Origin of the sequence: Candidatus Hinthialibacter antarcticus, assembly GCA_030765645.1 — a bacterium.
GTDB classification, from domain to species: Bacteria; Hinthialibacterota; Hinthialibacteria; order Hinthialibacterales; family Hinthialibacteraceae; genus Hinthialibacter; species Hinthialibacter antarcticus.
Map to the genome: position 1 here is coordinate 57,672 of JAVCCE010000011.1, position 230,686 is coordinate 288,357.

169 protein-coding genes and 2 tRNA genes (2 of these 171 only partly in view) are annotated in these 230,686 nt (G+C 50.9%); 104 read left to right on the plus strand and 67 right to left on the minus strand.

Annotated features, from left to right (window positions below; translation table 11 throughout):
* The 3 genes from P9L94_03170 to P9L94_03180 form a co-directional block, all read left to right on the plus strand.
* Nucleotides 1–1,344, plus strand: the 3' end of a protein-coding gene (locus P9L94_03170; protein ID MDP8243056.1) for an efflux RND transporter permease subunit. Its footprint begins 1,785 nt before the window's first position; the window shows 1,344 of its 3,129 coding nt (coding positions 1,786–3,129); its start codon lies beyond the left edge, outside the window; its stop codon occupies nt 1,342–1,344.
* On the plus strand, nt 1,344–2,849 hold the full coding sequence (locus tag P9L94_03175; protein MDP8243057.1) for an efflux transporter outer membrane subunit: 1,506 nt from the start codon (nt 1,344–1,346) through the stop codon (nt 2,847–2,849). The genes P9L94_03170 and P9L94_03175 overlap by 1 nt, the downstream gene beginning before the upstream one ends.
* 193 nt (nt 2,850–3,042) lie before the next feature.
* The gene (locus P9L94_03180) at nt 3,043–5,016 is read left to right on the plus strand and encodes a VCBS repeat-containing protein (GenBank protein ID MDP8243058.1); all 1,974 of its coding nucleotides are present in this window, start codon (nt 3,043–3,045) and stop codon (nt 5,014–5,016) included.
* Nucleotides 5,017–5,085: 69 nt separating this feature from the next.
* Here P9L94_03180 and P9L94_03185 read toward each other — a convergent pair whose 3' ends face one another.
* The 4 genes from P9L94_03185 to P9L94_03200 form a co-directional block, all read right to left on the minus strand.
* A complete protein-coding gene (locus P9L94_03185; protein MDP8243059.1) occupies nt 5,086–7,848 on the minus strand; it encodes a LamG-like jellyroll fold domain-containing protein in 2,763 nt (920 codons plus the stop codon).
* A gap of 602 nt (nt 7,849–8,450) precedes the next feature.
* Nucleotides 8,451–9,830 carry a sulfatase-like hydrolase/transferase gene (locus P9L94_03190; protein MDP8243060.1) on the minus strand — a complete coding sequence of 460 codons (1,380 nt, stop codon included), beginning with the start codon at nt 9,828–9,830 and terminating at the stop codon, nt 8,451–8,453.
* Between the two features lie 107 nt (nt 9,831–9,937).
* The gene (locus tag P9L94_03195) at nt 9,938–10,711 is read right to left on the minus strand and encodes a 5-deoxy-glucuronate isomerase (GenBank protein ID MDP8243061.1); all 774 of its coding nucleotides are present in this window, start codon (nt 10,709–10,711) and stop codon (nt 9,938–9,940) included.
* 36 nt (nt 10,712–10,747) lie between these two features.
* On the minus strand, nt 10,748–11,836 hold the full coding sequence (locus tag P9L94_03200; GenBank protein MDP8243062.1) for a transaldolase family protein: 1,089 nt from the start codon (nt 11,834–11,836) through the stop codon (nt 10,748–10,750).
* A gap of 291 nt (nt 11,837–12,127) precedes the next feature.
* Here P9L94_03200 and mmsA point away from each other — a divergent pair, with 291 nt between their 5' ends.
* Nucleotides 12,128–13,603 (plus strand): CoA-acylating methylmalonate-semialdehyde dehydrogenase, encoded by a 1,476-nt coding sequence (mmsA, locus tag P9L94_03205; protein ID MDP8243063.1) that lies wholly within the window; start codon nt 12,128–12,130, stop codon nt 13,601–13,603.
* A gap of 54 nt (nt 13,604–13,657) precedes the next feature.
* Complete coding sequence (locus tag P9L94_03210) at nt 13,658–14,233, plus strand: flavodoxin family protein (GenBank protein ID MDP8243064.1); 576 nt, start codon at nt 13,658–13,660, stop codon at nt 14,231–14,233.
* Between the two features lie 79 nt (nt 14,234–14,312).
* On the opposite strand, the gene iolD is transcribed toward P9L94_03210, so the two are convergent.
* On the minus strand, nt 14,313–16,184 hold the full coding sequence (iolD, locus tag P9L94_03215) for a 3D-(3,5/4)-trihydroxycyclohexane-1,2-dione acylhydrolase (decyclizing) (GenBank protein MDP8243065.1): 1,872 nt from the start codon (nt 16,182–16,184) through the stop codon (nt 14,313–14,315).
* A 439-nt stretch (nt 16,185–16,623) separates the two neighbouring features.
* Here iolD and rbsC point away from each other — a divergent pair, with 439 nt between their 5' ends.
* From rbsC to iolG, 4 genes are all read left to right on the plus strand, one after another.
* Nucleotides 16,624–17,583, plus strand: a complete 960-nt coding sequence (gene rbsC, locus P9L94_03220) for a ribose ABC transporter permease (protein MDP8243066.1) — start codon at nt 16,624–16,626, stop codon at nt 17,581–17,583.
* Nucleotides 17,584–17,592: 9 nt separating this feature from the next.
* Entirely contained in the window at nt 17,593–18,552 is a 960-nt protein-coding gene (locus P9L94_03225) for a sugar ABC transporter substrate-binding protein (GenBank protein ID MDP8243067.1), read from the plus strand.
* 76 nt (nt 18,553–18,628) lie between these two features.
* Complete coding sequence (locus tag P9L94_03230; GenBank protein MDP8243068.1) at nt 18,629–19,531, plus strand: TIM barrel protein; 903 nt, start codon at nt 18,629–18,631, stop codon at nt 19,529–19,531.
* Between the two features lie 68 nt (nt 19,532–19,599).
* Nucleotides 19,600–20,610 (plus strand): inositol 2-dehydrogenase, encoded by a 1,011-nt coding sequence (gene iolG / locus P9L94_03235; protein ID MDP8243069.1) that lies wholly within the window; start codon nt 19,600–19,602, stop codon nt 20,608–20,610.
* 86 nt (nt 20,611–20,696) lie between these two features.
* Here the strand turns inward: iolG and P9L94_03240 are convergent, their stop codons facing one another.
* A complete protein-coding gene (locus P9L94_03240) occupies nt 20,697–22,124 on the minus strand; it encodes a neutral/alkaline non-lysosomal ceramidase N-terminal domain-containing protein (protein ID MDP8243070.1) in 1,428 nt (475 codons plus the stop codon).
* Between the two features lie 155 nt (nt 22,125–22,279).
* On the opposite strand from P9L94_03240, the gene P9L94_03245 reads away from it, so the two are divergent.
* The 8 genes from P9L94_03245 to P9L94_03280 all read left to right on the plus strand — a co-directional run bounded on the left by P9L94_03245 (nt 22,280) and on the right by P9L94_03280 (nt 35,480).
* Nucleotides 22,280–23,521 (plus strand): Gfo/Idh/MocA family oxidoreductase, encoded by a 1,242-nt coding sequence (locus P9L94_03245; protein ID MDP8243071.1) that lies wholly within the window; start codon nt 22,280–22,282, stop codon nt 23,519–23,521.
* A 31-nt stretch (nt 23,522–23,552) separates the two neighbouring features.
* Complete coding sequence (locus tag P9L94_03250; GenBank protein MDP8243072.1) at nt 23,553–24,896, plus strand: hypothetical protein; 1,344 nt, start codon at nt 23,553–23,555, stop codon at nt 24,894–24,896.
* Nucleotides 24,897–24,930: 34 nt separating this feature from the next.
* Nucleotides 24,931–26,598, plus strand: coding sequence for a hypothetical protein (locus tag P9L94_03255; GenBank protein ID MDP8243073.1), 1,668 nt, complete (start codon nt 24,931–24,933; stop codon nt 26,596–26,598).
* Between the two features lie 146 nt (nt 26,599–26,744).
* Nucleotides 26,745–29,261, plus strand: a complete 2,517-nt coding sequence (locus tag P9L94_03260) for a DUF4838 domain-containing protein (GenBank protein ID MDP8243074.1) — start codon at nt 26,745–26,747, stop codon at nt 29,259–29,261.
* Nucleotides 29,262–29,321: 60 nt separating this feature from the next.
* On the plus strand, nt 29,322–30,365 hold the full coding sequence (gene rhaT, locus P9L94_03265) for an L-rhamnose/proton symporter RhaT (protein ID MDP8243075.1): 1,044 nt from the start codon (nt 29,322–29,324) through the stop codon (nt 30,363–30,365).
* Between the two features lie 32 nt (nt 30,366–30,397).
* Nucleotides 30,398–33,163: a family 78 glycoside hydrolase catalytic domain gene (locus tag P9L94_03270; protein MDP8243076.1), complete on the plus strand. Its 2,766-nt coding sequence runs from the start codon at nt 30,398–30,400 to the stop codon at nt 33,161–33,163.
* Between the two features lie 26 nt (nt 33,164–33,189).
* The gene (locus tag P9L94_03275) at nt 33,190–34,698 is read left to right on the plus strand and encodes an L-fucose/L-arabinose isomerase family protein (GenBank protein MDP8243077.1); all 1,509 of its coding nucleotides are present in this window, start codon (nt 33,190–33,192) and stop codon (nt 34,696–34,698) included.
* A gap of 368 nt (nt 34,699–35,066) precedes the next feature.
* Complete coding sequence (locus P9L94_03280) at nt 35,067–35,480, plus strand: DUF1800 family protein (GenBank protein MDP8243078.1); 414 nt, start codon at nt 35,067–35,069, stop codon at nt 35,478–35,480.
* Between the two features lie 112 nt (nt 35,481–35,592).
* Here the strand turns inward: P9L94_03280 and P9L94_03285 are convergent, their stop codons facing one another.
* The gene (locus P9L94_03285; GenBank protein MDP8243079.1) at nt 35,593–37,503 is read right to left on the minus strand and encodes a WD40 repeat domain-containing protein; all 1,911 of its coding nucleotides are present in this window, start codon (nt 37,501–37,503) and stop codon (nt 35,593–35,595) included.
* Nucleotides 37,504–37,690: 187 nt separating this feature from the next.
* Nucleotides 37,691–38,806, minus strand: coding sequence for a redoxin family protein (locus P9L94_03290; GenBank protein MDP8243080.1), 1,116 nt, complete (start codon nt 38,804–38,806; stop codon nt 37,691–37,693).
* A 203-nt stretch (nt 38,807–39,009) separates the two neighbouring features.
* Here P9L94_03290 and P9L94_03295 point away from each other — a divergent pair, with 203 nt between their 5' ends.
* Nucleotides 39,010–40,467, plus strand: coding sequence for a leucyl aminopeptidase (locus tag P9L94_03295; protein MDP8243081.1), 1,458 nt, complete (start codon nt 39,010–39,012; stop codon nt 40,465–40,467).
* A gap of 66 nt (nt 40,468–40,533) precedes the next feature.
* A complete protein-coding gene (locus tag P9L94_03300) occupies nt 40,534–41,604 on the plus strand; it encodes a 3-deoxy-7-phosphoheptulonate synthase (GenBank protein ID MDP8243082.1) in 1,071 nt (356 codons plus the stop codon).
* Between the two features lie 3 nt (nt 41,605–41,607).
* Here the strand turns inward: P9L94_03300 and P9L94_03305 are convergent, their stop codons facing one another.
* The gene (locus tag P9L94_03305) at nt 41,608–42,471 is read right to left on the minus strand and encodes a phosphodiester glycosidase family protein (protein MDP8243083.1); all 864 of its coding nucleotides are present in this window, start codon (nt 42,469–42,471) and stop codon (nt 41,608–41,610) included.
* 180 nt (nt 42,472–42,651) lie between these two features.
* Here P9L94_03305 and thrC point away from each other — a divergent pair, with 180 nt between their 5' ends.
* A complete protein-coding gene (gene thrC / locus P9L94_03310; GenBank protein ID MDP8243084.1) occupies nt 42,652–44,034 on the plus strand; it encodes a threonine synthase in 1,383 nt (460 codons plus the stop codon).
* 58 nt (nt 44,035–44,092) lie between these two features.
* On the opposite strand, the gene P9L94_03315 is transcribed toward thrC, so the two are convergent.
* Nucleotides 44,093–44,509 (minus strand): pyridoxamine 5'-phosphate oxidase family protein, encoded by a 417-nt coding sequence (locus P9L94_03315; GenBank protein MDP8243085.1) that lies wholly within the window; start codon nt 44,507–44,509, stop codon nt 44,093–44,095.
* Nucleotides 44,510–44,777: 268 nt separating this feature from the next.
* Here P9L94_03315 and P9L94_03320 point away from each other — a divergent pair, with 268 nt between their 5' ends.
* Nucleotides 44,778–45,524: a cytidylate kinase-like family protein gene (locus tag P9L94_03320; protein MDP8243086.1), complete on the plus strand. Its 747-nt coding sequence runs from the start codon at nt 44,778–44,780 to the stop codon at nt 45,522–45,524.
* A 2-nt stretch (nt 45,525–45,526) separates the two neighbouring features.
* Here the strand turns inward: P9L94_03320 and P9L94_03325 are convergent, their stop codons facing one another.
* Nucleotides 45,527–45,673: a hypothetical protein gene (locus P9L94_03325; GenBank protein ID MDP8243087.1), complete on the minus strand. Its 147-nt coding sequence runs from the start codon at nt 45,671–45,673 to the stop codon at nt 45,527–45,529.
* Nucleotides 45,674–45,923: 250 nt separating this feature from the next.
* Between P9L94_03325 and folE the strand changes: the two genes are divergently transcribed.
* Genes folE through P9L94_03340 form a run of 3 tightly spaced genes read left to right on the plus strand, consistent with a single transcriptional unit; the run spans nt 45,924 to nt 47,748 of the window.
* A complete protein-coding gene (gene folE, locus P9L94_03330; GenBank protein ID MDP8243088.1) occupies nt 45,924–46,499 on the plus strand; it encodes a GTP cyclohydrolase I FolE in 576 nt (191 codons plus the stop codon).
* Between the two features lie 8 nt (nt 46,500–46,507).
* Complete coding sequence (locus P9L94_03335) at nt 46,508–47,239, plus strand: SDR family oxidoreductase (GenBank protein ID MDP8243089.1); 732 nt, start codon at nt 46,508–46,510, stop codon at nt 47,237–47,239.
* Nucleotides 47,240–47,262: 23 nt separating this feature from the next.
* Nucleotides 47,263–47,748: a 6-carboxytetrahydropterin synthase gene (locus tag P9L94_03340; protein ID MDP8243090.1), complete on the plus strand. Its 486-nt coding sequence runs from the start codon at nt 47,263–47,265 to the stop codon at nt 47,746–47,748.
* 163 nt (nt 47,749–47,911) lie between these two features.
* Here the strand turns inward: P9L94_03340 and P9L94_03345 are convergent, their stop codons facing one another.
* Nucleotides 47,912–50,050, minus strand: a complete 2,139-nt coding sequence (locus tag P9L94_03345; GenBank protein ID MDP8243091.1) for a PAS domain S-box protein — start codon at nt 50,048–50,050, stop codon at nt 47,912–47,914.
* A gap of 205 nt (nt 50,051–50,255) precedes the next feature.
* Here P9L94_03345 and ytxJ point away from each other — a divergent pair, with 205 nt between their 5' ends.
* Together ytxJ and thiO are read left to right on the plus strand one after the other, a co-directional pair.
* Nucleotides 50,256–50,606, plus strand: coding sequence for a bacillithiol system redox-active protein YtxJ (ytxJ, locus tag P9L94_03350; GenBank protein ID MDP8243092.1), 351 nt, complete (start codon nt 50,256–50,258; stop codon nt 50,604–50,606).
* A 26-nt stretch (nt 50,607–50,632) separates the two neighbouring features.
* Nucleotides 50,633–51,739: a glycine oxidase ThiO gene (gene thiO, locus P9L94_03355; protein MDP8243093.1), complete on the plus strand. Its 1,107-nt coding sequence runs from the start codon at nt 50,633–50,635 to the stop codon at nt 51,737–51,739.
* Between the two features lie 5 nt (nt 51,740–51,744).
* Here the strand turns inward: thiO and P9L94_03360 are convergent, their stop codons facing one another.
* On the minus strand, nt 51,745–52,344 hold the full coding sequence (locus P9L94_03360) for a prepilin-type N-terminal cleavage/methylation domain-containing protein (protein ID MDP8243094.1): 600 nt from the start codon (nt 52,342–52,344) through the stop codon (nt 51,745–51,747).
* 143 nt (nt 52,345–52,487) lie between these two features.
* Here P9L94_03360 and P9L94_03365 point away from each other — a divergent pair, with 143 nt between their 5' ends.
* The 3 genes from P9L94_03365 to P9L94_03375 all read left to right on the plus strand — a co-directional run bounded on the left by P9L94_03365 (nt 52,488) and on the right by P9L94_03375 (nt 55,248).
* Nucleotides 52,488–53,369, plus strand: coding sequence for a sugar phosphate isomerase/epimerase family protein (locus P9L94_03365; GenBank protein ID MDP8243095.1), 882 nt, complete (start codon nt 52,488–52,490; stop codon nt 53,367–53,369).
* Between the two features lie 245 nt (nt 53,370–53,614).
* Nucleotides 53,615–54,391, plus strand: a complete 777-nt coding sequence (locus P9L94_03370; GenBank protein ID MDP8243096.1) for an SdiA-regulated domain-containing protein — start codon at nt 53,615–53,617, stop codon at nt 54,389–54,391.
* 80 nt (nt 54,392–54,471) lie between these two features.
* On the plus strand, nt 54,472–55,248 hold the full coding sequence (locus P9L94_03375; GenBank protein ID MDP8243097.1) for a class I SAM-dependent methyltransferase: 777 nt from the start codon (nt 54,472–54,474) through the stop codon (nt 55,246–55,248).
* Between the two features lie 198 nt (nt 55,249–55,446).
* Here P9L94_03375 and P9L94_03380 read toward each other — a convergent pair whose 3' ends face one another.
* Entirely contained in the window at nt 55,447–57,231 is a 1,785-nt protein-coding gene (locus tag P9L94_03380; protein MDP8243098.1) for an O-antigen ligase family protein, read from the minus strand.
* Nucleotides 57,228–58,919 (minus strand): DUF2723 domain-containing protein, encoded by a 1,692-nt coding sequence (locus tag P9L94_03385; GenBank protein ID MDP8243099.1) that lies wholly within the window; start codon nt 58,917–58,919, stop codon nt 57,228–57,230. Before P9L94_03385 ends, P9L94_03380 begins: the two co-directional genes overlap by 4 nt.
* Here P9L94_03385 and P9L94_03390 point away from each other — a divergent pair.
* From P9L94_03390 to P9L94_03440, 11 genes are all read left to right on the plus strand, one after another.
* Complete coding sequence (locus P9L94_03390) at nt 58,918–60,639, plus strand: hypothetical protein (protein ID MDP8243100.1); 1,722 nt, start codon at nt 58,918–58,920, stop codon at nt 60,637–60,639. The two genes, P9L94_03385 and P9L94_03390, sit on opposite strands and share 2 nt — an antisense overlap.
* A gap of 230 nt (nt 60,640–60,869) precedes the next feature.
* Complete coding sequence (gene ftsH, locus P9L94_03395; protein ID MDP8243101.1) at nt 60,870–62,852, plus strand: ATP-dependent zinc metalloprotease FtsH; 1,983 nt, start codon at nt 60,870–60,872, stop codon at nt 62,850–62,852.
* Between the two features lie 70 nt (nt 62,853–62,922).
* Nucleotides 62,923–63,816, plus strand: a complete 894-nt coding sequence (gene folP / locus P9L94_03400; protein MDP8243102.1) for a dihydropteroate synthase — start codon at nt 62,923–62,925, stop codon at nt 63,814–63,816.
* Between the two features lie 27 nt (nt 63,817–63,843).
* A complete protein-coding gene (gene cdaA / locus P9L94_03405; GenBank protein ID MDP8243103.1) occupies nt 63,844–64,599 on the plus strand; it encodes a diadenylate cyclase CdaA in 756 nt (251 codons plus the stop codon).
* Nucleotides 64,600–64,607: 8 nt separating this feature from the next.
* Nucleotides 64,608–65,360, plus strand: a complete 753-nt coding sequence (locus P9L94_03410; protein ID MDP8243104.1) for a YbbR-like domain-containing protein — start codon at nt 64,608–64,610, stop codon at nt 65,358–65,360.
* Between the two features lie 13 nt (nt 65,361–65,373).
* The gene (locus tag P9L94_03415; GenBank protein ID MDP8243105.1) at nt 65,374–66,093 is read left to right on the plus strand and encodes a pyridoxine 5'-phosphate synthase; all 720 of its coding nucleotides are present in this window, start codon (nt 65,374–65,376) and stop codon (nt 66,091–66,093) included.
* A 109-nt stretch (nt 66,094–66,202) separates the two neighbouring features.
* Nucleotides 66,203–66,898 carry a ribulose-phosphate 3-epimerase gene (rpe, locus tag P9L94_03420; protein MDP8243106.1) on the plus strand — a complete coding sequence of 232 codons (696 nt, stop codon included), beginning with the start codon at nt 66,203–66,205 and terminating at the stop codon, nt 66,896–66,898.
* Nucleotides 66,899–67,004: 106 nt separating this feature from the next.
* Nucleotides 67,005–68,642: a hypothetical protein gene (locus P9L94_03425; GenBank protein ID MDP8243107.1), complete on the plus strand. Its 1,638-nt coding sequence runs from the start codon at nt 67,005–67,007 to the stop codon at nt 68,640–68,642.
* 3 nt (nt 68,643–68,645) lie between these two features.
* Complete coding sequence (gene sixA, locus P9L94_03430) at nt 68,646–69,140, plus strand: phosphohistidine phosphatase SixA (GenBank protein ID MDP8243108.1); 495 nt, start codon at nt 68,646–68,648, stop codon at nt 69,138–69,140.
* A 5-nt stretch (nt 69,141–69,145) separates the two neighbouring features.
* Nucleotides 69,146–70,252, plus strand: a complete 1,107-nt coding sequence (gene recF, locus P9L94_03435; protein MDP8243109.1) for a DNA replication/repair protein RecF — start codon at nt 69,146–69,148, stop codon at nt 70,250–70,252.
* On the plus strand, nt 70,224–70,787 hold the full coding sequence (locus P9L94_03440) for an HAD hydrolase-like protein (GenBank protein MDP8243110.1): 564 nt from the start codon (nt 70,224–70,226) through the stop codon (nt 70,785–70,787). The genes recF and P9L94_03440 overlap by 29 nt, the downstream gene beginning before the upstream one ends.
* A gap of 14 nt (nt 70,788–70,801) precedes the next feature.
* On the opposite strand, the gene P9L94_03445 is transcribed toward P9L94_03440, so the two are convergent.
* Genes P9L94_03445 through P9L94_03460 form a run of 4 tightly spaced genes read right to left on the minus strand, consistent with a single transcriptional unit; the run spans nt 70,802 to nt 76,067 of the window.
* Entirely contained in the window at nt 70,802–71,947 is a 1,146-nt protein-coding gene (locus tag P9L94_03445; GenBank protein ID MDP8243111.1) for a putative glycoside hydrolase, read from the minus strand.
* Nucleotides 71,944–73,821: a glycosyltransferase gene (locus P9L94_03450; GenBank protein ID MDP8243112.1), complete on the minus strand. Its 1,878-nt coding sequence runs from the start codon at nt 73,819–73,821 to the stop codon at nt 71,944–71,946. Before P9L94_03450 ends, P9L94_03445 begins: the two co-directional genes overlap by 4 nt.
* 7 nt (nt 73,822–73,828) lie before the next feature.
* On the minus strand, nt 73,829–74,854 hold the full coding sequence (locus tag P9L94_03455) for a zinc-dependent alcohol dehydrogenase family protein (GenBank protein ID MDP8243113.1): 1,026 nt from the start codon (nt 74,852–74,854) through the stop codon (nt 73,829–73,831).
* Nucleotides 74,855–74,861: 7 nt separating this feature from the next.
* On the minus strand, nt 74,862–76,067 hold the full coding sequence (locus tag P9L94_03460; GenBank protein MDP8243114.1) for an MFS transporter: 1,206 nt from the start codon (nt 76,065–76,067) through the stop codon (nt 74,862–74,864).
* Nucleotides 76,068–76,253: 186 nt separating this feature from the next.
* On the opposite strand from P9L94_03460, the gene P9L94_03465 reads away from it, so the two are divergent.
* A complete protein-coding gene (locus tag P9L94_03465) occupies nt 76,254–77,795 on the plus strand; it encodes a sialate O-acetylesterase (protein ID MDP8243115.1) in 1,542 nt (513 codons plus the stop codon).
* A 183-nt stretch (nt 77,796–77,978) separates the two neighbouring features.
* On the opposite strand, the gene P9L94_03470 is transcribed toward P9L94_03465, so the two are convergent.
* Nucleotides 77,979–79,373 (minus strand): amino acid permease, encoded by a 1,395-nt coding sequence (locus tag P9L94_03470; GenBank protein MDP8243116.1) that lies wholly within the window; start codon nt 79,371–79,373, stop codon nt 77,979–77,981.
* 220 nt (nt 79,374–79,593) lie between these two features.
* On the opposite strand from P9L94_03470, the gene P9L94_03475 reads away from it, so the two are divergent.
* A complete protein-coding gene (locus tag P9L94_03475) occupies nt 79,594–80,376 on the plus strand; it encodes a DeoR/GlpR family DNA-binding transcription regulator (protein ID MDP8243117.1) in 783 nt (260 codons plus the stop codon).
* A 244-nt stretch (nt 80,377–80,620) separates the two neighbouring features.
* Here P9L94_03475 and P9L94_03480 read toward each other — a convergent pair whose 3' ends face one another.
* The 7 genes from P9L94_03480 to P9L94_03510 are packed head-to-tail and all read right to left on the minus strand — an operon-like array spanning nt 80,621 to nt 87,589.
* Nucleotides 80,621–81,100 carry a hydrogenase maturation protease gene (locus P9L94_03480; protein ID MDP8243118.1) on the minus strand — a complete coding sequence of 160 codons (480 nt, stop codon included), beginning with the start codon at nt 81,098–81,100 and terminating at the stop codon, nt 80,621–80,623.
* 1 nt (nt 81,101) lies between these two features.
* The gene (locus tag P9L94_03485) at nt 81,102–82,571 is read right to left on the minus strand and encodes a Ni/Fe hydrogenase subunit alpha (protein MDP8243119.1); all 1,470 of its coding nucleotides are present in this window, start codon (nt 82,569–82,571) and stop codon (nt 81,102–81,104) included.
* Between the two features lie 12 nt (nt 82,572–82,583).
* Nucleotides 82,584–83,549: a hypothetical protein gene (locus P9L94_03490; protein MDP8243120.1), complete on the minus strand. Its 966-nt coding sequence runs from the start codon at nt 83,547–83,549 to the stop codon at nt 82,584–82,586.
* Nucleotides 83,550–83,604: 55 nt separating this feature from the next.
* Nucleotides 83,605–84,081 carry a hydrogenase iron-sulfur subunit gene (locus P9L94_03495; GenBank protein MDP8243121.1) on the minus strand — a complete coding sequence of 159 codons (477 nt, stop codon included), beginning with the start codon at nt 84,079–84,081 and terminating at the stop codon, nt 83,605–83,607.
* Nucleotides 84,074–86,077: a CoB--CoM heterodisulfide reductase iron-sulfur subunit A family protein gene (locus P9L94_03500; protein MDP8243122.1), complete on the minus strand. Its 2,004-nt coding sequence runs from the start codon at nt 86,075–86,077 to the stop codon at nt 84,074–84,076. Before P9L94_03500 ends, P9L94_03495 begins: the two co-directional genes overlap by 8 nt.
* A gap of 12 nt (nt 86,078–86,089) precedes the next feature.
* Nucleotides 86,090–86,968, minus strand: coding sequence for a CoB--CoM heterodisulfide reductase iron-sulfur subunit B family protein (locus tag P9L94_03505; protein MDP8243123.1), 879 nt, complete (start codon nt 86,966–86,968; stop codon nt 86,090–86,092).
* Nucleotides 86,969–86,992: 24 nt separating this feature from the next.
* Nucleotides 86,993–87,589: a 4Fe-4S dicluster domain-containing protein gene (locus tag P9L94_03510; GenBank protein MDP8243124.1), complete on the minus strand. Its 597-nt coding sequence runs from the start codon at nt 87,587–87,589 to the stop codon at nt 86,993–86,995.
* A 719-nt stretch (nt 87,590–88,308) separates the two neighbouring features.
* On the opposite strand from P9L94_03510, the gene P9L94_03515 reads away from it, so the two are divergent.
* Nucleotides 88,309–88,542: a ferredoxin gene (locus tag P9L94_03515; GenBank protein ID MDP8243125.1), complete on the plus strand. Its 234-nt coding sequence runs from the start codon at nt 88,309–88,311 to the stop codon at nt 88,540–88,542.
* Nucleotides 88,543–88,612: 70 nt separating this feature from the next.
* On the opposite strand, the gene P9L94_03520 is transcribed toward P9L94_03515, so the two are convergent.
* Both P9L94_03520 and P9L94_03525 read right to left on the minus strand, forming a co-directional pair.
* Nucleotides 88,613–90,289, minus strand: a complete 1,677-nt coding sequence (locus P9L94_03520) for a glycosyltransferase family 39 protein (GenBank protein ID MDP8243126.1) — start codon at nt 90,287–90,289, stop codon at nt 88,613–88,615.
* Between the two features lie 46 nt (nt 90,290–90,335).
* The gene (locus P9L94_03525; GenBank protein MDP8243127.1) at nt 90,336–91,505 is read right to left on the minus strand and encodes an FIST N-terminal domain-containing protein; all 1,170 of its coding nucleotides are present in this window, start codon (nt 91,503–91,505) and stop codon (nt 90,336–90,338) included.
* A gap of 220 nt (nt 91,506–91,725) precedes the next feature.
* Here P9L94_03525 and fumC point away from each other — a divergent pair, with 220 nt between their 5' ends.
* The 6 genes from fumC to P9L94_03555 all read left to right on the plus strand — a co-directional run bounded on the left by fumC (nt 91,726) and on the right by P9L94_03555 (nt 98,562).
* The gene (gene fumC, locus P9L94_03530; protein MDP8243128.1) at nt 91,726–93,117 is read left to right on the plus strand and encodes a class II fumarate hydratase; all 1,392 of its coding nucleotides are present in this window, start codon (nt 91,726–91,728) and stop codon (nt 93,115–93,117) included.
* Between the two features lie 131 nt (nt 93,118–93,248).
* Nucleotides 93,249–95,615, plus strand: coding sequence for a glycoside hydrolase family 2 TIM barrel-domain containing protein (locus tag P9L94_03535; protein MDP8243129.1), 2,367 nt, complete (start codon nt 93,249–93,251; stop codon nt 95,613–95,615).
* A 72-nt stretch (nt 95,616–95,687) separates the two neighbouring features.
* Nucleotides 95,688–96,224 (plus strand): hypothetical protein, encoded by a 537-nt coding sequence (locus P9L94_03540; protein MDP8243130.1) that lies wholly within the window; start codon nt 95,688–95,690, stop codon nt 96,222–96,224.
* A gap of 190 nt (nt 96,225–96,414) precedes the next feature.
* A complete protein-coding gene (locus P9L94_03545) occupies nt 96,415–96,675 on the plus strand; it encodes a zinc ribbon domain-containing protein (protein ID MDP8243131.1) in 261 nt (86 codons plus the stop codon).
* 748 nt (nt 96,676–97,423) lie between these two features.
* The gene (locus tag P9L94_03550) at nt 97,424–97,843 is read left to right on the plus strand and encodes a hypothetical protein (protein ID MDP8243132.1); all 420 of its coding nucleotides are present in this window, start codon (nt 97,424–97,426) and stop codon (nt 97,841–97,843) included.
* Nucleotides 97,844–97,929: 86 nt separating this feature from the next.
* Nucleotides 97,930–98,562, plus strand: coding sequence for an NUDIX hydrolase (locus P9L94_03555; protein MDP8243133.1), 633 nt, complete (start codon nt 97,930–97,932; stop codon nt 98,560–98,562).
* Nucleotides 98,563–98,654: 92 nt separating this feature from the next.
* Here P9L94_03555 and P9L94_03560 read toward each other — a convergent pair whose 3' ends face one another.
* Nucleotides 98,655–99,566 (minus strand): aldo/keto reductase, encoded by a 912-nt coding sequence (locus P9L94_03560; protein MDP8243134.1) that lies wholly within the window; start codon nt 99,564–99,566, stop codon nt 98,655–98,657.
* 168 nt (nt 99,567–99,734) lie between these two features.
* Here P9L94_03560 and P9L94_03565 point away from each other — a divergent pair, with 168 nt between their 5' ends.
* From P9L94_03565 to P9L94_03585, 5 genes are all read left to right on the plus strand, one after another.
* The gene (locus P9L94_03565; protein MDP8243135.1) at nt 99,735–100,889 is read left to right on the plus strand and encodes a DUF1080 domain-containing protein; all 1,155 of its coding nucleotides are present in this window, start codon (nt 99,735–99,737) and stop codon (nt 100,887–100,889) included.
* Between the two features lie 172 nt (nt 100,890–101,061).
* On the plus strand, nt 101,062–101,880 hold the full coding sequence (locus tag P9L94_03570; protein ID MDP8243136.1) for a hypothetical protein: 819 nt from the start codon (nt 101,062–101,064) through the stop codon (nt 101,878–101,880).
* A gap of 233 nt (nt 101,881–102,113) precedes the next feature.
* The gene (locus tag P9L94_03575) at nt 102,114–103,397 is read left to right on the plus strand and encodes a competence/damage-inducible protein A (GenBank protein ID MDP8243137.1); all 1,284 of its coding nucleotides are present in this window, start codon (nt 102,114–102,116) and stop codon (nt 103,395–103,397) included.
* Nucleotides 103,398–103,483: 86 nt separating this feature from the next.
* Nucleotides 103,484–104,863 carry a tetratricopeptide repeat protein gene (locus P9L94_03580; protein MDP8243138.1) on the plus strand — a complete coding sequence of 460 codons (1,380 nt, stop codon included), beginning with the start codon at nt 103,484–103,486 and terminating at the stop codon, nt 104,861–104,863.
* A gap of 492 nt (nt 104,864–105,355) precedes the next feature.
* The gene (locus tag P9L94_03585; GenBank protein ID MDP8243139.1) at nt 105,356–106,567 is read left to right on the plus strand and encodes an NAD(P)/FAD-dependent oxidoreductase; all 1,212 of its coding nucleotides are present in this window, start codon (nt 105,356–105,358) and stop codon (nt 106,565–106,567) included.
* 61 nt (nt 106,568–106,628) lie between these two features.
* On the opposite strand, the gene P9L94_03590 is transcribed toward P9L94_03585, so the two are convergent.
* The gene (locus tag P9L94_03590) at nt 106,629–107,711 is read right to left on the minus strand and encodes a HupE/UreJ family protein (GenBank protein MDP8243140.1); all 1,083 of its coding nucleotides are present in this window, start codon (nt 107,709–107,711) and stop codon (nt 106,629–106,631) included.
* Between the two features lie 158 nt (nt 107,712–107,869).
* Nucleotides 107,870–107,942: transfer RNA gene (locus tag P9L94_03595), tRNA-Phe, on the minus strand.
* 214 nt (nt 107,943–108,156) lie between these two features.
* On the opposite strand from P9L94_03595, the gene P9L94_03600 reads away from it, so the two are divergent.
* Together P9L94_03600 and P9L94_03605 are read left to right on the plus strand one after the other, a co-directional pair.
* Complete coding sequence (locus P9L94_03600) at nt 108,157–108,426, plus strand: hypothetical protein (protein MDP8243141.1); 270 nt, start codon at nt 108,157–108,159, stop codon at nt 108,424–108,426.
* Nucleotides 108,410–108,907, plus strand: a complete 498-nt coding sequence (locus P9L94_03605) for a hypothetical protein (protein ID MDP8243142.1) — start codon at nt 108,410–108,412, stop codon at nt 108,905–108,907. The genes P9L94_03600 and P9L94_03605 overlap by 17 nt, the downstream gene beginning before the upstream one ends.
* 386 nt (nt 108,908–109,293) lie before the next feature.
* Here P9L94_03605 and P9L94_03610 read toward each other — a convergent pair whose 3' ends face one another.
* Nucleotides 109,294–109,971: a phosphoribosylanthranilate isomerase gene (locus tag P9L94_03610; protein MDP8243143.1), complete on the minus strand. Its 678-nt coding sequence runs from the start codon at nt 109,969–109,971 to the stop codon at nt 109,294–109,296.
* A 239-nt stretch (nt 109,972–110,210) separates the two neighbouring features.
* Here P9L94_03610 and P9L94_03615 point away from each other — a divergent pair, with 239 nt between their 5' ends.
* The gene (locus tag P9L94_03615) at nt 110,211–111,362 is read left to right on the plus strand and encodes a radical SAM protein (GenBank protein MDP8243144.1); all 1,152 of its coding nucleotides are present in this window, start codon (nt 110,211–110,213) and stop codon (nt 111,360–111,362) included.
* Between the two features lie 76 nt (nt 111,363–111,438).
* On the opposite strand, the gene P9L94_03620 is transcribed toward P9L94_03615, so the two are convergent.
* Nucleotides 111,439–112,536: a metallophosphoesterase gene (locus P9L94_03620; GenBank protein MDP8243145.1), complete on the minus strand. Its 1,098-nt coding sequence runs from the start codon at nt 112,534–112,536 to the stop codon at nt 111,439–111,441.
* 238 nt (nt 112,537–112,774) lie between these two features.
* Between P9L94_03620 and P9L94_03625 the strand changes: the two genes are divergently transcribed.
* A complete protein-coding gene (locus P9L94_03625; GenBank protein MDP8243146.1) occupies nt 112,775–114,052 on the plus strand; it encodes a citrate (Si)-synthase in 1,278 nt (425 codons plus the stop codon).
* A gap of 98 nt (nt 114,053–114,150) precedes the next feature.
* Here P9L94_03625 and P9L94_03630 read toward each other — a convergent pair whose 3' ends face one another.
* Nucleotides 114,151–115,047: an SDR family oxidoreductase gene (locus tag P9L94_03630; GenBank protein ID MDP8243147.1), complete on the minus strand. Its 897-nt coding sequence runs from the start codon at nt 115,045–115,047 to the stop codon at nt 114,151–114,153.
* 4 nt (nt 115,048–115,051) lie between these two features.
* Complete coding sequence (gene mazG, locus P9L94_03635) at nt 115,052–115,855, minus strand: nucleoside triphosphate pyrophosphohydrolase (protein ID MDP8243148.1); 804 nt, start codon at nt 115,853–115,855, stop codon at nt 115,052–115,054.
* A gap of 159 nt (nt 115,856–116,014) precedes the next feature.
* On the opposite strand from mazG, the gene P9L94_03640 reads away from it, so the two are divergent.
* Nucleotides 116,015–116,698 carry a hypothetical protein gene (locus P9L94_03640; GenBank protein ID MDP8243149.1) on the plus strand — a complete coding sequence of 228 codons (684 nt, stop codon included), beginning with the start codon at nt 116,015–116,017 and terminating at the stop codon, nt 116,696–116,698.
* Between the two features lie 52 nt (nt 116,699–116,750).
* On the opposite strand, the gene P9L94_03645 is transcribed toward P9L94_03640, so the two are convergent.
* The 6 genes from P9L94_03645 to P9L94_03670 all read right to left on the minus strand — a co-directional run bounded on the left by P9L94_03645 (nt 116,751) and on the right by P9L94_03670 (nt 127,368).
* Nucleotides 116,751–117,323 (minus strand): glutathione peroxidase, encoded by a 573-nt coding sequence (locus P9L94_03645; protein ID MDP8243150.1) that lies wholly within the window; start codon nt 117,321–117,323, stop codon nt 116,751–116,753.
* Nucleotides 117,324–117,830: 507 nt separating this feature from the next.
* Nucleotides 117,831–119,654: an ATPase, T2SS/T4P/T4SS family gene (locus P9L94_03650; GenBank protein ID MDP8243151.1), complete on the minus strand. Its 1,824-nt coding sequence runs from the start codon at nt 119,652–119,654 to the stop codon at nt 117,831–117,833.
* Nucleotides 119,655–119,689: 35 nt separating this feature from the next.
* Nucleotides 119,690–120,772, minus strand: a complete 1,083-nt coding sequence (locus P9L94_03655) for a type IV pilus twitching motility protein PilT (GenBank protein MDP8243152.1) — start codon at nt 120,770–120,772, stop codon at nt 119,690–119,692.
* Nucleotides 120,773–120,827: 55 nt separating this feature from the next.
* Entirely contained in the window at nt 120,828–122,555 is a 1,728-nt protein-coding gene (locus P9L94_03660) for a GspE/PulE family protein (protein ID MDP8243153.1), read from the minus strand.
* A gap of 148 nt (nt 122,556–122,703) precedes the next feature.
* Nucleotides 122,704–125,322 carry a tetratricopeptide repeat protein gene (locus P9L94_03665; GenBank protein MDP8243154.1) on the minus strand — a complete coding sequence of 873 codons (2,619 nt, stop codon included), beginning with the start codon at nt 125,320–125,322 and terminating at the stop codon, nt 122,704–122,706.
* A 75-nt stretch (nt 125,323–125,397) separates the two neighbouring features.
* Nucleotides 125,398–127,368, minus strand: coding sequence for a glycosyltransferase family 39 protein (locus P9L94_03670; GenBank protein ID MDP8243155.1), 1,971 nt, complete (start codon nt 127,366–127,368; stop codon nt 125,398–125,400).
* A gap of 469 nt (nt 127,369–127,837) precedes the next feature.
* On the opposite strand from P9L94_03670, the gene P9L94_03675 reads away from it, so the two are divergent.
* The 4 genes from P9L94_03675 to P9L94_03690 all read left to right on the plus strand — a co-directional run bounded on the left by P9L94_03675 (nt 127,838) and on the right by P9L94_03690 (nt 132,012).
* The gene (locus P9L94_03675; GenBank protein ID MDP8243156.1) at nt 127,838–129,046 is read left to right on the plus strand and encodes a PP2C family protein-serine/threonine phosphatase; all 1,209 of its coding nucleotides are present in this window, start codon (nt 127,838–127,840) and stop codon (nt 129,044–129,046) included.
* Nucleotides 129,047–129,251: 205 nt separating this feature from the next.
* On the plus strand, nt 129,252–130,124 hold the full coding sequence (locus P9L94_03680; GenBank protein ID MDP8243157.1) for a tetratricopeptide repeat protein: 873 nt from the start codon (nt 129,252–129,254) through the stop codon (nt 130,122–130,124).
* 68 nt (nt 130,125–130,192) lie between these two features.
* The gene (locus tag P9L94_03685; protein ID MDP8243158.1) at nt 130,193–131,242 is read left to right on the plus strand and encodes a glycosyltransferase family 9 protein; all 1,050 of its coding nucleotides are present in this window, start codon (nt 130,193–130,195) and stop codon (nt 131,240–131,242) included.
* A 5-nt stretch (nt 131,243–131,247) separates the two neighbouring features.
* Complete coding sequence (locus P9L94_03690) at nt 131,248–132,012, plus strand: hypothetical protein (protein MDP8243159.1); 765 nt, start codon at nt 131,248–131,250, stop codon at nt 132,010–132,012.
* Nucleotides 132,013–132,445: 433 nt separating this feature from the next.
* Here the strand turns inward: P9L94_03690 and P9L94_03695 are convergent, their stop codons facing one another.
* From P9L94_03695 to P9L94_03705, 3 genes are all read right to left on the minus strand, one after another.
* A complete protein-coding gene (locus P9L94_03695; protein MDP8243160.1) occupies nt 132,446–133,729 on the minus strand; it encodes a methyltransferase domain-containing protein in 1,284 nt (427 codons plus the stop codon).
* On the minus strand, nt 133,726–136,386 hold the full coding sequence (alaS, locus tag P9L94_03700) for an alanine--tRNA ligase (GenBank protein ID MDP8243161.1): 2,661 nt from the start codon (nt 136,384–136,386) through the stop codon (nt 133,726–133,728). The genes P9L94_03695 and alaS overlap by 4 nt, the downstream gene beginning before the upstream one ends.
* A 30-nt stretch (nt 136,387–136,416) precedes the next feature.
* Nucleotides 136,417–136,491, minus strand: a tRNA-Met gene (locus tag P9L94_03705).
* A gap of 284 nt (nt 136,492–136,775) precedes the next feature.
* On the opposite strand from P9L94_03705, the gene P9L94_03710 reads away from it, so the two are divergent.
* The 7 genes from P9L94_03710 to P9L94_03740 all read left to right on the plus strand — a co-directional run bounded on the left by P9L94_03710 (nt 136,776) and on the right by P9L94_03740 (nt 143,327).
* Complete coding sequence (locus tag P9L94_03710; protein MDP8243162.1) at nt 136,776–137,927, plus strand: hypothetical protein; 1,152 nt, start codon at nt 136,776–136,778, stop codon at nt 137,925–137,927.
* A gap of 115 nt (nt 137,928–138,042) precedes the next feature.
* Entirely contained in the window at nt 138,043–139,011 is a 969-nt protein-coding gene (locus P9L94_03715) for a site-specific DNA-methyltransferase (protein ID MDP8243163.1), read from the plus strand.
* Nucleotide 139,012: 1 nt separating this feature from the next.
* Nucleotides 139,013–139,699, plus strand: coding sequence for a hypothetical protein (locus tag P9L94_03720; GenBank protein ID MDP8243164.1), 687 nt, complete (start codon nt 139,013–139,015; stop codon nt 139,697–139,699).
* Between the two features lie 62 nt (nt 139,700–139,761).
* On the plus strand, nt 139,762–140,796 hold the full coding sequence (ruvB, locus tag P9L94_03725; protein ID MDP8243165.1) for a Holliday junction branch migration DNA helicase RuvB: 1,035 nt from the start codon (nt 139,762–139,764) through the stop codon (nt 140,794–140,796).
* A 74-nt stretch (nt 140,797–140,870) separates the two neighbouring features.
* Nucleotides 140,871–142,292, plus strand: coding sequence for a (Fe-S)-binding protein (locus P9L94_03730; GenBank protein MDP8243166.1), 1,422 nt, complete (start codon nt 140,871–140,873; stop codon nt 142,290–142,292).
* Between the two features lie 122 nt (nt 142,293–142,414).
* Nucleotides 142,415–142,666, plus strand: a complete 252-nt coding sequence (locus P9L94_03735) for a DUF4062 domain-containing protein (GenBank protein MDP8243167.1) — start codon at nt 142,415–142,417, stop codon at nt 142,664–142,666.
* Nucleotides 142,667–143,159: 493 nt separating this feature from the next.
* Nucleotides 143,160–143,327: a hypothetical protein gene (locus tag P9L94_03740; protein MDP8243168.1), complete on the plus strand. Its 168-nt coding sequence runs from the start codon at nt 143,160–143,162 to the stop codon at nt 143,325–143,327.
* Here the strand turns inward: P9L94_03740 and P9L94_03745 are convergent.
* From P9L94_03745 to P9L94_03760, 4 genes are all read right to left on the minus strand, one after another.
* Nucleotides 143,321–145,705: a sucrose synthase gene (locus tag P9L94_03745; GenBank protein MDP8243169.1), complete on the minus strand. Its 2,385-nt coding sequence runs from the start codon at nt 145,703–145,705 to the stop codon at nt 143,321–143,323. The two genes, P9L94_03740 and P9L94_03745, sit on opposite strands and share 7 nt — an antisense overlap.
* Nucleotides 145,702–147,891, minus strand: a complete 2,190-nt coding sequence (locus P9L94_03750; GenBank protein MDP8243170.1) for an HAD-IIB family hydrolase — start codon at nt 147,889–147,891, stop codon at nt 145,702–145,704. Before P9L94_03750 ends, P9L94_03745 begins: the two co-directional genes overlap by 4 nt.
* A 341-nt stretch (nt 147,892–148,232) precedes the next feature.
* Complete coding sequence (locus P9L94_03755; protein MDP8243171.1) at nt 148,233–151,448, minus strand: UvrD-helicase domain-containing protein; 3,216 nt, start codon at nt 151,446–151,448, stop codon at nt 148,233–148,235.
* Nucleotides 151,438–154,500 carry a PD-(D/E)XK nuclease family protein gene (locus P9L94_03760; GenBank protein ID MDP8243172.1) on the minus strand — a complete coding sequence of 1,021 codons (3,063 nt, stop codon included), beginning with the start codon at nt 154,498–154,500 and terminating at the stop codon, nt 151,438–151,440. Before P9L94_03760 ends, P9L94_03755 begins: the two co-directional genes overlap by 11 nt.
* Before the next feature lie 190 nt (nt 154,501–154,690).
* Between P9L94_03760 and P9L94_03765 the strand changes: the two genes are divergently transcribed.
* Together P9L94_03765 and P9L94_03770 are read left to right on the plus strand one after the other, a co-directional pair.
* Nucleotides 154,691–155,506 carry a DUF1080 domain-containing protein gene (locus P9L94_03765; protein MDP8243173.1) on the plus strand — a complete coding sequence of 272 codons (816 nt, stop codon included), beginning with the start codon at nt 154,691–154,693 and terminating at the stop codon, nt 155,504–155,506.
* A 150-nt stretch (nt 155,507–155,656) separates the two neighbouring features.
* The gene (locus P9L94_03770) at nt 155,657–156,739 is read left to right on the plus strand and encodes an MFS transporter (GenBank protein ID MDP8243174.1); all 1,083 of its coding nucleotides are present in this window, start codon (nt 155,657–155,659) and stop codon (nt 156,737–156,739) included.
* Between the two features lie 230 nt (nt 156,740–156,969).
* On the opposite strand, the gene P9L94_03775 is transcribed toward P9L94_03770, so the two are convergent.
* Nucleotides 156,970–157,593, minus strand: coding sequence for a DUF1080 domain-containing protein (locus P9L94_03775; protein MDP8243175.1), 624 nt, complete (start codon nt 157,591–157,593; stop codon nt 156,970–156,972).
* A gap of 169 nt (nt 157,594–157,762) precedes the next feature.
* Here P9L94_03775 and P9L94_03780 point away from each other — a divergent pair, with 169 nt between their 5' ends.
* Nucleotides 157,763–158,875, plus strand: coding sequence for a hypothetical protein (locus P9L94_03780; GenBank protein MDP8243176.1), 1,113 nt, complete (start codon nt 157,763–157,765; stop codon nt 158,873–158,875).
* Between the two features lie 13 nt (nt 158,876–158,888).
* On the opposite strand, the gene P9L94_03785 is transcribed toward P9L94_03780, so the two are convergent.
* The 5 genes from P9L94_03785 to P9L94_03805 form a co-directional block, all read right to left on the minus strand.
* Nucleotides 158,889–159,968 (minus strand): dihydrodipicolinate synthase family protein, encoded by a 1,080-nt coding sequence (locus P9L94_03785; protein ID MDP8243177.1) that lies wholly within the window; start codon nt 159,966–159,968, stop codon nt 158,889–158,891.
* Entirely contained in the window at nt 159,968–161,005 is a 1,038-nt protein-coding gene (locus tag P9L94_03790) for an NAD-dependent epimerase/dehydratase family protein (GenBank protein ID MDP8243178.1), read from the minus strand. The genes P9L94_03785 and P9L94_03790 overlap by 1 nt, the downstream gene beginning before the upstream one ends.
* A gap of 27 nt (nt 161,006–161,032) precedes the next feature.
* Nucleotides 161,033–161,896 carry a GNAT family N-acetyltransferase gene (locus tag P9L94_03795; protein ID MDP8243179.1) on the minus strand — a complete coding sequence of 288 codons (864 nt, stop codon included), beginning with the start codon at nt 161,894–161,896 and terminating at the stop codon, nt 161,033–161,035.
* A gap of 10 nt (nt 161,897–161,906) precedes the next feature.
* The gene (locus P9L94_03800; GenBank protein MDP8243180.1) at nt 161,907–163,193 is read right to left on the minus strand and encodes a Gfo/Idh/MocA family oxidoreductase; all 1,287 of its coding nucleotides are present in this window, start codon (nt 163,191–163,193) and stop codon (nt 161,907–161,909) included.
* Nucleotides 163,194–163,738: 545 nt separating this feature from the next.
* Nucleotides 163,739–168,496: a lamin tail domain-containing protein gene (locus tag P9L94_03805; GenBank protein MDP8243181.1), complete on the minus strand. Its 4,758-nt coding sequence runs from the start codon at nt 168,494–168,496 to the stop codon at nt 163,739–163,741.
* A gap of 359 nt (nt 168,497–168,855) precedes the next feature.
* Between P9L94_03805 and P9L94_03810 the strand changes: the two genes are divergently transcribed.
* From P9L94_03810 to P9L94_03820, 3 genes are all read left to right on the plus strand, one after another.
* Entirely contained in the window at nt 168,856–170,799 is a 1,944-nt protein-coding gene (locus P9L94_03810) for an alpha-L-arabinofuranosidase C-terminal domain-containing protein (protein ID MDP8243182.1), read from the plus strand.
* 72 nt (nt 170,800–170,871) lie between these two features.
* Entirely contained in the window at nt 170,872–171,933 is a 1,062-nt protein-coding gene (locus P9L94_03815) for a hypothetical protein (GenBank protein MDP8243183.1), read from the plus strand.
* A gap of 374 nt (nt 171,934–172,307) precedes the next feature.
* Nucleotides 172,308–172,982 (plus strand): hypothetical protein, encoded by a 675-nt coding sequence (locus P9L94_03820; GenBank protein ID MDP8243184.1) that lies wholly within the window; start codon nt 172,308–172,310, stop codon nt 172,980–172,982.
* Between the two features lie 78 nt (nt 172,983–173,060).
* Here P9L94_03820 and P9L94_03825 read toward each other — a convergent pair whose 3' ends face one another.
* From P9L94_03825 to P9L94_03835, 3 genes are read right to left on the minus strand one after another with little or no spacing between them, the layout of a single operon-like run.
* Complete coding sequence (locus P9L94_03825; GenBank protein MDP8243185.1) at nt 173,061–174,446, minus strand: DUF1552 domain-containing protein; 1,386 nt, start codon at nt 174,444–174,446, stop codon at nt 173,061–173,063.
* Nucleotides 174,447–174,469: 23 nt separating this feature from the next.
* A complete protein-coding gene (locus tag P9L94_03830; protein MDP8243186.1) occupies nt 174,470–174,895 on the minus strand; it encodes a DUF1585 domain-containing protein in 426 nt (141 codons plus the stop codon).
* Nucleotides 174,843–176,717: a DUF1592 domain-containing protein gene (locus P9L94_03835; protein MDP8243187.1), complete on the minus strand. Its 1,875-nt coding sequence runs from the start codon at nt 176,715–176,717 to the stop codon at nt 174,843–174,845. Before P9L94_03835 ends, P9L94_03830 begins: the two co-directional genes overlap by 53 nt.
* A gap of 256 nt (nt 176,718–176,973) precedes the next feature.
* Between P9L94_03835 and P9L94_03840 the strand changes: the two genes are divergently transcribed.
* Nucleotides 176,974–178,491, plus strand: coding sequence for a glycosyl hydrolase family 28-related protein (locus P9L94_03840; protein ID MDP8243188.1), 1,518 nt, complete (start codon nt 176,974–176,976; stop codon nt 178,489–178,491).
* Between the two features lie 197 nt (nt 178,492–178,688).
* Here P9L94_03840 and P9L94_03845 read toward each other — a convergent pair whose 3' ends face one another.
* Nucleotides 178,689–181,958, minus strand: a complete 3,270-nt coding sequence (locus P9L94_03845) for an Ig-like domain-containing protein (protein MDP8243189.1) — start codon at nt 181,956–181,958, stop codon at nt 178,689–178,691.
* Between the two features lie 246 nt (nt 181,959–182,204).
* Between P9L94_03845 and P9L94_03850 the strand changes: the two genes are divergently transcribed.
* Nucleotides 182,205–183,695: a DUF4832 domain-containing protein gene (locus P9L94_03850; protein ID MDP8243190.1), complete on the plus strand. Its 1,491-nt coding sequence runs from the start codon at nt 182,205–182,207 to the stop codon at nt 183,693–183,695.
* A gap of 178 nt (nt 183,696–183,873) precedes the next feature.
* Here P9L94_03850 and P9L94_03855 read toward each other — a convergent pair whose 3' ends face one another.
* Together P9L94_03855 and P9L94_03860 are read right to left on the minus strand one after the other, a co-directional pair.
* On the minus strand, nt 183,874–184,869 hold the full coding sequence (locus P9L94_03855) for a Gfo/Idh/MocA family oxidoreductase (GenBank protein ID MDP8243191.1): 996 nt from the start codon (nt 184,867–184,869) through the stop codon (nt 183,874–183,876).
* A 4-nt stretch (nt 184,870–184,873) separates the two neighbouring features.
* On the minus strand, nt 184,874–186,745 hold the full coding sequence (locus P9L94_03860; GenBank protein MDP8243192.1) for a glycoside hydrolase family 97 N-terminal domain-containing protein: 1,872 nt from the start codon (nt 186,743–186,745) through the stop codon (nt 184,874–184,876).
* Nucleotides 186,746–186,948: 203 nt separating this feature from the next.
* Here P9L94_03860 and P9L94_03865 point away from each other — a divergent pair, with 203 nt between their 5' ends.
* The 6 genes from P9L94_03865 to P9L94_03890 all read left to right on the plus strand — a co-directional run bounded on the left by P9L94_03865 (nt 186,949) and on the right by P9L94_03890 (nt 193,175).
* Nucleotides 186,949–187,968, plus strand: coding sequence for a Gfo/Idh/MocA family oxidoreductase (locus P9L94_03865; protein ID MDP8243193.1), 1,020 nt, complete (start codon nt 186,949–186,951; stop codon nt 187,966–187,968).
* Nucleotides 187,969–188,413: 445 nt separating this feature from the next.
* Nucleotides 188,414–189,235 (plus strand): sugar phosphate isomerase/epimerase family protein, encoded by an 822-nt coding sequence (locus tag P9L94_03870; protein MDP8243194.1) that lies wholly within the window; start codon nt 188,414–188,416, stop codon nt 189,233–189,235.
* Between the two features lie 22 nt (nt 189,236–189,257).
* Nucleotides 189,258–190,187 carry a hypothetical protein gene (locus tag P9L94_03875; protein ID MDP8243195.1) on the plus strand — a complete coding sequence of 310 codons (930 nt, stop codon included), beginning with the start codon at nt 189,258–189,260 and terminating at the stop codon, nt 190,185–190,187.
* 85 nt (nt 190,188–190,272) lie between these two features.
* On the plus strand, nt 190,273–191,577 hold the full coding sequence (locus tag P9L94_03880; protein MDP8243196.1) for a Gfo/Idh/MocA family oxidoreductase: 1,305 nt from the start codon (nt 190,273–190,275) through the stop codon (nt 191,575–191,577).
* Nucleotides 191,578–191,607: 30 nt separating this feature from the next.
* Entirely contained in the window at nt 191,608–192,354 is a 747-nt protein-coding gene (locus tag P9L94_03885) for a DUF1080 domain-containing protein (protein MDP8243197.1), read from the plus strand.
* A gap of 224 nt (nt 192,355–192,578) precedes the next feature.
* Entirely contained in the window at nt 192,579–193,175 is a 597-nt protein-coding gene (locus P9L94_03890) for an SIS domain-containing protein (GenBank protein ID MDP8243198.1), read from the plus strand.
* Between the two features lie 2 nt (nt 193,176–193,177).
* Here the strand turns inward: P9L94_03890 and P9L94_03895 are convergent, their stop codons facing one another.
* Together P9L94_03895 and P9L94_03900 are read right to left on the minus strand one after the other, a co-directional pair.
* Nucleotides 193,178–194,089: an alpha/beta hydrolase-fold protein gene (locus P9L94_03895; GenBank protein ID MDP8243199.1), complete on the minus strand. Its 912-nt coding sequence runs from the start codon at nt 194,087–194,089 to the stop codon at nt 193,178–193,180.
* A gap of 54 nt (nt 194,090–194,143) precedes the next feature.
* Nucleotides 194,144–195,949 carry a DUF5060 domain-containing protein gene (locus P9L94_03900; protein ID MDP8243200.1) on the minus strand — a complete coding sequence of 602 codons (1,806 nt, stop codon included), beginning with the start codon at nt 195,947–195,949 and terminating at the stop codon, nt 194,144–194,146.
* Nucleotides 195,950–196,118: 169 nt separating this feature from the next.
* On the opposite strand from P9L94_03900, the gene P9L94_03905 reads away from it, so the two are divergent.
* The 4 genes from P9L94_03905 to P9L94_03920 all read left to right on the plus strand — a co-directional run bounded on the left by P9L94_03905 (nt 196,119) and on the right by P9L94_03920 (nt 202,930).
* Nucleotides 196,119–196,799, plus strand: coding sequence for a DUF1080 domain-containing protein (locus tag P9L94_03905; GenBank protein ID MDP8243201.1), 681 nt, complete (start codon nt 196,119–196,121; stop codon nt 196,797–196,799).
* Between the two features lie 405 nt (nt 196,800–197,204).
* Nucleotides 197,205–199,937, plus strand: a complete 2,733-nt coding sequence (locus P9L94_03910; protein MDP8243202.1) for a GH116 family glycosyl-hydrolase — start codon at nt 197,205–197,207, stop codon at nt 199,935–199,937.
* A gap of 16 nt (nt 199,938–199,953) precedes the next feature.
* Nucleotides 199,954–201,147, plus strand: a complete 1,194-nt coding sequence (locus tag P9L94_03915) for a DUF5009 domain-containing protein (protein MDP8243203.1) — start codon at nt 199,954–199,956, stop codon at nt 201,145–201,147.
* 37 nt (nt 201,148–201,184) lie between these two features.
* The gene (locus tag P9L94_03920; protein ID MDP8243204.1) at nt 201,185–202,930 is read left to right on the plus strand and encodes a CocE/NonD family hydrolase; all 1,746 of its coding nucleotides are present in this window, start codon (nt 201,185–201,187) and stop codon (nt 202,928–202,930) included.
* 104 nt (nt 202,931–203,034) lie between these two features.
* Here P9L94_03920 and P9L94_03925 read toward each other — a convergent pair whose 3' ends face one another.
* On the minus strand, nt 203,035–204,288 hold the full coding sequence (locus P9L94_03925; GenBank protein ID MDP8243205.1) for a Gfo/Idh/MocA family oxidoreductase: 1,254 nt from the start codon (nt 204,286–204,288) through the stop codon (nt 203,035–203,037).
* Between the two features lie 406 nt (nt 204,289–204,694).
* Entirely contained in the window at nt 204,695–205,507 is an 813-nt protein-coding gene (locus tag P9L94_03930) for a response regulator (GenBank protein MDP8243206.1), read from the minus strand.
* 412 nt (nt 205,508–205,919) lie between these two features.
* On the opposite strand from P9L94_03930, the gene P9L94_03935 reads away from it, so the two are divergent.
* The 8 genes from P9L94_03935 to P9L94_03970 all read left to right on the plus strand — a co-directional run bounded on the left by P9L94_03935 (nt 205,920) and on the right by P9L94_03970 (nt 216,697).
* Nucleotides 205,920–206,630, plus strand: coding sequence for a hypothetical protein (locus tag P9L94_03935; GenBank protein ID MDP8243207.1), 711 nt, complete (start codon nt 205,920–205,922; stop codon nt 206,628–206,630).
* 173 nt (nt 206,631–206,803) lie between these two features.
* Nucleotides 206,804–208,744 (plus strand): TonB-dependent receptor, encoded by a 1,941-nt coding sequence (locus tag P9L94_03940; protein ID MDP8243208.1) that lies wholly within the window; start codon nt 206,804–206,806, stop codon nt 208,742–208,744.
* A gap of 5 nt (nt 208,745–208,749) precedes the next feature.
* Complete coding sequence (locus P9L94_03945; GenBank protein ID MDP8243209.1) at nt 208,750–209,391, plus strand: YfiR family protein; 642 nt, start codon at nt 208,750–208,752, stop codon at nt 209,389–209,391.
* A complete protein-coding gene (locus P9L94_03950) occupies nt 209,388–212,318 on the plus strand; it encodes a response regulator (GenBank protein ID MDP8243210.1) in 2,931 nt (976 codons plus the stop codon). Before P9L94_03945 ends, P9L94_03950 begins: the two co-directional genes overlap by 4 nt.
* The gene (locus tag P9L94_03955; protein MDP8243211.1) at nt 212,308–213,171 is read left to right on the plus strand and encodes a response regulator; all 864 of its coding nucleotides are present in this window, start codon (nt 212,308–212,310) and stop codon (nt 213,169–213,171) included. Before P9L94_03950 ends, P9L94_03955 begins: the two co-directional genes overlap by 11 nt.
* A gap of 163 nt (nt 213,172–213,334) precedes the next feature.
* The gene (locus P9L94_03960; GenBank protein MDP8243212.1) at nt 213,335–213,907 is read left to right on the plus strand and encodes a type VI secretion system tube protein Hcp; all 573 of its coding nucleotides are present in this window, start codon (nt 213,335–213,337) and stop codon (nt 213,905–213,907) included.
* 11 nt (nt 213,908–213,918) lie between these two features.
* Complete coding sequence (locus P9L94_03965; protein MDP8243213.1) at nt 213,919–215,085, plus strand: type VI secretion system tube protein Hcp; 1,167 nt, start codon at nt 213,919–213,921, stop codon at nt 215,083–215,085.
* A gap of 142 nt (nt 215,086–215,227) precedes the next feature.
* A complete protein-coding gene (locus tag P9L94_03970; protein MDP8243214.1) occupies nt 215,228–216,697 on the plus strand; it encodes a DUF1080 domain-containing protein in 1,470 nt (489 codons plus the stop codon).
* A 72-nt stretch (nt 216,698–216,769) separates the two neighbouring features.
* On the opposite strand, the gene P9L94_03975 is transcribed toward P9L94_03970, so the two are convergent.
* Both P9L94_03975 and P9L94_03980 read right to left on the minus strand, forming a co-directional pair.
* Complete coding sequence (locus P9L94_03975) at nt 216,770–217,270, minus strand: rubrerythrin family protein (protein MDP8243215.1); 501 nt, start codon at nt 217,268–217,270, stop codon at nt 216,770–216,772.
* A gap of 107 nt (nt 217,271–217,377) precedes the next feature.
* Complete coding sequence (locus tag P9L94_03980; GenBank protein ID MDP8243216.1) at nt 217,378–219,117, minus strand: arylsulfatase; 1,740 nt, start codon at nt 219,115–219,117, stop codon at nt 217,378–217,380.
* 599 nt (nt 219,118–219,716) lie between these two features.
* On the opposite strand from P9L94_03980, the gene P9L94_03985 reads away from it, so the two are divergent.
* The 8 genes in view from P9L94_03985 to P9L94_04020 are tightly spaced (at most 35 nt apart) and all read left to right on the plus strand, a layout consistent with a single transcriptional unit that may run on beyond the window.
* The gene (locus tag P9L94_03985) at nt 219,717–221,207 is read left to right on the plus strand and encodes a rhamnulokinase family protein (GenBank protein ID MDP8243217.1); all 1,491 of its coding nucleotides are present in this window, start codon (nt 219,717–219,719) and stop codon (nt 221,205–221,207) included.
* A 19-nt stretch (nt 221,208–221,226) separates the two neighbouring features.
* Complete coding sequence (locus P9L94_03990) at nt 221,227–222,033, plus strand: prolyl oligopeptidase family serine peptidase (GenBank protein ID MDP8243218.1); 807 nt, start codon at nt 221,227–221,229, stop codon at nt 222,031–222,033.
* A 35-nt stretch (nt 222,034–222,068) separates the two neighbouring features.
* The gene (locus P9L94_03995; GenBank protein ID MDP8243219.1) at nt 222,069–223,898 is read left to right on the plus strand and encodes a sodium:solute symporter family protein; all 1,830 of its coding nucleotides are present in this window, start codon (nt 222,069–222,071) and stop codon (nt 223,896–223,898) included.
* A gap of 19 nt (nt 223,899–223,917) precedes the next feature.
* A complete protein-coding gene (locus P9L94_04000) occupies nt 223,918–225,720 on the plus strand; it encodes a cellulase family glycosylhydrolase (GenBank protein MDP8243220.1) in 1,803 nt (600 codons plus the stop codon).
* Nucleotides 225,710–226,960: an AGE family epimerase/isomerase gene (locus tag P9L94_04005; protein MDP8243221.1), complete on the plus strand. Its 1,251-nt coding sequence runs from the start codon at nt 225,710–225,712 to the stop codon at nt 226,958–226,960. The genes P9L94_04000 and P9L94_04005 overlap by 11 nt, the downstream gene beginning before the upstream one ends.
* Nucleotides 226,929–228,119 (plus strand): glycosidase, encoded by a 1,191-nt coding sequence (locus tag P9L94_04010; GenBank protein MDP8243222.1) that lies wholly within the window; start codon nt 226,929–226,931, stop codon nt 228,117–228,119. Before P9L94_04005 ends, P9L94_04010 begins: the two co-directional genes overlap by 32 nt.
* A complete protein-coding gene (locus tag P9L94_04015) occupies nt 228,116–229,498 on the plus strand; it encodes a GH1 family beta-glucosidase (protein ID MDP8243223.1) in 1,383 nt (460 codons plus the stop codon). The genes P9L94_04010 and P9L94_04015 overlap by 4 nt, the downstream gene beginning before the upstream one ends.
* 6 nt (nt 229,499–229,504) lie before the next feature.
* Nucleotides 229,505–230,686, plus strand: partial view of a uroporphyrinogen decarboxylase family protein gene (locus P9L94_04020; GenBank protein MDP8243224.1) — the 5' portion only. It continues 48 nt past the right edge of the window; 1,182 of the gene's 1,230 nt are visible here — the first part of the coding sequence; its start codon is at nt 229,505–229,507; its stop codon lies off the right edge, out of view.

A 230,686-nucleotide genomic window follows, 5' to 3' on the forward strand; every position in this document is an offset into this window, starting at 1 on the left:
ATAAAAGATATTTATACAACCGTTGGCCGATATGACAAAAACCGTACGCTGACCATCGCCACTCTCAAACATTGGGACGAACGCTCTATAACACAACAGGAATTTGAGACGGAGATTAATAAGCAACTGATCCAGATTCCTGGCGTACAGATATCCATTCGTCGAGGAAACAGTTTAGGAATCCGGGGCGCAGGTTCGGGCATTAGCATTGCGCTGACGGGAAATGATTACAATGAGATTTTGCAAGTCACCGAGAAATTGAAATCTGAATTAGAGAAGCGCATCCCCGTTATTGATGAAATCCAGATCAGTTTTGACACGTCTCAACCGGAACTCTCATTTAATATCAATCGAAATCGCGTGAGCGATTTGAATATATCTCTTGAATCCATTTCGCAAACATTGCGGGTCATGGTTGACCGCTATGACGTCACGGACCTTAACATTGATGATGAAGCCATCCCCATTATGTTGGGTTCCATTCAAGGCGTTGCAGACGATCCGGGCGACTTACTCAATACGTTTATCCTTAACCGCAATCAGGAACTGGTGCCGCTAACGACTCTAGTTGACATTAAAGAAGCGGGCGTCGCTGCTCAGTTAGATCGTCATGCTCAGCGCCGCGCTATTGAAATGAACATCAGTTTTCCTCCAGGCAATTCATTAGGAGAACTCGTTAACCAAGTCCGTGAAATTGCAAATGAAGTGCTGCCTCTAGACATCGGCCTCCTTTTCAGGGGAGAAGCCGAAACCTTAAACGAAAACAATTATGAAGTGGCGGCGACCTTTTTAATTGCCCTGCTGGTGATCTTTCTCGTGCTGGCCGCCCAGTTTGAAAGCATGGGTAGCGCATTGATCGTTATATTCACGGTACCGTTCGGTTTGGCGGCTGCGGCGTTTGCGCTTTCAATGTCAAACCAAACCTTAAACGTCTACAGCCAGATTGGTTTTGTCATGCTGATCGGGCTGATGACGAAGAACGCCATTCTGCTGGTTGAGTTCATGGATCAACTACGCGAAGAAGGCCGCAGCGTAGACGACGCGATCATGGAAGGAATCGAAGTCCGACTTCGGCCTCTTACGATGACGGTGTTGTCTACTGTACTCGGAAGCCTTCCTCTCATTCTAAGCGAAGGCCCCGGCGCAGAAGCGCGCAGCGCGATTGGCTGGGTCGTGTTTGGCGGGCTCGGGCTGTCCTCATTGTTCACGCTATATCTTACGCCATTAGGCTATTTGTTAATCGCGCCGTGGATGAAACCGCGCAGCCACGCCGTACAGCAGCTTGAAATGGAATTAAGAAACGCGGACCCAAGTGATATCACCGAAGAGGCGCTGCCATCGTGATGCGAGTTGATGCGATCAAATTAACCAATACAAGCGTTCTGTTTTGTATTTTACTGGCGCTCTCATCCTGCGTGATTGGCCCGGATTATGCGCCGCCAGAAATTCAGGCCCCGGAGCGCTTTGTTTCCCACGGCGTATTTCAAAATATTGCTGAGCGTTCCACGCTCGATCAAATCAGCCAGGAAGAAGTCTCCGCCGCCAATTGGTGGAAAGGCTTTTCTGATCCGGCGTTAGATCAATTCGTCAATGAAGCGTTGTACCAAAACTATAGCATCGCGATCAATGAAGCCCGCTTAAACGATGCCGAGGCGCAGATTCGCGGCGTTGCGTCGCGCTATAAACTTCAAACCGGCGCCTTTGTTGAAACCAGCGCCGATCAGCGAAATGAATTTGGAGACGCCAGCCGTTCATCAACCAGCGGCGGCGTCGCAGGCGGCCTATCGCTGAACCTGCCGTTGGATGTGTTTGGAAAAAACAAGCGCGAAGTCGAGGCGGCGGTCGCCGAACTCGAAAGCGCTAGCGCTGCGCTGCGCGGCGCCATCTTGCGGGTCAGCGCCAATGTCGCGACCGAATACTTGCGGCTGCGCGGCAACCAACGCCAACTGTCATTGCTGAAAGGCTCTGTTGAGTTGCAGGAAAAAACGCTGAGTATTGTAGAAAGCCGCTTTAACGCCGGGATCGCGCCCGAACTGGACCTTCGCCGAGCGGAAGCGGCAGTCGAAAATCTGCGGGCGGAAATTCCTGCGCTTCAAGAATCTCTAATCAATTCTAGAAATAGAATTGCTGTTTTGACGGGCCGTTTTCCTGGTAAATACAATGAAATTCTCCAAGAAGAAAAAGACATCCCGTCGTATAACTTGTCCATTGAAGATAAATTGCCCATTGAAGTGTTGTCGATGCGGCCTGATGTAAAGCAGGCTGAAGCAGAATTCAAAAGCGCAATTGCGCAAATCGGCGTCGAGATGACAGAATGGTATCCGGCGTTTCAAATCGGAAAACAATTGAGCCTTGGCGGAACCAGCAGCAGCGGCGACCCGCTAACGGGAACATTTATCGCCGGCCTTCGTGCATTGATACAACAAGTCGTCACCGACGGCGGCGCCCGCCAAGCCAATATCGATATCGCCAAAGCTCGCGCAGAAGAAGCGCTCGCGATTTATCATCAAACGCTGCTCGACGCCATTGAAGAAGTCGAACAATCATTGGCGGCGTTGCAATCTTCGCTCGCTCGTGAAATTCCCTTGTCAAAATCCGTGGAGGCAAGTACGCGCAGCGCCTTTCAAGCCGAGGTGTTATATCGCCAAGGGCTGGCAAGCTTTTTGGATGTGGTCGACGCGCAGCGCGTACTCGCCTCCGCCCAACAACGATTGGCGTCTACGCGAACGGCCTACGCGGTTGAAATCGCAACTCTGTTTCGCGTGTTAGGAACCTCCGTCAATCTTGAACAAGAGCGGTCAAGCAGCGCATCAGAACTAGATCAATTATACAAATCAGAAATTAAATGACTGTGTAATTTGTGCGCTTGAAAATCTCAATGAATTCTTGATAGATTTAAAGACAACACTAGAAAATTCACTGGTTCATCTTTGTGATATTGGATATACCCCATCATTCCCTGCCCCTAAATCTATAATGTTTAACGATGCCTCAAAAAGGCTATTCTTCAGAGGCTGCTTAATTTATTACCCGAGGAAAAAAATGATAAAACGAATTTTGTTATTAACGATGATTGTTTTATTGAGTGGAAACTTAACTAGCCATTCATTAGATTTTGAATGGACATACATCCCAATTGATGACGCCAAACAAAAATGGGGCGATTGGGACCAGCCCGAATGGCTGCGCTATTTTGGTTTGGATTTCGGCGACGTGAACCGGGATGGTAATATCGATATCATCTCAGGGCGCTACATTTATCAGAATCCAGGTGGATCAATGGAGGCGCCGTGGCCTAGAATTGATCTTGGCGACAATGTCGACGCCATTTTCTTCATCGACGCCGATGGCGATCCGTTTGCAGACATCATTGCTCAGGCGCTTCCTAATATTTATTGGTATGAGGCGGTCGACAAAGAAGGAACGCGCTATACCAAAAAATTGATATCAAACATACCAGAGACCAGCCATGTCAACAGTCAAGGATTCGAAAAAGCGCAGATCACGCCCAGCGGCCCGCTCGAACTGGTCATCGCCAGCAATGGCAATGTTTATTGTATCTCCATCCCGGATAATCCTGACGCCGTAGACAAATGGCCTACGAACCTGATTGCAAAAAATACATCAGATGAAGGGATCGGCGTCGGGGATATTGATAATGACGGCGACCTGGATATCGCTTGCGGTCGCCGGCCCGAAGGTGGAGACGAACCTCTCATCCTCGTCTGGTTTGAAAACCCCGGCAACGTCAATACCCATTGGCAAGACCATGTCGTCGGTCAAACGGATAAACCCATTGACCGGATTGAACTGGGCGACTTGAACGGCGATAGCAACCTGGAAATTGTCATTAGCGAAGAACGATACCCCGGCCTGGAACCTGACGGAAAGTTGCTTTGGTTTTCTCGCCAAGATGATATTGATCAAACATGGTCGAAGCACCATGTCGTCACTCAGTATTCTATGAACAACCTTGATCTAGCCGACATCGACAACGACGGCGATATCGACATCATCACAAACGAACACAAAGGCCCCCGCTTGGAGACGCAATTGTGGATCAATGATGGCGCCGCAGAATTCACCAAACACATTCTGGATACGGGCAAGGAAAACCACCTAGGATCGCAATTCGTTGATTTGGATGGCGACGGCGACCTGGATGTTGCTGGCTGCGCCTGGGACAACTATCAATGGATGCATGTGTGGCGTAATGATGAATTGAAAACAACACAGGCTATCTATGAAGGGAAACCTCATTTTGTCGTTCAGACCAAAGCGGCGACTTACTATTACGATATTGAAGGCGGGGGTTTTTCTCGCATTCTTGATATCGCTGGCGCCGACTGGGTTTCATTTAAGCGCAACCCCTGGGGAAAGTATCCCGGCTCGGCTGCTTCATCCTTTCGCGGACTTCCTAATTTGGTTTGGCAGGGAGAAGACGACGGCGCCGGACATCCGGGACACGCAAAGTGCAAATCTTGGCTTTCAGGCAACCGCATTGTAAGCGAAAGCCTGAGCGGGAAATGGCGATGGTCTTGGGAATTTTTTGACGACCACGCTGTCTTAGATATCACCAAAACTGATATGGAACGAACGTATTGGTTTCTTTATGAAGGAACGCCCGGCGGCGTGTTTGATCCAGCCGGTTCTTATTTCGGAACGAACATGAGCGGCCCTTTAACGAAGACGCCTGACTTTTATGCGAAAACGATCATGGAAGGGCGATTTCAATGGATATATGCAGGCCATAACAATATGAACGCTGTGTTCTACATGGCGCAGTTAAAAGAAGACAACTTGGCGGACGTGATTTCATATCTGGGCGCCAGCGATCAGGGCGTCAAGAGCGAAGATGGAATGACCGTGTTTGGATTTGGCCGGGCGAAAGATACCAAGCCGCTTCTGTCAGGCCCACAATCATTTGTCATTGGGTTTTATCCTGAGCAAATCAAGAATGAATCTCAACACGAAAGATTCGCGGAATTTTTAAATCAGCGCTTGGTGAAATTCTAATCAATACCACCAAAGAAAAGGGGCAAGTGATTTTCACTTGCCCCTTCATCATTATTCGATGAGTTTGGTTTAGTAGAGCATGAAGTCGCGAATCGCCGTGATATTGCCTTCGGCTTTCATAATCGCCTGTATTTCAGCATTGGTCAGCCCGCGATCATAGATGCGAACTTCGTCAATCGCGCCAGTGAAGAAGTTATCCGTCGTACCCTGTACGCGCATGCCGATTCGGACTTCCTGGTCGGAGGTTTCGAGGCTGGCCGCTGTGTCCAGAACTAAAGTCGGGCCGCTGGCGTTGGTGCTTTTGGCGTCTTCTAAAAAGCCGTCAACATAATGCGTCACGTCTAACATCACGCCGCCTTCAACCGGGAAGGTTGATGCAACGAAGTGCCATTCGCCGTCGCTGACCACGGTCGAACCAATGTTAAACGAGCCTTGAATTTCCGTACGAAGCGCGCCCAACTGGCCGTTGCCCCCGTCGCTGTTAATACGGAAGTGATATTTTTGGCCTGTGCCGCCTGACAGCCCCCAACTGACAATGCCGTGCGTTGCGGTGTCAGTCGAGCGGATCCACGCGGTGATGGTGCGCTCCGCTGCGCCTGCGATGCCATACCACTCGGGGATATACAACCCATCATCGCCGTCGAAGTCGAGCGCGGTCCCTTTTACGCCGGGAATCCATGCCGGGTCGCCGATAAACACTTCAGCGTTTCGGCCCTGGGGGGAGGAGTCAGCCGCAGTGGTCCCACTGCCGTCGTCCATCGTCCAATGACCGATTAGCCCTGATGTGATGTCTTGCGCATCAAGGACGCTATCCGGCAAGAAGCCTTTGGCAACGATGGTTAAGTCGCCCTGAATTTCAGCGCCGTTTCCGGTTCCAACAAAATCACCAGTCACAAACGTGACATCTGTTGGGGTGGGAGTCACCACTTCATACGTCAGTTGAGCGATACCGCTGAAATCAGAGGCTGTCCATACAATCGAGCCGTCGGCTTGCAGAACGGCTTCACCCGCGTTGACTTGAATGTTGCTGACCGCCCATCCTGCGGGCGGCGTTTCGACAACATTTAATGCGCCGGAATCATTTTGGAATATATCAACGGTTACGTTTAAGGCGGCGCCAAACCCAAGCGGGCCGCTGACTTGTTGGTCAATTGCGCGAGCGGCGGTGAAATTGATTTGAGTGATTACGACATCGGCGAATTCGCCAATGGCAATTGAGCCGTCTTCATGAGACGTTACCGCCAAGCCGACCAGAACCGGGTCATCAAAGGGAAATTCGCGTTGATCAAATAGCGCCCAGTCGGCGCCGCCGTCTTCGGTTTCATATTCATAATAGGCCTGCATTACGTCGCCCAGGCGGCGCAGTTCGAGACCGCCAGTGGGGAAAATAACGCCAGGGGGCAGGGTTCCGCTTGGGTTGATGCGGTCAGCGTCAGGCAGGCTGACAGACGCGGCGTCAGCGGTGTCGCGCCATTGGACGTTCAGTAAAAAGTCAGGCCGGATCAACGCCATGTAATTCTTTGCGCCGGGTGAAAGGTCTTGTCTGATATGCGGCCCGGCTTTTACCCACTCATTAGTGCTGTCAAATGGGTCGGCAAAGGCAAGCGTTTTGATGGTGAATGGCCCCGACATTTCTTTGAAGACAAAGTGAAATTCATCGCCCGCGCCCCAGATGTCGGCGCCGCTGCCTTCGACAGTATAAAAGTCGCCGTTGAAATCAGCGCTGCCCGGCGCGTCGACCTGCCCAATGTCAGCATGAAAATCAAATTCACCCACAGCGCCTTGCAACAGTGTGACCTGGAGGGCGCCGTCCGTAATCGAACCGCCGAGGTCTCCGGTAAATACATTGCTGCCGCCAATGGCAGCGTCTGTCGGGGTCGCATCATAAGAGACAGAGGTTGCGCTTCCGGTCAAAGTCCAAGTGATGGTATTTCCACTGACTTGGCCGTCGTCGCTGGCGTTGCTAGCTGTCCAACCATCGGGGATGGTCTCGGTCAGTGCGCCGGAGGCGCCGCCAACGTCGAGCGTAACCGTGATGGCGTCGCCGACAACCACCGAGTTAGCGCTGAATGTACGCAGGCCGGACGAAGGCGCTACCGCCGCGAGGTCAAAAAGCGCTTTGATGTCATCGGCGCTTAATGCGCGGCTATAAAGACGCACTTCATCTAATGAACCCACGATGATATCGCGTGTGGTCCCTTGAATGCGGCTGCCAAGGCTGACGTCGTCGCCTTCGGTGGTGTTAATCGCGAGGTCGGTTGCGCCGACCCATGACTGGCCGTCATCCACACCGTCAACATAATGTTTAACATCAGTGGGGAACTCGCCTTCAAACACCGAGGCGACTTGGTGCCATTGACCGTCATTGATGATCGTATTCGCAACGGTTTGGCTACCGTTATATTCGGTGCGGAGGGCGCCGATCACGCCGTTGGCTGCGTCTTCGTTAATGCGGAAGTGCCATTTTTCCCCGGTGTTGTTTGGGCCCCAGCCGACCAGGCCGTCGCCGATTTCAGTGGTTTTTACCCATAAGACGATGGTACGCGGCGCGTTGCCTTGAACGCCCTTCCATGGGACGGTTAAATCCGTCGATCCGTCAAAAAACAACCCGTTGCCGATACGCCCTGTGGCGGGGACGGGCGGGCCGCTGTCAACGACTGCATCGCGCCCGTTGCTTGACCCGTCAACGGCAACGCTATTCTCGAAGGTATCGAAACTCCAATAGCCTTCGAGGCCGGTGGTGATATCCTGGGCAAAGGCGTTTGGCAAAGCGCATAAGATTGGAATGATGACAATCAATGAAACGATAGGGCTAGGCATGCGGCTTAACATTGGTTATCCCCTTTTATCTTAGAGAAAGCAAACAGTAATCTAGCGATTTAATTTTCCAAGAATCGCACATTCAAAAATCCATGTCAATAGTTAGAAATATGAAACCTGCATCCATGATTATTGAATTTAATTTTTCATCTATTTAATCTAAATTCGGGTTTAATTCCCCGCCCCTTGGGGCGCAAGAAATACTTGTAGCCATCTCAAAATAATTTGTACTTTCGTTGCGAAAGGCATGGGTACAACTCTGCTTGCTTCGGTGCGGGCTTTCAGGCCCTTATGCACAGGCGCTCCCAGAGTTGCACCCATGCCAGAATTGGTTTGTCGATTTTTGAACTGCCGGAATCCCATCTCGTACTCAATTGTTTTTGAGATGGCTTCTACAGCGTTTGACAACCCCGCTGCTTGCGGCGGGGTTATTCATTTGACTATAACTGAAGAATGAATTTGCGCAGAATTTTGGAACGTTCGTGGTACGCCATTCGGTTATCTTCTCATTCAATTTCTGAATGGCATCAAGGAAGTAACAAGTCCCCCTGTCACACAGCCTGGATACAGCCCATCAATATCAATCGTTCGAAATGACAATGCAAAGTTCTGTCTTATTCTTGTTTGTGAACATCCTCGATCCAAGCCTCATGAAGGCGAACCATTCGTTTGACGATATCTGGATGTTGCTCTGCCAGGTTGGTCATTTCAGTGATGTCTTGTGAAAGATTACACAAAAACAATTTATCCTCATCTGTGATTTTCGCTTTGTTCGATGTATCTTGCGGATTGCCCAGTAGTTTCCAATCCCCCTGCCTGACAGCCCAGCTGTCCTTGCCGGTTTGCCAATGAAACACATGATGCTGCGACGGTTCATTGGGGGATTTCAAGACCGGAACAAGGCTCTTGCCGTCTAACTTGTGCGTCGCAGGCGTGATCCCGCACAAGTCTTGAATCGTAGGGAACCAATCGCACCCCGTCGCCAATTGCTCGCGCACAGCGTTTTCTTCAATATGCCCAGGCCAGCTGACGATGGCCGGTACGCGAATGCCGCCCTCAAATAGGCTAAACTTGGCGCCTCGATACGGCCCCGCGTCTCCACCTCCGCCGCCAGTGCGAATTTCGGTTGAATGACCATGATCCGATTGAAAAATAATGATGGTGTCTTCGGTCAATCCGAGCGCATCGAGGTGGCCCACGACTTCACCGATCATCTCATCCATCGTCGATACAAATGCAGCGTAGCCGTTTCGCGGGGGTTCCAAGTGTTCATATTTTTTGCGCCACTTTTCCTTCCCCTGTAATGGGTAATGCGGGAAATTAATCGCCCAATATAAAAAAAACGGCTCGTCTTTTTTCTCTGTGATAAATTGCTTACATTCATCCACCATCAAGTCGCCGAAAAATTCGCCGTCATTCCAGACTTCTTCGCCGTTGCGCCAAAGGTCGTGACGGTTAGGCCCGTTCCAATAAAAGAAATGCGAATAGTTATCAATACACCCCCCCATGTGTCCAAACGAGTCATCAAAGCCCTGTCCGTTCGGCATGGTCTCAGGCGTGTAACCCAGGTGCCATTTTCCTACATGTCCGGCGGCATACCCAGCGCCGTTCATCATCTCGGCAATGGTGATCTGTTCGGTTGGCATTCCGGCATGGCCTTTTGATGACGACGCATTACCCGATAAGCCAGCGCGCTGCGGGTATCGCCCGGTCATCAAGGCCGCGCGCGGGGGAGAACAAACCGGCGCGGCCGCATAAAACTGCATGAAGCGGGTCCCGCGCTTCGCCAGCGCATCCAGGTTTGGCGTGATTAAATCTTTGGCGCCATACGTGTTGATATCAATTGAGCCTTGATCGTCAGCAAAGATCAAAACCACGTTCGGTTTTTTTTGCGCGCCTTGAGAAAAGTTGCCATGGAGCACCGGAGCCAACAAAGCCGCTCCGCCTGCGCCCATCTTCGTCAAAAACTGTCGCCGATTGTCCATCGTTTTCATTTTGGGTTCCTTCGGGCCTGCCCATAACCTGGAACAGGGAGAATCGTTTCCGGCGGCGAGAACCACCCTGGTCATAGAATCCTGGCAGCCGATGTGTTACTAAAACGCTAACTCAACAACGACTCGAATGGCGGCGTAAACTCGAAGCCCGTATACGGTTCATCCGGCAAGTGGCAAATCGTCCAAAGATAATACATGTGAAACCCAGGCGCAGAGGCTTGAGAGTGGTCGCGCTCGCCTGTGATTCGAAGTAAATCGTGGTTTTTTATTTTGAATACTTCTTCGCCCAGTTCACCGTGGCCATAACCCCAGTCCGGCTCAAAGCGATAATAATATAACTCCGGTTGGGTATGATGGTGCGGCGGATAGCTGCTCCAACGTCCGGGAAAATTCACAACCTCGCCTAAAACCAGATTGGCTTCGGGCGGCGCATTTCGTCGATCAAATACGCAACGGACGATGCGATAACTTGCGTCATCCAACATCCCTTTGCCGCGATGTTCGTTTTCGACTTCATCCGGCAAATAGATTTTTTGCGGAAATGATTTTGAATTCTGCGTTTTTATAATGGCAAGTTCTGTTCGATTCGATGCCTTTACCGTCACTTCTTCGCCTGCGGGCGAATGGACGGACGTTGGCGCCTGCTCGATCCAAGATGTCCGGTCAAATGCCGCGCGGTTTTTTTTCGTTATGACTTCACCGTTTCCATTTAATACGAGAATCGCCGATTCCTGCGCGTCATAAGCGAATGATTGCGACTGGCCTGGTTCCATGACGAAAATGCCAAAGTCTAATTGCGTGTCAGAATCGTTTTCTTGAAAAAGGTTCCAGCCAGTGTTCAAAGGCTTATTTCGATATGGCGCTAATAGATCATCAGACATTTTTATCCCCATAGAATCAATAAAAATTTCACTGCTTTATTTAACGTCGGGGCTTGCGATCATCCGGTTGCGAATGACCTGCACCAAGGAATCATATCCTTCTAGAAACTGCCGAAGCGTACGCCGATTGGGACCGAAATCATCAAATTCTTCCGGCGACATGCCGTCATTTGCGTATGCTTTTTCAAAGTCAGAAAATTTGCGTCTTAACTCATCGACCACTTTCGGATCAACTGGATTATCAATACGAGGTTCGGCTGATATATCCGATTGGTTGAATCGCACCTGCCATTCATAAGGAATCGAGACGACCAGGTCGCCGCCGATAAATTCCGACCAGTGCATGTGGCAGCGGTAGGCCGCCGCAAGCAGACGGGAGCGATACCCGCGCTCTTGATAGACTTGATACGCCTGTTTCATAATGGCGACGCCAGCGTAATTGAAATATCCGGGGTCAGTGGTAATATCGTCCCGGTCCGCCTGAAAGCGCAACCAGTCGTCAATGCGTCCGACCATGATGGTACACACTGGCGACATGCCGCTCACGTCATGGCCTTCCGCTTCGCGCCGTTTCAAACCGCGCTCAACCGCCTCGGCGACGGCAAGCGTTTGCGGGACCGAAAAACTGACGGTCGCGTTAATATTCACGCCGCGATAGGTCGCTTCTTCGATGGCTTTCACGCCGACGGAGGTAACCGGAATCTTGACTTGCATGTTCGGCGCCAGCGTATTGAAATAACACGCCTGCTCAACCATACGTTCTTGATTGAACGCATATTTGGGGTTGGTCTGGATGGATAAGCGCCCCTTCATGCCTTTGTGTTCTTTGAACGCAGGCTCAAGCAATGACGCTCCTTTGACCGCGAGCGCTTCAATCAGTTGCCAGGTAATTTCATCTTCGCTGCGGTCGGGCGATTCCTGAATCATTTCAGAAAGCTGGTCAGACCAAAGGGGCATCTCTTTCTTCAACACATTGCCGACAATCACTGGGTTGGTGGTTGCTCCAACGCCGCCATGACTGATGGTGTAATTCAGTTCTTCGATAGAACATGAATCATTCCAAAGATCCGTCGGCGTTGTACAAGTCATTTCATGGAGAGGGCTTTTATAAACGAGTTGGTTCATTTTTATTTTCCAATTGCAGAAACGCGAGATACACAAATTGCCAGGTTGCTTGTTTCGCAGGTGAAGTTACATGATGGATCATAAAGGAGAATCAAGCTGCTTGACAACCCCTTTCGTGGCATCATTTTCACGGTTTATCCATACAATTACAAATTTACGTTCTAACAAACTCATAATTACGTTGACCTTCCTTTTTCTTCGTATTAGCATGAATGACTTGAAAAAGAGGATTGTATGCAATGCAATGAAATACTGATTAACGTGGTTGCAATCTAAGGGAGAGTATTGAGAATGAAGGTTTTAAAAAATTATGTTAACGGACAATGGGTAAACGCCGAATCCAGCGATACGATAGACGTCATCAATCCAAGTACCGGCGAAATTCTAGCCAAAAGCCCTCTTTCAAATTTGAATGATGCGAACGGCGCGATATCTGCTGCAGCTGCGGCGTTTCCCTCCTGGAGCCAGACTTCGGTTTCAACACGCGTCCAGCCATTGTTTAAACTGGCTGAATTGATTCGTGAAAATCTGCAAGAGATTGCTCGCGTCCTTGTCGCTGAAATGGGCAAGTCGACGGTGGACGCCGTCGCGGAACTCAAGCGTACGTTAGAAAATTGCGAAGTCGCTTGTGGAATGCCCGTGTTGATGCAAGGCGACAAACTGGTCGGATGTTCTGCGGGTATCGACGGTGAAGTGCTTCGCGTTCCGCTGGGCGTTTTTACCATGATCGCGCCGTTTAACTTTCCCGCGATGGTGCCCTTCTGGTTTATTCCCTATGCGCTTGGATCAGGAAACACATACGTCATAAAGCCTTCGCCGCAGGTTCCGATGACGATGGCGTACCTTGCCGAATTAATTGATCAATCCGGCTTTCCCCCCGGCGTTTTTAATTTGGTGAATGGAGACCGGACCGTCGCAGACGCATTCATTGAGCACCCGGAAGTGAAGGGAGTCTCGATTGTTGGATCATCCGCAACCTGTCAGGCGGTCGCGGAAAAATGCGTCCATCATAACAAGCGGTTTCAAGCGATGGGCGGCGCCAAAAACCACTTGGTCATCATGCCCGATGCGAAAATTGACGACGTGATCCGTAATATGGTTACTTCCTGTTATGGATGCGCAGGTCAACGCTGCATGGCGTCGTCTGCGATTGTTGCTGTCGGCGATGAAATGTATAACGATGTCTGCGAGCGATTTATTGAAGACTCTAAAAACGTAATCGTTGGAAATCCATTAGACCCGGCCTATCTAAACGAACCCATGCTCATGGGGCCTGTCATTTCTGAAAAGGCAATGAATTTCATTCTGCAAATGATTGATACTGGCGTGAAAGAAGGCGCGACCTTAGCCTTGGATGGTCGGAATATCTCGATACCAAACGGCGGGAAAGGCCACTACATAGGGCCAACGGTTTTCACTGACGTAAAGCCGGGTATGGAAATTCACAAGACTGAAATCTTCGGCCCGGTCGTCGTCATACTTAAAGCGCAATCGCTGCAAGATGCGATCAAGATTCTCAACAGCCATAAGTATGGAAACGGCGCGTCGATCTACACGCAAAACGGTTTCTATGCCCGTGAGTTCAAGTTGAAAGTCGAATGCGGGATGATCGGCGTGAACGTCGGCATTCCGGCGCCGGTTGCTTATTTACCGTTTGGCGGCATGAAAGCGTCTCAGTTCTCGCACATCAAAGCGCAAGGTAAGGCAGTGGTTAATTTCTTCACTGACGACCGCATTGTGACGGAACGCTATTGGCCTGAAGTTTAAATTGATTCAATTTCGGATCAGCATTACCAAATACGACAACGATAGGAGAATCCGATGAAAGTAATCGCAATCAATGGCAGCGCCCGCAAAGACGGCAATACAGCGATTTTGGTAAATTACGTCTTACGCGAATTGGAATCAGAGGGCATAGATGGAGAGATGATTCAACTTTCAGGGCGCGCCATTCGCGGGTGTATGGCTTGTTATCAGTGTTTTGAAAAAAAAGACCAACGTTGTTCTAACAAGAGCGACATCGTCAATGAGTGTATTGAGAAAATCATCGAAGCGGATGGAGTGATTCTGGCGTCTCCAACCTATTTTTCAGACGTCACCGCCGAACTGAAAGCCTTGATCGACAGAGCGGGGCTGGTCGCAATCGCGAACGGTAATTTATTCAAGCGAAAAGTTAGCGCTGCCGTGATTGCTGTCCGCCGGGGCGGGGAAATTCACGCTTTTGATACCATTAATCATTTCTATCTTCAAAGTGAAATGATTGTCCCCGGTTCGATTTATTGGAACATGGGCTTCGGCTTAGATCAGGGCGAAGTCGAAAGCGATGAGGAAGGCATTCGCACAATGAAAACGCTTGGGCAAAACATGGCATGGTTGATGAAAAAAATTCAGGCTTGATGATTGAAAATCAGGCTAAAAAACGGGCCAACCATTTTCAATGGCTGGCCCGTTGTATATTCAGAAGGCAAGTATCGGTTTATAGGAAATATTTTTCCTTCTTCACCATTTCTTCATAATTCTTTCTTGCTTCTTGAATGCTTTCCATTCCAGAGACTTCCGGCACAGCAACATCCCACCAGGAATTGTAGCCCGGCACATAGATCGCAGGGTTCACCTCAATCGCAATCATCGTCGTTTTATCGAAGGTTTTCGCTTTTTTCAACGCCTGGATGATTTCTTCTTTTGTGTTTGCTTTGATTACATTCGCGCCCAGGCTGGCGGCGTTGGCGGCAAAATCAATCGGCAGGTCTTCGCCAGTTAATAGACCCGACTGCGCATCACGGAACTTAAACTGGTTGCCGAATTCATGGCTTCCGCAGGCTTTTGCCAGGCCGCGGATACAGTTGAATCCGTGGTTGTCTAAGAACACGAGAGTGATTTTGTAGCCTTCTTGAATCGACGTAACGATTTCATTGCAGAGCATCAGGTAGGAACCATCGCCGATCATGACATAAACTTCACCATCTGGGTTGGCCATCTTGACGCCTAAGCCGCCAGCGATTTCATACCCCATGCAAGAATACCCATATTCCAGGTGATAGCCCTTGTGAGATTTGGTTCGCCAGAGTTTATGCAAGTCGCCCGGCAAACCACCCGCTGCGCAAACCATGACATCGTTTGGCCCGGCGAAATTGGTTACGGCGCCGATTACTTCGCCCTGGCTAATGAAAGGTGCGTCAAGCGAAAACAGGCGATCTTCTTCTTTGCGCCAATCTGAAATGAGTTCGCCAATTTCTTGAACGTACGTCGCATTCGGCTTGACGCCTTCGCTTTTGAGAGCAGACGTTAAATCTTCCAGGCCGGCTTTCGCGTCGCAGATCAACGGCAATGCGGAATGCTTATAAGCGTCAAAAGACGTAATGTTCATCCCGATAAAACGAACGTCGGGGTTCTGCCATTGCGTCTTGGATGCGGTGGTAAAGTCACTTAAACGGGTTCCAACATTGATAACCAGATCGGCTTCAAGCGCAATTTTATTTGCCGCCGAGGTGCCGGTGACGCCGAGTGCGCCAAGATTCATCGGTTGGTCCCAGATCAGCGACCCTTTTCCTGCTTGCGTCTCGCCGACGGGAATTCCAAAGGCGTCACAAAACGCCAACAGTTCAGCGCAAGCGTCAGAGTAGAGAACGCCGCCGCCCGCAACAACCATGGGGCGTTTGCTTTCTTTGATCCATTGGACTGCCTGTTTAAGAATTGGTTCTTCTGGACGAGGGCGCGGAATGTGATAGACGCGCTTGCGGAAAAACTCTTCAGGATAGTCAAAGGTCTCGGTTTGAACATCCTGCGGAATGGCAATGGTAACCGTTCCCGTTTCCGCCGGACTGGTCAGTACGCGCATTGCTTCTGGCAGCGCAGTAATAATCTGGTCGGGACGGTTGATGCGGTCCCAATATTTGCTGACAGGTTTGAAGCAGTCGTTGACTGACATGTCTTGCGAATGCGGTGATTCTAATTGTTGCAAGACCGGGCCGACGTTACGCTTCGCAAAGATATCGCCCGGCAACAATAGTACGGGAATGCGGTTGATGGTTGCCGTCGCGGCGCCCGTAAGCATATTGGTTGCGCCAGGGCCGATAGAACTGGTACAAATAAATGTTTTTAAGCGGCGGTTTTGTTTAGCGAACGCGGTCGCGGTGTGGACCATGCCTTGCTCGTTGCGACATTGGTAATAACGAAGATCGTCTTTATATTCTTCCAGCGCCAGCCCCAGCCCGGCGACCATCCCGTGTCCAAAAATGCCGAAAATGCCTTCAAAAAACCGGTTTTCGACTCCATCACGTTCTACATACTGATTGCTTAGAAATTTGACCATCGCCTGCGCCATCGTCAATCGGCGTGTTTGACTCATTAGAGACTCCCCTTTCGTACTCCTATCAAAATTTAAACTCATGTGCGCACAATTTGTACTGTAACGTAACTGTAGCGGTTCCTTAATTTTGGTTTGTATAAAACAAAGATCATATCACATTTAGTAAGTATATATTAAAAAGTTAACAGATTATAAAGGGACAATCAAAAAAAATGTGCGCCGTCTTACGATAAAACCTATCCGCCGCTATGCGTCTTATACGGGATCAATAATACTGAGTATTTACTGACTGCCCCTAACCAAAGTTGATTTTTGTGAGAAGTTATGAGATGATGGGCGACTTAGTAGGGTAGATTTGATTCCACTTTCATCGACGCGCCTTCGGCCTGTTATTTTATTCAGGAAATATCCATCAATATTTACCAGGAGATATTCCTTATATGTTTTGGGGTGTGCATAACACTAAATGATGAAGAATATGAAGCAAATATCTCTGCCGCCGCTGCAATTTTCCCGGTGGCTTGGCCCATTTTCCGCACTTTTTGTTTTGTGCGTAAGCCTTTGGATTGCCACGCCGCACTTTCTAACCGTTTCTAATCTGACCAATGTCGCCCAACAATCGTCAATCAATGCGATTATTTCGATTGGAATGACCTTTGTCATCCTTACGGCAGGCATCGACCTTTCAGTCGGATCAGTCCTTGCATTCGTGGGTGTCGTCTTGGCAAGTGCGCTCCATACGGATATGCCGCTGGCAATTGCAATTCCAATTGCGCTCATCGTGGGTACCGCCGCCGGAGCGCTCAACGGCGTCTTGATCAGTTGGGGAAAGTTACCTCCGTTTATTGTTACGCTTGGGATGATGAGCGTTGCGAGAAGCGCCGCTCTGGTCGTCACTGGCGGTAGGCCCATTTCAGGCTTCTCACAAGAATTTCGCGATATATCAAACGGCTATTTTTTGTTCATGCCGATACCGGTCGCTATTATGATTGTGCTTTATATCATCGCGTACATTATTCTCACGAAAACCCGCTTCGGACGCAGCACGTTCGCAATCGGCGGCAGTGAATCCGCGGCCTATCTTTCCGGCATTAATGTGAAATTTCAAAAGTTGATCGTATACGCTTTATCAGGATTGACGTGCGCCGTCGCTGCGATTCTGCTTACTTCCCGCTTGAATTCCGCCCAACCTCTGGCAGGAATTAATTATGAATTAGACGCCATCGCTGCGACCGTCATCGGTGGGACCAGTTTGATGGGCGGCGAAGGAAGCATCAGCGGTACGCTGATTGGAGCACTCATTATTCAAGTGTTGCGAAACGGGTTGAATCTGCTCGAAATCTCATCCAACTTTCACAATATTGTTATCGGCAGCGTTATTATTATTGCCGCTTTATTGGATACCTATTTGAAATCGAAATCAAGAAAATCCAGTTAGGGGATCAAGATGAAACAATGGACTTTTGCCGTCATTATTGGATTATGCGTAGTCTGCGCCCTTGTCGGATGCAATCGCCAAACCGGGCCGGTTGGAACAAAAGAATACCGTATCGGTTTTGTGATGAAGACGCTGAACAATCCATTTTTCATCCGTATGGAAGAAGGAGCGAAACAGGCGGCGGATGAGTTAAATATTGAATTGGTCGTCCAGGCGGCTGATCGTGAAATAGACGTAGAGCGCCAGATGCAGATCATCGAAAATATGATCGAGACAAAAATTGACGCTCTGTGCATCACGCCGAGCGGCTCCCGCGAAGTCGTGACGGCAATCGCGAAAGCAAACGCAGCCAATATCCCTGTTCTGATTGTTGACACGAAAGTGGATGAACAAACCGCAAAAGACATGAATGTGAGTTACCTTACGTTCATCGGTTCCGATAATTACCAAGGCGGTTTTTTGGCTGGGCAGTATTTTGGTGAGAAATATCAAGGCAAAACCGAACTGGCAATTTTGGAAGGCATCCCCGGACATGAAACCCACGATTCCCGCTTACAGGGATTTCTGGATGGCATCAAAGGTTTTCCTCAGTTAAAAGTCGTCACCTCACAACCCGCGAATACCGAACGCGACCAGGGATTTAACGTGTTTCAAAATATCTTGCAAACCTATCCAGAAGTCAAAGCGCTATTTTGTACAAATGACATGATGGCGTTGGGGGCGGTCGAAGCCATATCCGCCGCAGGCAAAGAAGGCGAAATTGCTGTGATTGGTTTTGATGCGGTCGAAGAAGCGCGTAAGGCGATTCGCGAAGGCCGCATGGAAGGTTCCATCGCGCAGTCGCCGGATGAAATGGGGCGCGTCGCGGTTGAGAGCGCCGTTAAGTCTTTGAAAGGCGAAACAATCGCAGAAGTGTTGCCTGTTAAGATTGAATTGATTACCAAAGAGAATGTTGATCTTGCGAAATAAATCGTAATCATGGATAGTGTTACGATTGTTTTTGACAGCAATCTGAAATACACAGCGAAGGCGGGGGAATAAAGCAATGTGTGCAATTCAAGTAGCGAATGCGCCTTGTTCATGGGGCGTACTTGAATTTAACCTGGAAGGCGAAGCCGCAGGATATTCAACCGTTCTCGACGAAATGCTTCAGTCGAACTACGCCGGAACCGAATTAGGCGATTGGGGCTTTATGCCCACTGACCCCGATCTTCTGCGCCAGGAACTACAATCGCGAAATCTGGCCTTGCTGGGCGCCTTCGTCCCCGTCGCTCTGGTGAATCCTGACGCGCATCAAGACGGCGTTGCGACCGCGCTCAGAATCGCCAAATTGCTCGCCGCCGTAAATGAATCGCCTTTCATCGTTCTTGCGGATGATAACGGGACCGTCGAAGCGCGTACGCAAAAAGCCGGACGCATTCAACCCGAAGACGGCCTCAGCGATGCGCAATGGAGCGTTTTCGCCCGTGGAGCGGATACCATTGCAAAGGCCGTAAAAGAAGAAACCGGCGTTCGCACTGTTTTTCACCATCATTGCGCTGGCTTTGTTGAAACGCCAGATGAAATCGAACGCCTGCTCTCTTTAACTGATCCCGAATCGCTTGGCTTGTGTTTTGATACGGGCCACTTCGAATATGGAGGCGGTAACGCTGCGGAAGGCTTGAAGACGTTTGCAGACCGGATATGGCATGTTCATTTCAAAGACTGCCATCCCAAAATTGCCCGAAAAGCCTGCGAAGAACATCTCGATTATTTTAAAGCAGTGGGCAATGGCGTATTTTGTGAACTGGGTAAAGGGTCTGTTGATTTTCCGGCGGTGTTAAAAATCTTAAATGGCCTTGGCTATGAAGATTGGATCGTCGTCGAACAGGACGTATTGCCTGGAATGGGAAGCCCGCTAGACAGTGCGCTTCGCAATCGCGAATATCTAAAATCACTTGGAATCTAAACACGCCTGCATGAATACAACGTACAAACATAACGGTATCTACACCCACATAATCAAGGACAAGCGCCATGAATACATCAAATAAAGTCAATGTTGGAGTCATAGGGACAGGCCGCATCGGAAGAGTTCACGCGGAGCATTTAGCCTACCGCATTTCCAATGCCCGCCTGGAAGCAATCTGCGACGTGAATTTTTCATCCGCGCAGGAATGCGCCGCGCAATTGAATGTGAAAAATGTCTATGATTCAGCAGAGCCAATTTTAGCCGACGGCAAGATTGATGCGGTCGTCATTTGTTCATCCACGAATACGCACGCACCCTTAATCGAACAGGCGGCGCAAGCGGGAAAACATGTGTTCTGCGAAAAGCCAATCGACTATGATCTCGCGCGAATTGATCACGCCTTAAAAGTCGTAGAGCAATCAGGCGTCAAATTCATGGTGGGATTCAACCGCCGTTTTGATCCCAATTTTTTAGAAGTCCATCGTAAAATCACAAGCGGCGCCATTGGCGATCCCCAAATTTTAAAGATAACCAGCCGTGATCCGTCACCGCCTCCCATTGAGTATGTCAAAGTATCGGGCGGCATGTTTTTAGATATGACCATCCATGATTTTGACATGGCCCGGTATCTGGTGGGCAGCGATATCACCGGGGTGTATGCCGCTGGTGGAGTACTCGTTGATCCACGCATTGGAGACGCAGGCGATATTGATACGGCGCTGATTACCCTGCATTTTTCCAATGGGGCCATCGGCGTGATTGATAACAGCCGACAGGCTGCTTACGGCTACGACCAGCGAGTTGAAGTTTTTGGGTCGGACGGTATGATCTCTGCTGAAAACAATACTCCAACCCGGACGCAAATCAGCAACAAGGACGGAATTCACTCGCCGTTGCCGCTTCATTTTTTCATGGACCGCTACATTGATTCGTACATTGAAGAAATGAGGCAGTTCATTGATTCAGTTGTGAATGATACGCCTCCTCCCGTTACGGGAATCGACGGACGCCAACCCGTCGAGATTGGGCTAGCGGCTCAACTGTCATTGAAAGAAAACCGTTTAGTCAATTTATAAATGGGGCAATCAGCGCCGCGCGATTCTAAAACCTTGATCCAGATTGATTATGCAGGTTTATCAATAAACTGTATCGCGAAAGAATTTTATCGACTCGACTTTAATTGCTGTAATAAGTCGACGGTTTCATTCACCAGTTTTTCTCCGGCTCCCGTTTGCACCGATGAGGTAACGACTTCATAACTTCCCTCCTCATAGGCTTTGCAAGTCGGGATATAGAAATCGAAATCGTTTGCGAGCGTGATGATAAAGTTGTTCTTAAACGGAGAGCGTTTCTTTAATTCCATTCCCAATTCAACAAAAATCTCATGCGGCCAGGTAATAACTGCGGTGTCAGCGCCAAGCCGGAACGCATGAATCTCCATTGTATGAAATTCACCTTCTTGCCTCATCAGCATGTCGGTATTCAACACTTTCCATGCTTCAACCAGCGCCAAAAAGGGGGGCTTCTTCTCAAACTGCGTTTGAAACGCTTCACGCGCTTTTTGAATTTTTGCTTCAGAAATCGCGGCAAATGGAACCTCGATTTTCCTAGTAAGCACCGCCAGCGATGGCGGCGCAACCGCTTTTAATTCTGGAACCTTTTGTAGAATGGTCTGCGTGAATGCGTTCGCGATATATTCAGAATTGTTATTGGGTTCTTTCGTATAAAAATTGATATGGTTGGTATCGCCCGACGTCCCCTGCCCGTAAAGCGAAAAGAAATGCGCGCCAAATTCGTTACGAAGATTGGTTTGCAACAATCCGGGAAAATCCGCTCCATATTGATCGCCGCCAAACACAGCCGTATGCACAGCGAACGAAGTCAGTGAGCCGATTGGCTTTTGATCGTTGGCGTCTCGAAAAAGCAGAATCGGAAAATCTTCATCAACTGGCCCGGCGGCCCGCACGATATCGGGGTTCATTTTTCCTGGATTAAACCGCACCGACCCGTCTTTCATGTGAAAGCGGCGGTTAAAAGCAATGCCCTTTTGTTGCGCAACGCCGACTTCCAGCGTTACCGTTTTCATATTGACCGCCGCCTGTTGCGCCGATTGGACGCAGCGATCTACAAGAATTTTTTGATAATCAATGGTTGCGTTTGGGTCTTTGCCATGCGCCTCGATAGCGGCTTCGTGAAACAGGTTCCACAGAGTCCCATAAAACTCCGGCCCGGCATGAGTGTGCGTGGCCGCAACCGATATGTTCTTGAATGGAATGCCGAGCGATTCCTGTACCCGATGCCGCACCTGGTTGGTGATCGGCGACGGGATGCTGCACAGATCGCAGATCACCAATGCGGCTTTGACGCCGCCTTGCTCCCAGACCATTGCTTTGGCAAAAAGCGGATCGTGAACGCCGTTGTTGAATTTTTCGTAATAGTTCCCTGCCATACGCCAACCCACAGGCGGAGTAATTTCGACTTGAGAACTGCCCAGCAAAAACGCCTCGTCGTCATTCGCGAATGAAGACGGCGCCGCAAACGAAAAAATAGCAATCATGCAAAGTATGTTTATGAATAGATGTAATTTCATGCCTAATTCTCTCCATCGTTTTATTCACATTGATAAGCGATCAAATGAGATTCAAATTCGTTTCATTCTCTGGTAGGATGAACGAACAATGCTATAGCATACTCTCATATTTTTTGTCGTTTGAAAATACTTCTTTCCAGGGAAAGGAATTTACCATGGCCCGCCCTACTCAATCACGACGAGCATTCTTTCAAAAAACCTCCATCGCCGCCGCGCTTCCATTACTGACCGTGCTGCCTCAGTCCGCAAAAGGCGCAAATGATCGCCTGCAAATCGGGGCCATTGGCTGCGGCAGCCGAGGGCGCAACGCGCTGATGACCGAGATTCATCAATTCAGCGCCGACCAGAACGTTGCCATTACCGCCGTTTGCGACGTGTGGAACCAACATCGTGAATCGGCGGCCTCCATGACCGAAGAATGGTTTGGTAAACGGGCGCAGGAATTCGTTGATTATAGGGATGTCCTGGCCCTTTCCGATATCGACGCCGTTACCATCGCGACGCCCGACCACCTTCATGCAACCATTTTGTATGACGCCGTCAAAGCAGGCAAAGACGCCTACTGTGAAAAACCGCTGGCCCGTAATCTCAAAGAACTCCACCGGGTGGTCGACGCCGTCAAACAGTCCGACCGCGTTGTCCAACTGGGAACGCAGTTGCGCAGTTATCCCTCTTTCACTGGATGCCGCAAAGCCGTACACGATCAAACACTGGGCAAAATCATCAAAGTCGCGCAAACCCGCAACTATTACGAACCCTACTGGTATGGCTTCAAACGCGACATCAAAGAATCCGACACCCATTGGGAACAGTTTTTAGGCCATGTCAAACACCGCGATTTTAACGACGATCAACATAGCGTCTGGTATGGATACCGCGACTTCACCGACGGTTCAATCTCAAACTTGATGTGCCATTTCATTGATCTGGTCCATTATATTACCGGCGCCCAGTTCCCCTCTTGCGCGGTCACACTTTGCGGCAATTACGCCTGGGAAGACCAGCGCACCTGCCCCGATTCCGTCCACACATTGCTTGAATACCCTGAAGGGTTCATGGTGAGCTACTCGACGTCCTGCGGAAACGGCAACGGAAATTACACCAAGTTCTGGGGAACCAAAGGAATGATCGACGCCACCGATTGGCGCGAACCATTTATGACCGGAGACGGGACAAACGCCGAAGGACGCATCGAAAAAAAGCAGCGCGTCCCCGACGTGGATATCGCGCCCCACATGCTCAACTGGCTGCAATGCCTACGCAACCGGGAGCAACCCAACGCCGATATCAACGCAGGCTATCAACACGCCATCGCCTGCCTGCTGGCTGACGCGGCCTATCTCAAAGAACGGAAAATGACCTACGATCCCAAAAAGCGTAAATTCAAATCCGCATAATGCGCAACACGGCTTGAAAGGACAATGAGACATGAAAAAAGCATTCGTATTCTTCTTAATCCTCACAACCACCCTGCTTGCAGGCTCGATACATGCAGCACACCACGACGGCCTGCTTGCTGGTTATGCGGAGGTCGATATTACTCCCCCTATGGGCGTTGGAATGCCCGGGTATTTTAGTGAACGCAAGGCCGATGGCGTTCTCGACCCCTTGCGGATCAAATCGCTCGCTCTCACCCATGATGACGCGACGGTACTCGTTCTTGCGGTTGATCTCATTTCGTTAAAGCGTCCAGTCATCGACAAAATGCGCGACGCCATCACAACAGCAACAAACGTCCCGGCGGAGCGAATCTTCATCCATGCGACCCACACCCATACTGGCGCCCGCGTATCTGAAATTGAAGACAAACTTCCAGGACAAGCAGCGGCTGCCGTTCTCAAAGCATTAGAGAACCAAAAGCCGGAGGCGAAAGTCACCTGCGGCAGCGCACAAGAGAACACAGTCACATTCATTCGCCGTTATCTGATAACGGACGGTTCAGTGCGCACCAATCCAGGACGCGCCAACCCAAACATCGTGCGCCCCATTGGCCAAATCGACCCGAATGTCAATGTTTTGTCTTTTCACGACGCCAAAATTTCCATCGTCAGTCATGGGCTTCATTGCGACTGCGTCAGTGGTACAAAATTCTCCGCCGATTACCCCTATCACCTCACCCAACGGATCAAAGAAAGCCTGGGCGCAGATTGGGATGTCATCTTTCTCAACGCCTGCTGTGGAAATCTCAATCACATTAACGTACATGATAAAACCCAAAAAAGCGGCAATGAGGAAGCGCGAAAAATTGGCCGGGCGTTAGGCGAGGCCGCGTTAAAGGCCCACGCGGATTCGGCAGAAATTGAAATCGACAAGATAGACTCGAGAGTAACTACCGTTAATTCTCCAATGCGCAAAGTCCCCGCAGAACTTTATGCGTGGGCGAAAGCCGAAATGCAGCAGGATTCAGATAAAGCGAAAAAGCGAAACTTCAACGAATACACCCCAAAAGGCGTTATCCAATTGGCCGAAACAACCGAAACAAACCGCCCGGCTGAAATCATTGCCTTACGGATAGGCCCGGTTGGAATCGTCGGCCTGCCCGCTGAATGCTTTGTCGAAATGAGCAGGTATATTCAAAACCATTCCCTGTTAGATTCGACCTTCGTAATCGGCCTGACCGGCGGCTCAATGGGCTACGTTCCACACCAGCGCGGGTATTCAGAAGGCGGCTACGAAGCGACCTACAGCAGCGCCCCGCTTGCGCCAATCACCCCAAACTTGTGGACCGACGCGGCGATCCGTTTGCTGAAAGAGTTGAAAGCAGCAAAGTAAAAAATATCACTCTAATTAGAAAAGGCGATCATTGATGAACCGTAGAGAAGCGCTTCAACTTATCATGGCGACGGCGTCTACCAGCGCCCTGGCGCAAGCGGCTGACAATGAGATTGATCCGGGCGTCATTCAACGGCATGACGCAAGACTGAAAGAGACGCTGGCGAAACAAGTGACTGACCCAAACCACCGGGGGTTTGGCGCCTATCCAGATCAATGGCAACTCTATCACTGTTACGCAGCGGCAAGCCTGCTAGAAAACGCGGTCGCAGCCTACTTGCACCCCCGGTCAGCGTATTACCATGACCAACCGCTTCTCAAACGAATTTCCTGGGCGGTTGATTTTTTAAACAGAAACCAGTCGCCTGAAGGCAACATTGATTTGCTGACGACCAATTTTGGTTCGCCGCCTGACACGGGTTTTGTTGTGCACCACGTTGCGACCGCCGCCAAACTGGCAGCGCTTCATCAGGCCGAAGACATCGCCGCGCAGATCAAACCCTTTCTGCTGAAAGCAGGCGCGGCCATGTCCGAAGGCGGCGTCCACACTCCCAATCACCGCTGGGTCGTCTGCGCCGCCCTGGCCCAGATCCACGACCTCTATCCAAACCAGAAGTATTTAGACCGTATAAACGCGTGGCTTGCTGAGGGAATCGACATTGATGAAGAAGGGCAGTTTCACGAACGAAGCACCACCATCTATAACGCTGTCTGCGACAATGCGTTTGTAACCCTCGCGCAGAAACTCGACCGCAACGACTTACTCGAACCCGTGCGCAAAAACCTCGACAGTATGTTGTATCTTCTTCACCCCAACTTTGAAGTCGTGACCGAAATATCAAAGCGCCAGGATATCAATACAAACGGAACCATGAAAAGTTACTGGTTTGCGCTGCGGTATATGGCGGTTTATGACGACAACGGACAGTACGCGTCAATTCTCAACAGCATGGAGCCGGAACAAATCAGCCTTCCATTGCTGATGGAGTATCCGCTGTTACGCAAACCGCTGCCAGAGTTGGCTCCTCCACCCCAACAATATAATAAGGTGTTTCCCTTGTCGGAAATCAGCCACATTCGCCGGGGCAAACTAAGCGCAACCATCATGCACCGCCAAAACAGCCGCTGGTTTGCGCTGCGCAATGGAAACGCCGTCATCAATGCGGTCCGCTTCGCGTCTGCATTCTACGGCAAGGGACAATTCAATCCAGAACACTTCCATCAAGACGGAGACGCCTACATTTTCACGCAAGAGATGAAGGCGCCGTATTATCAGCCCATCACCGATCCGTCCCTAAAACCCATCACCTCTGAGAACCTCGGCAGGGCCAGGCAACATCGCGAGCAGACGAATGTATCTGTCATGCAGTATGAAACAAAAATCGTCGATAAAGGCGCGATGTTTGAACTCCACATCAACGCCGTTGGAACAGATAATGTCCCTATCGCCATTGAGGTCAATTTGCGCGAAGGAGGGACAATTGAGGGCGTCGTCCCGGCGCCGAACGTCGCAGACGCCTTCTTGTTAGATGACGGCTATGCGGCCTACACGCTTGGCCGCGACTCCATCCGCTTCGGCCCGGGACGAAGAGATCACGCCTACACCCAGATACGCGGCGCTCTCAGCAAATTGTCCGGCCCAAGCGTCTACATCACCGGATACACGCCGTTCCAACATGTCATTCAATTTGAAGCGGTATAACGATGTTTCATTAAGCGCATTTATCTTCTCACACGCGAGAGAAGTTCCGTATCGACCCTCATACAGGGAGACAGAGGGCGGGGCAATTTGATATGATTTCATGCGATGAAATTTGAACGCCACGATCAAACTCATTTGGGAGATAGATGATGAAACGTTTATTTGCAATCGTCTTTGCAATAGTGTTTGTATCCGCTGTTTCTGAAGCAAAAGAATATGTAAAAACAAACGCATTAGCAAACTGGTCAATTGTCGCGTCTGAAGACGCCATCCCAAGCGAAAAATATGCGGCGCAGGAGTTTCAGCGTTTATTGAAAGACGTGAGCGGTATTACGCTGCCGATCACGTCTCGCCCTCCTGAGAGCGCAGGCGTGATTTTCATCGGTTATAGTGAAGAGATGGCGGCAAGCGAGGTGGGATTTTCTATTGATGATTTGGGTGAAGAAGGGCTGCGCATCCACACAACCTCAAATCAAATTTCCATCGCGGGCGGGCGCCCCCGGGGAACGCTCTACGGCGTTTACGAATTTATGGAGCGCTATTTTGACGTTCGCTTTCTGACGCACGACCATACCTACATTCCATCAAAGAAAACAACAAGAATACCATGCGAGACATTTACTTACATTCCGCCGTTTACGTTCCGCTGGAGTTATTACAAAGAGAACGCCGCCTATCAGGATTTCGCGGCGAAATTACGCGTGAACACAACAACCACTGATGAAAAGTTGGGCGGGAAAACCAATCAGGAACTGATCAACCATTCGTTTCATCATTTACTTTCTGTTGAAGAGTATGGAAAAACACACCCCGAATATTTTGCTCTCGTCGATGGCGAACGAAAATTGGATATGTGGGGCGGCGGGCCGGAACTGTGCGTCACCAATCCAGACGTGATAGAAATTGTAGCGAACAAGGTGATTCAAGAATTAGACGCGAACCCGGACCGGCAAAACTATAGCGTGAGTCAAAACGATAATGACAAGTATTGCCGCTGCAAACGCTGCGAAGAAATCAACCAGCGCGAAGGAACGCCGATGGGTTCCCACTTGGCTTTCGTCAACGCTGTCGCCGAACGCGTCGAAGCCAAGCATCCCGATGTTAAGATTGGCACCCTGTCGTATTGGTACACCCGCAAACCGCCAAAAACCATCCGCCCGCGCGACAACGTCCAGATTCAATTGTGCAGCATAGAATGCAGCACATTGTATGCGCTGGATGATCCTGATTCAGAAAAGAACCGGGAATTCTGCGATGACATGAACAAATGGGGCGCGATGTGCGACGATATATGGATATGGAATTACAACACCAATTTCCGCTATTACGACCTGCCGTTTCCCAATCTGCGCATCATCAGCCCCAATATTCAGTATTTTGTGAAGAACCATGTGAAGGGCCTGTTCATGCAAGCCAACGGCAACAGCATGACGGGTGAAATGTGCGACCTGCGTAACTACGTCATCAGCCGTTGTATGTGGGACCCCGATTTAGACGGTTGGGAATTGGCGAAAGAATTTTGTCAGTTGCATTATGGTAAGGCGGCGAAAACGGTTTTTGCCTATCTGGATTTTCTGCATGACAACGCCGAACGCGCGGGGTATGAGCCGGGCTGTTTTCCCAATCCGTATGAGTTGGGATTGAATGCAGAGGTTTCAACCAAAATTTTCAAATACTTTCAAAAGGCGCTAAAGCAAACCGAAAATGAGGAAGTCTTTAAGCGCGTTGAAAAAGCCTCGATTTGCGCCTGGCGGGCGGTGTTGGAAACCTGCGGCGAAATGCAAATTAACGATGGAAAATTAGTCGTTCGCTACCCGGCGCCGTTTGAAGACGCAGTCGAAAAATACAAAGCACTAACAAAGAAGTATGGTCAAGAGCGCGCCGAAGAATGGGAGCCTATCGATAATTATTATTCGCTGTTAGATCGCGCAACAAAAGAAGGCTTCAAAGCGGAAAAATTAGAAAATGATCAATGGTCGGTCCCCGTGATTGCTGAAAAGAACGGCATGATCGTTGATCTTTTCTATAAGCCAAAGAAGCGCTATTTAACGGGCAACTTTGCCGACCGTTCGCTGCGCTTATTGTTTGACCGTTGTACGATTGAAGAACAAGGTGTTAAGGGATTTCAGGATGCGCCAGAAGAATTTGAATCTGAGTCGAGCCAAGACGCTGTCGTTCTAAGTAAGAAACTTGCCGACGGTTCGATGTATACCCGCCAGATTGGTTTTGACGCTGAAAACCCCGGTCAAATCGTGTTTAAGACAGAGATCACCCACAACGGCGCCGAACCCAAAACCTATCAGATTCAGATCACGCCGGAATTTCATTCTGGCGAGGCGACCGGCAATTCAAAGATTGTTAGCGCATATATCCAAGACGATGGTTGGCGCCTGTTTAACGAAGACTGGAAAGACAGCGATGGACCGGGAAAACAAATTCTTCGAAATGCAACAGGCGGAGAATACGCATTCTTTAATCATAAGCAGCGCTACGGCGTCAAACTTAGTTATGACTCTGAACACGTGTATGCCCAAAGTTTATATTGGAACCCGCATTATCCGCTTGCAACCCTGGGGCTGATGACAAAAGAGATTGAACTCAAACCTGGCGGGCATTTTTCGTTTGAATACCGTATGGAGTATCTATCTCGACGTCCACGTTGAGAGCCGTCATTTCGTGCAATGACCTAAAGAGTTTCGCATTTTGTGTGGGGTGAATTTTTTGTGAATAATCCATTCTTCGGCGTGTTTCTACATGCAATCGGCGGATTGGCTGCGGCCAGTTTTTATATTCCGTTCAAAAAAGTCCAACACTGGTCGTGGGAAAGTTACTGGCTGGTGGGCGGCGTTTTCAGTTGGCTCGTCGCGCCTTGGGTGGTTGCAGCGCTGACGGCGCCGAATGTGTTGCAGATTCTTTCGGCGTCCCCTGCGTCGTCGCTGGTCTGGTGTTATCTGTTCGGCGTCTTATGGGGCGTCGGCGGTTTGACCTTCGGCTTGTCGATGCGCTACCTGGGCATGTCGCTGGGCTATGCGATTGCGCTAGGGTTTTGCGCGGCGTTCGGCACAATCATCCCTCCCCTCTTCGCCGGACAGTTTGGCGAACTCATCAGTAACCTCGCGGGCGTGGTGACGCTGTCTGGCGTTGTCGTTTGTCTGGTTGGGATTTCGTTTTGCGGCCTGGCGGGCATCCGAAAAGAAAAAGAACTGCCCATCGAGGAAAAGAAAAAAACGGTTATTGAGTTTGATTTGTGGAAGGGAATCTGGGTCGCGCTGTTCGCCGGGGTGATGAGCGCTTGTATGTCATTCGGCATTAACGCCGGAAAGCCCATCGCCGACATGGCCGTTCAGTTTTCTACGCCGGATATCTGGAAGAACACGCCGGTATTTATCATCATCCTTGCAGGCGGATTTACGACCAATTTAATCTGGTGTCTGTATTTGAATTATAAAAATAACACGTGGGGCGACTATGTTCGCTTGATTGATACTCCCATCGTATTCAATTATTTATTTTCTGCGCTGGCTGGCGTCACCTGGTATCTGCAATTCATGTTTTATGGAATGGGCACCACCCAGATGGGGAAATATGACTTTGGCAGTTGGACCATCCACATGGCGTTTATTATCATTTTTTCGAATATCTGGGGCTGGTCGTTTCATGAATGGAAGGGCGTGAGCAAACGCACTCATCGTCTGGTTTGGATCGGCGTTGGGATATTACTGCTTTCAACTATCGTTGTCGGCTTAGGCAATTATCTGGCTGAATAACTCAGAGTGAATTCCGAAAATGGAGAGTCGTCATGGTAAAGCATTGTTGGAAAATTGCTCTCTTTATCACATGCCTTACATTTATTTTTGATGCAAATGCTGCGATCTCTGTAAATCATCTTCGTTGTGAATATAAAAACAATCCCGCCGGAATTGATTGTCAGAATCCACGATTGAGTTGGTGGATTGATTCTGAAAAACGCGGCGTGATGCAAACCGCCTATCAAATTCTCGTTGCGTCCAGCCAGGAGAAATTACAGAGCGGCGACAGCGATCTTTGGGACAGCGGCAAGGTTCGCTCTTCCAATTCAATTCAACAAGAATACCAAGGGCAGGCGCTGCCGTCGTTTCAATCTGTATTTTGGAAAATTCGTATATGGGACGAGGATGATAACGCATCGCCTTGGAGCGAGCCAGCGTTCTGGATCAACGGCGTGATGAAAACTGACGATTGGAAGGCGTCATGGATCGGGTTGGAACTAACAGCGCCGTTTCGTCAGGAAGACGGGCTTCCCTTATTTCGCCGGGAGTTTTCGATTGAGAAAGAAGTCCGGCTTGCGATTGTCAGCGTGTGCGGGCTTGGGCAGTATGAACTTTTTATCAATAGCAAGAAGACAGCCGATCAATTTCTTGATCCTGCCTGGTCGGTGTATGAAAAGACCGTTTATTACAACACATTCGATGTGACTGACCAGTTGCAGCAAGGCGAAAACGCATTCGGCGTCATGCTTGGCAAGGGTTTTTATAACACGCAAGGCGACCGCAGAGTGCATGGCGTCAATAATGATGGCCGTCTGAAACTGATCTTACAATGTAATGTGGAATACGCCGATGGAACTCGCGACGTTCTTTGTTCGGACGGAAGTTGGAAGGCGGCGCATGGCCCGGTCACGCACAGCGCCATCCTTGCGGGAGAAGATTATGACGCCCGGCGCAGTCAGCCCGGATGGACGGCGCCGGAATTTGACGACGGCGGTTGGGCGAATGCGTCTGTGGTTGATGCGCCAACAGGTAATATCAAAGCCGCGATTTCAGAGCCGATGCGGGAGATGCAGATATTCCAGCCTGTTCAGATAGATGCCTTGCCGAATGGCGATTTTGTTTATGATTTTGGACAAAACGCATCAGCGGTCCCATCGTTAATCGTGCGAGGCAAGCCCGGGCAAAGCCTTCGTCTGACGCCAGCCGAACAACGCCACGGGCAATCGCCGGAACGCGCCAATAATGGAAGCGGGCCGGTCAACCAGGCGGGCGTCGGTTCGCCGAATTATTATCAATACACGATTGGCCCAGACCAAAGCGAGACATGGCGCCCGCAATTCACCTATGGCGGGTTTCAATATATTCAGGTGAGCGGCGCTGTTCCAAAGGGGAATGAAAACCCCGGCGGCTTGCCTGTTATTGAGTCGCTGCAATCCATTCATGTGCGCAACGCTGCGGCTGAAGTCGGCGGTTTTGAATGCTCGAACCCGTTGTTCAATCGCATTGACGAGCTGATTGATTGGGCGGTCAAAAGCAACCTCGGCCACGTGCTGACTGATTGCCCGACGCGCGAAAAGTTGGGTTGGCTCGAAGTCAGTTATTTGATGGGGCCTTCGATGTCGCGCAAGTATGATCTCGCGGCGCTCTATGCAAAGAAGGCGCAAGACATCGAAGATTCGCAAGATGACAGCGGCGAAATTTTCACCGTCGCGCCCAATTACCCAAAGTTTGACGGCGGTTTTCGATACACGCCGGAATGGGGCGCCGCCGGTGTAATAATTCCTTGGCAACTGTATCGCTGGTACGGTGACGAACGCGTACTCGAAGAACACTTTGACATGATGAAGCGCTTTGTTGATTCTATGAAAGAATCATCTGACGGTTTGGTTCCACGCGCGGGGTTGGGTGACTGGTATGACTATGGGCACGGTGAAAATATGGGGCCGTCGCGGTTTACATCGCCTCAATTAACCGCCATGGCGACCTTTTACCGCTGTTGCGTCATCGTCGCTGACAGCGCTGATCTCTTGGGGAAAACGAATGAGAATCAACAGTACGAAGATTTAGCGAAGCAAATCAAATCCGCATTCAATACAAATTTCTATGAAGGAAATGGACGATACAAAAATGAGGGCAGCCCGCAAACAGCGAATGCGATCGCGCTTTCCGTTGGATTGGTTGGCTCTGAAAATCGAGATGATGTTCTGAAATCAATCGTTGATGATTTGAAACACCGCAACTTTCAACAGACCGCTGGCGATGTCGGTTTCTATTATCTGGTCGATGCGCTAGCGAGTCTGGGCGAACATGAAAATCTCTTTCAAAATGTGAACCGCAACGCCGAAGGCAGTTATGGATATATTCTCGACCTGGATTGGAACTCGATGCCCGAAGCCTGGAACGCAAATACTTCCGCCTCGATGAACCATTGCATGCTTGGGCACATTCAACAATGGTTTTATCATTACTTGTTAGGAATCCAGCAAGCGGAGGGTTCAATTGGTTTCAAACAAGTTGTCATTGATCCCGCTGTTGTTGAAGGGCTTAATTGGGCCAGAGGATACTACGATTCGATTCATGGGCGAATTTCATGCGATTGGAAAAAGTCGGAGAAATTATTGACGATGAAAGTCAGCGTTCCAGCAAACACAACCGCGATCATTCATGTTCCGACCATTGACGCCGACAAGATTACGGAGAGCGGCCGCCCAGTCCAGAACCGAAATGATGTTGACATGATGGGGATAGAAAATGGTTCTGCGCTTTTCAAAGTTGGTTCAGGAAACTATACATTCACATCACTCATCCATGAGTAATTTCAAACGAAAGAGGTTGAACAACCATGACTTCGCTTCCAACCATTAAACCGCCCCGCAAAGCGCGAATCGGGCTATATTCCATCGGCCACCCGCATTATTGGGAACAGTTTGACGGGCTGTTAAACCGCTTGACCGGCTATGGGCAATTCATTGAAAAGCGCTTGGGCGAATGGGGCGACGTGTTTAACGCCGGGATGATCGACCAGGAGTCGAAAGCAAGACAAGCCGGAGAATGGTTCAACGAAAAAAACGTCGATCTGATTTTTTGCCATGTGGCGACCTATCAGATGAGCGCATCTCATCTCGCTATCGCGCAAGCAGCGAAATGCCCGGTTGTGGTGTTGAACTTACAGCCCGCTGAGCAAATCAATTATGAAAAAACCACCACAGGCGAATGGCTAGCGCATTGCGTGGGATGCGCCACGCCGGAAATCGCCAACGCGTTTCTTCGCGCGGGCATACAATTTCGCGTGGTGAGCGGATTGCTCGGACTTGAGAAAACGCCGGAAATTTCGCTCGCGGATGAAGTCACTTATCAGCATCCAGAAGCGATGTCCGCTTGGAGAGAAATTGAAGAATGGGTGAAAGCCGCATCGGCCATGCGAACGCTGCGCAGCGGGCGAATGGGATTTTTAGGGCATACCTACCCGGGCATGTTAGATATGTACACTGATTTCACCATGGTGCAGTCGCAAGCGGGGATGTACGTTGAAATTTTAGAAATGTGCGACTTGGCGCGTTTGGTGAAATCGGTTACGGAGGCCGAGAAACAAAAGAAAATCGAAGACGTGAAGCAGATGTTCGTCATCAGCGAAGATTCACCCGCTGACCCATTGGCCCAAAAACCTCAGCCGGAGCAATTGGATTGGGCCTGCACCGTCGCGGCGGCGCAAGAGAAGATGGTGCGTGAATTTGATCTGGACGCGTTGACTTACTATTATCGCGGCGACGCGGGCAATGAATATCAACAAATACAGGAAGCGTTTATTCTGGGCCATTCGCTTCTGACCGCCCAAGGGATTCCATGCGCGGGCGAAGGCGATATGAAAACTGCCATCGCAATGAAAATTGCGGATACGCTGGGCGTGGGCGGCAGTTATAGCGAGATCGTCGTGTGCGACTATAAAGAGAAGTCGATCCTATTAGGACACGATGGGCCCTTTCATGTGAACATCGCCGCAAAAAAACCGATCTTGCGCGGCATGGGGTTGTTCCACGGCAAGTGGGGCAGCGGCGTTTCCGTTGAAGCGCAGGTTCAACGCGGCCCCATCACAATTCACAATATCACTCAAACGCATGACAGAAAATTGAAGTCAATTATAAACCACGGCACGGCGACGGACGGGCCAGTGCTTCGCATCGGCAACACCATGACGCAGGTGCAATTTGCCATGCCGGTCAGTGAATTTATGAACCGCTGGTTTGAGTTGGGGCCGACCCATCATTGCGCGCTTTCGATTGGGCATAACGCCGGAGCGATATCAAAACTGGCCGACTTGATGGGCTGGGCGTGCGAGTCTGTTTGTTTATAGCGGCTTGGTGCGCCAAATCAATATCCCAGGCCAGCATTATAGTTTTCATTCATCAATCCCGCCTTTCCCTGCCCTTAAATCCATATTTTCCCCACCACTCGAACCTACACTTCCACATGTAAGATAATAAACAAAAAATAAATGGATGATGTTTGCATATCTGAACTATTATTTAATTATATAAATAACAAAACACTTAAAACGAGTATAAAGAAATACTTATATTAAACATTCCTGAGAGACTTTTAAATATCTTTTAAGAATACCAATTTAGTGAATATTATTCTTGACATTTTAAACCCACCCCTTATATTTACTTTCTAAAGCAAGGCTTGTTTCTTTTATTACTAATATTAGGGTGTGTGAAAATGGCTACAGCAACCCCCACGGCTGCAGAAACTCCGCTGACGTTGGCTGAACATGCAGCAAACCGGCTGATGTTCGGCCCTCGTCCCGGCGATAATGACGCCATCAATGCAATGGGCTTCGACGCATTTGTTGACCAACAACTTGATCCAGCAACCATCGACGACGCCGAGGCAGAACAAATTATCAACGCAGCGCCGCGCGAAACCCTCACTGAAACCATGCCGCAACTCTTCGACCGTCGCAGTACATCACCCTACGCCGAGGTAATCCGTCCGATCAAAGAAGTGCGTTTTGATACGATGGTTCGCGCGGTTGAATCGAAAAAGCAGTTGCAAGAACGCATGGTCAACTTCTGGTATGACCACTTCAATTTATACGGCTGGGACTACACCACCCGGTCTCCCGGCGTGTAAAGCAGCTAACAACGTATGCGCCGGGCGGTATAAGGCTTGGTATCCATGCTTGATGGCTTCGTGAGCAATGGCTTAGGCCAAGTGCTATTTCCCTGTCCCTGTCGGCCTATTATCAATACAAAAGTGCGTTTTCGATAGATGATTGGTTCAGGTCGCTAATGTCCCACAGCAATGCTGTTCTATCATCACTTCCAGTTAAAATCTTCGTACCATCCGGTGAAAACGCCACGGAATTAATAGCACCTAAATGTACCGAGAATGTACGAATTTCTTCGCCCGTACTCGCATCCCACAATTTCGCCGTTTTATCTTCACTTCCCGTTAGAATTTTCGAACCATCCGGTGAAAATGCCACAGAGTATATCCAATGAGAATGTCCCGAGAACGTTCGAATCTCTTGGCCCGTTTCAGCATTCCACAATTTCGCCGTGTTATCAGAACTTCCCGTAAGAATCTTCGTGCCATCCGGCGAAAACGCGGCTGAGTTAACACCATTCGAATGGCCAATGAACGTACCAATCTGCTGGCCCGTTTCAGCATCCCACAATTTCGCGGTTTTATCACGGCTTCCCGTTAGAATCTTGGTACCATCCGGCGAAAACGCGACAGAGTATATCCAATCAGTATTCCCCGAAAACTTACGAATTAGTCGGCCCGTTTCAGCATTCCATAATATTGCAGTACTTTCCAAAATATTACCAGTAAGAATCTTCTTGCCATCCGGTGAATACACGGCTGAGTTAACACCAGATGAAGGGATAGAGAACGTATGGGTAGTGAAAGTATGTATCTCTTGGCCCGTTTCAGCATCCCACAATTTCGCCGTGTCATCATAACTTCCCGTAAGAATCTTCGTGCCATCCGGCGAAAATGCGACAGAATTGACATTATCCAAATGCCCCAAAAATGTACGAATCTGCAAACCCGTATCAGCATTCCAAAGCTTCGCAGTTCTATCATCACTTCCTGTTAAAATCGTTGAACCATCCGGTGAAAATGCGACGGAACGGACACCACCCAAATGCTCCGAGAACGTACGAATCTCCAGACCCGTTTCAGTATTCGACAATTTCGTCGTGGTGTCATCACTTCCTGTTAGAATCCTTGTACCATCCGGCGAAAACACCGCTGAATTAACACCGCGCGTATGCCTGACCGCAAAAACTATCTGCCCGGTTCCAGCATTCCACAACCTTGCTATTCCATCACTACTTCCCGTAAGAATTTTAGTGCCATCCGGTGAAAATGCGACGGAACTTACAGCGCCAAAATCTCCTGAGAATGTACGAATCTCTTCACCAGTAATCGCATTCCACAATTTCGCCGTTTTATCACCGCTTCCCGTTAGAACTTTCGTACCATCTGGCGAAAATGCAACGGAGTTTACGCTACTATACAAATGCCCAGAGAACGTACGAATCTCTTCACCAGTTTCAGTATCCCACATTATTGCTGTTTTAGGAGAGAAGCCCATTGTCCAATCTGATGAGCCCATCAGAATCTTCGTCCCATCGGGCGAAAACACGACGGAATTTACATTTATCGTATTCCCTGAAAATGTATGAATCTGCTGGCCTGTTTCAGCATCCCACAATTTCGCTGTATCGTCCCAACTTCCCGTAATAATCTTCGTGCCATCCGGGGAAAATGCGACGGAACGGACATCATCCAAATGCCCGTTGAACGTACGAGTCTCCTGGCCCGTTTCAGCATCCCACAACTTCGCCGTTCTATCATCACTTCCCGTAAGTATCTTCGTACCATCCGGCGAAAATGCGACGGAATTTACACGATTTGAATGTCCCGAGAAAGTACAAATCTGCTGACCCGTTTCAGCATCCCACAATTTCGCGGTACTATCATCATTTCCCGTAAGAACCTTCTTGCCATCCGGCGAAAATGCGACAGAATATATTTTCGAACCTCCATACACGGTTATAGGAATATCTTGACCATATGTCTGCGCAACACTGAGAATCGTTATAACCAACGAGAGAACAAATAGACTTTGTAACTTTTTCATGCTTTCACCTCAAGATGAGTAAGATTTTCCCCCTCGGGGATTTGTATCTACAATGGCAGCCTTATGCATTTTGAACTTCCCCCGGCGCTTTCAGCGCCCCTCCCTCATCCTAACCTTCTCCCAGAGGGAGAAGGGACTCCCTTTTCACTCCGAAAGAAGAGAGATGTACCAAACCCTGGATCAAAACTTACTCATACACACGGCCTAAGACCGAAACGATTTTGCGTTTGACTTCCAACGGATCAATCCCCTCCATGGTGCGAAAAATCACTTCCCCGCCCGGCTTCACGATCACGGTATACGGCAACGCGCCCAGCCATTCTTTGTCTAACGCCTCAACGAGTTCATAGCTGCTTTTGCCGCTGAAAATATAATTACGCATCGACGCTTCATTTTTCTGGAGAAATCCCAACACTTTATCTTTTTTCTTTATTGCATCTGAACTGATCGTAATCATCTCAAAGTCGCGGTTGCGGTACATGCGGTGAATGGTCACCAGTTCGGGGAACTCGGTCACGCAGGGGCCGCACCATGTCGCCCATACGTTAATCACCCGCAATTTGTCGGAGTCGTTCTTCATTAGTTCTTGCAATCCACTCACGTCGATGGGAGCAAGCGTCACTTCTTCTTTCGCCCATTGGTCTGACGCTTGCTTGACTAAATGGCGTTTGTCGGGCCACTTGATTGAGCAGCCAAATGTCTTAGTGGTTTCGATGGGCGGGTTCACCCCAGCCAGCAGCGCATCAATCGCCTGCTTGGCGTCGCGGGTCGTGACTTCGCTGGGCTTTTCAGCGTTATCAATGCGCCCCTGGTAGCGCAGTTTGCGTTCCTCATCAAAAACGAAGATATGCGGCGTGGCGATGGGGCCGTATTTCTGGCATAGTTCCGGCTGGTCGCCCGCATAGAGATAAGGGAACGCAAATTTTTTATCTTTGGCGCGAATCTTCATGTCTGCGAGTGTGTCGCCCACGTCGGTATATCCCATCTCATCTAGCCGCAACGCCAGCGCGTCGTTAGGCGCGACTGCAACCAGCGCAACGCCTTTGTCGTTATATTCTTTGTGAAGAGCGATGATGCGGTCTTCATACGCCTGCGCGGTGGGGCAATGATTGGCGGTGAATACGATCACCAGAAGTTTGGCGTCGGCGAAATCATCGAGGGTATAGGTCTTGCCGTCCGTGCCCGGCCATGAGAATGGAACCGCCGCGCTGCCGATTTCCATCGGTTTGTAGTCAGCGGCATAAGGTGCGGCGCTAAGAATGAGTGCAGCGATGATAGCGAAAGTTAAAACAATGGTTCGCATAGTCGTATCCTCTGTTTAAAAGTTACCTTTATCATACGGAACCAAACGCCCGGCGCCAAGCAAAAAGAGAAACCCGTCTGCCAGGCCGTGCTTCCGTTGTCCTCAACATATCTAAAACTCACAGTATTATATATGCCGTTCTTCTTGTGTTGCCGCATCATGGTGAATGAGTTCCCCAAAATCAAATAGGTGAGAATAATCTGATGAAAATACAAGCGCAATCAAAATTGCCCAGTCGCATCAAACAGTTTGTCGTGTTCGCCGCCAAAGGAAAAGCCATCCAAGCGCCCGCGCCGCAACTACGCGACGCCATCAAAGACGCCGTAAAGTATAAGCAGTTCAGCGGAGACGAAGGCGAGGTTCTCGCGCTCACGCAGGCCGATTTTGTGGTCGTGCTGGTCGGCTGCGGCGATAAGCCCGAAGCGATGAACCAGCGCGCCATCGGCGTCGCGATCAAACGCGCACTGCAGACCAACCCCTTAACTCCCAAAAGCCCGGTCGGAATCGTCCCCCTACGCGATAATGAAGATTGGCTGCGCGGCGTGGTCGACGGCGCCCAACTGGGGCTGTACGTCTGGGACAAATACTTGAGCAAAAAGGCCGATCCGTCGCCGATGGCCTATTCACTGACCATTCAAACCAAAAATATAAAACTGGCGAAACAACTAACCACCGTCGCCGACGGCGTCAACCTGGCGCGCGATATGGCCAACGAAAATGCGGACGTCGCCGACTCGAAATTCATCGAAGCGCAAATTCGTAAGATCACGCGCGGAGACAAACGCTGCAAAATCGAAGTGCTCAACCGCGCCCAGCTGCAAGCCAAGGGGCTGGGGCTTCACCTCGCCGTCAACCAGGGCAGCAACAAAGATCCAAAACTGATTATCGTCACCTACCGCGGCGGCAAAAAAACCGATCCCTTCACCGCACTGGTCGGCAAAGGCCTGACCTTTGATACCGGCGGCCTTAATCTGAAACCCACTGGCAGCATGGAAGACATGCGCTATGACATGTGCGGCGCGGCGGCGGTGACTGGCACACTGCAGAACACGCTGAAACTGAACCTCGCCGTCAACGCTTACTTCGTCTTCGGCGTCGCAGAAAACGCCATCGGGTCTAATTCATACAAACCCGGCGACGTGTTCAAAAGTTATTGCGGCATGACGGTCGAGATTGGCAACACTGACGCCGAAGGCCGACTGGTTCTCGCCGACGCCAACAGCTACGTCGCGAAAAACTACAAACCCGACGCCATCATCAATATCGCCACGCTCACCGGCGCAGTGGTAATCGCACTCGGCTACGAACACACCGGACTGATGAGCACCGACGACAAACTCGCCAACGCCTTGCTTAACGCGGCGCAAACCACCGACGACCGCGCTTGGCGGATGCCGATGTACCCTGAATTAAAAGAACACGTCAAAAGCCCCATCGCCGATATCAAAAACATTGGCCTCAAACGTACGGCGGGCACCGTATCGGCAGGTGAGTTTCTGCGCCAGTTCGCCCAGCATTATGACGAAAACCTCGCCTGGGCGCACCTCGACATCGCCGGGACGGCAAAGCCCGATATGGAAGTCGGCTACTTCCCCGCCAGCGGTACGGGCGCGGGCGTGCGCTTGCTGACCCAGTTTTTAGCGGCGAAGCGCGGCGCTTAACGCTTCGTTTTTTCAGTAGCGGAACTACACTACAAGATTCCCGTTACGCCATTTTTGGAGGATAGCATGTCAGAGTCAGCCGTTACCCCGTCCCGCGAAACGCAGGACTTGCACGTTTTGGAGGCGCAACCGTTGCTGTCGCCCATCGAGTTGAAACGCAACTTGCCCATGAGCGACGCCAGCGCCGAAACCGTCATTCAGTCGCGCAATTCCATAAAGAAGATGCTCATCAACAAAGACCCGCGCATGTTGTTGATCGTTGGGCCTTGTTCGATTCACGATGAAAAAGGCGCCATTGAATACGCCCGGCGCCTCAAAGCGCTTAGCGACGAAGTCAGCGATAAATTGCTGGTCGTTATGCGAGTGTATTTTGAGAAACCCCGTACCACCACTGGTTGGAAAGGCCTTATCAACGATCCCCACATCGACGGCTCGCTTGATATCGCCTACGGTCTACATAAAGGCCGCGAAATTTTGTCGCAAATCACTGAAATCGGGATGCCGACGGCGACCGAGTTTCTTGACCCGATTATTCCCCAATATATTTCAGATTTAATCAGCTGGGCGGCGATTGGCGCGCGTACGACCGAGTCGCAAACGCACCGCGAAATGGCCAGCGGGCTTTCGATGCCCGTCGGTTTCAAAAACAACACCGACGGCAACCTTGAGGTCGCTTTCAACGCGCTGCAATCGGCGCGGGCGTCGCACAGTTTTCTAGGAATCGACCACGACGGTCGGACCGCGATTTACAAAACAAGCGGCAATCGCTGGGGCCACATCATTCTGCGAGGCGGCGGAGGCAAATGCAACTACGATCCAGAAAGCATTCAGCAGGCGATGGAAGGATTGAAAAAAGCCGATCTGCCCGTTTCGGTCATGATTGATTGCAGCCACGCCAATTCAGGCAAAAAAATTGAAAACCAGGAAATTGTCTGGAAAGACAGCATCCACCAGCGCATCGCAGGCAACAGCGCCATTATAGGCTTGATGTTAGAAAGCAACATCTATGAGGGCAATCAAAAAATCACCAAAGACCTCTCCCAATTGAAATACGGCGTCTCAATTACCGACGCCTGCGTCAATTGGGAGACTACGGAGACACTGGTTCGTTGGGCGCACGAACAGTTTAACGGTTAACCTCTAAGGCTCTTTCTTGAGCAAAGCAACCACATTCGCAACAGCCCGTTCCCGGCCCGGTTGGCCGGGGATGGCGTAATCAGACGGGCGGTTCACAATTTCATTTTGTATCAACATCGTTGATGAACCGCCCCCATCGAGATTGAGCGCTTGCTCAGCCCCCAGCGAAACAAAAAACTCCGCCAGTTCTGGCAAGGTGACGCCGGCGCTCCATTCCGGCTGGCGCCCGTCGATGACCACAATCAACACTTCGCCCGATTCCATCACTCCGATTGCCGTGCGCGGCGCCCGTTGTTCGGTATTGAAGTCAGACTCAAATACGTCGGTTTGCGACGTCGCCTCCAAAACCAAAACCGGCCCGGCGCCTATGACAGCATGGCAATCGTTCCATCCCGGTTTATCCGTTTCGATCTGGTATTTTGAGATATCGCCGGGAGAGACCGTTCCAATCAACACCTGGTCCGGCGTGAAACCGACTGAGCCTTGATATTTGCCGCCACCCGGAGGTGGATACAGCACCTTGCCATGCGCAACGATCAGCCCGGCGGCGCGGGTCGGGTTCTTAGAAAAAAAGCCGCCGTTTACAACAGCCACGGCGTCGCTATTTTTTGAGAAGACCGACGGCTGTACGAGGGCGCCGTAGCTTCCAAAAACGCCGAAAATATAATCACGACCAACGCCCGACACGCTCAATATGTGGGCGCGGACGGCTTGTTCGCTGATCGTTTTATACAATACCCGTTGATAGACAAGGTTGGGCGCGGGTTTGCGCTCCTCTTCAATCGAACGTGAAGACCACCAGTCCGCCGAAGCGCTGGCGACAAACAACAAGATAAAGCAAGCGATCAGTAGAGTCCGCTGCGACATCCGAAGCGCTTGATTTGAAGTTACAAAATTCAATAGTTTCATTTTCTTTTATAGTTACACGATTGTTTCGTAAAAATATAACGCGCAAATATTAAAACTCTGTTCGTTCTCAAGTATCATAGAAGAAATGACCCGTCGTTGTCGATAACAGCGCCCGTATTTTTTTTCAGGAGGCTTAGCATGGCTATTGCCGCAGAGTCAACCGCTGTCCACTATTTTCAAAAGTGCATCAAATGCGGTTCGGACTATTCATCCGAACGCTTTACGTATACCTGCACTCAACCGGGTTGCGGCGGTTTGCTGCTCGTCGAGCGTGATGAAGAGTGGATCACCGCCACGGTCGATCAAGGCGTCGCGGCGCAACATTACTTCGACGGCATCCGTTGGAGCGAAAAGGCCCGCCGCTATCCGACCGGGTCCGGCGTGTTTGCCTGGAAAGACTTTATTATCCCCGGCTTCCCGAACGAAGCGTGTCTGGCCATGTTTGAAGGCAACACGGATTTATTTGAAGCGCCCGAATGGCTGCGCAAAGAATTGGGCATCGGGCCGACATTCATCAAACTCGAAGGCCAGAACCCCAGCGGCAGTTTCAAAGACCGCGGCATGTCGCTCGCCGTCAGCGAGACCCTGCGTCTGCAAATTATGTATCCTGACTTGGACATCTCCGGCGTGTGTTGCGCTTCGACTGGCGATACCTCCGCAGCGGCTGCGGCGTATGCGGCGTATGCGCGCGACCGCTTGCAATGCATCATCCTGGTTCCGCATAATAAAATTTCACCCGCGCAACTCAATCAGGCGATGCAATTCGGCGCCAAAGTCATCGCAGTCGATCACGAAGACGGCTTTGACGGCTGCATGCGCATCATCCAGGAATTCAGCCAAATCCACACCGATTTAGTGCTCGTCAATTCCAAAAACGCGTTCCGTCTGGCGGGCCAGGAAACCATCGGCATCGAAATCATGCAGGACTTGCGCTGGCGCGTTCCGCAGTGGATTTCGATCCCTGTCGGCAACGGCGGCAATTTGACGGCGCTGTTGATTGGCCTGTTGCGCGCCTACAAACATGGCCTCATCGACCACCTCCCGGGTATCTTGATTGGACAGGCGCAAGTGTGTGATACGCTGGTACGTTGGAATGAAAACGACCGCAGCGACGACGCCTACAAACCGGGCAAGTTCCAGACCAGCGTCGCCTCCGCCGCCAACATTTGCGACCCGGTTTCTTTCCCGCGTATCAAACAACTGATCGATTCATTTGAAACCAAGTTCTATCGCGCAACAGAAGAGGAAATTCAAGATTCTCAAATGGCGTTTACCCGTAGCGGCGTCGACATCTGCCCGCAAACAGGCATCTCATTGACGGCGTTGTTAAAAGCGCGCGCGGACGGTACCGTGAAAGAAAGCGATACCTGCGCAGTCATCAGCACGGCGACTGGATTGAAATTTTCCGAATCCGCCGTGCACTATCATACAGAGAAGCCGAATGCAAAATATCAAAACCGCTTCCGCGTTGCACAAGGCAGCGTCTCAGCGGTCGAAGAACTGATTGCGGATTGGTCGTAAGCGAAAATTTCGATAGCAGGTAATTTATACATCCCGACTCATGAAGAAGCCGGAAGGATCACTCTTCATGGATCGGGATGTCCCTATATTCGAGCGACCAGTCGTTTAGCATGCGTACTTCTTTGGGGAAGATTTTAATTAATATGTAGTCGGGGTCTTCAAGCATGGGCAGATCATCCCGCTTGAACGGGATCGCATCCCAATCAACCTCGCCGTCTAATATTTCAGCCGCGCCTAACACACGCAAATGACGGTTAGATTGATCGAGAAAGCAGGCTTCCACCATTGGGTTCGAACGAATTTGTTTTAATTTGCTTGTATCTTTGTGCGAGCAAGACCAAATACAAAACCCGTCATGATAAATCCGCGTCATAGGCCGCAGTCGGGGTTTATCTCCATCGACGCTGGCTAAAAAGAAAATCCGCACTTCTTCAATGATGCTTAACGCTTGGTTCCTGATGTCATTTGATGCCATGAGTTCCACCTATGATTCACTTGAGGAGTGAAATTTTCTTATTCTATAGTGGTTGCCAGAATACTGTGCGGATTGAGTCCTCATATCCGTATCTATCGCTGAGCCTTACGGACGTGCTTAACGCACAGTATTTAATCCAACGCTCTAAACATTAAACCACTTGTAAAAAAGCAATTGAAGCCTCGAGACAATATTTCTCATGCGACTTCTTGTGAGATATACTTATAGATAGAAGCAAGCGTTGGCAGCAGTATCAGGGGGTGACGCGATGAGTAATCTCCAGCAAATGTTAACCCGTCAGATAAACCAATGGAACCTAGAACGCCAGGCCGTACAAGAACTGCAATCCAGCGACAGTTCTTCGATTGGCGTTCGCGCCGCAGACCAGAAACCCGTTGTGACCTTGTCTCGCGAGCGTGGTTGCCGGGGGCAGGAAATCGCAAAGCTGTTGTCGCATGAATTACAATACGGCTTTTTTGGACGCCAGGTTATTGATTATATTGCCGAACACTTAGGCGTCCGCAGCGAGTTGGTTGAGTCGCTGGATGAAAAAGACCGCTCAGAACTTGAACTGTGGGTGGGTAACCTATTTTCTGACCACGCCTTCGATCACGATGAATACAGCCACGCCTTGAGCGAAGTGATGCGCGCCATTTCATTGCAGGGCGGCCTGGTCGTGATTGGACGCGGCGCGAACTACATTTTACGTAACGCCAACGCGTTTCATGTGCGCGTCATCGCACCCGTCAAAACCCGTATCCGCAATCTACTCGAACAGGAAGGCATGTCGGAAGCGCAGGCGCACGCTGAAATTAAGCGCGTTGATAATGAACGAAAACAGTTCGTTAAGCGCTACTTCCACCAGGATATAAACAACCCGATCTTTTATGACCTTGTCATCAACGCCGAGCATTTGCAAATTCACTCGATCACAAAAACCGTCATCGCCGCGATGCGGGCGCGGGGCTGGTCGCTCGCATATACGGGTGGAGACAAACGCCGCCGCACAGCCTAGCGCTATTTCTTTTTGGGCTGAAAAAGCGAAAACAAGCGGTCTAATAACGACGGCTTATAGGTTTTCATTTGCTTCAGGCGTTCTTCATTTACATCGTGGGATACCTGGCGGCGTTTTCCGCTCACGATACGAAACTGTTCATCTTTCATAACCGCTCACCCTCAATTGACCAGAAAAATTAGGCATTCTTATTCAATGTTGTATAATACTGGTAATTCTACAGCATTGATAAACACTTCAATTGACAGATATTTTATAAACACTACATTGCTTGTCAACTTTTGGTATACTACTTGTACCTTAGACAAGCCTGTATGAATCATTATGTAACCATAGTACCAATTCTGGGATTTTTTGATTGGAGAGCGTCCAATTATGCAAATACGATCCGTTGTTCCGATGGAACGAGACAACGCCAAAGACCCGCTGGAAGATTTAGTGCGCGGCTGGCTGGAAGAAATCGGCGAAGACCCCGACCGCGAAGGCTTAGTCCGCACCCCGAAGCGCGTCGCCAAAGCCTGGCGTTTTCTCAATGATGGACACGAACAAAATTTAGAAACGGTTCTCAATAACGCCATTTTTGATGAAGACATCGACGAAATGGTTATGCTGAACGACATCTCGTTTTTCAGTATGTGCGAACACCACATGCTTCCCTTCTGGGGACGCGCCCACGTAGCGTATATCCCCAACGGCAAGGTGGTCGGCTTGTCTAAAATTCCTCGCATCGTCGATATGTTTTCGCGGCGCCTGCAATTGCAAGAACGCCTCACCCAGCAAATCGCCGAAGCGCTGCAAGAAGCCGTCCAGCCGAGAGGCGTCGCCGTAGTGACGGAAGCCCAGCACATGTGTATGATGATGCGGGGCGTCCAAAAGGTCGGCGTCGATACGCGCGCCAGCGCCATGTTGGGCGTGTTCCGTGAAAATCACGCCACCCGCGCCGAATTTCTCAGTATGCTGCCTCCATCAAAATAAGGACAAAAATGACAGGCCGTCTTCAAAATCAAATCACAATCATCACAGGCGGCGGGCGCGGCATTGGCGCTGCAACCGCTGCGCTGTTTGCCCGCGAGGGCGCCCGCGTGGTCATTGCCAGCCGCAACGAAGAGCAACTAAGAACGGTTGCTGATTCGATCGCTGCGCAGTCCGGCGCAGACCGCATTCATTTCATCGCCGCCGACGTGAGCGACGAAGCCCAGGTCGAAGCGCTGTTTAACGAAACCCAATCACACTTTGGCGCACCCGACATCCTCATCAACAACGCCGCCGTCATAACGGTGAAACCGTTCGAAGAGTTCACCGTCTCCGAATGGGACCAGATGATGGCGGTCAACCTGCGCGGGCCGTTTTTGTGCAGCCGGGCGGCTTTCAAATCAATGAAAGCCACTGGACGCGGCGGCTCGATTGTCCATATCAGTTCGCTGGCGGGCATTCGCGGCACGGAAAAGTTCCCCGGCATGTCGGGCTATGTGGTCAGCAAGCACGGCGTGATCGGCCTCACCGAAAGTTTGAGCGTCGAAGGCCGCCCCCACGGCATCCGCGTGAATTGCGTAGCGCCCGGCGCGGTGGATACGCAAATGCTTCGCGAAGCGGCGCCGCAATTCAAGACCGAGACCGTCCCCGACGACATTGCCCAGGCGATTCTTTATTTGTCCGACCCGGTGCAGGCGGCGTCCGTCACCGGGGCCGTCATCGAAATTCACAGCAACGCGTAACCGAACCTCCGAGGAGCCGCTCAATGCCCTATCTGTTGCGGGTTGAGAAACAATACCTGAAGTTTTCCTCCGCCCATTTCACCTTGTTCCCCGATAGCCGCGAGACCCTGCACGGTCATAACTATACCGTGAGTTTAGAAGTCGAGGCGGATGCGCTGCATGATGGCATGGTGGTGGATTTTGGCCCGTTGAAGAAAGCCGCGCGCGCGATTTGCGACCGGTTGGACGAGAAGATATTGCTTCCAGAAACGCCCCGCATCGAACGCACTGAGAGCGACGGAAACTATGAACTCTCCATCGACGGCGACGCGGGCTATCGCTTCCCCAAGGCGGAAGTAGTGGTTCTGCCGATTGATAACGTGACCTGCGAAGGGCTGGCGTACTACATTGCGCAGGACGTGCTGCAATCGCGCCCGCAGTGGGACGCCCAAGGCAACGTCAACCGCCTGCGCGTCTGGGTCGAAGAATCCCCCGGCCAACAAGGCGGCTACGAAGAAACGCTTTCTTAAAACTAACATCCACAACTTACATTCATTTCCCCTCCAACATACATAATTACCGGGCAGTGATTCAACCCGCGCTCAATATTACTCCGTTCTCGGATATCTCCGGTTGGGTGGCAAGGGCAAGGCGGCGCGAAGCGTCGGCAGCCCTTGAAGCAATGAACGGAGATTACTTCAACCGGATGGTAAACGTGGAGCCTTTTTCGAGTTCGCTTTTGACTTCGACTTTGTAGCCCAGCAGTTGGCATAACGACCAGGTGATCGACAGCCCCAGCCCGGTGCCGCCATACTTGCGCGCAGTGCTGTCGTCGGCCTGTTGGAAGGATTCAAAAATATTCAGCAGTCGGCCCGGCGGGATGCCGATTCCCGAGTCCTCCACTTCGAGCGCAACCGGCGCCCCGGTCTCCGCATCAGCGATTGCCCGAATGACAACGTCGCCTTCCTCCGTAAACTTGACGGCGTTGCTCACCAGGTTCATCAAAATCTGCCACAGTTTCGCATAATCGCTTTCAAACGTCTGAATGTTCTCAGCCACCTCGCGAACCAAGCGAATATTCTTCTGGCTGACCTGGCTCTCAATCTGCTCCGCAACCTGCCCCACCAGTTTATTCAAATCTACTGGTTTTCGTTCAATCGCCATGCGCCCGGCTTCAATTTTCGACAGATCGAGAATGTCATTAATCAGCGCAAGCAAATGCAGCCCGCTGGTGCGGATGCGGTTGATGTAATCGAGGTCTTGATCAATGAGGTTTTCGTATTTATTCTTCAGCAACAAGCGCGAAAACCCAATGATCGAGTTCAGCGGCGTACGCAGTTCATGGCTCATCACCGCCAAGAAGCGGCTTTTGGTTTGATTGGCGATGACGGCTTCTTCTTTGGCGCGGATCAGTTCAAATTCCGCGCGTTTGCTTTCGGTCACATCGCGCAAAATACTGCGCGCTTCCACGGGTTCTCCGTCTTCGAAGCGGCAGTTGACATTGCCCGAAACCAAAATGCGATTGCCTTTTTTTGATATCATGGTGGTTTCCATACTGTCATAAACACCGCCCTGCAACACTTCTTCAAACATGCTGCGGTAGTCATCCTGACAGTCAAACGCCACCGTGTGAAAAATCGTCAGGCGCTCGAGTTCCTGGTCGGTGTAGCCGAGTTTTTCGCGCCACGCTTTGTTCACATAGAGAATGCGGCCGTCCGGCGCCACGCTTTGAATCAAGTCGCTGGCGTTATCAAAAAAGTCTTGCAACCGCTCTTCGCTGTCGGTTAATGCTTTCTGTGCGTTTTTGCGTTCTGTAATGAATTCAACAAAAAGAATGATGCCGCCGACTTCGATTTCCGTTTCAAACCAGGGGCGCGCCTCCCAGCGAAGCCATTCTAAATTTCCGGTTCGCGAGAGAAACCCTTCTTCTTCTTCGCCTTGCTGCATAGCCCCTTGCAGGCAGGCGTTTTTGATCGCCTCCCAGCGGCTGCGCAACGGCGGAAACATGGCAAAATCGGTCGGCCCCAACATATCATTCGGCGTCAGCTGAAAATCATCCATCCAGCGCTTGCTGTAAAGCAGGTAGTGCATATCCCGGTCAAACATTGCGATAGGGGCAGGCGCGTTATGAACAAACTGACGCAACAGGTTTTCCGCTTGCTCGCGTACGGCGATTTGGGTGCGTAGCTCCCCGGTGATGCTCTCTAGTTCCTGTGTGCGCAGTTTGAGTTGTTTGCGCATCATTTCTGATTCTGCGATGCGCAGAAATTCACGATCAAACGCCCGCAAACGGAAAAACAATATCAAGCCGCCAATCACGCTCGATATCACCAACATAAAACCAAAATGCAGCCATTCGCTGGGCGTCTCTGAAAAAATTGCAATACATAACCACGAAACGAACACGCTAAAAATAAAAACGCCATACGCAAAATAGGACAGCATCAAACAGGATGCGACCAGCACAATCAAAACTAAATACGCTGTATGGTGGGGATCATCCAGCAACACAAATGAAGGGAAGGCGTTCACTAATACCATTAATCCAAGAATGCAACCAAGCGTATGCGTCCATTGAGCAGGCGAGGGGAACTTTTTAAAAATAAAATACAGCCCCGCCATCACAACCATAAAGAAAAAATCTATGAGAAATAAAAACGGAAGGATCGACGCGGGATATAAAAAACTATCGAAACAAACAAAGAGCAGATAGACAAAACTCAGCCCCAATGCGCTCAGCGGCAAAATTTCTAACGCCCGTTGGTCAAGAGCGGATTTGCGGTCCGTTTGAAAAGAGGGCGAGTCAATTCGTACTTCTGATTTATCATCCATTCAATCATTTATGGGGCATTAAGATAAAACATACCATCTATAACATATTAACATACTTACTCACTTACGAACCAAAAAAACTCACCTGATTTTACCTACGGAATCCAAAAAAACCACTCTTTGGACTTCCCTGTTTTTTAGTGGACTTTCTGACTATGCTGTCTCCCTTGAATCATATATGACCTATTGCATAAGGAATAATATCATGTCGAGCCAATCGAATGGTCTCTACCAACAGATGGAATCAGCGTCTGAATGTACAGAAAAAAGCCAATCCGGCCCGGTCGTTGTTTTTAAGCATAGTGCAATTTGTCCAACGTCCTCTTATGCAAAACGGGAAATGGACGCGTTTATTCAATTAAATTCACTAACGGCGTATCTGGTCGTTGTTCAAGACCAGCGCCCACTATCGAATGAACTCGCGGAACACTTGGGCGTCGAACACGCAAGCCCACAAGCGCTTTGTCTGAAAAATGGCAACGTCATCGCAACCTTTAGCCACTACGACATTACGCAAGACAATTTAGCCAAAGCCTTTTCTGACGAATCGCTATAAATCCAAAATTCTCGCAAACCATTTGTATGCTTCAGCCCACAAAAATATACGATTTCCTCGTCGTCGGCGGCGGAGTGATTGGCCTAATGACAACGCGCGAACTCTTGTCACAAGGGCAGTCGGTTGCCGTCATTGACCGTTCAGCCGTGGGGCAAGAATCGTCATGGGCGGGCGGCGGCATTCTCTTCCCGGTTGATCCAGGCCAATTGCCTCCAGCCGGAATGCAACTCGTCACTTGGTCGCGCAACTCATACCAAGCCTTGGCGGATGAATTGCTCGATGAAACCGGTATTGATTCTGAGTGGATTCAATCGGGCTGTATCGTAAAAAATTTGGGACAAGGCGATGCGATAATCAAGTGGACGCAGTCGCATGGCTTAACAGCAGAGCACATCAACAACGATCAACGTCATACGTTTGCGCCAGCGTTGCGTGAGAACTTCGGCGCTTCAGTGTGGCTGCCAGAGATCGCTCAAATCCGTAATCCCCGCTTGTTGCAAGCATTGAAGATAAGCGTTCTCCAACGCGGCGGCGATATTTTTGAACACACCCCGCTGCAACAAATTCAAATCAACAATGGGCGCGCTGTCAGCGCGATCTGCAACCAGCATCAATTTCCCGCAAATAATTTCATCCTGGCGGCTGGCGCGTGGACTTCGTCGCTACTGGAACCGTTCGGCCCCGCCCCAGTGATCGAACCTGTCCGCGGGCAAATGATCTGTATCAAAACGCCAGCGAATAGGCTCACGCCCATCGTGATGGAAGGCGATTATTACTTGATTCCCCGTAAAGACGGACGCATTTTGGTTGGGAGCACAGTTGAACGGGTTGGGTTTGATAAGCAGACAACGCAAGAAGCATTCGAAGCGCTCAAACAAGCGGCGATTCAAATGGCGCCGGAACTGAAAGATGCAGAGGTCGAAGCCCATTGGGCGGGACTACGCCCCGGCAGCCCGGACGGCATCCCAACCATTGCCGCGCACCCTGAAATTGAAAACGTATATATTAACGCAGGCCATTACCGCAACGGCCTCGTGATGGCGCCCGCTTCGGCTCGACTGATGACGCAAATGGCGCTGAACCAAACACCAATTTTTGATCCAGCGCCATACGCGATTTCTATTTCAAGTTAACAATATCAGCCGCCGGCAATCATCGGCACGTTAGGAACATTACCGCCCCAGCGACCGATATCCCCTCTGCTGATGAGTCCGTTGCTGGGGTGATACACCCGGTTCAACGCAGCCTTGGCATCCCCCGCCGAGCGTTGTACATACACCCACTCGATCGCATCCTGGTTTCGGTCGGGCCCCCAACTGGCGAGGCAATAGCCAGGCGTACTGAGGTCTTCTCTGCCGATATTATTGATCCAGTTATTGGGGCCGTCATGCTCATAGTAATAATTGAAGTACAGGTAACTCTCTTTGTTATTGCCCGTATCTCCCTGTTCGGCTTTGAATACGTCCCGAAACCCAACATCCGCCAGATACGAAGTCGGCGTTGTTAAATTGACTAAATCAACTGTCAGGTGCGAGACATTGGGCGGATGTTTATTGTAATCCAGAAAATACATATCCAGTCCCATACCAATTGTACGTAAATCGCTATTGGTGCGGGCGATTTTTGCGCGGATCTGCGCATTCAAAAAATTCGGAACAGCAATGGCGGCCAGGATACCGATAATTGCGACGACAATGAGCAACTCAATCAATGTAAAGCCAGATTTTTTGTTCTTCATTTCAATCCCCAAAAGTTTAATATGCCATGATAGAATATCATTTCAAAAAACGGCTTTGAACGCTAGTGGCGTTTCCTGCTAGAAATCTTCAACGGGTTCGGTCACACTATCCTATTCGTATAACATCAGGAGGAAATGTCAATATGGAACGTCGTTCTTTTTTAACTACAGCGGCAACAGTCGGCGCCGCATTGGCTGCGTCTGGAACAAGCGCTTCCGCCGCAGAACCAACCAAACAAGCCAAACTTAAATTTTCCTGCCAGGAATGGATCATCCCCGGCAAGACGCTGGAAGACAAAGTCGCGTTTATGAAAGAGCACGACATCGTCGGCTTTGAGCCGGGCGGCAAAGATTTAGACAAACGCGTCGCACAATACAAAAACGCCTTCAAAGGCTCCGATATTCAAACCAGCGCAATCTGCGCGGGCTTCGACGGCGTGTTAATCTCAGACAAGCCCCATGTCCGCAAACGCGCAATGGAGTCGATGAAATCAATCCTCAATGCTGCTGGCGAGTTGGGTTCGACCGGGTTGATTATCGTGCCCGCGTTCAATGGACAAACCGAATTGAGCGAAGTGGGCGGACGCTATATTTTAATTGACCTTTTGGGTGAATTGGGCGAACACGCCGTCAAAGCCGGATCGCGCATCCTGCTCGAACCGCTCAATCGCGGCGAAGCGTGGTTCTTGCGCCAGTTGTCCGACGCCGCCGCCATCTGCGAAGAAGTCAACAACCCCGGCATCTGTATGATGGGCGACTTCTATCACATGGGCATCGAAGAACCGTGCGAATATTCGGCCTTCATGAGCTGCCGCAAGTATCTTCATCACGTGCATCTCGCTAGCCGCCCCAATCGCAAGCAGCCAAGTTATGACCCCAACGACGACTTTCGCCCCGGTTTCAAAGCGTTGAAAGAAATCGGCTATCAGGACTATTGCAGTTTTGAATGCGGCATCGAAGGCAAGGGCGAAGTGGAACTACCGAAAGCAATGGACATGCTCCGCAAGCAGTGGGCGGAAGCGTAAATCGGTTTATCTCGCCGCTGGATTTTACGTTAAGTCCAGCGGCGTTTTTATTGCAAGGAAAAAATATGCCGGCAACAAAACAGATTTGCATTTTTTCATTCTTGTTTTTGCTCCTCGCATCCTGCACCAACAACTCCGACACAATCTCAACCAACAACGCCATTACGCCCCCACCGGCCCGACAAGAAAGTATGCATCCGACGCCAACCATAATGACACCGAACAATACGCCTACGCCAACGCCAATGAAAAAAAATACTCAAACAATCTCATTATCGCCTTTCATCCGAATCGCTCAAATTGAAAATGGAAACGGGCTTAAAGAACTGTCCGGTCAGACTCCCACTGACAAACGGGGCGAATTTTGGGGCATCAACGACAAGGGCAACGATCCTGAGATATTTCGTTTCAGCATCAACGGCAGCGTTCTGCAACAAGTTGAAATCAAGAAAATTAAAAATGATGACTGGGAAGCCATTGCGCAACACCCCGACGGGTCGTTGCTGATTGGCGGCGTCGGCGACAATGACCGCAAAAAGGACGAATATTATATTCATCAAATCGAGGCGCCCAAACGCACCGACGAAAAAATCAAGACAGTTGAATCGTACGAGTTCGTTTATTCAGACAAGCGGCGGCATAACTGCGAGGCGATGTTTGTATTCAACAGCAAAGTCTATTTGATTACCAAAGAAGAAAATGAACATCAGCATTCTAAAATCTATCGTTTGGACACGCTGCGCTCAGGCCGTAAATTGACGGCAAAAGTGGTCACAAATCTAACCGAACCCGGCATCGTCACCGACGCGGCGTACGACCAAACAAAAAAGTTATTAGCAGTGCTAACGTATAATCAAATCATGTTGTTTCGCGTCACGAATGAACGCGACTTGTTTAACGCCCCCATGTTTCGCATGGCGATTGATCTAAAGCAATGCGAGGGCGTTTGTTTCTACGGCGACGAAATCCTGGTCTCCAACGAAGAGGGCGAATTGTGGGCGGCGAAAATCGAGCAAGGATGATTCATCGAGTCTGCGCTTCCGTCCCCTGAATGTCTTGCTACAATTTGCCCCAAATGTAAAAAGAGAAAAGTACAAACGATATGACGACGCCAAACCACGAACAATTCCAGGCCATACAAAGCGCCGCGCAAGGCATCGCGCCTGAAGTCGCCAACAATGATGACCCCATCGGCGCCGAAACCCTGCGCCGCATCTATAAGTTGAATAACCTCAATCGCTGGATGTGGTCGCGCATTGATCCCTGGGTGGGACAGCGCGTCATGGAAGCGGGATGCGGCGTCGGCACCATGACCGCCTTTCTGCTTGAGCGCGAATACGTCTGCGGCGTCGACCTAAACGGGCAACATCTGGAAGACCTCAAAAACAAACTCGGCAAACCCGAAAACCTCGAGACCTTTCAAAGCGACTTGCAAGACCCGAAACTGGCGCAACTCAATGAGAAAGACCTCGACACCATCGTTTGCCTGAACGTGCTCGAACACATCGAAGACCATCATGCGGCTCTGGATAATTTCCACGCTGCGTTACGCCCCGGCGGACGGCTGGTCTTGCTGGTCCCCGCCTATCAAGGGTTATATGGAACGCTCGATCTGGGCTTATCGCATTTTCGCCGCTACGGCAAACGCGATCTGAACGAGCTACTGCTATCGCATAATCTGAAGCCCATCAATCATCGCTACCTGAATCTGTTTGGCATCTTAGGCTGGTGGCTCAATGGTAAAGTGCTGAAGCGTAATCTGCTGCCGTCCGGTCAACTCAATCTATACAACGCCCTGGTTCCATTTTTTATGGCGATTGAAAATTTGACCGGCCCCCCCTGCGGCCTCTCACACGTCGTGGTTGCGGAGAAAATTTGAGGCAGGCATATCTCGATGTTCGATACCGAGAAGGCGCGGGTGTATCTCACTGAGCGCCTGTACAACGAGTGGGGGGAAGTATACTTAACCCACCGTTTTAGCGGATCCCCCCTGTCCGCTGCAGCGGACTTCCCCCCTTAAAAAGGGGGACATTAAAAGCAAAGTAAGTAATATTCGCACAATTGATAAATCTTTACACTACTTCTTCAGCGCCTCATCGAGTTCAGCGGCTTTTTGCAGCGCGGTCTGCGCCCCCGCCTCGTCGCCTGTTTGTTTAAGAAGTTCCGCCAGTTCGCGGTAATGGCCTGGATACACAGGGTTCAACTCAATCACGCGGCGCTGCTGTTCGACGGCTTTCTCTAACTCGCCCGTGCGTTGATATAACTTCGCAAGATAAACGTGCACCTGGTGGTTTTCTTGATATTGTAATGATTGCAGCAACGCCTTTTCTGCATTCTCCAGCCATCCCTGCTGAATATAGCGTACGCCCAACATCAAGTAGGTCTGATGATGAAACGGGCCCCAGCGACGCGCCCTCTCTAAGTAAGCAATTGAATCCAGCCCCTGGCTTGCGCGACCCAACCGCAACGCGCGCTCCGCAATGATCGGCGTGTACGAATACGCAATCACGATAACTGCAATCACAGCGGCCGTCGTTTTTACCCAGGCTGGAGACTCAACGTCTTCCTTCGGCTTCGGCGTTCTCGAGACCAGATACGAGGCCAACACAACGCAGACCAGTGCGCTGGCGGGAAGATGAAAGGGAAAACTCGACATCGAATGCGCGAGCACCACCCACACGCCCGCATACGCGCCCCATGCGAACCAAGGCGCCTCGCGCTCTTGCTTGAGCCTCCGCACAGCGGATGCAATCCATGCTGCCATAAGCCATGCAACAGCAGAACCGCCCAACGGCCCGGCTTCGGCGGCGCTTTCCATCAATTGAAAATGCGGCTGGTCGACGGGAATCACGTAGTCGCGATCATGCGGACGTCCATAGCGTTGATAGTTCAGCCCCTGGTAGTGAATATGCACCGTCAGATAATTATGAAACCCGATGCCGAGAATAGGATTTTCTTGCATCATGATTTTTGTGGTGAGCCAGTTGAAGCGCCGTGCGCCGACGCCGCTAGTCCATTGCGGCGAAGATTTTGCTTCGGCGTACAACGAACCGCCGTGGCTGTTGTTTGGATTATCAAGCAAGTACCAACCAACCGCAGACGCAGCAATGATGATGTACAACACCAAGCGCAATAATGAAACGCGAAAAGTTGGACGCACAATAAACAGCGTGATGGGCATTACGAAAATGAGGAGCAGTAAGCCCAGTGTTGCGCCAACGCAAAACGTCACCGCCAGGCAGGCGAATGATAATCCCAGCGCTACGCCTGCGAGAATAACTTCCCACCATTTGGCGCCGCGCCGCAGCCCCAGCCCGACGATCACCGGGATACAATACGAAAGGTAGCCGCCGAGAAAATTGGGGTTGCCTAGCGTCGCGATCACCTTCGCCCGCCAGTCGCGTACGCCGCCGCTGAAGTTAAAGAGATCAACGCCATAATCCTGCAAGATGCCGTACGTCGCGAGCAGCGCCGCCGTCGCCGCCAAAATCCAAGCAACCGCACGCGGCGACCCGTCAATCGACCACAAACGACGGAACGCATATAACAGCCCGACGAATATTAATACCAATCCATACGTCCGCAGTTGCGCAGGCGATTGAAAACTCACAATCAATGAAACCAGATAGGCGCCCAGCATCGCGCTGATCGGCCAGTCGAGTTCAGACGGCTTTTGCCAACGAAATCCGTTTCGCCAAATAATTAACAGAAACCAAATCACTGCCAAACACGCGATCCAAACCGTCTTGCCTACGATAAATGAATCTTCGGTATCCGGCGTAATCACAAAGGGCGTGACGGCGAGCAGGCCGTACGCAATGCGACGTTCCCATTTATGCAGGTTTTCTTTCATCGGATTCATTCTTGTTCTTCTGCGCCCGCGAGTTGGATTTTCATCACAAAGCCTTTTGGGATGTAACTTTGATACGATTCGGCAACCGCAGCGCGGTCAATCGGCGTTTTTTCTATCATACGGATTTCCGCTTTACCGTTCCATGACGGCGGCAAGGGATACGATGGGCTATACACGGCGCCGCGTAATAATAACGGCTGCACTACGGTTTGCCAGGTATCGTCATGCCACGCCTGTTGCGACGCGGAATGAGCATCGCCGCGCATCTCCAACCCCAGCGCGAGATGGTGATTGACCTGTTCGCGGTACCAATCCAGATACAAGAACCCACAGCTGACGATTACGTTGTTCTCTCCCCGCCCCTCAACGATTTGCTGATACTGCAACGGGTTCAACTCATTGTCCGCCGTGGATTCAAACAGCCCGGTCAATACTGGTTCGCCGTTCGGGACCGCCCGCCAAGCCTGTTCGGCGTAAACCAGCGGCTGCCAATCATCCACCGATTGAAAGCGTTCATCCAAAGATGCGCTTGACACGGGGAACGCGTTGGAATGTTGCTTGACGAATTCCAGCAGGCCTTTGTCGCCTTCCCAGCGCACCCAAAACGGCATCGCGCAAAACACGATCAATACGGCATAGACCAGCGCGACAATCGAGCGCTTCAAATCAAGCGCATGAAGCCAACACAACATCTGCGCGATTCCAAACGCAAGCGGCGCCGTAAAAACCAACAACGCAGGCGTGTAGAATACCGTCCAGTCGCCGACGATGTAAAACATGACGAATACAATATGCGCGATGCTCAATCCAATCGCCAGCAACCCTAACCAGCGCAAGCGGGCGATCACAACGCCAAAGCCGAAGACAATCCAAAACGCCAGAACGCTGTAACACAAAAATGGCAGCGAGACGTAATAAAACAGCCGCGCCCAACTAGCGCCGCGCGACCAGATGATGATGCCATTTTGCAACACGCCTGCATACATCTCGCCGCTGATGAGCGAATAAAAGCGCGCAAACGTCTGCGGGTCATACCAATTGATGGGCGGCCCCGCCGCCGCCCGAATCGGGAAATAGAGCAACAACAAAAGCGGCGCAACAAAGGCAGCGGCGCCGATCCAAAATCGTTTTAGAGTAAATAAGACGTGTTGCGGTTTTGGTTTGCCGAAGAGTTCAGGGCGCAAGAGCCGAAGCATAAAAATCAGCACTGACGCCAATACAAGAAAGCCTGCCAGCCGATGATGAACAACTTGTAATCCTAAAACAAAACACAGCGGCGCGAAATATTTCTGCGGCGATTGGATATACAGAAGCAGCAAGCGTAATGTCGCTGCATACAATAGAATGAACAGCGCGTAGACTTCTGTCTGCGTCGCCGAGGGCCATACAACCGGAGTCAGAGCAAACGCCGCAACCGCAAACGCAGACGGCAGACTGCTAACCGTAAAGCGATCGCCATAAACGGACGCCAACGCGCTGCGCAAAAATGCGTAGAGAACCCATAGCGCCGACGAAGCGCAAATAGCGGAAAACAGATGCCCGCGAAAGGCGATGGTTCCAACCGGCAGCCATTGAAACAAATGCAGCGATAGCATATACAACGGATAACCGGTGGGGTGCGGCACACCCAACGCCCACGCCGAAGCCGCTAGTTCGGGGCCGTCGCCCCACGTGATATCCTGCGGGAGCGCAGCCATGAACAAAACCAGCGAAGCCAGCGCCAGTCCCGGCCCCAGCCAATCGCCCAGTTGGCGCGAAGCGTCCGCTTGGGCGGGCTTCTTCTCGCTGTGTACGTTTGCGCTTTGCGTCCCCGTCATTCTCAATCCATCCAGCCATCTGGCCGACATTCCACTGGGTGATAAAGGAACCAATTTGTGGAACCTTTGGTGGGTTTATTATGCCGTGTTCGAGCGGCATGTCTCACCCTTGTGGTGCGATATAGTGTTCTACCCGCAAGGCGTTGATTTGCGTTTCCACACGCTTTCGTTAGCGAACGGACTACTAGCGGCGCCGCTGACGGCAATCGCCGGGCCGAACATAGCCTATAACGCGCTCTTTCTTTTATGGACAATCCTAACCGGCGCGTTCGCCTCCTTATGGGCGCGGGGACGCGGGCTGGGCGTATTCGCCGCCGCGTTTGTCGGCGTCATCGCGGCGTTTTCGCCCTATCGCTTCAGCCACCTGATCCACCTGAATTTATTTTCTACCGCCTGCATATTTTGTGCATTCTGGCTGTGCGACCGCATGGTTCATTCGCCCAATAAAATTAGCGTATTGCTGTTTACGCTGTCTTGGATATGGACGGCGCTGACCGATTGGTACTACGCAATTTTCGTCGGCCTCTATTGGCTGCTGCATCTTTTTTTCTCGATCAAAAAACAGAACCGCCAAATACTCGCCTCTTGCGCCGTTCTACCAGCGCTGTGCATGGGATTACTGGTCTATTTGTATTTTTTTCTAGGAGCCGCCAATCGCCCGGAGATACAACCCGATGACGTCCCCATCCAAATCGCCGCATTTTGGTCGCTGGATTTGTTGCACCTGCTTTGCCCCGCATGGGCGCTTGACTGGCTGCCAATCAATCTCGCCAGTGATTCGGAATTTCGCTTACACCCCGGCTTGCTAGTCATGCTGTTCGGCGCCTGGGGCGTATTTTCCATCACGACGCTGAAGTCGAAGCGCTTTCTGTTAACATGCGCCATTATATTTTTTCTGATTTCACTCGGCCCCGTATTCAAATTCGGCAATGCGCCCATCGTCATATTTGGCGTCCCGCTCTATTCGCCGACGCTGCTGTACGGATTTTTACCGATGGTGGACTCCATGCGGGTATTTACGCGATTTGCCTTTATCGGCTTCGCCATCCTCTCGCTGTTCGCCGCAATAAAAATCGAACGTATGACTCAAACATTCTCGTCAAAACCCCTTCGCTATTCTCTTTGGGTAATCACTATTGTTATCCTAATCCTCGAAAGCGGCTGGCGGTTCCCTACAATACAGCGGTATTCGCCGCCGCAATTCGTCAAGCAGAACCTTTCCGGCGCCGTACAAGAGTTCCCTTACGCTCCCTCACGGCTGAGCGGCCTGCATCTCTACCACCAGACATTCCACCACCAGCCGATTGCGATTGTGGAATTTTCACGCTTAGGCGGCTACAGAAATAACTACATCAGAAAATACAAGTTATTCGATACGCTTTCGGCTACAACCCAAGAAAATCCGCTTCCGGCTCTCATTCGGGCGTCAGACGGTGATCTTCCGTTACCTATTGAAGTTATGGTCGTGTATACAAAAGCAGATTCAACAAAATCCACACAATTGAGCATTGAATGGCCCGACGAAACGCAGCAGATAATGACCCGAATCCGCTCGAATGAAAACCAAGCCGCCGAATCGGTTTTTCATCAAATTCCCTAGAGAATTCGCCTTACATGGTCTTCTTTTTGCTTGACTTATTTGTTTTTCCATTTACCATGAAAAGATACTCCCATTTTTGATACAAATTAGATTCGGCATCCTGAACACCCAGCGGGAACAACGACAAACGGAAACAATAGGCGAAACCGAGGGCGCCCTCAGCAAAACTGCATTTGAGGACGCCGTCTTTTTCTCTTTACCATAGAACTTTAACCAAAGGATACGCGGCCTTGTTTAACCGAACCGTTCTTTTTTATGGCATTCTTTTAGTTATCATTATTTTGATTGTGAGCACGATCCAGTCTCCACAAAAAGACAATTGGGCGTACTCAAAGTTTATTCAAATTCTTGAGAACCCCGACGCCAGCAGCGTCACCCTTCTCACTGCCAAAGTGAGCCAGAACAAAGTCGAAGGCGATTATATCGACCGTACGGCGGAAGAAGGCCAGCCGCCAAAACAATACACCTGCGAGATCATCGCCAGCATCCAAGGCGAAAGCCTGGACGCCAAGTTACTGGCCTACAACGAAACCAACCCCAATTTTGAAATCAAAGCCAACCCCGAAAGCGGTTGGATGTTCGGCTTGATGACCTCTCTTTTGCCCATTCTTTTGCTCATCGGCGTTTGGTTCTTCATTTTGCGCCAGATGCAAATGGGCGGCAGCAAGGCCATGTCGTTCGGTAAAAGCCGCGCCCGGCTTAACAGCGACGGCAATAACAAGGTGACCTTTGCCGACGTAGCGGGCTGCGACGAAGCCAAAGACGACTTGCAAGAAATCGTCGAATATCTGAAAGATTCACACCGCTTTCAAAAACTGGGCGGTAAGATTCCTCGCGGCGTATTGCTACACGGCCCTCCGGGCACTGGCAAGACCTTGCTGGCGCGCGCCGTCGCTGGCGAGGCCAATGTGCCCTTCTTTAGCATCAGTGGTTCGGATTTTGTTGAAATGTTCGTCGGCGTGGGCGCGTCCCGCGTTCGCGACTTGTTTGAGCAAGGCAAAAAACACTCGCCCTGCATTATCTTCATGGATGAAATTGACGCCGTAGGCCGCCAGCGTTTCGCCGGCGTCGGCGGCGGTCACGACGAGCGCGAACAAACGCTCAACCAGCTGCTGGTTGAAATGGACGGTTTTAATAGCAACGATGAAGTCATTCTCATCGCCGCCACCAATCGCCCCGATGTGCTCGACCCCGCGTTGTTGCGTCCGGGCCGCTTTGACCGTCAGATCATTATCGACCTCCCCGACTTGTCGGGTCGCGAAGGAATCCTCAAAGTCCACTCGCAAAACGTCGTCATCTCCAAAGACGTTGACATGAGCATTATCGCCCGACGGACGCCCGGCTTCTCTGGCGCCGACTTACACAACACCATTAATGAAGCGGCGCTGATGGCCGCCCGCAAAAGCAAAGACTCGGTCGGGATGGAAGACCTCGAAGAAGCGATTGAACGCGTCACCGCCGGGCCGGAACGTAAAAGCCGCATGATTAGCGATAAAGAAAAGAAAACCGTCGCCTATCACGAAGCGGGCCACGCGCTGGTCGGCCTCGAAATTGTAGAAATTGACCCAATCCACAAGGTCTCAATTCTTCCCCGCGGACGCGCACTGGGCTACACCATGCACTTGCCCCTGGAAGAGCGCTTTCTTACGTCGAAACGCGAATTGATGGCAAAAATGGCGACATTGCTTGGCGGTCGCGTCGCCGAAGAAATCATCTTTGGCGACATTACCACTGGGGCGCAAAACGATTTGGAGCGCGTCACCACCATCGCCCACAAAATGGTCTGCAATTTCGGCATGAGCGACAAACTCGGCCCGCTGACCTTCGGCGCCAATGAAACCCAGGTGTTCCTGGGACGCGACTTCTATAAAGACCGCGAGTATAGCGAAGAAATCGCATTTGAAATTGATAAAGAAGTGCGCCAGTTGGTGGATGAATGCTACCACCGTTGCAAGAAAATTCTTGAGATAAACCACGATTGTCTCGACGCATTGGCTAACGCCTTGTTGGAGCGCGAAGTGCTCGCAGCCGACGAAGTCAAAGACCTATTGAAAGACACCAAGGCGGCGCGCAATGGCTCCAATGCAGAAAAACCCAGCGCAGACGAAGCGGAACCTTCGCCCCCTGACGAAACGCCGGTTGCAACAGAACCGCGCATAACCGAAAGCGAACCCCAGCAGGAACCAAACAATCCTGCTGAACAAGACCGCTAATCACCGCGCCGCTGCGACCACCCGCAGCGGCGTTTGTTTTATTCTGGACGGCCCCAAAGCGAGAACTCGATTGAATTCGCCCTCTGTAATTTCTGGCGTTCCCCAAACCATCGGCCAATGGCATTGCCGCGACAACCTACTGGCCTGGGGGCGACGTACGCTTATCATGGGCGTTGTGAACGTCACGCCCGATTCATTCAGCGACGGCGGCCAGTTTTTCAACCCAACCAAGGCCATACGACAAGCGGAACGCCTGCTTGAACAAGGCGCAGACATCATCGACATTGGCGGAGAATCCTCTCGCCCCGGCGCCGATCCGGTCTTGGTTGATGAAGAACTACGCCGCGTTCTCCCTTCCATCGAAGAGTTAGCGGGGCGCCAGGGCGCAGTGGTTTCAATTGATACCGTCAAATACGAAGTGGCGGCGCGGGCGCTGGATGAAGGCGCTGCAATCATTAACGACATCAGCGGGCTACAACATGACCCACGCCTGGCGGAACTCGCAGCGCAGTCGCAAGCCGGATTAGTCATCATGCACATGCGCGGAACGCCCCGCGACATGCAAACGATGACCGACTATGAAAATATCACCAACGAAGTTCGCGCGTTTTTTGAGACGCAAATCGCCGTCGCGCAAGAAAAAGGCGTTTTGCTTAACCAAATTGCCGTTGACCCCGGGATTGGTTTCAGCAAAACCGCTCAGCAAAACTTGACTTTAATTCAACGCGCGCCTGAATGGATCATACCCGGTTGCCCCGTATTGGCCGGGCCGTCGCGCAAATCGTTTATCGGCGCGATTACGGAGACTGACGCCGCTGACCGCGATTGGGGTACGGCGGGCGCTGTTGCGGCCTGCGTCATGCGAGGCGCCCATATCATTCGCGTCCATAACGTAGACGCCATGCGAGACGTAGTAGATGTTGTTGATGCGATACGCAACGGGCCAACGCCAACCACGAAGTAAGGAGAACAGGCCATCCAAGCGCTTTGGATGAAAATTTTTGGAGTCGATCCCACCCGCGCGATGACGGAAATCGTCATCCTGTGGTTGATCTTTTATCTGGTGCTGAAAGCCATTCGCGGCACCAGGGCTTTTCATGTGTTCCAATTTCTGGTCTTCTTATTTCTCGGAACCTATCTATCAAAATTGCTGGACTTATACACCGTCCACTGGTTTCTCTCGACCGCCCAGGCGCCGATCTTTGTTGGATTGATTATTTTGTATGCGCCCGAATTGCGCCGTTCGATGTCGAAGTTAACCCAAACCCGATTCTTTCGTAAATCGCGCCGCACCTTTGACCCGATTATGGTTGAAGCCGCCCAAGCAGCGCAAACGCTGTCCCGGCGCCACATCGGCTGTCTGGTCGTGTTTGAACGCTCCACCAGTTTGCAGGGATTCGTCGATACGGGAATCAGCCTCGACAGTCTGGTTTCGTCGGAACTTTTGGTGTCGATTTTTTCGCCGCTCACGCCGCTGCATGACGGCGCCGTCATCGTTCGCGAAGGACGCATCGCCGCCGCCGCTTGCTTGCTGCCGCTCAGCGAGCGCGAAGAGATCGACTCCAGCCTCGGCACGCGCCATCGCGCCGCGCTTGGGCTGGCGGAAGAAACCGACGCCGTCACCCTGATCGTCTCCGAAGAAACCGGCGCCATCTCGCTCGCCATCAATGGACGCATCACCCGCGACATTGATGCAGACAAAATCGAATCCATCCTGACCAACGTCGTCAATAAAGGGGCGCAATAAGAGAAATTATGACGAACCGGTCTATAATCATACTTTCTTTGGTACTGGCAGTCGGCGTAGTATGGATCAAAGGACAAGAGCGCATCCAGCGCCGCCCTCTCACCAACGTCAAAGTCACCGTCGATAATATACCCGCAGGTTGGATGCTGCCCGAACCCTGGGCGCCGCCCCGCGTCAGCCTAACCATCCAAGGGCCGCGCACCACTGTTGAACTACCGCGCACCGACGTCTCAAATTTTCGTATTGATCTCGCAGAACTCTCGTTTCCTGAGTCAGGCGATGCGCTGATCGTATTGTTGCGAGACAGCATGTTCCGCACTAACTTGGAACCCACCGACCGCGCGCGCGTTTCTGTTTTAGATGAAACCATTAAACCGCGCCAGGTAAAAATACAGGTGTTTTCCTGGAACGTCGACGCGCCTTTTCCCTCGCCTCCAGAACCGGAAGCGAACCAAATTTTGATCCCGCTGTTTAAGGCCGAAAAAGACATCCCCATCAAAACCCCGACGGTCGGGAAACCGCCCGAAGGCTATAAACTCGAAGAATTTTATGTCACGCCCTCGTCGATCCGTTTAACGGGGCCTCGTGAAGCGCTCGACCGCATCGGTTCGGTTTCGACGCAAGTGCTCGATTTGGGCGCGATCCCGGTTGATACACAACCCATCTATTTGCCTTTGGAAATCCCCGCAGGAACCTATGATATACAAACAGCCGGCAGCGAACTGCGCGGCGTTACCGTCACCGTCACTTTTTCACAATGAAGGAAAACGGCCAATGGCCAAACTGTCAGTCAATATCGACCATATCGCAACATTACGTCAATCACGCGACACCACTTATCCTGACCCGGTTGAAGCCGCCGTTTTTGCGCAATTGGGCGGCGCCGACGGAATCACCGTCCACCCGCGCGAAGACCGCCGCCACATCCAAGACCGCGACGTCTTTGTGCTGAAAGAGGTTTTGCAAGTACCCTTCACCCTCGAAATGGCGCTGACGCCTGAGATGGTGGATTTGGCGCTCAAGGTCAAACCGCAATGCTGCACACTCGTCCCCGAGCTGCGCGAAGAACGCACCACCGAAAGCGGATTGCAAATTCGGGGCCGCGAAGAAAAACTGCAAGCGTTGATGGACCCTCTTCTAGAAGCGGGCATCGAAACCAGCATTTTTATCGACCCCGAAGCAGACCAGATCACCGCCGCTCATGGCTTGGGCGCCCACATGGTTGAACTTCACACCGGGCCGTATGCGCTTGCGCAGACCCCCCAGCAAGAAGACGACGAGTTTAAAATCGTCGTCCGCGCAGCGGAACACGCCAAATCGTTAGGGCTAAAAGTCAATGCGGGCCATGGGCTTCATTACCGCAACACTCAGCGAATCGCCGCGCTATCATTGATCGAATGGCTCCACACCGGACACAGCATTATCTCGCAAGCGCTGTTTGTCGGGCTAGAACGCGCCGTCCGCGATATGAAGGACATCCTCCGAAACGCCTAAAATTTAGAGTTCGTCAGATCCTTTATCATCAATCAGCATCTATTGAATCGCAATCCAATGCGCGATTTAATAAATGCTTACCATAAATAGAAACCAACGCGGATTTTTTATGAGTTGCAAAACCATTTTACTCCCGTCGCTATTATCTGCGCCATTCGACCGGCTGGGCGAATCGGTGCAAAACATGAAATCAGCGGGAGCGTCCGTCTTTCATTTTGACGTGATGGACGGGCATTTTGTGCCGAATATCACCATTGGCCCGCTGGTTCTCGACAGCCTGAAAAACATCCCCGATTGCGCCTTTGACGTCCACCTGATGGTCACCAACCCCTCGCGCCAGATAAAATGGTTTGACCGCGAAAACGTGCGCAGCCTCAGCATCCATATCGAAACTTCGTCTGACATTAAGCAAGACCTGCAATGGATACGCGACAGCGGCAAGCGCTCGGGCGTTGCCTTAAACCCACCCACAACGGTTGAAAAGGTACATCCACTTTTGCCGTATGTAGACCAAATTCTAGTCATGTCTGTCTATCCAGGATTCCCCGGTCAGACTTTTTTGAATGAGTCGCTGGCAAAAATTGAAGCGCTTGCCGAGCTGCGGGAACGTGAAGGACTGTCATACCTGATTCAAGTTGACGGCGGTATCAACGAAGAAACCATGCGATGGGTCAATAACGCGGGCGCTGATGAAATCGTTTCGGGCAATACGATATTCAGCGATCCAAATCCCGCAAACGCCTTTCAGCGCTTATCCGGTTTGCTGAAAGAGTGGTCACTCGCGGCCAAAGCGCATTCTGCATAAAAAAATAACTTGGCTCCGCATGAGATTCGCGAAAGTGTGTTATACTTTATCTTCCTGCAATTACATGGGTTGAGAGAACGAGACGCCTTAGGGGATAAAAAAAGTTATGGCGCCGCTTAGCCGTGAACAAATTCTACAATATATTAAAAAACTAGAAACCAAGGTCAAGCAATATCAGGTCGTCCTGAAAAAGCGTGACCTGGAAATCCATTCGTTAAAAACCGAATTGACCAAAATCACTGGCAGAGATGCGGAAGAGATCGTCGCCAGCGAAGCGGTTAAAGAAACAACGAAACAAACATCGGCGGCGCAAGACGCTTTAACCCAACAAGCCCTTCAAAAAGTAAAAGCAAAAACCAAGCCGCTCGAAGAGCGTTCTGACACTTTTGTCAAAAAAGTCGCGCCTGGAACCGACCAGAAAATCAAAGACGCCGCGAAAGCAAAAAAGACCGACGATTTCGCCGCCGCCGCGCTCGAAGCCGCTTCAGACTCAGCGCCCGAACCAGAAAAACCCGCCGAAGAAAAAGAAGAAGTAAAAGCCGCGCCAGAAGTATTCACGTCATCGGTTAATTTTGAAGCAGGCCAGTTTTTAAGCGCCGTCTTAGAAGGCGAAGAAGAAGCCGACGAAATCAAAGGCCTGCTCGAACGCCTTGAGACCTGCGAACCAGACCAGCGGCGCGCCATATTCACTTCATTAACCGGCATCTATTGGCGCATGGTTGCGTCTTTTGGAAAACGCCTGGCCCGTGAAAGTCTCTCATGGGAAAAGCGCCTCTTCATGCGTTATGGAATGCTCGACGACAAATTGATGTCCGACCGCCAAGAGGTCTGGGAAAGGCTCTACCTCGACAAAAGCCGCCCCGAAGATTCCGGCGTCTATTTCATTGATGAATGGCTCGAAGAGATCTCGCGCGGCAACATCAAATACAGCGAGATCGACGAAATGTCGTTGGACGGCAGAAAGCCCGATCCCAACGCCCGAGGCGAAGTCGCGATTGGTTACGAATTGACCAATGTCCCGCAGATGCAGCGCATGTGCGTCGGCGCCCGCGCCAATCAATGCGCGATTCTCGTCCAGGATTACTGCGCCCCCAGTCGCGACAACCCCGTCGTCAATCGCGCCTGGATGAAAGACGCGATGAAGTCGGTACTCTCCTGCGATTACATTATGTTCGACCGAAAATATAAGGGCGAAGAAAAAGTCGTACAGCCGTTTTTCATCGTCCAACCCGGCTACGGCCAACGCGCAGGCTGTTGGGAGCCTTGGAGCCCCGGCAAAAAAGGCACCACCGGCCCCCGCATCTGTATCTGCGCCTTCCCGCCGCGCAACAGCATGAAGACGCTGCTGATGGGCATCGCCGACTACCGTTGGGAATGGGCCAAAGCCGACGCTATGCACTACTGGCTCAGCGAAGGACTGACCGGAAAATGGCTGGCGCTGTTTTCCCGAAAAGAACAACGCAAAGACCTCAAACAAATCTTCGCTGATAATTATCAACTGTGGGTATTGTTTGAATCGCGGCGCATCCCCAAGATGGAAAAACGCCACCGCGAATTTTTCTACACCAATTGCCCATTCAACGACGAAGTCAAACAACGCCTCAAAGGCGGCGGCGTGTTCGCCCGCATGATCGAACTCGAAGACGCCAAAAAGAAACGCGACGAAGAAGAAGCCAAAGAAATCGAACGCATGAAAGCCGAACGCGAAGCCCGCAAAGCCAAGCGGGCGGCGGGCGCAGGGTGATTGATGGAACTCTATATCATCCGACACGCTATCGCCGTTGACCGCTTCGACGCCGAAGTCCAATCCGACGCTGAGCGTTGGCTCACCGACGAAGGCATTGAAAAAATGAAGATCGCCGCGCGCGGCCTGGCAAGCCTCATTGACGGCTTCGACTGCATCTATACCAGCCCCTACCGCCGCGCCAAAGAAACCGCCCAAATCGTCGCCGACGCGCTGCCTGCGCCGATTGAAGAACTGGGCGAATTACAACCCGGCGTTGAATTCGGCCTAATCGCAAAAATGCTGCAATCTAAAACCGACGACTGCGTCGCGCTGGTCGGTCATGAACCTGACTTAAGCGAATTGATTTCTGAGTCTATCTCCGCAACCATGCATGCGCGCGTGTTAATGAAAAAAGGCGCCGTCGCCCGCATCGACTTCCCCTCGCAAATCGCGCCGGGATTTGGAACGCTGGCGTGGTTGTTACAGCCCAAACAGTTACGCGCACTCGGTCAGTAAAACTCATGTACTTGTCTTCATTGCTGATTCGTAACTTCCGCCTGATTCAAGACGCGTCACTGGAATTCGGCCCAGGGTTACATCTGGCGCTCGGCCTCAATGCGCAAGGCAAAACCAGCCTCATCGAAGCCGTGGTCTTCTTATCGACCTCGACCTCTCACCGCACCCGCAAAGAAGAAGAACTCATCCGTTGGGGCGACGACACAGCGTTTCTACGGGGCGTGGTCGATCAAAACGGACAACAAGAGACGCTGTCTTGCGGCGTTGAGAAAAAACGTAAAGTCGTCAAAGTCGACGACCAACCCTTGCCGCGCATCAGCGATCTGTATGGACGATTACGCACGGTGCTGTTTGCGCCCGAAGACCTCATCATCGTCGCGGGCAGCCCGCAAGAACGCCGCCGTTTTATTGATATGGCCATCGCCCAAATCGACAGCGAATACATCCCGCTCTTGCAGCAATACCGCCGTCTGGTCAAACAACGCAATCACGTCTTGCGGCGAATGCAACTCGATAAACGCAATGACCTGACAAAAGAACTCGACGTCTGGAACCATCCCTTTCTCGACGCCGCCGCCCAAGTCGCCGAACGCCGGGGCGAGTTCATTGACCAGATCGCGCCTCTGTTGGAGCGCTTCTACGCAGGGCTAGCCGACGACGGCCCCTGCCGCATTGAATATCCAGCCGCAGCCCCCGGAGACGCGGAGGCCATCCGGGAGGATTTAGCCAAACGTCTGGAACGCACCCGCGCGAAAGAAATTGACCGCGGCAGCACCCAGCTCGGCCCCCATCGCGACGACGCCCCCATCACCCTGGACGGCAAGAGCCTGGCGCAATTCGGATCGCAAGGCCAGCGCCGCGCCGCCTCATTGGCACTGCGTCTCGCCGAAGCCGACAACGCCCGCAACGCCGTCGGCGCCCCGCCGGTGTTGTTGATTGACGACGTCGTCTATGAAATGGATAATACCCGCCGTAAGCGGTTTTGGGATAATATTGATTTTTCGGGTCAACTCATCGTCACAGCGACCGATAAAGATCATTTAGGAGCAACCCTAAACCCTACGCAAACTTTTGAGGTGAGTCATGGAGCGATACGTTCTTATTCATCGTGACGGCGCAGTCAACGTCCGTCAGGACAATCCAATTACCAAACTCGACGAGTTCGTTTTTCTCCCCTTTGCGCATGAAGCGTTCCGCGAGATGCAACTAAACGACGTCAAACCCATTGTATTGGTCTGGGAAGAAAGCCTGCACAACGGCGCCATGTCCCAAGAGGAATACGATAAAATTACCAAAGAAATGAAAATTAGCCTGGAAGAGCAGGAAGGCAAAATCCACGATGTGATTACCTGCCCCAGCACGATGGCGCCGTGGGAAAAATGCGCCCTGCCCAAAAGCGGCCTATTGCAAATCGCCGCCGCCAAACACAAACTCAATCTCGCCGAAACCTATTTCATTTGCGACCGCATCGAATGCCTCGAAGCCGCCTGGTCGGTGGGATGCAAAACCATTCTGGTTCGCAGCGGCAAGCCATTTAAAACCATGCAAGCCCTGCGAAATTCAGAGAAGCAGCCCGACAAAATTGAACGCGACGTTCTCAGCGCCGCCATCAAAGTCGTCAGCCACTTTCGGGAAATCGATTCTTAGTTGATCGTGTGGTATTACTTCAAAAACAAGTCGCCGTCGAGAGGGGGGATTGAAAACACAGTCCCCTGCTCTCCGGTTGAGAGACGGGTGCGCGTTTCGTTAAACGTGATTTTGATTTCAGTATTTCCCATCGGGTTATAGACAGCGGCGCCGCGTTCAAATTCGCGCTGCGCCCAACCCGTCTCGTGAATCACGCCTTTGTCGATGGGGCGTCCGAGCTGCTTGTCCCAAAAGGAATACCAGTCGTGTTGATGGTCGCCGGTGGGTAAATCATTTGGATCGGAAAACAACGCATACCCATCAGAGTGGGTCAGCGCCAGGCAGGTCGTGGCGCGCATCCGGCTGAAATCACGTCGCGAATTTTCATACCAGGTTTCGACGCAATTGATACGCGGCTCGCGCAGGTTTTCTTCCGCCCAGCGCAGCGTCTCCGCGATACGGCGCCAATCGCCGGGCGTCTTACTGCGCCAACATTCCATAAAATAGCCATTGATGTACGGCGCCGTCATCGGCGACTTGCGGTCATTGGCATTGACCAAAATTAACGCGTCTTCGCCAATCGCGTCGCGGATGGTTTTGATTAGCGCCAGCCGATCTTCATCGTCAATCCACCAGTCAAGCATGACGCCATCCACCGCGCCTGTATCAAGCGCGGCCTTTGCCTGTTTCGCCACATGGGCGCGATAGGCCGGGTTCGAAAAATCGAGAATGTAATAGCCGCCTTCTTCCCACCCAACAACGCGATCACCCTTATCGTCGCGCTTCCACCATTCGTGGTCTTCAGGAAGAAAGCCGCTCCAGGCGTCGCGATATCGAATTTCCATCAAGACAATCTGGTTTGGATTCAGGCGCAGCAATTCCCGACGCATCGCGCGAGCGTTTTTGACGCTGTCGGGATTAAATGCAACCGCTAAGCCAACATGAGGGCGGTCCCATTGCAACTTGAGGCCGTGCTCTCCCATAAACGCTAAGTCATGTTTTGCGATGTTCTGCTCACGGCCCAATTCATCCAATCCGTCCGCTGGCGCCCACGCCATAAATATTGACGGGAACGTCCGGTCAGTTATTCGTTGCATGATGGGTTTGATCTCTGCATTTTGGGCGAAAGCAGAATTTGCAACCAAACAACTAACGAATAAACACAACGCCTGTTTCATCATGATGAACATCCTTGATCTTCCTTTAAAAGATTAATTATTACTTTCGCGCGGGACGCATAGGTGTGTTCAGCGGCGATGCGCGATTGAGCACGAGTGACGATGTCGAATCGCTTTTTTTCATCTTGAACCAAGGCCTGAATGGAATTTAGCATTACATCGGGGTTCTCAAACCAAACCATTTCTTCATCCCGCTGGTAGACCGCGTCCAATCCCGGCGTCCATTCCGTCAGGAGAAATGCGCCTACGGCTGGGACTTCAAACACGCGCGGGTTTAAAAAACCGAATCCTTGCAGCGCATTAAATGAAAGATTGATCTTGCTCTCGTGATATAACGAATGGAGTTCGTCCGCCGAATCAATCCGACCTAGATAGCGCTCTTTCATAGACTCCGGTAAAAGCGTTTTCCAAGCAGGCGGGCCGTAGATTCCAAGCGATTCGATGTCTGACAGCGATTCGACATAACGAAGCCGCCGCCGCGTATTGGCTTCTCCATAAAGAAAATAATCCAACAGATGCTTATCATTCATGTAGCGAGATTTGGCCTCGCGCATTTTCACCGCCGACGAGATTCCCTGTTGAATCGCCGGGTCGCAGGGATGCGCCGCCATGACCTCTTTCAAATCTTTGAGTGGGTCGTCCGCCTGGTCTTCAACGACGGCGTTGATCCATTCGACGGATTCAGTCGGTAATGAAGAAAAAACATGGGTATTGTCGATGACGGAGCCGACGTAACTCACATCATGGCGCCAGCGTTTCGGCGCTTTGGGCGGCTCCAGTTCATGCGGTGCGCCCACTGGCAATACGCCGAGCGCCTTGCCGCCGCGCCGCTGCGCTTCATCGCGAAAATTCTCCGCAATCAACAACAAGCGGTCTTCCGGGTGGTAGTCAAACTCGACCGTGTTCTTCGGATGGTCAACGTACCACACCAATCGCGGGATCGGCGCCTGCTGGGCAAACCACGAAACGTAATTGGAAGAATGGTTGACGCAGAGCATCAAGTCAGGCGCGTGCTGATAAAAATCATACGCAGACCGATAAAAGCGGGTAAACAAACGGTCGGTCAAACGCAGCCCATCGGCTTGGAGGCCAATTTGATGAAAGCCCTCGATCAATCCAAGCAGTACAGCGCCCGCTCCGCGATCATCGGTGATATGGGCCCAGACTCGTTCGGGAACCGCCTTCGGGTTCGACCAGCGGTTTTCGCATTGTTTCAAAATATCGAAATAGGCTTGGCGTTGTTGCTTGTGATGCGCCAGCATGGTTTGCAGCGTTTCTTGATAAATCGAATTCTGGTCATCCCCTTGAGCCATCATTCCCTGGAAGGCGCCAATTTGCTGTTCATCGAGCGTTTCCAAATGATGGGCGTCCCAAATCGCTTGGCAATCCTGCGCCAAGTCTGTCCCTGCGGCGAACATGACGCGTCCACTTTCGAGATGGGCGCTGAGGTCTACGCACCCCAAGAATGCCAGCAGCAATCCAGGGTCATGCTCTAAAACCAAAATCCCTTTCGGCTCGCCGGGGTGCTTTTGTTCAAGGTATTCCACCAGCGGCGCAACATGCCATCCGGCCCCGCACCCCATCACCAGACACAGCCATTTGCCCTGATGAAACGCCTGCGCGATAGGACGACAGACAGCGTTGATTACGTCTTGCATCTCCTCATTCGCATCAACGGAAACGGCGCCGCTCGGCGTTTCATAGCGCAAGCGAAAGGTTTCTGGTTCTTCTTGTTTGATTTGAATATCGCTGCGCGAATGCTGCGATTCGAGACGCTGCGCCAATCCGGGCTGGTTGCGTTCCAGCGCTTCGCGGTTGCGTCGCCAGTGAGGGAGTTCACACTGTGAAAGGGGTATCCAAAGGAGTTCCACCATCATGAAAGCATTATGGCGCCAAGACGAATTTCCCGATATGGTCGCCGCGTTCCATTGCTTCATGCGCCGCGCGAACATCATCCAGCGAAAAAGTTTGCGCGATGCATTGTTTGAATGCGCCGGATGCGAAGCCGTCGAGTATTTCCGTATAGCCGCGTTGCAGCGCGGCGGCGTCGCCCATCACTTCATACAAGAGCCAACCGCGAATCGCCGCTTGTTTCACAATGAGCGGCGATACATCGACCGGGCCAACGTCGCCTAATAATCCATACACCCAAATCACGCCGCCTTTGGCGAGGCTCCGTATTTCTGTATCTAAAAAATGGCCCGATGCGACGGGATCAAAAAACACATTGACGCCCTTGCCGTCGGTGATTTCTTTTAACTGCTTGCGCCAGTCGGCGTCTTGTCCGTCCGGCGTTTTTGTAACTACAATATGGTCGAACATCGCTTCCGGCATCTCAGCCAAGCGGTCTGCTTTCGCCTGCCGCGTTGTCATACCGATTGAGACGGCGCCTTGCGCTCGAATGATTTGCGAAGCGGCAAGACCGACGCCGCTGGAAGCCGCCGGAACCGCAACCAATTGCCCCGGTTGGATATTTTGCTTCCAAACGAGGCATCCCCAAACAGTGAGATAGGTCAACCAAAGCGTCCCGAGTTCGATATCGTCTAACGCGTCTGAGGCCGTTACGACTTCGCTTTCAGCAACCACGTAATGGCTGCGGTAGGTTCCATACAGCCCATCGGTTTTAGAACGCGGCGCACTGGCGCCAAGCACCACGCGCTCGCCGACCCGTCCTGCATTCACGCCCTCGCCGACGGCGTCGATCACGCCGCCGCCTTCCAGCCCCGGCGTAAAGGGCGGCTCGCCCGACATCAGGCGATACTCGCCGCGCCGCGCCATTAAATCGGCGTGGTTCATGCCGATGCTGGTTAATACGACACGCACTTCACCGGCCCCGGGCTCAGGGGTCGGCTCTTCAACGACGCGCAATTGATCAACCCCGCCAAATGCGTCAACGACAACTCGTTTCATAACACCCTCACGAACTTTCCTGTGTTGCTAAATTTTCAATGGCATATTGCCTACCCTTGTATGCGATCATAAGGACCGCCGCATACGGCGCGATACAGCCCAGCGCAAAGACAATGTTATAACCATACGCTTCCGCCGCGCGTCCCAGCGCGAACGCGGTCACAGCATTGCCGAAATCCATCATGCCAGTCATCAAAGCAATGCCCGCGCCGCGATAGCCCACCGGCGCCAGTACATATCCGAAGGTGGTTATGATAGGGAACACAAGCCCATGACCCGCCCCGCAACAGACACCCGCGAAAATCAACATCGGCAGCGAGTGGCTGAATTGCAACAACAGCAACCCGGTTCCATAACAAAAAAAGCCCGGCGCCAGAATGCGTAGAAATCCAAATTGGTCCGCCCATTTTCGCCCGGCAAAGCGCGTGGTGATTCCCGTCACAGCGTATCCAGTAAAGAACAATCCAAAGAATGATACGTCGCGCGACTCCATGACGGGCGCAATAAACGCCGACATGGTTGTGAACGAAATGGCCAGACAAAACGAAAAGAAAAACGCCAAACGAAAACGCGGCAAAACTGCAACCGTCTTAATTCCGGCAAATGAGAATGATGCAACTGCGCCGACCGCGCGCGGCGCCCGGATCAGCATCGCTAAAATCACCGCAGCGCCGCCCATAAATAACATAAACCAGAAGAACGCGGGCAGACCAAAGTTCTTAATCGTCAATTCACTGAGAAGCGGCCCCGCCAAACTCGCGACCATCCCCGATACGCCATACATCGCCACCGCTTCGTTACTGCGGCCTTTCGGCGCCATTTGAGCGGCGAGAGTAAAAAACGCGGTTACATGAGCGCCAAAGCCAAAGCCCTGAATGAGCCTCAGCACCCAAACCGCAGGCGTTAATCCCTCGTTGACAAGCGCGATGTAACCCAGACACGGCAGGCTATATAGCATGGCGCCCGCGATCATCATGCGCTTCACGCCAAAGCGGTCGACCAGTGCGCCGTGCAGCGGCCGCCCCATCATGCCCGCTAAAGGGAACACCGCCATAAACAGACCAATCTCCTCCGGGCCGCCGCCAGCGAAATCCACGTAAAGCGGATACAACGCATTGCTGCTAAAGAGAAAGCCCATAAAAAAGTTATAGGCAAATCCCAAAACAAATGTTGCGGTATACAACTTGGTATGTTCAGAATGGCCGTGGGACATACGTTGGGGAAAAATCCTTCTAATTGCGCATTATGAAATCACGTTTTTAATGCCTATTATCATTGTATTCGCGATTGTATAAAACAACAGGTAGGCCCGCGCAACACTAAACAAACGCCCCGAAAATGTGTTATACCGTATGGGCTTATTTATTCTGAATCGATCTGGTAAGAGGAGAACATTTTGATGAAATCGAGAACAGCATTACAAATGCTAAGCGTCATGTTTGCGTTCGCGTTTTGTTTGACCGCAAGTTACGCCGACGTAAAACCAAACGCCCTGTTCAGCGACCACATGGTCTTACAACAAGGCAAAACCATTCACGTCTGGGGGACAGCGAATCCCGGCGAAAAAGTCACCGTCCAGTTAGACCGCCAAAAAAAATCAACCAAGACGGGCGACAACGGCGAGTGGAAAGTCGCGCTGAAGAAAATGACAGTCGGCGGCCCCTACGAACTGACCATCAGCGGCGATAACACCATCACCTACAACAACGTCATGCTGGGCGAAGTCTGGGTCTGCAGCGGACAATCCAACATGCAATGGACGGTCTCAAACAGTAACAACCCTGACTATGAAATCAAAATGGCGAACTACCCCAACATTCGCCTGTTCTACGTCCCGCGCGTATCCACTGGCGAGCCGCAAAAGAACGTCAACGCAAAATGGGAAGTCTGCAACCCGTCCACCATCCCCGGCTTCTCTGCAGTCGCCTATTTCTTTGGACGCGAATTAAACACGCGCCTCAACGTCCCCATCGGTTTGATTCACACCTCCTGGGGCGGAACCCCCGCCGAAGCCTGGACGCGCCAACAAGAACTCGAAGACCTGCCGATCGCCTCTAAAATTGTTGAAGACGGCAAGAACAAATTAGCGAACTATCCAAACCAACTCGAAAAACTCGAACAAGATTATCTGGACTGGAAAGAACGCGCCCAACTTGCTGAATACAAAGGCGACCCTGTTCCAGAAGCGCCGCGTATCCCGGACGACTTCCGCCGCCACCCCTGGCGCCCCAGCGGCTTGTACAACGCCATGATCGCCCCACTGATTCCTTTCGGCATCCAAGGCGCCATCTGGTATCAAGGCGAGTCGAACGCGGGCCGCGCCTATCAGTATCGCGAGTTGTTTCCAACCATGATTCAAAGTTGGCGCAACGCCTGGGACCAGGGCGATTTCCCCTTCTATTTCGTCCAACTGGCTAATTTCAAGCCGGGCGGCGGTAACTGGCCGGAACTGCGCGAAGCCCAAACCATGACGCTCAGCCTCCCCAATACCGGCATGGCGGTCACGACCGATATTGGCAACCCGGTTGACATTCACCCGCGCAACAAACAAGACGTTGGCAAGCGCTTGGCGCTGGTCGCGCTCGCCCAAGACTATGGCCACGACATCGTCTATTCAGGCCCGATGTACAAAGCGATGGAAGTCAAAGGAAACAGCGTTGCGCTTTCATTCGACCACTTGGGTTCAGGAATGGTCACGTTAGGCGGCGATACCTTGAACGGCTTCATCATTGCGGGAAGCGACAAAGAATTTCATCCGGCATCCGCCAAAATCGAAGGTGACAAAGTCATCGTCTCCAGCGACGCGGTATCAAGCCCGGTCGCGGTTCGTTACGCATGGACGGACAATCCTGAAGAAGCCAATTTGTTTAATAAAGAAGGCTTGCCTGCGTCTTCGTTCCGCACCGATGAATGGCCGGGACAAACCGTAGACAACCGCTAAGCGAATACTTGAAGTTCATCCAGAATCACAACCGGGACGGCGCAACACCGTCCCGGTTTTTGTATATCTATTGTTATTCCCCTTCTCCCTCTGGGAGAAGGTAGGGATGAGGGAGGCTTTACAAGAGATGCCCGCTTCGCGGCCTTGGCTCGCCACCCCGCGCATGTCCACATGAGCGCTCCATTACGAATTCGAAGCCATCCTTCGATTCACCCAATACAACACCAAGCCGAATAGTACCAAGCCGAAGCCGATCAGCGAACTCCAACCGGCGTAATCGAGCGCACTGTAGAGCAGCATTCCTGAGGTCGCGATAAACACAAGTGGAATCCACGGGTAGCCGTGTACGCGATAAGGGCGCTCAACATCAGGATCAATGCGCCGCAAAATAAAAACGCTAATGCCGACCAGCAGCAAGAACAACCAATGTGCGCCAGCAGTGTAGGTTACCAGGGTTTCAAAACTGCCGCTGGCAACCAAGATGACTGAGATCGCGCATTGCGCCCACAACGCCCCCAGCGGCGCATTGTTCGCGGTGACGCCCTTGCCGAGCATCCCAAAGATCGGGTAATCGCGCCCCAGCGTCATAAACAGCCGCCCGCCAGTCAGGGTCATGCCGTTGACGGCGCCCAGCGCGGAGGCGATCACCAACGCGCTTACGGAGCGGCGTCCCCAGTCGCCCCAGGCGAGCGCGGTATAATCCGCCACCACCGCATCCGACTCGATCATGCCTTGTACGCCCAATCCCCACAACAAGGCGATGTTTACGCCGATATAGATGATCGTTACCAGCACAATCCCAATCACCATCGAACGCAATACGTTGCGCTGCGGGTTGCGCATCTCGACCGTGACAAACGCGCAGTCACTCCAGCCGCCGAAGGTAAATTGCACGAAGACCATCGCCAGAAAGAACCCGCCGAAGGTGAGTTCCATTGAGGTTTGGCTTGAATCTTCAGCAGGTGCGCCGGGCAACGAAAACACCGCGATCACAATCAGAATCAGCCCGACCACCTTCACGCTGCTCAAGATGTTTTGCATCCACTTGCCCTGTTGCAAGCCAATGCTGTTAATCACCGTGAATAAAACGATCGACGCGACCGCATACGCGAGTTCGCAGTAAGCGAATGAGTAAAACTGCGCCATGTAGACCGCCGAAATCGCCGCCATGCTGGCGATGTTTCCGGTATGGATCACCGCCAACCGCGCCCAAGCGAACAGAAAGCCTGCCCAGGGGCCGTAAGCGCGGGTCAGATAAAAATACTCGCCGCGTTCGCGTGGGTAGGCGGAGGCCAGTTCGGCGTAACACAATCCGCCCACCAGCGACAAGGCGCCGCCCGCCGTCCACACAATGAGAATAAGTAGTGGAGAGCCTAAAAGCGCAGCAATCGTCGAGGGCGTGAGGAAAATTGCGCTGCCGATAATGACGCCCAAAATGATGCAAACGACGTCAAATACGCCCAATGTTTCTTTCGTTGGAATAACAGAAATCTCTATTGCGCCATCTAGCGCCTCGGTTGGCTTGAATACGCCCAATGTTTCTTTCGTAGATTCTTTAGATGACCTGGTTTCGCTCATTGAACGCTCACTTGATTAAGTTAAATGTCCCTCTTTTATTCCATAAAACCGCTTGACGCGTCAAGCCACACTGATTTCATTCACTTATTTATTCAAAAATACAGCAAACCCATTAGAAACACGTCGCTATTTATGTCATAATTAGGCGCAAGATACCGCGAATAATTCAAATTATGCCACAGACCCTCACCATCTTGTCAGTCAGGAACCTGAATCTACCATGATGAAGCAACAGCGATACGACCAAATCCTCAGTCATCTCAACCAAAAAGGCTACCTGACCGTTGATGACGCCGTTGAACTGCTGCAAACCAGCCGCTCAACCGTAAGCCGAGATTTTAACGATCTGGCCAAGAACGAATTGGTCATTCGTACGCATGGGGGCATTGGGCTTCCTAAGCGAAGCGATTTTCGCAACCTGCCTTATGCGCTGCGTCAAATTAAAAACATGGATGAGAAAGAAGCGATTGCGCGCGCCGCGGTTGCGTTGTTGCACGAGCGCGACACGCTCTTTCTTGACGGCGGCACCACAACCCTGCAAGTCGCGTCCTTTCTTCCCGCTCGCGGGTTGACCGTTGTTACCAATTCACTCCATCACGCCTCACAAATTATCGAAAACCAAAAACCGGATGCGCCAGTCGAGGTGTTCATCGCCGGAGGCTTGGTTTACGCCCCCTGGCACGTGAATATCGGACCGCAAACCCGCTACTGCCTGGAGCAATATCACGCAACCTGGGCGTTTTTCTCCGCGAAGGGCATCGACAAAGACGGCGTGTATAATCACAACGAGTTGATCGTCGAGTCTGAACGCACCATGATCTCGAACGCAGACAAAGTGGTGCTGTTGGCGGACCACACCAAATTCAGCGAACGCTCGGTGTTCTTTTTATGCGAACTCAAAGAGATTGATATTCTCATTACAGATGAACATCCCAAAAGCAAGGCGCTACTGAAAGACATTGCCAAATTAGGCGTTGAAGTTATTACCGTCAAAGACGAGTAGAATCCACCCCATTAATCCCTGCCGCGCCACCGCGAGCACAGCGACGCGATAGGAGCACGGGGAGGGCGAGGCTCCCGCCGAGCCGAAAAAAACGAAACTGTTTCAATTTATTATGGCTCACCAGGAGCCTGCCTGCCGCAGGCAGGGTTCGCCCTCCCCAAAATTTAAATTCGATACGCATAGACGCAAAAAAGGGCGGGAAAACCCCGCCCTTTGTGTATGTTTTATGAAAAATTCATTTCACTTAGGCCAAAGCAGTCTCACAAATCCATTCGTCCACTTTTGTTTTCACCTGTTCAACCAACTTCGGCAAGGCGTTTAACACGCCTTGGGTCATACCGCCGCCGATGGTGAACGGGTCTTCGACTTCAATTGCATAGATCACAAATTCTTTTGGAAAATCGAGTTCCAATTCGTTCGCCAGCGCCAACAGTTCGGGCAAGCCCGCATAGTGCGGCGACGGCGCCAGCACCGCGCCCAAATCTTCCAAGCGTAATGATGTGATTTCACCGACTGGCGTTTTACCGGTCTTCACGGCGTCAATCAAAACCACCCGGTCATAGTCGATCAATTCTTCGAGCAGCGCGATGCCGGACATCGAACATTCATGCACGTCCACATCGGGCGTTTCAGCGAATATTTCACGCAGGCGACGCGCGGCTTCAATGCCGACGCCGTCATCAGCGATCAGGTCATTACCTAAACCCAGGACAAGGGTTTTCATATCACGCTCCGTTTCGGACCAATTCATTCACGATATTTTTGTCAGCGTCATACAAACGCACCATCAACGGCATCTGCCCCGGCAAGGCGTGAGTCGCGCAGCCGTGACAAGGGTCGTAAGCACGAAACGCCATCTCGACCATATTCAACAGACCGTCATTCACTTCGCCTTTTTTGATTAAGCCCTTGGCGGCTTTATCAACCGACAACGCAATACGCGCCGCGTTGTTTTGGGTCGCGACAATCAGGTTCGCGTGGGTAATCACGCCGCGTTCGTCAGTTTTGTAATGATGGAACAACGTACCGCGCGGCGCTTCGACCGCACCAATGCCTTCGGTCGGCTTCTCCGTCGGCAGAGTACGTACGTTGGGGTCGGTAATTTCAGGATCATTGGCCAGCTCTTTGAAACGCTCAGCGCAATAGAGCAATTCAATCAAACGCGCCCAGTGATTGGCGAGGGTATGATGGACCGGCTTTCCGCCCAGGGTCGCATAGAATTTTTCGTATGCTTCCTGCGCCAACGGCGTCGCCATACCGTCCGATGCATTCAAGCGGGCCAGAGGCGCGACGCTAAAAATGCCGCTATCGGCGCCGTCTTCAAAACCTTTCCAGCCGATATCTTTCAGATAGCAGAATTTGATGTAACTCCACGGTTCTACATGCTCAGCAATGTGATCGAGATAATTTTTGGGATCAAATGTTGAGTGTTCGGCGCCGTCCGGCTTCACGACGCGGATGTTACCGTCATAAAAATTGACTTTGTTATTTTCGTCCACCATCCCCATGTAATAGGTTTGGTGGGTATAAGCGTCAGAAGTGATCCATTCGACGTATTGCGAATTTTTCAACACCAAGTCATCGAAGACTTGCAGGCTGAACTTACCAAACTCAATGGCGCGGTCTGCGGCGCCGGTGAACTTTTCGAGGTCGGCTTTTTTTAATGATTTTGAAACGCCGCCGGGCAAGCCAAATACGGGGTGAATGACCTTGCCGCACATCAGGTTAATCAGGCCGCGCAGTTCTTTTCGCGCTGCAATTACCTGTTTGCCGACTTCCAACCCGACCTTACCGATAACGCCCAGAATGTTGCGTTCCCCCTTGGGCGCATCCGGCCCGACCACGAAGTCAGGCCCGCCGAGAAAATAAAAATGCAGCGCGTGATCTTCGATGGTGAAGATGTTATAAATCATCTCGCGAATTTTCTTGCCCGCAGGCGGAGGCGTGACTTTGTAGAGGTCGTCAAGCGCTTTGGCGGACGCCATGTGGTGCGCCATCGGACACACGCCGCAGATGCGCGAGGTGATTTGGGGCATGTCTTCACACGGACGCCCTTCGGCGAATTTTTCAAACCCGCGCAGTTCCGGCACCTGGAAATAGGCGCGGTCGACATTGCCCTCGTCATTCAAAAAAATATCGATCTTGCCGTGGCCTTCTAGCCGTGTGATGGGATCAATGGTGATTTTTTGACTCATGGTGCGACTCCCTTAAACCGAAACTTTGCGATGTACAAACGTATGGGCCATGCTATAGCGGTTAAACGAACCCGCCGGATCGACGATATTCTCAAGCGCTTTATCAATTTCCGCTTCGTCTTCGCTTTCCATCATCGACGCGAACACAGAAAGCGCCGACAAGCCAAAATCCTTCACCCGGCTGGTTGGCCCCAGGCACCCGGTGCAGGGCATGTTGCCTTCGATGCAGGGAGCGCTGCAGCCCATGCGGGTTGCAGGCCCAAGACACAACAGGCCTTGCGCGAGCAGGCATTTTTCTTCGTCGATAATAATATCTTGCGGGCGTTTGAATTCGGTGATTTTCAGATCATCCGGCTTACTGTCGATGCGCTTGCACTCGTTGCAAAGCGCTTTGTCCGGCGCGAGCACCGTCCCTTTGGGCGGCAGTTTGCCTTCTAAAATGGCGGTGACTGCGCCGAGCAGCAAATTGACCGGCGGCGAACACCCCGGAACGTAATAGTCTACGTCAACGCACTGGTCGAGCGAGCGGACGTAGTCTAAGAATTCCGGCAATTCGACGTCGCCTTCCGGCATTTTTGAAATAGTCTGCGGATAGGTCTTTTCAGGATTCACGACGCTGAATGATTCTTCGTAGTCGTGTTTTAATATTTCATCTTTGGGATACAGATTCCCCAAGGCGGGAATGCCGCCGCTGTGCGAGCAACTGCCGAATGCAATCAGGATTTTGGCCTTTTTGCGCAGCAGATGCACCATCTCTTCTTCTTCCGAAGTTCGAATCGCGCCGTTAACAAAGCAGGCGTCAATTTCGCCGTCCGCCATGGCGCGCACATCGTCTTTTTTAAAGTCCATGGCGCAGGGCCAGAAAACAATATCCACCGCTGCGACAACGTCTAGAATGCTCTCGTTTAAATCAACGACGGCTTCTTCACAACCGCCGCATGATGCGCACCAGTAAAAGCCGATTTTGGGCTTGCTCATAGTTGCTCCTCCATGCTGTCGTCGACCGCCGGTTGACGCCGGGGCGACGTGTTCTTTACTCTACTGCCGCTAATTCTTTTGCGTCCGCTTCAACGCCGTTCAGTTCCGGCATGGGCATCGACGGCATTTCTAACGGCCCCATAGCGCGAAGCGATTCAGTCATCTCGTTGATGACGCGCTGCACCTTGTCGCCTTCCGAGGCGGCGATCCATTCTAAACGAACGCGATCTTCTTCAATGCCGACCATTTTCAAATATTTGCGCATCAGGCGATAACGCCGCAGCATTTTGTAATTGCCTTCAATGTAGTGGCAGTCGCCGGGATGGCAGCCGCCGATTAACACGCCGTCGGCGCCTTGGCGTAACGCCGCCATGATAAATTGCGGGTCAATGCGGCCCGAACACATCACGCGAATCACGCGAACATTGTGCGCATAATCGAGACGGGATATGCCTGTCAGATCCGCCGCCGTGTAAGTGCACCAGTTACAGAAAAATGCGACGATTCGAGGTTCGAAGGTCGAATCAGACATAGCTTAATACCCCCTCGATTTCTGCGTAAATTTGTTCATCTAAGAAGAGATTCTGGTGCGCGGCGCCCGATGGGCAGGTCGCGACGCACGTACCACAGCCTTTACACAACGCCTCGTTCACCACCGCAACGCCCTTTTCTTCATCACGGGTAATCGCGGTATATGGACACATCGAAATACAACTCTTACATCCCGAACAATCTTCTTCAACGATGAAGGCGGTGTTGGGTTCGAGTTCAACATATCCCCGGTCGACCAGCGCCAACGCTTCGGCCGCCGCCGCGCCTGCTTGCGCGACCGTGTCGGGAATGTCCTTCGGGCCTTGGCAAGCGCCCGCGAGGAACACGCCGTCAGTCGCGGTGGAAACCGGCGCCAGTTTCGGGTGCCGTTCAGTGAACCATCCGGTCTTGCTGCACGAGATGCCAAACATGCGGCGCACGTCATCGGCGTCTTCTTGCGCTTCTAATCCAACCGAAAGAATGACCATATCAACCGGGATGCGCCGCGGCATTCCAACCATGGTGTCTTCAGCGCGCACGATCAGTTTGCCTTCTTCTTCCGGCGTCAGCGCCCAGTCGGTCACTTCGGCCACGCGCCCGCGAATGAAGTGGGTTCCTTCTTCTAACAGGCGATCATAAAACTCTTCGTAGCCTTTGCCGGGCGTACGCATGTCAATGTAGAAGTTATACACTTCGCTTTCAGTGCGCTCTTTAATCAGGTGCGCGAGTTTAAGCGAGTACATACAACACACCCGCGAGCAATGCTTATTGGTTTTGTGATCGCGCGAACCCACGCAGTGGATAATCGCCACCGACTTGGGCTGTTCGCCGTTGCGCATGATAACTTCGCCGCCGGTCGGGCCAGACGCATTCACCAGGCGCTCGACTTCGAGGCTGGTGTAAACGTTGAGGTACTTGCCATATCCATATTGCGGCGTACGCATCGGATTGAATGTCTTGAAGCCAGTCGAAAGAATTATGGCGCCGACTTCGACCTCTTTGATTTCTTCCTGCTGGTTGAAATCAATGGCGTGTTTTTCGCACGCTTCGGCGCAAAGTTGCTTGCATTTGCCTTTTGAGAGTTGCAGGCACGATTCCGGGTCGATGACGACTACAGGCGGCGTCGCCTGCGGGAACGGAATAAAAATGGGTTTGCGTTTATCCAACCCCTGGTTGAACTCGTCGTTGACATTGCCTTTTTTGTAGACGCAATGGTCGACGCACATCATGCAGCCCACGCATTCATCTTCATTCACATAACGCGGTTTGCGGCGCACTTTCACCTTAAAGTTGCCCGCGTAGCCGTCGACTTTTTCGACTTCGGAATACGTCCACAAGGTAATGTTAGGATGTTCTTTCACTTGCGACATTTTCGGCGTCAGAATACAGGCTGCGCAGTCCAGCGTCGGGAACGTTTTATCAAACATCGCCATGTGGCCGCCGATGGTCGGTTCACGCTCGACCAACAGCACGTGCCGACCTGAATCGGCAATGGTCAACGCCGAGTGGATGCCCGCGATGCCGCCGCCGACGATCAACACGTCAGGATGAACCTTGACGCGTCTTTTCTCCAGCGCCTGATGCAGCGAAACGCGCCGCACCGCCGCCCCAAGCAACGCCTTGGCTTTTTCAGTCGCGGCGGCTTTGTCTTTGGTTACCCAACTGACATGCTCGCGAATGTTCGCCATTTGAAAATAAAACGGGTTAATGCCCGCCGCGCCAGTGGCTTTGCGGAAGGTCTCTTCGTGCATTAAAGGCGAACAGGAAGCAACGACGACGCGATTGATTCCGTTCTCTTTAATGTCTTTTTGAATCAACTCCTGACCAGGGTCGGAGCACATAAATTTGTATTCTTTAGAAACCGCCACGTTCGGCAGAGATTTCGCAAATTCCGTCACTTCGTCAATCGAAACCTTGCCCGCGATATTAATGCCGCAGTGGCACACATATACGCCGATGCGGGGTTTCTCATTTTGCCCATTACCGTTAGTAGACATGTTGCGCTCCTTTTACACCGCTGCCGTTGTCTTGAAGGGAACGAACAAGCGTTGTAGACCCAGTTCCTGGTCTGACAATCCAAACGCCTTGCCCATGAGTTGCGTAAAGAACACGACGGGGATGTCGATTTCTTCGCCGAACTCTTTTTTCATTTCATTTTGGTAGCATTCAAGATTGAACTGACACAATGGACAGGTCGTTACAATCACGTCAGCCCCGCGCTTTTTGGCTTCTTTAAGAAGAATAAAACTGAGGCGAAGCCCGACTTCGGGAATCGTCCCCGTCATCGAACCACCGCAGCAGCGCGTCTTGAGCGGCCATTGAATCGCCTCAGCGCCCAACGACTCAACCACTTTGTCCATCACCATCGGGTTATATTGATCGTCAAACGTCGAATAGGGCCGCACAATCTGGCAGCCGTAATAACAGGCGACTTTAAGGTTCGCCAAGGGTTCGCTCACTCGTTCTCCAACCGCGTCTAAGCCGATGTCGTTATAGAGAATGTCGAGTGGGTGGCGGACGGTCACCTTGCCGTTATAGTTGAGGCCGACTTCGCCCAGCGCGTTGACCAGTTTGCGGTCGCCAAGCGCGTCTTCTTCCAGTTTTTTCTGGGTCTTCATCAACACCAGATAACAGGCGTTGCACGGCGCCATCACTTCAACCGGCTTACCGTTGGGTTTGCCCTCGTTCTCTGCAAGGGCCAAGTTTCGTGAAGCCAAAGCGTAGGCTTTGTCTTGGTCGACTGCCATATAAGCGGTTGCGCCGCAGCAGTTCCAATCGTCGATTTCCTTATGCTCAATCTGCAATGCGTTGAACACGGCCCGCAGCGACTCGTCGTATGCGCGACCGGTCCCTTTCAGTGAGCACCCGGGATAGTAGAAATAGGTCATGATGTTGTCCCTTCGATGCGCGAATTAAACCGTCTGGCTTCCGTGACCGTTTCCAGCGATTTCCAACAATTTTTTCAACTGACGAATGCCTTTGATTTTCTTCGGCAATACTTCCAGGCGCCCGGTGAAAAATAAACGCATCCCCATCGCGCTTTGCTTGATGAGTTTGGTTGGCTGCGTTTTCAAAAACAATTTAGTGATAAGCATGCCTTCACTGGTGCGTCCGTTGCTTTCGACCTGTTTGAAGAACTCTTTGGCCAAAACCGGCACAGCAAAGCGCTTTGGATGTACATGCTCTTCGATGGCCCGCTGTTTGATCGCGTACATGGTTTCGGTAATCTTCACTTCTTTGGGGCATTCAACGGTGCAGGAGTAACACGACGCGCAAATCCACGGCGTGAAACTATGCAGCACTTCGTCTTTGAACCCCTCCCGTACCATGGCGACAATGCGGCGTGGAGTAAAATCCATGTAGAGACTGACGGGGCACGTGGCGCTGCACGTTCCACATTGGATACAGTGGCGTAAACTTTCACTGCCGACGTCATCCATGATTTCATTGCAGAAATCTGGATCTAACTCCGCTTCATACTTGATGCTTCGCTTTCCCCAATCGTGCATAGTTGCATCTCCTTAGTTGTGAACGGCAAACCAAGCCGCTAGGGGAACGCGCACTCAGTCCGTCGAGGGATTGATGTTGGAGTTATGTAGAAATAATAGGATGGCTCTTAAAACGCTCCGTCCTTTCACTCCTGTGGTCTATCCGAAAAATAATCAAAAAAAAACCAAATGAACTTATATACCCTAGTTTATAGATGGAAAGCCTAAGAAGTCAATAACCTTAGAGATATATTTCTCTAATTATGACAAAAAACACGCAAAACTAAAATCATACAATATGTATAGACATTATAAAGTTCATTATCTAAACCCGCTCACAACAACAACCCTCACCACAAGAAGCACTATGAATAATACACTTAAGAAACGTGTTTTATATATAACAAGATAGCTATATTCGCATATAGGACATGATGATACGCACTCTTGATTCAGTAATACATCTGGAAGTATATAAGTATTAAATTTGATTTCGCCTCACATATAAACCGCCTAAAAGAAAGGTACAAAAAATACCTATCTATGTTTTTTGAATAACAGTATCTATTACCCGTTGCCTACATTGAGGAGCTTTTACGGAATTGAAGACCCAAAAATCAAAAATTTGGGCATAAGAGCCTGAAAATCTTTACTTTTTCAAGCTGATGTAGTTGAATTTAATGAACAACGAAATACGATGTTTAGAAGAACAATCTACATTACACATCATGAGGTGAAACATGGCAGATATCGGTGAACGCTGGGAAGATAACATTTCTGGTAAATTCTACATTGACAAAACCTGTGCGTTTTGTTCAGTGTGCATGGATGAAGCGCCTGACAACATTACAGAGAGTGAAGACGGCGACCATTGTATCGTATCAAAGCAGCCTGCTGGCGACGACGAAATCGAAGCCATGAAAGCAGCGATTGATTCCTGCCCCACCGGTTCAATCGGCGAAGATGGCGAATAAGTCGCAGCAACTTTATTTTTGAAATTACAATTGATTGCGCTCCGTCCTCATCATTGGGAACGGAGCGTTTTTATTTCTGCTTGACATACGCCTCAATCATCGGCCCCGGCCTCTGACGCTGCCAGAGTTGCGTAACCGGGTGGTAGGTATCCTCCACATTGGCGTCTTGCATCACGCTCTCATACCGAAACGGATTGAATACTGCGACAGGGTTTCTGGAGCCGACATACGCTTGCACCGCTCTTCGACGCTGCGCCAGTGAACCGGGTATGAAACCAGGAAACGAATCGTAAGAACTCACGAGGACGCAATTTACGGGCTTATCGAATTGGTCCAGTTTCCATAATTCCTGCGACGCCAATTGGTCAATGGTGATATGCCTCGGGTCTGCGGGCGCGCCCCAAGGCGGTTGGTTGGTGCGATAGGGCAGCGGCAAGGTAAACTGCCCTCCGGCGATGTAACCGGGGTCGGGCCGTTCTTTCGCGAGCCATTCCAAACACAAAATCCGCGTATCGGTTTGGTGAAACAACCAGTTCGAGCGCAAATCTTTCGCCAGCGGTTCGACAAGGCAAATCGCCGCGACCACGCAAAGCGCCATGGTTTTCTTTGGCAATTTTTCCGCCAACATCAAAGCGCCGCAAGCGGCAAATAACGCAACCCACGGCAATACCGGCAACGTGAACCGCACAAAGAATAAGGGGTGCGTTGCAACCAGAAAAAAATACCCTGCGAAAAATATAAACGGCGTCCACTTCTTCTCACGTACCCAAACATAAGCGCCATACAGCGCGAGCAACGAGGTCAAAACGCCTTCGCTCAAAACGACTGATTTTAGCAGTTGCCATCCTGACCATGACCTATCCTGCCCCGGCCACGGCTTGACGGCGGCGACGCGTAACTTGTCGATCTCAGCAAAAAACATTTGGGGATCAATAAACGGAAACGGGCAAACCAACAGAAAGCCGCATCCGGCCAATCCCAAACAAAATACGATCTCTTTAAAGATATCCTGAACGGGTTGGCTCTTGCCTTTTGAGCGGGCGTCAATCTCACGCATGACCGCCAGCGCAATCACAGCGGGAAACATATTGTATTTCATCGCGACCGCAACGCCCGCGATCACGGCGGCGAAATAAAAGGTACGCTTTGAATCCAAACGGACCGCCCGCATTCCGACATAGAGCGACAGCGTCGCCCAAAAACAGGCGGCTGCGTCATTCACCGCAAAATGGCTTTCTCTCACTGCAACAAACGAAACCGCCGCAAACAAAGCCGCCAACAACGCCAACCGCTTGCATCCCAATTCACGCCCCAGCCCATACACCAGCAACACTGTCAGCGTTCCTAAAATCGCGGCAAGCGCGCGCGCGCCATATACAAGTTGATAGGGACGTTCGATCAACGCCTGGGCAGGGTTCATCGACGGCGAAGCAAGCGGCCCCACCTTGTACCATTCCGGGATTTCAACGGTCGGCGCGATTCGTAGCCAGACAGGAAACCAAGCGGCGTTCATGTAAGAGAAGCCTGGAGGATTGCGAAAATACTTCGGGTTCCATTCTCCGGCGTGAACATTCGCCCCGGCGGAAACATATTTCCATTCATCGGGATGCAGCCGAAACGGCAACCCCCAGTCGGACCCATCCAGTCGCAACCATAACGCCATGAATAAAACAATTGCCAAGCACACCCAATGCAGAATGCGCTTCGTATCATTTTTTTGCTGAGGATTGATCTGTTGGTCGTTCATCGCAAAACTATATCATAAGAGAGACGAAAAAAGGGAGCGCAATTCATCACTCGTCATAAAACAACGCCATGCTGGCAGTGTGGCCGTGGATGAAGTTTTTTCCGCCGATGGGGCCAATTTCGCCCGCGCAGAAAAATCCTGAAACCGGCGGCGAATTTAACGCGCTTTGGAGAATACGTAAGTCGTGGTCTTCTTCTGAATACATCCGCATCCCGCGCCCGTTGCATGAAAATACCAACACGCCTTTTGGAGGCTGCGGTTGATATTGTTCGAGCATCAAGCGCAGGTCTTCGTCCGCCGTCTCCGCGTCGCGAATATGAAACTGGATGGTCGCGCCGACTTGGACGCGGTCCATCACCGCAATCGAGCCATTCTCTTTATCGGCGCCCATCAGGTTGCGGATCAAAAAGTCGCCGCGCACAAATTCTTGTTTGTATTCATCAATCACGCGACCAACAAACAGGCCGTGCCCCATCAGTTCCTGGTCGTGCGCAGGCAACACCTTGTACATCTCTTGCACGATGTCTAAGGGCGCGCGTCCGCCCAGCCCGGTAATCACGTTCTTTTCGCCTTGAGTGATAATGTAGGGCTGCCCAATCGGACGGCAACCTTGCGAGATGACGGTCTCGATGCGTACGCCGCCTTCGATGCACACGCCAACGCCGCCGTCGTCAATCTGTTCGCCGTTGAGCGACAAAAACGTCCCGCCCGGCGACATCGCGCCGCTGGCCATTCCACCGATCAGTGGAACGCCGGGCGCATATTGGTTTAAACCTTCCAACACCTCATTCACGTTTAATGAAAAGGGATCGCCCAGTAAAAACAACGCGCTTTTTTGGGGATCGCCAATCTGAAAAATGTCGCGCCAGTCGCCTTCATTTTCGGCGTGATGAAGCGACTCCTGCCGGATATGAAACGGTTTGACGTTTGATTGCGGCAACTGGGCGAGCCATAGGGCAATCGCAGGCTCGCGCTCATATTCATGCTTAGGGCCAATCACGCTTTCCGCGTTGCATCCGATCAAGCATTTGGCCTGCGTCACCTGTTGGATGCGGTCAGCAATCAGCTTGGCTTTGCTGCTAAAATCCGATGATAGAAAAAAAACGCCGAAATCAACGGCGGACGAATCAAGTTGCATCGACAACGATTCAAACAGCGTGTCGAGGGCGACTTCAACATTTGGGTCAGAACCGCTGGCGGCGGCGAATTGGGCCATAAGAATCCTCACTCCGTCGTGGGTTAATAGAAATAACGCGCAGAAGAAAAAATCATGTGAGAACAAAGCCTAGAGGGTTTTCCCTCTCGAAAAAGGGCTGGAACGTGATTGAAAATATTCTCTTCTTCTAAAACGAACCTGAAAAGTTGACGTTGCTGAACGCACCGCCAGTGATACACTATCCATATCCCTATTTTTGATTGGCAAAAAGGAGAAAGTTATGGCCTTTCGGGTCGAAAAAGACACCATGGGTGAAGTCCAGGTCCCAGAAGAAGCGTACTACGGCGCCCAGTCAGGACGCTCGCTGATGAACTTCCCCATCGGCATCGAAACCATGCCGGACGAATTGATTCAAGCCTTCGCCATTCTCAAAAAGGCCTCCGCAATCGTCAACTTTAATCTTGAAGTTCTTCCTGAAGACAAGAAAGACTTGATCGTCCAAGCGTCGGACGAGATCATCGAAGGAAAACTAGACGGGCACTTCCCGCTTTCCGTCTGGCAAACCGGCAGCGGCACGCAATCAAACATGAACGTCAACGAAGTCATTTCAAACCGCGCCAACGAAATCGCTGGACAGCCGCGCGGCACAAAAAGCCCGATTCACCCCAACGACGACGTCAACAAATCGCAATCGTCGAACGATACCTTCCCCACCGCGATGCACATTGCGGCGGCGATGCAAATCAATAAGTTGCTAATCCCTGCCGTGAGCAACCTCGCCGATACGCTGCAAACAAAATCTGACGCATTCAAAGACGTCATCAAAATTGGTCGCACGCACTTAATGGACGCAACCCCGCTGACCTTAGGGCAGGAATTTTCCGGCTACGTCACCCAGTTGCGTCACGGCTTGAAACGAATCGCCAATTCCCTGCCTCATCTCTATGAACTCGCGCTGGGCGGCACCGCCGTCGGCACAGGGCTGAATACGCCTCCAGGCTACGCCGTCAAAGTGGCGGAAGAAATCGCCCAATTGACGGAACTGCCTTTCGTCAGCGGTGAGAATAAATTTGAAGGGCTGTCCGCGCACGACGCCATTGTCGAAGCCAGCGGCGCCTTGAAAACGCTGGCGGCGTCGTTGTTCAAAATCGCCAACGACATCCGCTTTTACGCTTCCGGCCCGCGCTGCGGCATCGGCGAGTTGGACATCCCCGAAAACGAACCCGGCTCCAGCATCATGCCGGGCAAAGTCAACCCGACTCAATGCGAGGCCATGACCCAGGTCGCCGTACAAGTGATGGGCAATGACGCTGCGATTGGGTTTGCCGGTTCATTGGGCAACTTCCAACTCAATGTCTTCAAACCCGTCATGATCTACAACCTGCTGCAATCGGTTCGCCTGTTGGGCGACGCCTGTAATGCGTTCAACGACCATTGCGCCGTCGGTATCGAACCCAACCGAGTGAACATCGAAAAGAACCTGAACAATTCCCTGATGCTAGTCACGGCGCTGAACACTCACATTGGTTACGACAATGCCGCCAAAATCGCCAAAACCGCGCATAAAGAAGGTCTGACCTTGAAAGAAACCGCCGTCAAATTGGGCATCCTCACCGAAGAGAAGTTCGATGAAATTGTCCGTCCTGAAAAAATGATCGGCCCCAAAGAATAAGCAACCCGGCCTGAAGTGGACAATCAAAACGCCGCCCGGATGTTCCGACGCGGCGTTTTCTTTTTACCTATGATTATTCTGGATCGTTATTATGGTATTGTTTGAATGGACAGAAATTTAAGAAATTGATAATGCGTAAATTCAACCACTACATTCATATCCTCTTTTTAATCACGACTGTGGTTCTTTCGGTTCATGGCGCGAGCGAAACCGCAGAACCGCCGTTGTTTCGCTTTTCAGCAAGAACCGAAGCGGTCAACGAAAAGTCCGCCTATCTCGAATTGAGTTGTATTCTCGCCTTCAACGATCCGGGCGCATCAATTGAAATGGGATTACAAAACCCGCAAGGCAAGCTGATTGCGGAGAATGCAACCCGTGATTTCATTAGCGACAACTGGTTCCAACAAGCAAATATTTCGATCTCTATTGAGAACCCTCAATACTGGAACGCCGAACAACCCAATCTCTATCAACTGAATTTTGTCATCAAACGCAGCGATGGAGAACTGATTATTGAACAGCACCGAATTGGATTGGCGGAATACGCCGTCAATGAAAACAAACTCACATGCAACCAAACGCCGATTGTCTTCCAGGGCGTTCAATACTCGCTCGCGCATCCAACCCGGAGCACGCCCTTCTCAATCGACAATTACCGTGAAGACATCTCACTCATGCAGCAAATGAACTTCAACGCCGTACGCGTCATCGGCGCGGCGCCGCCTCCTGAATTCACTCAACTCTGCGATGAAATAGGCATGTACGTCCTGATCGACGTCGGAGAAACCGACGCCGCGCCAACCATTCAAACCTATCAAAACCACCCGAGCGTCTTTGCCTGGAACCTCGATTCCCGAAAGATCGAAACAGACAACCTCGCGGCTGCAATCAAACGAATCAAAAACTTAGATCGCTCTCATCCGCTCTTGGTTCAATCGGGTTCCATTCGAACGGCGCCTCCACTCGGCGATGGGTTTCTCATCACAAACCCGCCCCGCAATGAATGGCGCTTTCTTGGGACTTCAACCCGACCGTCACTCGCTTGCGACCTGTTACCCGCGATGGGGCATTCCATTGAAGGCGCGGCTTACTTCTTCGCGATGGCAAGGGCCAATGCGAGTTTGCGCGGCGGATTCATTCAACAATTCGCCGACATCGCATCAAATGCCGATCCAGCGCCGCTGACGGCGGCGCTGATTGACGACCGCGCCGCACAACAGCAATGGGCGTTTGGACATGACGGCTTGCTCAACGCCGACCGCACCCCGCAGCCCGATTTTTGGCAAACCCGCCAGGTGTTAAACTGGATCGAACTCGAAGAGCGAGAAGTCGAATTTCGCCCCGGCCGCAGCATTGAACTGTCGATCAAAAATTGGCATTCATTCACCAATTTGAATGCGTATGACGCCATTTGGTTTTTACAAGAAAACGGCGCCGTCATCGAGCAAGGCGAGATGAAAATCAACTTGCCGCCGCAGCGCTCAATGAAAATCGCCGTGCGTCCGCAACACGCCCAACCCAATCCCGACGCAAACACCTACTTGGTCATGCAGTTACTAAAAGACGGTGAAATTACGTCCGAACATTCGGTGTGGTTAAAGCCGAAATCTTTCGAACAAGATTTCACCATGCGGCTGCGCGACTTGTCTTGGGACAAAAACTGGACGGTGACGACTGATATTGAAGAATCGCGCATCGACCATCACGACTTTATTTTTCACACCCGCACAGACAATTGCGCTTGGTTTCTGCTGGCCCGCGAAGGCAACAGGCGGCTGATTACCGACGGCCCGTTTCTCGACCTCAACCGGAGCCTCACCCCGCCCGAACGCCTCCACGCCCTTCAATCGGGCGCCGCGCTTCCATGCGAACAAAATGCGCCTCCGTTGCGCGTACTCGAACGCCAGGTCGACCGCCGCGGGCCGGATATCGAAATCAAAACTCGCGTCGCCTCGTCAATTCCAGAATGCTCGACTGAAGTCGAAGCGCAAATTGATCTGCTCTCATCGCCCTACGGCTTTTGCGACGTGCGCTTTTCATTTCACGAAATACAAACCTCGCAAATCATCACAGAAGCAGGCCTGTCGTTTCTCGTCCCTTCGACGCTCGACCAAATCGGCTGGCTGGGCGACGGGCCTCATCCCGCCTACCCTGGCATGGACCAATTATCCTTGCCCGGGTTCTTCAACCTGAGACCCGTCTCTTCAATCATTCCCGGCAACCGTAGGCGAGTACAAGCGTTGCTGCTCACGAATAATGAAGGCGCCGGGCTTGGCGTCTTGCTTTGGGGCGGCGATGTTTCTATCCATCCGACACCTGACGGAACCATGGTTCGCATCCAGGCCGCCGTCGCAGGGCGCGGCGACGCAAACGATCCGACCCGCTTCCCCATCCGCCCCGATTCACTCGCACAATCGAAGCAATCGACCACATTCAGGCTGGTTCCAATCGGGCCGGGCGCCGCATCGCATTTTTTTCAACCTTGGTTAAAGAAATGAGTAGAAAAAAACGTATAATTTTTATAAAATGAGCTCAGCTCATTCATAAATAACATCTGGAGGTAGGGATTCATGGTTTCAACGAAGTGGTTTCGGTATGGTATTTTAGCGTTGTTTTTGGCAGCCCCGTTCAGCGCGTTGGCGCAAGATGAGCCTCAATTGCCGCTGACGTGGGAAGGCGAAGGCGTAACCTGGTATATTGAAGATGGAGAAATTGGCAAAGATAACTTTGACATCTCCTTCAAAATCGACTCAGACGGCTGGGTGACCGGAAAAGCGACAACCGATGAAGGCACGGCAAAATTGCAGAGGTTTTATTATACCACCCAGGATAACGGCGTCCGTATGATCGTGATTGCCTTGGTGTCTGACGATGAAGACGCGCCCCTGCTTTTCTTGATGAAAGGCAAAGTGATCCAAGGCAAACTCTTCGTCGGCGAAGTCTACGCGAAGGCCTATGAAAAAGACGGAAAGGTCGAAAGCGACCTCTATTTGGGCAGCAACTCCGCAGTGGAGATCACCGAAGAATACATGCCCAGTAGCCTCAAAAGCGCTTTCTGGAACAGCAAACTGCTTGGCGGTTTCAAAGTAGAAGGCGGCATCAAATAAGCAATCGCTCCTACGCAATGCAACGGCCCGTCCAATTTTTGGCGGGCCGTTTTTTTTTCAACGAACGCGCTTGTTTCCGAAAATAGAAAATCCCGTTACAATGACGCTGTTCAACATCGCGATTCCATCAGAAGCACAATGCTGCTTGCGCCACTACAAACAACCGCTAACGAAATGATGCGTAGCCGAAATGATTGAACCTAAAAAATTGTTTGCAAACTATCAATGCGTCAAATGTCGTGGGCGGTCGTTTAATACAGAAGAGATTTCACTGCGCAGCCGAAACAAACGCGGCATTATCCGCCCGACGGACGACCCCTACCTGGTCGTCACGTGCGGCCTTTGCGGGTTTTCAGAACTCTACTCAATGAAAGTGTTGGCCACCCAAAAAGAAGATGCGCCCGTCGAGGTCAAGTCGCCGATGGTGAAAGAATCAGAAACGTCTGGATGAATTGTATCAGTCGCCGCTCAATTCAGGACTATGCGGCGGCATAATCTCGCCTTCGACCATGTATACCACTTCACGCGCAACATGTTTCGCCATATCGCCCAGCAGCGCTTGAGTTCATCAATTTCGTGATGAAGATTACAGTGGACATTCTGTTACACTGTTTCGTCATGTGTAATCTGAAATGCGACTCTGTAATCACATTTCGGGCTACAAATCAGCCGCCAATTAATAGCAAAAGATTTAAAATATCGTAAATACCCGCCGGTCTCGCCAATATCCTCCCTAAAAGAGTAGATAATAAACCACCTGATTTTTATGTCTTTATGACTTATTGATTTTTTCACCCTCAACATTTCAGACATTCATACGCCAAATCTCATAAAAAAAATGAGGGAAAATAAAATAACGGCGCCATTCTTGTATATGAAGTAATAGATAAATTATATAGAACCCTATTGGTTGAGGTAGGTTGAATCATGCAGCAACAAAATACGCACATCTCGTTTATCAAAAAAATAGCAAATTGTTTGCATCACTACTCAGAAAAAATTTTTATGGCGCCGCCGATACAAGAATATATCTTTGTTTTAGAGCCAATTTCGAATCCATGTAAACTTCGTAAACTATTATTTGGATCATACGAAGGGTTGCCTTTTTCTCACAGAACGTCTCGTTCTTCTCACGGAAGCCCAATTCCACCACTGAGAATTGTTCGTTTGTACTGTTCTCAACAGGAGAAGAAGTAGCCATGATTCCTAATAACGACACAGTATTTCTCATATCGAGTGACGCGTTACTATCAGACCAGGTCGAGCGAATATTGTTTGACGAGTTTGGTTTGAATACTCTTATTTTGCATAAGAACGATTTCGCCAAAGTGTTGTTTATGGACAGCCCCCGTTTCATTATCTGGGACGGGCAAGTCCAAAGCGATAAGGATGAAAATCTGTTACTTTGGTTGCGCGAACATTTTCACGGTAAGGCCATCGTCGCCATTCTCGAACATCGGGACGACAATAACAATCAAATTAATTGGTATCAGCATGGAATCACGATGTTTTGTTTTACCAACGATAACGAGCTAAAAGAAACCTTGTCATTCCACACAAGGGCGATTCTTGAACATCAGGCGAAAAGACAGGCCCTCGAAAGCAGCCACTTGGCTTAACCGCCAATTCAGGGCCTGCCGTATATTTTCCTGGATATGGTATCCTCTCTTTGCCGACAAATATTTGGGAGGATACAACACCCCGCATGAATACCACACAGATTTTAGCTTGGGCGAGAGCCTTGCAGGCGATGGCCCAGAACGGCCTTGAATATTGCAAAAATGAATACGACCGCCTGCGCTATCAGGAACTCCAAAAAATTTCCGCTGAAATGATCGCAGAACATTCTAACTTAACGTCCGATGAACTTCTGACACTCTATGCCGACCAGATCGGATACGCGACGCCCAAGGTAGATGTTCGAGGCGCGATATTTCGCGACAACAAGGTGCTGCTTGCCAGCGAACTGATGGATGAAGGCCGCTGGACGCTGCCCGGCGGCTGGGCGGACGTAAATGACACGCCCAGCGAAGCAGTGTTGCGCGAAGTGGTCGAAGAAACCGGCTACGAAGTCAAACTCATCAAGCTCATCGCCGTGCTCGACCGCGAAAAGCAGGGCAACCGGCCGCCGCTTCCCTTTCATGTATACAAACACTTTTTCTTGTGTGAAATCATCGGCGGCAGCCCCAACCCTGACCATGAACACGAAATCGGCGAAGTGAGATTTTTTGATTTAGACGCATTGCCCGAACTTTCAATCTCACGCACGACGGAAGCGCAACTGCGGCTTTGTTACGAGCACTTTTTGAATCCAGATTCTCCGACTGCGTTTGATTGATCCGTCAGCCCGATATTTCCACCCAACGAATTTCAAAAAATCCCGCATCAGTTTAACGGATGCGGGATTCATATTTTGTGTCAAGAAACTTGCTAGGCGTTTAAGGCGCGGGTGAGGCGGTCTGATGTGTCGTCAACATGCGCAACTTCGGTCATACCGACCGTCATCGCGTCAACCAGATCGTTGCCTGCAACGTATTTCATCGAGGCGTCTTTTTCTTCGGATTTAATCAATGTACCTTCTCCGAAAATTTTCATTCCAACCACCGCCTTGCCGTTGGCGCGCGCGGTTTTAATTACTTCGGTCACTTCTTCGACAGTCCCGTCCATTTTATATTTTCTGCCGCCCATGTGGTTAATGCGGGCAAAGATGACGTCTGTCCAGGGGTCGCTGGCAGCGACTTTCAGGCCGCCGAGATCATGGCACGAAACGCCGACGGCGCGGACCACGCCCTTCTCTTTCATTTTGGCGAGACCTTCGCGAACGCCCTCTAATTCTTTTGTCCACTGGTCGTTGGTAATGCAATGGATCAAGCACACATCCAAATAGTCTGTGCCGAGTTCTTTGCAATAGCGCTCCACTTCTTCGGCCCCGCTGCTTGACGGTTTGTTCCAATCGGCTTCGCGGAACCACAACTTGGAGAGCATGACATACTCATCGCGGGGCAGTTCTTTCAGGGCGTTTCTGACAAACGGGTGCGTCCCATAGAGGTCGGCCATGTCGTAGAAGTTTAAGCCTTTTTCAAAACCATGGCGAAAAATCTGGTTGCATTTTTCTTGTCCCATGCGGGTGTGTTCTGACTCACGGGCGCCGCCTCTCATGCCGGTGCCTTGCGCAAGACGCGAGACCTTGATGCCTGTCTTGCCCAGTTCAACGCGATCAAACGCATCCCGCTTGGCTTTGGGTTTCGCTTCCGCCGCCTGGCCTAGTGATGGAGAAGCCAAGATCGCTCCGGCCCCGGCAAGCGACCGGTTTAAAAAACTCCGTCTGGAAATATCACTCATGCCAACCTCCTCAGGGTTCAATTAAAAATTGTTTCGCATAAATTCACACAAACGATGACGGCAAGCCATATTGGGGTTGGTCGTTTCGCTATGCGTGGATGTTCCGGCTTTTCGTTTCGATTGTAATGCGATATCTTACCATATCTCTATTGTAACGAGGAAACCACAATGAAACAAATCACATTTGCCCTCACCCTTCTATTTCTTTTTGGAGCATTCGCGAACAACGGCGTCTCCCAAACCACAACCCACTCACTCTTCAATGGCAACGACCTAACAGGTTGGTCGGGCGTCAATAAAACCGAGTTTGGCGTTGAAGACGGCGTCATGCAATTAAAAAGCGGGATGGGTTGGCTTCGCACCGACCAAGTCTTTGACGATTTCATTTTAGAATTTGAATGTAAACCGTTGGTCGAAAATTATGACAGCGGCCTGTTCTTCCGCTCCAGCCTCGACGGCGAGCCTTGGCCGAACAAAGGGTTTCAGGTCAATTTAAAGTTCAATGGCTTCGGAACCTTGGTGCGCGGCTATCAAGCCATGATCCCCAGCGAACATCCTCCCGTCAAAGTCGGCGAATGGGCAAAGTTCCGTTTGGTCTCACAAGGCGAAGACGCATCGCTGCAAATTGACGGCAAAGACGTTTGGGAAGCCGACTTCATTGAACCGGAAATCGGCCTCATCGGCATCCAGGCCGAAGACCGCGCGTTTGAATTTCGCAATTTCAATATCAAAGAAACCGGTTACGTCAATCTGCTTGAAGGCGAAGGCCGTGACTTCAAACATCTGCAAGTCCACCAGGGGTCGCAAGAGGCCTGGCATATTGACGAAGACGGCGTCTTAGTCTGCGACGGCGGAGGCGGTGGTTGGATCGGCACCAAAACAGACGATTATGGCGACTTCGTTTTTAAATTTGATTTCTGGGTTCCGAAAGAAGGAAACAGCGGCATCTATATTCGCCGCCCCAAAGAGGGCGACGGCGCCTATACCGCGATGGAAATTCAGATCATCGACGATGACGCCAAACACTGGGGCGAACTGCAAGAATGGCAAAAATGCGGTTCTATCTATCACGAAGTGACCCCGTCCGTCCGCGCAACCCGGGAAGCGGGCCAATGGCAAACCATGGCCATCATCTGCAACGACAACGAGATCGACATCTATATCAACGGCGTCCAAATCACCGACGCTGACTTGGACGAATACACAACCTCAACCACCAGCGCTAAGCCATTGAAAGAGCGCCCACGAGTTGGGTATTTAGGGTTCCAGAATTACGACGGGATGATTAAGTACCGCAATGCGTTCGTTAAACGGTTGAATTAGTCTCTTAATGAAACCCAAGTAAAATATTGGCATTATGTATCGACTTTTATTACGCCGCAGGGGATTGGGTGAAGCGGCTTTCGTAGTAACGGCCCTTAAAGGCCGTACGGAGACAAGCGCAGCCCAACCCCGAGGCGTATTTAGGATATTGAATTTGATCCATAGGTTAATAATGCCGCGTTTCACACTCTCATTGGTTTTGTGCTTATGCCTCAGCGTCGCAGCGCATGCCGATGCAATCAGCGTCATCTGTTGGAACATCGAACGCGGGTTCTCGCCGGACGCGAACCCCTACTATGTTGCGATGCGCGTCTCACAAATGCCGCAGTATGATTTATGGGGGTTCTCAGAAGTCAGCCGTTCGGATTTCAGCCTCCTCGAAGAATCCTGCGAGTTTAATAACGACGATGACTATCAACGTATTGAAGGTGGAAAATCCAGCGACCATCTGTTGGTGGTATACAACTCAGTGCGCCTGGAGAAGCTGCAATCACTCGAATTGATTACCATTGAAGACGGCGTCGGCAACCAACCCTTCAACCGCCAAAACATCCGTCCTCCACTAGGCGGCAAATTCAAAGACAAGAGCAGTGGTCAGGAATTCTATTTCTTCGTCAATCACTTCCATCGCGGCAATGCAGAAAACCGCCAGCGTCAATCCCGCGCGCTAATGCGCTGGGCGCAACGCGCCGACGCGCCCGTCATTGTTACCGGCGACTTCAATTTCGATTGGGACATTGACCTTCGTGCGGGAAACCGCGCCTTTGATATTTTCACCCAAGGCAACCAATTCGATTGGATCGAACCACAGCGCCTCATCAAGACGCAATCCAGCCCGCGTTATAATTCGATCCTCGATTTTATCTTCATCGCTAAAGCCCCCACTGTTTGGAGCGCAACGTCGAGTATCCTCGTCACCCCCGGCGATGACCGCGACAATGAAACCATCCCCGATCACCGCCCGGTCGAAGGTTTGATTCATTTGAATTAAGACGCCATTCATCATCCTCAGCAAAACTCATTTCGTCGGTATAATGCTAGAAGCCATCTCAAAAATATTGATTACAAATAAAGAAATTCTGGCATGGGTGCAACTCTGGGAGCGCCTGCGCCTAGGGGCCTGAAAGCCCGCACTGAAGCGAGCGAAGTTGTACCCATGCAACTTACAGCAAAAGAGTAAGTGTTTTTGAGATGGCATCTACAGACTCACTTGAGGGATTCCACATGTCGTCTTCATCCACAGACCTATTGCATTACATCATTTTGATCGTCGGCGATGAGATTCTTGAAGGCCGCCGCGTCGACCGCCACGTCTCCTGCATGAGCCGCACCCTGGCGCCGTACGGCCTGCGTTGCATCCGCGCCGAAGTGGTCGCCGATCGCCGCGAATGGCTGCAGCAATCCATTGAACGCGCCCAGTCAGAAGTCGATTTGGTTTTAATCACCGGCGGACTAGGCCCCACGGTTGACGATATCACCCGCGAAGTCATCGCTGAGACTCTTGGAACCGACCTCACCGAGAACGACGACGTGTTGGAAATGATCCGCGCCCGTTTTATGAAAACCGGACGCGACATGACCGACAACAACCGCCGCCAAGCGCTGGTCCCGCAAGACGGGACCTTTATCCCCAACCCAAACGGCACCGCGCCCGGCTTGGTCTATGACAAGAACGGAAAATACATCATCGCCATGCCGGGGCCGCCGCGCGAACTCGAGCCCATGCTTCGCGACAGCGTGATCGGCCTTTTGCAAAAACGCTTTCGCTTGGATACCAAATTCTCACACCAAATGCTGCGTTTTTGCTGCATCGGCGAGTCGAATATTGATACCGTGTTCCGCGATGAAATCGGTCAGCCGCCCGACTTAAAAATATCGTCGCTGGCGCAGTTAGGGACTGTTGACTTGACGCTCTACCTGCCCGGCGAATCAACAGAAATAAACATTCGTCTCAATCAATATGCTGACTGTCTCCGTAAAAAACTGGCTCCGTATATCTATTCAGAAAATGACCGCACTCTTGCGGAAACCGTCGGCGCCCTGCTGATGCAACAGAGCCAGACGCTGGCCGTCGCGGAATCTTGCACCGGCGGAATGCTCGGATCGGTTCTCACCGACAACCCCGGCGCTTCGGACTATTTTAAAGGTGGGATCATCGCCTATAATAATGATGTCAAGCGCGATTGCCTCGGCGTGGACGAAGGCTTGCTGAAACAACACGGCGCCGTCAGCCAACCCGTCGCAGAAGCCATGGCGCAAGGCGCCCGCAAAGCCCTCGGCGCCGATTGGGGCGTCTCATTGACAGGGGTCGCCGGGCCAGGCGGCGGGACGGACGACAAACCCGTCGGCACGGTCTGGATCGCGGCGGCGCAGCCTGACGGCGCGGTATTTTCATTCAAGACCGCTCTGTTCGGCGACCGAACCAGTATCCGCCAGCGCAGTTGCGTCTATGCGCTTGATGAAGTCCGTCGATTGTTGCTCAACATGGAACCTCACCAGAACAGGTGAATCACTCGTTGGCAAAAAACTAAAAAGCTTTTACAATACCCATTACAAAAATGCCAATTGAAAATAATGTATTTCATAAAATAAAAATGTTATTTCGACGCGATGTGTCTGAGGGCGCGCCGGACGAATCTCATGATGAATCCGGCCCGAAAAAATTGACGTTCATGGTCAAAAAAGAGGTGAAAGAACACCTCGAAAGAGGCCGCGCCTCGCTCAATCAAGGGCAAATCGACGAGGCAATTCAGTCGTACATGACGGCGGTCAGCGCCGACCCCAGCTGTGCGCTGAGCCATTTCAACCTTGCGTACGCCCTGCACGAAAAAGGCCGCTTTGAAGACGCCCGCGACGCCTATTTAAAATCCGTCGAACTCGAACCCACGTGCAGTCTCTTTCTTGAGAATTACGCCCGTCTGCAATTCGACACGCTCGACTATCGCGAGTCGGCCCGCCATTTTCAGCGCGCATCCATGGTGGGCAGCATCCAACCCATCAGCCTGGGGCTGTGGGGGCGCTCGTTGTTTGAGCAGGGGCTCTTCGAGCAAGCCGTCGAAACCTTTGAAAATTTAATCGACCGCGACAAACAGCCGCTGATTCAACTCGGCGCCCAATATTGGCTGGCGTTGGCGCACATCAAACTCGGGCGCATCGCCGCCGCGCGGCGTTTGGCCGAAGCGATATTACAATCATCAAATGTCGATCCCAAAATCCTATTCGACTTGGGCGAGCATTTCATCGAAGTGCGCTGCATCAGCCTCTCGCGCAATATTTTTGAACGCATAACCCATGATGACTCCGAAGCGCTCTCCTCGCGCCTGCGCCTTGAAGACATCAAAAAAATCGAAGACCAAATCGACGATGCTTTGCCGCGATTGTTCGACGGCGACGAAGAACGCCTGTTGCACCAGATTCACGCCCTGCGCGAATTCGGCAACGACCGCATCTCGAAAGCCTTGCTGGCGCTGATTGATTCGCAGTCGGCGCCGGTGCGCGAAAGCGTGATTCGCTATCAGACCAACTACGGCTATAACGCGGCGGAAAAAATCGCCCCGCTGCTACAAGACCCTGTGGTTTACGTCCGCGAGGCGGCCTATGATTATTTTGAAAAGTTAGACCACGGCGGTTCGCTCGACCAAATCAAGCCGGGACTGAACGATCCGCATCCGACCGTGCGCAAGAAAGCCGCGCGCCTGATCGGGCGTTTCGGCGGCGTGGACATGCTGCCTGAGTTGGAGATGATCTACACCGACCCGCAAAACAAGGAATGCCGCGACGACATCCGCGCTGCACTGGCTTCGATCAAGCGGCGTTTCCAAAAGAAGCAAGACAAACTCTCGCGCATGAACGTGCTCATCCCCAAAAACAGCGACGACTACGCCTCCCCGCGCGACTTCAAATTCTGGCTGCTGCTGATGCTGCAGATGCTGGTCATCGGCTACCTGATCTACTACATCTTCTTTAAGTTTTAGGGAGGGTTCAAGGATATTCCAGTCCCGTAGGGTGGGATGAACAAAATGAATCCCACCATTTACTTTTAAATATTGAATTCGGAAAATTTCTATTGGTGGGTTTCGCTGCGCTCAACGCCACCCTACTTGATACGTCTCATTCATCCGAGGTAGGGTGGGCTCAAATTACAACGTAATTTAGCCCACCATGCAATGGTCCGATTTCATACGGCCGGGCGCCAAGCCAAGGCAGCGAAGCAGGCAGCCCTTGAAGTACAACAAAAAAACTTGCAGTTCTCCCTCTCCCTCTGGGAGAGAGATGGGGTGAGGGTTTTAATATTTGTAGTATCCGCACACTCGAAGGGCTCAGCGATAAATTCAAAAATGGATGGATGATTAGAAAATAACCAAGATGCAACACAGAAGGCGGCGAGGCCGCCCCCTCATCCTAACCTTCTCCCAGGGGGAGAAGGGATTCCCCTAACGCGTTAATCAAATCACCAAGGCATCAATATGGACGTTGCAATCATAGGCGGTGGAGCGGCGGGGTTCTTCGCGGCGATCACGGTCAAAGAAAACCATCCCGGCGCCAAGGTCGCCATCTTCGAGAAGACAAAAAACTTGCTCGCCAAAGTCAAAGTCTCCGGCGGCGGACGCTGCAACGTCACCAACGCCTGTGCGGATATCAAACAACTGTCCGACGCCTACCCGCGCGGAAAGACCGCACTCAAACGGGCATTCCATACCTTTAACACCCAACACGCCATGCAGTGGTTTGAATCGCGCGGCGTCCCCTTAATAGCCCAAGACGACCACCGCGTGTTTCCCGCCTCGCAAAATTCGCAAACCATCATTGATTGCTTCTTGAATCAAACCCAAAAACTCGGAATTCAAATCGAAACCGGATGCGGCGTCCGCTCCATTCGCCCCATCGACGATCAACTGGAATTGAACTTCTCCGACAATGCGCCCGCGCAAAGGTTCGATAAAATCATTGTCGCGTCCGGTGGCTCTCCCCAACGAAAAGGCCTGCAATGGCTCGAACGATTGGGCCACAAAATGATTGATCCCGTCCCGTCGCTGTTCACCTTTAATTGCCCCGGCGAACCGATTACCGAACTGATGGGAATCGCCGTCGAAGACGCGCGGGTCAGCATCCAAGGGACCAAGTTGAAATCCCAAGGCCCGCTGCTCATCACTCATTGGGGCATGAGCGGCCCGGCGGTGTTGAAGTTGTCCGCTTTCGGCGCCCGAATACTGAGCGAGATGGATTACGAATTCAACATCCAAGTGAATTGGGCCGCGACCATTAACAACGATCTCGTCATGATTGAATTGAGAGACATCGCGAACCAACATCCCGGCAAAGTGCTACCGAAGATCAAGCCCTATTCGTTACCGGAACGCTTATGGCGATTTTTATTGGAAAAATGCGAACTGCCCGCGACAAAAAAGTGGGGCGAACTCAGCAAGAAGGCGACGAACCAATTGGTGAACGTCCTGACCAACGATGTCTATTCGGTCAAAGGCAAAACCACATTCAAGGAGGAATTTGTCACCTGCGGCGGCGTCAGTTTAGCAAGCATCGATTTCAACACCATGCAAAGCAAAGCGTGTAAGAACCTCTATTTCGCTGGAGAAGTTCTCGACATCGACGGCGTCACCGGCGGCTACAATTTCCAAGCCGCCTGGACAACTGGTTACATCGCCGGGCAATTGAAGTGATATTTGCAGGGTGGATTGTGAGTTCACTCTGCAAATGAATTACTTCATTATTGAATTACGTTTAAAGGACACCAATCAGTTCGTATTCGCCATTGGTTTTTACGCTGACGATCACTTCTTCCGTCCCATTATTTTTCCACCACCAGCCATGTGAACCTTCAAAAGGAACGACTACTTCACCGCTATCTGTATTATGCGTTCCTTCTTTATAGGACGTTTCGTCATCTAATTTATACTCTCCGCTTGCGACTTTCACTTCACCGTGAAGATCAAAATATAGCTCGCCGCCGTTCGTTTGCCAAACATATTCTATTTTATTTCCTGGATGCATATAGAATTTGTACTCAAGCCCTTTACCAGCGAGAATCCGAATATCAATCGTATCTTGCCATTCTGAATCAGTTGATTCAGACATCACAATCATTGAATCCATCGCTTCGGCTTCATTGACCTGGTGGGAGTAATCGTGCATCTGCATCAAAAATATAAACGCCCCAGCGCACACCAATCCAAAATTTGAGGCTGTGCTGAAACGCTGAAATGATTGGGTTTTTCTCCAGGCGGAAAGCGCAAGCAGCATAACAGAAAGCGCAATCACCTGACCGATCTCAACGCCGACATTAAATGACAGAATTTTTAGCAACAAGCCGTCATCACCAAGCGGTAGCTGCTGCAACCGAGTGGAAAGCCCAAACCCATGAATCAGCCCAAAAACAAAAACAAGCATGACAAGGTTCGGCGATTTCATTTGTAAAAACTTTTTAAAGCCGTCTAAATTATCAAAGCCTTTATAAATCACTGTAAGTGCGATTAATGCATCGACTAAATAGTAGTTTGCGGTGATTTCCATGAATGTGGCAAAAATTAAAGTGATGCAATGGCCTAAAGTAAACGCGGTAATAAATTTAACCACATCTTTGAATTGCGTCAGAAAAAAAATAACACCAAAGAGAAACAGCAAGTGGTCATAACCCGTAAGCATGTGCGAAGCGCCAAGGCGGATATATTCCAGATACCCGCCCTCAATCATGGATTGCTTATCACTATCAGAAATTCCGTGAGCAAATACTGAAGAACAAGAGCACAGCACTAAGAAAAAACTACATGTCGTCTTTAGGTAAAAATGATACGTTCGTAACACCATTATTCTCTCGCTTCCAATTTAAACGTAATTGCAGAAATTCGCCTATATAAAGATGAAAATTATGAATGGTTCACCAAAATTGTCAATTAAAAACTTCTCAAGCAGAGTAATAACCGTCAGCAATTGAATTTTATTAAGAAAAGGGGAAAGTAAAAGCGTGGCTTGAGAGGGATTTGAACCCCCGACACAAGGATTTTCAATCCTCTGCTCTACCAACTGAGCTACCAAGCCGCGTTTTGGTGTCCGGTGAGTGTACTGGGTCAAACGACAGCCCCTAGACGGAACCGCGTTTCACAAACTGCCAGAATAAGATAGCAGTGTTCTAATATTAGCCAAGCCCTTCGGAACGCTGTTTTTGCCCTTTTTAATCCATTCGCGCCGCCCGCCTCAACCTGTCCCCATTTTGGACGATAACAGATAGAATTGATGCAAAAGGACGGGGCGAATGGCCAGCGAAAAAGCGATCAAAAAAATGATTAACGCAATTATGGACCGACGCAAAGAACTCGGCCTGCTCGATTGGGGCGTGGTGGCGCCCGAAGAAGTCATCGACCGCATCAACAACCCCAAAACGCCGCCAAAGAATGCGCCCGCCTCCTCAAGCCTTGCCCCAAACGCATCATCGAACCACAATACCCGCTTAGACGCTTCCACCGAGGATATAAGCGCAGAACCCAAGCCAATAAGGAAACCCCGCGATGTCAATCGCCGTTAACGTATGCGTCACCGTCATTGGACTGATTGCGGTGATCTATGCTTTTAATTCAGAACGCTTTCGCTTCAACATCTTAAACCATCTGCCCGGCCCGTTGGGCGAACGTAAGGTCGTGTTCATCATCGGCTTCGCGATTATGTTGCTGAGTTTCGGCTTGGCGTATATCATCGGCCCGCTGCACGGCCTGGTAGGCGTACTGGGCGGCTGGCTGATGCTGCTCGGGTCCGTCGAATGGTTCAACCTGCGCATCGTGCGCAAACTGTTCGCTCCAGTCGAAAATAAGGTCATTCGCATCACCATGTTTTCCGGCGCCATTATCACCATACTCAGCACGGGCTTTTTGTTCTTCCCTCCGGCGTTTTCCCCCGGCGGATTTTTAATGGGCGTCTCGGTCACCATCCTCGCAGGCCGCCTGTGGTGGAACGAAGACCTCGGCTATCTCTCCCACACCGCCAAACAAAGCAAGCGCGACTATTTTTAAGTTTCACTTAGCAACTTCTTTAAGTTTCAAACCATCTCTGTTTCTATCGCTGAGCCGTTCCGGCGCGCTGATACTGAGTGAGTTCTATCTAATAAAAAGGCTTGGGGGCGGCTCTGTGAACGCCTGTGCATAAGGGGCATAAAAGCCCGCACTGAAGCGAAGAGAGACGTACCCAAGCCTTTTACGTAACAACCTGCATGAAGCCTTTTTACTCCACTTCAAATATCATCGCTTCGCAACACCTTGATTCACCAATTTCCTAGATCGCACATAAAAAGGCTTGGGGGCGGCTCAGTGAGCGCCTGTGCATAAGGGCATATAAGGCCGCACCGAAGCGAAGAGAGACGTACACAAGCCTTTTACATAACAACCTGTATGAAACCTTTTTACTCCGCTCCGCGCACCGCCTCAATCAACGCATGAACTTTCGCCGGGTCTTTCTTGCCCTTCTCTTGTTCCACGCCAGACGATACATCAATTGCATACGGCTTCACGCTGCTCACCGCCTCCGCCGCGTTGCCTGGTTTGACTCCCCCAGCAAGTACCAGCGGTAACGCAAGCGCCTTACGCAAAACACGCGCCGCGTTCCAATCGACCGTCTTGCCCGTGCCGCCCATTTGCGCGACGCCAGCGACAACGGCCTTTGCGTCAATGAGTATCCGGTCTGCACCGGCTTCTTGATAGGGAGCAATTTTTTTTAGAATTTGATCCAGTTCCGGCGCCGTGCCGTCATCACATGCAGGCAAGTGAATTACTTTCCAGATTTCTGCGCGGGTTTCCTGCTTCAATAAGGAAACGGTCTCCGGCGACTCAGCGCCGTGTAATTGCAACGCTGTTGGTTTAAGCAATTCGGCGACGCGCAAAATATACGCCGCCTCTTCGTTCATCGTGACTGCAACCAGCGGCAGCGGCATATCGGCGCTGAGGCGCTGCGCATCCTCAAGCGTCACGCCGCGCGGAGAATCAATATTAACGAGCAATCCGCCATAATCAGCGCCCGCTTGCGCAATCAGGTTGATATCATCCAGGTTGGTTAATCCGCATATTTTGATCTTACAGGACATGACAATTTCCTTTAAAAAAGATATTTAAATTGTACCATGACATACGAAGTCAAACAGACCGTGAGACAACACAACAAAGGCAGCGCGAGTTCTCTACCCCGGCGCCCGCCTTCCGATTACAATGCTTTTATTGTGGTTATCAGAACACTGTACAAAATGAGATTTCGTAGCTGCACTTATCGCTGAGCCCTACGGGCGCGCTTGACGAACAGTATTTTGAGGACAGCTGCAGGATAAATATGAAATTCATCAAACTCAAAAAAGCGGCGAACCTGCTTCATGCATATTACGATTTGCTATTGGCGCGCGATAAGCCGCGCGCGATGCCGGTCGAGTTGTCGCTGGGGACGACATCGTTCTGCAATCTGAAGTGCGTCATGTGCCCTCGCGAAGGCAGCGACGGAAACCTCACCCCATTCGATGAGCACATCGACATGCAATACTTTGTCGAGATGCGCCCGTACCTCGAACGCGCCAAAGAGATCAGCCTCTACGGCCTGGGCGAACCGATGATCGACCGCGGCTACTTTGAAAAAGTACGTTTCGTCAATTCGTTCGGCGCCGAGGTCAGCCTGTCCTCAAACGGCACCTTGCTTGACGACCAGCGCTGCCGCGAAGTAATTCAGTCGGGCATCAAAGCCATCGGAATTTCTCTCGACGCCACTTGTGAAGACACCTTCAAAGTGGTGCGTCCCCCCGGCGGATTCGACGCAATCGTTGAAAACGTCAAGCGGCTTTCAAAGTTCAAAAAAGAAATGAACTCCCCAACGCCCGAATTGCATCTTTCATTTGGGGTGATGAAACAAAACATCCACGATGTTGAAACGTTTCCTGACTTGGCGAAGGAACTGGATGCGCAGGTAGTTGTCGTCCACACCATCATTCACCAATCGCGCTACGCCGAGCGGGAATTGGGCGTCACCCGCAACGAAGTGAAAGCCGTTGCGGACAAAGCGCGTAAACGGGCCGAAGAACTCAAACTGAATTTCGTCTATTGGGACCTCGACTCATCGACGTTTTTGAAATCGGTTGATTTCTATAAAGAGAATCCGGTGGAGTTGCAGCCGAAACTCGATGGTAAAAGTGTAGGCAAGCCCAAAGCCTATTGCCATTTCTTATGGCGCAACGCCATGATTCAAGGCAAAGGCGAGTTGTTCCCCTGTTGCTACCTGAGTAATTTAAAAGTCGGAAAAGTTGAAAATGGAAACCTGCGCGAATTACGCAACGACCCCGTGTTAGTCAACATGCGACGCAGCATCTACGCAGGCGACGCGCCGCCCCCCTGCCAAACATGCCCGCAAATGGTTCCATTCAGCCGCAAGCAGATTCTCAAAAACGCCTGGACGGAATTGAAGGCTTTGCTTCGCGCAAAACTTTCTACTCCACAGTGACAGACTTCGCCAGGTTGCGTCGCTTGTCTTTACGACTTGCAAGCGGCTCTCATTCAGGATGCAAACGCCAGCGCTGTCATTGCCGCGATATTTGCGGAGAAATTTCAAAAATCGCGAAATCAGGCGGACAAAAAACACGAATCTTCGGTACGCCCGCCGCACGCTCACAGCCGACGCCTGCTGAGACGTTGATGCGCGTCTTTCCATATTCATGGAACCCTCGCGCCATATTTTTGGGAACGCTGCTAAATGTCACAATCGGCCCAAATCCAGGGAGCACAATCTGCCCGCCGTGCGTATGCCCCGCAAAACACAAGTCAATTGGTAATTCGTTTAGTCCCAAAACATAATCGGGGTAATGCCCAATGACTAACGACAATTCATCTTCAGGTAACGACTCAAACCACGGGCGGATTTTGTCTGCCTCCCCACGCGCCGATCCGTTATAACTCACGCCGTATAAATGAATGGCTTTTCCATGCCAGTCGAGCGTCACGCCTTCCCCATTGAGTATTTTGATTCCCCTGAGTTTTTTAAGGCGTTTCTCTTCCATCCAAGGGTCGACATTGCCGATTACGCCATAGACGCCAAGCGGCGCGTCGATCTTCTCAAATAACACGCTTATTTTTTCAATTTCCTGGTCTATCGTTTTATAAATGAGGGGCTGTAAGAGGTCGCCTGTGAATAAAACCAGGTCTGGCTTCTGTTCGATAGCCAGCTGAATGGCGCGTTCTTCATAGGCGCCGACGTTGGCTGACTGAATATCCGTGAGATGAACAATTCGAAGCGGCGCATCTACTTTTGCTGATGTGATTTGATGTTCAATGATCTGCAAGCGATGCGGTTCAATGTGCGTCGCGTAAATGCGCACTCCAAACAACAACGCGGCGCAGATAATCAGAACAGTATACGCCCTCCCCCAGCGAATAGGCCGCATACACAACAACGATAAAACGGCCCAGGCAACAAACAGCCCCGGAAGAAAAAGCGTATTTAAATTGTAAACATTCTTAATGACGCTAAAAAAATAGGGATTGAGAGATAACATCCAAACCAATACAAGCGCATTCAGCGTAAGTGCAACAACAAAAGCTGTTTGAACCCCCAACTTCATATCATCCCGAGGTAGAAGCCACTGAAATGGCGTTACGGTTTTCTCTTCCAATTCATTCATACCAAGCCTCGATCTAGACTCATGTTGGTGATTTTTTTAAAATTTTACGACTAATTAGATTAGGTATAACGAATAGAATCCCTTGTCTAGTTGCCTGATTTTTTATAGGATGGTTGTTCATCTAAAAGAAACAATACAAACTTTAGCATCGTAATTTATGTATTCTGCTTTTTTCATCTGGTGTGGATAGTGAAAGCAATTTAAACGCTGAGTTTGTCTTCAGAAGGGAGAAACAGGGATGCCCACAATTCGTGAAAAATTAGCAGAACGCATTCCCCGGTTCCGTGATGAGATTAAGCAAATGCTGGTCGATCATGGCGACAAAGTCGTATCCGAAGTAACAATGCGGCAAGTGTACGGGGGCATGCGGGGGGTCAAAGGGCTATTCTGTAATACGTCATCCGTCGATCCTGAAGAGGGATTGATTATTCGAGGCGAACCGATTTTAGATTTATCTGAACGTCTGCCCGAAGAGATTGTCTTTTTGTTAATCTCAGGAGAATTTCCTGATGAAGAAGGGCTGAACGACCTTCAAAAAGAAATGGTCGAGCGGCGTGACGTTCCGTCATACGTATGGGACGTGTTGAACGCCATGCCCAAAGATTCTCACCCTATGTGCATGTTCAATACGGCCATATTGAGTATGCAAAGAGAATCTGTTTTCGCCAAAAAATATGAAGAAGGCATTGGCAAAAATGAATATTGGGAGCCGATGCTGGAAGATTTTCTCAACATCTGGGCGCGCCTCCCGGGCATCGCCGCCTATATTTATCGGCTTCGCTTTAACAAAGGCGAGCGCATTAACCACGACCCCAACCTGGATTGGGCCGCAGACTTCGCGCAAATGCTTGGCCTAGATGACTCCAACGGCGAATTCACCAAACTGATGCGCCTCTACATGGTGCTGCATACCGACCATGAAGGCGGAAATGTCAGCGCTTTCACGGCGCATACCGTCTCATCGGCGTTGTCCGACCCGTACTATTCGCTTTCGGCTGGGCTGAACGGTCTTGCCGGACCGCTGCACGGTCTCGCCAATCAGGAATGCCTCAAGTGGGTGCTTGAACTTGTTGAGGAATTCGGCGGCGTTCCCGAAGAAAAACGGCTCGAAGAATATACCTGGGAAACATTGAACAGCGGGCGAGTCATCCCCGGCTATGGTCACGCCGTCTTGCGCGTAACCGACCCGCGCTTCACCGCGTTCCATGCGTTCGGTAAAGAATATTGCATGAACGACCCCGTCTTCCAAACCGTTGACCGCGTCTTTAACGTGGTGCCGAAAGTCCTCAAGCAAATCGAAAAAATCAGCAACCCCTGGCCGAATGTTGATGCGGCCTCCGGCTCGCTGCTGCACCACTACGGTCTCAAGGAATTTTCTTACTACACCGTCTTGTTCAGCGTGTCCCGCTCGCTGGGCATCGGAGCGCAAAACATTCTGGCGCGCGGCTTCGGGCTTCCCATCGTACGTCCTAAATCCGTCACGCTCGAATGGATGCGCGACTTCCTCGCCAAGTAATCAATCCAGCAATTCAATGAATACCAAACGGGCCGGTCAATTTGACCGGCCCGCTGTATTTTATGCGACTCACAATTCTTTTTTTTCAAATCTAGTCATCACTCTTCCCTAAAAATCTCCCTCAATGCTTGCGAGATGGGCGTAAGCGTGAGGCCGAGGTCGGTTTGAATGCGCGTACTATCAAGCGAGACGTCGCGCGTGCGGGGGTAACCAGTATCCACGTCTTTCAGTTGACATGGATTGATCAAGGAAGGGTCGCACCCCGCCGCGTCGCACAACATCGTCGCGAATTCAACCCGGTTTACACTCTCCGGCGCGCCGATGTGATACAAGCGATGCGAAGTCTTATTGGAATCCATCAGGCCATCAACCGCCCGCGCAATGTCGATCGCGTAGGCGGGCGTTCGATACTCGTCCGTAAACAAATTGACTTTTTCGCCTGCTTGAAAACGGTGCAGCATCCAGTGCATGAAGCAGCCTTTTTTCGATTCAGGCATCGGGCCGTAAATCAGCGCGGGGCGCAACACGACAGTGTTCTTGCCGCTCTCGAGCACGATGCGTTCCGCCTCAAGTTTTACGTCTCCATACACGCTAATCGGGTTCGCTGGGTCGTCTTCGGTATAGGGCGCATGTTCTCCATCGAGAACCAAGTCCGTTGAAATATGAATGAACCGTATTTTTGAATCGGGCAGCGACTCGACCAAACGCGCCGCGCCGTCCATATTAATTTCCCTGGCCAATTGAGGGTCGTGTTGACACGATTTGGCGTTGGCCAGCGCCGCGCAATTGATCACGACGTCCGGCTCAAACAGGTCGATGGCAACATGAATGGTCTCGACCCGCAAAAAATTGAGATGGTAGGCTTTGCACCCCTCAATCGCAATCTTGCGGTTTGAATAGGTAAACGCCGTCTTGTATTTGTCACGAAAATACTGGGCGAGTACGCCCCCCAAAAAACCGCTGCCGCCTGTAATGAGTATGCGTTTTGGTTCCATCGCGTCACCCCGCGCTCTTGCGCTCGCGCTGTTTGGCTTCTTCCCACAGCGCGTCCATCTCAAACAAGGTTGCTTGTTCAAGCGTCTTGTTCTGCTTTTTGACTTCGGTTTCTATATGCAAAAATCGCCGCATAAATTTCTGGTTGGTTTTGCGCAACGCGTCTTCAGGGTCAACCTCAACATAGCGGGCGACATTCACCATGGCAAACAAAATATCGCCGAGTTCTTCTTTGATATGTTGCGGATCTTTGTTTTCTCTTGCCTCGCGAAACTCGCGCCACTCTTCTTCCACTTTGTCTAACATGTCATCCGCGTTTTCCCAATCGAAACCGACGCGGCGCACTTTTTTTTGAATCTCGCTGGCTTGCATCAACGCGGGCAGGTCGCGCGGGACGCCTGACAAAATCGACTCGCGCTCGGGTTTTTCTTTTTGCTTGTCCCGCTCCCAATTGCGCAACACTTCTTCAGAATTGGCCGCGTCGCGGTCGCCGAACACATGAGGATGACGCCTGACTAACTTATCGCAGATTGATTCGATCACATCCAATATATCAAACCGGTCCTCCTCCGACGCCATCTGCGCATGAAAGACCACTTGCAATAACACGTCGCCGCATTCTTCCGTCATGGCGGCGTCGTCGGCCTCATCAATACTGTCGAGTAGTTCGTAGGCTTCTTCGATTAGATATTTTTTGAGGCTGGAATGGGTTTGCTCGATATCCCAGGGGCAGCCGTTTTCACCGCGCAGCGCGGCCATGATTTCAACCAGGTGAATAAATTTCTGCGCAATCAATTCTTTAGATGACATCGTTTCCCGCCGAAAATTATATAGTGGTACTTACGCATTGTATCCGCGTTTCAAAATCGACCGCAGAGCACTTCGGGCGCACTTAAGGAACATGCATTTGAAACGCTTTCCGTTATAATATCTGACTATAGCATCAGAACACAGCAAGGGTGAGTTTGAATGCGCACCGCTAGAATCTCTTTGATATGGATGCAGTTATTGCTGATCGCTCATGCGATTGTTTGTCAATTTGCGTCTGCGGACATGGTGGTTTTCCAGAATGGCGAGCGTCGATACGGCGCCGCGAGTTATATTGGCTCCACCAGTGATATCGTTCTGGTTTCTGACGACTCATCCAAGCAATTCCGCTCGACTCAAATCCGTGAAATCGTTTGGGGCATTGACGGCCCCATCGCGGCAGCAACCACCCCTGCGGCAGCGGCGACAGTACCCGGCGCAACCGAAACCTATATTCCATTTGCCAGCAGCGGCGACGTTTTTGATATCACCGGGGCAAGCGTTTATCGCAAAACAATGGTCAACAATGATGGTCGTGAGTTTATTTTGGATGTGGAAGAATATTTCGACGTCCCCATCATGCGGCTTTATCCGACAACCTATTCATTCTTTGGACGGCGAGGCTGTTTCTTTGTCGCCCTGCTCAAAAATCGGGAGCCGCTCCCCTGGCACCCAGCGGAATTTCGCGTCAAATTTTTTAGAGAAGACGGCGATTTATTAACCTCAAAAGATTTTTACGTATACCGCCTGCCCGGCAAAAATACCGGCGCCCGCGTGGTCGAAGTCGAGTTCCCTGACGTTCCCTATGAACTCGTAAAACATATTACGATGGTTCGTAAGTGGTAAAAAAAAAGGGCTCCCAGATGGAAGCCCTTTTCAATTACGATTTCAGACCGTTTTACGCTTTCAGCGCTTTTTCAATCGCCTTGGTCATATCTTCGCTCAGCGGTTCGGTCTTGCTGCGGAAGCGGTGCAGCAACTTGCCGTCTTTGCCGATAAGGTATTTTTCAAAGTTCCAATTGATATCGCCTTTGAAGTCTGGGTTTTCTTGTTTGTTCAAATAAGAGACCAATGGGTGAGTGTCATCGCCTTTAACGGACACTTTTGACAACATCGGAAACGACACGTCGAATTTTTCTGTACAGAACTCTAAAATTTCCTTGTCTGACCCTGGTTCCTGACCGCCAAAATTGTTAGCGGGAAGCCCAACAATAACCAAACCTTTTTCTTTATACTTACCATAGAGTTCTTGCAATGGTTTGTATTGTTTGGTGTAACCGCACTTTGAGGCGACATTGACCAGCAAAACAACTTTGCCTTTGAATTTTTCTAACTTGAGTTCTTTGCCATTGATGTCTTTCATCGTAAATTCATGCACGGATTTATGCTCCTTTTCGCTTGCGACCGCCACTCCAGCAACCACCATCACCGCCGCAAGGGCGCAGGCAAACACGGTAGATAAAACCTTCATAACAATTTCTCCTTCGTATATTAGTAGGGACTTGGTCGCCTATGCGGAGACCAGGGTTCCATTTTATGATTAAAATTTGATGAAATTAGTCAGGTTGGAGAATCAATCACGATTGAATGCTACAAGTCTTAGTATACAGAAATTACTGGAAGAAGCAAAAAGCAAAAATCTAGAAACCTACTCAAAAATATTTGATTTTTTGCTGCATGTGTCATGGGTACAACTCTGCTCGCTTCAGTGCGGGCTTTCAGGCCCTTTTGCACAGGCGCTCCCAGAGTTGCACCCATGCCTGAATTCGTTTGTCAATTTTCGATATGTCGGATTTTTTATTGAAGGCGATTGAACAGCGTATCAGCCATTTCGGGAGGGAGTGCAATGCTAATTTTCTTCAAAACGATATTCCTATCTCCTTCATATCCATGGTCGCAATAATTCACACCAGACACAATAAAAAAAAGCCGAAACGTGATGACGCTTCGGCTTTTTTGATTCAGAGAAATTGTATGCTTAGTGAATGGTGTGAGACAAGACTTCTTCCATGGTGGTGATGCCCTGGATGATCTTCTCCCAGCCGTCTTCACGCAGAGTACGCAAACCGTCTTTACGCGCTTGCTGGAAGATAACGGAACTGGCGGCGCGTTCGAGCACGAGTTCTTTGACTTCTTCACTCAAGATCAGAAGTTCATAAGCGCCCACCCGGCCCTTATACCCCGTGTAGTTACATTCCGCGCAGCCTTTGCCGTGGAAGAAGGTGATATTTTCTACTTCTTCGGGGTTAAAGCCCATTTCGCGAATTAATGCGTGGTCAGGTTTATACGGTTCTTTGCATTCGCCGCAGATGGTACGCATTAAACGCTGGGCGACGACGCCCGCCACCGCAGAGGTAATCAAGAAGGGTTCAACGCCCATATCAATCAGACGCGTTAGAGTTCCCGGCGCGTCATTGGTGTGCATGGTTGAGAGAACCAAGTGGCCCGTGAGCGACGATTCGATCGCCATACCAGCGGTTTCAAAGTCACGGATTTCACCCACCATGATGACATCAGGATCCTGACGAAGAATGGCGCGTAGACAGCGCGCAAACGTCAAACCGACCGATGCGTTAATGTTGACCTGTACGATGCCGTCCATCTGATATTCAACCGGGTTCTCGGTGGTAATCATTTTTGACATTGGACTAAAAATACGGTTCAGCGCCGAATACAGCGTCGTCGTCTTGCCGCAACCCGTTGGCCCCGTAACCAAAACGATTCCATTCGGGCGCTTAATCATTTTGTCAAATGTTTCCAGCGTATCGGGCAGCATTCCCAACTGTTCGATGCCCATATTGAGCACCTGGCTGTCGAGAATACGCATAACGATGCTTTCTCCATTAACAGTGGGCAGCGAACTGACGCGAAGTTCGATGTTGCGGTCGGCCATGGTCAGTTTCACGCGCCCATCTTGAGGGAGACGGCGTTCAGCGATATTCAGACCAGACATAATCTTGAAACGCGAGATAATCGCCGTCGTCAAATGCCCGGGCGGCGGCACCGTTTCATGCAAAATGCCGTCAACGCGATAACGAATACGAAGCGAGTTTTCAAACGGTTCGATGTGGAGATCTGACGCGCGCTCTTTGATCGCTTGGAGCAAGATCAAGTTGACCAGCTTAACAATCGGCGCTTCGTTTACGATCTTTTCCAGATCGCCAAAACTTTCGTCTTTTAAATCTAATTCAACGTCATCGGTATCGAGTTGGCTGAGGACATCGTCCACCGACTCCGTACCAGTTCCATAAAATTCTTCGATGGCTGATTCGATGTCATCCGCTGACGCGATCACGCCGCGCAGGTCCCGGTTGAGCCACATACGCAAGTCATCAATGGTGCGTACGTTTAGCGGATCAGAAATGGCGACCGTCAAGACATTGGTCTCTTCATCCAGTTCGACGGGAAACACCTTATACTGACGGGCCAGATCAGGCGGGACTTGCTTGATGATTTCATCATTGAGAGTGTAATTGTTGATCTTGACCAGTTCCATGCCGACTTGTTGCGCAAGCACGGCGAGAAGATCATCTTCGGAAGCGTAGCGGGTTTCTTGTTCGGAGGCGTGCGACACTTCTTCCAACACGGCGTCACGGACCGCCTGCCCCGCTTCTTCGCCAGCCAGAGCGTTGCCGCCGGATTGGTCGCCAACGGCAGCGGCGCCTTCCGACTCGACCACATGAGCAACCGCGTCTGGCATGAGTTCATCTGTCGCTAGCGCTGGCTCTTCGACGGATGGATTTTGCTCTTCGGCGTCAACTGGCGCCGGTTCTTGTTTTTTCTTTTTACCCAGTCCAAGCATAACCTTTTCCTTCGCAGGCAATCGGGTTGTTCAATTTATGAGAACAAAATTTTCTTGCGCATTTCGTCAGGTTCTTGCGAACGTTCGATGGCGTCTTCCGCCGAAATGGTTCCTTCAGAATAAAGTCTACTCAAAAATGCATCCAGCGTCGTCATTCCCAACTTACCGCCCGTTTGAATCATCGAAGTGATACGGTTGGTTTTGGCTTCGCGGATAAGGTTGGCGATACCGGCTGTCATAACCATAAACTCATACGCCGCCACACGCCCGCGTCCGCTCGCGCGCCCTAACAACTGTTGGGCGATGCAAGCAATCAGCGTAACCGACAACTGCATACGAATCTGTTCCTGCTGATTGGTGGGGAACGCGTCAACGATACGGTTGACGGTTGCCGCCGCGCTGTTGGTGTGAAGGGTCGCGAACACCAAGTGACCGGTTTCCGCCGCCGTGATCGCCGCCGACATCGTTTCCGTATCGCGCATTTCACCGACGAGAATAACATCGGGGTCCTGCCGCAACGCCGAGCGAAGACCGTCAGCAAATGAAATCAAGTCAACGTGCAGTTCGCGGTGAGTCACGATAGATTGACGGTGCGGGTGAAAATATTCGATCGGGTCTTCAATGGTAATGATGTGGGTGTCACGGTTACGGTTAATATAATCGAGCATGGTCGCGAGCGTGGTCGTCTTGCCAGACCCCGTCGGCCCGACAATCAACACCAGACCGCGCGGACGGTGAAGAAGTTCGCGCACTTGCGACGGCAAGCCCAAATCTTCAAAGGTCAGGATACGTGACGGGATCAACCGCATGACCATGCCGTAGTTGCCCATAGTACGAAAAATCGACACACGGAACCGCGCCAGATTTTGAAAGGCGTAGCCATAATCAGCGCTGCCAATTTCCGCGATGGATTCACGGTGCATGTCAGGGGAGATGCTCGACATCAAATATTCGGTGTCATTGGCGGTAAGCGGTTCGTTTCCTAAATCTTCAAGGCGACCGTCAATGCGGATCACCGGAGGACGTCCAACACGAAGGTGGAGGTCTGAAGCATCGCGCTCAACGACGATCTTCAATAAGTCTTCCATCTGGATGCGTTTAGAATTATCAGTAGCCACAGCAGCAGACACTCCTATCTATTTTATACAAGTCGTATTCCGTTCGGGTTTACGCCTAATCGTCAGCGGCGGTGATGCGGGCCACTTCGACCATGGTGGTCATGCCGCGCAACACTTTTTGCCAACCATCTTCACGCAATGTGCGCATTCCTTGTTTTCTGCCCATTTTACGAATTTCGTCCGTGCTGGCGTTATTCATAACCAAGTCGCGGATTTCATCCGAATTCTCTAAAATTTCGTGGATCGCGGTACGGCCTTTGTAGCCGGTATAGTTGCAGGTTTCACAGCCTTTACCGCGTACAAATGTGTGTCCTTGATATTCATCGGGATCAAAGCCGAGGTCTTTAATGACCAGCGGGTCGGCCTCGTAGGGCTCTTTGCATTCTTTGCAGGTCGTACGAACGAGACGCTGTGCAATAATCGCCTGGATAGCCGAAGAAACCAAGAAGGGCTTGATGCCCATTTCAACCAAACGCGTGTTGGCGCCAGGAGCGTCATTGGTGTGAAGCGTTGAAAAGACCAAGTGACCGGTCATCGCGGCGCTGATGGCGATTTCAGCGGTTTCGAGATCGCGAATTTCACCGACGAGAATAACATTGGGCGCCTGGCGCAAGATTGAGCGCAAGGCCAGCGAGAATGTAAGCCCAATTTCGTCGTTCACCTGCACCTGGTTGATGCCTTCAATCTGGTATTCAACCGGGTTCTCGACCGTAACGATCTTAGTATCGACGTTGTTAATAACATTCAAGGCGGAATACAGCGTCGTCGTCTTGCCCGACCCTGTCGGCCCCGTCATCAGAATAATGCCGTGCGGACGCCGAATCATTTGCTTAAACCGCGCGACCGTATCTTCTAGAAACCCGATCTGTTCCAAACCAAGCAAGACGCCTGACTGTTCAAGCAAACGGGTAACGATGCTCTCGCCGTGCAACGCCGGCAGCGAAGAGACGCGGAAGTCAAAGTGACGGCCCAATAACATTTTTTGAATACGGCCATCTTGCGGGACCCGCTTTTCGGAAAGGTCCATACCGCTCATCAATTTGAGACGGGACAAGATCGGCCCTTGCAACTTCTTGCTGGGAGACTGAATCTCATGCAACACGCCGTCAATGCGAAAGCGGATGATGAATTTGTTTTCAAACGGTTCAAAGTGAATATCCGAGGCGCGCAAGCGAACGGCTTCTTCAAACACCAAGTCAACCAGGCGAATAATCGGCCCTTCATCGTCGCCGCTGATATCTGAGTCTAACAGATCGCTAAGAGATTTCCCCTCAGCAGCGCCGCCGCCGCCCTCTTCGCTGATCTCGTTCAGCATCTCTTCGACCATCTGGTTGTCGCCTTTGTAATAGCGCTCAATGGCCATACGGACATCGTCTTCGCGGGCAATCACCCATTCGATTTTGCGCCCGGGAAAGCGAAAGCCCAGGGTATCATGGGCGTCGAGATCAAAAGGGTCTGAGACAGCGATTTTGAGAGTCTCATCGTCAGCGTCAACGACAATCGCATTGAACCGCCGCGATAATTTTTCGGGGAGAAAATTCACCACTTCAGTTTTCAGGCGCACTTTGCGGAGATGAAAAATCTCCATATTGGCCTGTTGCGCCAACGCTTCCAGCATGTCTTCTGCGCCAACTTCGACCGTCGCGAAATCAACGTCCTGCAATCGCTGGGCGCTTTCTCCCTCGACGTCATATTTTGACGAGGATGCGCTTGGCTGGTCTTCCATGTCTTCAAGTTGAGCGTCGTCGCTTTCAATGGGCGGCGCGTCTTTTGGGTCGGCCATTATTCATCACCTATAACTTGGTAAGCGGTAAAAGAGATTGGACTGTACAGATCACAAACCAAAAATCCAACGAGGAACAACAATAAAGATTCCTTCATCCCGCTATCGCTAGTATATCGTCCGTTCAAAACAAGCGTCAAGGAACGTTCTACCCCGTTTCCTGCTCAATCCAGCCTTGGACGCGTTGAATCGCTTCCTGTAGCCCGGGCTGGTCCGAATCTAACTGCGAACTCATTTGCAATAATTTATATGATTGTGAGTACAACCCCCGGTCGCCAAACAAGACGCCCAGTGCGCGATACGCGGGCGCCAGTCTCGCATCTAACGCAATCGCTTCCCGCAATTGCGCTTCCGCCTCATTGGGGCGATTGAGCCGCGCCAGGGCGATACCGTAATTCATAGCGATATAGGGATTACTTGGCAACGTAGAACGCGCCGTACCGAGCGACTCAGCCGCTGCGCTCCAATCGTCTTTTTGCATCTTGATTAATCCGTCCAAGAAATGGCGTTCTCCCGTCGAAGGCGCAATCGAATTCAACCGTCGATAGTAGGATTCAGCAGTCTGCAAGTCGCCTTTATGCAGAGCAGCGGCGCCCCGGTTGTAGAACAACGTCACGTTTTGGCCATCCTGCTCAATTGCGCTTTCAAGCAAGGCCGCCGCCTCATCCGTACGACTTGCATAGAGCAGCGCCGCCGCCTGATTGTTGGTGATATCGACCCGCTCCGGCGCTGCGCGATGCGCGCGGTTCAACATTTGGGCCGCGTCGTCATACCGCCGCCGATCAATATATAAGTCCGCGAGGTTAACCAACGCAGGCAGAAACTGCGGATATTTTTCCAGCAGAGAAACATACGACGAAACCGACGCCTCATTACGGAACGAGCGTTGATAAAACAGCGCGAGGTTGTATAACGCCTCGGGCAGCGCATCGGGATCATTTGACGCTTCTTGCAGGCGGTCTAAATCTTGTATGCTGGGCGAATCTGCGCTGGGCAAGATGAAGTTCACCTCAGCGAACCGCTTGCCCCATTCGGTAGAGCGCTCAAGTTGCTCCCAAATTTTTCGGGCGGCGGCCAAATCGCCTGATTTCAAATCAAGCAGCGCTTTTGCGTTTTGCAGTTCATCTTTGCGTTCCGGCAACAGCGAGTCGGTGCGATTATCCAGGTAGTCGTATGCGGATTTCGCGGCGTCCACCATGTCCAGACGATAGGCCGCGTGCGCAAAGCCAAAGCGGGCGCGCAATAATTCGGGATCTTTGTCAATGATGGTTTGAAACGCCTGCAGCGCATCATTAAATTGAAAGACGCGCAAAAGCATCTCACCACGCAGTAGCGTCAACGTGGCTTGGTTTTCTTCATCCACTGGCGTACGTTCCAGCAACAACACAGCGCTTTGGGTATCGCCCGCCTGAAATCGCTCCAACGCCTGGACGCGCAAAATCGCCGCAAACGCGGGATGGTCATTGCTTAATTGGTCGATCACCGAACGCGCATCGCCGCGCCGTTCGTTGGCAAGCAAACTCATCGCAAAGTTGATCTGCGCCGGGAAAAACGCGTCATCAATTTGCAACGCGGCGCTGAAGTATTCCGGCGCCAAAAAGCGCTGTGGCGCTTCTAACGCCAGACAGCCCAGATTGTAATACGCCCATAAATTGTCGGGGTCTTGTTCGACGGCGTTTTGGTATGAATCATAGGCGCGCTGATAGTCGCCGCTGTTCCAAAGCCGGTGGCCCCGTTCTAAAAGCGCTTCTGGAATAAACGGTCGGTCGGCGATAATTTCGTTTAAGAGCGCGTCCGCCTCGTCCCAACGGTTGAGCCGCGCATAGATTGAGTACAAAAACATGCCGACGCTGGGCCGCGGATTAAGTTGCCAGGCTTCTTTCATTTGGCGCAAGGCGGTGGTGTTTTCTTGACGCGCCAAACTGATCTTGGCTGCATCCACCAACGCCGAGGCTTTCATTTCGCCTCCGCCGTTAATGATTTCGGTTAACTGGGTTTGTGCATCGCGAATCCGCCCCTGCCGATAAAGCGACTGGGCGAGATAATAATTGGTTTCGTCTTGCGAACCGCCATACGTCAACGCCTTACGAAACGCCTCTTCTGCCTCGACGTAGTTCCCCGCCGACAACAGCGCCCGTCCCAACATCAAGTACGGTTCTGACCAGTACGGTTCGAGTTCGACGGCTTTGCGGGCTTCTTCAACCGCGCCGGGGACATTGCTCTCAATCAGTTTCATTTCAGCGGACGCCAATCGCGCTTCCGCCATGTTGGGAGAGTTTGCTAAAGCATCGGCAATATAAGATTGCGCGTCGGCGAGTTCTTTATCTTTGTATCCCTCGCTGCGGGCAAGATATACCGAGGCTAGCCCCGCATTCGCGTCTTGCGTCTGCCCAAGCGCTTCCAAACGGCCAAAGCGGTCTTGCGCCTGCAAGAGAGAGCCTTGTTTTAAAAGAATCCACCCTGAAAGCGCTACGGCGCGTTTGTCTTCGTCGCCAAAACGCAGATGGGGTTCCAACACCTGTTGGGCTTCATCAAATCGACGCAAGCGATACAGCGCTTCCGCGCGAAGAACGCGAGCGTCAACGGTGCCGTATTCACCCTGGGTTTTGGGTTCTAAATAGTCGATCACTCCTACGTAATCGCCTTGGTTAAATAGCGTTTGAGCGTACGAAACCTGGGAATAGCGGTAAGTCTGGAAGGTGACGATCCCAATCAAACTTCCGACGACGACAATTACGGCAAGAATAATCCAATTGGATTTTGACATTCGGGCGTTTTCGCTCCCTCAGAGATTCGGAGTATAAAGTATCCTAAATCAATGGGTTTGTCTAACGGAAATTGGTCATTCTTCGTCCGACGCTTGAGTTGGCACCCGGAAAACAACGATTCCTTCGGATAAGTCATCCGGCTTTTCGTCATATCGAAAAACTTCTTCCAAGAGACCGCCGTGCAATAATCCCTCTAACGCAGCGACATTGGGCGACTCGGCCTCCGCAACGCTCAAGCGCTGCACAAATTCCTGAATCCAGAAGTTATATTCATACGGATAATGCAGCCGGGCGTATTCTTTGCTGATAAATTCCCGCAGCAACGGCAGGCCCTTCTCACGCGGCAGTCGGAACAAGCGGTAATATGGCAAGTACATCTGATTGTATTGATTGATGTTACCATAATTCAGCGCGAGATATTCAATGCCTTCCGCTTGCAGTCGTTTTAATAACGCATCGGCGCCGTTCGCCTGCCATGACCAGGAAATCAAAACGTCTGTATCGAACCAATCCGCCCATACATAGTCATTTTTGCAATAAAACGGCTCCTGAATTCCATGTAAGAGTACGCGGGTTTGAGGTTCAGCGTTCTGTTCGAGAAAATGAAACGCCTGGTTCTGATGGCGGGTTTCGTCGCTGATTTCGAGCAAATAGGTTTCTTGATCGACCTGGCCCCCGGTGAGCATCCACGGCATATACGAGCCGGGGATCAGCGTCAAACCATGCGTCGTCATCAAATTATAGAAGACGGCAACAACAATAAACCAGCGCAAGGAGCGCGTACGCTCCAGCATATCTGACCAAATGACGCCCAGCAGCGGCGCCGCAGTCACGAGACACGGCAAGAGAAAGCGAAGGTCGCGGTAGGTCGCGCCCCAAAACACAAACAGCAGAACCGACATCCCGCCCAGAAACGGCATTCCCGCCCGCCATGACCGGCAAAAGATCGCCAAAAGCGCTCCAGCCAGCCACAAGACGCCCGTCGGCATGTCGCCAAAATTTTCGATGCGGTAGACGTCGCTCGAATAAAGCGTGGCGCGAAACGGCAGCGTGATAAAGTCCGTCACTTTTTCGATCACAGATGATTGGCGCACCGCGTTGAGGCTGCCCTTCATTCCTGCGTGATACGAAAAGAATTCCTGATTGAAGGCCGTCCACTCATGCGTCGGGAACACCGAACCCCCAAACGGAAACACGGGATTGCTAAATAAGACGATATTTTTGATATACCACGGCGAGGCAATCAGCAACGCCAACACAATCGCCGTCGTCGCGATGGGAAACCGCTGTAAAAACGTGAGTTTCGGCGCACGGCCCGGCCACAACAGCGCAAGCCCCAAAAACGCAACCGTCGCCAGCGCGGTATATTTGCAGCCAAGCAACAATCCGCCGACAACACCGAGCAATATCGCCCAGCGCCAAGCGTTGGAGCGCTCACCGTTCACAAATGCGCTGCGCACCGCCATCGCGCACTGGATCGCGAATAGCGTATAGGCCGACAAAGCAAACTCGATAAACGCCCACGACGCAAAAATAGGGACAAACGGCGTCGATGCAATTAATAAAGCCGCGATAACGCCGGCTCGCCGTCCGCCCCAGTGATTGGCCATTTTCGCAGCCTGAAGCAGGGTAATGATAAAAAACAAAAAGTGAATCAACTTCGGCCCGGCAATTGACCCGAACTCGAGTGGGATCAAGAACAAATATTCAATCAAAAACGGAAAATTCGAGAAAGACAAAGTATCTAGCGCGACAAAACCGCCGTGACGCAAATACAACTCAGGGACGGTCAAATGATATCGAAGCGCGTCGGATTGGGTCGGCGGCAGCAACGACGACCAGAAAGCGATCCAAACCGCAAACCCAATCGCCAGCCCCGGCCAAAAATACGCGCGGGCTGTTTCTACTATGCTGCCCTGCTGCTTACACCACCCAAGTTGTTCCCGCAGCCACACAACCACTCCAGGCGTTGCGATGAGAAGCAGCGCAATACCCGGGACGAATATCGACAGGGCGCTTAAATGTTGCAAAAAGACCAGCGACATCAACCAAACAGCAATCGCCCCCAAACCTAACAATAAACTCGCAGCCGATTTTGAGATAAAATCAGGAAAAGGAGAAAAAAAATTGAGAAAAAGATTTCCAACACCAAGTGCGCTGTAAACAATGGCGCCGAATATGGTTAAGTCATACCAAGCACGAAAAAAATTGAGTGGGTTTAAAGAGATAATTATATAATACGAATTGAAAAGGATTGCGTCATATCGTATCGCATTGTAGCATATATATATGAGCAATAGCGAAACACAAATCAACCAAGAAAGAAGACTACTTTTCGCACTTTGAATTACGTTCATTGCACTCATTAAAACCGATTGTATTTGAAACTCGTAACGACTGTACTTGTTTATTGACGCCCTTTAAAGGCATGGTTTGGTCAAGTTGGAGCTAAGGCGATTGTTATTGAATCGGCATTTTTGCCAAGCATCTTTGATTTTTTTTTTGGAGCCCAACATGAAAATCTTCAATTTAGTTGTTATATTTTTACTAATTGCATGTTCGATCATTTTAGGAGCGAATGAATTGACCGGGAGCGAAGAGTTATACTTTGATACTCTCAACATTTGGTTGATTGGCTTAGCGCTCGCGTTCGCAGGAGGGGGAGCGTGGGGGCTGATCCGTACCTTTTCAACCTCCTCAGGTCTGACTCATATCATATTCAAACTCATTCAACGCGATTATTCCGACAACCCTCATCCAATGACTCCTTTTATCCTCAAACCATTGGTCTCAGCGGTTGAGCAATTAAGGACGACATTACAATCTCGCGATAATGAGTATGAAAAACATGTCGTCACTCTGCAATCAAAACTCGACAGCGCACTATCGGAAAAATCAAAAGAGATGCTTACTTTAATTGACGACAATAAAAAATTAGGCGCGATCTCTCACGAATTAGGCCAAGCCCACGCTCGTCTCAACCGCGACCTTGGGCAGTTAGAAGAAATACAACGTAGTCTACTGCCCGCGTTGTACGTTGAAGATAAAGAACTTAGCATCCGATCGTATTATCAACCCAATGGAAAAACCGGCGGCGATTATTATGACTTTATCCTGGCGTCTGATGACGAAGTCTTCTTGGCAATTGCAGACGTCTCCGGCCACGGCAGCCCGGCCGCGTTTATTATGGGCATCACCCGTGCATTATTACACAGCAAAATCGTACATCATCAATCGCCTGCTGAGATACTTCAGTCGCTGAATGAATATCTGATTCGCTCGATTCGCTCAAACGAATTTGTCACCATGTTTTTAGGCCGCCTTGATCGAAAAACAAAGAAATTCACGTTTTCAAATGCGGGCCATTTGCCTCCCGTCTGGTTGCGTCCGTCGGATGAAGAAATTTGTGAACTCGAAGAAAGCCGGGGCGTCCCCTTGGGCGTTCTGGATGAGCCGAATTACGATGAAACGCAGATTCAGATGGGGCCAGGCGAAAAAATCGTCCTGTATACCGACGGCGTCGTCGAACTGTTTAACAAAGAACGGATGACATACAGCGAGGAGCGCTTACACTCGCTTCTCAAAGAGAACCGAAACAACGATTCGGTCGATTTATTGGATGTCATCATCCAGGATTTGCAAATGTTCCTGGAACGCGACCTCGACGTACTTCCGGTTGAAGACGATTTGACTGTCGTGGTATTTACGCTGGATGACTGTTAGAGCCTTAGTATAAATTTGTGCGGAAAGCGCACTCGTAGGGCCTAGCGATGGATACCGTTACGGAAACTCAATCCGCACAGTATTCTGGCAACCACTATAAATCCATCACTCCCGATGAATAAGCCTGCAAAGTTGAGTTAAACCTTTTATACTGTGTACGATCTCCTGCTCAGTTCGAGCCGCTTGGGAGGAAAGGCATAGATATATGATTTTGCGAAAGTCTGGTTTTATGTTAGCGCCCTTCGTCGTTGGCCTGATTGCATTGAATCTTCTGCTCAATCTGGATGTTTGCGCATTCGATTGGATCAAAGACCCTGACGAAGCATTCAAGCGATCAAAAGACAGCGGCAAACCCGTGATGATGTACTTCTATCATCCATTTTCATTACGCGAAGACAACAAAGTATTTACGAATGCGCTGGTGCAGCGCTATTCAGATAAGTTAATCGCCGTGCAGATCAATATCGACTCCAACGGCGACTTGGCCAGCCGCTTTAATGTATATAGCCTTCCCGCCGTCTTGTTTTTTGACGAAAAAGAGCGGGAACTGATCTCGTTTCGCTACGAAGCCGAAAAGCTGCTGCGCACCCGACTGGTTCAACGCATAAAACAAACCATTGCGAATATTGACGAGTTCACCTTAGTCGAAAGCCAGGTCGAAACGCTCAAAGACAACCCGGACTTTCTCTACCGATATGCGCGCGGGTTGCGCGACCGGGGGCTATTCAAAGAAGCCGATTCTCATTTCCAACGTCTGTTTGAACACCCGGACGCGTCCATTGAATTGAAACAGAAAGCCAAGACGGCTTTTCTCAGCATGTTGATCCTGCAAGCCACCCAACATTTATACAGCCAACGCTATGACGCGGCCATCAATCAGCTGCAACGCCTGATCGACAAAGTCGACGTACCGTCAATCGTCTATCAGTCGCAATATTTGTTAGGCACCGCGTATTGGGAAGCGGGCGACAAGAAAAAAGCCGAATCCACGCTAAAAAAATTGATCCGCGATAAAAAATCCGAACCGTTCGCTTCAATGGCAAAACGCTTTTTAGAAGAAAAGGAAGGCAAGCGCTGAGAACCGTTCACGCTGACTGCCGCCATTATGTTGGCGACCGACCCTGTACGCCGCACAAACAAAGCGGCGTGTTTTGTGACGGCTGCCCCCAATACGATCCGGTCCAGTCGCGCATTCTCGTCATCAAACTGGGTGCGACCGGCGACGTATTGCGAACGACGGCGTTAATCAAAACGCTGCAATCGCTTTACCCTGCGTCACATCTCACCTGGGTCTGCGGCGCGGGGTCGCTTCCATTCATCAACAATAATCCTAACATTGATCGTGCACTATTATTTAACGACGCCTCTCTCTTGTTCTTACAGGCGCTGTCGTTTGATGTTTGCATTAACTTTGATCTTTCGCCCGAAGCCTGCGCTTTGGCGGAATCCGTCTCTGCGCCGACAAAACACGGCTATGGACTGGCGCCGTCTGGCGCCGTCAAACCGTTTTCGCCCGCTGCGGAAACCGTGTATGAAATGAGCTTGTGGGATGACGTTAAACGCGCAAACCAAAAGACCTACCAGCAATTGATGGCGGACCTCATCACAGAACAAGCCTCTTACGGCCCGATCCAACTGCATCTACCGGAAGCGTCGCTGGCAGCGGCGGACGCTTTCGCCAAGTGCGCTCAATTCGATGCAAATAAAATTTCAATTGGGCTTAACGTCGGCGCGGGCGAGCGCTGGCAGCACAAAAAATGGCCGGCAGAAGGCTTCATCGAACTGGCCCGGAACGCCCACCAGAAACTCAACGCCCAAATCATTATTCTCTACGGCCCCGACGATGAAGCGCAAGCGCAAAAGGTCATGCAGTCGCTCAAAGTCCCCTTTATTGACGCCGGGCTATGGCCTTCGATATTAGATTTTTGCGCGGTGTTAAATCTATGCGACGCCGTTGTCACCGGCGATACCTTCGCGCTGCACGCCGCGCTCGCTTTAAGGAAAAAGGTGGTATGCCTTGTCGGGCCGACTTCCGCAACCGAGTTGGAATTATACGGTCAGGGAGTTATCCTTCAGGGAGACGTCGATTGCTTGGGGTGTTACCTCACCCGGTGCGACAAAGAGCCGCATTGCATGAACAGGCTGCCTGCCGACGCCGTATTTAACGCATTAAGCGCTTTACTAAAACAGGTCTAACACGAATGACAATCTTTCAACACGACCCACAAGCCAGTTGGCGCAACCACCAGCGGGTACGCTTTATCAAAGGCCTCTACTACACTTGGCATGACCTGAATGCGCTGAGCGACGCGTTTGTGGAAGAAGGCAAAATCTCTCACGACGCCATCGACACATTGCTTGAAACCCATTTGCGCCAGTTAAAAGACCTCTCGCACCACCTCTACCGGATGCCCGAATCATGGGAAACCGAACAAAAAAGACAACGCATCCTAGACCGCATTTTGGGCGAACTGTGGCATGAACTCGACAAAGCCCGCGACAACGCGCGCCTACTCGAAGCCTATCATACCGAACAAGCCAACTTCACTGCTGACGACGATAAAACCTTACAAGCCCTCGGCAAACTGAACAGCCAGGTATTAAGCGCCGCAAGAAAAGAATTGCCCGTATTACTTCGCCGGGCCAAACGAATGATGGAAAAGCTGATGCCCTTATTCGAGGCGATCATTCACGTCTACTCTGACAACCCCGTCGTACTACGTACGCTCTACTTTGAACGCGATGAATTTGAAAAATTGATGGGTAAAAACGCACTGGACCATTTTTTTCGACTAATGTACGGTTCGGTCGGCAAAGGCTATGTTTCGCTGATCGAATCACTGGTCGATACCCAACACATTATCCGCGCCAACGCAGCGTTATCTGAACTAAAGACTCGCGCACAATCGAATTCCCGCCTACGCCCCTTTGCCAAAGAAGCCGAAGCGCTTATTTCCAATCCCTAGTCGTTTGTTCCGAATCGTTATGAGAATTTGAAATACCTCGGGGTTGGGTTACGCTTGTCTCCGTCGCGGCTTATTGCCGCTGACTACGAAAGCCGCTTCACCCAATCCCCTGCGGCATTTCAAGCGTAAGCCACAGGGTCTTTTTTAATGAATAACCCCGTCGCAAGCAGCGGGATATCAAACCGTGTAATTATATGCCATCTCAAAACCATTTCGTTCAAGAAAGGTTTGGGGCCTGTCAAAAATGAACCAGCGAATTCTGGCATGGGCGCATCTCTGGAAGCGCCTGTGCATAAGGGCCTGAAAGCCCGCACTGAAGCGAGCAGAGATGCGCCCATGCCTTTCACAACCAAAACACAAGTTGTTTTGAGATGGCTTCTCGTATTTCTTACACCCCGAAGGGCGAGAAGTTAAACCTAATGATAAACTTTCATCATTTTTGCAAATGGATCACAGCTTCGAGGTGATAGGTCTGGGGGAACATATCAAACGCTTGCAGCGATTGAATGGAATAGCCCGCGTCAAGAAATACATTCACATCACGCGCCATCGCAGCGGGATGACACGAGATCATTACAACATCGTTTGAGCCAAATTGCGCCAACGCCCTGCGCACCGGCTTCGACAGACCGTCGCGGGGCGGGTTTAACACCATCGCATCGAATCCACTTGAATTTCGCCGGACAAACGCCTCAAGCGGCTGCGATAAAAATTGCAAGTTCTCCGCTTCGTCTTTGCTTTCGTCCCGCGCGATTTCAACTGCGTCCGCATTAATTTCAACGCCGACGACGTAATCAAACCGCCGGGTCAGCATTCGCGTCAACTCGCCCACGCCGCAATACCCGTCTAGCAACGAACGCTTGGATTGAAACGGCAGCGCCAGTACATAGTCGTACAGCGCCTCGCGTACGTCGGGGTTGATCTGCCGAAACACGTCTTTGGGTTTGACGTAATTCACCTCGTTACGTGAATAGACTTTCGCCGGATCGCTGGTCTCAGGATGATAATGAAGTACATCAATACTGGTCTCCGCCGTAATCAGGCAGAACACCAAGTTTGAAAGCAGGGCTTTCGGAATGCGAACGTCGCTTAATTCAACATGCAACGCGCCGTCGATCATACGGAACACCGCGCAAGCCTGATGGGCGCCGTCTTTATCTGGCGGCGGCAATATCGCCTGGCAATCATCCAGCGCCTCTGAAAGCGGTTGCATCGCGGCGCGAATTTTTGCATGAGCAATCGCGCAATCATTTACCGGGATGTGTTTCGCCGGGTTATACACGCGGTGATAATACAACGCCACTTTGCCGTCGATGCGGCGCAGCGGCAGCGTCAATTTGTTGCGGTATTCCCAGGGAGGCGAGGCCGCAATCGTCTCACATTCCACATCAATGCGGCCCACGCGGCGGAAGGTTTCCACCAGCCATTGCCGCTTCCATTCGACCTGTTGTTCATACGAAACATGCTGCAACTGGCACCCGCCGCACTCACCGTAATACGGGCACGACGGCGCCACCCGCGCTGGATGCGCATTCAACGAGTCGCCGTACGCCTGCAATGGAAGCGCACGGTCGTAGTTCTTTTTTTGGTCAATGATAGAAACGCGCCACGCTTCTTGCGGCAACGTAAAGGGGACGAACACGGCCTTGCCGTCTACGCGGCCAATGCCCTCGGCCTGGGTCGACAGCGTATCAATGGTGAGGTCGATGTCTTTCACGCGGGTTGAGCCTGGGACACGATCTCTCTCACGCGGGCCAATGCGTCAGGCAATTTGCTGGCGTCTTTTCCGCCCGCCATGGCGCGGTTTTTACGCCCGCCGCCGCCGCCGCCCGCAATGGTCGCTGCTTCTTTGACGATCTTGCCCGCATCAAAGGTCTTCGTCAGGTCGTCGCTAACGCCGCAGACAAACGTCACCTTGCCGTCGCTGGCGCTGGCGAGAAATCCAATGAACGATTTAGCGCCGTTCATCAGGCTGTCCATCGCGGCTTGCAGTTCCTCTTTATCCGAAACGTCAACCTGCTTTGCGACCAGCGTCACGCCGTTGATTTCTTCGGCGCCGTCGCGAAGATTGACCGCTTCGCCGGAGAGCAATTTCTGTTTGAGTTCTTTATTGTCGCGTTCGAGTTGCTTGAGTTGGTCGAGCAGGCGGACGACGCGCTCCGGCGATTCGTTGGGAGAGACTTTCAATCCACCCGCGATTTGCGCGAGCAACTGGCGGTCGCGCTGCGCTTCGAGTACGGCGCGGGAACCCGTCACAGCTTCGATGCGGCGGTTGCCCGCCGAAATGGAACTTTCTGATAAAATGCGGAAAAACCCAATTTCGCCCGTGTTACGAACATGCGTTCCACCGCACAGTTCGAGGCTAACGGGGATTTTTTCGTCGCTTTCATTCACGACTTCGACAGTGCGGACAACGTCGCCGTATTTCTCGCCGAAGAGCGCCATGGCGCCGCGTGCGCGTGCATTGTCAATTGAGTCTTCTTCTATCTTGACCGCGTGGTTTTCATTCACCCAGCGGTTGACGTGTTCTTCGATAGTCTGAATTTCTTGCGGCTTGACGGATTCATAATGAGTAAAGTCAAACCGCAAATTATCGGGCGACACCATTGAGCCTGATTGTTTGATGTGCTCGCCCAATACCTTTTGCAACGCCGCTTGCAGCAAGTGGGTCGCAGTATGATTTTTCATAATCGGGTGGCGCGAGTCAGCGTCGACGCATAACCGCACCGCATCGCCTTCTTGCACGGAACCGCGCTCGACTACGCCGAAATGAACGAACACGCCAGCAGCGGTCTTGCGGGTGGTTTCGATTCGCACAAAGAAATCTTTGTCGCCCAAACCTTCAATGACGCCCTTGTCGCCGACCTGCCCGCCGGATTCAGCATAAAACGGAGTGGTTTCTACAACGATCTCAATTTCATTGCCTGCCACGGCGGATTCTTGTTTTTCACCGTTGCGGAAAATCGCGAGAACCTTGCTTTCTTCACGCATGGAGTCGTAGCCAGTGAACTTCGTCGCAGCGACGTTGATGTCGAGTTCGACTTTGGTTTCGCCGGAGCCTTTCCAGGCGGCCTGGGCGCGTAGGCGCTGTTCTTCCATACAAGTTTCGAACTTGTCTTCGTCGTATCCTTCAAAGCCGCGTTCGGTAAGAATCTCGCTGGTCATATCCGGCGGAAAGCCATAGGTGTCATATAGCGAAAACGCTTTGTCGCCGGGCAGCGTCTTGGCTTTGCCTGATTCCAGTTCGCCGATCATTTCTTCGAGGCGAATCAGGCCGCGGTTCAGCGTCTGGCGGAAGGCTTCCTCTTCGGCGGCGGCGATGCGTCGGGTGAAATTCAACCGCTCAGGCAAATCGCCGTATTCTTTGCCATAGATATTCGAGACGACTTCCATCGCGGGCGAGAACAGGTTGGCGTCAACGCCGAGGTTCAAGCCGTGGCGAATAGCGCGGCGCATGATGCGGCGCAAGACGTAGCCGCGCCCGGCGTTGCTGGGCGTGACCTGGTCAGTCAGCAAAAACGTGGTCGCGCGAACATGGTCAGCCAACACGCGAAACGAAACGTCTTTGGTTTTATCGTCGCGAAATTTCAGCCCGCTGAGTTCTTCAAAATATTTGATAATGGGATGAAGCAAGTCTGTTTCGTAGTTCGACTCGACGCCCTGCATAATGCAGGCGAGGCGCTCTAATCCCATACCAGTATCGATATTCTTACGGGCCAGCGGAGGCAGCGAGCCGTCGGGCTGGCGGTCAAATTGGGTGAATACCAGGTTCCAATATTCGGTAAAACGGTCGTCTTCGCCTTCAACGGCGGGGCTGGCGTCGGCGCGACCGGAGCCGTATTCAGGCCCTTTGTCATAGTAGAGTTCAGAACAAGGGCCGGACGGCCCTAAGATGCCCGATGAAGGCCAAAAATTATCCGCCGCGCCCATTTTGACGATGCGGCTGGGGGAAATATCGGTCTCATCCGTCCACAATTTACCGCTTTCGTCGTCGTCTTCGTAGATGCTGACCCAGATTTTTTCTTTGGGAATCTTCATCACATCGACGGAAAATTCCCACGCCCAGCGGATCGCTTCGCGTTTGAAATAATCGCCGAAGGAGAAGTTGCCCAGCATTTCAAAGAAGGTGTGATGGCGCTCGGTGTAGCCCACCTCTTCGATATCGCTGGTGCGGAAGCACTTCTGGCAGGTGGTGGCGCATTTGAGCGCATCGCCCATCTCGCCGAGAAAATACGGCTTGAATTGCACCATACCAGCGCTTGAGAACAATAAGGTGGGGTCGTTTTTCGGAACGAGCGAATCGCTGGGCCAAGCCTCATGCCCGCGTTCGACGAAAAATTCGCGATAGGCGTCGCGGATTTCTTGCGTCTTCATGAGAGAGGAACCTTATGAGAAGTTGAGAGTTGGTTGCGGGGAGGGGATTCGAACCCCTGACCTCCGGGTTATGAGCCCGACGAGCTACCACTGCTCCACCCCGCGCCAGTTCGAAACACGCCAAAATGCAGCGTAATTTGTCTGTTTTACAGAAACAAGAGTATAAGAGCGATGGCAACAAGCGCAAAGGTGCACAGTTCACATCAATCATATATATTGAGCGACAAGTCAAAAAAGATCAATCAAAAAGAGCAGAACCGTTTCAAATGGTTGCAATCCACCGCTGAATTCACTCAAGGTTTTCCATCTTTCCGACGATGATTACAACATAGCCAGGGAAGGCGTATTGGATCCACGGACGGATTTTGGTCGGTTGACGAGGTGAGGCGATGGATCCGATAGCCGGGCTTTTGGCGACGCCCTTCCACACGAATTCTACGAACCAATCTAAGATTGGTCCATCCCGAAACCGTACAGAACCCAATAGTCGACAACGCGTTTCACTTCGGCCTCCGCTTGCCTCTCTAGCCGAGAACAGCGACACCGCCGAAGGCAGCACCGAAACGCAGCGTCGCGCGGTTCTGACAGCGAGGGACCGGTTCGAGCGGCAGTCAGCGTCCGCTCAGGAATCCGGCAGGTCTTCCCTCCTCTCTCGCGCCGGCCATTCGAACACTGCTTCCAGCCCCAATGGCGCTGGAGTTTCTAATACATCGACCCAGCAAGACGACGCCCTGGGCGACGGCGCACAGGCGGCCCGCAGCGACAAACAAACCGCCGCGTATCTGCAAATGATTCGCAGTCTGTCTAAAGACGACCAGCAAGCCCAACAAGTGCTGGCGCGTCTAGAGGGGGCCGAAGAAGTCCAAGAACAGACAGACCCGCTATCCACCACCGTTGAGCAGATTAACGAAAAAGTCACGGCCTATTATGAAAGCACATTTAACCTGAACATTCACATCGAAGGCCGCATTGACGCCGTCGCATCCTCATCCGCCTCGAACCAAAAAAGCGCTTCCGTCACAGCCGAAGGAGAGGTCAATCAATCCGACCCGCTGGTGTTTGACCTCGACGGCGACGGCGTTGAACTCACGACCGCGCGTGACGGCTCGCAGTTTGACATCACCGGAGACGGCAGAAAAGAACAGACCGCTTTCGCAACCGGCGGCGACGCTTTCTTGGCGCTCGATAAAAATGGCAATGGTTTCATCGACAGCGGGCGCGAATTGTTCGGCGATCAGAACGGCGCCAAAGATGGATTTGAAGAACTGCGTAAATATGACGACAACCGCGACAACCGAATTGATTCCCGTGACTCGGTTTATGGTTCGCTGAGATTATTTGCTGACAGGAATTTCGACGGCGTTTCCCAATCGGGCGAGTTACAATCCTTGCGCGACGCAGGCATATCATCCATCCAGTTGAATGACGTCGAAGCCCATCGCGACATCAACGGCGGAACGCAGTTATCAACCGCGTCCTTCACCCGCAACGACGGCTCGCAATCGACCGTCGCCGACGTGAATGTGAATTACCTGGCGTGAATTAGCTGGAGCTCCTTAGACAAGCCTTGGCCTATAAAAAATGATCATTATTTAATATTATAAGTTACTTGGTGTTTTCCGGTCAGACAGTATTTAGAATTATGAGGTTTAAAGAATGGATATTAGGAACAAAGTATTTAATGAAGATTGCATCGAAGGCACAAAACTAAAAATACCAGATAATAGCGTTGATTTAATAATTACTGACCCTCCATATGGCATTAATGGTGACAAACTTCACAAACATTATAATCGTAAAGAATCATTTGTTATAGATGGTTACACAGAAATTCCAGAATCGGATTATCCAGAATTTAGCAATAATTGGATACAACAATCTGAGAGGATTTTAAAGCCTGGTGGTTCAATTTATATAGTTTCTGGATACACGAATTTAGTGCACATCTTGAATTCATTAAAGAATACTAAGCTAAAGGAGATGAATCACTTAATATGGAAATATAATTTTGGAGTATACACTAAGACAAAATATGTTTCCTCTCATTACCACATATTATATCTTATAAAAAAAGGAAAGAAGCACACATTTAATACTAATGCACGTTATGGGCAAGAAGAAAAAAACAAAGATAATGGTTCAATGAATTACAAAGACAGAGAAGATGTCTGGATTATTAATAAAGAATACAAACCCGGTGAAACAAAGAACAAAAATGAATTACCAATTAAATTATTAACTAAAATTATCCAATATAGCAGCAATGAAGGAGACTTAGTTTTCGACTTCTTTCTTGGCGGTTTTTCTACTGCAAAAGTTGCACTTGGTTTATCTAGAGATTACAGCGGCTTTGAAATCAACACAAAATCTTTTGAGCATCACTACAAAGAATTACAAAATTTAGAAAAAGGTCATCTATCACATACATTAAGAATCCCGCAGCAAGATATGTTATTCAGCCAAGGCGAGCCCTGGAATGACACCGATTTAGCCACACTAAAAGACAAATATGAAAAATTAATCTATAAATATAAAACTAAAAGGAAAGTTATTGAAGAATTGTCTTTAGAGTTTGGTAGAGGCCGCTTTTCATTAACCAATGCCCTTAAGAGAGTTGGGTATTAATATGAACGATATAGCAATTCAAGAAGGGAAGAATATCGTCCAAAATCTGATCAAATCTCTTCCAAGTATATGGAAGGGAAAAAATTGTATCTTGGAATTAAAAGAAGCTGATTATCAATGGAAGCAAATGGAATGGATAGGATGGTACTTTGAATACAAAGCAAAAAAAACAACATTTCAACATTTTGGTGGCTGCAATGGTATTATTTCTGGCAACATAAAAATTGATTATTCAAATAAATTTCAATGGGACTTCAAAGCACATGTATTAAATTCGAGTTCACACCCATGGGTAATCTTAAATGACCGAGAAGCCATTGAAGAATGCATAAAACTAAAATATGGGATTGGATATATAGTTGCAATTGGCAATGCTGAATACAATGACCTGGACCAATCTTTCAAAATATGGCATGACAATCTAAAAGGTGGTAAATCAAAATATGAAAAAGACAGAATAAATAGAGGTGCGCCATCTCGTAAAAGAAAAACATCTTTTGAAATAATTGGTTACAAAACAATATTTATTGATAACTTTGATATAATCAGGGAAGGTGAAAATGATTATTTTGATGGTTTTCAACAAGGGATGAGAAATGCAAATGGATCTCCTAGAAGAGAAAAAATTAAATTAAATCTATCTAAAATACCCCAAAAATTAGTAAACACAACCTTATTTCCAAAATGAATATATTATTGCCTTATTATACTTCATTCAACACTATTTATTTCATATTATAAATAATAAACATGAACGACCCGACAGACCGCATAATCGCCCGTGAAGCGGCGCCCGATGATGAAAACACTGCGGCCTCAATCCGTCCGCAAACGCTTGAATATTTCATCGGGCAGCACGAGGTCAAGAAACAGCTGACCATCTGCATCGAAGCCGCGCGCCAACGCAACGAAGCGCTCGACCACCTGCTGCTGGCGGGGCCGCCGGGGCTGGGCAAAACCACGCTCGCTCATATCATCGCCAACGAGATGGGCGTCAGCGTACGCACCACCTCCGGCCCGGTGCTCGAACGTAAGGCCGACCTCGCTGGGCTGCTGACTGAATTACAGGAAGGCGACATACTATTTATTGATGAAATTCATCGCCTGAATCGCGTCATTGAAGAATGCCTCTACCCGGCGATGGAAGACTTTTTTATCGACGTGCTGATTGGCGAAGGTCCTCACGCCAAATCGATCAAACTCGACCTGCCGCGCTTTACTCTGGTGGGCGCGACCACGCGCTCCGGCATGTTGACCGGGCCACTGCGCGACCGCTTCGGCATCCATTGCCGGCTGAATTTTTATGAAGACGAAGACATAGAGAAAATCCTTCACCGCTCGGCGAAAATCCTCAATATTGATTACGAAGAATCCGGCCTCAACGAGCTCTCTAGCCGTTCGCGCCGTACGCCGCGCGTCGCCAACCGCCTGCTGCGCCGGGTGCGCGATTACGCCCAGGTGCGTTCCGACGGGACCATCACTCAGTCGGTCGCCCGGGAAGCGCTCGACATGCTCGAAATCGACGCAATCGGCCTCGACCAGATGGATCGCCGCATCCTGCGTACCATCGTCGAAAAGTTTAGCGGCGGGCCGGTGGGGCTGCGCACCATCGCTATCGCACTGGGCGAAGACGAAGGAACACTCGAAGAGGTCTACGAGCCATTTCTCATTCAAGAAGGCCTGCTTAACCGCACTCCAAGCGGGCGCGTACTGACTCCCGCCGGGTATGAACACCTCGGTCTATCAGGATCAGCCCCGCCCCCAATGCAACAGGACTTGCTTTAAGCAGTATACGTCCGTTGTTTTTCGCCGTACGTTTAGTAATATCAATACAACATTGAACTTCAGGAGAGACACCCATGGCGATTTCCACGCCGCCGCAACCAGACGCGCACAACCACTCAGCGCCGCAGAAATCCGGCTTTTTTGAAGGGCCGTCCACGCCCGATTACGATAAAATTCTGAATTGCGTTCGATGCGGGATGTGCCTGCCGCATTGCCCTACCTATTCAGAGATGAAAGTCGAACGCGCTTCGCCGCGTGGACGCGCCGCCTTAATCCGCGCTGTCGCTGACGGCAAGTTAGAAATTAACCAGGGATTTTCCGACCAGGTATTTTTATGCCTCGACTGCCGCGCCTGCGAAACCGCCTGCCCGTCCGGCGTTCGCATCGGCTACCTGATCGAAACCGCGCGATCACAGGTCGAGCAACACAAACCGCAAAGCATTTTTTTCCGCATCTTCCGTAATTTCATTTTCAACTGGTTGTTCATGCGCCATTGGCGAATGGAACTGGCAGCGCTGCCGATTCGCCTCTATCAACAACTCGGCGTCCGAAGTCTGGTCCACGCCAGCGGTATTCTTAACCTATTGCCGAAGCGCATCCGCTTCATGGAAGCGCTCACGCCCAACGGATTGAAAAAACCGTTCCGTAAGACGCTGCCTGACGAGGTGCCCGCGATGGGCGATGAGAAAGCGCGAGTCGGATATTTTCTCGGCTGCATGATGAGCATCATGTTCAACAAAACCACCAACTCGACGGTAAACGTGCTGACCCGAAGCGGCTGCCGCGTCGTCACGCCCAAGAATATCCGTTGCTGCGGCGCACCCCTTTTGTCAGAAGGCTTTAAACACACAGCGGTCGAGATGATGAAAGACAACATTGATACCTTTTTGAAACTCAACGTTGACTACATCGTGACCGACTGCGCGGCTTGCGGCGCCGCGATTAAGGAATACGAAGAAATTTTTGAGCACGATCCTGAATACCGCGACAAGGCAAAAGAGTTCAGCGAAAAATGCCGTGAGATTACCGAATTTCTTGGTGATTGGCAGCATTACGTCCCGCCAGTGTCGGCGCATGAAAACCTCAAGGTCATTTATGACGAACCCTGCCACTTGTGCCACGCGCAACAGGTGTGGAGCCAACCAAAAAAACTGATCGACGAAACCCCCGGCGTCGAGCGGGTCAACTTGCCCGAGTCGGAATGGTGTTGCGGCAGCGCGGGCATTTACAACATCACTCATCACGACATGGCGATGAAAGTGCTCAACCGCAAGATCGACAAGATCGCAGGCACGGGCGCGAACCTGCTGTTGACCGCGAACCCCGGCTGTTTATTGCAGCTCGATTTTGGCGTGAAAGAAAAAGGCCTGCCGATGGAAGTCAAGCACGTCATCGAACTGATCGACGACGAGGGCAGCCGCGAAGCCTGGCGCGACTCCGAAGAAATCCGCTGCAAAACCTGCGGACGCAAACCAAGACCAGGGTGTGAGGGGTAACGAAAACCAAAGGTAGGGTGGGCTCGCGCCAGCAGCCCACCTCAAGTTGATATCTCCATCTTTTCCCTACTATAAATCCATTATTTGACGTGCTAGATTTAATCCATTGCACGGAGAAAAAAATGGATAAACGATATCAGGTTTTTGTCAGTTCGACTTTTGCCGACCTGCAAGAAGAACGGCAACATGTAATTCGTACACTCATGAAAATGGATTGCATTCCTGCGGGTATGGAACTTTTTCCAGCGGCCGATGAAGAACAATGGGAATTCATTAAAAAAATCATTGATGATTGTGATTATTATTTGTTAATAATTGGCGGCAGATATGGTTCAACGACTAAAGAAGGAGTTAGTTATACTGAAAAGGAATAAGACTATGCAGTTGAAAAAGGAATCAAAGTAATAGCATTAATTCATGAACATCCAGAAGGATTTTCTAAAAAAAATAGTGAATCCAATCCAGATTTTGCAAAAAAACTAGATTCTTTTCGCGGCAAAGTAAAAGAGGTTCCTTACAAGAATTTGTGCACGAGTTTGGGTTCAGGAAGGTTTCCGAGTCCGTGATACAGAGCCAGGATGTAGGTTTTCGCCGTCCTGAATCCATAGCACCGATGACTGATGATTTTCGCCTTGTTGTTCATTCCTTCCACGGCCCCATTATCGATTCGCAATTCGAAGTAATTTAGCAGTCCCTCCTGGTGACGCCGAAGCATCCAGGCGAAATTTCGCATCGGTTTCAGCCGGGAATGAGTCGCCCACCAGAACCATTTCGCCATCGTCCACAGGCTTAGAAATATCCCCGCGTTTATAGCATAATCTTCGCGAACAATCACTTGATTCTTTCTACTATTTGGCGGAGGACAACATGGGCAAGTATACCTTGGCATGGGCGCTCACCATTGCTGCAATCCAAATTATGACCGTGTGCGCAGACCCGGTTCCGAGCGACGTTTATCGGGAATACTTATGGTGGAACGAAGACGGCAACGCCCCCGAATTGTTAAAATATCATAAACCGTTCAGAAACTATTGAATTGATTCATTGCGTTTTTTCAACATCAATCCATAAAACATTTGTAAGTAGCGTTGGGTTTCTTCACGCTCTAAATTGGTCGCGTGTTTCCAGAAGCCGTATACGCGCGATAGCGTCATCAAACGCTCCGCATAAAGCGGCCAGTTATATCGCTCTTCGACTCGCTTGATGGCGCCTTTCGATATTTTCGCCCAAACCGAAGGGTCATTTTTGCTACGCTCAAAGAACGATTCAATTTTGTTCGCAGACTCAGCCCCGTGATTGGGATCGATATGGAACCCCGATTCGCCGTCAACGATAATCTCTTGCGGGCCGCCGTACAGCGTCGCAAAAGTCGGCAGGCCGGAACTCATGGCTTCGATAACGGTCAACCCAAACGCCTCAAATAGCGCAGGCTGAACAAACACGCCTCCATTGTCGGCGATATAACGATAAATTTCGCCCGACATGTTTTTGTCTAAGCGCGCGCCGAGCCATCGGATGTTGGAGTCGAGTTGATATTGGTCGATGAGAGAGTGCATGTATTCAATTTGCTCGCGCTCTTCATGGTCTGATGACTGATTAGGATCAATGTTGCCGCCGACGATCACAAGGTTCGCGCGTTCGCGCAGCGACTCGCTTTCTCCAAACCATTGCGCTAGCCCCGTTAAATTTTTGATGCGGTCCATGCGCGCCATGCTAAAGATGATCGGCTTATCCCTCTCGGTTAATTCTCCCCGATGGCCTGGAAATTCTTCACCATATACCATACGTTCAATTTCGGGGTGCAGCTCTTTCAGTCGGCGGCTTTCGTCGCTGTAAGGAAAAAAGACATCAGAATCAGCGCCAGGAGAAACGATATTAAACTTTGGGTCGTACACGTTGATTCCATTGATAACCCGATACAAACCCGGCAGCGTAAATGTCGAATAACTTTCATACTGCCCAACGCTTTCCGCGTTACCGGCGATTTCTTGATAGGTACTGGTGATGATGAAATCAGCCGTATTCATGGCGATTAAATCAGCCGTGAATTGACTGGAAAAATGATACTGGCCTTCATTGGTTTGCCAATACAGGTCGGAATATAAATACTTGGTTTTCTCAAGCGCGTGAGCAATATTGCACTGAGTTACTTTCAATTGTTCTGACAACAAACTCGCAACCAAGTTCCCGTCTGAATAGTTTCCGATAATCAAATCAGGACGCACACCTAAAATGGCTAACACTTCCCGTTCTGTGTCTTTTGCAAAACGCTCTAGATAAGGCCAAATCTCAAACCGGGAGATCCAATGCGGGATGACGTCTTCCTGCGCATTTCGAAAAGGGATACGAACAATCGAAGCGTTTTGTGTACCAACAATCGGTTCCAAGGGTTGGTCGCATGAAGTCTCTCCCGCGTCTGGAATCAAACGGGTCACGACAAGAATCCGGGGTTCAAAATTGATCCCCTGTTCCTCTAACCGGTTGCGCATCTCACGTTCGAGCGCTTTGACCTGGTCTAAAATATAAATGACCTGCCCGCCAGTATCAGGTTTACCCAACACATTGGATTGTCCGAAATATCCATGAGGCGATAAAATCACGACATTGAAGATCATGGGGATGCGGCCCAAAAACGCGCTCAAGCGTTCGTGATCGGGCGCCTCCAGCAGGTCTGACAGCAACGCAAACGTCTCCATCATGCGTTGAACCGTCCGCCCCCATCCCATTTCAAATCCGAGTTCCTGCAACGAATGTCCGACCGCGTCCCACTCTGCGTCGTTCGGGTGCTGAGAGAGCAAATCTTGCGCATGGTTAACGGCGTCTTGAAGTTGTCCGATCGAATGAAGGCGGTCATTCAACATCAACTGTTGCCCCATACATTGGTGTACTTGTAGAAATTTAAGCAAAAGATCGCCATGCTTCAGCGGATCATTAAACAACTTGCTTGACAAATTCCGGTTAAGAAATTCTACGCCTCTACCAATCGAGCGCGGCTCTTGAAGCTTAGGAAATTCACGGTTAAACGGCGACAGGTCGATCTCAAGCACCCAGTCGTCTTCTTTTTGATCGGGATTCGAGACGCGCTCTTTTGATTGTAAAAACGCCGATGCGTTTATCATTTCACAGTGCATTTCTTCGACGTGGATTCGAATGTATTCCCACTTGCCAATTCGAGAACGAAAGGCAAAATCGATCCTCGGCGCTTTCACCACCGCTTCTTGTACGCGGCTGATTAAGTTGCCTAACGGCGTGTGTTTGAGCGGCTCGTCTGGTGTCGATTCAATTAACGAATCGAATTCATCGCAAAGATCTGAGCGCAATAAAAACGGACGGTCTAACGCAATCAGGTTGCGAAAAAACATGTAGACGATGCTGCGTTTGGATTGAAAATACTCTTGTATACTGTGTATCATTTATTACCCACCTCTGGAATATTGATATCGCCAAAGAACTGAAAATAATCCATCGCTTCCAAAATACCCGCAGCATATTCGCCTTCAGCAAAGTACACCGTGGGGTTCTTTCGCAGCGACTCGAGTTCTTTGCTATAATTGCCCACCACAACCGATAACCCGTGGCCTTTCAGCATTTCTTCATCATTCCCGGAATCGCCCGCCGTAAGGATTCGCTCCATCGGTACGCCCCACTTGTTTGCCAAATACCAAACCGCAAGACCTTTTGACGCGCGCAACGGCAGAAAATCTAAATAGGCGTCATGCGAAATAATTATTTTAATCCGAAACTTGCTTTCTCTCATTTGTTTTTTTATTTCGCGGATTGGCGGCGCCGTTTCAGCGTCATACAGATAACTTACTTTGAATTCGCGCTGGTTGCTTTCCGGCTGCAACTCAAGACCCGGCACGTTCGCCATATAGTCGCGCAAGCGTTCCGGCTCCCATTTATAATCAATATGGCGGCGCCAATCCATGTCTTGTTTCAGATCATCGCCATAATGAATCTCGCTGCCGACGGATGTGATTAACACGTCCGGACGCGGCACGTCCCACTCACTCAATACTTCAATCGCGCTTTCCAGATGGCGCCCGGTAGCAATGCCGATACCGACCTGGTTGGAATGCGCTCGTAGTTTTTTGACCAATTCCCGCAACGCCTTAGCGTCGCCAAGCAATGTGTTATCAATATCGGTAATAAACAGCCGGTCCGCTTCAAGCAAGCGCTTACCGGACGGAACGAATAGAAATGACCCTTTCGTTTTCAGAATATTCCTCCTGATTTCTTTTAAGTAGGTTTTGGTGTGGCTCTCCCAGGTGTAGTGTTTTTTGACGCCTTTCAATCCATTCTGAGAATAGCGCCTCAATCGCGCCGGATCATTCAGCATGGAATAAATCGTTGCGGAGATTCCCTCCGTGTCGAGTGGATCAATCAGTTCGCCGTTCTTACAATGCGCGGTGATGTCGCGCGGGCCGCCGTCATTGGTCGCGACAATTGGCGTCCCGCAAGCGGCGGCTTCAATCAAGGTCAAACCAAACGGCTCGGTTAACGCGGGGTTCACAAACACACCGCCGCTTTTTGCGCACATCCGGTACAAATCAGGAACATCATCAACCGTATGGTGTTTTGGATACGCAACAGAACCATACAAATCATACTTGTCAATGAGATAGAAAATTTTACGGAAAACGTCGCGTTGTCCAGATTCCATTTCCTTTAGATCGTCGCGATTGCCCGCAACGATGACTAAGTTCGCCAGTTTGCGCAGTTCGGCGTGATTGGCGTAAGCGTGAATCAATCCGCTGATGTTCTTGCGTTCGTCCGCGCGTGAAATCGCCAACACCATCGGCTTGAATGGATCGCTTAAAAAAGGCCTAAGGTTTTCCAAATACCCATACGAGCGGACGGACGCTCTGGATGGACTGAAACGAGAGATATCCGTCCCGGGAGGAATCACCACTTTCTGTTGTGGATGATAATTTTCATACAGTTTATATTGTTCTTCAATTTCCTGGTTGGTGCTCGTTACGACCATGGCCGCGTTCGACAGAGCCATTTCTTCGGCTTCGATCCGCTCATGTATATTGTATTTCGTTTCAATCTTCTCTTTCGCCGCACCCTGCTCAAACAGGCGTTCGCGTTTTACCCGGCCCAGCGAGTGCCCGGTAAACAAAAGCGGGGCCCCCAGCAATTGCGATAGTTTTCTTCCAACATGCCCGGCATCGGCGTAATGAGCGTGGATGACGTCCGGCAGGCGCCCAACGGAACGAAAATGCTTCAACATTTCATTGGTGAATTCGTCCAAATAAGGCCATAACATTTCTTTTCGCAAATAGCGTTTTGGCCCGCATTGACACCGGATGATGTTCCCTTTGTCATCTAAGGGTTCGACAGGCTGGGCATAATCAGAATCAACGCGTTTGTCAAAAATACGGCGCGTGAATAGGTCGACTCTCGCAACATCCGGCTGGCGAGCAAGCGAACGGGTCAATTCAAGCACATAAGTCGTCTGGCCTCCGGTGTCGGAATCGCGCCCCAGTTCAAGATTGTTCGCTCGAATTAAGCCGTGAACGCTAATTAAAGCAATGTACAGTCCGTTCCGTTTTGTGGTTGGTAGTTTTTTTGCTGGTACAAATGAATGAACCATCGCGTTATGTTCCTTTTTATATATCGTACTTGGGCCTGCTTGGGGCGATTTCTGTTGAGATCGCTCGACCGAACAAAAATCGCCGCGCTAAAGAATTAAACCACTAAAATAATTAATTGTGAATTGGATTTTAGCTAAATCGAAAACATGGCATCGAAAAAAAACGATGTCATATATAAGAGGCGGACAAGAATCGCTAAATGAAGATACTGGCCTCTTCGGCGTTTTTGTATAGTTTTTTTTGATCGGATACCATCATGAATACGGATATTATAACAGAAAATCACGATTTTTAAACTGTTTATTAAAATCGCTCTGGTCTATGCTGCGTAAAATTACGGTTATGCAGGAAGAGCCGTCGTATCTGAAATGGGGAAATACGCATCCAGATGCACAAAGAAAACGCCTCGCTCAACAACGGGTTCGTTGACGATGCGCGCCCATTCTTCTGCGTACGCGTTAATTTGAGGTGAGTAATATTCGCCCCTTTGCTGCATTGTTTTTTTAGTGATTTTGTCTGTTTTATAATCAATAACCACCCAGCCATTTTTTTCTTTAAACACCAAATCAATCACGCCTCGCAAAAAGACGGGAACGTCAGTTTCCTGCTCCGATTGCCGCATCACTTGAAAAGGAATTTCCGTAAAAAACTGCATTGCATTTTTTGCGCGTTTCAGAATTGATGACTGCGAAACGGAATGCAGCAATGCAACGCCTCGCTGCGTCGTCTCGTCATCCACATCCATCGCCTCGCTCAACCGCTGCGCAGCGCTTTCAATGTCTAGAGTGGAATCTTGCAAATGCAAACGCAATAATGCGTGAATGTAATTGCCCCATTCCAAGGCGGATTCATTTCCAGCGCTTTTTTGTGAATACTGGTTCCTCGGCGTTGATGATGTGATCAAATCTTTGGCGCCCAGCGTAATGTATGTTGGGTCGGCAAGGCGCTGCCAAACAGCGACAGGCGACGAGATGCGCATCGGCGCTTTTCGTCTTGGCTTGACTGGTTTTATTGGAACCGCTTTTTCATCCTCAGGATACTCGATTACATCCTTCAACAGTTTGTTCCAGGGATTGGATGTAGCCCGCTTCACGCGTTGTGAAATAATCATTTGATGTTTTGCTCGCGTCGCGGCGACGTAGAGCAAGCGGTGAAATTCAGCGTCAAGAAACTGTTGTTCGGTTTCAGCCAACTCCTCCCACTGCATCGGATAAGCAAGCGGGGCGCGGTGAAATCCGAACGGGCTGGGTTCATCAATGAAAAAATAACCGGATACGCGATCTTGCTCTCTAACAATATGGGCCGTTGGCTTCCTGTTTGAATATCCATTGGGGTCCGCAAGAATAACGACCGGCGCTTCAAGCCCTTTCACTTTATGCAAGTTCATAATTTGCACGCCAGGATCGAGCGGGGGCTGCGCTTCGATTCCATCAATCACTTCTTCGCCACAATCAAGCGCATGAAGATACGCAAGCATATCCGCCACCGACGTCCATTCATGCTGGCGCGACCGGATGACCTCGACCAGTTTCGCCAAGCCTCCGGCCAAGTGGTTCGAGTCAGGCTGGACGCTGCACCAAGCGTACAACCCCAGATCATCAATGATTGCCTGAAGCGCAACCACCAACGGTGCATTGTTGAAATGGGCGGCATATTGTTTCAAGCGGAAAAACACATCGACAAAATAGAGATTGGCTTCCTGCAATTCTCCGGGGATTTTTTTTGCGTAATGAAACGCACCGCCAGCTTGTTTGAACGCAAACAGTTCCGGGTCGCTAAACCCAAACAGATCGCTGCGCAACAACGCGACAAGCGCAACCGGGTTATCCGGCTCAATGACGGCCCGGATGCAAAGGGCCAACCAATGCAGCGCCTCGTTGTCATTCAACGCGCCGCCGCCCGTCACTTGATGCGGAACGCCGAGCCGCTGCAACGCATGGGCGTACATCGCCATGTTTTGTTTTTTGTAAGTCACGATCATAAAATCGCCTGCCTGGCGGCGCTGATGTTTCATATCCCGTTGAATGATGGCAGCCACTCGTTTTGCATCATGCAGAACGATTTCATCTTTTGTCGCACACTCTTCGGGAGCGCTCAACGCGAATACATCGGCGTGATCCTTGCCCTGCAACGAAGTTGGCGCTTCGAGTGGGATATACTGCGGAGACTCAGCGGTTGCATCACCGGGGAAAAGCGGCTGAAACACTTTATTCACCCAATGAAGAACAGGCGCGTCCGTACGAAAATTTGTGGTGAGTGCCCCCACGCGCCCGCCGTGTTTTTGAATGATCGCCTTCACTTGGTTATACACTTGAATGTCGGCGCGACGAAAGCGATAAATGGATTGCTTCGGGTCGCCGACGACAAACAAAGATCCCGGCGCAGGTCGACAATGCCCCCAACGAGTTTCGACAAGGTTTTCTCCCGTCAATAACAGCATCACTTCCGCTTGGATCGGATCGGTGTCTTGAAATTCATCCACCAGCAAATGCGTGATACGCTCTTGAAAATACTGGCGGACGGGTGCGCTATTACGCAACATTGCGGCAGTGCGCAATAACAAATCCTGAAAATTGAGCACGCCCAACAGACGTTTTTTTTGTTCATAAAATGCAACCGCCGATTGAAGCGCACTTAACGCAATATGGTAGCGATATGAAAAAAATGCATGCAGCAACGGTTGATATTGCTGACAAAATGCTTCCCAACGGTCTCGTTCGTCTTTGGCTTGTTGATTGCCGCGCGGCCACTGCTTTTGAATAACCTTAACCGCCTTACAATTTGTTAAAACATCAATCACATCTCCCGGTTTGCGAAAGTCAACAAAGCGAACCATGCGCGCAAGTTTTACATACAAAAGCATCAATTCATCATTGCCGACGTCTTGGGGAAATTCCGGTTGTATTTCCTCAATGTGTTTCACATAGTCTTGAATATCCGTGACAAACGCCTGCGCGTCCGGCAAGGCGCGTTGTTCGCTGGGCCATTCATCGACGTCCGGGTAATTGGTAATCGTAAGAAACGCTGATTTGAGTTGACCAATATTCAGCCCCACTTCATCCAACTGCGCGAGGGTCGGCGAACCGTCTTCACAATACAAAGAATCAGCGTACTCTTCCCACGACTGGCGGCGCAACACGCGATCCGCATCATCATCCAATTCAGAAAATGAAACATGCACGCAGGCTTCAACCGGCCTTTCACGCAAGAGCCGCGCACAAAATGAATGGATCGTCCCGATAAAACATTGCTCGATGCGCTGCAACGCGTTCGCCAAGCGCTCGCGCTCTTCTCCGTGGGCCTGGCGCGTTTCGTCTTCGAGTTTTACTTGGAACCGCGAGCGCAATTCCGCCGCCGCTTTTCGGGTAAAGGTGATAGCGGCCAATGTATCAATCGAGCATTTTCCTTGTTTGAGCAACGCCAACATACGGCCAATCAACGCGGTTGTTTTACCTGTGCCCGCGCCCGCTTCGACAAGAAAATTTTCATCAAGCGTCGTTACGATTTCCTTACGAAACACATCGTCCGGTAAGACGCCGTTTGGCTTAGCATTCATCGTTTCGCAACTCCTTCATTGGCGCCAATCGGTCGGTTTGAGGGTTTTGTAATTTCGCCGCGCTGCATTGCGCCAGTGATTCAACATCACCGCAGATCGAGTTGAATTCACAAAACGTGCAGTCTTCGGGGTCATCCGTCGCCAAAAATGCGCCCATTGAAGCGATTTGGTTTAGAGACAAAAGAACATTGCCCGCTTGCGTCAATTCATTCGCCGACCAGGTGAGCCGCTCGCCCTTCCCTTTTTCGCTAGGGAAAAAATAACCGAATTGTTCGATTTCGGCGTCAGCGGAGACGCGCCGTTTTAACCATTGGCGCGCCATCGCCGTATAAAGCGCATGTTGAATCACGCGCCCTTGTTGAAGCGCATCCCATTTTTTCTTCTGTTGCCGTTTTCCATATTTATATGACCCTCCGGTCTTGTAGTCCCATATCGCAAACCGGGCGTCGGTTGGGTCGCCGACGGCGTCAATACGGTCGATGATTCCACGCGCTTTGATCTGCGCGCCGTTTGGCAGCGAAACCACCACCGCCTCATCATTTTCGTATCCAATTTTTGCTTCAACATATTGGGGCGTTAGTGCCAGCTGAAGTTCTTCTTCTGAATAAAGAAAATACTCGATGCAAGTCATGAGTTGGTCGCGTTGCCGTGAGAATGAGTGCTCTGCTTTGGGAGGATACGACGCTCGATACGACTCCAACTCGCGATCAGCCATGTCAATTAATTCCTGGCGATGCGCGGCGTACGAAACAGGTTCATTGTTCTTGATTCGCTCCGCAATGAACCTCTCGAATAATCCATGAACCAAACTCCCGAATGCAAGCGCATCGAGCCATTGCTCTTCTTCAACCGTGACCGACTCTGGCTCCTCGATCTGCAATCCATATTGAAAAAAGAACGCCAATGGACATCGCCCCAAGGTTTCCAATGCGCTGGCGGATGCAATGCGTCCACTCGTAAAATTTAACAACACGCCAGCGTCTGCAACCCAACCGTCATAAACGGTAAACTCGTTGCTTTGTCGATGCTGCCGGGCCCGCATCCCTTTTTGAACATGAGAATAACGCTCGAAAATCCATTCCACTGAATTGCATCGACCGCCTGCGGCATTCAACAAATCCATATCCCGCTCATTAACGCATTGCCCCTCCACACCTGGAGCAAACGACGCAGGCGCGCCCAACCATTTTTTCAGCGACGAATAATCGGCCTGATGGTCTCCACTGATAATTTGATGAACCGACAACACAAGCGGGCTGGCAAATTGCTCGCGACCATCCACAACATTGAAACTAGAGAAACTCAACGTCGCTTTTCCCGGCAAACGCTTTAATAAGCGATGGAGAATTTGGATTTTTCGTTGAATCCGGCCCCGCGAAGTAACAAGCCCCGGCGAAATCGCCGCGCGCTCTTTATCTAATACGACCGGGTCTTGCGACCCCGCCCCGGGAAAGCGCCCATCATCAAGCCCAACAATAAATAGATAGGGACGGTCGGTGTGACCGCCGCTCAAATAATGAGACGCGTGTATATGCCCCGGTTTCGGCCCGCTTTTTAAAACCGACAACGACCTGGGAACAGACGCAACCAGTTCCCATCCATCGACGCTTTTAATGTTGGGGTCTGCACGAATGATCTCGAACAATTGTTTGAGTTGATTCACGAGGCGCTCGCGCCCCTGTCGATGAAAGTCGGAACCATCCGAGGTGAAACGTTCACAAAATTGCAGCGATTTTTGGACGATGTCGCTCAACAGACCGCTTGCATGGGGTGTGGTTGCAAGCAGCGCGTCAATTTCATCCAGAAGCAAACCATATTTAGAAATTTCACGTTCGAGATAAAGCCGATAACGAACGGGGGATGTTGCCGGAGTATTTTCATCGTCAGTTGTTTCTATGTTATCCAATTGCAAATGCAGCGACTGAATTTTGTCGCGGATGCAAGCCAAGGTCCTCTCGCGGCCAAACCCAATTGGCAACCGCCGAACCGCCTGCGCCATTTCGTCATGGGAAAAGGTAGACGCATCGTGTTGAAGCAAATGGTCTTGATAGAGTGAAACCAGCGCCGATTGAAGATAATCTTGCGATATCCAATGAATCCAAGCCAACAGGGCTTTGCCGGGTTTTGAATACGTCGCCGGGACGCCGTCCACAAAGGTGATTGGTAAATTCATGCCGTGCGCTTCGTCCGTCCAATGCGGCTCAAACGATAATTCATACAGCAATGGAATGTATGTTTCCGAATCGGTAAAAACGATTTCAATTTGATCGAGTGGGATTTTATTTTGCAAGCATCGCCGAAAAATTTCGCGCACTTCATTCGCTTCGCCAATCGCGTGATAAAGGCTCACGCTTCCATCTTGAAATGAGGCTGCGGCATCCCCCGGTTGCTCAATCCAACGCAACAAATCAATATCGCGTTTTGGCTTCGGCGGCTTTCCCTCATCAACAACATCCGCATGACGGGCCGATAATGCATGTATAAATTGGCGCTCTTTGGAATTAAGTTCGACATCCTCAGGGATAAATAAAACCAGTTCATTGTTTATTTCGACATGCTCGCAAGCGATTCGCAACGCTTCTGCGTAATCAATTAAATTCGCCTCATGCAACGCCGCAGCAAATTGTTTCATCAGCGTATGAAGCGTCTGGGCTTTCAAAGGCGACTCAAATAACTCGTCGCTAACATCTTCCCCGCCCGAGGCCCGCAAATCTTGCAGCGAATCATGGATGCGCTCGAACAACGCCAGGTTGGGTTCTAATGCGCCAAAATAATTATTTTCAGGATCAAGTTGGCGCCAGATTGATTCAATCAGCATTACCCCGCGCATTCGCGAAGCAAACCGCAGTTCCTGTTTTACAAGATACGGCGTGATCGCATCTAAGACGGCGCCCTGGATGGTTTTGCAATGCAGGTTGACCAGCGGGCGCCCCTGCTTCGTGGCCGCGTCGATCCACTGCCACCCGACGCGCAAGGTTGGCGCCAACAACCACTTCTCCTGGAGCGGATGATCGGCGCACATTTGCACGATGGTTTGGACGATCAGATTCATGGCATTTATTCTCCAAAGAATGTTTTGAAGCGCATTGCGTATAATACAACCATAAATGCCGCGCTTGCACCTTCAATACGTTCAACAAAGTATTTGGAAAACAAATTTTCAGCAAACTTGATTCGCACTCGCATTGTTTGATAAGATGATAACCACTCATTAGAAACCAAGATGCTGAAGGATACCTGAAATGAAACGACTATCCCTTTCCCGTTTAATCATCACCCCCCTATGTTTCGCGCTTCTGATCGCTGGCCCTTTTTCTCATACTTCAACAGCGGCGGATGCGGACTCTGCATCAACATCCATCGGCGTTGGCGCGGCGGCTCCTGAAAGCGCCGAAATGCTCATTGATGGAAGCCGAAAGCTTCTCGACCAAAAATGGACGTATTGGGAAGGCCCTCGCTTCAACTCATCGCTGCCCATCAAATGGAAAATCGTCGATGACCCGGTTGATGACGGCAACGCGCTGATGACCGACGACCCGGCAGCGGCGGGCGGACTATATGGCGCCGCCGATATCGTCACCAAAAAGAAATACCGCGACTTTCGTTTGCATGTTGAATTTTTGATTGTACACGAAGGCGGAAACAGCGGCGTCTATTTACAAAACCGCTATGAAATCCAGGTACTCGACGGCGACAAAGGCACGCACGGCTTGGCCGCAGTCATCAATGAAGCCGCCGGCCCCTACGACGCCTATAACGGCGTGGGAAAATGGAACGCCTATGACATCGTCTTTCGCGCCGCGCGTTTCAAAGAAGGCAAACTGACTGAAAAAGCAATGGTCAGTATGTATTTCAACGGCGTGAAAGCGCATGAAAACGTGAAGATCCAAAAAGTATGGGGCGGGCCGAATTCAGGCATCGACGGCGGCAATAACGACGGCGCAGGAATCACAGATGTCCCCGGCGGCCTCAAACTTCAGTGCGAAGGCCACGAGGTGCTCTATCGAAATACCTGGATCAAAGAGTTAGACATCAACGAACCAGATACGCAGTTCTAGCGACATTGAACGAAGCCTCCGCTTGCTCACTCGAAACGGCTTGCGGAGGCGACGCGCATTGCCAATCGAAAACCATTTTCGGATAAAGGCACGACCATTTCCTCATCGCCCCAGTCTTTTGATCTCGCCAAACAATGGCTGACGGTTGCGGTGTTTTTTTTCGCAGACGGATTTCTGTTTGGCGCATGGGCGTCTCGCATCCCGCTCCTTCAAAACAGACTGGGGCTTTCTGAGGGCGAATTGGGCTTGCTATTGCTCACGCTGGCGGCGGGCGGCGTTGCGGCAATGATGATGACCCCGGCGTTGCTGCGGCGGCTGCAACCAAGAACCGCCAGCAGCCTCATCGGTTTGCTGGTTTCCATTTTCTTTATCCTGCCTCACCTGGCCCCGACGGTCTTAAGCGCGGCAATCGCCATTTTCTTTTTTGGAGCCTGCAACGGCAGTTTAAACGTCACCGCCAACGCGGACGCAGCGGCAACCGAAAGCCATTGCGGTCGGACCTGGATGTCAGGATTCCATGGTATTTTCAGCATCGGCGGCCTCATTGGCGCGGTTGCGAGTTCGCTGTTAATTTTTGACGACGCCAATTCAATCGCCCCTGTCATACTGCTCAGCGCCATTGGATTTGGATTGTTTTTCCCTACGCTGTTTGTGAAGCCAACAGAACAAAATTTCTCCGCGCAGTCGTCAACAACAAACAACGCCGATTGCTCCGTTCCTATATTTCTTTTGGCAGCGTTGGCATTTGCCTGTCTTGTATCAGAGGGAGCGATGGCGGATTGGTCTGCGTTGCTCATGCACAAAAGCGGAGCCTCCAACCAACTCAGCAGCCTCGGCTACGGCGCCTTTGCGGCGGGGATGGCGTTGCTGCGTTTTTCGGGCGATTGGCTGACCGCGCGATTTGGTCAAACCCGCGTCATTCGCCTCGGCGCACTGGCGGCGACGGCGGGGCTTCTACTCGCGTTGCTTGCGATGCGTCCTGGCGTTTTACTCGCGGGCTTTTTCTGCGTCGGCGCGGGCCTCGCCAATGTGGTACCCGTGCTGTTTCGCATGGCGGCGCGATCAAGCGCGCGCACGCTGGCTGTGACAACCGCGTTTGGCTACGGCGGATTTTTGATAGGCCCTGTCTTGGTCGGCGGGCTTGCAGACGTCGCCTCATTGCGAGCAGCTATGTTTGTTGTTCTGTTTTGTTGCGCAACGATTGTGCTGCTGTCCCGCCGACTATCAATCTAAAATTGCAAAGCGGTTGCCATCAACATGTTCGGAATGGTTTTAGGCGCAACCAGCAACAATCACAATGAAAACGGATTCAGGCATATCAATAATTGACAAACCGATTCAGGCATGGGTGCAACTCGGCGAGCGCCTGCGCATAAGGGCCTGAAAGCCCGCACTGAAGCGAGCAGAGTTGCGCCCATGCCACTTGCAGCGAAAGTTCAGTTCAATTTACGAAAGAACCAAAATTATAGTTCGCGGATTTTCACGTTTCGGAATTTGACCATGGAATGCTCATCATGGTTTTGCAGCCCGATGTGACCAACCAAACGACGGTCGCCGGTATGCGTAACGACTTGTTCGCCATTCAGTGTGATCGAAATCTGTTGTCCGAACGCGCGAATGATCGCATGGTTCCATTCGCCAGTCGGCTTGATGACGTTCTTGCTGATGCCGACCACGTCATACAAGCCGGAGTTTTTCTCATTTACATCGCGGCCATGCGCGTCTGTGATCTGCATTTCATACCCGGTGAACGCGGGGTTCTTTTCTTTCGCGCAGCGGAAAAACACGCCGCTGTTTCCACGTTGATTGATAGCGTATTCCAGCGACAATTCAAAATCGCCATAGGCTTTTTTCGTACGCAAATAAGACCCGGTTTCTTCTGGATTGGTCGACCAGTTTACTCCATTGCGACCAATTAACGCGCCCTCTTCAATGCTCCATTCGCCGCCTTCAACTTGCTCCCACTGGTCAAGCCCGGCGCCGTCAAACAACGTCGTCCAACCATGCGCAGTTTGCTTGGCAGTCGTTGCGCAAGACAATGAAAACAAAGTAAGACAGATTACGACTACGGATTTCACATGATGCATTTACATAACTCCTTACGGTGAAAAATAGTACAAAGTTTTCGTAGTGTACCACGAACCTCATCATCGGCTAGTTCGCTTGCGCTCTCTTCATACATGACTCCAATACCGTTTTCGTATGAACCTTAAATATGCTAAACTCCCATTACGACTTAATTCGTTGGAGGCAAACATGAAACGCAATTCGGCGCTCCTTATCATCAGTTGTCTTGTCGGTGTTATGGCAACGAACGCAGCGGAACTTCAAGGCCGCTTTCAACAAGTTCCGGTTGATAACCCCCGTTATAGCAACAATGAACTCTTCCGCGCATTCGAGCGCTTTGAAAGCCCGCGCATTCATCAACTGCGAGAAAAATATCATCTAGATGATGTCGTCAAAGGCGAAGCCGATGAATGGCGCCGTATGTTGCTGCTTCGCCATTGGATCAAATCTCACATCAAAATCGAAAACGATAATCCCACCCAAACCCGCGGCGACGCCTTCGCGATTCTCGACGCCGCAATGTTAGGCGGCGGGTTTCATTGCGCCCATTTCAGCATCGTCCAACAAGCAGTCTTAAACAGTTACGGCTACATTACCCGGCGCCTGGGCTGCGGCCCCGGCTTGATCGACAACGGCGGCCATCATGGCGTCAACGAAGTATGGATCAATAAATTATGTAAATGGGCGATTATCGACGCCAAGTACGATCTGCATTTCGAGAAGAACGGCGTCCCGTTGTCCGCGTTGGAAATTAGGGATGAAATCTGGAAAGACGGCGGCAAGAACGTCGTCCGCAGTTTCGGCCTGGACGGCGCACCTGAAACCGATGAGTATCCCGGCGACTTCGGCCCGTCCGCCGAGACCTATCGTTGGTGCAGTTGGGAAAACACCACCAACCGCTTTACCTCGTTTCCCAATCCGTCCAATTCGATCACGATTATGCTGGACGATACCATTTTCCGCAACAATAAGTGGTATCGCGACGGCAGCCCTCATTGGGCGTACGACACGCCCTACCTTGTCACCACCACGCGGCGCGACTGGATCGAATGGACGCCGAACGTGGTTCGTTCGCAAGTCGAAATCAGCGAGAACAAAGCGGAGATATTTCTAACGTCATTCACTCCAAATCTTAAAACGTATCAGATCAAAGACACACAAGGCGCTTGGATTGACTGTGTGGAAAATCTGGAAATTTCTTTATTGAAACCGACGAACGAGTTTACGTTCCGAACGACGAACAAATTCGGCGTCACCGGCCCCATCCATATCGTACGAATTGATTGGGTTGAAGAAAAATAACGGCAGGTATCAATTATCGCAGCCAGCGGTCTAAATTTTCTTTAACGAATTCATCATCGTTAAGGTGTGGATACTCACGATAGACGCGGTCGATCTCTTCCATCTGTCCTGGCGATAACGCTTCATTTGGATTCAAACAATGACGGTTCGCGAGCAAGCCTTGCCGCCGCAAAATTTCGTGGATGCCAGGAATGCAACCAGCGAAACCATTCACCGGATCAAACACCGCCGCGTTGACATCAGTAACCTTCCAAGCGAGTTCAATCATATTAGTCGGAAGCAAATCCGATTGCTGACGAAGCGCTTTAATGCACTCCAGTTGTTCAACGGCGCGTTTTGTCCAAAATGCCCAATGCCCTAAGAGTCCGCCGACGAATTGCAAGTGGCGAACGGAACTGCCGCCGCAACATTCAAACGTAGACAGTAAATCATAAATAATGGCGTCATCGTTTCCAGTATAAAATGCGATCTCATCACTCCGCCCGCTCGCCGCGGCCCCGCGCATAACGTCAAGCGTTTGATAGCGCTGAAACGGCGCGACTTTCACCGCGACCACATTCGGGATTTCACAAAAGCGCCGCCAAAAATCGACTGACAACACGCGGCCTCCAACAGACGGCTGCAAGTAAAATCCCATCAGCGGAATGACTTCCGCAACGCATTTCGCATGTTCAATCAGTTCGTCGTCGCTTGATTCTTTCAGAGCGCTTAAACTTAACAAACCGATGTCAAATCCACAGTCGCGCGCCAACGCGGCTTCACCGCAGGCCTGTTGCGTTTGTCCGCAAACGCCAGCGATTCGGATAATGGGTTTATCGGAAGCGTCCCTCTCAAAATTGCAAATGGTTTCATTTGCCAACGACAGAACGGGTTCTAGTAAATCGTGTTGCGGTTCGCGAATTTCAAACTGGGTGGTATGCACACCGATCGCGACGCCGCCAGCGCCGCTGTCAAGATAATAGCGGGTTAGTGCGCGTTGCCGCCGCTCATCGAGTTCACGGTTTTCATCAAGCGCCAATGGGTGCGCAGGGACCACCTGCCCTTGGCGCAAAGCATCCATAATTTTGTTATGCGGCATTGGACAAGCGCTCATCAAAATTTCCCCGTGCGGCTGCTATATTTTGTCGGCTTGTTCCAAGTGGGCATTTCCCGCCGCACCCAATCCGCAAGCCAGTCAACCATCTGCTCGATTGACACCGTTGGTTCACCATATTGACGAATGCACTTTGAGGCATTGCTTAACAACGCCGTACATGACTCTTCGCCCTCAAAGCATGGCTGTTTGTGAAAGCGGTCGCCAAATTGTTCCGCCAACACGCGAACCGATAATGTTTTGCGTCCGGTCAAGTTGAGAACCGACGGCGGCGACTGGCATTCTTGCAGTGCAAGCAAAGCATAAGCGTTGGCGTCTCCCTGCCAGATCACATTGACATGCCCCATGCTCAAATCAATCGGGGTTTCCTGATAGACGCGCATGGCAATGTCGAGCAATACGCCGTAGCGCATTTCAACCGCATAATTTAATCGCAGCAGTACGATCTCGCTTTGATTGATTTGCGAAAAATATTCAAACACCCGTTCCCGCGCCATACACGATTGGGCATACTCGCCCAATGGATTCAGCGGCGCCTCTTCCGTGCAGCCGCCGCTTTCGACAGGCACAAACGGATACACATTCCCCGTCGAGAACGCCGCGATGCGCGATTGGTCGAAGCGCTCCGCTACCATGCCCGGTAGGTAAGCGTTCATCGCCCAAGTGTCGGCTTCATTGCCGTGCGAGCCGAACTTTTTGCCCGCCATATAAATAATATTTTGGGCTGACGGCAAGCGCTCAAGCGAGGTGCGATTCAACAAATCACATTGAATGGTCTCGACGCCGTGATGAAGCAGGTCGGCATGAGTTTCACTGTTGCTAAAGCGGGACACCGCAATCACTTTTCGGTCGGGGTTGGATAGATGAAACGCATTGCGGGCCATCTTCGCCAATGTCGGCCCCATCTTTCCGCCTGCGCCAAGAATAAGCAAATCGCCTTCGATCTTCGAAAAATAGGCACCCAGTTCTTCGCGCGGCGTCGAAAGCAACTCCTCTAAATGCGCCTCATTTTTAATTTGTTTTGGAAGTCGAGTCACGTTATTTTTCATCTCGTTTCAAATCATTCAACCAAGTTCAGGGCCGCTCATGCCATACACATATTTCGGCTGACCCGGAAATTGGTTCTCACCGCGAACCATACGAATAAACATCCGCTGCTGAATAAATCCCCATTCTTGCAGCATGGTTTCCGCATGGGGGTTTGGAGACACAATATCGACAAACACTCTGTCCGGCTTTCTCTGATGTAAGCCATGTTGAAGCAATCGCTGCGCAACATCGCGATTGACGGCAACCCAAGGGCCAATGTGAAACGCGTTTTCACCTTCTCGCGCCATCATATATCCCAAAATGTTATCACCGTCTTTCACCCAATACGCCAGTTCCGGCCCATACTGCAAATAAGAAGCGAGAACGGCTTTGCGGTCGTCGCCAAAAATATCGCAATCAAATTGCGCAATTTCATCTAAGTGTTCAATAGAAAAACTCCGGCACGTACTTTCGTTTCCACTGATATTTTGAATGGATCCGCATTCATACCGCGCGCCAGTATATTCATCTTGAAAGCCCAGCGTATCATAAAGCATCTTGCCTTGCGGCGTCGCATCAAGTTTGACAGCCAAACCGCGCCGTTCGAGATGTTCAATACCTTCCAGCAATAACAGGCGGCCAATGCCTTTGCGGCGATAATCAGGATCAACAATCACCATCGCAACCCAGCCGAAGTGTTGATAGGCGACGGTGCAAACTGTCCCCACAATTTTGTTGCAATGCGTCGCAACGAAACAACCTGCGGGGTTCAATGCAAGAAACCGTATCCAGTCTTCCAAGCGCTGGTTCCAGCCGATTTGCTGCTTGAGCCGCTGGCAATGCGGCAGATCGTCTTGGACCATGGTACGCAGTTGAATTGCACTCTGGTTTTCATCCATAAAAAGTCACTTATACATCTTCCGTCAACACAAACGGTTCGCGATAGGTGCGCCATAACAGTTTGTTGGCCTGATCGGCGCCCAAGCCAGTGAATCGCTGCTCTTCGCCGTCAAATTCCAAATTCAGCCGCGTCCGGTATGCGATATTGGCAATATGACAAAGCGAAGTCGATTTATGTCCAATCTCGATATCGGCGTTGGGGCGCTCGCGGCTTTGTATGCAATCAATAAAGTTTTGATAATGGTTGCCGGGGTCGGCGTCTTGTTGTTCGATCACTTCGCCGTCAAAATCGACCGCCTTCCAACCGGCGCCGTCGGTCGTCAACACGCCGTCTACACCATAAAAAATCACTCCGAATGCTTTGCCGTCAAAGCCTTGCGGGTTCCAGGTTCGATGTTCCCAAGTCACGGTCGCATCATCAAATTCAAAGGTCGCGATCTGGGTATCGGGCGTTTGTTGGGCATCGTCAAAAAAGTGCTTGGCGCCTCCCGCGCAAGCCCGTTTAGGAAACTCAACGCCAAGTCCCCAACGCGCCATGTCGAGCGCGTGGATGCCGTTGTTGCCGCACTCTCCGGTTCCATAATCCCAAAACCAATGCCACTCATAGTGAAAATGGTTGGGGTTGAATTCCTGCTTGGGCGCCGGCCCTAACCAAAGATCATAATCGACGCCCTTGGGCGCTGGCGCATTTGGGGCGCGTCCAATGTTGGGGCGCCGACTGACGATCCAGGCGCGCGCCATGTGCACATCGCCGATCAGGCCGTCGCTCAATCCCTTCATCGCTTTTTGCATCGCGATGGAGCTGCGGCGTTGTATCCCGAGTTGGACGACGCGATCATACTTTCGCGCAGCTTTCACCATCAAGCGCCCTTCGGTTAAATTATGCGACGCGGGTTTTTCGCAGTAGACGTCTTTGCCCGCCTGACAGGCATAAATAGTTGCGATGGCGTGCCAGTGGTCTGGAGCGGCGACAACGAGTGCGTCGATTTCATCGCCTTCGAGCATCTTGCGAAAATCGCTCTCAGCCCGAGGCCGCTTGCCCGTCATTTTTTCAACGGAATCTTGCACAGGCGGAACCACGCGTTCATCCACGTCACAGACCACAACAACCTGACAATTTTTGCATCGTGAAAATTCTTTCGCCAACTGGGCGCCCCGGCTGCGGACTCCCATGATGCCCAAGCGCACGGTATCGTTTGCTGATGAGTGATTGGCGGGTATCGTCATTCCAGCCGCGACGGCGCTTGTTGCAATAATAGAAGATTGATTTAGAAAATCCCGGCGTGATTGCGTCATTGAAATCTCCATTTTGTCTAAATAGATCGCTCAGTTTAACATAGAGACCATCTGTTGCGTAAGTTTTTACCCCTCATTACTAAACAGTTTCCATTCAACTAAAAAGCGCTTCTTCCGTAAATTGGATACTTAATTATCAATTTGAATTGAGATTTCGCTGCATGGGACATGGGTATAACTCTGCTCGCTTCAGTGCCAATGACATTGGCTTAAGCCATGATCTGCAAATAGATCGTGATTTTGCCCGGCGTATAGTGTGTGTCATTGCGAGCGAAGCGAAGCAATCTCGCTTAATTGATGGGTGAGATTGCCGCGTCGGCCTTTGGCCTCCTCGCAATGACACTGTCGAAGGGCTTTGGTGTTCTTCAGTCAATGACATTGCCTTCAGTGCGGGCTTTCAGGGACCAATGCACAGGCGCTCCCAGAGTAGCACCCATGTCTGAATTGGTATGTCAATTTTTGATATGCAGGGATACGTTTTCGCCACCAAAATCATGGTCATTCATCAATGTAAGTTCTCACTTACTGGATAAGATTTGAAACGATCAATACATCATCCAATTTTGAATATCTGTGACCGTATTCTTCTTGCCAGGGTTGGGCTGCCCCGCTCCCCAATTTTGTGGATCGTTCCCTGAGCGGCCCCACGAGATTCGCTGCAATGAGTCGCCCGTGCCGTCAGCGTCACGCGTCCAGGGCGTCCGGTCGTAATAAATCACTTCATCAACAATCCCCCACGAAAGAGTTCCATCGTTGGGATCAACGTCCAGTAATTTCTCCAAAGCAATGCGTTCGCCCTGGTTCGATAGGTTCCCAACGTATGGGCCAGCAGCAATGACATTCGTTATCTCTATTTCATAGCGCGTCACAAACGCTTGCCACTCCGTTTGATTGTCAGGATCAAACGGCACGATCAGCAATCGGCCTTCGGCGGGAACCACGGCGTCATCAGGAAATACAAAATCTACGCCGCCGTCCAGTCGCCAGGGGCCGTTTTTATTCATCAACACAATGTCTTGCGAAGTCTGATTATACAATTCAATGTATTCGCCCGCGTCGCCAATCTGTCCCTCGACTTCTTCGGGGTGATACATCAATTCGTCAATTAATACTGCCGCCTGGCTCAAACCATTGATCTGATTTCGCGAAGGCGCCATAGAAACCCAATAAGGGCTTTCGCCGTCCCGTCCCCAGGTGACATCAATTTCTTGCGCCTTAAACGAAACGCTATCGACGACATAATCGTCGCCTGGCTGCCCCGGAAGATATGAAAGATAGAGCGATTCGCCGTTGCTGCTGATTCCAAACCCCTCGCCATTTTGGTTGAAACCAGACTGCGCATCAAACACGACTGTCTCGCCTGGGGCGATATCCATCACGGGCAGCGCCCATTTGGCCAAGTTTGAATCATCGTCGCTTAGATAGAAGTCAGCGGTGTTAATTATAGTGAAATATGGATTATATATTTCGATCCAATCATTGCCGTCTTCGGTCATGGCGGCGATTTCATTAATGACAAACGTTTGAATCGGCTCAGGATCGCTTGTTCCCGGCGACCCGCCAATATGAGCGCCCGCCCGCCAATTGCCGCCGTAGTCCAAGAAACCGTCTTGACCAGAATCAATCGTAAATTGAGCAGGAACCAACGAATGACCTCCACCATCCGCTGACATAGGCCAACCGCGCCCGTCAGAAAATTCAAACGCAATCAAATCATCGCCGTCAATGGTCGTTTTTAACGTAATTTTTTCGCCCGAGTTGGATAACTTTCCGCTATACGGTCCAAATATAACGATTGAAGAGCCTAAACCGTAGTATGCACGAAAGGCGTTACGCTCCTCTTCATTTGCAGCAAGAGCGACCAATAAATAAGTCTCCGGCGCCAACTCCGCTTCGGTCGGGAAGGTATATGTGATCCCTTCCGTAAACGAGAAGCCTCCCAGTAAAACCGAAGATGTAGGATGCGAATTATACAATTCGATGAATTCATATTCGCTTCCATCGGGCGGGTTATACATCACTTCTGTTACACGCAAATAATCGCTGGCAATTTGGTTTGCCCCCGCGTCTTGCGCTTTGAACTGAATCGGCTGCGACCAATGGCTCCATTTGCCTTCGCTGTCTTTCATTTTAACGCGGACGCGATACGTCCGCCCTGCAACAATTCTATCAGCCGGAACGGTGATCTGATTTTGAAACGCCGTCAGTTCTTCCGATTCCCAAACCGCATTGATTTCGTATTTCAACGGTTCCGTCAATCCATGCAACACCGGCTTCGGTTCAGGCTCTGTGCCGGGGTTTGGATTCGGCGTCGGCTCCGGTTCAGGCGGGTTCGCATTGACCGCAACCAAGCCCATGTCAAAAAAGCAGTCAGAGCTTCGGTCAAGATATTGGTTAATCACTTGCACCGCGACCACATTGACGCCCTCGACCAGATATTCTTTGGGATCGGGCAATTCGATGGGAACATATTCCGTATTCTCGCGGTGTTCCGCCAGCGCATCAAACGGTAGTTCTTCTTCGGTGACATGCTGCTGCGCGACATGGACGCCGTTGATCCACATATTAAATCCATCATCAAACAAGACCACGGCGGACAATTCGCCTATGTCGTCTAAATTGCTGACTTCAAACATCTTTCTCATATAGATGGTAGTGTAGTTATATCGCATGTCCGTCAATTCGGTCGCGATAAAATCTTCGCCATATCCAATCGGGGCTTGCCGGTTCCTCCAAGCATCATCAAAGTCCAACGCGCGCCAAAGATTGCGAGGCTCTGACGGCTCTGTCGTTCCTCTGAAATAATTCCAGGATTCCATCGGCCCAAACAGCACGATAAACTCGCCATTCTGCGGCCCTCCAGCGCCCGTATCCGCAGGGTCCCATGGAACCGAATAAGGCTCGACCTCCGCAACCCGCCACTTCATCGCAGCAAATGAACCGCCGTTCGCGTCGTTAAAATCACTGGTTTCAAATGTAAGAGTGTCAAGCGAAAACCCCTCATTCAATGCAGTAAGAGCCGGCGTTTGAGGAACGCCTTGGTCTCCATCTAAAATTCTTGTATCAATTCGCTGCCCTTGAGAGACGACATAGTCTTTCATGATTTTCAACATGCCGGGAAAATCATCCGTCTCCGAAATATTATAAAAACGGCCTTGCCCGGATTTTTGTGGATTATTCATTCCCCGGTTCGCCGCGTCCCGGCTCATCACCCAGTGGTAATCCCACATCGCCCGGTCAGCGTCAACGAATGATTCACCTTCGGGATGATAAATAAACGAAGCGAACTCATCAATCAATTGCCCGGTTTGATCGGGGTTATAGAGCAGATCGCGCAGCTCACGCATACGGTTCTGGTAGTCAAGTTCGATGCCGTCTTGGCGTAAGATTCCTGCTTGTTTGAAGGGGTCGTCTCCCTGGCCAAACATATTGTTCGCCCAGGTTAAATCCAGGTCCCAGGGAAGTTGAAACCACTCGTTGGTTTCTGGATTTAAATAGAAGTAATAATTTTTGCCGCTGGCGATATCATATTGGTGAATGCCTTCAACAATTGAACGGTAGTTGGCATAGCGTTCGATATCCGTATTTTCCCGCCACCAATCTTCAGTGGAATTAGACCGGTAACTTTGCATAAAACCACGCAGATCAGAGCCATCCGCAACGCCGAGAGGCGATTGATTGCGGATCTCGCCGGAGCCGCCTTCCATTTTATATATATTGCCGTCTGGCAAACCGTGTTCGTCTAAAAAGCGCCCGTCGACTTGTTCGGTCGCGAGATATAATCCCCAAAAATCGCCGTCATATTGCGTTCCGCCTTGCGTCATTGGCGAGTGCGCATCATTGAGCAAACCGTCTTCATTCTCTTCATCAATGATTCTGAAATGGACGAAATTCGTGTTCGAACTTTCGATGCCCGCCATGCTGAATAATTTGAAGCCCACGGATTCAAACATTCCCTGTTCGCCGCGATGCAGGTAGTCGCCTTGTTGAATGTTGGCGCCGAGATTGACCTTATTCCACGGAAAATCGTACTTGCGCCCATAATTATCACGGGCTTGAAACGAATGCCCCCGGTTCATATTAAACTTCCACATATTCTTGCCCATCGCGTAGCGCCACACTCCGCCGCGCGCCCGCATGAGCACATGGTCATACACCACGCCGTCATAAACCAGCGTTCCCTGATAGCGGTAATCGTTACCCGAGTAACGATCAAGCCAGGTGCAATCTTCCACTTCTTCTTTGCTGCAAACGAGGTGATAAATGGGAAGCGAATTGAGAAGTTCGGGGCTATACGTTACCTCGTTGGTTTGACCAGGACGGTCGGCGCCGGTCCACTCGGGCGCGCCGTCATAAACGAAGTAGGCGAAGTTTGGCTGGGGGTCGTCACCATACGGAACCGTCAGCGCATTGCCTAACCTATCTTCAACAGTAATGCGGTAGCGCATCAAACTGCGGTGTTGTTGCATTGACGCAGGTAACACAACCGTGAAGATAAAATCTCCTGCGATCACATCGCCGTCTACACCGGAATCATTCATCGCCATTTGCTGCCACTGCATCTCATACGACGCGTCATCCAGCGCGATGTAACGCCCCGGTTTCACTTCTTGATAGAGCAAGCGAACGCCAGCCATTCCATCGGAGTCGCTGACTTTTGCGGTGATGACGACATCATCATTTGAGGTCGGCTGCGATGGCTTGTGCTCGACCTGACGAATGTGCGGAGGGACGTTTTCAGTCAATACGGAATTTTGCTTGTATGGAGTTGGAGAGGCCGAACGCCAGCTGCCCGCCAAATTATTATCAAGCGACGGATTCAGTAATTGAATAGAATAACTTGTGCCAGTATTTCGCTCTGAAACCGGTTCGCCGACCGTCGGCCAGGGAAAGCCGAGCTGATAATCAACTTCATCTTCGACTTGCCCATCAGCGCGGCGCAGTTCAATTCGCTCGCCGCCATTCGCTAAGCGCCCCTGAAACGGGCCTTTAATTCGAGAACGCGGCAGGCTGAATTTGCTTGAAACCGCCGAAACGTCCTGCCCGACGATGAGATAACCGCCTGCAACAATTTCTGCGCCCGCTTCAAACTGAAATTCGACCGCGTTGCGAACCGACCAGCCGGATAAATCAACGCTCGAGTCTCCGGCGTTATAGAGTTCAATAAATTCAACCCATTCCGTCTTGAGGTCAGGATCAAAATGAATTTCGTTGATAACAACATCTGCTTGAGAAAGAGTGGAAGTGAAAAAAAACAGTATCGCAATGATTTTGCAAAAACGGTACGTTGAAAAACGGTCCATTGAATCTCCCCATACGCCATATCACGTTCACAGTGCGTAAAAATTATAATATTCAACAATAGCACAACAATTATTATATGAAAACAAGGAGAATTACACCCGTCTTCAGCGAATCCTGTTCAAATGTCCGCACACAACACGACTTAACTTCTTACGAGATATTTTATATACTCCTGAGGTGTAGCAACTATTAATTGTGAATTGATTCTTTTCTTTTATTTGTCGCATTTTTTTATATGACGAATTCCTTTTTTCCTGCTGGAACCGTCTTCTATATGTCATCTCATCTGTCCATTTGGTTTGGAGAAATATCCCTTAGCGGAAACAACGGGAAACCTATGCGCAGGAGCAATTTAACCATGAAAAAACGATTCATCACCACACTGTTAGCCGTAACCATGCTCATTCTTCCTTGTATCGCCGCAGCGGAAGAATCCGTCACCATCCACGTCAACAAAACCGGGTTCCCCATATCCAAATACATTTACGGGCAATTTATTGAACACCTTGGGCGCTGTATCTATGGCGGGATATGGGCGGAGATGCTCGAAGACCGCAAGTTTTATTACCCCGTCACCGATGATTACAACCCCTGGAAAACCACCAACGAAGGCGGCTATTGGGGCGGCGGCGATTTTAAAGTCGTTGAGAACTCTCCCTGGAAAGTCATTGGCGAAGCCAACACGGTCAGAATGATTGAACGCAATGCGTTCGTCGGCGAACACACGCCTGAGATCAACATCAACCAATCGTCAGGCATCGAACAACTCGAACTGGCATTGCGAAAAGGCAAAGAATACGACAGTTATGTCATCGTATCCGGCGACCACAGCGCGGCGCCCATCGAAGTGCGCCTGGTTTGGGGCGACGGCGAGAGCCAACGAGAGGTCTTCACCATTGATTCAATTGGGCGCGACTTTGTAAAACACCCGTTCCGCTTTTCTGCGGGCGCTGATACAGAACATGGGCGCCTCCAGATTGTCGGATTAGGCAAAGGCAAATTCAAAATTGGAACCGCGTCTCTCATGCCCGCCGACAATGTAAAAGGTTTCCGCCCTGACACCCTGCAACTGATGCGCGAACTCGACTCGCCGGTCTATCGCTGGCCCGGCGGAAACTTCGTCAGCGATTACAACTGGAAAGACGGCATCGGCGACCGCGACAAACGCCCGCCGCGCAAAAACCCCGCGTGGACCGGCATCGAACACAACGACGTCGGCATCCACGAATTTATGGATTTATGCGAAATCCTCAACACAGAACCCTTCATCGCGGTCAACACCGGTTTAGGTTCGATCGAATTGGCCGCCGAAGAAGTCGAATATTGCAACGGATCCACCGACACGCCAATGGGAAAACTGCGCGCTGAGAACGGGCGTGAAAAACCCTACAACGTAATCTGGTGGGCGGTTGGAAACGAAATGTACGGCGACTGGCAAAAAGGCCACATGCCGCTGGAAGAATACGTCCAAAAACACAACCGCTGCGCTGAAATGATGTACAGCGTCGACCCAACCATTCAACTGATTGGCGTGGGCGCAGTCGGCAACTGGACAGAAACCATGCTCAAAGTGTGCTCAGGCCACATGGATTTACTCAGCGAACACATCTATCAGAAAAGCAAAGACGACTTAGTCGAGCATGTCAGCCTGATTCCAAATGCAATCAAACACGTCGGTGAAGCCCATCGCAAATACCGCAAAGACATCGACGGCCTCGCGCCCAAAGACATCCGCATCGCGATGGACGAATGGAACTATTGGTATGGTCACTACAAATACGGCGAACTCGGCTGTCAATATCATTTGCAGGACGGCTTGGGCATCGCAGCGGGCCTGCACGAATATTTCCGTTATAGCGATGTCTTCTTTATGGCCAATTACGCCCAAACCGTCAACGTGATCGGCGCGATCAAAACCAGCAAAACCGACGCGCAATTTGAAACGACTGGCTTGGTTCTCAAAATGTACCGCCACCACTTCGGTGAAATCCCCATTCGCATCTTGGATGCGCCGGAACCGCTGGACATCGCCGCCGCCTGGACGGCTGATTACAAATCCATCACCGTTGCCGTCGTTAATCCGACAGAGAAATTCGTCGATATCAGCGTCAATTTAAAAGGCGCGTTCCTACAAGATGTTGGTCGCATCTGGCGAATCGCTGGAACAGACAAAATGGCGCACAATACTCCCGGTGAACCTGAAGTGGTTTCAATCAAAGAGGAACCCGTCACCTGGAACCAAGGCAAACTGACGCTGTCGCCGATCAGCGTTTCATTGTACAAATTTGACTTGGACAACTAGGGAGAAGGATCAGACAAACCAGATTGGGACGCCCGCTGGGAGCATCTCAAAAAAATGCCCTTGAGGAATACGATGAAAAAGTTACTTGTCCTCACCATCTTGTTCGCATCTGTAAGCGCGGTCAATACATTTGCAGATGATGAAATTTATTTGCTTTCATTCTTCAAAGACAACGGTCAGGCGGGCGTCTTTCTCGCCTATAGCGAAGACGGCCTCAAGTTCACCACCTTGAATGACGACAAACCCATCTTTGCTCCACCCGAATGGGAAAATCAAAACCTGACCCGCGATCCGTCTATCGTCTTTCACGACGGCGTGTTTCACATGGTTTGGACAAGTAACTGGGACGGGACCGTCTTCGGCGCCGCAACGTCGAAAGACTTAATAACCTGGTCTAAGCCAATTAGGGTCAAACCATTTGCTGATTGGCCTAAAGATGACATGCCGCGCAACACTTGGGCGCCCGATCTACATCGCGACCCAATCCGAAATGACTTTTTTATCCTGTGGTCGTCTTCAACCAAAAGCGTCGAAGGAACCGGCGGGCATGACTCTGGCGGTTTAGAAAATGGTCCTGATAAAAAGATCAAAGAAGATTTGCGATATCACCGCACGTTTGCGTCACGCACGAAAGATTTCAAAACATTTTCGCCCGCGCAATTGTTTTTTGACCCCGGCATGAGTGAAATCGACGCTTCAATGGCGTTTGATGATCGGGATACGAACAATGAGGCTGACGACCGCTGGGTGATGGCGGTCAAACACGAGCAGATCAGAGAACTCGGCGGCAAGAATATTCGTATTACAACCACTGGCGCTCAGCTGCCTCTGATATCACCCGCAATCTTTCATTCGCCGCATGATCCAGCCGCGATCTGGTCGCAGCCAGTCGCGGGGCTGGATTCAACCGTACAACCCCGACACATGGTTGAAGGCCCGACGCTGCTCAAAATTGGCAAAGAGTGGCGCCTATACTTTGACCGCTTTGACATGCGGGAAAACCGTTTTGGACTTGCAACATCGAGCGATTTAGCCATCTGGACAGACCGTACGGATGATTTGAGTATTCACCCCGAAGCGCGTCATGGTACAGTATTTCTCGCGTCGAAATCGGCGGTTGGATTTTTGAATTAGACAGACGAATAATGAGAATCGCTATCATGTAAAATGATAGCGATTCCATATAATTCCCATCCCTCTGACCTAATATTTTCGGTTCATCCGGTAAGTGAGTTTCAAAAATTGATGGATAGCCATTATTTTGTTTAGAAAAACGTATTCAGGCATGGGATGCAACTCTGGAAGCGCCTGTGCAAAACCCGCACTGAAGCGAGCAGAGTTGTACCCATGCCGCATGCAGCGAAATTTCAATTCAATTTATAAAAAAGTACCCAGTTTTCGGAAAAACCAAAATAATTACAAATTTAATGGAACAAGCGTGAACTCAATTCGTGACTCAGTAGTATACCGATTTTCATATACTGTTCGTGATTTAGGAGGAATTTGGGATGAAACGCTTTATTCAAGCAATATGGTTGTCAAGTTTTGTACTACTCATCGTAGGTGGCGTGAATGTTCAGGCGCAATTGGTCGGCGACATGCGGGTACAATCAGCGTTACTACTCAGCGACGCGCTGTTGCTTGATCAGGCGACAACCGACAATATCGTTGAAAAATATTCAGAAATCAGCGGCAAATTATGGCAGGAAGCGCAAAACAGCGGACAAGATTTTCAAAGCATGAGCGATGAAGAACGCCGCAAAGCCTTTAGCGACTTCCGCAAAAAAACCATTGTCGGAATGCATGAAGGCCTCAAAGACACACTATCAGAAGAACAGTTGAAAGAAGTCGAACCCGTAATGATGGTACGGGTCTTCTCTCCCTCGCCTGAGTTGCGCGCCCTTCGCCTGACAGAACTCAAAGACGAACAAAAGACGCAACTTCAACCGTTAGCGCTCTCTGTGACAAAAAAGATGGTCCCATCAAATTTTGCTTTCTTTGGGTCGCAAATGTCTGAAGAAGAACGCGAAAAAGCGCAAACTGCATTTGACGAAGAGTTAGCAAGTTTCAAGAAAAAAATAAATGCAGTATTGAATGAAGAACAAAAAGCTGCATGGCAGGAAAAAATCGACGCCATTAATAAAGAGATCGAAGAATTACGCGCACAGCGGCAAAACCGCTAGATCAAAGATCAATCATTATCATACTAAAAAAGGCGAGGCCGTTTGGCCTCGCCTTTCTCTTTTTTGATATAACAATTTTCAGATAACGGTTAACGTTCCGTTTGAGTCACCAAACCGGGCCAACTCTTCGACGCCCATTTTGTTCGCCATACTGACAAACAGGTTTGACATCGGGGTTCGGTCTAATTGCAAATATCGCCCCGGGTGCAGCGTCCCGCCGCCGCCGCCCGCAACCACCACAGGAAGATTATCGTGATTGTGGCGATTGCCGTCGCCGTTGCCGCATCCATAGACGATCATTGAATTGTCTAACAGCGAGTTGCCGTCAACATCTTGGGTGTCGCGCATGTGCTGCAAGAAGCGGGCGAAATGCTGCATGTAATATTGGTCGATCTGGGCGATTTTGTCTAACTTGTTTTTATCTTTGCCGTGGTGTGAAAGGTAATGGTGTCCTTCGGGAATTTCGATTTGAGTGAACGAACGGTTTGAGCCGTCGCCCGCGAGCAGCAACGTCGCGATACGGGTCGAATCGGTTTGAAACGCCAGCAGCGTCATGTCATACATGACTTCCATATGATGACCAAAGTCTGAAGGGATGCCTGGCGGCGTTTCAATTTCCGGCTCATCGAAATCGCCCAAGCGCTCCGCCCGTTCGATGCGCTGTTCAATTTCACGAACGCCAGTCAAATATTCGTCCAGTTTTTGTTTATCCTGGCTGCCGAGACTGACCTGCAAAGCGCGGGCGTCTTCCATCACAAAATCAAGCACCGAGCGCTGCGTCTGTTGGCGAATGTGATAATTCTGCTTGCGCTCGCCGATCTCTCCGCCGCCGAACAGGCGTTCAAACACCAAGCGCGGGTTCGGTTCAGGCGTCATTGGCGTTGTTTCAGAACGCCACGATAAATTGAACTGATACGCGCAGGAATATCCTGAGTCGCATCCCCCCGATTTCCGTACGGAATCGCAGGTCAATTCCAGCGATGGAAAGCGAGTCAGGTGTCCAATTTCACTGGCGATGGCTTGGTCGATGGAAACGCCCAGATGAATATTGCTGCCGTCAGTCTTGCGCGCCCGCACTCCGGTCAGAAAAGTTGCGTTAGCGCGGGCGTGGTCTCCCGGCCCGTCGGCGCCGGCGGTGGCGTTGCGATGCTCCAGGCCCGAAATCACTTGGACGTGCTTCTTGTGTGGCTCCAGCGATTCCATGGTTGCGCCAAACTGAAATTCCGTTCCCGAACCGGTCGGCCACCAGTTTTCTTGGTGGGCGCCGTTGGGGAAATACACAAACGCTATGCGTTTCGGAGCGGATTGTTTTGGAGACGGCAGCCAATCGCCCGCAAGCGCGGATTTGACCGTCAATGACTCAAACGCGGGCAAAGCAACGGCAACCCCAAGACCGCGCAAAAAGTTCCTGCGGTCCATGAGCGCCTGCGGTTTGATGAATGGGTTCTTATTCCTTTGATTCATAATCCCGTCCTTCACAACAGAGCTTAGGATGAACGTAATTTGTTCGGTTGTTCTTGTGCTGGATTGCGTCTCTGTTGAAATGGAGCCGATTCAATGATGCCGAACAGCAGTGATGAAAAATGTCCGTCTTCTTTTTCGATGCGGTCAACAATTTGGTCAAGGGAGTGTTCATCTCGGTAGGTCATCCCGCGACCGATGGCATAGGTTAGCAGTTTTTCAGCCACACAGCGATAAAATTCTTCGCGATGGTTTTCCTGAATGATTTTCTTTACGTCGAAGACATTTTGAAACGACTCGCCCGTGATTAACTCACCAGACGCGTCAATGGGACGCTCATGCTCCTCATCGCGCCACACGCCTAACGCATTGAAGTTTTCCATCGCGAGTCCAAGCGGATCAAATCGGGTATGGCACGATGCGCACATGGGGTCTCTGCGGTGCTGTTCCATCAACTCGCGCATGGTCGGCGTTTCGTTTGATTTTTTTCTTCGACTCTTCCAAATCAGGCACCTGCGGCGGCGCACCCGGCGCAGGCGAACCGAGTATGTTCTCAACGATGAACAAGCCGCGCTTTACGGGAGACGTCCGCGTCGGGTTTGAGGTCACCGTCAGAATCGCGCCTTGCGTCAAAATGCCGCCGTAGGGACTACCGTCTTCTAAATCCACCTTGCGCATCCGCTTCCCTTCGACGCCTTTGACGCCGTAATGCTTCGCGAGTTCCTCGTTTAAAAACGTATAATCGCTGTCAAGAAGATCAACCAGGCTGCGGTCTTCTTTCATAATGTGTTCAAACATCATTTCGGTTTCTTGTCGCATGGCGATGCGAAGGCTTTTTGTAAATTCCAAGCGTTCTTCGCCGCGTTTGCGCTGAGGCAACCCCAACGCCTGCCGCACATTGATCGGGATGGTTTCAACATCGCGCACTTGCAGCCATTGTCCGACGAAGTTTTGAATGAACGCCTCGCTGCGTTCATCTTTGACCAAACGCTCAACTTGTTCGCGCAACTGGCTGCGCAATTCTCCGCGCTGCGCGAGTTCAAACAGCTGCTTGTCGGGCATGGTCGACCATAAAAAATACGAAAGCCGCGAAGCCAGCGCATATTCATCTATCGGTTGGCCCGGCCCTTCGTTTGCCTCGACCTCCGCGCCTTCAAACCGAAACAAAAACCGGGGCGATGCCAACGCGGTTATCATTGCCTGCGCGACGCCTTCTTCAAACGAACGTCCCGGCAAGTTGTATTGCGCTTCCGCGAAAGCAGCCAATTTATTTAGAGTGACATCGTCAGCGGGGCGGCGAAATGCGCGGGCGGTAAAGCGCTTTAACACTTCACGCGCATACGCCAAACGCTCGCCCGCCCCGGCAGGCGCTTCATCCAGATGAAAAAACCGCTCGTAATTTTTGGGATGCGACCAATATTTGCGGTCCATCGGGCCTTGGATCGTAACGGTGTTAATTTCAAAATCGAGTTTGTTTTTTTGCTTGCTTTTTGTGACGAAAGGAACCACTTCAAACGCCAATTGATGGCGCCCTTCTTTAAAGGTCTCATCAAATTCGTAAGTAAACACTTTGTTGTCATGCCACGCGTATGTTTCATTCAATCGCTCATCGCCGTTCACGCGATACACGACGCGGCACTCGCCGGGGTCAAAATCAAACGATCCATCGACTTCTAATTCAACGATCACTTTATATTCGCCGTCCTGATCGGCCTTGAACGAACGCGCAACGGTAATCTCATCATAGAAGGTCATCTTGTCGCCGTTTTTATTGCCGTCTTCGGTTTTAAATTGGCGACCCGAGTAGCGGGCTTGGGGCAAAATTTTTGAAATCTTCGGGACCGCCCGCTCGACGATGTCTTCGGCGGCTTGTACATATTTTTCCAATAGCAGCGGCGAGATGCTTAATACGTCTCCGATGGTATCGAAACCGTATCCAGTATCATCCGGGGGAAACTCCGCCGTCGCGTTGTAATCAACGCCCATTAAATCGTTGACGGTGTTTCGGTATTCCTGACGGTTCAGCCTGCGTAAAGTGACGTGGCCTGGGTCAACGTGATCGGGGTCAATCTCAAACACATTATATTTGATAAAACGATAGACGGCTTCGTATTCTTCCTGGCTCGGACGGAAGATGGAGCTGGGCGGCATGATGCCGGAACGAAGGTTGTGCAATACCTTGCGCCACAGTTCATGATCTTGTAACAGTTCGGCGTCAGACTCATAGTCAAAGAATGAAATGCCGCCGACGGTTTCGCCCTCGGCATGGCACACAAAACAAGAGTTTTCAAAAATGGGTTTGATTTCAGTTTCAAATTGTTTGACAACAGGAAGGGCATCGCTCCAGGCAGAAAACGAAATGAGAGCAAAAGAACAAAGAGAAATCCATATACGGCTATTGACTGTTTGAATCATAGTAAACCTTGGTCGAATCTTGACAAGAGAATGTTCCAAGTGAGATAGATAGATAACAAAGATGCAGGATTAATAAAAACGATACAGATTTCAGAACAAAATAAAAGGGGAAATCATGAAATTGCCACTCAAACCCGCCGCGTTATGTTTAGTATTTCTCACTGGAATTCTTCAACCCGTTTTGTCGGCAGAACATTCTGCGCTCTGGGGGAAAGCAGGTGAATTGTGGTCAATTGACAACCGCCTGCCAGATGTCTCGTACGCGGGCTATCACTGCGGCGAGAAAGCGATACCGACAATCAAAACGGTTGCGAACGTTAAAGACTTTGGCGCCATAGGCGATGGCAAACACGATGACTCTGACGCATTTCAAAAAGCGTTGTCTCAGGTTGAATCCGGCGCCATTCTGGTTCCCAACGGAAAATATCTGATAACCAATATTCTTGAAATCAACCGCCCGGGAATCGTGTTACGCGGCGAATCGCGCGACGGCGCCGTTCTCTATTGCCCCAAATATCTCAATGACATCAAGCCCAACTGGGGCGCGACCACATCAGGCGAAAAAACGTCGAATTATTCCTGGTCGGGAGGCATTATCGTTCTCAAGGGAAATTATCAGAACAAACAACTCGCAACCGTGACCCAACCCGCCAAGCGTTATGACAAATGGATTCAAGTCTCTGACGCAGGCAGCCTCAAGGTAGGACAATGGATCGAAATTCGCCAGAAAGATACGAAGCAAGATACGCTAGCGATCCATCTGTATACCAACGACCCAGGGAAAACCGAAAAAATATTGGGGCGCACCCGCGCTTCGCTGACAACCCGCATCCAAAAAATTGACGGCAATAAGGTCGAGTTAGAACGCCCGCTGCGTTTTGATATTCGCGCCGAGTGGAACCCCGTCGTCTTGCAATTCAAACCGTCCGTAACAGAGTGCGGCGTCGAAAACCTGACTTTTGAATACCCCGTCACTCCATACAAGGGACATTTTACCGAACTGGGATATAACCCGATCGCGCTTTCTGACGTGGTAAATTGCTGGGTGAATAACATCCGCATCCAAAACGCTGACAGCGGCGTCTTTATCAGCGGGCGTTACTGCACCCTACAGAATATTCTGTATGAATCCGACCGGCCCGCTGACTCGCGCGGCGATCAAGGCCACCACGGCATCTATATTTCTGATGACGACAATCTGTTTACCCACTTTAACATTCAAACGTCTTTCATCCATGACCTGACTTTGAGCCATTGCGCGGGCAACGTCATCTCAAACGGCAAAGGCAAAGACCTCTCGTTCGACCATCACAAGCGCGTCCCCTACGCCAATGTTTATACGAACATTGACGCTGGGTTAGGGGCCCAAGTCTGGCGCTGCGGCGGCGGGGCGGCGCTAGGAAAACACTGCGCAGGCTTCGGCACGTTCTGGAACATCCGCGCACAGAAGACGATTCAATATCCAAGAAAAGATTTCGGCCCGGCTTCGATGAACCTGGTGTTCATTCAATCAGACCAAAAACCCATTACAGAGAAAAACGGTTTGTGGTTTGAAACCACAAACTCAAACGCCGTCCATCCGCCAAACATTCACGAAGCCCAACTGGCGAAACGCTTAGGAAAAGCAAATTAATATTAAAAAGCAGCCCATTCAAAATGTCGCAGGGGATTGGGTGAAGCGGCTTTCGGAGTAACGGCCCTGAAGGCCGTACGGAGACAAGCGCAACCCAACCCCGAGGCATTTGTTCTACGAAGGCGCTTTTGTCATCACAAAAAAGCGGGCGGTCAAATTGACCGCCCGCTTTGCATTAGTATTTAAACCAAACGTAATTAATACAACGCCCAGTCAACCACATCCGTGAAGGCTTCCAATTCGCTTAATGTGAAGTAATTGAACTGGCCTTCGACATAGCTATCGACTCCCCACACTTTTGAGAAGAAACCAACCCGGGTCGGCGTACGCGACTCAGACAACGGAGCGCCCAGCAACTGCCAGGGACGCCCGGGCAATTGTGCGCTGAATATCAGTTCACCGGTACGTTTTGTCACGGCCAGTTTCGCGGTCGCATCACCCGCGTCAAGCAAATCATACCAATCAAATACGTCTGTTAATTCATGGTATGACAATGACCCAAACTGACCGACGTTGGTCAGTTCTACGCGGATGTTTTCGTTGTAGAAGCCAAACAGATATTCATCGTTTGAGATATCGGCGTCATCGCCCTGGTTGTACGTAACGGTCATGCCCATGTTGATATTGGCCCAATCAAAGGCGTCAACCAAAGTCAGTTCCGTCTCAATACGCCAATCGCCGTCTGGGATATCGGTGCGAAGCAGCATCGGCGCCCGGCGGCCTGCGGCGTATTCATCCAAACGGGCCCCATCGCCAAATGCGTCTGCGGTAAAGGAGACGTTCCCGTCTGCTACGTGAATATCAACGCCTTCTTCGTAATCCACGTCGAGCGCGGGATCGCTGCCATATTCAATCATCCATTCGCTAGACAAATTGGCGCCGTCAAAGTTATCGGTCATATCGCTTGTGGACTGACCGAACAACCACAACTGATTAAAGACGCTGCCGTCGCCTTTAACGCTGTCTGCAATCGGCAAGCCAATATCAGCCATACCGTCAAACAACAAGAAGCGCAAACCTTCCGGCGGCGCGACTTGATAGGTCACGCTAGTCGAAGTGGTGGTCGGGTCTAACTGCCAAATGATCCGGTCGCCGACCATCTGTCCACCGTTGCTAATGTTGCTGACTTCAACGCCTTCAGGAACAGACTCTTCAATATATGGCGTATAGGTTCCATATAATGACTCAGCATTAAGAGAAACATCAAACGATGTGCTTGGCGCAAATGAACCATCAGCGGTTAATGAACGTTCAACGCGACCGATACCATCCACTCGAACCACTTCCATACGGCCGATGCTATCGGGCACCGTCGGGCCAGGGATTGCCAGAACAATCGACTGTACGCCGCCGCTGACTTCAAACGGTCCAACGCTAAAGAAATTGTAAGCATTGAAGTCTGTTGGCGTCGCCAGAATTTCACCTTTAAACTTGTTGTTCACATAGACGTCTACCGGGCAGTTGTTGCCTTGGCCCCATGTATTGACGCTTAAGTTCAAAACCAAAACCTGTTGGCCTTCGCCCAAGTCAAATGTATAACGGAACCAGTCGCCCTGAGAGATGCGGTCGCCGCCAACGCCGGCGTTGGTATCGCTGGCGCCATGTTCAAATGTGATTTCGTCTTGATCGCGATAATCATCAAACGCATAACTTTCGTTATCTCGCGGTGCGCCAGGATTGGCAAAGCGGAAGTCTGCGTCCTGCGGGAACGTAAACGACGTGTCAATCGCAGGTTTGGTCCCGTCTCCGGGCCGCGTATAGGCGGCATCCGTTGCGACGCCGTCCATCCCCTGGGTATATCGTTCGCCGTATGCGTATTCCGCCGGGTAGTTCTTGCCGTCGACCGGGCTGCCGCTAAAGTCGATGTCAATCGTTTCGCGGTATAGATAAGGAAGTTCAATCTCAATCGCGGTATCGCCTGCAATGCGCTCTTCGCCGTCGCCTGAATCGGCGCTGCCTGAGAAATTCGCAACGCGATTGCGAATTAAGCGCGGCGGCATCGCGTTATAGGTTAAAGTGACCGTTTCAGATTGGTTGGTAAACGACCAATAAATGTTTCCGTCGCTTAATACGCCGCCGTTTGAAATATTGGAAGCAGTCCAGTTTTCAGGGATGCCTTCAATAATACTCATTGAGGGAATGCTGCCCGTCACCGTCACTTTGAGTTCAACCGGAACAGCAGTGTCCGCCTCAAATTTTTCTTGGGTTATCGAACGCTCAAGAATCGCGCGATTATCGGCGAGCCCGCGAATGGTGAAGTTATCGACATAATGGACGCCTGCGTCGCCGCCATCATGATTATTGCCTAACTGAACATAACGCGGTCCATCGCCAAAGGCAGGAAAATCGCGTTCATCAACTAGAATATAACCGCCTTCGCCACGATCTTTATACAAAAAGACAATATGATCGCCCGTCACTTCAAACCGCAAACGGTGCGGCGGCGAACCAAGCGGTTCGGTTATATCAATCGGGCCTCCCGTCGGGATGGTATCGCTTCCATTAAAGTAGTGGGTATTGGCGCGCAAAAAATAATTATGACGATCAAAAATACTTTCATCTACGCCAACTAACGGCCAAACGGAAAAACGCGCATTGACGTCAGCCGGATGGAAAAAGTCAAATTCCATCACATAATTGAGAGGAAGTTCTTCGTCCAAACGAATCCATTGGTTGTTGCCGCCGCCGCTTAACCATTCGATGCGGCCGTTCACAGCCCGCGCGGTGCCGCCGCCGAAGTCGATCCATTCCGGCCAGGCTTCCCACGGCAGGTCGCTGCTGGGGTTGTTGAAGTTATTACTATAGTTAAACAAGTTTTGTGATGTATAACTCAAGACAAAGTTGTCAACATAATGTACGCCCGAGTCGCCGCCGTCATGGTTATTACCTAACTGAATAAAACGCTCGCCTTCGCCAAACTCAGGGAAGTCGCGTTCGTCAACTAAAATCCAGCCGCCTTCGCCCCGGTCTTTATACAAGAACACGACATGGTCGCCGCTTACTTCAAAACGCAACCGGTGCGGTGCAGCGCCAACCGGTTCGGTCATATCAATCGGACCGCCCGTAGGGATGGTATCGGCGCCATTAAAGTAGTGGGTATTGGCGCGTAAGAAGTAATTGTGGCGCTCAAAAATGCTTTCGTCGACTTTCACCGCAGGCCAGACCGAAAAACGCGCATTGACATCCGCCGGATGGAAGAAGTCAAATTCAAACGTATAGGTGTCAGGCAACGCTTGATTCAGCCGAATCCATTGGTTGTTGCCGCCGCCGTTCGTCCATTCGATGCGCCCATTGACGGCGCGCGCCGTACCGCCGCCAAAGTCGACCCATTCAGGCCATGCTTCCCCCGGTAGTTCGCTGCTGGGGTTTTCAAAATCGTTTTGATATTGAACTGCGGCTTGCGCCCCCCATGAGGCTCCTAAGATAACGAGACACACGAACACAAAATTCCAACTAAGTCGTTTCATTGCTATTCCTCCCAATAAGGTATGTCGATCTCAAAAAAATGACGTAATTGCAACTATATAGAAATAAATGAGTCATTTCAAGAATAATTTCATGTTGTCCGTTAAATAGCCAAAACTTCTCATAAATAGCCAAAACTTCTCACAATCCATTGTCGCGCTTGAATCTTTTTGGTAATTTAAACGCAAATAAATTGCGTTGCTCTCATTTTTTAGCGCCCATACATTACAAAAAAGGCTCAGAAATCAATGAATAAAAATAGTTCTTTTCTATTTCCTCAAATTCTATTCCTGCTAATCATGGTTCCTATCGCAGAAAGCCGTGAATTTGATCTCACGAAATTCCATGACAAGACACTTGCATTAGAGAACCCGCATAAAGGTTGGTATCACCACTTCCCCGACAACCATATTAACAAATATCAGATTAAAGATGACTCGCATCTATTGAACTTCCCCGGCATGGACCACATCTACATCCGCCTGTCGTGGGCGTATCTCGAGCCGCAAGAGGGAAAATACAACTGGGAGACCATCGACTCCATCATCAATAAATGGAAACAACACGGCCTCGGCTACTCGTTCCGCATCAGTTGCAAGGAAACCTCCACCGACCGCATCGAACAGCAGTTCGCCACGCCCAAATGGGTCATGCAAGCCGGAGCCGAAGGCGGCTATTTCCGCAGCGGCGAAGAAGTCGGCGACGACGGCCCCTGGGAGCCCAATTTTGACGACCCTGTCTATTTAGATAAACTCGACCATTTTCTCGCGGCGTTTGCGGAGCGCTACGACGGCGCCCCCGGGCTGCGCTACATCGACGTCGGCAGCATCGGCGATTGGGGCGAAGGACACACCCATTCGGGCAGCCGCAAGCAATACAATTTTGAGCAGCGCAAAAAACACATCGACTTATATGCAAACCATTTCAAGAAAACGCAAGTCATTGCCACCGATGATTTTGTCTATAGCGTTCCCGACTTGGACGAACGCAAAAAAATGCACGAATACGTTGTCAGCAAGGGCCTTTCTTATCGCGACGACAGCATTCTGGTCGATTGGTATATCACGGCGAATTCAGATACATACACCGTACGAAGCCCCGAATATTTCGACGCCGTCTATCGAAAAACGCCGACGGTCTTCGAACTGGAACACTACAGCGGCGTCAAGCGGCAAGGCAACTGGACGCCGACGCCTGGCTCGTCATTAGATCAATTTGGCGAGGGCAAACTGGGGGCGGATTATTTTCGCGGCGCATTGGAATTGCTTCACGCGACTTACATTGGCTACCACGGCGACGCCCACGACTGGCTGAGCGACAACCCTGAATTGACCGTGGAGTTACTGAACCAATGCGGCTATTGGTATTTTTTAAACCGAGTTGAGACGCCGGATATTTTCACGGTCGGTCAAGAAAACGAAATTCGTATTGAATGGAAAAACAAAGGCGTCGCACCCGCATATCATCCATACAAACTCATGCTTCGTTTTGAAGGAGGCGGGACATTTGGATTTGAACTTGATGCAGGAAATCTTGAATGGCTGCCAGACCAAACGGCTATCGTGGATTATGAAATCAACCTTCCCAAATCCTGCACCCCTGGAGAATACACGCTGAAACTCAAACTCTATTCGCCCGATGCGAAAGAAGACGTCAAGTTGGCGCTAGACCCAACCCTCATAGACAACGAAGGCTTTTACACAATCGGTAAAGTAACAATCGTTCATTTCGATGGGTGAGATTGTCCAACAAGCCTTCTCGCCCCACCATGACAACGATTCATTAAACCGTAGGGGCGCACCACGCTGCGCCCTATGGGGAGGGCGAGTCTCCCGACGAGCCGCGTAGTTACGCAACATTTTCTTTCAATCGCGGCTCACCAGGAGGTTCGCCCTCCCCAAATAATTACGGTGGTTTCTACACAACGACCCAGCCGTTGTCTTTGACGCTCTGTTGGATTGCGTCGATGACCTTCATGTTGTTGACCGCGTCTTCCATCGGCGTTGGAACGGGCTTGTTGTTGAGAATCGCGTCGGAAAACAGATCGCCTTGAATGGTATATTGGTCACAGATATCAAACACGATCTCTTTGATCTTTTCTGAATGCTGATGCCACATCTTGCAGGGGCGGTCAGGCGGCGCGTTGAAGGGAATCTCAATTTCGACGCGGCCTTGCGTCCCGTATAAGTTGACTCGTTGATACGTCTCCAACTGGGTCGCGCAAATAAACGACGCCATGCCTTGTTTAAAATCGAGTAGCGCCGATGACAATCGGTCTGACTTGAAGTTCTCATCCATTTCTAACTGTCCGCAAACCCGCGTCGGCTCATCGCCGAAAATAAAGCGCGACAGCGAGATGCAATAACATCCGATATCCATGAGTCCGCCGCCGCCTTCGACGCCAGGCATGTTGCGCACGTTTTTTGGATCAAGATTGTGATAGGTGAAGACAGACTGAATCGCCTTCAGTTCGCCGATGGAGCCGTTATCGACCAGTTCCTTCGCTTTGACCCATTGGGGATGATGGCGATACATGAAGGCTTCCATCACCTTGAGTTCAGGATGCGCCCTGGCGGCGTTGAGCAGGCGTTGCGCGTCGATTGCCGAAAGCCCGACCGGCTTTTCACACAGCACATGCTTGCCCGCTTCGAGCGCTTTGATCGACCATTCGACGTGAAGATGGTTGGGCAGCGGATTATAAATTACGTCGATGTCCGAATCTGCGAGCAGGTCTTCATACGAACCATAGGCCTTGGGGATTTCTAAATTCTTCGCAGCCGCTTTGGCTGTCTCAAGCGAACGCGAGGAGATTGCGTCAATCGTACAAAGTTGACATTGCTTCATCGCCGGAACGACTTTGGTTTGCGCAAAATTCGAAGTGCTTAAAACACCCCATCGAAGTTTTTTCATCATGACCTCAATTTGTATTTTGTTTCGCTATACGAATTGCGATTCCGTCATTTTTCACCAGGTGAAGATTCAATAGTGTGGTGGAATTGACTGGTTGTTTTGATATGGCGACTTTGGTGCGCGTGTTTAGTTGCTTGTCGGTTGAATACATCGTCGCCTCATATTGAACGCCCTCTTCTAAAAATGAAAGAGACGCGCGAATGTCGCGTGGAGTCGCGGCGTTCATGCAGCCAATGAACCACTCGTCGCCGCTGCGCCGCGCCATCACGGCATATTCGCCAATCGCTGCGTCTAACACGCGGGTATCATCCCAGACGGTCGGGACCTGCGCGAAGAACTCGATCTCGCGGTTGTCTTCTTGCTCGATTTCTGCAGGCGAATCATACCAATAGACAAATTGCCAGGGGCTGTAAAAACAGACGGCTTTCGCCAATTGATAAGCATGGGATGCATTCTCGATCACGCGTGGATCATAGTAACAAATGGTATTATCGCCCGCACCCGCCAGCATACGGGTGAAGAAAATCGTTAGGGTTTGATCATTGGTCGGCTTGGTTTCGTCGCCGCGAATGCCTTCTTGCGTCATCAAATTCGGGTAGGTGCGCGAATAGCCCGTCGGGCGGTATTCGTCATGAATATCCACCATCAGCTGGTGGTCAGCCGCTTTGCGAACAGCGTCATGAAGCCAAGCGGTCCATTTTTGCGAACCGACATTGACGAAGCCGTATTTAACGCCCGCGATTCCCCATTTCTTGTAGAGCGGCAAAATCACATCGAGCTGCTTTTCTAGCGCCCGGCGATTGACGTACACGATTACGCCGATGTCTTTTTGTTTCGCATATTCAATTACTTTGTGCAAATCCAGCGGCCCCGGCGAACGGTCTGGGTCAACTGTGATCGTGGTCGCGTCGGAGGCGTCATCGTATTCAAGCCCATACCAACCTGCGTCAAATTCGATGTACTGCAAACCATTCCGCACAGCGAAATCCACGCAGGCCATTCCCCCCGTCGTCGTAAGCGAGGTTTCACGAATCACCTTGCCCGGCTTGATCCACGATGCGTCCTCAATTGCGCATGGATCATTCAGATTTAAAATCAAGTCATTATTTTCCAACAACGCGCCCGCCGATTCAGCGATCATCACCACCCGCCACGGCGTCCGGTACGGCGCCTCCGCGTGAACGTCGCTGCTCAGCGCAGTTATAACACCCGGCTGCCCTTCTCCGGTGGGATCAAACTTGGTTCGCGCATAATCAACCAGCCGCGCTTCGGCGAGAGAGACAAAGCAATCATCGCTGACTTGAACCGTCAAAGGACGCTCGCAACCGTTTTTGATTTTGGATATCGGGCGTTTCTCATATAGCCCTTGCGCGCTATACGTCGCCCAGGCGGGAGAATCGTTTTCAAATTTAAATTCGGTATTCTCGCTCTCAATGGTAAACGATTGCAGCGCATCCTGTTTGGGAAATTCATAACAAAACGCTACGCCTTCGTTATATACGCGAACATGAATATTGATTTTGCGATGCGGCTCATTTTTTTCAGCGACCGTAATTGTCAATTCGTTGTAGCGGTCGCGAACCTGGCTGCGCTCACCGTACACGGGCTTCCAAGTCGAATCTTGCAATTTCACGTCTGACGCAGAGACCGAAAGGTGTTCTTCAAACAACTCTTGCCCCGAAAACCGAAATGCGATTTGAGACGGGGCGATGATAACTTTTTCATTAGACTGAATCGCATAAAACAGACAATCCGATTGCGACCCGGTCGATTTTATGAAAAAATTTGCCTCAATCTCTCCATTAGGAGACGCGATCTCAACCGCTTGAATATTGGATGCAAAAAACAGACACAAGGTGCTGAACACACAAAACTTCATGGCAATTCCTTTTCTTGTTCATCATTTCAAAATATCCGAAAACCATAGCAAATTTCTTTGCATTTGTATATTTATACAGATTCAGGCTGCTTTTTGTATGAGTAGTAAAAAAATAATCCAAATCGGCCCGCGCCGCGTTAATTCGCCCGGCAGTTCGTCTATAATCAAAAAAATGCACAACAATTTCTATTGTAAGGAAAGCAATGATGCGTATTGGAATTCTTGGCTTCGGCTTCATGGGAAAAATGCACTTCAACCATTATCAGGAACACCCGGGCGCAACCATAGTTGCGGTTTGCGATGCGGCGATTGATTCAATCAAAAACGCAGACAGCGAAGCAGGTAACCTCGAGGGCGCAGACAAACCTATCGACCTCAGCGAGGTTGAATTATATTCCGATTTTGGCGACATGCTGGCGTCCGCCAAACTCGACGCGGTCTCGATTACGCTGCCGACCTTTATTCATGAAAAATTCACTTGCCAGGCGTTAGAGGCGGGCGTTCATGTGTTATGCGAAAAGCCGATGGGGCTGACCGTTGCCGAATGCGACCGCATGTTGAGTTCAGCAAAGTCTTCAGAAAAAATATTACAAATCGGCCACTGCATCCGCTTCTGGCCGGAATACGCCAAAACCAAAGCGATTATTGATAGCGGCGAATACGGCAAATTGATTGCGCTGTCGATGCGCCGACTGGCTGCGACTCCAACCTGGAGCCATGACAACTGGTTGATGAGCGAACAACGCAGCGGCGGCGTCGCGCTGGACCTGCATATCCATGACACAGACTTCGTTCAATATCTTTTGGGTGCGCCGAAAGCGGTTTCCTGTTACGGCTCACACGCTTCGTCCGGCATCCTGGCGCACCTCTCCACCAGTTATGTGTATGACGACGATGTTTTAGTCACGGCGGAAGGCGGCTGGATGATGAAGCCCGGCTTTGGTTTTGAAATGAGTTTCAACGCCGTACTCGAAAACGCCACCATCGTCTTCGACATCAACCGCGACCCTGCGTTCAAAATCTGCCCGGCGGAAGGCGACCCCATCACGCCGGAATACGACCAGACCGACGCCTACCGCGCACAGATTGATTATTTCATCCATTCGATCAATGGCGAAAAGCAAGATGAAGTGGTGACCGTCGAAAGTTCGCGCCGCGCCGTGCAAATCATCGAAGCGGAACTAAAATCAATCGAGACGGGCGCTCCAGTTGCGTTGGCTTAACAGGCTTGTTTTTTATTACGCTTAAAAAGATAGTTAAATAGGGTTCATCCGGTAAATGAGTACTTACATTGGTGGATGGTCATAATTTTGATTTAGAAACGGGCTCCGGCATATCAAAAAATGACAAACCAATCAGGCATGGGGGGAACTCTGGGAGCGCCTGTGCATAAGGGCTTGAAAGCCCGCACTGAAGCAAGCAGAGTTGTACCCATGCCTGATACAGCGAAAGATCAAGAATTCACGAAAAAGCGTCAACAAAGCGTAAATCAATTAGTGATAAAGTATCCAAATGCCGGAAGAACCTTAAATAGTAACTACATAAACGAAAGCCGCAGGGGATTGGGTGGAGCGGCTTTCGGAGTAACGGCCTGAAAGCCGTACGGAGACAAGCGGAATCCAACCCCGAGGCGGTCTCACGAAACAACAGAATCAGAGGAAATGAACTATGCGAAAATGTTTAGACTGGCCGGTTTCAGTATGCAGTTGGTCGTTTCAACAAGACGTCCAGGACGTTGCGGCAGCATTAAAAAAATTAGACGTCGGCTATATCAACCTCGCCCTTTTGCCCGCGCTTCAAGACAACGGCGCCGAGTATCTTGAGTTCGTCAAGCAACAGGATTGGACCATCAGCGCGACCATGATTAATTTTCCGTGCGAAGATTACTCGAGCCTGGAGAGCATTCAGGCCACCGGCGGCATCGCCTCCGATGAGCATTGGGAAGAAAACCAGAAACTCGCCCAAGGCGCCATTGACCTCACCGCCGAGTTAAATACCGAATACCTGCTGATGCACTTCGGCTTCCTCGACCACACCCAGAAAGAATACGCGCAAAAATTCTATGACCGCACCAAAATTTTGGCGGATTACGCGTCCGAAAAAGGCGTAAAGTTCATCATGGAAACCGGTCAGGAAAGCGCAGAAGACCTCAAGCATTTTCTAGAAGAAATAAACCACCCCGCGCTATACGTCAATTTCGATCCGGCAAATATGATTCTTTATAATAAAGGCGTCCCCGCCGAAGCGATCAAAGTGCTGGCGCCGTGGATCCGCCACGTCCATATCAAAGACGCCACTCTCACCAAGACGCCTGGAACCTGGGGCGAAGAAGTGCCCTGGGGCGACGGCGAAGTCGGCGCGCATAACTTCTTGACAATATTGAATGCGCTCGGCTACAAAGGCGCCGTCGCCATCGAACGCGAAGCAGGCGACGACCGCTTTGGCGACATCAAACTCGCGGCGGAACGCATCAGCGCATTTCAAGTGTAATTCTTTCAAGGAGAGATCAATCATGTCGCGAAAACACAGCATTCTTGCGCCAAACTGGTGGGACTTTACAACGCTGGACGACGACCTATTAGACGAAGCGGCGCGGCTAACGCCGGACGATATGCTGGCGTTGTCGCGCGACGGCTTTCGCGTCGTTTTTTATGATACCCTCGAAGACTTTTACCTCGCCGAAGCGCTCGAATATATCACTGCATGGAAACAAGCAACGGCGGACGACCCGGTCGGCGTTTGCGGCCCCATCGGCCCGACCGAGCAGTTGCCTCTGGTTGCGCGACTGGTGAATGAGTTAGAACTCAACTTGCAGCACGCCCATTTCTGGGGCATGGACGAATGGGTGCTTGACGGCAATTCAGTCAGCGTCGATCACCCGCTTTCGTTTGAAAAAGCCGACCGGGAATTGTGCTTCGACCTCATCAATCCAAAACTCGTAATGCCAGACAAGAACTTACATTTCCCCAAAGCCGATACCATTCAATACGTCCAAAGTTGGAACGGCGTACGCTGTGCGGTGATGCAAGGCGGCCAGGGCGATATTAAACACTGGGCGTTTAATGATCCCGTCAAACGCGCAGGACAATACGCCGACGCGCCGCCCTCGCCAGACGATTACCGCCAACTCTCAACCCGCGTGGTTGACCTGCACCCGGTCACGGTCATGCAAAACGCGCGCACCAGCGGCGGCGGGGTGGTAACTGGCGTCCCCACCCAAGCGGTCACGGTGGGGCCGGTGCAAACCTGGCAGGCGGAGAAAATCTCGATCTGGCAAGCGGGCGCGCATGATAATCCGTTCGGCATGAGACTGACGGCTTTGATGATCGGCAAGCAACTCGCCGACAGCAGCGTCCCCATGTCGCTTTTAGCCGACCACCCCAACGTACAATTCAATTTCTATCGCGGCGGACTGGGGACTTGCGACGTGGAAATGCACTAGGCAAGGCACGGGCGCTCGACATCGCGGCCAATCTGTTGGAGAATAACATGCAACCGTTTATCTTCGACATTGCAGGAGCGCAACCATGAAAACGCAAACCATCAAACGCCGTTCGTTTCTTCAATCGGGCCTGGCGGCGCCGCTGATCGTACAAGCATCAACCCTAGGCTTATCGCGGCATGTATCCGCCAATGACAAAATCCAAGTCGGCTGTATCGGCGTGGGCCCGCGCGGCACGGACGGACTGCGCGATTTACTGCGCAATGACAACTGCACTGTGACTGCGTTGTGCGACGTGAAGAGCAACGTGTTAAAAGAAAAGACCGACCTCGTCAACCAATTTTATGACAACCAGGAATGCAAGCCCTACCATGATTTTCGCGAACTGGTTAAGCGAAAGGACATCGACGCGGTGTTGGTCGCGACCTGCGACCATTGGCACGTTTTGACCTCTCTCGCCGCCGTGCGGTCGGGCAAAGATGTGTATATGGAAAAACCGATGGGGCTTTCGCTGGAAGAAGATCAGGTCATGCGCGCCGAAGTGCAAAAACACAAACGCATCTTTCAATTTGGAACGCAACAGCGCTCGGATGCACAGTTTCGACGCGCCTGTGAGATCGTACAAAACGGATTAATCGGCGAGTTAAAAACCATTCGCGTGTGGTCGCCGGGCAGCGCATCGGGCGGCCCGACCCAGACGGCGCCCGTTCCGCAGTGGCTCGATTATGACCGCTGGCTCGGCCCCGCCCCCAAGGTCCCGTATACGGAAAACCGCTGTTCGAATGAATGGTGGTGGTATATATCAGACTATGCGCTTGGCTTTATCGCGGGTTGGGGCATTCACCCGATTGACATCGCGCTGTGGGGCGGCGAAGGCAAATTCACCGGGCCGTGGACAATTGAAGGGACCGGTGAGTTTCCTAGCGAGGGCGTGTGCGACACCGCCATGCACTGGGACATTGACATTCAACTCGGCAGCGGCGTGAAACTCGAGTTCAAAGGCCCACGCATCCCTCAGGACTGGATCGAACGCTATGGCGAGAACGAAGGCCACGGCACCGCGTTTGAAGGCAGCGAAGGCTGGGTGTACGTGCGGCGCGGCAAGATGGTTTGTTCGAGAGAAATCACCGACGCCGACATCAAGACGCCGCTCTATCAAAGCGCCAACCACGTTGGCAACTATCTCGATTGCGTACGGTCGAGAAAACCAACCATCAGCCCGGTCGAGGTTGCGGTGCAAGGCGACGCGCTCTGTCATGTGAGCGACATTGCCATTCGGTTGCAACGAAAACTGACGTTTGATCCATCAACAGAAACATTCATCAACGACGCCGATGCAAACAAACGGCTAAAGCGCCCCATGCGGGCGCCTTGGTCATTGCAGGCCTAAATCAAAGAAGAAATCATGGGAGAAGCAAGAATGAAATTACGCTTTCGTTTTACTTTCGCGATGATTATATCTCTCGTTTTATGCGTGGGCGCCTTTGCCGCTGACGACGAGGGGTGGATTCCACTCTTTAACGGCAAAAACCTCGACGGTTGGACGCCGAAAATAAAAGGCTACGACTTGGGCGACAATTTTGGGAATACCTTTTACGTCGAAGACGGCGTCATCAAAGTAACGTATGAGAAGTACGACAAATTTGACAAGCGCTATGGACACCTGTTTTTTAAGGAACCGTTTTCTAGTTATAAGTTCCGCCTTGAATACCGCTTTGTCGGCGAACAGTGCAACGGCGGCGAAGGCTGGGCGCTGCGCAACAGCGGCATCATGCTGCATTGTCAGGACCCTGCGACAATGACCAAAGATCAGGATTTCCCTGATAGCATCGAAGTGCAACTGCTGGGCGGCAATGGTAAAGACGACCGCTCTACCGCCAATCTTTGTACGCCGGGAACGCAAGTGGTGATGGACGGCAAACTCATCAAACAACATTGCACCAACTCCGCATCCGAAACCTACCACGGCGAACAATGGGTGACTTGCGAGGTTGAGGTGCATGGCTCGGGCAAAATCATCCACAAAGTCAACGGCGAAAAAGTGATGGAATATGAGAAATCGCAAAAAGACGACGGGACGCTAATCGAAGGCGGCTATATTTCCGTGCAATCCGAAAGCCATCCCTGCGAATTTCGGAATATCGAAATCCTGCCGCTCGACAAATAAACGCAACGCATCAGACTGTGCACAGCAATAACGCCCTCGCTTTGAGGGCGTTTGTTTTGGAAGGCCTTTTTCGCTTTCTATAAGGAGCCGGTCATTAATTCGCTGTAGGGGATTGGGTGAAGCCGCTTTCGTAGTCAGCGGCAAAAAGCCGCGACGGAGACAAGCGAAATCCAACCCCGACAGCGAATTCAATAAAACGACAAAACACGAAAGCGCTTACACCCATGAACATTATTGAACGAATGAAAGACATCATTCAAAAAGAAGCGCAGGCGGTCGCGTCGATTCAAGTCAATCACGAATTTGAACGCGCCGTGCTGACGATGAATGAATGTAAGGGTAAAATCCTCACCACCGGAATCGGCAAAGCCGGATATATCGCGCGCAAGTTCGCCGCAACGCTATGCTCCACCTGCACGCCCGCCGCGTTCATCCACCCCGGCGAAGCGGCCCACGGCGACCTTGGCTTAGTCGATCATCAAGACTGCATCATCGCTTTTTCAACGAGCGGCAAATCCAACGAAGTGATTGAGATGCTCGAATTGTCGCGCCATCTCAATTTAAACCACATCATCGGAATCACTTCGCATCCTGATTCGGAGCTACGCAAGGTCAGCGAGATCATTCTCGACATGGGCGTTGTTGAAGAAGCCTGTCCTCTGGGGCTAACGCCAACCACCAGCCTCGCGGTCATGTTGGCGATATCCGACGCGCTGGCGATTGCCCTGATGGAACTGAAAGGCGTCGGCAAGAAAGATTTCGGCCTACGCCATCACGGCGGCTACTTGGGCCGCCGCGCGCGCACCGACAACATTACTTAACGCTATTCTGGCAATTTGTAATCGCGCCACAACCAACGCAATGAATCGGGCAGAATCGCGCCGCCGTGATTGCCGTTATGAGCGCCCTCGCCATAAACGAATTTATAATCGTAATCGCGAAACGCCAATGCCGCCGCCATCTGCTTATTGCCCAGCGGCCAGTTGCCATGCGCGTTGTCGAGGTCGTTGCTGCCGTCTTGAAGGAACACCCGAATCGGCAATTTTTCTTTATGCTTGCGAATCAGCGCTGGGTAGTTGTGCCCGCCGCGAATGTTGGTGAAACTGCCGACGTGGCTCAACACCTTACGAAACTGGTCGGGGCGTTCCCACGCAACAGTAAACGCGCAGATACCGCCGCTGCTGATTCCGCCGATGGCGCGGCCTTCGGGGTCGTCGATAATTTTGTATTGCTTTCGTACTTCGGGCAAAATTTCCTTCAGCAAAAATGTCGCATAATCATCGCTCAACGTGTCATATTCAAAACTTCGGTTTTCGGGTTGCGGCCTCCAACCGGGATGTTCGGGCAGTTCTGTTTTTTTATGCCCGGGATCAATAAACACGCCAATGGTCACCGGCATATCGCCTTTGTGAATTAAATTATCAAAAACAATCTGCGCATGAAAATCACCGCTGTCGTTCAAATAGGCATGACCGTCTTGAAACACCATCAACGCAGCGGGTTTGCTGCCATCGTACTGCGCGGGGACATAGACGTAGTAGCGCCGAATGGTTCCAGGGAACACGTTGCTGTCATTCCATGTATACTCAATCACTTTACCCTGAGGAACGCCCTCCTGCCGCATGGAATCCGGGCCGTATGGATACCGCAGTTCAACCTGCGGCTCCTGCGCACAGACGTTATTCAACATTACTGTAACGACAAAAACGATTGCAATTCGACACTTTAAATTCATGCCTATAATCTCCCGATACGTATTATCAAAGCATGTTGAATGTCTCAATGGATGTTATTTTTTTTTAATCAATACCGTCCAATCTTGAGTTGATTCATTCGGCGGCGTTCCAATCGACTGCTGGCCCGGGCCATTGATTTGGCTGACGGATCCCGTTTGTAATTTTCCGCCCTTGCGTGGATTAAACCATTTGACGCTAAAGGCGCCTTGATGGTCTTTCAGGTCTAAGGTTGTTTCGCCGCCGTTTTTCAAATAGACCACATAGATTTCTCCATCCTGGTAAAAACAGTAATCATCCTCAGCAGCAGTTAATTCATCTGCGCTTGTCATCGTCCAGAATGGAACCTGTTGAGAATCAAAAAATTCCAGCGCATATCGGCACTGGTCCCAGAACAAGTCGCGTGAACGCCAATCCTCGCAGGTCAAGTCAGAATGGGGGTGTTTATAACCGAAATACCATTCGATCCCGGCGCCGCCCGCGAGCATGGTTCCCCACAAAGCGTTTTTGCGGGCATCGTTGTGCTCGGGGTCTTCACCATCCGTAAGTAATGAATGTGAGGCGTCGCCCGGTTCATCGCATGCGACCACCCAGGGCTTACCGGCCTTGGCGGATTTCCGAATCCAATTGAGCACCGCGCCGTGAACCTGGCTAAAGTCTGGTTTGTTGGTTTGAACCGAAGCGCCCGTAAGCGCCGACTGATCACCAAGCAAATCATCAAATGGCTGACCGTTATGAATCACTATATTGTGTTGATACGGGTCGTGGTCGTGAAAATATTGCGCCATTGCGCGTCGTTCTTCTGTGTTTTGGCCTTCGTGGTTGCCCCATTTCCCATTTTCTTCACCCAGGTTCCAGTTCAAAGCGAGGTGATGGCTGAACCGGGCGATCAATTCGCGGTAATACAGTTTCCGTTCGACGCCTAAGGCGCCGCCGTCGAGCAGTTCCTGGTTTTCCGCTTCTTGCGTTTTAAAGTGAAGATACATGCCATTCTGCGTTCCATGCTCAAAAACGATTTCCCACTGATCCATTCTTGAAACATCAATACGCAGCCGTTCGTCATAATCCGTATAAGGAAATACATTTTGATCATCGCCAATGATGTTAAGCGTTAGAAATGAAAAAACATTCATCCCCTCAGAGGCAAGATAGTTAATCGCGCCAATCAATCCTTTTCCCTTGCCGTCTTGCCAACTGGGGTCGCCGTTTTTCCAATCGCGAATGTGAGGCTCCCAGGTTTTGATAAATTGATCTTTCTTACCGTCAGTCTTAAAATCGCCGTCAAAGTCAGCGTAAGAAAGCAGGTTTTCCGGCGCATCCGCGCCGCATTTTAAGAAATAGTCTTTCGTCCCTTCAAACTGAAGATGATGTTTGCCGACATAACTCAAGCGGCCCTTGGAACGAAAGTCGCGCCCGGTTTTATCGCTGGCGGTGATTGTGACAACGCCAGTTTCTCCATCCATAAAGCCTGCGCTTTCACCAGCGTCAGGTTTTTCAGACACGGCAACATTATTTCCCTTACGAAACGAAACGCTGTACGTCCACGGCCCTATTGAATCGGGCGCGAAATGAACCCGCCAGATATTCCCCGATGTTGCGCTCGTGTTCGCGGCGTTTCCATCAGCAGCGAAATAACCGGGGACAACATATTGGGAATCGCCTTTAGAGAAAGTCACATTGAGACGGTAGTCGGTAAACGGGTTCGGATTTGCATTTTCACTGGTCTCGGGGCCTTCAAATGAAATGGTCGCCTTATGCCAGGTTTTTAATTCACCGCTCACTTCGCCGCCAAAAGAAGCGACGCAAACATTCAGACAAATAGATAGAACCATCAATATGACTAAATTCGTTCGTACATTCATTTCTTCTTCCTCCACAAAGTATGAGCATCAATATATCAAACAAAATTGAAAAAATCACCTGTCTATACAAATAACGATCCTGGAAAAGCAGGTAAGAGGATATATTCTCGCCGCCGCCCGGCGTATAATATTGCCCAGTCAGTTCTATTTCACCGAAGGAGAATTTCCCATGAAGAAGTATGCCATTGCCGCACTGGTCCCCTGCCTTTGCTTGTCGTTGTTCGCATTAAACGCGACCGCCTCCCATCCCGACAGCAAAGACTGGCAGCCATTATTCAAGACCGATTTATCCGACGCGATTTTCCCGGAAGGCGTTTGGACGGTTAAAGACGGCGTCTTCACCGCGAGCGAAGACCAAGCCCTGTGGAGCAAAAAAGAATACGACAATTACATTGTCGACCTCGAATTTAAAACCGCCGAAGGCACCAACAGCGGCGTCATCGTCCATTGCAGCGACATGGACAATTGGATTCCGAATTCCGTTGAAATCCAAATTGCCGACGACCACTCGGAAGAATGGGCCGACCATGACCGCACCTGGCAATGCGCCGCCATCTTTGGTCGCCTCGCCGCCAGCAAGAGCGTCGTCAAAAAGCCCGGCGAATGGAACCGCTACACTATCACCTGCCTTGATAACATGATCTACGTCATGCTCAACGGCGAAACCGTTACCGTTTGCGATATGAGCAAATGGACGGATGCGAAGAAAAACCCTGACGGCAGCGAAATTCCCGCATGGCTCAGCAAACCAATGGCGACCTTGACCACCAAAGGCCACATCGGCTTCCAGGGCAAACACGCGGGCGCCCCGATTTATTTCCGCAACATCAAAATTAAAGAACTCAAGTAGTTTCTGCTTGAATGGTATATGGATAAAAGAGCGGGTTTCGGCCCGCTCTTTTTTTATGGTTCTTCCGAAAACGGGGTACTTTTTTTTATAAATTGAATTGAGATTTCGCTGCATGTGGCATGGGTACAACTTTGCTCGCCTCAATGCGGGCTTTCAGTCCCTTATGCACAGGCGCTTTCAGAGTTGCATCCATGTCTAATTTGGTTTACTGGCTTTCGTAACCAGCAGCAATAAGTCACGCGAAGACAAGCAAAGCCCAACCCCAAAGCATGACTTGCATTTTCATCATTCATTGAAGCAATCATATTTCTCACATCTTCATCATTTCCGAATAGATTGACTCCATATATTTATGTTACGATGGCGGGAAATCGACTCCATGGAAACGCTACACGAGGTGAGACCATGAACGACAAGAATTCGCTCCCCATCGTTGAATGTTGCAGCGGCCCAGCAGACGACTGCAGCGTCAGCCGCAGAGATTTTCTAAAGACCACTGGTATCGGAACCGGCATTGCTCTTGCCGCGCCCGGCGCCAGCGCCCAGGTCGCCGTTAAACCAACCGCGAAACAAAAAAAGTTCCTCAATCAGTTCGACCAAAGCCCCTGGCCGATCTTGAAGCGCTACCCGCAAACTCATGTCGCCCGCATCGCCCTGCCGCTGGGCGGCATCGGAACCGGGACCGTCTCACTGGGCGGACGCGGCGACCTGCGCGACTGGGAAATCATGAACCGCCCCGCCAAAGGCTTCACGCCAAAACGCGGCGACATCGCGCCGTTTTTTTCGCTATTTACCCGCGAGGCGTCAGGCGAAACGCAGACGCGAGTACTCGAAGGCCCGGTCGAAGCCTTTCTTTATGAAGGCAGCCACGGCAGCCCCATCCCCAATGACAACGTACCCCGCTTTAAAGAGTGTGCGTTCGCGACGGCCTATCCATTCGGGCAATGCGCCTTGTCCGACCCAAACATTCCCGTTGACGTTAAAATTATGGCATTTAATCCGTTCGTTCCTTGCGATGCTGAGGCAAGCAGCATCCCCGGCGCGGTACTACGATTTCGTTTGACAAACAAAACGAATAAACCTGTCTTCGCTTCCGTGTGCGGTTCGATTCCGAATTTCATCGGCATGGACGGACGCGAACAACAGCGCGGCTGGGACGGCGATTTTATTCCAGTCGGCGCGAAAAAAAACAAAAATGAATTTAAAGAAACGCCGCCAATTCGAGGCGTGTTGATGACCACGAAAGGCGTGGACCCGAAATCAAACTGCTGGGGTTCAATGGCGCTGACCACGCCAGTGCTTGCAAATTCGACCTATCGCATCGACTGGCCTAACAAAGGCTGGGGCGCAACGCTGCTTGATTTTTGGGATGACTTCAGCGCAGACGGCAGACTCGACGAGCGTCCGGTCAGCGGCCATGACATGCCGATCGCCTCGCTCACGTCTGAAATCGAACTACCGCCAAAAATGTCATGTGAAATGGAATTCTTTCTGACATGGCATTTCCCCAATCGCATTACCTGGACGCCGCGCGGCGGCGATCACGCCGACGCAGACATTATCGGCAACCATTACACAACACAATACGAAAACGCCTGGGCGGCGGCGGAACATCTCGCAAAGACGGTTGATGCGTTTGAAAAAAAGACACATAACTTCGTCACAGCCTTTTGCGAAAGCGACCTGCCCGAAGTCGTCAAAGAATCGGCGCTGTTTAATCTGAGCACCATCCGCTCGCAAACCTGTTTCCGCACGCCGGACGGGCGCTTCTATGGCTACGAAGGCTGCTGCAACACCCAAGGCTGCTGTCATGGCTCCTGTACGCACGTCTGGAATTACGAACAAGCCGTCGCGCACCTCTTCGGCGATTTAGCAATGACCATGCGGGAAGTCGAGTTCGCCCAGGCGACCAATGAACAAGGCATGATGAGTTTCCGCGTCCATTTGCCTTTAGAGCGCGCGCATCATTTTGGCAAAGCCGCTGCGGACGGACAGATGGGCTGCATCATGAAAATGTACCGCGACTGGCGCCTGTCGGGCAACGACGCGATGCTAAAAAAACTCTGGCCTCACGTTAAAAAGGCCATCGAGTTTTGTTGGATCAACGGCGGGTGGGACGCCGACCGCGACGGCGTGATGGAAGGCTGCCAACACAATACGATGGATGTCGAATATTACGGCCCCAACCCACAGATGGGCGTCTGGTATCTGGGCGCATTACGCGCGGGAGAAAAAATGGCGAAGGCGCTGGGCCAGAATGATTTCGCCGCTGAATGCCGCCGCCTGTTTGAAAGTGGAAAAACCTGGCTCGACCAGAATTTATTCAACGGCGAATATTACATTCACCAGATCAAGCCTCCAGCAAGCCGCGATGACATCGCGCCGAGTTTGTTAATCGGCATGGGCGCCAAAGACGTCGCCAACCCTGATTATCAATTAGGCGAAGGCTGTCTGGTTGACCAATTGGTGGGACAGTTCCTGGCGCACATCTGTGAACTGGGTTATCTCACCGACGAACAGCATGTCAAAACCACGCTCGCCAGCATTATGAAATACAACTTCCACGCTGATCTCAGCGACCACTTCAACTGTATGCGCACCTTCGCTCTCGCCGACGAAGCGGCGCTGCTAATGGCAAGTTATCCCAAAAGCCGCCCGGAAAATCCGTTTCCGTATTTCACCGAAGCCATGACCGGCTTTGAATATACCGCCGCAATCGGCATGTTGTATGAAGGCCAGACGGAAGAAGGCATGAAGTGCATTCAGGCGATTCGCGACCGCTATGACGGCTTGAAACGCAATCCCTTTAACGAAGCCGAGTGCGGACACCATTACGCCCGCGCACTCGCCAGCTGGGCGGCGGTATTGGCGATGACCGGGTTTTCTTATTCTGCGCCAGAAAAACGTATCACCTTCGCCGCCGAATCCGGCAATCATTTCTGGGCGAACGGTTACGCCTGGGGAACCTGCAAAATCAAAAAATCGCGGTCAAATTGTGAAATTGAATTCACGGTTTTGCACGGAAATATAAAATTCAAAGATTTTGCGCTTCGCGACTTTGGCGCACACTCATTTGATGCAACGCTTGAACTCGCGCAAGGCGGTTCAACGTCATTGAGAATCCCAAAATCCGTTTAATTGAAAGAGAAATGTTATGCCGGAGCCTACAATCGTTCAGAAACCACAGCGCCTAGCGTCACTGGACGCATACCGCGGCATCGTCATGTTTTTAATGGTCGCAGAGGTGCTTCACCTCAGCCGCATAGCGGGCTATTTCCCCAACAGTTGGTTTTGGAACACTCTCAGTTTCCATCAATCTCACGTCGAATGGGTCGGATGTTCGCTGCATGACCTCATCCAACCTTCGTTCTCTTTTATGGTGGGCGTCGCGCTTCCCTTCTCCATCGCCAGCCGCCTCAAGAAAGAACAATCCTGGCTGCAAATGAACCTACACGCCGTCTGGCGCGCCGTCTTGCTCATCTCTATAGGAATTTTCTTACGCTCACTTCATTCCTCTCAAACCTACTTCACTTTTGAGGACACATTAACGCAAATTGGTTTGGGCTACTGGTTTCTCTTTCTGTTAGGCTTCACTTCCCTACGCGCACAAATTGGCGTTTTGGGCGCATTGCTGTTTGGCTATTGGCTTGCGTTCGCGCTATACCCGCTGCCGCCCGCAGGCTTCGATACCACCAGCGTAGGCGTTCCGGCGGATTGGTCGCATCAGTTATCCGGCTTCGCCGCGCATTGGAACAAAAACACCAACTTCGCCGCTGGCTTTGAACAATGGTTCTTAAATCTCTTCCCGCGTGAAAATCCCTTTGTTTATAACGGCGGCGGCTACTTAACGCTTAGTTTCATCCCGACGCTTGGCACCATGATTCTCGGACTGCTCGCCGGGCAAATCGTCAAAAAAGAAGCATCGCATCAATCCAAAGTCGGGGCGCTAGTTTCAATCGGCTTTGCCTGTCTGGCGCTAGGCGTGTTACTGCACGCCTTCGGCCTATGCCCCATCGTCAAACGCATCTGGACCCCGGCGTGGACGCTGTTCAGCGGCGGGTGGTGTTTTTTATTCCTAGCGTTTTTATATCAGCTGATTGACGTGTGGGGGACCAAATCATGGTCGTTTGTCTTTTTGATTTTCGGCATGAACTCGATCACGCTGTATTGCATGAGCTGGCTCATGGAAGACTTCATCCATGAAGCGTTTCAACGCCACTTAGGCCATGGCGTCTTCTTAATTTTTGGCGAGCCGTATCAAACCCTTGTCAGTGGATTCGCAGTGTTAGCAGTCTTCTGGCTCATTCTCTTTTGGATGTACCGCAACAAGTATTTGATTCGCATCTAGCAATCTAACGTAGCGCGCAATGAAGGGGAAATTTGAAATGAAAAATCTAAGCCTGAATATGTATATTCGCTTCTTTGCATTGATTTGTCTCTTTGCATTGATTCCCGGCGCCGTCTGCTCTCAAGCAAACGACTACACCTTCAAAAAAAACGTAATGGTCGAAATGCGCGACGGCGTCAAACTGGCGACCAATGTGTTTATCCCGAACGGCGACGGCCCCTTCCCTGTCATCTTGATGCGCTCACCCTACGGCAAAGGCGATGAAAACGGCGGCAATGGAAAGCGCTTCACCTCTCAGGGCTATGTATTTGTTTCGCAAGATTGCCGGGGAAAATTCGATTCCGAAGGAATCTGGGACCCGTTTCGTTATGACCGCGAAGACGGCTTCGACACAGTAAAATGGGTCACGCAACAATCATGGTGCGATGGAAAAATTGGCACAGGCGGCGGCTCGTATGTAGGCTTCACTCAATGGTCGTCCGCGCCCGAAACCAGCCCGCTCTTGAGTTGCATGCTCCCGGTCGTTCCCTTTTCAGACGCCTACCTCGGAACCAATTACGTCCACGGCGCCTATCAGCTCGCATTGACGATGGGCTGGGGAACCATGGTCTCGTTCAAGCCTGGAGAAACGCCGCCGCAAATTGATTGGGCGAAAGCGTATACCCATCTTCCGCTGCAAACCTGGGACGACGCCGTCGGCAAAGAAATCTTCTATCTTCGCGACTGGATTAAACACTCAACCTACGATGACTATTGGAAGCAACGCAGCATTACCAGCCAATATGAAGACATCACCGTCCCCATATTAAACATCGGCGGCTGGTATGACATTTTTGCCAAAATCGCTATCGAAAACATCGCCAGCGTCCGCCAGAAAAGCAAAGACCCCATGTCGCGGCGCAACGCGCTCTGCATCATCGGCCCCTGGGGGCACGGCGTCAATCAAACCAAAGTCGGCGACATTGACTTCGGCGAGGCATCCAAAATTGAAATGGGAAAAATTGAAGACGCCTGGTATTCGTATTGGCTCAAAGGCGAACAAACGGAAGCCAGCAACTGGCCGCCCTACCGCCTGTTCGTCATGGGACGAAACGAATGGCGCAGCGCCAACGAATGGCCGCTGCCTGAAACCGTATGGACGAAGGTCTATCTCCACAGCAACGGCAGCGCGAATTCATCATCGGGCGACGGCGCCTTACGCTTCGAAAGCCCCAGTCAACAAACCACCGACGAGTTTACGTACGACCCAGAAAACCCTGTCCCAACCACAGGCGGCAACAATTTAGTCGGCGCACCTATTGGGCCGTTTAATCAACAAGACGTTGAGAAAAGGACCGACGTGTTGGTGTATACCACAGGGCCGTTAGATCATGACCTCGAAGTTACCGGTCCGGTCACGATGACGCTGTTCGCCTCATCAACCGCAACCGATACCGACTTCACCGCCAAACTGGTCGACGTTCATCCTGACGGCAAGGCGTACAACATTTGCGATGGAATCATCCGCGCCCGCTATCGCAATTCCGACACGAATCTCGAACTCATTGAGCCTGGAACCGTGTATGAATATGAAATTGACTTGTGGGTCACGTCAAACGAATTCAAGAAAGGCCACTGCATCCGCGTCGAAGTCTCAAGCAGCAACTTCCCGCGCTTCGACCGCAACCCAAACACGGGGCATGAATTTGGCGCTGATACGCAACTCATCAAAGCAACGCAGACAATCTATCACGACGCCGAACACCCGTCGCATATAGTTTTGCCGGTGATTCCAAGGAAGTAAGCGATGAATCAGGCAGCAGAGACCTACTGAAGCCGGAGTACAACAATGCAAAAATCCCCCACCCGCTTTCGCGAATGGGGGATTTGTTTTTCCATTTAGATCCGTTACGAAATCTTCGGCAGTTCCCACGGGGAACGGCGCGGGCGATCAATATACGTGTTCGCATCCTTGTCATCCACAAACTGCTCTTTGTCCGGGTTCCACTGTAACTTGCGGCGCGTCCAGCGGGCAATGTTCATCAAGTGGCAAACCGACGTCGAGCGATGAGCAATTTCCACGTCTGCAATTGGAAGTTCGCGGCTCTTGATGCAATCAATCCAGTTTTGCATGTGGTCGTTGCTGACATAAAGTGAATTGCCTGCGTCCGGCCCTACAGCCCCTAGCGATTTGGGGTTCACTTCAAAGCGTCCGCGATCCACTGTGATGCTTCCTTTTTCGCCGACGAACACTCCGCCGCCTTCCGGCGCGTTGCCGTCCATGTGCAAGACAACGCCGTTGGCGTATTTCATGTGAACGGGCGCATCAAGTTCGCGGTGGTTATCGCCCAGCCAAATTTCAACCGGGCCGGATTTTTCCATATCGAGTCCCCATTGAATAATATCCACGCCGTGCGCGCCCCAACCGGTCACTTCGCCGCCGGAATACGGCATGATCGAGATCCAACCGGGGTTGGCCCGCGGCGTATAGATATCGTCGTGATAGGCGCGTTTAGGCGTTGGCCCCAACCACATATCCCAATCGAGCGATGCAGGCGGCGTATCTTCAGGGAACGGTTGGTCCCACGGGCTGGCATAGCGGTAGCCGTGTACTTCTTTGATCTTGCCGACGCGCTCCTGGCGGACTAATTCAATGCCGATGCGGCAGGCTTTCATCGAACGCTGTTGGCTGCCGCATTGAACAATGCGTTTGTGTTTGCGCGCGGCTTGCACCATCACCCGGCCTTCTTGAATGGTCAGCGTCATCGGCTTTTCGCAGTAGACGTCTTTGCCCGCCATGCAGGCGTAGATCGAATTCAGCGCGTGCCAATGGTCGGGCGTTGCGACCAGCACCGCGTCCACTTCTTTCGATTCCAACATCTTGCGAAAATCTGTATAGAGTTTCCAGGGTTTTCTATTTCCCAACATCTCAATGCGCTCTTCGTTGACGTCGCTGAGCGCAACGATCTGCCCGCCTTTAGCGTTTTGCAGGTCTTTCATTATTTGTTGTCCGCGACGGCCCGGGCCGATCACTCCAACATTGATGGTGTCATTCGGGCCGGACAAAACCCGCGAAGGCAAAACAAGCGGAGCCGCAATTGCAACTGCTCCGGCGCTCTTTTGAATAAATGATCTGCGTGAAACCTGGTCCTTCGATTCCATCTCACTCTCCTCCTGAACACAGTTCCTATTGTTCACATCCCCCTACAAATAGCATGAATCGGCGGCAACGAAAACGGGGAAGCATCTAAAAACCAGTAAAATGTATATACATCTCGCATGTCTAGAAAAAGTAAAAAAAGAGTTCTTCCGGTATTTGGGTACTTTATCACAAATTGAATTGCGTTTTTTGACGCCTTTTCGTGAATTCTTGATCTTTTGCTGTATCAGGGGTACACCTCTGCTCACTTCGGTGCGGGCTTTCAAGCCCTTATGCACAGGCGCTCCCAGAGTTCCACCCATGCTTGATTGGTTTGTCAATTTTTGATACGCCGGGATATGTTTTCATAATCAAAATCATGACCATCCATCAATATAGGTACTCACTTACCGGATGAACCATTTTTTATCATAATCCGAATCTTTCGCGAATGATCTCATCGACTTGATCAAACCGGGTAATAATTTTATTCACTATCGTGCGCATTTTCTCTACATTTTCGGCAATATTGAGCGACAAGATTTCTTCGCAATCGTTATTCAATGTTCTTGCGCTCAGAGTTCCAAATTTCACTTTGAGCGTAATGATTTTGTCTTTAATTTCGAGTTCATCTTCTAAATTCGCCGCTTCTTTGAGTTGTTTGAGTAATACTTGGATATCCCCTAAGAAGTCAGTGAAGTATTGATTGAAGAGTTCACCGCCAACGATATTTTGCAGGGTGTATATCGCCCTCAACATTTCGGTATGTTCTTCTTGCCACTCAGCGTCGTCTTCATCTGGAATTGCAAGTTCCGGTAAATCATATAACGCAGCTAGGTTGTTGAGTTCTTGTTGAACGGTTTCACGAATTTGCCTATTGGCGCGTTGCAGAAAGAGAACGCGATGACCCAAAATCAACCAATTAACGGGTTTTGATATAAAGTCAGTCGCTCCGGCTTCATAGGCATTTTTTATCGACTCGATGTCATCCAATCCCGTTAACATCAATACCGGAACCAGGCCTCCGTCAGGCAGGCTGCGTAAGCGGCGGCAGGCTTCATAGCCATCCATCTCCGGCATCATAATGTCGAGCAAAATCACATCGACAGTATTAGCAGCGAAGCGGTCCAACATCTCCTGACCCGAATACGCTTCGATCACGGTTAAATTGGCTTGCTCCAACGCGCGTCGCGCTAGCAATCGAAAGTTCGCATCATCATCAACGACTAGGACAGTTACCATTTTTATATTCACCACTTGTTTTTAATCGTATTTCTTTTCTTTAAAGATAGCATAGTCTCCACGAAGAAAAACAATAAGTTACAAAAAACAAATTCACATAACATTTTCATTTCAATAATTTACATTATAATCGTACAAATGCTTCACACTAATACCGTTGTGCTGCTGACTGCATTATTACTATCCATTTCTCGCAAAATTATTTACTTTTAGCACGGAATATGCACTATTTCATTTCAACCATTCGCAAATTTATGGGTTCTTTTAACCTTTAATTATGATATAATAAAATCTTATTGTACCACCCTGACACGCTATACAAATACACCCGTGTTTTTTAGTATATCATTATTTGGTTCAGAAAAAAATAAAAGAGCACCAAAATCAATTCGAAATGATGGATAATCTAACGATGAGACGACTGTCTATTTTATTTGCATTGTTTGTGTTTGTTTCCCAGAGCGGTATGGCGCAAGAAGTTGACTTAGTTGAGTATTTTCGCTTTAACGATCCCCCCGTTGCTTCCGGTTATGTCGGCCAAACAACAGACGGCGCGTATGTCACACGATTTGAATACACGCCTGACTTTTCTTTCAATGGTTTCACCACGCTCAAACAAGAACGCTTGAGCGGCCCCATCGTGGCTGAAAACAGCGTCAATACCAATTATTTTTTGGTCAGTGATACATCCTGGGACACAGTCGGCGTAGCATTTACTGCAGAAATCGGCAGTGCATCCTTCCCGATGGAACTCAAGTTTGATCCACCAATCTCCACCGCGCGGTTTGTTGCCATCGGCGACACCATAACTCAAACAGGAACGTCTCTCGTGTTTTTGGCGGCAATCCCTGTTAATATCAATTTTAATGTAACAATGAATGTTCTGGGGTTTGAATCGCTCGAAACCCCACTCGGACAGTTTGACAATACATTGAAGATGGAACGCCTGGTCTCCTTCTCGATTCCAGGTCTAGAAGAACGGATCGAAACGACAGAATGGTATCACCCAAGCGTAGGCCTCGTTCGTTCAGACGCGATTGGCGGCGGCGACAGCCTGTCGATTCAACAAATTGAACCACCACTGGACACTGGAATCAGAAATTGGAAGTCTGCGCTCGACTAAATTCGTTGCGAAACGCTTGTAGAAAGAATTCGTTTATACCGAGTATAGGTTCTTTCTATTGGGCTTTCTATTGGGTATTCAATTTTCGTTTATCAACTCAACGAAGCATTTGTCTTGCCTTGTTTTTCTGTTCAATTACAGGAGAAGCGAATGAAAAGCCGTCCACCGAAAGTATGTCGCCACTTACACAATTCAGTTTAGAAGAATTATTAAATCTGCAAGTCACGACAGTTTCAAAAACAGCTGAAAACCAATTGGACGCCGCCGCCGCCATTTATGTGATTTCGCAAGAAGACATTCGACGCTCTGGCGTGACCAGCGTGGCGGAGGCGCTGCGCCTGTCTCCCGGTTTACACGTTGCGCGAATTGATTCCAACAAATGGGCGATCAGCGCCCGCGGATTCAACGACCGCTTCGGCAACAAACTGTTGGTGATGATTGATGGGCGCTCAGTCTATACGACGATGTTTTCCGGCGTGTATTGGGATATGCAAGATTTAATCTTAGACGACATCGACCGCATCGAAATCATACGCGGCCCCGGAGCAGCGCTATGGGGGGCCAACGCCGTCAATGGCGTCATCAACATCATTACCAAAAAAACCGCTGACACGCGCGGCGGGCTTCTCAGCGTGTTGGTGGGGACGGAAGACCAAAACATCACCCAGTTTCGATATGGCGCACCATTAGGCAGCGAAGCCGATTACCGATTGTACGGTAAATTTTTCGACCGCGACCATTTTTCAACGCGAAACGGCGACAACGCGGACGACGAGTGGAGCGGCGGGCGCGCCGGTTTCCGCATGGATTGGACGCCGTCGTCTCAAGACGCGGTAATGTTCCAAGGCAATCTCTATACGGGGGAATCTAAAACCGCCGAACAGCTGCCGTTTTCTACGCCGCCATACTTAGACCACTTTCTCGGCGACGATGACTATTACGGCGGGTATATTTTGGCCAACTGGGAACGACAACTCTACGATGAATCAAACATAAGCCTACAAACCTATTACGATCACGACCGCCGCGATAACGCATACGCCGACATCACCCGCCATATTTTTGATATTGATTTCCAGCATAATTTCCCATTGTCGGACTGGCAAGAATTCAGTTGGGGACTGGGATACCGTCTCACTGCTGATGACATTGACGACACGATCCGTTATATGGCGTCGCCCGCGAGCCGAAACGACCAGTTATTGAATGCGTTCTTACAAGACAAAATCGAACTCATTGAAGATGAATTAACGCTCACGCTCGGCAGCAAATTTGAACACAATGATTATTCGGGCTTTGAAATCCAGCCGAGCGGCAGACTGCTCTGGTCGCCCAATGAACAGCACCGGCTGTGGGGCGCCATTTCTCGCGCCGTGCGTACGCCATCGCGCTTTGAACATGACATCCGCTTTCCAATTTTGGCTACGCCTCCGTCAAGCGAAAGAAACCCGCTGCCCATTCCAGTGGTCGCGTATGTTCAAGGCGATGAAGATTTCGATGCTGAAGACCTGCTTGCGTTTGAAATCGGCTACCGCTATCTGTTCAGCCAAAAATTGACCTTCGACGCAGCCGTGTTTTATAACCAATACACAGGTCTGCGTTCGGGTACGCCGGATGTGCTGACCTTATCGGATGACGGCCTCTATGGCGTGGCGCCTATTTTGGCGGACAACGACATGGATGGAGAAACCTACGGCGCTGAAATCGCGGTGGACTACGCCCCCGTTGAATGGTGGGCCTGGGCGCTCACCTATACCTGGATCGACATTCAACTGCATCTGCCGTCAGACAACCCAATCGTAGATGTGTTAAGCGATGAAAACGGAACGCCCCGCCATCAAGCCTCCTTGCGCAGTTCGCTTGATATCGGCGAGGAGATCGACTTTGACCTCTGGCTTCGTTACACCGACAAACTGCCGACGTATGACGTTCCGTCTTATTTTTCGTTGGACGCCCGCTTGAGTTGGTCGCCTGGCGATAATTTCGAGTTCGTACTCGGTGGACAAAACTTATTGAACGACAGTCATGTTGAATTTACGCGCTCGAATTTTTTCGCCGCGTTTCCGTCTGAAGTCGACCGTCAGGTATACGCAAAGGTGACATGGACATTCTAAACGCTATGCGCTCTTTCTACGGGGAATTCGCGCGACGCCTTTCCGGCGACGCAGCGGCGCCCGTGCGCCTAGCGCGTAGAACGTGGGGCCTTGCGGCGATTGCATTGATCGGGTTCAGCGTTTTCGCCCTGCCTCAGTCCGCGCAAAGCCAACGCGTCTATGATGAGTACGAAGTCAAAGCGGCTTTCATTTATAATTGCATGCTCTTTGTTGACTGGCCGAATGAAACCGATAACGAATCGAAAAAGCCTTACACAATTTGCATATTAGGCGAAGACCCATTTGGCAAATTTTTAAACACGATCGCCCGCACCAAAACCATTCAGTCGCGCCCCATCAAAATTCAGCGAATCAAATCGCTCGAAGAATTCAAGGACGCGCATATTCTGTTCATCAGCAAAAACGAGCAACGAAACCTTAAGAAAATTCTTGAAACAGTCAGCGACAAGCCCATACTCACCATCGCTGATTTTTCGGGCTTTGCCGACAACGGCGGCGTGTTGGAATTCTTGCTGATTAACAACCGGGTCAATTTCCGGGTCAATGAAAAAACGGCGAACCAAGCGAAACTACGCATGAGCGCTCAGTTGCTCAATTTGGCGGTAGAAATTATTCGCGATCCTGAAGCAGAGGGTGCGTCCGAATGACAAATTTTGAAAATTTGCCTATACAGCGCAAATTGATTTCGATCATACTCCTCACCAGCACGATTGTTCTGGCTCTGGCTTCGTTTGCGTATTTGAATGTTGAAATCATTTCGTTCCGAACCAATCTTGTCGAAGAAATCACCACTCTCTCGGATGTCATCGGCCAAAATCTCACAGCCGTCATCCGATTTGACCGTCCCGAAGAAGCCGAAGTCATTTTGCGATCCATTCAGACGGTGCCAAGCATCAATTCCGCCTGGGTCTATCGGACGGGGTCGAGCGCATTATTGGATACAGGCCCTGATGACGGCCCGCCAAAATTGTTCACGTCTTTTGAGGCAAGCGTCTCCGACCAAGCGGGGGTTTCAAATACCAAAATCATCGAACCGCCTCTTGAGATTCTTACAGCCGTTCAATCGGACCTAACCCGTCCCGGCAATCACTTCGGTCTTCAAACTTTGCTTGTTTGGACCCCGGTCAAACTAAACGATCAGATTATCGGGACCGTCATCATTGAGTCATCTCTTGAAAATCTTTATCTACGTCTCTTCTGGTTTTTGGCCTACATTCTCGGCATTTTTGTGATTGCGCTCGGCGCCGCCTATTTTGTCTCACGCCTCTTACAAGGCTTTATTTCCAACCCCATCCTGAAACTCAGCGATGCGATGGGGTCCATTTCACGCGACCATTCGTATACGGCCCGCATGGAAGGCCGCCGCGCTGATGAAATTGGCGTATTAGAACGCGGCTTTAATGAAATGGTCGCGCAAATACAAAAACGCGACGACGCGCTGCAGCGCCATCGCGGAATGTTGGAACAACTCGTCGAGCAGCGCACCGCCGAATTAACCAACACCAATCAGGAATTAGAAGAAACCGTCATCGAACTTCAAAACGCGAAAGACGCCGCCGAATCGGCCAATAAAGCCAAGTCGCAGTTTCTCGCAAATATGAGCCATGAAATTCGCACCCCGCTCAACGGCATCCTCGGGTCTCTTGATTTGCTGCGAGCAGGCGACATCAACACTCAACAACAGCATCTGTTGGATATATCCCGCTATTCCGGCGATTCCCTGCTGCAAATCATTAATGACGTTTTAGATTTCTCCCGAATCGAATCGGGCAAGTTAAAGTTAGAAATTCTTGAAATCAATCTGTTGGAATTGATCGAAGACACCATCGACCAACAAGCGGAACGCGCCTACCGGAAAGGCCTGGAACTCACCAGTTATTTCCCGTCGCTCGCGCCCATCAAAGTGAAAACCGATCCGTTGCGTCTTCGGCAAATCTTATTGAACCTACTAAGCAACGCCGTGAAATTCACCGAACAGGGAGAAGTTTCGTTAAGCCTGGATGTGATCGAAGAAGACGCTGACTCCATACGAATTCGCTTTTTGGTCGAAGATACCGGCATCGGCGTTGACCCGGCGCTCAAGCACCGCCTGTTTCATTCTTTCACGCGGGCGGATGAAACCACCACCCGTCGGTTTGGCGGGGCGGGATTAGGGCTGGCCATCTCAAAGCACCTAATCGAAATGCTGGGCGGCGTCATTGATTTTATTCCAAAAAATACAAAAGGCGCGACTTTTTGGTTTGAGATTCCGCTGCAACGCGGTCAAGAAAACGTATTGACTGACCGTCCCAGAACTTTCCAGGGCAAACGGGCTTTAATTATTGATCCAAACCCAAAAATCTGCCGAATGGTCAGTCATTGGCTGGATTACTATGGCGTTCATACAGACTACACCCAAACCGACCTAGACGGTTGGAACCGAATCCAAAGCCAAATTGAAAAGCAGGCGCCGTATGATTTCATCTTTATTCCGTCTTCCTTACTCGAAAAGTTGAACCATGAAGTCACTCAGGCGTTCTTGAATCCACAGGCGCTAAATCCAACCGCCTTGATTGTTATGGCCCCAATGGGCAAAACGTATGACGCTGAATCTCTGCAAGAGTTTGCCTCATCAATAATTTTAGAAAAACCGATTCGCCAGTCGCGTTTGCTGAATGCGTTACACACGGCCATACAACCCACCGTCGAACCCGGTGAACCCACCACGGAAGATGTTGCAAATTCTCCGCCGGAACCCGCGCCGGCTCTCGGCATCGTCCTGTTGGTTGAAGACAACCGCATCAACCAAACTATCATGAAGAAAATGATTGAGCATTTGGGGTATATCGTCCGCATCGCCTCCGATGGACAAGAAGCAATCAAACTATACAAAAGCGCACTGTTTGACGTGATTTTAATGGATTGCCAGATGCCCGTCATGGATGGGTATCAAGCATCAACGAAAATACGGCAGATTGAAAACGAACCGGGAAACGACAGCCACATTCCCATCATCGCGGTCACGGCGCACGCCATAAAGGGAGACCGGGAAAAGTGCATCGCTTCTGGCATGGACGACTATATCAGCAAACCATTTACCCTGGAGCAACTAGGCGAAAAACTCGAGCAATGGCTCTCTGCAAACCCGATGCAAATAGAGAAAGTCGCAAAAATTCTTCCAAACACGGAACCACCGCAAGAGCAAGAAAACGCCTCTGCGGCTCCTGAACCGCTTCATTTAGACCTTTCCATGTGGGCCAATATTGAAGCGCTACAATCAGGGCCAGACGACAACCTGTTGCATGAGGTTATGCAAAATTATCTAACGGACGGGCAAAGCAACCTTGAAAAATTAAACCAATCCATTGAAGAGCGAGATGCAAAATCTATTGAATTGATTGCTCACACATTTAAATCGAGCAGCGCCAACGTCGGCGCTATGCGTTTATCTTCTTTCTGTAAAGAACTAGAATTAAACTCACATGCGAATGAATTGGGCCAAGCAACGCCTTTGTTTGAATCAATGCAAAATGAATTCGCCATTGTAAAGCATAAAATTTTAGACCAGTTAGAAAAGCGGGCCCATGCAAGATAGCCAAAACCAGACATACAAAGCCTTGATTGCCGACGATGATGCAAGTTTTCGTTTTCTCGTCAAGAAAACTCTTAGCCAATCCGGGTTTGAATTGATTGAAGCCAGCGACGGAGAAGAGGCCGTCGAACTGCTCTATGAGCATCCCGTTGATATCCTGTTGCTTGACATTTCAATGCCCAAACTGGACGGCCTGGCAACCTGCCGTAAAATTCGCGACGCTGAGGACGGGACCCGAATCCCGATTGTCATCATCACAGGCGTTGACGATGTAGAAGCAATCAAAGATTCGTTTCGTGCAGGCGCGACAGATTTTATTGCGAAGCCCATTAACTGGCTGATTTTTGCCGAACGCATGCGTTTTATCATTCGCGCCAATCAAGAGCAACTGGCGTTTTTACATGATGACGAAACGCAAGATGACCTGTTAAACCAAATTTCAGGGCTGCCTGACGATATTCAATTTTCTGAACCAGTCGATAAACACGTCTTATGGAACCTGCACCTGCTTGAGAGAGAAACGGGATCGGAATTTATCTCTCAGCTGGTCAAATCATACTTGAATGAACTCCCAGGCATGTTGAAACAAATCGACGACGCTTTCAACAACCGCCACAAAAAAACCTTGCACGAAATCGTTATTCGCGTCAAAACAAAAAGTGAAATCCTCGGCGCCAAGTTAATGGTTGCCGTCGCTCGTGAAGTAGAGCATTCGATTCTCAGCGGACGCTTTCAATACGATCAAACAATACCAGAACGCTTTCAACAAGCGTTTGATTTGACCAAATCAACTCTACTGCAAACAGCGCAAGACCTTATTTCTGGAAAAGAGGGCGAACCTGTCGATTTGGATTAATTCAATCATCGCTTAGGTTTTCCCCTTCACACCTCACACCGACGTAATATATCGTTACTTCATTTCTATTTTAAAAAGTTTTTTTGAAATAATACTTGACAAAATCACAAATCTATACTTAATTGATAAAGTAATATAACTTAAACCAATCGGGAGAAGAGTTATGAAGAGAACACCCAGATTTTGGAAGACGCTGAGCGCTATGGTTTTTGGCGCGGCACTCTGCTTGTGCGCCAGTTTTGACGCAAACGCAGCCGCTTATATCAAGTTTGATGGCATCGATGGCGAGTCGGTTGATGTGAAGCACGAGAAATGGATCAACATTCTCAGCTTTGAACATGCAATTCGATATGATCGAGACCAAGGAGACGCCAATCCAACGCGTCGCGGCAAGACTTCATTAAGTGATCTTACCTGTGTGAAAGAACTCGATAAATCGAGTCCGAAATTGGCCGAGAGCATACTCACGAACAAAGTCTTTCCCGAAGTGAAAATCGAAGTGACCAAACGCGGCGCAGGCGGCGAAAATCAGGCAGTCTATTTAACCTACGAACTGAAAAATGTAATCGTCACCAGTTATCAGTTCCAAGCGTCTGGCGACGGCGATGAACCTCCGGTTGAAGTCTTTTCTCTCAACTTCGAAGAGATCAAAGTGACCTACAAGGTCTTTGATGCGACTGGCGGCGCCAATGAAAGCGTCGAATATAATTGGAAAGTAGAAGAAGGCGTATCCTAAGGAGCCGAAGAATGTTACGAAACCGAACGGTTTTGCTGCTCCTGGGTCTGGCGCCTCTGTTTTTGTTGACGAGCTCGACTGCTCATGGAGCAGCGTATATCAAGTTTGACGGCGTTGACGGCGAGTGCCAAGACGCGAACCACAAAGGGTGGAGCGATATCCTCTCCGTCGAACACTTAATTCAGCATGTACAAATTGCGACGAGCGGACGGACGCTTGCGCAACATTTCGATCTGACGTTTACAAAAGAATTAGACAAAGCCAGTCCAAAACTGGCGGAAGCGTGTCTTAGAGGCAACAAGATCAAACGTGTTTTGATTGAGTTCCAATCGAACATTGATAATCCATTCATTTGGGAACGAATTGTTTTAGACAATGTTTTGGTCTCTCGTTATGAAATTCAAACGTCAGACGAAATTCCACAGGAAAGTTTTTCATTAAACTATGAAAAGATTCATTGGCGATATGTTCCAATCAATGCAAATGGAAGCGGAGAGGCGCCGGTGACATTCGGCTGGGACCAGATCGCGAATGTCCCCTTTGACCCGGAACAGGCCGAACCAACGCCAACCCCGACTGTGAATCCAGTCGAACCAACGCCAACGCCGGTTACAAACCCGGTTGAACCAACGCCGACGCCAATTGTTGGGCCTATTGACCCAACGCCCACGCCGCCGACGCAAGGCAGCGTGACCATTGGCGGCGACTTGCTCAATCTCTATGAAGACGAGTTTCGACAAAAGGCCGTTATCGTACGCGAGTTGAATTTGTCGCAAGACCCGCCGGGTATGTCGGACTTATTCAGCGAGCAATTTTATTCGATGGCTTCCTTGCCGGGCGGCGGCGTGATTACCAACGTGAAAAAACGCAACCTTCAAGGATTCGACAACGCCGAAATTCCTGACGACGCCGATCTGTTGGTGCGAATCACGCCGGAAGGCGAGATGCTGCCGTTTGCGCAAATCAAATCGCCGGACGTTCTGCTTGACGGCGAGCCGATTCAAGACGGTGAATCCAAATTTTTGAATCTATCGTTTAATGGAAAAGATGAAATCAGCGTACTCATCCGCGTAAATGGTAAAAACAATCGAAGCAATAGTCCTTATGCAGCCGTTGTGTTATTAAAAATCGTTGGGCCGTTTGACGCAGCCAGCGTCGGTTCGTTCCGCGTATATTAACAAACGTATCTCAATGTTCATTCAACGCCGCTGAGTGTATAATATTCAGCGGCGTTTTTTATATCCACAACAATAGGCATTGATTCATCATCAAGATTTTGAAATGATTGTTTATCAAGAATGAAGAAGGAGTCGTTTTATTATGCGTTTTGTTTTAACCATTACCATTGTGATTGCATTTAGTCTAATCTCAGCCTCGTCCGACGCTCAAACCAACCGGCCTACGCTTCCCGACCCCGTCAAGCAAACGCTGCAAACCCAGATGAAAGAGAATTTCAAACAGGCGTTAACTCAAAAAACAACATTTCAAGGCAAAGACGCTTACTATGTGCGAATTTCTCGTCCACAAAAGAAAACCAAGCATGTAATAATCGCAACCGACGGTTCGATGCTCGATCAATGGATCAGCGGTCAAATCCGCTTGCGCAATGGGCGCTTGATGCGGGATGACGATCCCTATTCGATCCGCACCGTGCATACCGCTGATATCGGAGACCCCAAACAACCCGTCTCGCATGTCTTTCAGCAATTTTTCAAAATGTCAGACGTTGGCGGCACCGCGCTTTCATTCGACTTATATGGTTTTGAAGACAATGGCGCAAAACTCAACGCCGACGCCGTCAAACGCGTTCAATTTATCATCGGTCAATTGGGCAATTACTGGACGGGCGGCGTCTGTCGCGTGTTAGGCCCTAACGCGCCCCAATCAGCGCAAGGCCGAAAACAGGCCGTTCAAACCGCTGCGAAAACATTTGCGAATGAGCCGTCCATCGCCTTTTGGATCGACGGCCCCGACGCCGAAACGCTGGGCAAAGAGTTCAAGCGCCTCGCGCCGGAAATCTGCGTCATCGCGCCCGGCGGCGACCTTGATCTCGTCTACGTTCCGCCAAAAGAGTCTCCCAAGAAAACAATATTGGTCGCAGGCAAAATGATCGAAACACGAAGCAATGTCCAATATATTTTGGCTGGCAGCGAACGCGACTTCGCCGCATTGGAAGCCGTCAATAAGTTCCCTGCGGAGTCGATGACCTTAAAACCGTCTACCAATGGGCTAACTAAAAAAGAAATCGAAGAAGGCTTCGTCTCTCTCTTTGACGGCAAGACGCTCAACGGTTGGTCAGTCACAGGCGGCAATGAAGACGGCTTTGTCGCGAAAGGCAACGCCATCGAATGGGTCGAAACCGGCGCGGGCGCTCTGCAAAGCAACAAGCGCTACGGCGATTTTATCATTCGTTTGGAATACCGCATCGAGAAAAACGGCAACAGCGGGCTGCAACTCAGAACGCCGCGCAACAACCGCGCCTCACGCATCGGCTTTGAATTTCAGATGCTCGGCGACCACGGTCAGGAACCCAACAAAAACAGTACCGGCTCCATCTATGACGTGATTCCTCCATTAAAGAACGCCTCAAAGCCGTCGCCCGAATGGAACCAAGTTGAAATCACGATGGACGGCCCGAAGATCAAAGCCTTCTTAAATGGGGAGTTAGTTCAAGACCTGAGTTTTGATGATTATGACGAACTAAAGTATCGCTTGCGCAAAGGCTTTATTCGCTTGACGGACCATAACAACTATGTTGCGTTTCGTAATATCCGCATCAAAGAGTTGTAATCAATTCAGACGCTAAACGAAAAAGGGATGGAGGCTTCTCCATCCCTTTTCTTATATCGTTATTAATTGCGACTAGGCCGCTTCGACGAACTTGGCTTTCGGCGCGTTGCAGATTGGGCATTTGTCGGGCGCTTCGCCTAATTCAAGATTGCCGCACACCGGGCAGAGGAAGATCGACATGGAAGCCAGGTCTTTTCCTGCTTCGACGGCTTCGAGCGCTTGTTTGTATAAATTGTGATGAATTTCTTCCGCCTCTAGCGCATGGCCAAAGCCGATCGCGGCGCGTTTGTTGCCTTCTTCTTTGGCGGCTGCAAGAAATCCTGGATACATTTCCTGAAACTCATAACGCTCGCCTTCGACGGCTTCTTTCAAATTGGCGAGGGTGTCTTTAACGCCGTCCATGGCGCGAAGGTGCGCATGAGCGTGGATGGTTTCCGCATCTGCGGCGGCGCGAAACAGTTTGGCGACTTGGGGGAATCCGTCGCTGTCGGCTTTTTGAGAAAAGGCGAGATAACGGCGGTTGGCTTGGCTTTCTCCTGCAAAAGCATCGGCTAGATTTTCATTGGTTCCCATGATGTGCGTCCTTTCAGCTGTGGTGAAATCTGGTTCCAAAAACTGGAATCTTTTTAAGAATCGTTCTTATTATAGTACGCATTTTTCTATTTTGGGGAGGCGTACCATTACGCCTTTTCCCAAGGCCAAGGTAAAACATTCGCCCGTTTGGCCCAGGCGTCCCACATCTGCTTCATTCTGGCGGCGCGTCCGGGATAAACGTCGATCAGGTTGTGCATTTCCGTCCGGTCGGTTGAGAGGTCATAGAGTTCCCAGGCGTCTTGATCTTCAGGAGTTACTTGAAGGTTGCGTTTTACCCGCGCGACCAGTTTCCAGTCGCCAACGCGGACAGCGCGGTTGCCTTCGTGCTCCCAATAGATGGCTTCGCGCTCGAGAGGCTGACCGTCAAACGCGGGCAGCAGGCTGAGGCCTTCCATCGGCGTAATTGGATTGCCGTTGTATTCCGTTGGGTATTCCGCATTGGCAACGTCAACGCAGGTCGCCATGATGTCAATGAGATGCCCCGGCTGCTCGCGTAGCGCGCCGTGATCGGTCACGCGATCCGGCCAATGGACGATCAGCGGGGTTGAAATGCCGCCTTCATGTTCCCAATGTTTATATAGACGAAACGGCGTGTTGCTGGCGTTGGCCCAGCCTTTTCCATAAGCGATATAGGTGTCAGCCGCGCCGGGCATGACGCCTTTTCCCGTCCGCACGGGACGCCCGTCACGCGTCACCTTGGGCTGCATGTCAGTTTGCAATTCCCCTAGCGCCATCGGCTTCAACATGACCGGTTCGGATGGATCAGGTTTTTCTGCGCTCCCGCTGCCATATTCTTCGGCGCATCCGCCGTTATCTTGCAAGAAAAAGACCAGCGTGTTGTCGAGTTCGCCATTGGCTTCGAGCGTATCAATGATGCGTCCGATTCCCTGGTCCATACAATCAACCATGGCGGCGTAAACTTCCATGCGGCGCGCATGCCATTCTTTCATGGGTTCGTCTTCCCAGGCGGGAACGCCTTCATCGCGCGGCGTCATTTCCCATTTTGGATCAATCAGCCCCAATTTGACCATGCGTTCATGGCGCTCTTTTCGCAATGCGTCCCATCCGGCGTCATAGCGGCCTTTGTATTTGGCGATGTCCTCCGGCTTGGCGTGCATAGGCCAGTGCGCGGCGGTGTAAGAGACATACATGAAAAAGGGATTGTCTTCGCGGTGGTTTTCAATGAAGTGCGAAGCGTAGTCGCTAATCGCATCGGTATAATAAAAGCCGTCCCACGGAGCGATAAAGTTATTGTCGAGCGTGAGCGTATTCGGATCAAAAAAACTGCCCGCGCCGTGAATGGTTCCAAAAAAGCGGTCGAAGCCGCGTTGACGCGGCCAGTTGTCGCGCGAACCATCAGGTTTAATATTGGGCGTGACGTGCCATTTGCCTGACATATATGTTGAATACCCGGCGCCTTTGAGCGCTTCCGCGATGGTGACGCAATTCCGGTTCAAGTTTCCGCGATAGCCCGGCAGGTTACGGTCGGTCATCATGTGCCCGACGCCCGCCTGATGAGAATACAATCCCGAGAGCAAACTTGCCCGCGTCGGGCAGCACCGAGCGGTATTGTAAAACTGCGTAAAGCGAACGCCCTTGCCTGCCAGGCGATCGAGATTCGGCGTGTGGATTTCGCTGCCGTAACATCCCAGATCAGAGAATCCCATATCATCCCCCATAATGAGAATGATATTGGGGCGCTTGGTCGATTCGGTCGATGTCACCCGCCGTTCTATACCCGCGCAACTTGCGAGAGATAAAGCCGCAGAGCCAAGCCCGGCAGCGCTGGCGTTTTTCACAAACTTCCGTCTTGAAATGGGATTCATTTTTATATTCCTACGTTTAAGAGATTCAATCCGAACACAATATAACACGAACGCAATCCACTCTAAACATGAATTAAGGTTCTTCCGAAAACTGGGTACTTTTTTATAAATTGAATTGAGATTTCGCTGCATGCGGCATCAATGTCATTGACTTAAGGGATGGCAAGCCAAGGCGTCGCGAAGTGAAGACAGCCCTTGATGCAACGAATCAAAAATATATCAGCTATGTAGGGGCGTAACGCGTTGCGCCCGAATCCCCCCTGTCGCTTTCAGCGCCATCCCCCCTTAAAAAGGGGGGGGGTAAAATGACATTGGCTTCAGTGCGGGCTTTCAGGCCCGTTTGCACAGGCGCTTCCAGAGTTGCATTCATGCCTGATTTGGTTTGTCTATTTTTGATAAGCCGGAATACGTTTTCCTAAACAAAATTATTGCATCCATCAATGTAGGGACTCACTTACCGGATGAACCTTAATTGAACTCCGTCGGACTCAGGAATAGAGAATTGATTCATTTTTCGATACATTGGTATATAAACGGTCATGTTTTTTTACTTAAACATGACTCACAAATCTATATACATTTCAGGGAGAGTTTGTCCCATGGCAGACAAATGTTATTTAGGCGTAGATTTAGGAGCAGAAAGCGGGCGCGTGATGGCGGGCCTGTTTGACGGAAAAACGATTCGATTAGAAGAAATGCACCGTTTTTCCAACGGGGCGACCTCGCTAGGCGGTTCGCTGCGCTGGAACGTACTCAACCTGTGGTCGGACATCAAGCGTGGACTTGCAGTGGCGGCGGAGCGCTACGGCGACGGCATTGCGTCCGTCGGGGTCGATACCTGGGGCGTCGATTACGTCCTGCTTTCCAAGACCAACGAGATACTTGGTCAGCCCTTTCATTATCGCGATGACCGCAACATTGGCATGATGGAGTATGCGTTTTCAAAAGTCTCCCGTGAAGATATTTTCGCCGCAACTGGCGTTCAATTTATTGTTTTCAATACTCTCTACCAACTCATCGCAACCCAAAAACAACATCCAGAATTACTTGACGCTGCTGACGCGCTGTTGATGATGCCCGACTTTTTTCATTGGTGCCTGAGCGGCGAGCGCAGCAGCGAGTTTACCGAAGCGACTACCTCGCAATGTCTTGACGCCGCGACGGGAGATTGGTCCTTTGATTTGCTGAACAAATTCGACATCCCGACAAACATATTTCAACCAGCGGTTTCGCCTGGGACCAAAATTGGCGCCTTGCGCGATGACCTCGCCGCTGAAACTGGACTCAAGCGCATCGACGTCGTAGCGCCCGCGTCACACGACACTGGCTCCGCCGTCGCAGCGGTTCCGACGCGAAACACGGGCAAGCCCAACTGGGCGTATATCAGTTCGGGCACATGGTCGCTTGTGGGGGTTGAAGTGAAACCCGCGATTCTTTCGCCGGACGTATTAAAAGAAAACTTCACCAATGAAGGCGGCGTTGACGGCACTTATCGCTTACTGAAAAACATTATGGGCCTCTGGTTGGTACAGCAATGCAAACGTGCATTTGAACGGCGCGGCGAAAATTACGATTACGCGCAACTCGCCCAAATGGCAAGCAAAGCGCCCGCATTCCGTTCCATCGTTAATCCTGACGATCCGCGTTTTCTCAATCCAAGCGATATGACCGAAGCGATTCAAACCGTGTGTAAAGAATCCGGGCAGCCGGAACCGGAGACGCCCGGTCAATTTGTTCGATGCGCACTCGAAAGTTTGGCGCTCAAATACGACGTCGTTATTCAAACCGCTGAGCGATTGACCGGACAAAGCGTTGAGGTCATCCACATCGTCGGCGGCGGCTGTCAAAACCAATTGCTCAACCAACTCACGGCGAACGCCTGTGGAAAACCCGTTGTCACCGGCCCGATTGAAGCAACCGTACTCGGTAACCTGCTGGTGCAAGCGCGCGCGTCGGGCGATCTTGGCTCACTGCAAGACATTCGCGACGTAGTGCGGGCGTCGAGCGAAATGGTTGATTATGAACCTACGCAGAGCGAAGCCTGGACGCACGCCAAAGAGCGCTTTCAAGCATTACTCAGTAACGCATAAAAAATTTCAGGAGACGAACATGCACCGTTTTGGAATCTCACTCATTACTCTTTTACTGCTAACGGTTTCATTTTCACACGCCCAGACGCCCGGCGAACAAGTCGAGATGAAAACCGGGCTGCACTACAACTATTTGCTCCATCTGCCCGCCAGCTATGACGAAAACAATCCGCCGCCGTTTATTTTGTTTCTTCACGGCGCGGGCGAACGCGGCAGCAATTTAAGCTCAGTCGCCGTACATGGCCCGCCCAAACTCACCACCAACGTCCGCTATCTGGAACGGCGGTTCGAGTGGAGCGAGTTTCCCTTCGTGGTGGTTTCGCCGCAATGCCCGACAGGCGAGTGGTGGCAGAATGAACACCTGATCGAGTTGATGAATGAAGTCATGCAAACCGTCAACGTCGATCAAAGCCGCATGTATATGACCGGGCTTTCGATGGGGGGATTTGGAACTTGGAGTTTCGCCAGCGAATATCCAAACTTCTTTGCGGCGATTGTCCCCATCTGCGGCAGCGGCGACGCGCCGGGCTGGAGCGGTCTGCGTACGTATACGCAGTTGGATATCCCCAAAGCAAAAATCGAACAACTGGTCGGCATCCCGGTGTGGGCGTTTCACGGCGAGAGCGATACCGTCGTCCCCATTAACGAACAACGCCAGACCATCGAAGCATTTCAAGCCGCAGGCGGCGACGCGCAATTTACGACATACCCCGGCGTTGGCCATGATTCATGGACAACCACTTATAACAATAAAGATGTCTATGACTGGTTACTGTCGCATCAAAAGAAACAGGCGTCAGTGAACACCGCTGAAAAAAACCGTTAGGCTTATTCTCGATTTTTATTTTGGGAGGCGCACCGATGGACCTACAACTACACCCGGTTGATATTGGCATCATCATTTTATACATTGCGTTGACCATTGGTTTAGGATTTTGGATCTCCCATCGCGCCTCGAAGAACCTCGAATCGTACTTTCTCGGCGGCAAGACCATGCCCTGGTATGTGCTGGGCATTTCAAACGCGTCCGGCATGTTTGACATCACCGGCACCATGTGGCTGGTTTCGATTTGTTTTGTTTACGGCCTCAAGAGCGCATGGCTGCCCTGGCTGTGGCCCATCTTCAATCAAGTTTTCCTCATGGTGTTTATGAGCGCCTGGCTGCGCCGCTCGAACGTGTTGACTGGCGCCGAGTGGATCACAACCCGTTTCGGAAAAGGGACGGGCGCGAACCTGGCGCACATCAGCGTGGTCATTTTCGCTCTGGTCAGCGTGATCGGCTTTTTGGCGTACGCATTCGAAGGCATCGGCAAATTCGCTTCGATCTTTCTTCCCTGGGACCTGCCGCCGGAAGCCTACGCCGTCATCATTCTCGGCATAACCACGCTGTACGTCGTCAAAGGCGGAATGTTCAGCGTGGTGGTAACGGAAGTGTTGCAATTTTTCATCATGACGTTCGCATCAATTGCTGTGGGCATCATCGCTATGATGAGGGTCTCGCCCGAAATGCTTGATGCGGTGTTGCCTGCAGGTTGGAAGAACGTCTTCTTCGGCTGGAAGATGGATATGGATTGGAGCCAGACGCTCGGCTCCGTCAACACGGTGATACACGAAGATGGATACGAACTCTTCACCATTTTCTTTATGATGATGGTGTTTAAAGGCGTGTTGGTCAGCCTCGCCGGCCCGGCGCCAAACTACGACATGCAGCGCGTACTCGCCACCCGCAGTCCGCGCGAAGCCAGTATGATGAGCGGCTTCGTCAGTTTGGTGCTGTTCTTCCCGCGCTATATGATGATTGCTGGTTTGACAGTACTCGCGCTGGGTTATTTCATTCCCGAAATGGCGCAAATGGAAAAACTCGACACGGAATTAATTCTTCCCTACACCATCAAAAACTTCATCCCGGTTGGACTGATGGGCATTCTGATTGCAGGCTTGCTCTCCGCCTTCATGTCAACTTTCGCCGCGACGGTAAATGCCGCTCCCGCGTATCTGGTGAATGACATTTATAAGCGCTACATCAATCCAAACGCCGAACAAAAAGTCTATATACGGATGAGTTATATCTCGTCTGTCGCCGTCGTCGTGGTCGGCATCGGCTTCGGCTTCATCATCGGTTCGATTGACGACATCACCAAATGGATAGTCAACGCGCTGTTCGGCGGCTACGCGGCGGCGAACATTCTCAAATGGTATTGGTGGCGCTTTAACGGCTTCGGCTATTTCTTTGGCATGATTACAGGCATCGCGGCTTCGCTGGTTTCGCCCATTATTATGAGCGCCTACTTCCCCGGCGTCAGCGATCTGTATGCGTTTCCGGCGTTGCTGTTGGTATCAGGCGTTGGCTGCATTCTCGGCAGTTTATTAACGCCTGCTGAAGACGACGAAATTCTCAAATCATTTTACAAGCGGATTCGTCCCTGGGGCTTTTGGGAACCCATCTATGCCAAGGTCAAACAAGACGATCCCGACTTCAAAAAGAACACCGATTTCTGGCGCGACATGTTCAATATTCTCGTAGGCATGATCTGGCAAATTTCAATGGTGGTGATGCCGATTTATCTGGTCATTCGCGAATGGCAAAGTTTCGGGGTTGCTCTGGCAGCGTTTGTTGTTACGACCACGATCTTGAAATTGAACTGGTATGACAAGTTGGAAGATGATACGCCCGAACCAGCGCAAGTATAATTCACCCGGGAGAAACGCCATGAAACGCTTCTTGTTCTTCGTCTGCATCACCTTTTCGCTCAGCGCATCGGCTGACTTTGAGCATTTCATCACCCGCGACGGCGACAAACTCATGGACGGCGTCCGCGAGTTTCGATTCATTTCATTTAATATTCCCAATCTGCATTATGTTGAAGACGACCTGCGGTTTGACCGCAAAATGCCGTTCCGCTTCCCTGACGATTACGAAATCAATGACGCATTGCAAAGCATTGAGCAGATGGGCGGGCAGGTCGTCCGAACCTATACCCTGCCCGTCTACAAACCCAGCGAACCCGCAGGTACGCCCAAGTACGTCCTCGGCCCGGGCCAGTTTAATGAAGAAGCGTTTAAAACACTCGACCGCGTGTTAGCGGCTGCGAACCAAAATAACATTCGCCTCATCATCCCTATTGTCAACAATTTTCAATGGTGGGGCGGCGCGGTCGATTACGCAGCCTTTCGCGGCAAGCAAAAAGACGACTTTTGGACGGACCCGCAACTCATCGAAGACTACAAACAGACCGTGCATTTTTTACTGACGCGAGTGAATACCGTTACCGGCGTCGCCTACAAAGACGACAAGGCCATCCTGGCTTGGGAAACAGGCAACGAAACTCAGTGTCCCCATTCATGGACGAAACAAATTACCGCATACATGAAATCGCTCGATTCAAACCATCTGGTTTGCGATGGTTTTTATACTTCCGTGCTGCGCGATGATTCGATCAACGATCCGAATGTCGATATCGTCCAGACGCACCATTATGAAATTGACGCCCGCGACATGATCGACCATATTCGCCAGAGCGCAAACATGGCGCGCGGCAAAAAGCCTTACATGCTGGGCGAGTTCGGCTTCATCAGCACCAAAGCCACCCGCGCCGTGTTAGACGCAACCATAGATGAAGGCCTTTCAGGCGCTTTGATTTGGAGCCTGCGCCATCATCACCGCGAGGGCGGCTTCTTTTGGCATTCAGAACCGTCGGGCGGCGATTTTTTCAAAGCCTATCATTGGCCGGGGTTCCAAAGCGGCGAGATATATGATGAAAAAAATTTGATGGCGATGGTGAGAGAGAAGGCGTTTGCCATTCAGGATTTAAAATTGCCATCCCTCCAAACGCCTCAGCCTCCTCGCTTGCTGCCGATTCAACAACCGTCGGCGATCTCGTGGCGCGGGTCGGTCGGCGCGGAGGGATACGACATCGAACGCGCTCAATCAAAACGCGGCCCCTGGACGGTCATCGCGCAAAATGTGTCTGACGCAAAACTGCAATACCGTCCTCTGTACAATGATAACAGCACGACAATCGGCGAACAGTATCTCTATCGCGTTCGCGCGCGCAACGCCGCTGGGATTTCACTACCAAGCAACATTGTCGGCCCGGTCGAAGCAACCCATCACATCTTCATTGATGAATTTCAAAATGAATCGTTGTTGTTCTATAAGAAAGGCAAAACATATCTCGCCCAAAATGAAGCGCGGCGCCACAAAGAAGATATCCACCGGCTGCACGGCGAAGACGGCGCCTGGATTCTTTACAAGACGGACGCGCCGATGATTGGTTATGCGATTTATGTGTTTCTCAATGATGATGAATCCGGGTTGATGATGTCTATTTCGCAAGACGGACGCGCCTTTCAACCCGTCCAACCCCAGCGCATCGACTACAGCAGCGAAGAAGGCGAATACGGCTATCTTGACCCCGTGCTGTATACATCATCTATTGATGCGCAATATTTGAAAATTGAATTCAAAGGCAATGTCGCGTTATCGCGGGTAGAAATCGGTTATGCCAAATGAAATGCTGAAAGCACTCAGCAAGCGGATCGAGTCTGAACTGAATGGCAATATCATTCCCTTTTGGCGCGACCGCGTGATTGATTTTCAGCGCGGCGGGTTCATCGGGCGAATGACAAGCGACGGCGTGATTGACGCCGAGGCGCCCAGAGGGCTGATCCTTAATGCGCGCTTACTGTGGTCATACAGCGCGACATATCGTTTCAATTTCAATCCCGCATTGTTGGAACTCGCCGAACGCGCTTATGAGACGCTGGATCGCCATTTCTGGGACCACGCCTACGGCGGATGCGTCTGGTTGACGGACGCTGCGGGCGCTGTGTTGGATGACAAGAAAAAGTGCTACGGTCAGGCGTTCTATCTCTATGCGCTTGCGGAATATTATGCCGTCACAAAAAACGCCGCTGCACTCGACCGCGCTTTTGAACAAGTCGAATGGATCGAGCGTTGCTTTTATGATCCTGCTTACGGCGGTTACTTCGAAGTCTGCAACCGCGACGGTTCGCTAGCGGACAACTCACGCCTCAGCGAACGCGACCTCGACGCGAAAAAGTCGATGAACAACCACCTGCACTTGCTCGAAGCCTACTCAAACCTATTTCGCATCACAGGCGACGCATTCATCGAAACGCAATTACGCGCATTGATTGATCTTTTCACTCAGCGCATTATCGACCAAAATTCTTACCACATGGTTCCATTTTTTGATGAAGCATGGACGCCCGCTTCGTCGGCGTATACCTTCGGACACGACATCGAAGCCAGTTGGCTGCTTTGGGAAGCTGCAGAGGTTTTGCATGACAGACCGCTGCGAAATGCGCTTCGCCCGTTCGTGATGGACCTTGCAGAGCGCACCCTCACAGAAGGCGTCAGCCCGCAAGGCGGCCTCTATAATGAAGCTGAGGACGGGCGCATCATCGACGCGACGTATGATTGGTGGCCTCAAGCGGAAGCCGTGGTCGGATTTTTAAATGCGTATCAAATCAGCGGCGACCAACGCTACGCCTGGGCGGCGTGGGACGCCTGGGATTTTATCGACCGCCATTTCATCGACCGTGAGCATGGCGACTGGCATTGGCGCGCCGCGCTGAACGGCGAAGTTGACTCGCGCTACGATAAGGTATGCGAATGGAAAAGCCCCTACCACAGCGCCCGCGCCTGCATCGAAGCGCTGCGCCGCATTCAAGGATTACTCCAAAAAGGAGCCGCAAATGAAAGAAGCCAAATTCAAAAAGACGCTTAAATTATTAATTGCAGAACACGAAGAATTAATCAAACGCAAAAACGAAATCCAACGTAGCGGCCCGCGTATTTTTGTTCGATACAAATATCCGGTGTTGACCGCCGCCCACGCGCCGCTGCATTGGCGCTACGACTTCAATTACGAATCCAATCCCTACTGTATGGAACGCATGGGGATCAACAGCGCGTTCAATGCAGGCGCGATTGAATTCGACGGCAAGATGTGCGTGATGGCGCGGGTTGAAGGCTACGACCGCAAGTCGTTTTTCGCGCTTGCCGAAAGCAAAAACGGCGTTGACCGCTTTCGCTTTTGGGACGAGCCGATTGAGATTCCAGAGATCGACGAACGCGAAACCAACACCTACGACATGCGGCTGGTTCAACATGAAGACGGCTGGATTTACGGCATGTTCTGTTCGGAACGCCACCATGAAACCCAGCCCGGCAACCTCTCCGCCGCCATCGCCAGTTGCGGCCTGGCCCGCACCAAGGACTTGAAGAATTGGGAGCGCTTGCCCAATCTAAAAACCGAGGCCGACCAACAGCGCAACGTCGTACTGCACCCCGAATTCATTGACGGCAAGTACGCTTTCTATACCCGCCCATTGCGCGATTTCGCCGCGACCGGCTCCGGCGAAGGCGTAGGCTGGGGTTTGTGCGATAGCATGGGAAACCCTGTCATCGAAAATGAAACCATCTTTCACGGAGGCGCCTATCACACCATCAAAGAAGGCAAAAACGGCCAAGGCCCCGCGCCCATCAAGACGCCGGAAGGCTGGCTGCATCTCATGCACGGCGTACGCGACACGGCGGCGGGAATGCGCTATGTGTTGTATCTATTATTGACTGATTTGAATGACCCCACCAAAGTGCTCAAAGAACCGGGCGGCTATCTGCTTGCGCCCGAAGGCGAAGAGCGCGTCGGCGACGTGTCGAACGTCGCGTTCTCGAACGGGTGGATCGCCCGCGAAAACGGCGAGGTGTTTATGTATTACGGTTCGTCCGACACTCGACTGCACGTCGCGGTCAGCACGGTAGACCGGCTGCTGGATTACTCCTTCAATACACCGGAAGACGGGTTGCGTACATTTGTTTGCGTTCAGCAACGGAAACGCCTAATTGAATCCAATCGAAAAATCATGAAGGAACTCGGCCTGTGAAACAATTTCCCGACAATTTCACCTGGGGCGCGGCGACCTCCTGTTATCAAATCGAAGGCGCTTGGCAGGAAGGCGGCAAAGGCCCCTCGGTGTGGGACGGTTTTGTCCATACGCCCGGCAAGACGCTCAACGGCGAGACCGGCGACGTCGCCGCCGACCACTACCACCGTTGGCGTGAAGACGTCGCGCTGATGGCGCAGATGGGTCTCAAAGCCTACCGCTTTTCCATCTCCTGGCCGCGCATCCAACCCACCGGACGCGGCGACGCCAATCGTGAAGGCATCAAGTTTTATTCGGACTTAATTGACGCGCTACTCGAACACAACATCACGCCGTGGGCGACCCTGCATCATTGGGACATGCCGCTGGCGCTGCAAATGGAATGCGACGGCTGGCTGAATCCCGACTCGGCGAAATACTTTGCTGAATACGCGGCAATCTGCTTTGAGCATCTTGGCGACCGCGTCAAACATTGGATCACCCTCAACGAACCTTGGTGCACAGCCATTCTCGGTTTTGGACAGGGCGTATTCGCACCGGGACGCATATCAAACACTGAACCCTACATCGTCGCGCATAATCTCTTGCGGGCGCACGCCTATAGCGCCGATATTTATCGCTCACGTTTCCAAGATGCGCAGAAAGGCGTCATCGGCATCGCCAACAATTGCGACTGGCGCGAACCGAAGACTGGTTCCGATCAAGACCAGGCCGCAGCGCAACGGGCGCTTGAGTTTTTCCTTGGCTGGTTCGCCGACCCGTTATACTTCGGCGACTATCCAGAAGTCATGCGCGAGCGGGTCGGCGAACGCCTGCCGCAATTCACGGACGAAGACCGCGACAAGGTCAAAGGTTCCACCGATTATTTCGGCCTCAACCACTACACCACCCTCTACGCTGAACACGCCGAACTCGACCAACTCAATACGTTAGACGCGGAAAGCAACGGTGGGCTGCTCGAAGACCAATGCGTCAATATGTGCGCCGATCCATCCTGGAAAACCACTGACATGGGCTGGGCGATTGTTCCCTGGGGCTGCCGCAAGTTGCTCGAATGGACCGACCAGCGTTATGGCAAGCCGGAAATCTATCTCACCGAAAATGGCTGCGCGGCGCCGGATACAGTCATCAATGGCGCATTTGACGATCAGGCTCGCATTGATTTTCTCAACGGATATTTAAACGAGTGCCATGCGGCTATCGAAAAAGGCGTCAACCTGAAGGGATATTTCGTCTGGTCGCTGATGGACAACTTCGAATGGGCGCTAGGCTATTCAAAGCGCTTTGGTATGATCCACATCGATTACAACACGCTGGCGCGAACGCCCAAAGCCTCGGCGGAGTGGTACCGAAAAGTAATTCAGAATAACGGAGTTTAACGCATCATGAATTCACGTGAACGAATTCTATCAGCATTGCATCATACCGAAGCCGACCGGATTCCCGTCGATTTTTCTTCGCACCGTTCGTCAGGCATCAGCGCCATTGCGTATCGGAAATTACGTAAACATCTCGGCCTGCCAGAGAAACCAGTTCGCGTATACGACTTGATTCAACAACTGGCGCTGGTCGATGATGACGTGCTCGACTGGTTTGGAACCGACGCGGTTGAGTTAGGCCGCGCCTTCGCGATGGACGGTTCGATCTGGGCGGACTGGACGCTGCCGGACGGCTCGCCCTGTCTCGTCCCCAACTGGCGCATTCCACAGCGGGAAGACGACGCCTGGGTAATCTATTCAGATAGCGGGCGGCCAATTGGCCGAATGCCCGACGGCGCGTTGTACTTTGAACAGTGTTATTACCCCTATCACCAAGACGACCAAGGCGATCTTGCGATAGGCTTTCAGGACAACATGTGGGCGGCGGCCCCGTCTCCGCCCGGGCCAATGGTAGAGGGCGCAGAAGGACGAAAGCGGTTGCGTGAAACGGCGAAACAATTTCGCCAATCAACCGACCGCGCCATCGTCGCCTTGTTTGGAGGCAACCTGCTCGAGACCGGACAAATGATGTACCGCGCGGATACGTTCTTCCTGTTGCTGGCGGAAAATCCAAAACAGGCGCATGATTTTCTTGACCGTCTGCTGGAACTGCATTTGAAAAATTTATCGGCGTTTCTTGACGACGTTGCGCCCTTTGTCGACATTGTCTTGTTCGGCGACGACCTCGGGATGCAAAGCGGCCCGCAGATTTCTCCACGAATGTACCGTGAGTTTTTTAAGCCGCGTCATCAACAATTATGGTCGCGCGTTAAAGAGAAAAATTTATCGGTCATGCTGCATTGCTGCGGCGGGGTGCGTCCTTTATTGCGCGATTTGATCGATGCGGGTTTAGATGCGATTAATCCTGTTCAAGTCAGCTGCAACGGCATGGGCTTACGCGAATTAAAAAAAGATTTTGGAAATGATCTCTGCTTTTGGGGCGGCGGCTGCGACACCCAGCGCATCCTGCCAAACGCGAAGCCGCAAGAAATACGCGAGCACGTTCTCAACGCCATCGAGATCATGCAGCCCGGCGGCGGGTTTGTCTTTCAGCAGGTGCATAACATCCTGGCGGATTCACCGCCTGAC

Bases quoted from the DNA above. Each gene is read 5' to 3' on its own strand.
- P9L94_03175 (MDP8243057.1), top strand. From the start codon at position 1,344: ATGCGAGTTGATGCGATCAAATTAACCAATACAAGCGTTCTGTTTTGT.
- P9L94_03180 (MDP8243058.1), top strand. From the start codon at position 3,043: ATGATAAAACGAATTTTGTTATTAACGATGATTGTTTTATTGAGTGGA.
- P9L94_03185 (MDP8243059.1), bottom strand. From the start codon at position 7,848: ATGTTAAGCCGCATGCCTAGCCCTATCGTTTCATTGATTGTCATCATT.
- P9L94_03190 (MDP8243060.1), bottom strand. From the start codon at position 9,830: ATGAAAACGATGGACAATCGGCGACAGTTTTTGACGAAGATGGGCGCA.
- P9L94_03195 (MDP8243061.1), bottom strand. From the start codon at position 10,711: ATGTCTGATGATCTATTAGCGCCATATCGAAATAAGCCTTTGAACACT.
- P9L94_03200 (MDP8243062.1), bottom strand. From the start codon at position 11,836: ATGAACCAACTCGTTTATAAAAGCCCTCTCCATGAAATGACTTGTACA.
- mmsA (MDP8243063.1), top strand. From the start codon at position 12,128: ATGAAGGTTTTAAAAAATTATGTTAACGGACAATGGGTAAACGCCGAA.
- P9L94_03210 (MDP8243064.1), top strand. From the start codon at position 13,658: ATGAAAGTAATCGCAATCAATGGCAGCGCCCGCAAAGACGGCAATACA.
- iolD (MDP8243065.1), bottom strand. From the start codon at position 16,184: ATGAGTCAAACACGCCGATTGACGATGGCGCAGGCGATGGTCAAATTT.
- rbsC (MDP8243066.1), top strand. From the start codon at position 16,624: ATGAAGCAAATATCTCTGCCGCCGCTGCAATTTTCCCGGTGGCTTGGC.
- P9L94_03225 (MDP8243067.1), top strand. From the start codon at position 17,593: ATGAAACAATGGACTTTTGCCGTCATTATTGGATTATGCGTAGTCTGC.
- P9L94_03230 (MDP8243068.1), top strand. From the start codon at position 18,629: ATGTGTGCAATTCAAGTAGCGAATGCGCCTTGTTCATGGGGCGTACTT.
- iolG (MDP8243069.1), top strand. From the start codon at position 19,600: ATGAATACATCAAATAAAGTCAATGTTGGAGTCATAGGGACAGGCCGC.
- P9L94_03240 (MDP8243070.1), bottom strand. From the start codon at position 22,124: ATGAAATTACATCTATTCATAAACATACTTTGCATGATTGCTATTTTT.
- P9L94_03245 (MDP8243071.1), top strand. From the start codon at position 22,280: ATGGCCCGCCCTACTCAATCACGACGAGCATTCTTTCAAAAAACCTCC.
- P9L94_03250 (MDP8243072.1), top strand. From the start codon at position 23,553: ATGAAAAAAGCATTCGTATTCTTCTTAATCCTCACAACCACCCTGCTT.
- P9L94_03255 (MDP8243073.1), top strand. From the start codon at position 24,931: ATGAACCGTAGAGAAGCGCTTCAACTTATCATGGCGACGGCGTCTACC.
- P9L94_03260 (MDP8243074.1), top strand. From the start codon at position 26,745: ATGATGAAACGTTTATTTGCAATCGTCTTTGCAATAGTGTTTGTATCC.
- P9L94_03270 (MDP8243076.1), top strand. From the start codon at position 30,398: ATGGTAAAGCATTGTTGGAAAATTGCTCTCTTTATCACATGCCTTACA.
- P9L94_03275 (MDP8243077.1), top strand. From the start codon at position 33,190: ATGACTTCGCTTCCAACCATTAAACCGCCCCGCAAAGCGCGAATCGGG.
- P9L94_03280 (MDP8243078.1), top strand. From the start codon at position 35,067: ATGGCTACAGCAACCCCCACGGCTGCAGAAACTCCGCTGACGTTGGCT.
- P9L94_03285 (MDP8243079.1), bottom strand. From the start codon at position 37,503: ATGAAAAAGTTACAAAGTCTATTTGTTCTCTCGTTGGTTATAACGATT.
- P9L94_03290 (MDP8243080.1), bottom strand. From the start codon at position 38,806: ATGCGAACCATTGTTTTAACTTTCGCTATCATCGCTGCACTCATTCTT.
- P9L94_03295 (MDP8243081.1), top strand. From the start codon at position 39,010: ATGAAAATACAAGCGCAATCAAAATTGCCCAGTCGCATCAAACAGTTT.
- P9L94_03300 (MDP8243082.1), top strand. From the start codon at position 40,534: ATGTCAGAGTCAGCCGTTACCCCGTCCCGCGAAACGCAGGACTTGCAC.
- P9L94_03305 (MDP8243083.1), bottom strand. From the start codon at position 42,471: ATGTCGCAGCGGACTCTACTGATCGCTTGCTTTATCTTGTTGTTTGTC.
- thrC (MDP8243084.1), top strand. From the start codon at position 42,652: ATGGCTATTGCCGCAGAGTCAACCGCTGTCCACTATTTTCAAAAGTGC.
- P9L94_03315 (MDP8243085.1), bottom strand. From the start codon at position 44,509: ATGGCATCAAATGACATCAGGAACCAAGCGTTAAGCATCATTGAAGAA.
- P9L94_03320 (MDP8243086.1), top strand. From the start codon at position 44,778: ATGAGTAATCTCCAGCAAATGTTAACCCGTCAGATAAACCAATGGAAC.
- P9L94_03325 (MDP8243087.1), bottom strand. From the start codon at position 45,673: ATGAAAGATGAACAGTTTCGTATCGTGAGCGGAAAACGCCGCCAGGTA.
- folE (MDP8243088.1), top strand. From the start codon at position 45,924: ATGGAACGAGACAACGCCAAAGACCCGCTGGAAGATTTAGTGCGCGGC.
- P9L94_03335 (MDP8243089.1), top strand. From the start codon at position 46,508: ATGACAGGCCGTCTTCAAAATCAAATCACAATCATCACAGGCGGCGGG.
- P9L94_03340 (MDP8243090.1), top strand. From the start codon at position 47,263: ATGCCCTATCTGTTGCGGGTTGAGAAACAATACCTGAAGTTTTCCTCC.
- P9L94_03345 (MDP8243091.1), bottom strand. From the start codon at position 50,050: ATGGATGATAAATCAGAAGTACGAATTGACTCGCCCTCTTTTCAAACG.
- ytxJ (MDP8243092.1), top strand. From the start codon at position 50,256: ATGTCGAGCCAATCGAATGGTCTCTACCAACAGATGGAATCAGCGTCT.
- thiO (MDP8243093.1), top strand. From the start codon at position 50,633: ATGCTTCAGCCCACAAAAATATACGATTTCCTCGTCGTCGGCGGCGGA.
- P9L94_03360 (MDP8243094.1), bottom strand. From the start codon at position 52,344: ATGAAGAACAAAAAATCTGGCTTTACATTGATTGAGTTGCTCATTGTC.
- P9L94_03365 (MDP8243095.1), top strand. From the start codon at position 52,488: ATGGAACGTCGTTCTTTTTTAACTACAGCGGCAACAGTCGGCGCCGCA.
- P9L94_03370 (MDP8243096.1), top strand. From the start codon at position 53,615: ATGAAAAAAAATACTCAAACAATCTCATTATCGCCTTTCATCCGAATC.
- P9L94_03375 (MDP8243097.1), top strand. From the start codon at position 54,472: ATGACGACGCCAAACCACGAACAATTCCAGGCCATACAAAGCGCCGCG.
- P9L94_03380 (MDP8243098.1), bottom strand. From the start codon at position 57,231: ATGAATCCGATGAAAGAAAACCTGCATAAATGGGAACGTCGCATTGCG.
- P9L94_03390 (MDP8243100.1), top strand. From the start codon at position 58,918: ATGAACAAAACCAGCGAAGCCAGCGCCAGTCCCGGCCCCAGCCAATCG.
- P9L94_03385 (MDP8243099.1), bottom strand. From the start codon at position 58,919: ATGGCTGCGCTCCCGCAGGATATCACGTGGGGCGACGGCCCCGAACTA.
- cdaA (MDP8243103.1), top strand. From the start codon at position 63,844: ATGAAAATTTTTGGAGTCGATCCCACCCGCGCGATGACGGAAATCGTC.
- P9L94_03410 (MDP8243104.1), top strand. From the start codon at position 64,608: ATGACGAACCGGTCTATAATCATACTTTCTTTGGTACTGGCAGTCGGC.
- P9L94_03415 (MDP8243105.1), top strand. From the start codon at position 65,374: ATGGCCAAACTGTCAGTCAATATCGACCATATCGCAACATTACGTCAA.
- rpe (MDP8243106.1), top strand. From the start codon at position 66,203: ATGAGTTGCAAAACCATTTTACTCCCGTCGCTATTATCTGCGCCATTC.
- P9L94_03425 (MDP8243107.1), top strand. From the start codon at position 67,005: ATGGCGCCGCTTAGCCGTGAACAAATTCTACAATATATTAAAAAACTA.
- sixA (MDP8243108.1), top strand. From the start codon at position 68,646: ATGGAACTCTATATCATCCGACACGCTATCGCCGTTGACCGCTTCGAC.
- recF (MDP8243109.1), top strand. From the start codon at position 69,146: ATGTACTTGTCTTCATTGCTGATTCGTAACTTCCGCCTGATTCAAGAC.
- P9L94_03440 (MDP8243110.1), top strand. From the start codon at position 70,224: ATGGAGCGATACGTTCTTATTCATCGTGACGGCGCAGTCAACGTCCGT.
- P9L94_03445 (MDP8243111.1), bottom strand. From the start codon at position 71,947: ATGATGAAACAGGCGTTGTGTTTATTCGTTAGTTGTTTGGTTGCAAAT.
- P9L94_03450 (MDP8243112.1), bottom strand. From the start codon at position 73,821: ATGATGGTGGAACTCCTTTGGATACCCCTTTCACAGTGTGAACTCCCT.
- P9L94_03455 (MDP8243113.1), bottom strand. From the start codon at position 74,854: ATGAAACGAGTTGTCGTTGACGCATTTGGCGGGGTTGATCAATTGCGC.
- P9L94_03460 (MDP8243114.1), bottom strand. From the start codon at position 76,067: ATGTCCCACGGCCATTCTGAACATACCAAGTTGTATACCGCAACATTT.
- P9L94_03465 (MDP8243115.1), top strand. From the start codon at position 76,254: ATGAAATCGAGAACAGCATTACAAATGCTAAGCGTCATGTTTGCGTTC.
- P9L94_03470 (MDP8243116.1), bottom strand. From the start codon at position 79,373: ATGAGCGAAACCAGGTCATCTAAAGAATCTACGAAAGAAACATTGGGC.
- P9L94_03475 (MDP8243117.1), top strand. From the start codon at position 79,594: ATGATGAAGCAACAGCGATACGACCAAATCCTCAGTCATCTCAACCAA.
- P9L94_03480 (MDP8243118.1), bottom strand. From the start codon at position 81,100: ATGAAAACCCTTGTCCTGGGTTTAGGTAATGACCTGATCGCTGATGAC.
- P9L94_03485 (MDP8243119.1), bottom strand. From the start codon at position 82,571: ATGAGTCAAAAAATCACCATTGATCCCATCACACGGCTAGAAGGCCAC.
- P9L94_03490 (MDP8243120.1), bottom strand. From the start codon at position 83,549: ATGAGCAAGCCCAAAATCGGCTTTTACTGGTGCGCATCATGCGGCGGT.
- P9L94_03495 (MDP8243121.1), bottom strand. From the start codon at position 84,081: ATGTCTGATTCGACCTTCGAACCTCGAATCGTCGCATTTTTCTGTAAC.
- P9L94_03500 (MDP8243122.1), bottom strand. From the start codon at position 86,077: ATGTCTACTAACGGTAATGGGCAAAATGAGAAACCCCGCATCGGCGTA.
- P9L94_03505 (MDP8243123.1), bottom strand. From the start codon at position 86,968: ATGACCTATTTCTACTATCCCGGGTGCTCACTGAAAGGGACCGGTCGC.
- P9L94_03510 (MDP8243124.1), bottom strand. From the start codon at position 87,589: ATGCACGATTGGGGAAAGCGAAGCATCAAGTATGAAGCGGAGTTAGAT.
- P9L94_03515 (MDP8243125.1), top strand. From the start codon at position 88,309: ATGGCAGATATCGGTGAACGCTGGGAAGATAACATTTCTGGTAAATTC.
- P9L94_03520 (MDP8243126.1), bottom strand. From the start codon at position 90,289: ATGAACGACCAACAGATCAATCCTCAGCAAAAAAATGATACGAAGCGC.
- P9L94_03525 (MDP8243127.1), bottom strand. From the start codon at position 91,505: ATGGCCCAATTCGCCGCCGCCAGCGGTTCTGACCCAAATGTTGAAGTC.
- fumC (MDP8243128.1), top strand. From the start codon at position 91,726: ATGGCCTTTCGGGTCGAAAAAGACACCATGGGTGAAGTCCAGGTCCCA.
- P9L94_03535 (MDP8243129.1), top strand. From the start codon at position 93,249: ATGCGTAAATTCAACCACTACATTCATATCCTCTTTTTAATCACGACT.
- P9L94_03540 (MDP8243130.1), top strand. From the start codon at position 95,688: ATGGTTTCAACGAAGTGGTTTCGGTATGGTATTTTAGCGTTGTTTTTG.
- P9L94_03545 (MDP8243131.1), top strand. From the start codon at position 96,415: ATGATTGAACCTAAAAAATTGTTTGCAAACTATCAATGCGTCAAATGT.
- P9L94_03550 (MDP8243132.1), top strand. From the start codon at position 97,424: ATGATTCCTAATAACGACACAGTATTTCTCATATCGAGTGACGCGTTA.
- P9L94_03555 (MDP8243133.1), top strand. From the start codon at position 97,930: ATGAATACCACACAGATTTTAGCTTGGGCGAGAGCCTTGCAGGCGATG.
- P9L94_03560 (MDP8243134.1), bottom strand. From the start codon at position 99,566: ATGAGTGATATTTCCAGACGGAGTTTTTTAAACCGGTCGCTTGCCGGG.
- P9L94_03565 (MDP8243135.1), top strand. From the start codon at position 99,735: ATGAAACAAATCACATTTGCCCTCACCCTTCTATTTCTTTTTGGAGCA.
- P9L94_03570 (MDP8243136.1), top strand. From the start codon at position 101,062: ATGCCGCGTTTCACACTCTCATTGGTTTTGTGCTTATGCCTCAGCGTC.
- P9L94_03575 (MDP8243137.1), top strand. From the start codon at position 102,114: ATGTCGTCTTCATCCACAGACCTATTGCATTACATCATTTTGATCGTC.
- P9L94_03580 (MDP8243138.1), top strand. From the start codon at position 103,484: ATGTTATTTCGACGCGATGTGTCTGAGGGCGCGCCGGACGAATCTCAT.
- P9L94_03585 (MDP8243139.1), top strand. From the start codon at position 105,356: ATGGACGTTGCAATCATAGGCGGTGGAGCGGCGGGGTTCTTCGCGGCG.
- P9L94_03590 (MDP8243140.1), bottom strand. From the start codon at position 107,711: ATGGTGTTACGAACGTATCATTTTTACCTAAAGACGACATGTAGTTTT.
- P9L94_03600 (MDP8243141.1), top strand. From the start codon at position 108,157: ATGGCCAGCGAAAAAGCGATCAAAAAAATGATTAACGCAATTATGGAC.
- P9L94_03605 (MDP8243142.1), top strand. From the start codon at position 108,410: ATGTCAATCGCCGTTAACGTATGCGTCACCGTCATTGGACTGATTGCG.
- P9L94_03610 (MDP8243143.1), bottom strand. From the start codon at position 109,971: ATGTCCTGTAAGATCAAAATATGCGGATTAACCAACCTGGATGATATC.
- P9L94_03615 (MDP8243144.1), top strand. From the start codon at position 110,211: ATGAAATTCATCAAACTCAAAAAAGCGGCGAACCTGCTTCATGCATAT.
- P9L94_03620 (MDP8243145.1), bottom strand. From the start codon at position 112,536: ATGAATGAATTGGAAGAGAAAACCGTAACGCCATTTCAGTGGCTTCTA.
- P9L94_03625 (MDP8243146.1), top strand. From the start codon at position 112,775: ATGCCCACAATTCGTGAAAAATTAGCAGAACGCATTCCCCGGTTCCGT.
- P9L94_03630 (MDP8243147.1), bottom strand. From the start codon at position 115,047: ATGGAACCAAAACGCATACTCATTACAGGCGGCAGCGGTTTTTTGGGG.
- mazG (MDP8243148.1), bottom strand. From the start codon at position 115,855: ATGTCATCTAAAGAATTGATTGCGCAGAAATTTATTCACCTGGTTGAA.
- P9L94_03640 (MDP8243149.1), top strand. From the start codon at position 116,015: ATGCGCACCGCTAGAATCTCTTTGATATGGATGCAGTTATTGCTGATC.
- P9L94_03645 (MDP8243150.1), bottom strand. From the start codon at position 117,323: ATGAAGGTTTTATCTACCGTGTTTGCCTGCGCCCTTGCGGCGGTGATG.
- P9L94_03650 (MDP8243151.1), bottom strand. From the start codon at position 119,654: ATGCTTGGACTGGGTAAAAAGAAAAAACAAGAACCGGCGCCAGTTGAC.
- P9L94_03660 (MDP8243153.1), bottom strand. From the start codon at position 122,555: ATGGCCGACCCAAAAGACGCGCCGCCCATTGAAAGCGACGACGCTCAA.
- P9L94_03665 (MDP8243154.1), bottom strand. From the start codon at position 125,322: ATGTCAAAATCCAATTGGATTATTCTTGCCGTAATTGTCGTCGTCGGA.
- P9L94_03670 (MDP8243155.1), bottom strand. From the start codon at position 127,368: ATGTCGCTGGTCTTTTTGCAACATTTAAGCGCCCTGTCGATATTCGTC.
- P9L94_03675 (MDP8243156.1), top strand. From the start codon at position 127,838: ATGAAAATCTTCAATTTAGTTGTTATATTTTTACTAATTGCATGTTCG.
- P9L94_03680 (MDP8243157.1), top strand. From the start codon at position 129,252: ATGATTTTGCGAAAGTCTGGTTTTATGTTAGCGCCCTTCGTCGTTGGC.
- P9L94_03690 (MDP8243159.1), top strand. From the start codon at position 131,248: ATGACAATCTTTCAACACGACCCACAAGCCAGTTGGCGCAACCACCAG.
- alaS (MDP8243161.1), bottom strand. From the start codon at position 136,386: ATGAAGACGCAAGAAATCCGCGACGCCTATCGCGAATTTTTCGTCGAA.
- P9L94_03710 (MDP8243162.1), top strand. From the start codon at position 136,776: ATGGATCCGATAGCCGGGCTTTTGGCGACGCCCTTCCACACGAATTCT.
- P9L94_03715 (MDP8243163.1), top strand. From the start codon at position 138,043: ATGGATATTAGGAACAAAGTATTTAATGAAGATTGCATCGAAGGCACA.
- P9L94_03720 (MDP8243164.1), top strand. From the start codon at position 139,013: ATGAACGATATAGCAATTCAAGAAGGGAAGAATATCGTCCAAAATCTG.
- ruvB (MDP8243165.1), top strand. From the start codon at position 139,762: ATGAACGACCCGACAGACCGCATAATCGCCCGTGAAGCGGCGCCCGAT.
- P9L94_03730 (MDP8243166.1), top strand. From the start codon at position 140,871: ATGGCGATTTCCACGCCGCCGCAACCAGACGCGCACAACCACTCAGCG.
- P9L94_03735 (MDP8243167.1), top strand. From the start codon at position 142,415: ATGGATAAACGATATCAGGTTTTTGTCAGTTCGACTTTTGCCGACCTG.
- P9L94_03740 (MDP8243168.1), top strand. From the start codon at position 143,160: ATGGGCAAGTATACCTTGGCATGGGCGCTCACCATTGCTGCAATCCAA.
- P9L94_03745 (MDP8243169.1), bottom strand. From the start codon at position 145,705: ATGATACACAGTATACAAGAGTATTTTCAATCCAAACGCAGCATCGTC.
- P9L94_03750 (MDP8243170.1), bottom strand. From the start codon at position 147,891: ATGGTTCATTCATTTGTACCAGCAAAAAAACTACCAACCACAAAACGG.
- P9L94_03755 (MDP8243171.1), bottom strand. From the start codon at position 151,448: ATGAATGCTAAGCCAAACGGCGTCTTACCGGACGATGTGTTTCGTAAG.
- P9L94_03760 (MDP8243172.1), bottom strand. From the start codon at position 154,500: ATGAATCTGATCGTCCAAACCATCGTGCAAATGTGCGCCGATCATCCG.
- P9L94_03765 (MDP8243173.1), top strand. From the start codon at position 154,691: ATGAAACGACTATCCCTTTCCCGTTTAATCATCACCCCCCTATGTTTC.
- P9L94_03775 (MDP8243175.1), bottom strand. From the start codon at position 157,593: ATGCATCATGTGAAATCCGTAGTCGTAATCTGTCTTACTTTGTTTTCA.
- P9L94_03780 (MDP8243176.1), top strand. From the start codon at position 157,763: ATGAAACGCAATTCGGCGCTCCTTATCATCAGTTGTCTTGTCGGTGTT.
- P9L94_03785 (MDP8243177.1), bottom strand. From the start codon at position 159,968: ATGAGCGCTTGTCCAATGCCGCATAACAAAATTATGGATGCTTTGCGC.
- P9L94_03795 (MDP8243179.1), bottom strand. From the start codon at position 161,896: ATGGATGAAAACCAGAGTGCAATTCAACTGCGTACCATGGTCCAAGAC.
- P9L94_03800 (MDP8243180.1), bottom strand. From the start codon at position 163,193: ATGACGCAATCACGCCGGGATTTTCTAAATCAATCTTCTATTATTGCA.
- P9L94_03805 (MDP8243181.1), bottom strand. From the start codon at position 168,496: ATGGACCGTTTTTCAACGTACCGTTTTTGCAAAATCATTGCGATACTG.
- P9L94_03810 (MDP8243182.1), top strand. From the start codon at position 168,856: ATGAAAAAACGATTCATCACCACACTGTTAGCCGTAACCATGCTCATT.
- P9L94_03815 (MDP8243183.1), top strand. From the start codon at position 170,872: ATGAAAAAGTTACTTGTCCTCACCATCTTGTTCGCATCTGTAAGCGCG.
- P9L94_03820 (MDP8243184.1), top strand. From the start codon at position 172,308: ATGAAACGCTTTATTCAAGCAATATGGTTGTCAAGTTTTGTACTACTC.
- P9L94_03825 (MDP8243185.1), bottom strand. From the start codon at position 174,446: ATGAATCAAAGGAATAAGAACCCATTCATCAAACCGCAGGCGCTCATG.
- P9L94_03830 (MDP8243186.1), bottom strand. From the start codon at position 174,895: ATGGAACAGCACCGCAGAGACCCCATGTGCGCATCGTGCCATACCCGA.
- P9L94_03840 (MDP8243188.1), top strand. From the start codon at position 176,974: ATGAAATTGCCACTCAAACCCGCCGCGTTATGTTTAGTATTTCTCACT.
- P9L94_03845 (MDP8243189.1), bottom strand. From the start codon at position 181,958: ATGAAACGACTTAGTTGGAATTTTGTGTTCGTGTGTCTCGTTATCTTA.
- P9L94_03850 (MDP8243190.1), top strand. From the start codon at position 182,205: ATGAATAAAAATAGTTCTTTTCTATTTCCTCAAATTCTATTCCTGCTA.
- P9L94_03855 (MDP8243191.1), bottom strand. From the start codon at position 184,869: ATGATGAAAAAACTTCGATGGGGTGTTTTAAGCACTTCGAATTTTGCG.
- P9L94_03860 (MDP8243192.1), bottom strand. From the start codon at position 186,745: ATGAAGTTTTGTGTGTTCAGCACCTTGTGTCTGTTTTTTGCATCCAAT.
- P9L94_03865 (MDP8243193.1), top strand. From the start codon at position 186,949: ATGATGCGTATTGGAATTCTTGGCTTCGGCTTCATGGGAAAAATGCAC.
- P9L94_03870 (MDP8243194.1), top strand. From the start codon at position 188,414: ATGCGAAAATGTTTAGACTGGCCGGTTTCAGTATGCAGTTGGTCGTTT.
- P9L94_03875 (MDP8243195.1), top strand. From the start codon at position 189,258: ATGTCGCGAAAACACAGCATTCTTGCGCCAAACTGGTGGGACTTTACA.
- P9L94_03880 (MDP8243196.1), top strand. From the start codon at position 190,273: ATGAAAACGCAAACCATCAAACGCCGTTCGTTTCTTCAATCGGGCCTG.
- P9L94_03885 (MDP8243197.1), top strand. From the start codon at position 191,608: ATGAAATTACGCTTTCGTTTTACTTTCGCGATGATTATATCTCTCGTT.
- P9L94_03890 (MDP8243198.1), top strand. From the start codon at position 192,579: ATGAACATTATTGAACGAATGAAAGACATCATTCAAAAAGAAGCGCAG.
- P9L94_03895 (MDP8243199.1), bottom strand. From the start codon at position 194,089: ATGAATTTAAAGTGTCGAATTGCAATCGTTTTTGTCGTTACAGTAATG.
- P9L94_03900 (MDP8243200.1), bottom strand. From the start codon at position 195,949: ATGAATGTACGAACGAATTTAGTCATATTGATGGTTCTATCTATTTGT.
- P9L94_03905 (MDP8243201.1), top strand. From the start codon at position 196,119: ATGAAGAAGTATGCCATTGCCGCACTGGTCCCCTGCCTTTGCTTGTCG.
- P9L94_03910 (MDP8243202.1), top strand. From the start codon at position 197,205: ATGAACGACAAGAATTCGCTCCCCATCGTTGAATGTTGCAGCGGCCCA.
- P9L94_03915 (MDP8243203.1), top strand. From the start codon at position 199,954: ATGCCGGAGCCTACAATCGTTCAGAAACCACAGCGCCTAGCGTCACTG.
- P9L94_03920 (MDP8243204.1), top strand. From the start codon at position 201,185: ATGAAAAATCTAAGCCTGAATATGTATATTCGCTTCTTTGCATTGATT.
- P9L94_03925 (MDP8243205.1), bottom strand. From the start codon at position 204,288: ATGGAATCGAAGGACCAGGTTTCACGCAGATCATTTATTCAAAAGAGC.
- P9L94_03930 (MDP8243206.1), bottom strand. From the start codon at position 205,507: ATGGTAACTGTCCTAGTCGTTGATGATGATGCGAACTTTCGATTGCTA.
- P9L94_03935 (MDP8243207.1), top strand. From the start codon at position 205,920: ATGAGACGACTGTCTATTTTATTTGCATTGTTTGTGTTTGTTTCCCAG.
- P9L94_03940 (MDP8243208.1), top strand. From the start codon at position 206,804: ATGTCGCCACTTACACAATTCAGTTTAGAAGAATTATTAAATCTGCAA.
- P9L94_03945 (MDP8243209.1), top strand. From the start codon at position 208,750: ATGCGCTCTTTCTACGGGGAATTCGCGCGACGCCTTTCCGGCGACGCA.
- P9L94_03950 (MDP8243210.1), top strand. From the start codon at position 209,388: ATGACAAATTTTGAAAATTTGCCTATACAGCGCAAATTGATTTCGATC.
- P9L94_03955 (MDP8243211.1), top strand. From the start codon at position 212,308: ATGCAAGATAGCCAAAACCAGACATACAAAGCCTTGATTGCCGACGAT.
- P9L94_03960 (MDP8243212.1), top strand. From the start codon at position 213,335: ATGAAGAGAACACCCAGATTTTGGAAGACGCTGAGCGCTATGGTTTTT.
- P9L94_03965 (MDP8243213.1), top strand. From the start codon at position 213,919: ATGTTACGAAACCGAACGGTTTTGCTGCTCCTGGGTCTGGCGCCTCTG.
- P9L94_03970 (MDP8243214.1), top strand. From the start codon at position 215,228: ATGCGTTTTGTTTTAACCATTACCATTGTGATTGCATTTAGTCTAATC.
- P9L94_03975 (MDP8243215.1), bottom strand. From the start codon at position 217,270: ATGGGAACCAATGAAAATCTAGCCGATGCTTTTGCAGGAGAAAGCCAA.
- P9L94_03980 (MDP8243216.1), bottom strand. From the start codon at position 219,117: ATGAATCCCATTTCAAGACGGAAGTTTGTGAAAAACGCCAGCGCTGCC.
- P9L94_03985 (MDP8243217.1), top strand. From the start codon at position 219,717: ATGGCAGACAAATGTTATTTAGGCGTAGATTTAGGAGCAGAAAGCGGG.
- P9L94_03990 (MDP8243218.1), top strand. From the start codon at position 221,227: ATGCACCGTTTTGGAATCTCACTCATTACTCTTTTACTGCTAACGGTT.
- P9L94_03995 (MDP8243219.1), top strand. From the start codon at position 222,069: ATGGACCTACAACTACACCCGGTTGATATTGGCATCATCATTTTATAC.
- P9L94_04000 (MDP8243220.1), top strand. From the start codon at position 223,918: ATGAAACGCTTCTTGTTCTTCGTCTGCATCACCTTTTCGCTCAGCGCA.
- P9L94_04005 (MDP8243221.1), top strand. From the start codon at position 225,710: ATGCCAAATGAAATGCTGAAAGCACTCAGCAAGCGGATCGAGTCTGAA.
- P9L94_04010 (MDP8243222.1), top strand. From the start codon at position 226,929: ATGAAAGAAGCCAAATTCAAAAAGACGCTTAAATTATTAATTGCAGAA.